We start from the raw sequence: 230686 nt of genomic DNA, 5'->3' as shown, positions 1-230686 counted from the left end.
TTTTCTGTGTCATACGCCTGCATTAATACGCAGCCTTCATTTGACCAATGCTTTTGCAGCGTCAAAATCATGTCTTGAATATTCAATGATCGCACCTCCATCTTTTCTACACCAGCCGCTTTGTATGGCGGGTGGGTCTAGAACCCCGCAAAAGAACACAAAAACTCCCGTCTCTATGCTCGCAAGGCTCCTTGCAAACATAGGGACGAGAGTTTTTCCCGCGGTTCCACCCTATTTGCTGGTATCGTAGCAACCAGCCGCTTTGTTTTACGTTGCTCAAGAATGCCTTTCGTTACGCCTCCATCCTTAGCTCACACCGCCCTAAGGTCGCTTTTATGGATTCTGCGCAAGTACTTCTTTCTGTCAATGCAACATATTTTATCTTAGATGATCTTACAAAAAGTCATGGAAGATGTCAACTTTTGTTTTCCCCGCCCATGAGCTTTTTCATGGATTCCATCTGATTCATGAATTTTTTTGATTTCAAATAAAGGCCTGAATACTCTTCATAGTAGTGATCGAGCACTTGACGAATTTCTTGTTTCGTCTGCGGTTTCACATCAACCTGACCGAGCCTTGATAAATCAAAATAATGAAATAAACGGAGCAGCCTTGCAGCTGCTGGAGATAAGGGCATTTTATACGGATCTTTAGAAAAGCAATTTTGGCAAATAAAGCCGTTGTCTCTAATCGAGAAATGAAACTGCCCTTCTTTTTGACCACAGTGGACACATTGATCCAGTTCGGGCTTCATTCCCATCACTGATAACATTTTGACCTCTACGATAAATAAGATAACATCAGCATCTGTGCCTTCATTCAGATGACGCAAAGATTGAAGCAGGAGCTCAAACAAATAAGGGTTTGGCTTTTTTTCTTCTGTGCCTTTATCGAGTAACTCTGTCATATATGCGGCATATGCGGTCAAAAATAAATCTTCCCGAATGGTTCGCATACTTTCAATCATTTCGCCTTGCTGGAGCGTTCCAAGTCCTGTTGATGATTGGATCAGGAAGGTTCCGTATAAAAACGGCTGGCTTATGGCTGACAGGCGGCTGTTTGATTTTTTTGCGCCTCTTGCCATCACACCAATTTTCCCATGTTCTCTAGTGAGCAGCGTGACAATTTTGTTTGTTTCGCCATAATCTGTTGTTCTAAGGACGATTCCTTCACTTTTAATGAGCATTTGTCTACACTCCGAGCATTGGAGGGGGTCAAGAATTATAAGATTGGAAAATCAAATCGTGCTATCTCTTCTTCAAGTACATCGGGTCTTTCCAGGTTCTCCTTTTCTAACTCTTTGAAAAGCAGATACGTGTCAACGCTTCCTGTTTGTGAAAATACGTTCCATGTAAAATTCAACATAAAAACCCCACCTTTCTTTATTAGAAGCAGCAACGCTACATCCAACATATTAATTATATCTTGACCAGGCTACCTCCATTTCATGATAAACAATTTTTACTAATCGAACCGCACCATTGTCAGATTTTATGACAACAGCAGCAATTTTTTAATATTCGTCGTCTCTAAATCCGAAGTCACGAAGGTGAGTGGATTTATTACGCCAGTCCTTCTGAACCTTTACCCAAAGCTCCAGATACACTTTTGAACCGAGAAGTGCTTCAATATCTCTGCGCGCTTTTTGTCCCACTTCTTTTAATAAGCTGCCTCGTTTCCCAATAACAATCCCTTTTTGTGAATCACGTTCTACGACAATGGTCGCCGCCACATGGATCTTGCCATTTTCATCTGGCTTAATGGATTCGATCGCCACTGCAATGCTGTGCGGGATCTCTTCTCTTGTTAAATGCAGCACTTTTTCACGAATTAATTCAGAAATAATAAACCGCTCTGGATGATCTGTTACTTGATCTGCTGGATAAAATTGCGGGCCCTCAGGAAGATAACCTTCAACCTGCTGAAGAAGCGTGTCAATGTTGTTTCCTTCAAGAGCTGAAATTGGCACAATTTCCTTAAATGGATAACGTGTGCGGTATTCATCAATTAAAAGGAACAGCTCATCTGGGTGAATTTGGTCGATTTTATTGACGACTAGGAATACCGGTGTAGATGTTTGCTTGAGTCGTTCAATGATGAATTCATCACCCTTGCCATAGCCTTCCTTTGCATTGATCATAAACAAGATCAGGTCGACTTCCTTCAGTGTATTTGTAGCTACTTTCATCATAAAATCACCAAGCTTATGCTTAGGTTTATGAATCCCTGGTGTATCGATAAAGATCGTTTGTGACGTGTTTGTTGTTAAGACACCTTGCACTTTGTTTCGTGTCGTTTGGGGCTTATCACTCATGATGGCGATCTTTTGTCCAATCACACGATTAAGAAAGGTTGATTTTCCTACATTTGGTCTTCCAATAATGGATACAAATCCTGATTTGAAGCTTTCGTTAGTCATTTAAATCCTCCGGTGAAAATGCGCCTGGCAATAGTTCGTTTACTGTTGTTTCGTATATTTGTCCTTTTAAGTTCGTTAGAATCACTGGCATGTCAGGTGCACATAGCTCTGAAATAACCTGTCTGCATGCGCCGCACGGCGAAACAGGCCGGTCTGTATCAGCCACTACCGCTAGCATTTGAAACGATGTGATGCCTTCTGAATAGGCTTTAAAAAGTGCTGTTCTTTCCGCACAATTACACATACCATATGCTGCATTTTCAATGTTGCAGCCGCCATACACTTTTCCATCGTTCGACAACAATGCTGCACCGACTTTGAATTTTGAATAGGGTACATATGCAAAATCTCTTGCTTTAACTGCTTCTGAAATCAACTCTTGTTTGTTCATTCCTAGTTCCCACTTTCAGAAGAAATGGACCCACTGTCACATTTATATTTTACATAATTCACGTGACATTTTCACGCCCATTTCTAAAAATGTTAATAAATAGTAATATTGTTCTATTGCATGATCTTCGGTAAGAAGATCATCAACCCAATCATAACCGAAATCGCGGCGTAAACGCAAACAGCGCCTGCTGCGGCGTCTTTCGCTTTCTCAGCAAGCGGGTGCCTCTCTTCTGTCATAAGGTCCACTGTATGTTCAATGGCTGTATTGACAAGTTCAAGCGCAAACATCCCCCCGCATAAAAGCAAAACGATCATCCATTCGAATGGTTCAATGTGAAACCAAAAGCCGCAGATCACCACGATGATGGCTGCGACTGTGTGAAATCGAAAATTCCGTTCATTCAAGAAAGTTCGCCATATTCCTCTAAATGCATAATAAAAGCTCCGAAAAAAACGGGCAAGCGGCCTTCTTTTCTTACGAAGATCTTGAAAGGCCATAATCATCCAAGATCTTTGTCTGTTTGGCGAACATTTCTTTTTCATCTTCCTCTGTCATATGATCAAACCCGAGCAAATGCAGGAACCCATGAATGGTGAGAAATCCAAGCTCTCTCATAAAGGAATGTCCATATTCCTCTGCCTGCTCTTTCGTACGGTCCACACTAATGATGATGTCACCGAGTACAGGCGGAATATCATCAGCACCAATGATTTCAATTTCCCCTTCTCCTTCTTCTTCGAGTGCAAAGGAGATCACATCCGTTGGTGCATCTTTTCCGCGGTATTCTTTATTAATTTGATGAATCTCTTCATTCGAAACGATCGTCACTGATACCTCCGCTTGATCTTTGACCTCAAGGGCATCAGCAGCGAACTGAAGAAGCTTTTCCACTTCTTCAAGCTGCTCTTTTGATACTTGTCCTGTTTCATCTATTAAATCGATTAACAATGTCATTTACTTCACCTTCTGCTTCGGGGCATCTGGATATTCAATCCGAGAATGGAAAATCCCCTTTAATGTTGTACAAATCGTTTGACTAATAATATTTAACTCTTTAAATGTCAGATCACATTCGCTAAATTGCCCATCCTGCATTTTATCGGAAATAATGCCTTTGACGAGCTTTTCGATCCGCTCTGGATTTGGATTATGCATCGATCGTACCGCCGCTTCCACGCTGTCCGCTACAGAAATAATTGCCGCTTCTTTTGATTGCGGTTTTGGCCCAGGATAACGGAATTCTTCTTCTGTCACCTGATCATCACGCTCTTTTGCCTTATAGTAAAAGAACTTTAAAAGCGACTTCCCGTGATGCTGTTCGGCAATATCGACAAGCTCTTCAGGAAACTTCTTTTCTCTCAGCATATCAGCTCCATCTGTCGTATGGGCAATAATGATATTTTTACTTAGCTGAGGAGAAAGCTTGTCGTGCGGATTATCAATATTCATTTGGTTTTCGATAAAGTATTGCGGTCTTTTCGTTTTCCCAATGTCGTGATAATAAGCGCCGACCCTTGCTAAAAGACCGTTTGCTCCGACTGCTTCACATGCAGCATCCGCTAAATTTGCCACCATGACACTATGATGATATGTACCTGGTGTCTCTGTTAAAATCTTTTTAAGCAGCGGATGATTTGGGTTTGATAGTTCAATCAGCTTCATTGTTGAAAGAATGCCGAACATGCTCTCAAACACAGGCATTAGCCCAATGACCAAAATAGATGATGCAAACCCTGACACAATCGCCATCATAAGGTTCACACCGATTTCAAGCCCTGATGGTGAGGAGTTTTGAATCAGCGTAATGGATAGAACCATAAGGACATTCACCAAAGCGACCGAAAGCCCTGCCTGCAATATTTTTGAACGTGCATTATGCTTTCTCAAAAATAAAATGCCCGCCATCCCGCTCACAAGGTAATAAGCGCAGATCACATAGTTAAAGACGCCGGTTACTCCTTGATTAAACATCATACTGCCGCAAAGAGCAAATACAAGGCCAGAGAAGATCGCTAGCCGCTCATTGATAAGGAGCTTGATCAGCATCGTGCCAAGCGCCACTGGCACCACATAACCTATCGTCGTATACTTCGTTTCCTGGAAGAGACTGAATACTTCCATAATAACTAAAATAATGGTGAAAATGAGCGAGTAAAGAAGCAACGACTTATTCTTATGAACAAGCGATTTTTTCCTCGATTCAAGTGAATGAATAATCGCTGCTAAGAATAAACCAATCAAGATCATAAGACCGCTTACAGGTTTAATCAAATTGGAGCTATTTAAGAGCCCTGTCAGTTCTAATTTACGATACACTTCTCGGTCGATAAGTTCTCCTTCTTCGACTAAGATTTGCCCTTGCTTAATTTGAACCGGCTGAATATTATCAGCGGCTTCTTGCCTTTTCTTCTCTGTCGCCACTGGATCAAATACATAGTTTGGAATGATCGCAAATTCACCGATTTCTTTCGCCGCATTTAAGTATTTGGATGGAATTGAGTTATTTTCAAGCTCTGTTTTCACTTGTTTTTTCTCATCTTGTAATTTCGCTGCTGTGATTTCTTTACTCATCAGTGAATTCACCACTGTGATGATGGAATCCTTAGTAAAAGAGAGATTTTCGTCACTTGCCTGAAGCAGTGCTTTGATGGATTGGTCTGAAACAGCCTCCTGCATATCTGATGTGAGTTTTTCTTTGACACGCTTGACCATTTCTTTATCTGATGGTGGATTTTCTTTTTCATCAGCTGCTTTCTTCTCTTCTTTAATGGCTTCGAAAAGGGAGGAGATGAGGTCAACACGATTGTCAGAATACGCTTTTTTGAGTGTATATTGATCCTCTACTTGATCTGTTGCTTCTTGCTTCTTTTCTTCTGTCGCTTCTTGATCATCGACGGTTGATGGAGAATAGATGGTCTGTTCGCTCACTGAAAATAAATCTAAGTCGAGCGATTCAGGCTTTACATGGAAGAAGAGCACCACGAATAGAATGGCTGCTAAACCAGCGTATAGCAAAACATTTAAATAACGTGAGCGCTCCATTTTCTGAGGTTCTTTTTTAGACAGCAGTCTTTTGCGCTTACTGTCTTTCTGATTCTTTCTCAAGGAAAGTACCTCCTTTTTTACTTTAAACCACGATCGAAACAAAATGACCCGATGAAGACGATCGGGTCACTAAGGTCATTTTTGCTTTTCGTATGCTCCGATGATCTTTGCCACAAGCGGGTGTCTGACCACATCTGTCTGGTCTAGCTCAATAAATGAGATGCCCTTGATCTCTGCAAGCATGTCCTTTGCAGCTGCAAGGCCAGACTGCATGCCCTTCGGCAGGTCAATCTGTGTAATATCTCCTGTAATGACCATTTTAGAGCCAAACCCAAGTCTCGTCAAAAACATTTTCATTTGGGCAGGCGTTGTATTCTGCGCTTCATCTAAAATAACAAATGCATCATCGAGTGTCCGTCCTCTCATATAGGCAAGAGGCGCTATTTCAATCACACCGCGCTCGATTAAACGTTCCGTATGATCACTGCCAAGCACATCATGCAAGGCATCATATAGTGGTCTTAAATAAGGATCTACTTTTTCCTTTAGATCACCTGGTAAAAAGCCAAGACTTTCTCCTGCTTCAACAGCTGGTCTTGTCAGGATAATCCGTTTCACATGTCCATTTTTCAGTGCATGAACGGCGTTGACGACGGCCAAATACGTCTTTCCTGTACCAGCTGGTCCAATTCCAAAGACCAGGTCATCTTTTTTCATCGCCGCAGCATATTCCCGCTGGCCAATGGTTTTTACCCTGATTGACTTTCCTTTAGCATTTTTCGTAATTTCATCTTCATACATATTTTCAAAATAATTGAGCTTGTCTTTTTGCGCCATTTTGATGGCATATACGACATCCCGTTCAGAAATCTCAATTCCTTTTCGGATGAGATGTAAGAGAGATGTCATCAGACGGCTCGCTGTTTCTCTTGATGCTTCCTGACCAGAAACATACACCTTTTCTCCGCGCGTAATAATGGAGACATTCAGCTCGTTTTCCATCAGTTTCAGATAAGCATCTTGATTTCCAAATAAAGCAATGGCTTCGTTTGGGCTATCTAATTTTTGTTGAATTTCAAGTAAATGTTCTGTCATTCTCTAGTCTCCCTGAACAATAGGTGTTGGTTGAACAATATCTTCTATTACTTGGTAAAGGATGATTAACTTAACTTTACCATTCCCTGTTGTCTCGTGCAAAACTTTTTCACTTTTCACCTCTCCTGTTTGACCTAGCTTCTCTTCTAATTCTTTTTTACCCATTTTAATCCCTGCTTGAACCGCTTCTTTATTTGTGTATGTCCGGTTTATTTTTTCGGTTTCGCGTGTCGTTTCTTTTTTATAGGAAAATGGGAGCTGGAAGTTTAAGAAATGGAGTGGGTGAACTTCAGTTTCTGTTTTTGGCTGCTTAAAATCATCCTTTTTAAAGGAAAAGCCCCAAAATGGCATTGAACCTCCAAATGCGGAGAGCTTGTGCTTTGTCTTCATTTTACCCGTAAAGACATCAAAAGATGTTCGAAGAGGGACAGAAACTTCAGAACGATACCACGTTTCACCATAAATTTTCGCTTTAGCACCAACCGTTTTTTGCTGGTCTTCGCTGCCGATGAGGCCAGAGACAAGCATTTGTCCTTTCTTCACATGTTCATCAACTGCGGCAAGCGGCTCCCCTTTTTCCACATACATTCTCGTGATGACCGCCTTCTTCTTGGCGACAATATGCTGAGGACTCGTATATTTCTCTTTTTCCGGCTCATTTTTTTCCACAACTTTCATTTGAAATGTTGTACCGTTTAGTTCAACGCCGACCCATGTAATGCTTTGAATATTGGCGGTCAGTGATTTTTGAATTTTTTCAGGTGTTCCCATTAGAAACTGGAAACGGCCTTTTTGCACACCAATCTCGTCTAAATGCTTTCTCATCTGATGTTCAGTTTCTGGATTGGCTCCTTTAATATCAATTTTCCACACCATGTTTGAAAGTGCCAATATTGTCACTAGAAAAAACACAATCCCAAGGGTAAACCCAATATTCTTCCTTGACCATAGGAGAAGGAACGGAAATCCTTTCTTTTGATGAAATGAACATGTTACCTCATGATGTCTTTGTACTTTTCTGAAGGCATGTACATCTGATAAGCGAATAAATAAGCGCACGCTGTCTTGACGGCGGCTCACTTGAAACATTGTGATCCCCTGTCTCGTGCACTCATTGATGAGCCGCTCAATGCCGTTTCCCTTGATTTCCACTTCCACTCTGCCAATAAAATAGGCGAACCATTTATTCTTCACACTTCTCCCCTCCGTCAGTTAAGAATCAATATAACGGACCTCATCGATTTTCCCTTCTAATAAGATCTCTTCTGGCAAAATCGTTTTAATCACAAAATCTTTCCCTGAAATAATGCATTGTCCTTGTTTGAGCATCAGCCTTACCTCTTGATCACTGAAAAGCAAAAGCCCTTTATGATTCTCTATGTAAATGTGGAGTCTGCCAACCATCGTAATACGGGGAAGATCCATCATGACGTCTGGAGGGATTTCAAGTGTTCTTGTCAGCCATGCTTTAAGTCGATTTTTTCTTTTTCCCATTCAATTAGAACCCCTTCCCGCCCCATGTGTATGAGATCAAACTGAAAGATGGTGAGACTGATGAGAAAGCCTCTATATCATCCTATTCCTCAGCGGTTCAGATCATGCTAATGAATCCCGCAAAACAGCCGTTTCAGCATTTTTACTGCGAGAAATCTCCATCAGGTCAAACAAAAAAAGCCCCTTTATATAAAGGGACTTTCTCGTTTATCTGTTATATGGCCGTTTCATCGTTCTGTGCGGCTTTTTCGCGCGCGGCTCTCCAAATACTTCTCCAAGGATCATCCCCTGAACAATTGTATCTTGATTGAGCTTCTCAATGATCTTTGGCTTCACTTCGGCAGAAGCAGCCTTTGGCCTTGTCAGTTCTCTTTCAAGCGATTGGAATTCTCTATTCAGCTCGCTTTTTCTTTCTTCCATTTCGGCAAGTGTAGCAGTATAGCGGTCCTGTAAGGATTGAGATGTTTTTTTCTTCATCCCGCCATGATCATGTACATCGCCGAAATCGTCCATCTGATCCGTCACGACTGGATCTGGACTTGTTTGTTTTGTTTGCTTTTGGGGCATCTGCTTACGCTGAGGAGCTGGCTTGTTTTGCTGATTCTTTTGTTCGTTCTCCTCTTGTTTGCCGATTTTCCCAAAGACAGCAGAGATGATACCGATGATAATCGCAATTAGTAACGGATTTTCAAATAGAATGTCCATTGGGCTCCCTCCTTAAAGCGTGAGAGGATGCTTATTTGTTTTCATTATCAGATGGACCTTTTGTCATTTTACCAAATGAATCTCTCATGTCCGTATCAGCATCGATATTCTTAATATTCATGTAGTCCATGACTCCAATATTACCTTCACGTAATGCTTCAGCCATTGCAAGTGGTACTTCAGCCTCTGCTTCTACAACTTTCGCGCGCATTTCTTCAACTCTTGCACGCATTTCTTGCTCCTGGGCAACAGCCATTGCGCGGCGTTCTTCCGCTTTTGCCTGTGCAATGTTTTTGTCTGCTTCTGCTTGGTCTGTTTGCAGAATCGCCCCGATGTTCTTACCGATATCAACATCTGCGATATCAATCGAGAGGATTTCAAACGCAGTACCTGAATCTAATCCTTTACCAAGAACTGTTTGTGAAATCATATCAGGGTTCTCAAGAACCTTTTTATGATTATCTGATGAACCGATTGTAGAGACAATCCCTTCACCTACACGAGCAATAATCGTTTCTTCCCCTGCACCACCAACAAGTCGGTCGATGTTTGCACGAACTGTAATACGTGCTTTTGCTTTCACTTCAATCCCGTCCATCGCCACACCAGAGATAAATGGTGTTTCAATGACTTTAGGGTTTACACTCATTTGAACTGCTTCAAGTACGTCACGGCCTGCTAGGTCGATCGCTGCACAGCGTGCAAAGTTCAATTCGATATTCGCGCGTTGAGCTGCGATTAATGCGTTCACAACTCGGTCCACGTTACCACCTGCAAGATAGTGGCTCTCTAACTGGTTAATCGTCGCATCAAGACCTGCTTTATGTGCTTTAATAAGCGGGTTGACCACTCGGTTTGGAATAACGCGGCGAAGTCTCATTCCTACAAGTGTAAAAATGCTTACCTTTACGCCAGCCGCTAGGGCAGAAATCCACAGCATCACCGGTACAAAGGTGAAGAAGATCGATAGAACGATCAGACCTGCTGCGATAATCACAAATAATAGTAAAGTAGATGGATCCATTTTATTCCTCCTATAAAATCAGTTATCTATACTTTCCTCACGACAATGCGTGAGCCTTCCGCTTTCACAATTTTTACTTGTTCATCCTTATCGATGAATGCACCTTCTGACACAACATCAATGCGCTCATCTCCAAATACTATTGTACCTGACGGACGAAGTGCGGTTGCTGTCACCGCGATTTGCCCAACAAGATCTTCTCTTGTTTCATTTGAGACATAACCGCTTTCCTTATTGGTTGAATCGGTTAAAATGAACTTTTTGAAAAATTTCATACGTTTCCCCAACACCTTTGTCAATAAAATAACTGCTACGATTGAAACAGCAGTGGCAATCAAGATGGAAATCGCCATTTCTGTAAAGCTTCCAGCTGCTAAAAACAAGCTGACAACCACACAGATCAGTCCAATGACACCTACGATTCCCCCCGGCAAAAACAATTCCAGAATCATGAGCAATATCCCTGCTATAAACAGGAACAACGTCTCATATCCTGCAAAACCAGCCACGAGATGACCATAAAAGAATAAAAGAAGCGCTGTCACTCCCATGGTGCCTGGAATCCCAAAGCCAGGAGAATAGAGCTCAACAATTAACCCTAAGCTTGCGATGGATAAAAGGATTGGAATGACGATTGGGTGCGTGAGAAAGCGCGCAACCTTTTCAGCAAAGCTCACTTCATCGTATTGAACAGAAGCATCGGCTAAATTCAGCTTTTGAAGCAAGTCATCCATATTTTTCACTTCCCCTTCTGCATAACCGAATTGAAGCGCACGGTCTGTGTTGAAGGTGAGCAATTCTCCTTTTGGTGCACCAGCTTCTTTTGCGTCTATATCTACATCTGCCATTGCAAGTGCATACTTTGGATCACGCCCCTGCTTTTCGGCAGCATCACTCATTTCAGCAAGCCATAGCGATTCAGATTTTTGATCGGCAGCATTGCCTTCTCCATCAATGATCGCCGCAGCCCCCATCTTTCCATTTGGGGTCATATAGATTTGATCGGCATTTAGTGCAAGGAATGCCCCAGCTGAAAGCGCTCTATGATTCACAAACGCTGTCACAGGGATATCAGACGCACGAATGGCATCTGCGATCTCTAGCGCAGCATCGACTGCACCACCTGGTGTATTGATGTCTAGAATGATATGTTTTGCTCGTTCGGACTTTGCCTGCTCAAATGATCGTTCAATAAATTGAGAAAGTCCTTTTTCTACTGTATCTTCAATTGGGATAACATGAACTTTCTGATCTACTGATTTCGCGGTCAATTGAACCCCTAATAATAAGCATATTATAAAACAACTGAAGAGAGCAATAGAAATTTTTATTTTTTTCATCTATTTGGTGATCCCTCCTCTCTATCTTCCAATTTACTGTTCCTTTACATACGTTACAAATGTATCATAGGTTTCATTTTTATATGACAGAATGATGAAGGTATAAAAAAAGTACCCTTCTAACAATAGAAGGATACTTTTTTATTGAGACAGCTGTTCGCTGACAAGTCTGTTAATGACAGCTCCATCAGCTTTACCTTTTACTTTTGGCATAATAGCGCTCATGACTTTACCCATATCAGTCTTCGATGAAGCACCTGTTTCAGCAATCGTTTCTTTCACGATCGTTTGCAGTTCTTCTTCAGAAAGCTGTTCAGGTAAATAAACGTCTAAGATGTCAATCTCTTTTTGAACTTTATCTACTAAATCTAAGCGATTAGCTTTCGAAAATTCATGGAGGGAGTCTTTACGTTGCTTAATCTCGCGGGAAAGGACGGTTAGTTCCTCATCGCCGGTCAAACTGTCTTTCTTAAGCTTAATTGCTTCATTTTGGAGCGAAGCCTTAACCATCCGAATGACAACAAGCTTGTCTTTCTCACGGTTTTTCATAAAAAGCTTCATATCAGAATTTAATTGCTCAAGAAGACTCATAAAATCCACCCTCTTTAGAATTTACGTTTTCTAGCAGCTTCAGACTTTTTCTTGCGCTTTACGCTAGGCTTTTCATAAAATTCACGCTTTCTTGCTTCTTGCAATGTTCCAGTTTTGGATACACTGCGTTTAAAGCGACGAAGAGCATCTTCAAGCGATTCGTTTTTTCTAACGACCGTTTTTGACATTCTCTTTCCCTCCCTCCGAATACACCAATCGACTGCATTAAAAAAAGATATACATGTAAAACATGTACCTAGACATTATAATATAAGCCTAGTGTGAGGTCAACTAAGTGATTTGGAAATATATTTTCGTCATGAGCAGGTAGACAAGTCCATATATTCATTGGTAAGAGGAGGACTTTTCTATGATGGCGATCATTTATTTTTGTGCACTTATTTTCATTTTTTTATGGTCAATGGGTTTGCTGAGAAAAGGATTAATGGCGCTTGCGTCGTCTCGTATTGAGAAATCACTTCTTCTCTTTACAGATCATCCGGTAAAAGCATTCTTAGTCAGCATCGTATTTACAGGGATTCTTCAAAGCAGTTCAGCGTTTATGGTCATCGTGATTGGCTTTGTCAGTACAGGTATTCTCTCTTTTAAAAAATCCATTCCAATGATTCTTGGTACCAATATTGGCTCTACGTTTACAACAGAATTTATCGCCATTAAAATGGATGTTTTCATGTGGGTTTTAATCCTAGCTGGTCTGATATGCATGATGTTAGGCAAAAAATCTTTTAGGCATGCAGGGAAAAGTATATTTGGACTCGGGATGATCTTTTTTTGTATTCAAGGCTTTTCTAAAATTGCAGGTATGATGACAAGTCAGCCTGAGACATTGCGCTTTCTCGAAATGATGCAGCATTCTGACTGGACGGCGCTGCTTTCTGGTACTATTTTCACAGCGATTGTTCATTCAAGCTCCGTCTGTATCGGCATTTTAATGGGGTTTATGAATGAAGGAACGGTTGGGCTTCAGGAAGGCATCAGCTTTGTGTTAGGGTCCAATATTGGGACATGTATTACAGCCGTAATGGCTGCCATATCTGGCGGCTATGCAGCACGTCAAACGGCTTATGCACACGTTTTGTTTAATGTGCTCGGAGTGCTTTTATGTCTCCCATTTCTCGCCATGATGACAGAATTCGTCGCCCTTCTTGCAAACGCTCCCGCACAGCAAATTGCGCACTTCAGCCTGCTGTTTAATGTGGCAAGCTCTTTGCTTTTCTTCCCGTTCATCCGTCCATTTCATACATTGATTTTATGCCTTTTACCGAATCAATCAAAATAAAACACCGGCTTGCCCTTTTGGCACCGGTGTTTGATTGATTATGAGGTCATTCTCACTTTGTCTGTTTGTACTTCATCGCTTATACGAACGAATTGTCCTTCGTTATAAGGATAACCCGCTTTCGTAATTTTCACTTTGACCAAACGGCCGATCATGTCCTCTGTTCCTTCAAAAACAACCTTCATATAGTTATCTGTATAGCCCACATAAAGATTGTGCTTTCCTTCTTGTTCTTTGAAGGATTCTTCCGGAATAATCTCTAGGACATCTCCTTCATAAGCTGATGCGTATTCTTTCGCAAGCTGGTCAGAAAGAGCGATCAAGCGGTGGACACGTTCGTTTTTCACATTTTCATCCACTTGATCTTCCATTCTTGCAGCTGGCGTACCTGTACGTTTGCTGTAAGGGAATACGTGCAGTTCAGAAAATTGATGGTCTTTGACAAAGTTGTATGTTTCCAAAAACTCTTCTTCTGTTTCTCCAGGGAATCCTACAATCACATCAGAGGTGACAGCAAGACCTGGCAATGCTTTTTTCAGCTTTGTTAAACGCTCTGCAAAGAATTCCATCGTATATTTACGGCGCATTCTTTTCAGCACTGTATTAGAGCCAGATTGAAGCGGGATGTGAAGGTGTCTGACAATCTTATCTGACTGATCAAGCACTTCTATCACTTCATCTGTAATTTGACTTGCTTCGATAGATGAAATACGAATTCGTTTTAAGCCGTTGACACGTTCATCTAATTCTTTCAGAAGCTTTGCAAAGTTATAATCCTTTAAGTCTTCTCCGTATCCACCTGTGTGAATACCTGTTAATACAATTTCTTTATAGCCGGCATCCACAAGCTGCTGCGCTTGGTTGATGACCTCTTCTGGATCACGAGAACGAAGAAGTCCGCGAGCCCAAGGAATAATGCAGAATGTACAGAAATTGTTACAGCCTTCTTGGATTTTTAATGACGCACGTGTTCTGTCTGTAAAAGCAGGAACATCGAGTTCTTCAAACACACGTGCTTTCATAATATTGCCAACCCCATTAATCGGCTGTCTTTCTCTGCGATATTCTTCAATGTAACCGAGTAATTTATGTCTGTCTTGTGTTCCCACGACAATATCAACACCAGGAATCGCCATGATTTCTGCTGGAGATGTTTGCGCATAACAGCCTGTTACACAAATGACACCATCCGGGTTATGACGAATGGCTCTTCTAATGACTTGGCGGCTTTTTTTATCGCCAGTATTCGTGACCGTACATGTATTAATGACATATACGTCTGCTTTTGATTCGTACTCTTTTCTTTCATAGCCTGCTTCTTTAAACAGCTGCCAGATCGCTTCTGTTTCATAGTGATTGACCTTACAGCCAAGTGTATGGAACGCTACTGTTCCCATCATGATTCACCTCTTAATAACTCTGTTTGATAAGATATAGCAGAAAGCGCGTAAAGAGGAGCTGTTTCTGTTCTTAAAATGCGTGGTCCAAGCCCGCAAATGACTGCACCATGCGTTTCAAGCGCTTCAATCTCCTTTTCTGCTAAACCGCCTTCAGGGCCAAAAACCACTAGCAAGGTTTGTCCGCCTTTCATCTGTTGGAGCACAGTTTGAAAGCGGCTTTGCTCTCCTTCTTTCGATGATTCTTCGTATGCAACGACACATTTATCGAATTCACCAGCTAATTGAGTCAGCTCTTTAAATGTTGATACTGGATCAACACGAGGAATGATATTCCGGTAGGACTGTTCAGCTGCTTCTTTCGCGATTTTCTCCCAGCGCTCTCGTTTTTTATGTGACTTCTTTTGGTCAATTTTTGTAATAGAACGAGCCGCTTGAAACGGGATAAATGCGCTTGCGCCAAGCTCTGTGCCTTTTTGGATAATCAGCTCAAGCTTATCTCCCTTTGGGAGACCGCTCGCAATTGTTACTCTTACCGGAAGCTCTCTGTCCTGATTTGTCCAGCCTTCAACGTGACAAATGACTTCTCCCTTTGTTATTGTATCAATTTTACTGAGCGCTTCAAAGCCGTCTGTCGTTAAGCAAAGGATTTCCTGCCCTGCTTTCATGCGCATGACGTTGGAAAGGTGATGTACATCTTCACCATTGATGACGATAGATCCCTTTGCGATCACTTCTTCTTTCGTGAGGTCGATAAAATATCGTTGCATACGTGTCCTGACACCTACTCGCTTTATTTTTTCGCTATAATGCTGACCCAATCTTCCATTGACAGCACTTCAACAATGTCAAAACCTGCTTCTTCTAATGCTGTTTTGACTTGTAATTTCTTTTGTCCAATGATGCCTGATGTAATGAAATAGCCATCTTTCTTCAATAAGTCATAGGCTTGATCTGTAAAGCGCAAAATCACTTCTGCGAGAATGTTGGCGACGATCACATCACGTTCACCTGAAATCCCATCAAGTAAGTTGTTTTGCTTGACCGTCACTTGTTCGCTTACACCATTTAGCTCGATGTTTTGCTTTGCACTTTCAACCGCAACGGTGTCGAGATCAAAGGCTTGAATGTCCTTTGCACCAACCATCGCTGCTGCCACACTTAAAATCCCAGAGCCTGTTCCAACATCAATCACCGTATCGTTTTCCTTCACATAGCGCTCAAGCGCCTGAATACAAAGAACGGTTGTTGGATGTGTCCCTGTTCCAAATGCCATTCCTGGGTCCATTTCAATAATCAGTTCATCAGAATGAACCGGAGTATATTCTTCCCATGTTGGAACGATGGTGAATTTTTCAGAGATTTTCACAGGATGATAGTATTTTTTCCATGCGGTGGCCCATTCTTCTTCATTTACTTCACAAATGGACAGCGTATTTCGTCCAAGGTCAATATCGTATAGAAGAAGATTGTTGATGGCTTCTTTGATCTCATCTACCGTTTCCATTAAAAAGCTGTTCATTGGAAGATAGGCTTTGACGATGACCCCTTCTTCAGGATAGTCATTCGGATCGAGCTGGTAGATCTCACCGTATACATTTTCACGTTCCTTGACTAAATCAAGCGGGTCCTCAATCACGACACCACTCGCACCTGCTTCATGCAAAATATTGGTGATTGGTTCCACCGCTTCATTTGTTGTATGGACGCTAATTTCTGACCACTTCAATACTACCAACTCCTTATCCGTCTTACTCGCCTTTAAATGCGCGTTTCACCTTATCGAAGAAGCTCATTTCTTGTTCGTCCGGTTTATTTCCGCTCACTTCAGCAAATTTTCTAATGATATCTTTTTGATTGTCCGTTAAATTTGTTGGTGTGACGACTCGTACAACGATATGCTGATCGCCTTGGCCATAGCCGCGTACATTTTTCACACCTTTTCCTTTGAGTCTAAACTTCGTGCCAGTTTGCGTGCCAGCAGGAACTTTTAATTTCACTTTACCGTGTAATGTCGGCACTTCAATTTCGTCACCTAATGCAGCCTGTGCAAAGGTTAACGGCATTTCGCAGTAAATGTCATCCCCGTCACGCTCGAAGAATTCATGCGAACGCACATGGAACACAACAAATAGATCGCCTGGAGGTCCTCCATTTACACCTGGTTCCCCTTGACCAGACACTCTGAGCTGCTGACCATCGTCAACACCAGCTGGGATCGTCACATTGATTTTCTTACGCTTACGCACTTTACCAGAGCCGCCGCATGTAGAACATTTGTGATCGATTTGTTTTCCTGTTCCGCTACAGTAGTTACATACTCTGCGGTTGACCACTTTACCAAACGGAGTTGACTGCTCAACATTTAATTGACCAGAGCCGCCGCAATGTGAACAAGTCTTCGCATCTGTTCCAGGCTTTGCCCCTGATCCATGACACGTTTCACATGATTCCTCGCGAGGAATTTCAATCGTTGCTTCTTTCCCAAATGCTGCTTCTTCAAATGAAAGCGTCATTGTATATTGCAAGTCTGCTCCTTGACGCGGTGCATTTGGATCTCTTCTTCTGGCTCCACCGCCAAAAATACTAGAGAAGATGTCATCAAAGCCGCCGAAGCCGCCAAAGTCTCCTCCGCCAAAACCGCCGCCGCCAAAGCCTTGGTTTGGATCGGTATGACCGAACTGATCATACTGCGAACGTTTTTGATCGTCAGAAAGGGTTTCATAGGCTTCTTTTACTTCTTTGAATTTCTCATCTGAGCCAGCTTCTTTATTAATATCAGGGTGATACTTTTTTGAAAGCTTGCGGTATGCCTTTTTGATCTCGTCTTTTGAGGCGCTCTTACTCACGCCAAGCACTTCATAGTAATCACGCTTACTCATCTCTTCACACTCCCGATTTTCTCACATAAGTACGATTGTATCATTTTGATTTGACCTTTTTCAATTGCTTTCATCGTTGGAAAGAAAAAAAGTCAAAGCCAAGAGATCCTGACTTTGACTTTCTGACGAGTACGTTTCAGCAGTCTTTTTCAAAAGTAAAGGTGATTATTTTTTCTCTTGATCGTCGTTTACTTCTTCGTATTCTGCATCCACTACATTGTCATCTGCTTTTTGAGCACCTTCAGCGCCTTCTTGCTGAGCTTGTGCTTGTTTTGCAGCTTCTTCATAAAGCTTTGTCGTTAGTTCTTGAACGATTGTTTGCAGCTCATCTTTTTTCGCTTTGATGTCTTCAAACTCGCCTTTTTCGATCGCAGCTTTTAGTGCATCTTTCGCGTCGTTTGCTTTTTTCACTTGCTCTTCATCGATTTTTCCTTCTAGATCTTTTAATGTTTTTTCTGTTGTAAACACTAATTGATCTGCTTCATTGCGCACTTCGATTTCTTCTTTTTTCTTCGCATCTGCTTCAGCATTTTCTTCTGCTTCTTTGACCATTTTTTCGATCTCATCATCAGAAAGACCTGAAGAAGATTTGATGGTGATGTTTTGCTCTTTGCCTGTACCCATATCTTTCGCACGTACGTTGACAATACCGTTTTTATCGATATCAAAAGATACTTCGATTTGTGGTACGCCGCGTGGTGCTGGCGGAATGTCAGTCAATTGGAAACGACCTAATGTTTTGTTGTCTGCTGCCATTGGGCGCTCACCTTGCAGAACATGGATGTCTACCGCTGTTTGGTTGTCAGCAGCCGTTGAGAATACTTGAGATTTACTTGTTGGAATTGTTGTATTACGTTCAATCAGCTTTGTGAATACGCCGCCCATTGTTTCGATTCCTAAAGAAAGTGGTGTTACGTCAAGTAAAACAACGTCTTTGACATCTCCTGTGATGACTCCACCTTGAATCGCCGCACCAAGAGCAACCACTTCATCAGGGTTTACACCTTTATGAGGCTCTTTGCCTGTTTCTTTTTTGATTGCTTCTTGTACTGCAGGAATACGAGTTGATCCACCAACAAGGATGACTTTATCAATCTCGCTAGCAGATAAACCAGCATCTTTCAATGATTGACGTACAGGTGTCATTGTACGCTCTACAAGATCTGCAGAAAGCTCTTCGAATTTAGCACGTGTTAGCGTTAATTCAAGGTGAAGAGGACCTGCATCTCCAGCTGTGATAAACGGCAGTGAGATTTGTGTAGAAGATACACCAGATAGATCTTTTTTCGCTTTTTCAGCAGCATCTTTTAAACGCTGAAGCGCCATTTTATCTTTTGAAAGGTCAATGCCATTTTCTTTTTTGAATTCAGCTACTAAGTGATCAATGATCACTTGGTCAAAATCGTCTCCACCTAGACGGTTGTCCCCAGCAGTTGAGCGTACTTCAAAGACGCCGTCTCCAAGCTCAAGGACTGATACGTCAAATGTACCACCACCAAGGTCGTATACAAGGATCGTTTGATCTTCATCTGTTTTATCTAAACCATAAGCAAGCGCAGCTGCTGTTGGTTCGTTGATGATACGTTCTACTTCAAGACCAGCAATTTTACCAGCATCTTTTGTAGCTTGACGTTCTGCATCGTTGAAGTAAGCAGGAACTGTGATAACAGCTTTTGTTACTTCTTCGCCAAGGTAGCCTTCAGCGTAAGATTTAAGGTGTTGAAGAATGATTGCAGAGATTTCCTGCGGTGTATAGTTCTTGCCTTCAACTTCTACTTTATAATCTGTACCCATATGTCTTTTAACAGACATGATTGTGTTCGGGTTTGTAATTGATTGGCGTTTCGCTACTTCACCAACTTGGCGCTCTCCATTTTTAAAAGCGACAACAGATGGTGTTGTACGTGCTCCTTCAGCGTTTGCAATGACTTTTGGCTCTCCGCCTTCAAGTACTGCAACACATGAGTTTGTTGTTCCTAAGTCAATCCCAATGATTTTACTCATAATCGATGACCTCCCATTATGTAGTTATTGATTTACTTTTACCATTGATGGACGAATAACTCGGTCTTTGAGTTTATAGCCCTTTTGCAATTCTTCTACTACGATATTTGAATCGAAGTTTTCATCTTCAACTTGCATGACGGCTTGATGAAGGTTTGGATCGAACTCTTTGCCGACAGCTTCAATTGGTTCAACGCCTTCATTTTTCAACGCTTCTACCAGCTGGCGGTAAACCATTTGCATTCCTTCTAACAAACTTTTCGCCTGCTCATTGTCTGGATCAATTCCAAGCGCTCTTTCAAAGTTGTCAAGAGCTGGGAGAAGATCGCTAACAACATGTTGAGAACGATATTTTTGCACGGTCTCCACTTCAGTTCGAGCACGGCGTTTATAATTTTCAAAATCTGCTTGAACACGCAGAATCTTGTTTTCTTTTTCATCTAGAAGCTGCTGCAATTCATCGATTTTCTCTTGGAAGGCAGACTGTTCATCATGCTTTGCTTCCTCAGTATCTGCTTGAACTGCTTCTTCTTGTGCTTCAACCTCTGCTTCTTGCTCAGGTGTCTGTTTTTCTTCTGACATTGTGTTCACCTCCCTCAAAAGATTCAAGAATACGAAGGGGCAGTGCCCCTATCTTTTTATCACCCTACTCATCATACAAATTGGAAAGTGCGTTTGACAAGTCTTTTGATACATGATGCAAAAGACTAACGACTCGCCCGTAATCCATGCGGGTTGGTCCGATGACGGCAATGGAGCCGAGTGATTTTTGATCAATCGAATAAGTCGCTGTGATCAAACTACAGTTCTCCATTGCTTCCAAATTGTTTTCTGAACCGATTTTAATGGTGATACCTTGCTGATTTGGATGAAACAGCTGCATGACATCATTCTTTTGCTCAATCAGCATCATGAGTGAGCGAATGCGGTCGATGTCATGAAATTCAGGCTGATTCAACATATTAATCTTCCCGCCAAAGAAAAGTTTTGATTCATTTTGTGTCGATGTAAATGTGTTGCCAAGCGCATCTAAAATGTGATCATAATCTTTTAAATGTGTGCGCAGAAGCATGACTACTTCTTTATACATCCTGTCCTTCAACTGGTCCATTGGAACGCCAGCTAAGCGGCTATTCAAAATATTCATCAGCTTCTCAATATCGGAGACATCGAGATGCTCAGAGAAGGTAATGGTTTTGTTTTCAACATGTCCGCTGTCTGTAATCATGATTGCTACGGCTTTATTTGGCTGAACGGGGACAAGCTGAATTTGCTTTAATCGATTTTCACTCAGCTTTGGACCAAGCACGATCGATGTATAGTTTGTGAGATCTGATAAAATTTCCGCCGATTTTTGAACTGTTTTTTCCAGCTCAAAAATTTTCTCCTGAAAAGCCGACTGGATAAGCACAAGATCTTTAGACGACAGTTTTCGCGGAGAGAGCAAATGATCTACATAATAACGATATCCTTTTTCTGAAGGAATTCTTCCTGATGAAGAATGGGTCTTTTCGATAAAACCAAGTTCCTCCAAATCAGCCATTTCGTTTCTAATCGTCGCAGAGCTGAATGTGATGTCCTCTTTTTTAGAAAGAGTCCTTGATCCAACTGGCTGCGCCGAACGAATAAAGTCATTAATGATGACTTGCAGAATCAAAAGCTGACGATTTGTTAACATCATCATCACCCCTGTTAGCACTCTCTTTCAACGAGTGCTAATTGTATAAACAAAATTACCAAACTCAAATTAAAATGTCAATTATAACTCACCGAGAAACGCTTGAAATACTTCATTTCCTAACAATTTCCCTTTTCTTGTTAAACGAATTCCAATGTCATCTTTTACAATGAGACCTTTTTCTTCTAATTCTTCAAGAACTGAGGGAAAAAGAGCTTCTGGTGAAGCACCATATTTGGCTTGGAAGTCGGCACTTTTCACCCCTTCGATTTTTCGAAGGCCTAGAAACATTTCCTCTTCTATCTGCTCTGCTTTTGTGACTTGATGAGTTTCTTTATACGGGAACCCAGTTTGCTCAATCAGTTCCAAGTAATGCTTCACTGGTCCTGCGTTCACATTTCGGATGCCATCTACATACCCGTGTGCCCCTGCACCGAAACCGAAGTAGTCTTCATTGCTCCAATAGGTCAGGTTATGCTGGCTTTCAAAGCCCGGTTTGGCGTAATTGCTGATTTCGTATTGATGTAATCCATGGCGCTCCATTTCATCCATCACAAGTTCATACATTTCAGCCTCACGTTCTTGCGGCGGTAAATGCAGTTTTCCTTTTTGCATTAAGTTGTAAAACACCGTTTTCGGTTCCACAATCAGTGAGTAGACAGAATAATGCTCTGCTCCTAATGAGAAAGCTGTCTCAAGTGAATTCATGACATGATGCTTTTCTTGATGCGGCAAGCCAAACATAAGATCTAGGCTAATATTGTCAAATCCAACCGCTCTAGCTCTCTCAAAGGACGTAAGAACATCTTTCTTTTGATGAACTCGTCCGATTTTTTTGAGTAAATCATCTTCAAAGGTTTGGACGCCAAAGCTTAGCCGATTGACACCGGCTTCTTTTAACACATGTAGCTTCTCGAGTGATAATTCATCTGGGTTTGCTTCCACTGCAAATTCAACCAGGTTTTTTGACGGTTTTAACACACGGTGGATGCTGGTCATGAGCTGGTCTAGCTGGCTGACGGTCAATGATGTCGGAGTCCCCCCGCCAATAAAGATCGTCTTTAGTTCTTGCTCACCCTTTTGCTCGATCGTGTGCTGCATCTCTTTTTCAAGAGCCGCTAAGTATTCATCGACTGGCTGCGTTTTAATGAAAAATTTATTGAAATCACAATAGTGGCAAATGTGCTCACAAAATGGAATGTGAATGTATGCTGCTTTCATTTGATGACACCTTCTTTACAGGTAAAGAGCCGCAGTTTATCGCTGCGGCACCTTTGTTTGTTTTCGACTATAAACGCCAAGGCTGACATTGTAAAGCAGGTTGCCTTGAGGAGGATGTTATTTTTTCGGTGTGCTGTCGTCCATCTTCAGCACAGCCATAAATGCTTCTTGCGGGACTTCAACAGAGCCCACTTGTTTCATGCGCTTTTTCCCTTCTTTTTGCTTCTCAAGAAGCTTTCTTTTCCGGGAAATGTCTCCACCATAACATTTAGCAAGTACGTTTTTACGCATCGCTTTAATGGTAGAACGAGCCACAATTTTTTGTCCAATCGCCGCTTGAACTGGTACTTCAAAATGCTGGCGTGGAATGAGTTCTTTCAGCTTTTCTACGATGATCTTGCCTCGTTCATAGGCGTAATCGCGGTGAACAATAAAGGAAAGGGCATCGATTTTTTCACCATTCAGCATGATGTCCATTTTCACTAGAGTAGATGGGCGATAGCCAATCAGCTCATAGTCAAAGGACGCATAGCCTTTTGTGTTGGACTTGAGCATATCAAAGAATTCATACACGATCTCCGCCAAAGGAATTTCGTACACAATGCTCACTCGGTTTGCATCAAGGTATTGCATATCAATGAAATGTCCGCGCTTTCCTTGGCAAAGCTCCATGACAGAGCCTACATAGTCATTCGGCACCATCATTGTTGCTTTCACGTATGGTTCTTCAATTTTCTCAATCTTTTGCGGATCAGGCAGATTTGACGGGTTATCGACGATGATTTTTTCTCCGTCTGTCATATACACATCGTAAATAACACTTGGTGCTGTCGTAATGAGATCGATTTTAAATTCACGCTCAATCCGTTCTTGGATGATTTCCATATGAAGCATTCCAAGAAAGCCGCAGCGGAAACCGAAGCCAAGTGCTTGGGACGTCTCTGCCTCATATTGAAGTGAAGAATCATTTAATTCAAGCTTTTCTAGTGCTTCACGTAAATCGTTATATTTCGCTGTATCAATCGGATAAAGACCGCAGTAAACCATTGGGTTCAGCTTTCTGTATCCTGGCAGCGCTTCTTTCGCTGGGTTCACCGCACTTGTGATCGTATCCCCCACACGTGTATCGCCGACATTTTTAATTGCTGCTGTTAAGTAGCCAACATCTCCAACAGTGAGTTCATCTGTCGGCATGGCTTTTGGTGTGAATACGCCGACTTCAAGTACTTCAAATTCTTTGCCCGTCGCCATCATTTTGATTTTCTGACCTGGTTTGACCGTTCCTTCCACAATTCGTATGTACGCAATAACGCCGCGATACGCATCGTAGAGAGAATCAAATATAAGAGCTTGAAGCGGTGCTTCTGGGTCTCCAGCAGGTGCTGGCACCTTTTCGACGATTTGTTCTAAAATATCTTCGATCCCAATACCAGCCTTAGCAGAGGTGAGAACAGCTTCAGATGCATCCAACCCGATGACATCTTCAATTTCTCCTCTTACACGCTCAGGCTCTGCACTTGGCAGATCAATTTTATTGATAATCGGAAGAATTTCTAAGTTGTTATCAAGAGCTAAATAAACATTCGCAAGTGTCTGTGCTTCAATTCCTTGTGCTGCATCTACTACGAGAATCGCACCTTCACAGGCAGCAAGGCTTCGAGATACCTCATAGGTGAAGTCGACATGCCCTGGTGTATCAATCAGGTGCATAATATATTCTTCTCCATCCTTCGCCTTATATTTCAGCTGGACAGAGTTTAATTTAATCGTTATGCCGCGTTCACGCTCTAAGTCCATGGAATCAAGTAATTGTTCTTTCATTTCTCGCTGCGTAATCGCCGCTGTTTTTTCTAAAATACGGTCGGCCAATGTGGATTTCCCGTGGTCAATATGGGCGATAATGGAGAAATTTCGAATTCTTGATTGCCGTTCTAATCGTTTTTCTTTATCTGTCACAATCTATCACTCCTACTATAAAACGCGGGTTGCGCTAGGTTAGATTATATCAATAGGGCTGTAAAGATTCAATCGAAATCAAGAAAAGCCGCTCATCAATTAGCGGCTTTAGTCATATGGTGTTGATTTGTTTATTTCCCATTTACCCAATCATAAAGAGAACGAGCTGCATGTGTCATGCCATCAGACAACACCTTTCCTGCTTTGGAGAAGGCATTAAAGCTCTCTATTTCCTCAAGCTGCTTTTGTTTTTCGGCAAGATCCTTTTCTGTAACAGCCGTTCCTAAGATAGAGGCTTCTCGTTCTTCTTCGTCGTTCATTTGGATGGAGAAAGCGCCTTTTAATTGCGGGTCATGGTAACCCTTCATTTGCAGCATGCCATTATTTGCCTGCTGCATTCCTAAAAAGACGCCAAATAGCAAGACCAGTCCTAAAATAATGGTTTTTCCCATAAATGATCCCATGCACCGTCACCACCTTAAGAGCGTTTTTTCTCATCCTTTGCTTTGCCGTTTACTTTTTCCGCATCCCAGAAAATGTCGCTGAAGACATCAGCTGCTGCATTGGATGTATTTTTCAATTCTTCCATATTATTATCCACTCCGCCAAATTCTAAAAGAAGGGCTTTGTCGGATAAATCTTGATTATAAATTCCATTATCACCAATTTCGCCTTTGGCAAACACACCGACACTGAGGCCTTTATATTTTTTCTCCATCAAATGGTGGAACTCCGTCGCAAGCTTGAGGTTTTTCTCATAGCTTTGATTCTTCTTTCCCACAACAAACGCAATTCTCGCATATTTTTTCCCTTTGATCTCGGCAGTAGTGTCTTTCTTTCTTCTTGAGTCACGGTGGATATCGATTAAATATTCGAGATCATCATTTTTCGCTAAGGCTTCTTTTACGACCAGTCTTGATTCATTATAAGACTGGGGATACTTTAGTCCTTTTTGCAGAAGCCGTTTTTCAACTTCTGTTTTGTCGACCGTATTCCCGATTCCTTGCTGATCAAGCGCCTTTCCGAACATGTCACCGACAAGGGTGACATTCACTTTTGAGTGCCGTGCATTGTTTGGATTCGTTTCTCCTTTTAAAAATGGTAAATATGATTCCGTATTATGTGTATGGTAAATGTACACAGCTTTTCGTTTTCCTGTCGACCGGTCCGGCTCTTTCGCAGGCTTTTTCGGCACATCTTTGTCGAGCTTGTCCAGCTCTGCTAAATTTGCTTCTTTTTCATCTTGAATGACTTCACTTGGCGGCGGCGATTCCATTGGCATGTTGGTATAGTCTGTTCCTTCACCTGCTAAGATGATTTTTGTATCAAAATGTTCAAAGCCTGGAAGTTCTCTACCTAGAAAACTACGCGGGTCTTCTAAATTGATACTGGTCGCAAGCTTGAGTGACAGTCCAGAGAAATGAAACCCTTTTTGATCTTTCGGGACGGCTGAGGCGAAATATTGGTTTTCCATGCCCATTAATGTGGCGAAAAACGCCCCGGAAAGCTCATCTGCTACACCATATAGCGAGGCTTGTGGCCTCAGCTCAGGTTTTAAAGATGTCAACGCCCCTGACATCACAAACACTACAACAAGCGAGGCTATAAATAAGAAAATGCTTTTGACTACTTTTGTTCCATTAATCGCAACGACCAACTGTCGAGGACGGCGGGGTCTTTTTTTCATGATTTACTCCCTCCAGCACGCTTTCTAGTAATTACACTATGAGCGAGCTAGAGAAAGTAGAACCGATTAATGATTATAAGAACCCATGTTATCTTGAGAGATTTTTTGATGAAGCGCTGTGTTTAATCCATTGGCGAGCACGTTTGCCATATCATCAATGAATGTATCCACTTCCTTAGGCGTGACCATGAGATTTTGCCCTAGCGGCGCAAGCACTTCATGGATCAGCTGCCGTTTCTCTTCTTCTGGAAGAGTTCCTACGATACCTAGAAATGATTGACGCGTTTCTTCATCTGGTAAGTCTTCTTCGTTTAGTACTTTTTTCTTCCCAAACGTCAAACCAGCCGGCACAAGAGAGCGGGACGGCCTGTCATCTTTCAGTTCTCTACCAAAATGCTTTAAGACATAATCAATTGTGTCACTTGCAATGGTGACTGCATCTACCACTGTCGGAACGCCAATCGCAATCACTGGAATTCCCAACGTTTCTTTGCTTAATTCTTTTCGCTTATTCCCTACACCTGAACCGGGATGGATACCTGTATCAGAGATTTGAATCGTCGTATTCACCCGTTCCACTGCACGAGCAGCAAGGGCATCGATTGCAATGACAAAATCGGGTTTGGACCTCTCGATCACGCCTTGTATAATGTCGCTTGTTTCAATACCAGTCAGTCCCATCACTCCCGGTGATAAAGAGGACACTGGGCGGTAGCCTTCCTGTACATTTTCCGGCTGTAATTCAAAAAGATGCCGGGTCACAAGCAGACTTTCAACCGTGAGCGGACCTAGCGCATCTGGCGTGACATTCCAGTTTCCTAGTCCTACTACAAGACAGCTCGCATCAGTCTGAATGCCTCGATCTTTTAAAAACTGAGCAAAATGATGGGCAAAGACTTCGACAACTTTTTCCTGCATCTCAGAATCTTTCTCCCGAATGCCCTGCGCCTCAAGTGTCAAGTATGTTCCTGCCTTTTTGCTGGTCAGCGCCTCCCCTTCTTTCGTAATCTCCACCGTGCGTATACGGATGCCATGCTCCTCTTTTTCCTTTTCGACAATCCCTTGAATTCCATCCTTTTTGACGACATTCGGATCGTTCTCTTGTTCTAGTATCTCTTTTGTTTCAACAGCCAAGTCTGTCCGAATTTGATAAGCACTTAAATCAAGTTTCTGTTTCTCCATAAAAAGACTCCTTCCACCAAGTAATTAACAGTAGTCTTTCCATCTCTTGAAAGAAACATTCGAGCGCTTCATCAATGAAAAATACTTTACATTTATATTGCATTCTAAAGGTGTGTTTGATAGAATACAACTTGTTCTATTGTGAAGATTTAACCTTAAGACAATTGTGTTTAGGTTGTATCTTAGGAGGTGAAACACATGCCAAATATTAAATCAGCGATCAAACGTACAAAAACGAATAACGAACGCCGTGCACACAACGTGACAATCAAGTCTGCGATGCGTACTGCGATTAAACAAGTTGAAGTTTCTGTAGCTAACAACGATGCTGAGCAAGCAAAAGCTGCTCTTTCTTCTGCTGCAAAACGCATTGACAAAGCCGTTAAAACTGGTCTTGTACACAAAAACGCAGCTGCGCGTTACAAGTCAAGACTTGCTAAACAAGTAAACGGACTTTCTGCATAATGCTTGCAACGCCTCAGTAATGAGGCAACTGTTTAACTGTACGTCCGTCCTGACCGGCTCAGCCATTAGGACAGACTGACAATTATACATCTAAACAAAAACGACCCTCTTTTTAGAAGGTCGTTTTTTTATGTTCAAGCGCCTAATAGGCGAAGCAGAAACAATTCTAGCAATAGCTGCTTGTCCTTTTTACCGGTTTTCATTTCATAATCGATCGTTGATAGCTCTTTGACAATTTGCTTCAGCTCTTCTTCTGAAAACAGCCTTGCCTGATCCATAGCAAGTTTCACGCGGAATGGGTGGACTTTTAGATTTGAAGCAATTTGTTTTTGCCCATATCCTTGCTGAGCGAAATACTTCGTCTGTAAAATCAAACGAAATTGAGTGGATATAAGTGCTAATATTTTAATGGGTTCCTCATTTTGTTTCAGCAAATCATAAAACATCTGCATGGCCTGAGAGCGGCGTCTGTTGACAATTTGGTTAATTAATTCGAAAATATTCTGCTCTAAGCTCCTTGCAACGAGCTGATTGACATCCGCTAATTCAATTTCTTCTCGCTCTCCAATATATGTACTCAGCTTCCTGACCTCTTGAAACAATGAGGATAGGCTTCCGCCGCACAGCATCACAAGCTGCTCAGCCGCTTCAGATGTCATCGCCTTTCCTTCTGTTTTCACCAGCGTAATGGTGAAATCCGTTGTTTCTTTTGGGTTTAACTCTTTTGCCTCAACCATAGCCGCTTTCTTTTTTAGCAATTTGGTGATTTTCTTCCGTTCATCCAGCTTTTCATATGGTGCCAATAAGACGAGAATGGTATAAGGCGCCGGCTTTTCTAAATAAGCTTCTAACAGAGAAAGCTCATGCTCAATCTTCTCTTTTTTCTTTTCCGCTGTAAGAAAATAAGGGTTCTTGATCACAACGAGACGTCTTTCTCCCATGAACGGAAAGGTTTCTGCATCTGTCACAGCCTGTTCAAGCGGCACCTCTTCCATATCAAAGACGGAGAAATTAAAATCCTTTGTCTCTTCGTCTACTACAGCTTGTCTTAATTTAGCTGCTGTTTCTTGCAGTAAATACGTTTCTTTTCCATATAAGCAATAAACGGGATGGATATCCCCTCTTTTTAAATTGTTCCAAACCTCAAAGACCATAAATTGAATCCCTCTCTTTCACTTCCTCCTCTATCCTAAAGTGTGCGAAGACATTAGTAAAGAGGAAGCTGAAAGTACCGCCTCCTCATTTATAGTAAACGTCTGGTGCAAGCTCCCGGGTCAGCTTGCTTCAGACGATATTCATAAAATGATCATGAAAATGGAAAACGGTTACTTTACCTTCTAGCAATTCCAAATGAGTTCAAGTATACTAAAATTAGCCAGGAGGGATGAAAATGAATGAATTTGAAAAAAATGTTCAAAGCAAGCGGAATGATGTGACCGACTCAGCCGTTGGTTTTATCGTCACATTCGGATTTTTCGCCTCAATGTTTATTTTGGCAACCATTATACACCTCGTTGGATCTTAACTTCATGATTGCTACATGACTGCCGTTTTGGCAGTTTTTTTATTGTTTTTGTAAGATATCATATGGAGGATGCGTGTAAAACGTTCCTTCCTTCTCAAGAAATCCATAGGTCACACTTCCGTCTTGATCTGTGCGGTACACCTTCGTTTGATGATCCTTTAGTTTTTTCAAGACTTCCTGATGAGGATGCTGATAACGATTGCGTTCACCAGCCGAAATGAGTGCGTGCGACGGCTCCAGATGCCGAAGCCACTCATCACTTGTTGACCCTTTGCTCCCATGATGCCCAACCTTTAAGACATCTGCTTGCAGGTGAGGATAGGCTTCTATAATATCTCGTTCCCCTTCATGTTCAAGATCTCCAGTGAACAGAAACCGTTTCCCGCCAAGATTAAAAGTAAGAACAAGTGAATCATTGTTCTTACTTGTCACCCGGTGTTGCGAAGGGTGAAGAACCTCAAATATGTGCTCTCCAACTTGGAGCTGATCTCCTCTTTCTAATTCATCAATCATAATCCCTTTTTCAGCTGCTTCTTTTAGCAGCTTTGCATCTTCTGGACTTCGGGCAAAACCTTTTGGTATGGCTAGCCGCTTTACTTTATTTCGTTTGATTAAACGAACTGCTTCTCCCATGTGGTCTTGATCTGCATGCGTGAGAATCAGCACATCAAGTTTTGCTATACCTTTAGAATGCAAAAACGGGATTAGTGTTTGTTCACCGATCGTAGACACTTTACGTCTTTTTTTCCATGGTTCATCATCAAAAGAAAGTCTGCCACCTGTGTCCACAAGTAGATGTCCCTTTCGGTAAGGGAGCTGAATAAACAAACTATCCCCTTGTCCGACATCCAGCATCGTGACCTCCCCTTTTTGGAGAAAATTCGGGGTGAAATAGTGTGCACTCAAGACACCGATGAGTAATATAATCGGCACGGCATAGGATTTCACGGACATTTTGCACTCCATCACAAACAGCAAAAAAACAATGGCGCTCACTTCAAGCAGAATATGCCACCAAGTCGATTTCATAAAAATCAGGTTGACCCCATCAAAAACTGCCATATGTGCTGACAACTGATGACTTAGCTGGATGACCGAATCAAGCAACTGGAACAACACTTGTCCAAGCGGAAGATAAATGATAGACAAAAGAAAAAAGAGTAAGGATAGAGGCAGGACAACTGTTGTATAAAAAGGGACAAATATCATATTCAATGGGATGCTCAGCAAAGAAAATTGCTGAAAATGATATAAAAGAACAGGAAGCGAGGCAAGCTGTGCAACAAATGAGACAAGGAACAACTGCATCACGGCGCTTTTCGCTTGCGATAAGATTCTGGTCGATAACAAAATAAAAAACGTAACCACGAATGAAAGCTGAAATCCGATCTCGAATAGATATAGAGGATGAATCGCTAATAAGAATAAAAACGTTGCGCTTAATACGACAGCAGAAGGCTGTTTCATTTCTTTTGGCAGGCTTGTCATCACTAAATAGATTCCTGCCATAAGGCAAGCTCTTAAAACTGATGGTGCAGCACCTGTCAAACAAGCATAAACAGGAAGAAAGCATAATAGAAGAAGACGCGCTGTCTCTCTTGTCACACCGGCACGAAGCAGACACCAAAATAAACAGGCAAGAAGCGTTTGCACATGCAGTCCTGAGATCGCTAACAGATGAATAATACCGAGCATTTGATAGTCTCTTAGCGTGTCAGGATCAATCAAATCACGGTCTCCAAAAATAAGAGCCTGTACAATACCTACAGAGTTTTTCGGCACATGATCTTCTAAGAATTTTAAGCCCTTTTGCCTCATCTTTTGAAGATAATAGGAAGGACGATCATTTGTTGTACAGCCTTTGATTGACTGCGGTAAGAAAATAGCGCGAATGCCTTTTGATTGTAGAAATTGATCGTATTGAAACCCGTTAGGAATGGTTGCTTGTTTAGGCGGTCGAACATCACCTGTCATATGACAGCTCATACCTGGCTCTACGTCTTTTAACGTCTCTTTTTCACGCTCTGTTTGAATGGTATAGAAAGCGGCTAGCCGGTCATCTTCTGTTGACACAGTTGCCGAAAAACGATTGCCATCTATTTTCGGAATCGTTTCAATCACAACAGAGCCGGAAAAGAATTTTTCTTGAACAGGTTGATCCGTTTCAAAAAACTCATGAACCATAAAAATAAGAGTATAGACGGCTCCACATAGGCTGATCATGAGAAAGAGTTTGGGGATTTTTTTCAGTAGGCTGAGAAGGAAGATGATGAGAAGAAAGAGAAGGAAGTACAAATGAAGATGATATGCAGCCAGAGCAATTCCAACAGCTGCTGAAATTGCCCCAAACGGCAAATAATTAAACATAGGAAGTAAATAATTGATTCGCCTTCTCATGCATATTGCGAATTTCTGATTCACTAAGTCCTGATTCACTTAGTTTGCCAATTAGATCTGCAACAAAGGCTAATTTTTCTTGATTTTTTAAGTCGATGATCATTTCATCGAGTTCAACTTGTTCCGTTTGAACACCTGCCTGCTCAAATAAATCAATGGCATATGGGTGATTTTTATAATCCTTTGCATAGTAAACGGTTCGAATACCTGCTTGAATAATGGCTTTACAGCACTGCAAACAAGGAAAATGTGTGACATATATTTCAGCATCGGCTGTTGGTGCACCAAATTTGGCACATTGTAAAATAGCGTTCATTTCCGCATGGATGGTGCGAACGCAGTGATGATCAATGACATAGCATCCCACATCTGCACAATGGACATCACCAGCAATTGAGCCATTATATCCCCCTGCAATGATACGCTTGTCTCTGACGATGGTCGCCCCAACAGCTAACCGCTCACAGGTGCTTCGCAGAGCAAGCAAATGGCTTTGCGCCATAAAATATTGATTCCATGAAATTCTTTCCACGAGCTGATCCCTCCAGAATGATGGTTGGTATTAAGTGTACATGCCTTCCTTCTATACCGTCAATTCTACTTAACGGTCAATTCATTTTTCAGCCGTTCAATGGTCTTCTCCCCAAAACCTGAAATGTTCCGCAAATCTTCAATTTGTTGAAATTCTCCGTGCTCCTCTCTGTACGTAATGATGGCTTCTGCTTTAGCTGGCCCTATTCCATTAATGGTTTGCAATTCCGCTGCATCAGCCTGATTCACATTGACACCTTGACTCTTTTCATTACCCGATGGAGCGTCTGCACCTGCTGTTTGTGCCTCTCTCTCTGCTTCTCCCTGCTTCCGGACATAAATCATCATACTGTCTTCTAATTTTGCTGCTTGATTAATTTCAATCGTGTCTGCTTTACTAGTAAAACCTCCTGCTCTTCGAATGGCTTCTTCTACCCGTGCATCAGATTGAAACGTATAAACACCTGGCTTTTTTACAGCCCCTTTGACCTCCACAAAAATGGAGGATGATTCATTATCGGTCTTTTCTTGTTTGTTTTCTAATGTGACTTGTTTGTCTTGATCGCCCTTCAATACACTTGGCTCTCTAGTGCTCCCCTTATTTCCTGCCAAAAGGAAGAAAGTGATGATGATCGCGCCCATGAGCCCAGCTCCGATATAAAGACTGTATTTTTTCAATGGAATGAGTCGCTTCACGTGCTCACGCTTCTTTCAATCATATTTTTCTATTGCTCAACATACTGTTTAGAAGATAACAGATCCTATGCGCCTAAGGAGGGAGAACGTTTGAATATCGGGATAATCGGTACAGGAAACATGGGTACCATACTTACTGAGGCATTTATTGAATCAAAGGCAGTCAATCCCTCATCCATCACCATTACAAACCGGACCATAGAAAAAGCGTTCAATATAAAAAAGAACCACCCAGAGCTTGAAGTAACAAAACAGCTTACAGGAGCTGTCATGGATAAAGATTTCATCTTTGTTTGTGTCAAGCCGCTTGATATTTATCCTCTTTTAAAAGAGCTGAGCCCTCTTTTAAAAGAGCACCAAACCATTGTCATCATTACAAGTCCGGTTCATCCTGAACAGCTTCAGGATATCGTTCCTTGTCAAACAGCCAGGCTGATTCCAAGCATTACGAACCGCGCTTTATCAGGTGCGTCACTTTTAACATTTGGATCGTCATGTAATGTCGCGACGAAAACAGCGTTAAGACAATTAGCTTCCTGCATTTCAACACCTATTGAAATTCATCATTCGATTACAAGAGCGGCGTCAGATATCGTCAGCTGCGGTCCTGCCTTTATCAGCTTCCTCGTTCAGAAAATGATTGAAGCAGCCGTTGAAGAAACAGATATTTCTAAAGAAGAAGCCACCACCTTATCAGAAGATATGCTTGTAGGGCTTGGCCGTTTGATTGAAAAAAGAGTCTATACCCTTCCGACACTACAAGACAAAGTGTGTGTAAAAGGCGGCGTTACGGGTGAAGGGATTAAAGCACTTGAAGCAGGTGTTCAAGATATGTTCCACCGCCTTTTTCAAAACACTCATGAAAAATTCGATGAAGATCTTGAAGCGGTTGCGCATCAATATCCGCCAAGTGTGTTTACTGATGATCGCAGAAATTAATCAACTCTGCAACAAGCGAAAAAAGGGTTTTAAAAAACCATCGTTCCATTAAACGATGGTTTTTGGCTTCTTAGCTGAAATGAAATATCTTTCGGCGAATTCCCCAGGCGCTTCATTTGTAAAATCAGCGGTCACTTCTATTTGTTCAAAGCCAGCGGACTCAAGGAACGCCGCATAGGTCTCAAATGGAAATGTACGCTGTTCATGTGTCTCATCATAACGCTGATACACGTCTCCGTCCTTTACAAAAAAGCTTAAATCGTGAATGACCGAATACATGTCATCCCCTTTATCACTCTGCCAAATATAGCTGATCTCTTCATCTTGATCGGCATAAGTCGAACCTGGGAATACCTCTTCCATTTTATAAGGAGTATGAACATCAAAGAGTAAAACCCCATCTGCCTCTAAAAGCTGAAACATGTTTTTAAAGGTTTTTTTGACGTCATTTTCGTTTTTTAAGTAATTCAAGGAATCACAGCATATAACCGCCGCTTGAAAGACTTGCTCAAAACCCGTCAGCTCTCTCATATCTTGATGTAAAAATTGAATGGACTGCTTTTTCGCCTGTGCTTTTTGCTGCGCGAAAACCAGCATTTCTTCACTGAGGTCAATTCCTGTGACTGCGTGACCCTTTTCAGCTAACCGAAGAGAAATCTCTCCAGTTCCACAGCCAACATCAATAATGGCAGCATTCGGTTTGATATTCTGCTGGATCCACTGAACCCATTCATCATAAGGTGCATGTGTCATGAGCTCGTCATACACACCTGCAAACCCTTGATAAATCATGAGTTAATGCCAAGTGAAAGCGTTTCTCTCGGCGCATCTCCCCATAGCTTCTCTAGGTTGTAGTATCCTCTTTCTTCTTTGTGGAACACATGAGCAATGACATCACCAAGATCAATCAATACCCATCTTGCTTCATCAAAGCCCTCCATCTTCTTCACTTCGATTCCGCTTTCCTCTGCAAGATGTTTTACTTCTCTTGCAATGGCCTGCACTTGTTTATCAGAGTTCCCGTGACAAATGAGAAAATAATCGGCAACAAGTGAGATTCCTTGCATATTAAGGGCAATAATATCCTCAGCCCGTTTATCATCGCATGCTCCTGCCGCGACGTTTAAAATTGATGATGAATCCATCCAAATTCCTCCTTAATTGTTCTTATGCACAAGTGAGTTGTAAGTCGCAAGCGTATCTGGATAGACTGGCTGGTTCTTTTTCAATAAAAAGCTGATCGTGTTTTTTAGTGACTGAATCAGTGCGCTATCTAAATCTTGCTCTGCTAACTCTCTTACTTCTTCAACACCAGGGAAATGACGTCCTGGTTCGATATAATCAGCGACATAAATGACCTTTTCAAGTAATGTCATGTTTGGTCTGCCTGATGTATGAAATTCAATGGCCGTTAAAATATCTTGGTCGTTAATAGCTGCTTCCTTTTTAACCAAATAGGCACCAACCGGGGCATGCCAAAGCTCGGGCGAATATTCCAGCAATAGAGGGTTCATCTGTTCCTGCTGGATAATCCCCTTCATTTCATCCTTTGGTCTAAATTTCGCATAATCATGAAAAATAGCGGCGATCTCTGCTTTTTTCACATCTGCACCGAACCGTTCCGCTAAAGAAATAGCTGTCTCCATAACCCCGAGTGTATGTGTATATCTATGCTCTGTTAACTGCTCTTTGACACAGCTTAATGCTTCTTCACGATTCATATAAGTGATGCTCCTTTATATAACGCTCAACAGCTTTCGGTATCAAATAATCGACAGGTTTTTCCTGCATGATTCGCTGCCTAATCAATGTCGATGATACATCAAAAGCTGGAACATCTGCAAATAAAAGAGGATATGTCGTATTTCGGGTATAACCCGGTCTTTTCATCCCAATAAAAGTAATCATCTGAAGCAAATCATCTATCCGATGCCATTTTGGCAAATACTCGACCATGTCCGCTCCAATCATAAAAAAGAACTCATCTTCAGGATGATGCTTCTTTAAAAGCTCCACCGTATCTACTGTATAAGATGGACCCTCTCGCTCCATTTCAATGAGCTCCAATCGAAAATGTGGATTTGACTGGATCGCCGCATCCACCATTTTCACCCGGTGACGACTATCTGCTCGCTTCCGGTCTGTTTTATGAGGAGGCTTGTGATTTGGGATAAACCAAATTTCATCAAGCCCTACTTGAAAACGCACTTCATTTGCCATCAGCAAATGCCCATTATGAGGAGGATCAAACGTACCGCCGAACAACCCTATTTTTTTCATATCACATCCACCTTTACGGCAGCTTAATTTGTTTATTTTCCTTCGATTCTTTATAAAGGACAATCACATTTCCGATCGTTTGAACAAGTTCAGCTTTTGCACCTTTGACAAGTGCTTTCGCAACTTCCGTTTTGTCCTCGTCGCAGTTTTGTAATATGCTGACCTTTAACAGTTCTCTTACTTCAAGCGCCTCGGAAATTTGCTTGATCATATTGTCATTTACCCCACCTTTTCCTACTTGAAAAATAGGTGATAAATGATGTGCTTTTGCACGTAAAAAACGTTTTTGTTTCCCTTTTAACATGGTGTTCCTCCTAATTTCTGTATCACAATTGACTTCATTTTTCTTGCGTCAGGCGCGATGCCTGTCCACAGTTCAAAGGCTCTAGCTGCTTGTCCAACAAACATGCCGACACCATCTACTGTTTTCAAACCTAACCCGGCTGCTTCTCTGAGCAGTTTTGTTTCTATTGGATTATACACAATATCACAAACAACCGCTGTTTTTTTTGTGTTTGCTAAAGAAATCGGGGTTTCTTCAACATTCGGGTGCATACCAATTGAGGTTGTATGGATGATGACATCATATTCCCCAAGCTGCTCTTCCGCCGTCTTTAATGTAATGGCACTAGAAGTGAAGTTCCCATTTGCACTTTCAATTAAAGCCTCCGCTTTTTCAATGGTACGATTGGTGATATCAAAGCTTTTCGGTGCATAGTCAGCGATTGTCGTATAAATCGCATTTGCCGCTCCGCCAGCACCAATCATTAGAAATGACAGCTCTGATAAAGGCTGATCCAAGGCTTCAAGCAATGAATGAAGAAAGCCCTCCCCATCTGTGTTGTACCCGACGAGTTGACCTCCTTCGAGCCGCACCGTATTGACTGCACGCAGGCGTTCAGCTGTCACATCAATTTTGTCCAGGTACTGCATGATGTCTACCTTGTGCGGAACAGTGACGTTAAAGCCGCTGATTCCTAAGGCTTTCATACCGCTAATGGCATCTTTCAGGTCATCATTTTCTACTTGAAAGCCATGATAATGTCCATCAATTCCAGCATCCTTTAATGCTGCATTATGAATATCCGGAGACATTGAATGGCCAACAGGGTTACCGATTACTCCGTATAAAGGTTTCAAGGTCTCTCCCCCCTCTGAACATTTAAATTAACGAACGTCTCATAAACACATGCACGCCTTTTGGCGCATAGACTTTAATTTGCTTACCTGCATCATTTGCCGTGATCCACCCTAAGCCTGAGAAGACGATATCCATTTTCGGCTGATCAATGGTAAAGGTATGTGGAACGAGTGGAGGAAAATCTTCCATCCCCTCTTTTGATGGAGGTGATAGTAATTCCCCTGCATGCTTTTCATATAAATCATCTGCGTTCTCTAACTTTGTTCTGTGTATGTTCAGCTCATTTGGCATATAGCAGACAAATGACGTTCTGCCGCCTTTTACATAATCAAATCGAGCAAGCCCGCCAAAATAAAGCGTTTGGGCTTCATTTAATTGGAACGTTCTCGGTTTCAATTCTTTTTTCGGCGTTAAGATCTTCAAGTCATTTTTGCTGACATAGTGCGCCATTTGATGACGGTTGATAATGCCCGGCGTATCAAATAGAGCAGATCCGTCATCAAGCGGGATCTCAATGGCATCAAGTGTTGTACCTGGATATTGGGATGTGGTGATCACGTTCTCTTCACCAGATACTTCTTTGATGATTCGATTGATAAATGTGGATTTCCCAACATTCGTACAGCCGACGACATAGACATTTCTTCCTTCGCGGTAATGATCGATCGCTTCCATCACCTCAGGTACGCCCTGACCTCTGCTTGCACTGATTAAGAAAACATCGATCGGGTTCAATCCGTTTTCTTTCGCTTCCCTTTTCATCCAATGAATTAAACGATCTTTTTTCACGGATTTCGGTAAAATATCTACTTTGTTGCCGACGAGTAAAATCGGGTTACCACCGACAATACGACTCAGCCCATTAATCCAGCTTCCGTTAAAGTCAAAAATATCAACGACCTTGACAATCAGAGAATCTGTCTCTCCGATACTGTGCAATATATTTAAAAAGTCGTCTTCTGTTAAAGAAACATCTTGTATTTCATTGTAGTTCTTTAACCTAAAACAGCGCTGACAGATCACATCTTCTTTCAATAGAGATGCTGCCGGCGCATATCCTAATTGATCTTTATCTTCCGTCTGAATGGCTACACCGCAGCCAATACAAACAACCTTTTCCATTATTACTCTTCCTCCCACTGAATGTGGCCCTTACGCTTTAAGGCTCCTAAAATTCTGCGTTCAATCTGCCTGTTAAACTTAGTGATAAATCCGTCTGAGGCAGCAACAGGGACGACCAAAATCGTATGGAAGCCGTGACGATTCCCGCCTAGAACATCGGTCATGAGCTGATCCCCAATGACCACCACATCTTCTTTTTTCAATTGCATATCAGCGACGGCCTTATTAAAAGCTCTTCCCATCGGCTTTTTCGCTTTATAAATAAACGGAATATGAACTGGTTCAGAAAAAAGCTTGACCCTTTTTTCATTATTGTTCGATACAATCGTCACTTGTATCCCGTGATCCTTCATTTCTTGAAACCATTCAATTAAGCGGGGCGTCGCACTTGGACGATCCCATTCTACTAGTGTGTTATCTAAATCGGTAATAATTCCTTTTACATTTCGTTCTTTTAGTTTTTGCGGTGAAATGTGGAAAATGCTTTTCACAAATTCATCCGGTAAGAAATACTTCTTTAGCACAATTTGCACCCTTTCTTCCATTGGTTTTTCAGCGATAGTGTCGAATCAAATCACAATTTGTCTGTCTATCGAATACAATGAAAAAGTTTTCGACATATGACGAGGACCTTCAACAGTTGTGGATAATTTTACACACATTATCCACCTATATTTCATCACGCTTTCATTCAATTATAAACACTCTACCCACAAGTTATCCACTTCACCATGTGGATAACAGAACGATTGTTCTTGTTTCCCATTCATGGTAGATTAAAGGTACTTCAGAGACATTCGATCAACCTATGATGATATGTCTTTTCCTCAAGTTTTATGCCAACTTTTTCAGGGGAGGTGTTTTTCCCATCATATGGGTTTCTAGTATGAAAAAGCTGTCAGATGATTTACTTATAGAATCGTATTATAAAGCAAATGAAATGAACTTAAATCGCGACTTCATTGAATTAATTGAGACAGAAATGAAAAGACGTTCGCTCGGGCATATGCTCTCTGTTTCCTCTTAATTCCATATTACAGGAACCATGCCTCCCGAGCATTCTCTTTTTTAAACTCAGGTGACTGATATTATATCACTTGCGCTATAGGCTTACTACTATTTTCCGTAAAAAACACCCCTTCTCAAGTAAAGAAGAGGTGTCTTATTTGCAAGGCTGTTCATTCCAAAACCATAACCCTCCACCTACGACCAAAATAACCACAAGGAATACAACAAGAAAAGCGTAACCGATTCCTGCTCCTTGAGCTGGATAAGGCGAACACGCAGGGTAAGGATAAGGGCATCCCCACATATCAGTTACCTCCTTCTAGGAAGATATACTGTTAGACTATGCTAAATGGATGGTCTTGTTTAGGCAGATGGCCATCATTTAAAAATGTTTGATGATATCACGCTCTTTGATTTCGTTATAAATGATTCTTGCCCCTTTTGGCGTCATATGATTGCCAGAAGGGTCGATCAAACCTGATTGAATCAACGCATTGTCACTATCTTCACCAGCTTCTCGGATGAACGCTTTCCAGTTGTCGACAAGCGGTACTTGCTGATCCTTGGCTATTTCTCTCGTGATGTCATTATAGGAATTTTGCCAAGCTCTTGCCCCGCCTCTCTCAGCAAAATAAGATGACTTATACCTAGAGTAATAATACAAGCCCTTTTTTCCGCCTTCTACAACAGGTACACAAGTCATGAGAATCGGGGTAATGCCTGCTTTTCTACTTTCAGAAATGAAGTAGGATACATTTTCTTTAAATCTTTTTTTCGTCACTCGGGGATGTTTCCCGTCTAAAATCGCCGCATCATTCGTACCGAACATGATAAGGACGTAAGTTGGTTTCTGCTTTAAAATATCCTGCTCAAAGCGAAGCTTCGCATCTTCAGTCGTCTGCCCGCCAATCCCTGCGTTCTTCACTTGAATTTGACCGCGCTCGACGTTTTTCATGAGATTCACCCATTTTTCAGATGTTGGATAATCTCGGAAGTCCCAGTTTGATCCCTTTGTATTGCTGTCGCCAAATGCAATGACACTTTCTTGTTCTGGCTTTGAGCACCCAGCAGCGACACAAAGCAGGATGAAAAGGACAACATATTTCTTCACAACATTCACCTCCAAAAGCCCTCTTCATATAGTAAACGACAAGACTTTTGGTTTCAATGAATGACTGTTTTTGACGAATACTTCCTATTGCAGTTGAACAGGTACATACGCTTTGTCATGATGCAGCAGTTCGCTCACTTTGACAAATTCATATCCTCGATCCTTTAATTCAGGTATCACTTGTTTCAGTGCTTCGACCGTCTGCTTCCGGTTTCCCCCGCCATCATGCAAAAGAATGATATCGCCGCCTTGAATATGATCAATAATACGGCTCGCAATTTTATGTGCGCCTGGTCTTGACCAGTCCTTCGGATCTTGCGTAAAGGACCACATGACCACATCATATCCTTGCTTTGACAAAATGCGGAAAGATTTCATCGTCAAGCGGCCGCCAGGAGGACGAAATAATAAGGGCCCACCAGGCTGGAGTGAAGCGATATGAGCCGCTGATTCTTTTAGCTCCTGCTTGATCTCCTTTGATGATAACAGGTCAAAATACGTATGATTCATCGTGTGGTTGCCAAGCTCATTTCCTTCGTCCACAATCCGTTCTGCGATCTTTGGATATGCGTGAACCCGGCTTCCTACGACAAAAAAGCTGGCATTTACTTGATGCTGCTTCAGCACATCCAATATTTGATTCGTGTAAACTGGATGAGGTCCATCATCAAAGGTGATCGCAATCTTTTTCCGTTCCGCTCTCATGTCCCAGAAGGCACGTCCCGTTTTTTCGAGATCGACTCGTTTTAATGTATGTGCCTCTACTTCATTAGGAACAAAAGCACATAGCAGCAATATACACATCAAGACATGCAACCCTCTCATTTGACCGCCTCCACAGAACATTCTTACAGATTAAATTGCCCGCTTTTTGATGAATCATTCAGCATTCATGGTCACGATCCGCATATCTGACTTCTTTTTTCACATAAAAAAAGCCGGCCCATCAGGCCCGCTTTTTGTTTCACGTTTGGTTTCTCTCTTCAACTGTCGAACGTTGCTTAGAATTCATACAGACACTCTCCTTCTTGGATTTGATTTTGAGCCCATAATAATTTCTGATAATACTGGTTGGACTTCTGGTATTGTTGAGAGGCTTCTAAGGCTGTCGCAATTTCTAGTGAGATATCCTCTATATAAGAGTATAGGCTAAGTTTTTCCAAATAATCAATGGTTTTTTGCAGTTGTTCTTCATTTATTCCTTGAACATATAAAGCATCCAGATACTCAAACATATGACAGAACAGCTGGTCTTCATGCTTCTTTGCAGCTAATTTTCCATCTTCTAATATGCGGCGTGCTGCTACTTGTTCATTTTGTCTAAAAAGCAGTTTTGCGAGCGTATAGAGTGTATGTGGAAGCGTGGGAAGCTTCTCTTTACAGGCAATATCAGCCGATTCCGTTAAATAGCGTTCTGCTTCCTCAAGGTAGCCCAGCTCCCCGTAACATTTTCCTAAATTATAAAGCGCTGAACTGTATATCCGCGGGTGATCGATTTGTGATGCGAGCTGTTTTGCCTTTTTTAAATGAGGCAGTGCCCGATCTTTTCGTTTTAAATCTTGGTAGTTTCCTGAGATCACAAACAGGCACTGAATGATGCGAATAGTATAGGCATCATGCTGATCGTATATTTCTAGCGCCTTTAAAATATGATGCATCGAGACATGCGTTTGCTTCATAATATAGTAGGCTTCTGCTACTTTAAAATGAAACTCAGCCTGCTCAATATCATCAAATACCATAGACAGCTGTTTTTCTGCCACTCGGTAATATTTGACGGCTTCTAAATATTCTTTTTGACTAAACTCATGCATGCCACGAAAAAATGCATGGTAATAATGCAGCATATCAGATAACTCATGATTGGAGTTTTCGATTTTATCGACAAGATTAGATACTGAGAAAGGTTGATATTTTGAAGGGTGTATATAGTCAAGCATGATCTGGTGCCGAAAACACATGAGCTGATAATAAATCAGTAAATGCTGGTCCTCTTCCATCCGTTCAATTTCTGCTTCTACTTCTGCTTTCAGGATTTCCGCATCTGGAACACTGAACTGCCGTATCATTCGATACCATTCATTAATTTTCATACCTACATGTGAAGATAGAACCTTCCCCATGTTCCGAAAAAACCCCTTCCTTTTCGGTCTAATATTACATATTTTAGCACGCTTCTTGACCGCCAAGCACCGCAAAGAAACCGCAAACATATGAGAAGGGCAGCAAAAACAGACGAACAGAAGCCCGTTTTTTTCGAAAAAGATGATTTTTTCATCGTACAGACACAGACAATCCCCCCTTCACATACATTTGAGGATATAGGCAGTGGCCTAAACATGGTGGAGGTGAAAATCGTGGCAGGAGTATTTACAGCGATGGGATTGATGGTCAAAGAATTGGTGTTCTTAGTGTCCTATGTCAAAAACAATGCCTTTCCACAGCCCCTTTCGGGAGATGATGAAAAAAAATACTTAGCCCTTATGGCACAGGGCGATGAACACGCAAGAAATATGCTGATTGAACATAACCTTCGGCTCGTCGCCCATATTGTCAAGAAATTTGAAAATACCGGGGAAGACGCTGAAGACCTCATCTCCATCGGGACGATCGGACTCATTAAAGCCATCGAAAGCTATTCCTCTGGAAAAGGAACAAAGCTGGCAACGTATGCGGCGCGGTGTATTGAAAATGAAATTCTGATGCATTTACGCGCGCTAAAAAAGACAAAAAAAGACGTCTCCTTACATGACCCCATTGGTCAGGATAAAGAAGGCAATGAAATTTCTTTAATTGATGTCTTAAAATCCGAAAATGAAGATGTGATTGATACGATTCAGCTCAACATGGAGCTTGAAAAAGTAAAGGAGTATATCGACATTCTCGACGGCCGGGAAAAAGAAGTGATCGTCGGCCGGTTCGGCCTTGATTTAAAGAAAGAAAAAACGCAGCGGGAAATAGCAAAGGAGCTCGGGATATCGCGGAGCTATGTGTCTCGTATTGAGAAGCGGGCGCTGATGAAGATGTTTCATGAGTTTTACCGGGCGGAGAAGGAGAAGCGGAAGCGGGAGAAGGGGAAGTGAAAACAAACTTTTCCCAACTCCTATTAAAAAAACAGACCTTGTTGGGTCTGTTTTTATTTGAACATCACAATATAGCCCACATACACAAAAGAAAACTATGTCATGTTTTATCCCCATTTATCTCACTATGCTGTTTTCTTTTAAGTAACGCTCAAAAAGCTTATGACCTTCACCCTCAATTTGGTCATCTTCAATCAGATATTCTCCAATCAATAGCCCTAGATCATTCCACTTCTCATATTCCTTCAAAAGTGTTACTCCATAACTTTTTTGATCAAAAAACAAGAGCCATCTTCCTGTTTCTAAACTCTTAAAAAACACGCCTTCATAATCTAAGCCATGTTCATAATACCCTACATGTAAATGCATAGTTTCATCTAAGCTATGTAATTTTTCTTCTGTACTCACTTTCATCTGGCACCCCTAGCTTTCCATATCCTCCTGAAAATCAATATCTCTCAACTCGACCCATTCAACAAAATCAGGAAACGTTTTTGTCGTCAAAAAATGATGAACGATTTGATATGCTTGATCCCGATTGATGTAGCTACACGACGGCACATACAATGGGGATCCTGCGACCAAATGTTCGATGGTTTCAATTTTTTCTCCCTTTTTAAAAGGAACCAAAAAATTCGGATACCTCATGATCAAGAAACCATACGGTTCCGTATAAAAGAAAACTAGACTTTCACTTTCCCAATCTCCCTCAATCTCAATGGAAGATTCCCCATTTCCTTGTTTCCAATACTCTTCATCTTCTTGAAAGAAGATTCTTTTCAAGAATTCTTCTTCTGGATTTTCTACTGGAGCTCCTGTGGGGCCGTAGTATAAAAACATCCATATCTCTCCTTCATACCTATATCAACTTGTTATCCAACTGTTCTATTTCCTTCAAATTGATAAAAAGCTTGTGATTCTTCGTTTAATTTTAGCCAGTTATATAGCTTGGGGTTTAGCTTTTGAACGATTTGCTTACTGACCCATTTTACTTCTTCGATATCATGATCCGGATCGAGAATACTCATTTGTCCTCCGGTGATTTCGGCAAAGAAGGTGATCATCAGCGCATGATGCTTTTTGTCTTGAAAGTATGCTTCTCGAACCGAATGAAGTTCATTTACTTTGCAAACATACCCTGTCTCTTCTTTCACCTCGCGGATCACGGCTTGATGCAGGTGTTCGCCTTTTTCTACAGCACCACCAGGAAGTCCCCAATATCCCTTTACATTTTTGACCATTAACATATTTTCTTCCTCATCATAAATAATAGCTGATACTACGTCTACTCGTTTCAAATGAATCCCCCTCAATCATTCTCTGTTCACATCAATTGTCGAATAAATAGCACGAACTGTTCATTTCAATACATTCATTATACGGTATCCTTGATACAAGGTAATGGTTAAGGAAGCAAAACAGCATTCGTGAGCAGATTGGAGGCCACAGCATGTGGATCATCATCATTTTACTTATTGTCCTCATTGGGTTTACTGGGAATATCGTTTCCTTATTAAGACAAATGAAAAAGTCAAACGAGAAAATCATACAACTGTTAGAACATCAAAAACCGAAAAAATAAAAACTTCTCTCATTTAGAGGGAAGTTTTTTAGAGAAAGCAATTAGAGAATTCTTACCGTTTCTCATGAAGCAACATATATCTGATTTTACGAATATAATGCAGAGCAATATGAATGAGACATAAAATGAGCCCGATCATCGCAATAATATAGATGGGCAGCATCAAACCAGGTACATAATTGACGATAAAACCCAAACAAAACGCTGTCAGCATATATAGGCTGATCAACCTCATCAATACCATCCGAAGCCCTCCCTTTCCACACTCATTTTAACATCATTTCCCTTTATTTTCATAAATGGCTTTAAAAAAAGATGCGAATCCACTAAGATTCGCATGATCATTACGTATTCAATTCACCTTTCTTCGCCCGCAATTCCTTCCACTGCTCAAGCTCTGAAACTGTTAATAATTGATATCCTTGTTTGGTTAATTCCTTGATAATCGTGACAGCTGCATTTGCCGAGGTGTCATAGATGTCGTGCATTAAGACGGTTTCTCCGCTAGACGCATGTGTGAGAATGTAGTTAGCAACGTACTGGCTGTTGCGATATTTCCAGTCTTCAGGATCTACGTCCCAAAGCGTGACTTTCATATTGACAGCCGCGTTGATTTGCCCGTTTGTTCCTCCATATGGCGGTCTAAAGTGAGTCGGTGTAAAACCGCTCGCTTTTTCAATGATTTGCTGGGTCTCTTCTACCTGTTTGACGGCTTGTTTTAATGGCAGTCTTGTGAGTAAAGGATGGCTATAGGAATGATTTCCGATTTCATTCCCACCCTTTCTGATTTTATTTAGCATATCGGGATAATATTGAACCCTGCTGCCTAATACAAAAAATGTCGCATGTCCTTTGTTTTCTTTTAAGGCATTTAAAATCTTTGAGGTCGTTGATGGATTTGGTCCATCATCGAACGTAAGGGCAATGGCTTTTTGATTTGGATTAAACGCTGACTGTTTTGGCAGTTTTACGATTTTTCTTTTTGGAATCGGTTCTTTTTTCTCATTTTTGTTCTTTTCTTTATTAATATATTCAGGCTTTAACATTCCTTTAAGCAGGGTTTTTTTAATCGCCAGCACTTGAGGGCCTTGTTCGCTTGGTGCGATTTGCCCTGCTGGAAAGTAGAATTCAATAAAACGATCCTTGATGGCAAAATACTGATAATGCTCTGCCGCAGGAGACGTTCCTTGCTTGAGTAAATGCTCATTTTCAGCAAGAGAACGATCTTTCTTTAACTCCTCAAATGTCATTTGAGACAGTTTTTGCAGATCTTCTTTCTTTGATAAAAATAAATCATCTATTGATAAAAAATGCTGTTTCTTGAAATCAAAATTGAATATCTTCGTTTGATGTGCGCCTTTTACTCCGCCTTTCAATTCATATGTATTGAATTTAATCGCAGCAGTTTGCTTGGCATAATGAATAATCTCGTAATCTATATTTAATTCGTATCGATTCTCTTCATCGACATCGCTCGCTTCGCTAAATGATGTTTTGAATTTGTCTAGCGCTGTTTCTGCATATCTTTTCATCTCTTGATCTAGCTTTTCTTGATGAAAGACCGGATAGTTGACAGCATATCTCATGTATCTCCCGTCATTCACGAGGGTGACTATCTCCACTTCTTTATAGCTCGCATCTGGTTCTACCTTCTTCTTCTCCGTCCCACTTGCCTGCTGATTATGATAAAATGCAGCAATTCCGATGATGATTGCAAGTCCGCATAGGACGAGACTGATTTTCCATTTCATTGACACAATAATTCCCCTCTCGTGATGGCGTCATGCCTTGATGACGTGTGTTTGTAGGATAGACTTTGTGCGAACCCAATTTAGTTTTCAAAAAACAAACTTGTCACACTTTAGACACATTTTAAAAGAGGAATAGAAAAAGGGCTTGATTTCTCAGCCCTATCATTATTTTTGCATATATAGTTGAAATAATCTCGTTTCTTCATCAATCGAACTCGCTCGATCAAAAGCCGCTCTGACCGTCTTTGTATTGTTCAAGCGCTCATAAAGCATAGTCAATACAAAGATAAATGCCGCATCTCCATCAATGTAATCATCCGGCGCTATATAGGACAGGGCACCTGCTTCTAAGAAGGCATCTGCTAATTTTTTCTCACCTAGTGTGCAGCCTGTAGAAATGACGTGAATCCCCTTTAATGAAGCATACTGCTTGATTTCATCCGCTCCAAAAGCAGCGCCTCTAGGCTCCTCATCTTCGTATACATCTTCCCCTAATTCAGGCATGATCAATGCTCCTTCTTCACCGTGAAACGATAAAAGAAGGTAATCTATTTCTCTTCTATTTCTACCAGATAACACATGAATCAGGTCATTCGGTCTTCCAATCCAATGCATATCGACGTTCGCGCCGAAGTTTTCAAGTGCTGCACGCAGTGCAAAAGATTCCAGTTCACTATTAGGTCCTGCTGCTAATGTGATGCACATGGCTTGTTGATCCACTTCTATCTCCTCCAGACTATGATAAAAATAAAACCATTTTTTCCTCATCTGCATATGTATGATCTGGCCATTTTAGTGCTTTTTCTTCAAGCGCGTATGACTCAAATCCAATAGAGCGATACAGGCGTTTAGCTGAGTGATTGGTCGTCACGACTGATAAATACATTTGCTCGATGTCGTGTCGTTCTCCGGCGAATGAAAGAACTTCTGTCATCAAGGTCTTGCTTACTCCTTTTCCGCGGGCACCCGCTGTAACATACATCGCTGCCACATTCGCTCGGTGCTTTAATTTCTGTAAGTTTTCTTGGATGAGCGTGACCATGCCCACAAGCTTCCCTTGATCAAAGGCGCCAAAGGTCCACATCAATTGTACCGAAGCAAAACGAGCTGCGTATTTTTCTATTGTACCGATTTGCTCTTCTTCATAACTCATCGCAAAGCCCTCTGGATGTCATCGTAGTGCTTCTAGTCTCAACGCGGCATATTCTTCAGCATCATCTGGAATTAACAATCGAATATTTAGAACATCGCCCCCAACAGAATGATTCATACTTCCAATTTTATCTTGAAAGGAGATTTTGATCAAAATGTTTCTTCTGAAAATAAAAAGGCATCCCATAAAAGGATGCCCCCTTCATTACCACTTACAGCGTTTCACTGGACGGCAGCAAGGGTTTTTGATATCACTGCCGCAATCGTATTCTTTCACGATATACTCGTTATGAGTCGACTCAGTGACAGGATAGTAGTTTTCAATTCTTTTGATATTTTTATTGACGTTTGTGATATGCGTTGGATGAATTTTTCTGATGGTTTGTTCATTCGTTCTTGTGTTGACAATTTGACGTGTGGGGAAAACAACCGTTTCATCTTCTCCATGGTTTCCTCTGCGAGGTCCAAAGAAAAAATCATCTAATCGATTCCGGCTCATCTCAACACCCCTTCAATTTGTCTTTCACTTACACTCTATCGTATGTAAGAGACGTCATTTGTGATTAGATGCTTGTCTATTTTTTAAAAAATCCACTATTCATCTCGTTTTCTCTTTCTTTACAAAAGGTCATTTTTAACATATTATACAAATGATATCTTGCGCAGAAAGGACATCTATGAAAACAAAACATAAACTCTTTTTATTCATGACATTTATTGTCATCATCATTGCTCTTCCAATGCTATCACCTATGATCTTCACAAATTCAACCGAAAAAGGCGCTATCCGGAAATCAATTTACCAAAAAGGATACCCTTACCAAAGCTATTTTGCTATTTTGAAAAAAACGAAGTATAAAGATCCTGAGTATGGCCAGCTTTATGATGTTTACTGGCAGGCTTGGAAAAGTGAAACAGGGATGACACCTTCTGTCTGCTATTCGAAAAAGGTCGAGAAAAATGAATATAAGGTTAGCTGCGGTACCGCCCCATAACCTTCCCACTCATCATCAAACACGAGGTGAACGATATGATCAATACGACACAACCAATCGAACGAAACAAGCTGGACATTGCACTTGAACTGACTCAATTGCATTTGAATCGATATGAAACGAATCATCCTGATCAGCTGAGTGAGGTTTATGCAAAATATTATGCGCTTCTTGAAGTGCTGGATTTATCTTCTTATGATCAATTGATTGATTTATTGCCAGATGAGCTAAAACAGACGCTTGAGTAAAAAACCCTCTATCCACACGGGATAGAGGGTTTTCTTTATACTCGTGCTGCCATATCGGTTTCGATTTGCTCTAAGCTTCTTCCTTTTGTTTCAACTAGTACAAAGCGGGTGAACAATAGTCCGATTAAGCAGATGACACCAAATGAGGAGAAAATGACCCCAAAGCTGAATTTATCTGCCAGGATAGGGAACACGAGTCCGACGGCTAACGATCCCGTCCAGTTAAAGGCAGATGAAATACCTGCGCCGATACCTCTGACAGAAAGCGGGAAGATTTCGCCGATGATGATCCACGTGATCGGTGCCCATGAGAAGGCGTAGCACAAGATAAAGCAGCAAAGTGAAATCAATGTCACCCAGTTTAAAATCCCTTCACTCACACCAAGTGCACCTAATGCGGCTGGTGCAAAGAAAGAAAGGGCCATGCCCGTTCCCCCTACGGTGAGAATCGTTCGGCGGTCGAACCGGTCGACAAATTGTAAAAAGATCACGGTGGTGACGACAAAAATGACACCGACAATGACTGTAAAACCTGCGGCAACCTGAGGTGCAAGGCCTACATTCCGAGCAATACTCGTTGCATAATACACAATGGAGTTCGCCCCTTGTATTTGCTGAAGGGTCGCCATCCCAACCCCTATGAAAAGAGCCATTCTAAATTTCTTTTGGAACAATTCACGAATACCAGAGCGTTCTTCTTTTGCGACTTCTAAAATTTCCTGCATCTCTGCTTCGATTTCTTCACGAGAAGAGCGTAGTGATCCTAATACCTCTCGTGCCTTATGAGGCATTCCGTGCTTAATTAAATATCTCGGAGATTCAGGAAGTTTCAGCATCCCAATATAAAGTACGATGGCAAATAAAGCGGCACTACCGAGCATCCAGCGCCAGCTGTCTGGAACAGGTTCAAACACAAATGCAACAATATAGCTCAGCAATAGTCCGCTCACGATCATGAGCTGATTGAGCCCAGACAATTTCCCGCGAATTTTAGCAGGAGCAATTTCAGACATGTATGCCGGCACCAAAGATGAGGCAGTTCCTACGGCTGTTCCTAAAAAGATACGTGCAATGGTTAATGAAATCTCTTCTGGTGCGATAGCTGATCCGATCGCTCCGACAAAAAAGATAACGGATGAGACCAAAATAAGCTTTCTACGGCCAAATTTATCCCCTAACAGACCGCTTAAAATGGAGCCGATAATCGCCCCGCCCATTAATGAAGAGACGACAATTCCAAGCCATAATGGGCTGAGCTGAAATTCTTGCTGAATATGTCCTTCTGCCCCTGCAATAATACCAATATCATATCCGAATAAGATGCCTGCAAAGGATCCGAAAAAGAAAATAAATTTGCTTGACACTTTTTTCTCCAAGTGGATGACCCCCTCACTTAATTAACCGCTTTCATTTCATCCCGTGCTTCTACTGCACTCAGTAGAAGACCTTTCACCCTTCTATAAAACCACATATTCTGCATTGACAAGTTTTGCAAAATGAACAATTTGATCAACCGTTAAATTGAGAGATACGACTGTATGATGACCCCCACCTTGCTTAATCCATGCTTTGACGCCGTCCTGAAAATTCGGCTTGATTTTCCAGAGCACACGTGCAACCGGTAAATGAGGTGCTGCTTCCTCCGGCTCAAAGGCTTCGACTTCTTGTATGAGCCATTTGAAATGAGTTCCAAAGTCAGCAATAGAAACGACAACACCTTCCCCTGCTTTTCCATCAAACACAAGGCGAGCTGGATCTTCCCTGTTTCCGATTCCAAGCGGAGATACGACAATGACAGGTTTCGTATGGGCGAGCGCTGGATCTACTTCTAACATATGAGATTGCAGCACTGCTTCCTGTCCAGAGGTCATTTCATACGTGTAGTCCTCCATAAAACCAGTGGATTGATGATGACTCATCACTTTTAATAACCGGTCCAGCGCAGCAGTTTTCCAATCGCCTTCCCCGGCAAAGCCATATCCTTTTGCCATTAGCCGCTGTACCGCAAGTCCTGGCAGCTGCTTCATTCCATGTAAATCTTCAAAGTTTGTCGTAAAGGCATTGTACCCGCCTTCATCTAAAAAGCGTTTGATAGCGATTTCATAGCGCGCTTGCACCTTAACACTTTTTTCCCAATCTTCAACTGAATACGTTCCATAATCCACATCATATTGCGTTAAATACTCTGCAAATAATGCATCTACCTCTGCTTCTTCTACTGCACTCACATATTCGACGAGATCGCCTATGCCAAAGTAATCAACGGTCCACCCTAGTTGAATCTGGGCTTCGATTTTATCACCTTCTGTTACAGCCACGTGGCGCATGTTGTCACCAAACCTAGCCACTTTGATCTGAAAGCTTTCATGATAGGCAGCTGCCACGTCCATCCAATCAGCGATTTGCTGCTGCACATCCGGCTTAGACCAATGACCGGCAACAATTTGGTTTTGTTTATTTAAACGTGCATTGATATAGCCATATTCTCTGTCTCCATGGGCAGATTGATGAAGATTCATATAGTCCATATCGATCGTGTCCCACGGAATCTTTTCATAATACTGTGTGACAAGATGCAAAAGAGGCTTCTGCAAAAGATTGGTCCCGCGTATCCACATTTTTGCCGGTGAAAATGTATGCATCCACGTCATCACGCCGACAACTTCATCACGATAATTGACCTCTTTCATCAGCTTTGTGATTTGATCCGCGCTGACAGCTAGCTCCTGCAAGATCACTGGATAAGGAAGTAAACCGCTCTCATTTAAGGCATCCGTCATTTTTTGTGCATCTGCTTTTACTTTCTGCAGTGCTTCATCTCCGTATAAATGCTGTGATCCGACAATAAACCAGCATTCTTTATGTTGACTTGTTAACATAGATATCCCTCTTTTCTTTATCTTGAAGGTTTTTGTCCGTAATACGCATGTTCGCCGTGTTTTCTTAAGTAATGTTTATCTAAAATTCGCTGCGGAAGAGGTTCTGCGTATTCATTTAATTGCTTTGCGAACAAATTCATTTTGGCAACTTCATCTAAAATCACACTGTTTGTGACCGCACTTTTTGCATCTTTCCCCCACGTAAATGGACCGTGACCTTGAAGCAATACACCCGGCACCGCCATCACATCTAGGTTTCTTTTCTCAAACGTTTCGATGATCAGCCGGCCCGTTTCTACCTCATAACCACGATTCACTTCATCTTCTGTCAGAAATCGAGCACACGGAACAGCGCCGTAAAATGTATCGGCATGTGTTGTGCCCATTGCATGTAAATCGAGACCTGCCTGCGCCCAAACGGTTGCCCACATGGAATGGCTATGTGAAATACCGCCAATTTCCTCAAAGTGTTTGTAAAGGACAGCATGTGTTGCTGTATCTGATGAAGGGCTGTATTCCCCTTCCACTACTTCACCGTCAAAGTCGACCACAACCATGTCTTTAGCTGATAATTGGTCATACGCTATACCGCTAGGCTTAATAACGAATAGACCGCTGTCACGATCACACGCACTGACATTGCCCCATGTGAATTTCACAAGTCCATATTTCGGTAAATCTAAATTGGCTTCGTATACTTCTTCTTTTAAGCGTTCTAGCATACGGTTGTCACTCCTTTCTTTGGCATCAGATGTGATACTGCCGCCTCTTCAATCGGAAGGCCGTCTTGATAGCGCTTTAAAAATTCGCCAAAGCCTTTGACATCAAGCGGATCGGGTTCTATCAGTTCTTCTGATGTATGGGCAAACACTTGATGCGTGAGAAATTCAGCCAATGTTTGCTTTTGATGATGGACCATATAGGAAGCGAGGACAGCCATTCCAAACGCACCGCCTTCTCCCGCAGTGGAAACGACTGATACAGGTGTATCAAGCGCTGCCGCCACCATTTTTTGACCAACGAGCGGTGTTTTAAATAACCCTCCATGTGCTAATAAACGATCAATCACAACATGTTCTTGTTCTTTTAAGCGATCCATCCCTATTTTCATTGCGCCAAAAGCAGAAAAAAGATGGGTACGCATGAAGTTAGCCAGATTAAAGCGGCTTTCAGCTGATCTGACAAAAAGAGGTCTTCCTTCTGGCAGTCTTGTAATATTTTCACCAGAATAATAGCCATAGCTTAAGAGTCCGCCGCCATCTCGATCTGCTTCTAACGCCTGCTGTAACAAGGCTTCGTATACCTTTCCTGACGACACTTGCACGCCTAGTGCGTCAAATGCCTCTCTGAAGATATTCATCCAAGCATTTAAGTCACTTGTACAGTTGTTCGCATGAACCATTGCGACTGGCAGTCCGTCCGGCGTTGTGACCATATCCACTTCTGGATACACACCCTTTAGCTCCTGCTCTAGCACAATCATGGCAAAAACAGATGTCCCAACTGAAATGTTCCCTGTCCGTTTTTCTACACTGTTTGTTGCCACCATGCCCGTTCCGGCGTCACCTTCCGGGGGGCAAAATGGAATGCCGGGCCGCAAATGTTTGCCTTGATCTAAAATGGCTGCTCCTGCTGCCGTTAACACGCCAGCCTCCTCGCCGGCTAAATAAACACGCGGCAGAAGGTGACGGAGCTTCCACGGATAGCCTTTTTCTGCGATCAAGTCTTCAAATTGATGGAGCATTTCTTCATTGTAATCTTTCGTTTGTTCATCAATTGGGAACATGCCTGACGCATCCCCAATGCCAATGGCCTGCTTTCCTGTTAACAGCCAGTGAATGTATCCTGATAGGGTGGTCATATATTCTAAACGGGAAAGATGTTTTTCCTCTTCTAATATGGCTTGATACAAATGGGCAATGCTCCATCTTTCTGGAATATGAAATTGGAAGACATCCGTCAGTTTTTGACTCGCCTCAATGGTTGTTGCATTCCGCCATGTGCGAAACGGAACGAGGACCTCTCCTGTATGATCACATGCCACATAGCCATGCATCATAGCTGATACCCCAATTGAGCCAATGGTTTGAATGGTCACGCCATACCTTTGCTCGACTTGCTCTTTCATCTCTCGGTACGCTACTTGAAGACCTGTAATGATATCAATTAAGTTGTACGTCCAAATTCCTTCCTGGAGAGAACTTTCCCACTCAAATGCACCTTGGGCAATTGGCTGAAACGCTTCATCTATTAAAATGGCTTTAATTCGTGTTGAACCAAATTCAATCCCTAAAGATGTCCGTCCTTCTTTTAAGGCTTTGGTCGTCTCTTCATGATTCATTCTGCGTTCACCTCCATGATTGATAGCGGTTTCAATTTTCGTTTTCTAGATTCATTGATTCTCTGTGCACATTCACAATATAATATTTGTACGTACATATGTCAATAATAAATATAGTTGTACATACACAATATGACAAAAACCTGCACTTTTCTAAAGCTGGTACGACAGAAAGGGGAAGCGCCTGTTTTTGATTCGACAACCATGTTAAAATATGTCCATACAATTTCTTCTCAATCCGAGTAGATGATCAACTGAGAAAGAAGTGAAACGATGAAAAAGAAGTACCAGATCATTATCGATGATATAAAAAGCAAAATACTCACAGGGGATTACCGGATCGGGGAACGTATTCCAACTGAATCAAGCCTGCAGGAGATGTATCAAGTGAGCAGGCATACGGTTCGAAAGGCCATCTTAGAATTGTCGAGTGAAGGGTTTTTGCGAAGTGAAAAGGGTTCAGGCACATTTGTGACCAATCAATATCAAACAAAGCCTGCTGGACATACGCATATGAGAACGATTGGGGTTATCACGACATACATATCCGATTACATTTTCCCTTCCATCATTCGAGGCATTGAAAGCCGATTAAACGAAGAGAACTATTCTTTGTTACTGGCGAGTACGAATAATGATGTAGAACAGGAGAAAAAAGCGCTTGAAATGATGCTGTCCTTTGGTGTGGACGGACTCATTGTCGAGCCGACGAAAAGCAATTTATACAACCCGAACATCTCGTACTACCTATCTTTTAAAGAACAGGATGTACCGCTCATTATGATCAATGCCTATTATGAGCAGTTAGAGGTTCCTTTTCTCTGTTTGGATGATGTGAAGTCCAGCTATTTAGCCACAAAAGAGCTGATCACCTCGGGACATCAGCAAATCGGCCTGATCTCAAAAACAGATGATTTACAGGGAAAGTACCGAATGAAGGGCTATATTCAAGCGCTCGGTGAAGCCAAGCTTAATTTCCTGCCTGAGCACGTACTCTTTTTCGATACAGAATCGAAGCAGCATTTGGGGGATGATATTAAAACTTTCTTATTAAAGCATCAGCATGAGCTGACTGCCCTTGTTTGCTATAACGATGAGGTTGGATTAGAAGTTGCCAATGTATGCAGTGACATCGGTCTGTCCATTCCAGAGGACCTTTCCATTATTGGACAGGATAATTCATATATTGCCCAGAAAAATGCCCATGTGAAGCTGACAACACTGACGCACCCTCAGGAGCAAATGGGCCGGGATGCAGCAGACTGGATGATTAAAAAAGTGCAAGGGAAAAAGAATCTCCCTCATCAAACCTTTTACGAGCCTGAATTGGTTCCAGGTGAAACGATCAAACAAATGAATGCAAGAAAAAAATGAGCCCTTTTTGGAGGAGGCTCATTTTTTATATGGTTAGATCTCTTCTTTAGGGGCAGGCACTGCGCATACGCCATCTGCACATGCTGCTTCAAATGAATTGGCAGCCGCTTTATCAGCTTGAGCTGCTTCTTCTGTCCAAGCCGTTTCAAGTGCACGCAGGAACGTATCAGCTGGCTGTGCACCTGCCACTGAATATTTGCCATTGATCAAGAAAAACGGAACAGCATTGATACCAAGCTGTCTCGCTTCTTGTTCGTCTTTTCGGACATGATCAGCAAACTCTTCGCCGCCTAAAATTTGCTGTACTTCCTGCAAATCAAGACCTGCTTTTTCTGCAATATCTAAAAGGGTTTGACGATCACCAACATGCTTTCCATCTGTGAAATAAGCTTGAAACAGCTCTCCCATGACGAAATCGCCTTTTCCCATTTGACCAGCATATTGCGCCAGCTGGTGGGCATCAAAGGTGTTTGTCAACACGAGTGGATCAAATTGAAAATCGATTCCTTTCTCTTTGCCGGCCTGCTTCACCTGCTCATTCATCGCCATGGCCTGGCTGCGGCTCATCCCATATTTCTTGACGAGCATATCATGGACATCATAATCGACCTGAGCAGGTGCATGTGGATCAAGCTCAAAGCTCTTAAACTCGATTTCTACCTGTTCCTTTTGAGGGAATTGTTCAAGCGCTGTTTCTAGTTGTTTTTTTCCTATATAACAAAAAGGACAGGCGATATCTGACCAGATTTGTACTTTCATCTTCATCTTCCTTCCGTGTTTACGCTTTTTCTTTAACGATGTAACAATTATAGTTACAACAAATCGGTTATGTCAAGATTCTGATCTTGATTGAAATGAAAAAGCCTCTCCTTTTAAGAAAGGAAAGGCTTTGAAAATGACTATTCTAAATTGGCATGGTGACCGTACATTTTATGAGTGTCGAGTTCTTTTATTTCCATTAAACGTAAAATGACCGCATCGTATGTCAGAAGTAGCGCTTGCTCAAATAGCGAGCCCATTGGCTGAATGGTATGATGGCTTCCTTCCTGTTGATCCTTTGGTGCACCTGACAGTAAGATGACTTTATCCGATAGATCAGCTAGAGGTGACTCAGCAGAAAGCGTGAAAGCTGCCACTTTTCCGCCAATTGCTTTCGCCTTTTTTGCAAGGACAAGCAAAGTCTCTGTTCGGCCAGATCCGCTCCCCACAATCAAGAGATCTTCTTCTGTAAAGGAAGGTGTATTGGTTTCACCGATCACATAGACCTTGACGCCAATATGCGAGAGTCTCATGGCAAATGATTTTCCCATCAAACCAGACCTACCAGCCCCTGCCACAAAGACCTTTCTTGCAGCTAAAATGCTTGAGACAAGTCGCTCCGTTTGTTCGTCTTGAATAGCGGGCGAGTGCTCAGAAAGCTCATTCAAAATGGCTTTCACATAGTCACTGGTCTTCATGATTGTGCGATCAGCTGCTTCATTTGTGCGGCCACTTCTGCTTTATTATCCTGGCTTGCGATACCGCCACCGACAATGATCAAATCAGGGTTTAATTTCACGACTTCAGGTAACGTATCAAGCTTAATTCCGCCTGCAATGGCTGTTTTCGCTTGTTTGACGACTTGTTTAATGGTCATCAGGTCAGCAAATGAGTTTTGTCCAACCGCTTGCAGGTCATAGCCTGTGTGCACACAAATATAATCGACTCCTAGCTCATCCAGCTCTTTTGCCCGGCCAGCGATATCTTTGATACCAATCATATCAACTAAAATCTGTTTCCCTCTTGCTTTCGCTTCTTTCACCGCTCCTTGAATGGACATATCTTCTGCCGCTGCAAGAATGGTCACGATATCTGCTCCAGCTTCGGATGCCTGCTGCACTTCATAGCCGGCCGCATCCATAATTTTCAGATCAGCGAGTACACGTAAGTTTGGAAATGCCTGTTTGACTTCTTTGACGGCACGCAAGCCTTCGTTGATCACAACAGGTGTTCCAATTTCGACTACATCAATAGATCCTTCTACTTCTTTGATCAGCTCAATCGCTTCTGGTATATTCACTAAATCTAATGCTAATTGTAATTTCATGAATGTTCACTCCCGTTTTTTCATCTCATCTTCAAGAGCTCTGTGAATAGGGCTTCTTGCACGATGAAATGAGTATAACAACAGGATGGGAGCAATCCAAGTACGCACTTTTTTTTTACATACTATACTTTTTCGCATATGGTTACAAAAAAGACACTGTCTTTCGACCAGTATCTTTTGCATGTATTACTATTTATCATCCTTTAAAAAATTGCTGTCGAGATACTGTCTTCCCCAATCATACATCGACTCTAAAATCGGCATTAAGCTTTCTCCTAGTTCTGTCAGGGAATACTCAACCTTTGGCGGAACGACAGGATAAACCTCCCGATGCACAATGTGATCTTCCTCTAATTCTCTTAGCTGATTGACAAGCATTCTTTGCGTAATCCCAGGCATTAACGACTTTAGCTCACCAAATCGTTTTGTCCCTTCTCTGCCCAGGTGCCATAAAATCAGCATTTTCCACTTACCGCCGATAATATTTAGCGTCAGCTCTTTTTCGCAATTGAACACTTTATTTTCCATACGTGATGACAACAACATACACTCCTTTGGTACAAACCATTTACGTTTTATCATATACTGCGGCAAAATGGATTGTCGAGCATACAGTCTTTGTTATTGATTTTGTTTGTTCACAAATGTCATAACAGACTCTGTCATTTTTTGCGCTTCTTTTGGCGCCCTGTCTGATCCAAACCATTTATTTAAATCACTGTGGCTCAGCGAATGGACCCGAAACACAAACTTAGAACCTTTATCATGGTTCAGTTTTTCTGCAAATCGATACACCTCAGGATTTTCCCACCCCGTGACCAAATAAACAGGCGGTACATTCGCTTGATTCATATAAGTGACAGGTGATGCCTTTGTCCAGTTCTTCTCCTGTTTACCAAATACTTTTTTATACGATGGAATGGCTTGGATAAATTGATTGATGTTTAACGGCCCATCTAAAATCACGATAGAATTGATCGTTTTTGGCGACAGCCCCACACGTTTTAAGTAAGTCGAATCTGTGGCCACCAGTGCCGTTAAATGACCGCCCGCTGAGTGACCCATGACATTGATTTTTGATGAATCAATTAGATACTCATCTGCATGATCCTTGACCCATTTAATGGCGTTTGCCGTATCATCTGCCATCTGCTCATAGTTGGCATCAGGGTGAAGCCTGTAATTCATTGAAACAAACACATATCCTTGACCGGTAAAATAATCAGCCTTTGAAGCGACTCTATTCTTATCGCCGCCTGTCCAGCCGCCGCCATGGAGATAGATCATGACTGGATGCTTCTTCTTTTTGCCTTCATCTTTTCCCTTTGGCATATACATATCGAGTGTTTGCTGTTTGTTTTGTGTGTCTGCATAATGGATGTTCGTCGTCGGCTTAGGCTGGTTTAAACGGAACACAAAGAATGCGCATACCAATAAGCCAGCGATGACTGCCGCAAATAAAAGCCATTTCATCATTCGATTCAATGTCATTGCACCTTTCTGTGTTGGGATGGAGAAGCTTGATTCGCACATATGTAAAGAGACTAGCCCGATTCATTTGATACGACTTGTATGACTTGTACCGTTTGACAATAAAAAGAAAAATACTGTTCTTCAAAGTCTTCGACAAAGTAATTCAAATTTTCCCAGCCTCTATCCAAAAACTGAATGTCCAATAAAATATGGTCATCGTTTGTTAACTCCAAATTTTTGATTTGAACAGAAGCGACATTGGTGAATTTCAGATGAATGTCTGCTTGTAGATTCGGGGATACATATGGGATGTGCATTACAATACAGTTGATCAAGTCGTAATGTTCATTATACTCTTTAAAGTAGTGAAATTCATTGATTTGCTTTAGATGGTTGATATTGAAATCAGGGATTTGTTTCTGGATTTTTTTATCTAAAAACCATGTCATCGTTTGTCCTCTAAAAGGTTATTGTATAAGTGCAATCATTCGTTTTCTTGTTTCTTCATGGTATTGAACATAGGAATGCAATAAAGGATACGATTCAAGGATCTGTTGATACGATTTGATTTGGGGATATTGCTCTTCAAATGACTGACGTAGCACGTTTAACTGTTTTTTCGGTATTCGTTTATGATCGATCACATAACTTAAGCTGCCTGCAACAAGTGAAAAAAACATATAAAAATCACCTGAACATATACCAGTTTCTTCCTCAAAAGAGACGATTTCATCTGGATAAGCTGAATCTAATAAGTATTGATAACGTTGTTTTAAATCATCGAATAAATCTTGTTTATCACGGCTGATTTTCATGGACCTTTCCCCAATCTCTCATTGTTTTAAATTCTTATTTAGACGCTAATGAGATCTTCCTATACACTGCAGATAAATTCTTGTGAATCGAAACATACGTTTTTCGATTCTATTGCGAGTAACATCCCATTGATGTTAAATAGAAAATTTGCATTTGCTTCAAATTCTTCAAGTAGTTCATTGTTCAAGTTCCCTGTATCATAAAGATGAAAGACAGATTTAAAATTTTCTATTTTACCCCTTCTGTTATTAATTCTTCAAATCTAGAATTACCTTACCACATTTATAAATCGTATTTCATGATGAGTGACATTTTGTAATTTTGATTATTTTATTTTCAATTATTCTCTTGAATTACTTTTTACTTATATTTGTAGAATAATTTTTAATTCTTGGACTTCTTTTGTATTACCTCTATAACAATACACTTACTTTAACTTTCGTAAAAGTTTATAAGGTTTCATAAAACTATATACCCTTTTGGCATATCTTCTCATGTTTAAAATTTGGGCAACAAATAAATAACAAAAAATGCGCCTTATAGTGAATAACATACTAAAAGGCACATTTCTACTAAAGCTATTTATATTTTCTTATCCATTCTTCCAAATCCTCTTCTGTGTGGAAATAGGAATTGGGAGCATCTTTCAAATCAATTCCACTTAGAAGAATCAGCATATCCCAAACTTTTTCATCATCGACTTCAGGATCATCTGCACTAACATAAATCTCAGCCCAATCAGAAACTTCTTCTCTAGTCATAGTCCCATTTAAGACTTTTTGTATTTTATTTATACAGTCTATCATTTCTGGTTCGACCATAAATTACCACTTCCCTATATACTGACCTTTACTGTTAAAGCGGTAATGCACTTTAACTTTACCATTTTGTGGTCTTACTTGTCTTACTTTACCACGATGATCAATAGTTTCATGCCATGTTCTCTTTTTTCCTGTTTTATAATTCCATTCTCTTACTACTCTTCTGCCCGCCATTTCCCCTTTTTTCTTAGCCGGTGTTACGTGGCCATAGTAACGGTAACGTCCCCCAGATAAATGCCTAACTTTTGCCTTGCCATATTTTTGTGATTGCTTATAATGTTCTTTTAATTTGCTATGCCTAGCAGCATTGTGGGCAATATTTGAAGATCGTTTAGCACGCTTTACTACTTTTAACACCTTGAATACCTTCCCAGGTCCAAAATTCGATGCTGCTGCTAAAGCTGCGCCTTTCCAGCCCTTGCCCGATTTATAAGCTTTGTATCCATCATATACTGCAAATCCTGCATTGACAACAAACCATACCCAATGGCCGTCTGGGTCTACATTCATGACTGGGTTGTTGTTTCCATAGGTATATCCGTTTTGATCTAGTGAATCTCCATCGCTTCCTGGATCTGGGTCAAGTGATAGGAATACGCCGTTTCTTGGTTCATAGTAGCGTGCGATTAAATAGTACAGTCCTGTTTCTTCGTCGAAGCGGTAACCAGCATAGCGATATGGGTTGCCTTTTACTTCTTCATCTTCTTTTACCTTTGTTGGAACGCCCCATGTATCGTATTCGTACTCAGCAACGATTTTTCCTGCACTATTTGTGATGGCCATGACATCACCGTGTGCATTGTAGTGATAGAAATATTTGTTTCCATTTTGCGTGAATGCAAGGAGTTGTCCACTGTCACCGTATGTGTATGCTTTTGTGACTTCGTTGTCTCCATCTGTTTCGTATAAAACATTCAGGCTGTCGCCGTCATAAAAGTAATTGGTGACTTTTCCATTCACTGTTTTTTGAATTCTGTATCCACGCTCATCATATTTGTAAGTGACAAATGGCTTGTCTTCGCCTTTTTTCGTGATGGCCGTTATGTTATCTTCTGCATCCCATTCATAAAGGAATTGTCCGTCAGACGTTCGGTTGCCATTTTTGTCATAAGTTAAAGTCTCATCATTTACCTTTGTCAGTTGGTTCATGATGTTGAATGATGCGTTGATTGTTTTTTTAGTGCCATTTTTTTCAGTCGTAACTGTTTTTCTGTTTCCAAACCCATCATATGTGTACTCAATGACCGTGCCATCTGGATGACTTTCTTTGATCAATTGATCTAATTTTCCATATTCATAACGAATCTTCCCGTTGCTTCCTTGATCAACCGTTATTCTGTTTCCATTTTGACCATATTCGTAAGCTTCGTTTAAGATCGTCGTGCCTTGGCTTGTTCCAATGTGCAAATCATTGATTAAGTTGCGCTCATCATAAGCAAAGCTAGCACCACTGCCGTTACCTGTAATAAAGGACTGAACATTTCCATTTTCATCATAATCAAACGAATACGTAGAACTCGAATCCTTCATCTGCGTCATTTGATCAAGCTTATTGTAACTAAATTGGTTCTTCCCTTTTTGATTTCCGTGTGTCCACTCAAAGGATTTCAGTTTATCTGAATCGGCTGGATACGTCCAAGTTTGGCTGCTGCCACGCTCTGTTAACTTTGTGATGCGATTTTGTTGGTCAAACGTGCGATTTTTGGTTGTGTTTTGTTCTTTGTTGACAACCGTTGTTTCGTTTCCGTTTTTATCATAGCTAAAGTGATATTTTTCTGTTCCATTATACGACTTTGATTTCACTCGGTCTGTTCCATCATACGTGAGAGACACTTCATGTCCATTAGCAGAAATGGTTTTGATTAAGTTGCTATTCGCATCATATTCACTTTTTAACACATTTCCTAAAGGATCAATGGTTTTCGTCAATTTGCCCATCAGGTCGTATTCAAATTGATACGTCTGATCTGACTCTGCACGAATCGTTTTCGACTGTTCATTGCCCTCTTTATCATACGTTCTCACAATGGATGTCCCGTTAGATAAAGTGATTTTCTTCAGCTGATCAGCCTGGTCATATTCGAATGTTGTTTTTTCGCCTTTCGCATCTGTTTCAGAAAGCTTTTTGCCCGTTTCGTCGTAGGCAGATTGAGATGAGTAACCAAGTTCATCCTCTTCTTTAACAGCATAGTTCCCTTTCTCATCGTAAGTGGTTTTCGTTAACAGACTACCTTCTACTAGACGGATATCATCAAACCAAGCCGTTCCAGTCGCGCTTTTTTGGAAAACAATCTGAACGTCGACTTTTTTCAAAGGTTTTGTTTTTGGTATGACAACCGCCGCTCGGTTCCACTCTTGTGTACCGGTTGGGAATTTCGCATTAAACGTTCCTGTTGTGCCATCTGTATATGTAACGGACGCTTGAAGTGAGTAATCATTCTCAATTGAGGCTTTGACATTTTCAGCCTTAGACATCCCAGTCAATGTGACATACACAGATTGATCATTCACACTTTGTTCAATCGGTACAGATTGTTTATAGATGGCATTTGCTTGAGTTGTAGAGGTTCTTGTCATTTTTAACGAAACGTCATCGTTAAAGCCTTCTTCATTATCTAATGAACCACCTGTTCCGCTCCAGCTTGTTGTTTTATCCGTAAAGGAATTATTTTTGACTGGATTATAACTTGATGAAACTTCTCCTTTTTCTAGCTGAATCTCATCGAACCAGGCTTTTCCTTTTCCAGCCTTATCTCGATGATCCACTTCCATATAGATTACAGCTTTGCCTGCATGAGATGGCGTCGTAAACGTGACTTGGCGTTTTGTCCAATCGTTTTTGCCTGATAATGTGCTGTAGCCGTTGCTGATCCATTGAATTCGTTTGTTATTTGTATCTCTTAAATCGATGTTAAAAAATGCTCTTGCTTTCGTTAGCTCTGTCTTTATTTTTCCACTAAGTGTATACGTCGTATTTGGCTCTAGTATTACTTCTTGAGTAGCAGAAGAATAGCCAAGTTCTGTTCCTTCAGTTGTCGATTGTGAACTGATCTCTAATACTCGGCCGCCAGATAAAGCACCACTTTTCCCAGCTGTTTGTGCTAGTTTCCCGTCATCCTTAGATGAGGTAAGCTTCCAGCCAGTTAGCGTATCTTCAAAACTGCTATTTTTTAATATACTCGCACCTGAAGCAAGTTCTTTACTCGTTTGTACCAAATTCCCGTAAGAATCATAAATACTTGCTGAAGACATATTTCCACTTTGATCTGTCTCAGATACAGCATCTAATCCATCATAGGCGATATCTGTGATATCTCCTTCTGTATCTTTCACTTTAGTGACATCATTGTTTTTGTTATACTCGTAGGTTTCTGTGCCATAAGCATCTTTCGCCTGAATGACGTTGCCATTTTTGTCATACGAATAGCTTTCTGTAGCTTTTCCTTTTTCTACATCATTTGGGTCAGTTTCTTCTACGATTTGGTTGCCTTCATATTTCGTTTTAGTGGTAATTTTAAGCCCTTCCGCATCATCTACAACTTGAATTGGATTGGCTGCTTCGTTATACGTATACTGTATTTTCCGACCGTTTGGCTGCGTCAGCATGAGTGTCTTTTTAGATAAATCATATGCGTACTCAAAGGTTTCTTTTTTTGCATTGATTGCCTTGACTAAACGATGATTTTCATATTGGTATTCTGTAAAAACAGGCTGATCTTCTGTGCTGTTTTGAGAGAATTGTTTAATCAGTTTGCCATCTTTGTCGTATTCATACGAGATGCTCGTTCCATCTGAATCAATGATTTTCATTAGGAAGCCTGCATCATACTCATATGAAAGCTTTTTTCCTTTTGGTCCTTGAACCGAGATGATATGACCACCTTCATCATATTCCATTGTTATTTTTCGGCCAGATGCATCTTCTATTGATGTGAGCTGATTGTTTTCGTTATATTTGTATGTCGTTGTATTTTTATGTCCATCTACAACCTTGGTGATTTTCCCACCATTTTTACTAAAGTGTGCAAAGGTTTGATCCTTCGTTTTTAACATGTATTCATCTTTTGATTCCGTTAATTCAAGGAAAATACCTGTTGGTGGTTGATACGTACCATCTGTTTTTTTTGTAAAAACATGAGTTGTGGCATCTTCATCAAGATAGATGGCACCTTCTTTTGTTGGCGTGATACTCGTTTCTACATCTGCGTACCACCCTTGACCAAACAGGTGGTCAGCTGCATCTAAACTATTGTATGTGCGACCAATTCCAAGTCCCGGTCCTCTTCCATCAATCGACATTTCTTCTTCACTGACAATCACATTACCAGTCGCACCATTTAGCTGGCCGTCTGGTATATCAATAATCGACCAGTAATCCTCTGTTCCAAGGAATTCAGCCCCTTCATGGAATGTCGGGTTAAAGGCTGGTGTCGGAATGGTTTCTCCATTTGCATCGTAGGCGGAAAGAGTAAAGGAGTAGTTCTTGCGTCCTTTATAATTTCCATTCGCATTTTCATATACTGGTGATGGGTCTAGCGCTAATTCTCCGCCCTTTCCATCTGTATGAAGCACATATTTCCCACTTTTAACTTCAGTAGGAGTCGGCCAAATGTTCTTGTTTTGTGTAGTCCAATGATCGACATCACCAACATCAAATGTTTGATATGCCTTACCATTATAGATGTTAATTTTATACCCTTTTGCATTTTTCACTTTGTCCCAATGTAAATTGATATAACCTGTTTTGCTCTCTTTTGTATTGGTATAAGCATATCCAGATAAAGCTTTCGGTCTAGATAAATCAGGTAAAGTTGGTCCAGCTGGCGGTGAAGCAATGGCTTCTCCATCTTTATTATAGGCAATCACTCTGAAGGAATAATGTTTTTGAGCCCCATCTCCTCCAGCATTTTTGTAAGTCGCACCAGGATGAATTGGAAGCTCAGCACCTTTTCCATCTTGGAGGTGCAATGCATATTTACCTGCTTTAATCTCAGCAGCTGTCGGCCATACTTTTTTCCCTTTTGTTGACCATGATGTTTGATTCCCAAGATCCAATGTCTCATAGCTTTTCCCATTAAACATTTGTATTTTATAACCGGTCGCACCGGATACTGAATTCCAAGAAAGATCAAAGTAACCTGTTGCGTTATTATTATTGAATCCTTTTGTACTAGGTGCTTTCGCTCTAGCCACATTCGGCACGACAGGTTTTACTTTTGCGGACATTGCGCCTTCACCTTGGTCAAAAATCGCACTTACAGCTACCCAATAATTTTTACTTGCCGCATAATTGCCGCCTGAGTTTTTGTAAACCGGGGAAGGATCAACTGCTAATTCAGTCCCGCCTTTTCCATCTAAATGGAGTTTGTATTTTTTTGCTGCAATCTCGCTTGCTGTCGGCCATATATTCTTTCCTTTTGTACTCCATGATGCCACATTTCCAACTGAAATGGCTTCATACTCTTTTCCGTTGTACAGCCATACTTTGTAGCCTTTTGCGCCAGACACCTTTTTCCAACTTAAATTGAAGTAGCCTGTCCCATTTCCATTACTAAAACCTTTTACAGTTGGTGCATTTGCCTGCGGAATGGTATACGTTACTTCAATGACTGGTTTATTGGTAGAGTTTGTTGATGAGATTATTTTTTTCCAATGGTCTTGCCCATTTCCATTTGCATGTAATTTAAATCCATAGTTAGCTGTTCCGCTATTCCAAGCTTTGATGGTCGATGTCACATCATAGCTCGCCCATTGTCCTTTATATACATTGGCTTTGCCGATATTTTTGGAGCTTGGTTTATTATTCCATGTTAGTTTTGTATGATCATAGTTGGCATTCACTGTATCCAGCCAAAGACCAGTAGCCTTCGTCCCGTAATATGAATGAGCAACATACGTTTTGAGCGTCGCTTTCGTTACATTCATATTTTGAATCGGCTTGAATGAATTAAACTTCATAAACGCATAGTTTGTACCAGTTGTTTTATCATAATAACCTGTTTTCAGTACATAACTTTTAAGTTTAGCATCCCATTTTTGCGTAGAGGATGAATAATTTGTTGTTGGGTATTTACTCATGATAAATGTGTCTGCTGACACAGATAAAGAAGTCGAAGGATCGATAGACACAGGATAAACTCGTTCAGGATCTTTTAGCCATTTTTCATCTGCTGTCACACGAAGTAAATAGCCATCATCTTCTTTTTCTAATTTAAAGCTCACATCTTCTGAGCGAGCCACTTCACCTGACTTTTCATCTAAATTAGAATCAGTCATAAACGGTTTTGGGACTTGAAAAATGGTCCGTTTCTTCTGATCATAAAATGTGATAGAACCGTCTTCCTCGATTTCCCCAGTTAGATCAGTCTTTATTTTAAATGTAAATGAATTGTAGCCATCATATCGATTGAGTACAATATCTTCTTTGATATTTTCATTAAAGGTAAATGAACGTAAATCTATATTTGGAAATACCTCTTCATATGTAAGCTCGTTGGTGTTCTCTTTAAATTGTGCAGATGAATCTTTGGAATCGATTTCTGATTTATTTTTCCCTGAAGCTTTTAAAATTGAAAATTCAATTTGATGCTTCTTGTGTTCAAATGTGGCATATAGCCCTTGTTTCATTTGCTTTTGAAAAGTTGATTCTAATCTTGCATTTTCTGTTTCTATTTCTTTTTTCGAGCTCGTCTTTAATTCAGGAGAGATATCCTCCCACTCAGCATCTGGGGTCTCTTTTATATGAATTGGATCAGGATATACCTCTTGTGTAAATACACCCTCTCCTTCATAAAAAAGCTTGCTGTTTTCTGTTCTTTCTGAAAGAATTTCTCCGTCTTTTCCAATTTCATCTTCGTCAATACCTGCCATTTCTAGGGCTTTTGAATTATCTAATTCTTCTAAGCTGTTATGACTTGGTTTTGTATTTTCGTCATGTTCTTCTGCAAAAATATCAGAAGGAAACATTGATAAAAGCATCACAAACGATAGTAGTGCTGCAATATTCTTTTTCCAATTTACTTTTCTTTTTAGATTCATATTAATCTCCTTATCATATATTTGTAACATTTGTAACATTACGCCATATATAATAATACATTTGAAATGATACTTCAATATATTTCAATAAATATATCATTCTTTCAAACTAAACCATATATCATCAACTTATCAATAAATCCCCTTTTTCACATAAAAAAAGCACCCTAAACGGATGCTTCAATCAAATGATATTTTTTCAAAATGCGATAGGTGATTTCTTTTGCTTCTATTCCGGTGCCTTCGATATTTGTGGCAAAGATGTAGGTTTTGTTTTCATGTTTGATGAAGCCTACGTACCAGCCGATACCTGATCCCGAGCCTGTTTTTCCGTATAGGGTGGCGTGTTTCTCTTCTTCTTGTACCATCATTCGTTTAACTGTTCTCATGTTCTTTAGGTCAAATGGAAGAGTCTCTTCATATAGCTGTTTGAGGAAACGAACTTGTTCGATAGGAGAAATTCGCAGGGTACTACTTAACCAAAATTGATCGATTCCGCCAGATATGTCTTTGTTCCCATAATGAATGGCTTTCACCCAATGATTCATACGTTCTTCTCCAATGTCACGTGCCATGGCTTGATAGTACCAGACGACTGAATCTCTCATGCCAGATCCTAATGTATGATCCCTATTCCAGCTGTCAATCTCTCTTTTTACGCCATCCCAATATTTGATGTCGTATTCATCTCTCACTGCGCCCGTTTGGAGTCCGATTAAGGCATTTGCTACCTTAAATGTCGATTGAGGTGCAAAGCGCTCTTTCGCTCTTTTTTTGTTATACACCCAAGGGGACTTTTCTTCTACTTCTTGAATCACAAACGTGCCTTCCCGATTTTTAAAGAATTCATCTACTGACCACGCTGGTGATCTTGCTACAGTTGATGAAGGCTGGCTGATACAAAGTGCCATCAGCATGATGCTAGAAAACAGCCATTTTATATACTTTTTCTTCAAGACAACCGCTCCTTTTCCCATGATTGCCATGATTGTAGCATGTTTAAGCGATGGGATATAAGGTACGCTTGTCCTCTTTTCTTTCAAATAAAAAAAAGCCGATTTATCCGGCTTTTTACTGTATATTAGCTCTCTTTTTTCTCTTGAATGGCCTGTTTCGCCATTTTTGATATCGTCATATCGTCCATTGGCGGGTTATGGAGCCCGGCACGAATATCTCGATAGTAGCGCTGCAGTGGACAGTCTAGGCTTAAGCTTTTCGCACCCACTAAACGCATAGCTTTATCGACAACTTGCAAACTATGATTAACGACGGTATGCTTCACAGCACCAAATTCATTGATTAACAGCTCTCTTTTCTCTGGCTTTTCATACAAAGTGGTCGTTGAGTAGATGACGTGGCGTGCTTGCTTTAATAGTAAGTCGATTTCGCCAATCAGTGTTTGGACATTTGGCAGATCACTAATCGTTCCGCTGATGCTGTTCGGTGAGTGGGTGATGGCATACTGAACAGCATAGTCTCTTGCCGCTTGCGCAATCCCTAAATAGCAGGAAGGAATATGTGCAATCCAAGGATTTAGCGTAACACCCCGCGGCCCTTTTTGCACCTCCACAAGCATGTCATCTGAAACCTTCACCTGATCTAAGATTAAATCATGACTTTCAGTTCCTCTCATGCCCACAACATTCCACGTTTCTTCTATTGAAACACCTTCTGTCTCACGGTGAATTAAGAAGAAGCCCATGGCCTCTTTTTCCTCGATCCATACGCCGACTAAAAAGTATGTAAGTGCCGGTGACATCGTTGTGAAAATTTTACGTCCATTGATGATCCACTCATTACCTGATCTAGTGGCTGTTGTCCCAGGCTTCCCGCCTCTTGTTGGACTGCCTGTCTGCGCCTCGCTCACGGCACGGTTGACAAGGGCGCCCTTCTTCACTTCTTCCGCAAAGAATTGCAGCTGCTGCTCATTCCATTGTTTCTTTTCGTAAATTTCGCCTACAACCCCTTGGTGCCAGCCGATTGATAAAGCGGTCGCTCCGTCCATACTGCCGAGCGTCTCTTGAAACAGAACCATATCTTTCACAGATTGACTTCCGCCTCCGTATTCAGCAGGAAGAGACAACGTTGTATAGCCCATCTCTACTAATGATTCAATATTTTTTTCAGGAAAATAAGCGCCTTCATCATGTTCTTTTGCCGTTTGTTCGATCGTTTCACGAAGAGATTCTAGTTGATTGAGCCATGTTTTTTGAAAATCGGTATCGACAAATAATGCTTTAGACAAAACGTATCCAACTCCTCTATATCTCACAATCTATCATATCTGATTTTTCCAATCGGAATAAATAAAACACACTTTACTTATAGGATTTAATGTGTTAAATTTTATCAATATTAAGTACATATGTCAAAGGAACGTGATGCTTTTATGATTTCAGCTACTAATCTACATAAATCTTATGGGCAGACCCATGTGTTAAAAGGCATTGATTTCACCGTACAAGAAGGTGAAGTGGTCGCCATTATTGGACCGAGCGGGTCAGGAAAAACAACACTTCTTCGCAGCTTAAACAGCCTCGATATTCCAGACAAAGGTGAACTGACGGTTGGTGAAGCCACGATTCAATTTGAACGATATCATAAAAAAGATCTGCTAAAACTCAGGCAGCAATCCTCCATGGTGTTTCAGCATTATCACTTGTTTCAGAATAAACGAGCACTTGAAAATATTACAGAAGGATTGATCGTGTCTCAAAACATGTCTAAAAAAGAAGCTGAAAAGGTAGGGGAGCAATTTTTAACGCGGATTGGACTGCTACATAAAAAGGATGCATTTCCGAGTGAATTGTCCGGCGGTCAGCAGCAGCGAATTGGCATAGCCCGCGCTCTTGCGATGAACCCTTCATTGCTTTTGTTTGATGAACCTACGTCGGCACTGGACCCAGAGATGGTAGGAGAAATTCTAGAAATGATCAAAGATATTGCAAGTCAAGGCATGACGATGGTCATTGTGACGCATGAAATTTCTTTTGCAAAGGACGTGGCGGATACGGTGATCTTTATGGCAGATGGCGAAATCGTTGAAAAAGGCTCACCAGAAGACGTCCTATTGAAGCCACAGCATGAACGAACGAAACAATTTTTATCAAGAATTCATCGCGGCATGTGGCAAGAATCGGAGAAAGACAAATGAAACAAAAGACAGCATTCATGATGTCCGGTGTCCTTCTGCTTTTTCTTTCTCTGATGGGCTGCAGCAGTGTGAAAACCACGACAGATGATGGTAGAAAAATTGTAAAAGTCGCACTAAGTGCAGAGGTCAATCCACCCTTTTTAGCAACAAATGACCGAAACGAACCAATTGGCTATAACATTGATTATTTAAATGAAGTGGAAAAAAGACTTCCTCACGTACATTTTGATTACATTTTTGGCGAGGAAGAATCGAATTTAATTGGTGTAGGCGCAGGGAAGTTTGAAATGGCGGCTAATTGGTTTTTTAGTAATCCTGAACGTGAAAAGCGTTTCCTTTACCCTAAGGTTCCGTATGGTTATTCGATGACAGGTTTAATTGTGAATGAATCAGACAAAGAGATTCGATCGCTTGATGATATGACATCTAAAAAGCTGGCTCCTGTCAGCCCTAGCGGAGGCTTGCGTTCGATATTAAATCAATATAATCAAGAGCATGATCCGGATATTCCGCTGACGACTATTGAGAGCCCTTCAAATGAGCTTAACTTAAAGCGCGTTGAAAGTGGACGGTCAGATGCAGCATTTATGAACATTTCAACCTTTGATACCATTCAAAAGCATTTAAACCTAAAGGTCAAAGTTGGCGGCATTGTGTCAAAGGAGCCTATCTATCTTGTCTTACAGCCAAGCGAGAAGAAGCTTGCAAAAGATTTGGACCGGATCACACAAGAGATGATTGATGATGGAACACTGCCTAAGCTGGCGAAAAAGTGGTTTGGGATTGATTTCTTTCAAGATATTGATGACATCTCAGAGCAAGGCGATCAAAATGAAGGAAGGAATGAAGCGTCATGACGTTTACAGCTGGAGATTGGCTGCGCATTTTTTTACAGGTGCTTGAACGCCTGCCAATCACTTTTCTCATTATTATCGTGTCATTGTTTTTTGCCATCATCATCGGCTTGCTATTTGCATGTATTCGTATCAAGCAAATCCCAGTACTGAAGCAATTGGCTGTTATTTATTTATCTTTTACACGGAGTACACCTTTAATTGTTCAGCTTTTCTTGATTTATTTTGGACTGCCTCAGCTTTTGCTTGTGGCAGGGATTCAAATCAATCATTGGGATCGTGTGCTATTTGTGATGATGACGTTTTCTTTACATACGGGCGCTTATTTATCTGAAGTTTTTCGCAGTGCGTATTCATCTGTCGGGAAGGATCAGCTGGAGGCCGCCTACATTGTTGGGATGACAGATACACAAGCGTTGATTAGGATCATTATCCCGCAGGCCTTCCTCATTGCACTGCCGAACCTCGGAAATTACACCATTGATCTCGTCAAAGACACGGCAATTGCCTTTACAATCGGACTCATTGATATCATGGGGCAGGTGAAGATCATTTTAGGAAATAACTACGGAATCGGTCTGTTTGAGGTGTATGTGATCATTGCGATTGTGTATTGGCTTATTTGCATGAGTATTGAACTGATCACCATGCTGCTTGAAAGGAAATTTGTAAAAGGCCGCACCAGCCTGTCACGTTAAGGAGGCGATTTGATGCAAACCATTGATATTCCATTTGCGATTGACCAAGTACCTCTTATTCTAAAAGGCGTTCCTTTTACTTTATTGATTGCACTCGTTTCCATGGCTGTAAGCCTGATGATTGGATCTGTTTTTGCTTTCATTCGTCTCTTCCGCATTCCTGTACTCAGGCAGCTTGTGACGCTCTATGTCTCCTTTTTTAGAGGAACGCCTCTTATTGTTCAGTTGTTCGCTTTCTTTTATGGACTTCCTTTTGTTCTAACCAAAGTGAGCGGTACATTCGGGCTGACCTTTCATCCAGATATGGTCTCCCCATTAGCTGTTGCCCTTATTACATTCAGCCTCCATTCAGCCGCCCATTTAACAGAGGTCGTTCGGAGTGCACTTCTTGCGGTAGACAAAGGACAGCTTGAAGCGGCAAAAATTGTGGGGATGACGACACGCCAAGCGATGATGCGCATTATTTTGCCGCAGGCATTTGTGGTAGCCCTGCCGAACTTAGGCAATCAGCTCATTCAGCTATTAAAAGCCACCTCTCTTTCGTTTACGATTGGAGTACTTGAGATCATGGGGATTTCCCGAATCATTGCGAACGACGGCTATCAGTTTTTAGAAACGTATCTCGTCTCTGCTTTGATCTATTGGCTGCTGAGCATTTTCTTTGAACTCGCTTTTGCCTTGTTAGAGAAACGAGTCAGCGTGTACGGAAGATCTCTTGGACGATAAAAAAGTCGATCAGGCACGAGAACCTGATCGACTTTTTTTGATCCATTTATTCACCTTTTTTTAAGTGTGTTAAAGGAAATTGTCCTGCTCTTTCCATTGATTGATCGCTATGAATAGAAAAGAGAATGGCTTTTGCCATTCCCCTTCGTTGTCTTACTATTCAGCACTAACTAAAATTTTCACTTGATCTTTTTCATTGATTAATGCATTGAAGCCATCCTCGATTACATCGTCAAGCTTGATTTTTTTCGTAACGAGTGTATCAGCAGAGAAATAGCCTTTTCTCATTAAGTTTAATACAGATGGGAATACGTCTCTATAGCCGATGATCCCTTTAACTGTACGTTCTTTAATGACGATGTCATTTGGCATAATTTCTGCGCCTTTTTCCCAAATGCTTACAATGACTGTTTCACCTGAAATTCTAGTTGATTGGATTGCTTGCTTCAATACAACAGGTACACCTGTCACTTCAAAAGAAACATCGACGCCACCGTTTGTACGGCGTGCAATTTCTTGAACAACATCTTCATATTGAGAAGGATCAACAATGATCGCTCCAAGCTCTTTCGCTTTTTCTTGGCGTTCTTTAGATAATTCTACTGCGTAAATATCAGTAGCACCAGCTGCTTTTAATGCTTCAATAACAAGCAAGCCAATTGGTCCGCAACCAAACACAGCCGCTGTATCGCCAGCTTGTACTTTACTAGAACGAACGGCATATAAAGCAACTGCTGAAGGCTCTACAAGTGCCCCTTGCTCATATGAAATTTCGTCTGGTAATAAATGAAGTAATTCTTCATCGACAGATACATATTCAGAGAATCCACCGCCGCCTCCGGCAAGTCCTAAAAAGCCCATGTTTTCATCTAAGTTGTAAGCACCTTGATGTCCGTGAGTTGCAAAAATAGGCTCAACAACCACTCGGTCGCCTACTTTGTAATTGCTGACGTCTTCTCCTACTTCAACAACCTCACCAGAAAATTCATGCCCCAGTGTAATAGGTGCTTTTTCTTTTGTCAGTGGATGAGGTTCATTCACTGGAATGAAGATAGGTCCTCCTAGATATTCATGTAAATCACTACCACAAATGCCGCACCATTTCACTTTAAGTTTCACTTTTCCTGGAGCAACTTTTGGTTCATCAATTTCCTCTAGTCGAATGTCCTTTTGATCGTGCCAGCGTAGTGCTTTCATGTGTAAGACTCCTTTTCTCATCAATTTAATTAACTTACTTAAATAATTATAACATAATTTTTTTAATTTTCTAAGTAGGATGCACTATCTTTTTGCCAGTCAATGGACGAAAGATGACAAAACATAGCAATAAACAGACAAGAAGCATACATAGACTCCCGGTGACAACGGAGGTTCGGATTGATAAAACATGTGCAAGCCCACCAGAGACACCTGTCAGCATGATCGTCAGAATGGCTTCAACTAAAGCATAAAAACTGGCTACCCTCCCCATCACCTCTATCGGAATATTCGTTTGATAGAAAGTCATAAAACCTGTGTTCGCAAATGCTAAAAAGAATGCTAATATAAAAAATCCAACAGCGGCTATAAACAATGTGCTGGAAAAAGCATAAATGAGATAGCCACATGCCACAAACAAACTGCCAATCCCAAGCATGATCGAAACAGGCAGCCTTTCCACAATCACCGAATTGAGACCTGCGCCTGCGATAATGCCTGCCCCAGCTATACTCACAAGAAGACCATATTGTGTATCAGTTAGCAGAAGCACTTCTTTTGCAAAGGCTGTTTCAAGAGAGTCTATGGCAGTAGGAAGTACCGTGATAGCGGCACTAAATAATAAATACACCGCCATAATTTGGCGTGATGTCAAACTAAATCGAAGAACAAGCCTCGCATCCTCTTTTAACATTGAAAGGGTAAAACCCTTTTGGCCAGCATTTTGTTTGAGCAAATTCGGTAAACACATTGTTAATAGAGCAGATACCAACAAGCAGATCGCATTTATATAAATTGAAAAAACAGGTGTACCGACTAAAAAAAGCAGACCTGCTGCAGCGGGGCCAAGTAAAAACCCAGCCGATTGTAATAATGAGCGAATGGCATTAAACCGTTTTCGGTTATTCGCCGGGATCAATCCTGTCATATAGACCATCGACGCTGGATGAAACATCGCTTGTGCCATTTGAATGAGAAACACCATCACATACAGGATGAGCAGATGTCCTGAAAATAACGCAAAGGGTATGCATGCGATCAGGATAGCTCGGCTGATATCTAAGCTGATCATCACTTTCCGCTGATTCAGCCTGTCAATCAAACTGCCAGACCAGCTGTTTGTCAAAAGAGCCGCAGCCGGTCTCAGCATATAGACGGCTGTTACAGCCAGCACAGAGCCCGTTTCTTGAAAAATGAGCAGATGGAGAGCAATCATATAAATCCATTCTCCTATGTTCGCAATTCCGATGGCTCCAAGCAGCAAACTCATATCCCGCCAATGTTTTTTCATCACTTTTCCTCCTATTTTTCATAAAAAAATCCCGCCCCCAAGACATTTCTGTCTTGAGGACGGGATTTACTCCGCGTTGCCACCTCAGTTTATTCATCTGTTGCCAGATGAACCTTAGCAGGTCATCATGAACCCATCTCTGTAACGGGAGAATATCGCTGCACCATCATCTGAAGGAATCCGGTGCAGAGCTAAGAGGCTTGGTTCCATCATGCTGCCCGGCTCCTTCTCAGCTTCACGGAGTTCTCTGTGCGGGACAGCTCATGATGTACTCTTCTCTATTTGCGCTATGTCTTTATTTCATCACGATCTTCACCTGAATTGTTACATATTGTACTGCGCCTTGATCAAAGCGTCAATGTTTTTTCAAGTTAATCAGCATAGATCATCTTTCTGGTCATGCCGCCATCAACGACTAAATCTGTGCCGGTCACAAATTGATTCTCCTCATCGGTTAAATAAAAGCAGGCCTTCACAATATCCTTTGGCGTGCCGACTCGATTGGAAAGATGCTGCTGGTGATCGATCTCTCGAAGATTCTCCTCATCCTTCGTTTCAATCCATCCAGGTGAAATGCTATTCACCGTGATATGATCCGAACTAAAAGAAGCCGCTAAGGCATGAGTCAGCGCAGATATTCCGCCTTTTGATGCGGCATATGCTTCTGTATGAGGCTCTGACATGGTCGCGCGGGTGGATGAAATGTTCACAATAGAACCGCCTTTTGGATTCTCTTTTATATAACGTGCTGCTTCTCTTGCACATAAAAAAGTCCCCCTTAGGTTCGTCTGTAACACACGATCCCACTCATCAAGCGTTAATTCATAAGGCGATACTGTGTACATGACACCAGCATTATTAATGAGAATATCAATCGTTTTACAGCGCTCCGCCGCAAACGACATGAACTGCTGAATCTCCTTTTCTTGCCTCACATCCGTTTTCTTAAAATAAGCTTCTAATGATTCTTTTTTTAGCTTTTCCTCCAAGCGATTACCCTTTTCTTCATCTATATCCGCAAGCACCACTCGTGCTCCTTCTTTTGCATAGCCCCAGGCGATCATTTCACCAATTCCATTGGCTGCGCCTGTGATGATAACGGTTTTATTGTGAAATTTCATTGTTTATCCAACCCTTTCTCCATCAGATGTTGTCGTCTATCATACCACTCATATATAGACGATACCTAGCCACATGAAACATAAAAGAACACCCTCCAAGTGATCGTGTCATGAAGAGGGTGTTTCTTTGGAATTCATTGATTCTATTTTTCTATATGGTGATTTTAAAAAGCAGCCTTTAAAATATCTAAGTAGTCGGCTTTCGTAACAGTACGAACATTGCTTGATGTAGAGCCGTTTTGTTCTGCTAATTCAGCCATTTTTTCAAAATCCTCTTCTTTTACATAAGATAAATCTTTTAGTGCTGGAATACCTAATTTTTTTGTGAATGTATACATGCCATCAATTAATTTTTGAATCGCCACATCATCTGAATCCGTTTTATCTGCAAAGCTCATTATTTTGGCAAGCTCTGCGTGTAATACCTTATTTTCGACTGCATTGAATTGCATAACATAAGGCAAAAATACCGCGTTTGCGATACCATGAGGTGTATCATAAAGACTACCAAGTGCTTCTGCTAAGCAATGAACGGCTGCGACATCGGCTGAACCGAAGCATAAGCCGGCTAGTAAGCTCCCTTCCTGCATTTTATATCTCGCTTCTAGATCAGATCCATTTTCATATGCCTTGGGTAAGTATTTCACAATTGTCTCCATTGCACTTGCACCCATTGCTTTCGAAATAGGATTTGTTACTTTACATGAATAGCCCTCAATAGCATGTACCAATGCATCCACGCCTGTTGCGGCTGTTATGCCTTTTGGCACCGTCAATGTAAGGGCAGGATCTAAAATCGCAATGGTTGGCCGAAGCAAGCCATGCTTTAATGTGATTTTTTTATGTGAAGCAGCTAACGTAATGACAGATGAACGGGTCACCTCAGAACCAGTACCAGCCGTTGTTGGGATACAAATTAATGGAGATAGATTAGCATACGCCTTCTTCCCTGATATATAATCTTCAGGAATGCCGCCATTTGGACCTAATAAAGCAATCGCTTTCGCCGTATCCATTGGACTTCCGCCACCAATCGCAATGACCGCTGATGCTTGTTCTTTTCTAAAGAGCTCTGCACCAGCTAGACATTCACTATCTCTAGGATTTGGAGATACTTGATCAAATACAACGACAGAATAACCAGCTTCCTGCAAATACGCTTCAATAGGCTGAACGAGCCCTGCGCTCTTCACACCAGAGTCCGTCACCAGCATAACTGTGGCACCCGGCAATACAATATCTTCTACTATAGATCCGATTTCTTTTGATTGACCAGTCCCCATCATCATTTTTGTTTGGCAATGATATTTAAAATTCATCATGATTTTTCTACTCCTTCATTTGTGTTTATGGAGTTAGCAGTTTGTTTTTCTGCTCCCCACCATTCTATTTCTTTTAAACCTGGTATGCTAGATGCATAAAAGACAGGATCTTTGCCTAACAATCTTTGTTGAATGTAATCATCCAAAGCGGCAAAAGCGAACTTGCCTAGAATTGCAATCGCAATCAAGTTGACAATTGCCATAATGGCCATCGACAAGTCGGCCAACGTCCAAACGATTTGTATGTTGGCCACAGCCCCAAACATGATCATCATTAATACCATAATTCGATACATCAATAGCGCTGTTACACTTTTATGGATAAAACCGATATTGGCTTCACCATAATAGTAGCCACCTACAATAGAACTAAAAGCAAAAGTAAATATAGCAAATGCTAAGAAAATACTAGCCCAAGATCCAAAATGCTGTGCCATTGCTGCTTGTGTAATTTCGATACCAGATAATTCACCAGCTGTTTCTACTGTCGATAGCATAATAATAAAGGCAGTACAGCTACAAACAACTAATGTATCAAAAAATACACCTAATAATTGAACAAACCCTTGTTTTACTGGATGCGAAACATTAGCGGCAGCAGCGGCATTTGGAGCACTTCCCATTCCTGCTTCATTGGAAAAGAGCCCACGTTTTACACCGTTCATTATCGCAGCACCAATCCCGCCCCCAACGATTTGCTCTAACCCAAACGCACTTTTCATAATACTTGTTAATGCCGCGGGTACAGCACCGATATTTGTGACAATCACATAAAGTGCTAAAATGATATAAAATGCCGACATAATTGGCACAATGATTTGTGTAAAATTAGCGATTCGCTTGACACCACCAAAAATGATGCAAGCAGTAAAAATTGTGACAAATAGCCCCATGGCAATTGGGCTGATCCCAAATGAATATTGAAAGGCATTTGTAATTGTATTCGTTTGTACAGCGTTAAAAATTAAGCCGAAACTAAGAATAACAGAAAAGGCAAAAACCCTGCTTGGCCACTTCATTCCGAATTGCTTTTGAATATAGTAGCCTGGTCCCCCTTTAAATCCATCATTTGTTCTAATTTTATAAATTTGAGCTAGTGTACTTTCAACAAACGCAGAAGCCCCCCCTAAAACGGCCGCAAACCACATCCAAAAAATAGCTCCTGGACCGCCCACTGTGATGGCAATGGCTACGCCTGCCATATTTCCAGTACCAATTCTTGTAGCAGCTCCAATAAAAAAAGCTTGCATAGAGGAAATTTCATGACTTCCCTTTTTGGTTTTGGGCGCTTTTTCAAAAATAGAACGGAAAATCTCTTTTAGTAAGACAATTTGCATAAATTTCATTCTCACTGTAAAGTAAATTCCTATGCCGATTAACATGACTACTAAAATATATGTCCATAAAAAATCATTCACTGAATTGACAATCACTTCAAACAAAGCCATCTCCCCTTTTCAAATCTGAATATTTGAAATAATACAACTTGCAAGCGCTTACTTTTATGATAGTAAAAATGTTATGATCAATCTATAGAGGTTTTCTGATGATATCAATCGGCTCGTCCGATTTAGGGAGGCTTGAAGTTGGAGATCAAACAACTGATGATGTTCCAAACAGCATCAAAAGTATTAAACTTTACAAAAACTGCACAAATGCTTGGTTATGCTCAATCTAGCATCACAGCAAATATTGTTGCATTGGAAGAAGAGCTAGGAACCCCTCTATTTGAAAGGCTTGGAAAAAGGGTGATCTTAACAGAAGCTGGCAAACAATTTCAACATTATACGGATAAAATTTTAGGCTTAACAGGGGAAGCATTAGAGGCTGTTGGCGGAATGAATGAGCCAAGCGGCATTTTGAGAATATGTGCATCTGAAACACAATGCACCTACCGGCTTCCTCATATTTTAACGGACTTTCAAACAAAGTATCCAAAAGTCGAACTGATCTTCCGCCCAGGAATAGCGGAAAAGGATGTTCTAAATCTATTATTAGAAGGACAAATTGATGTCGCTTTATTATCCATGAATCCTGTAATATCCTCACATTTACTTGTAAAAGAATTAAAAGATGAACCGATGGCCATTGTATGCTGTCCAACAAATCCTTTGAGCAAAAAACAACAAGTATATCCAATTGATTTGAACGAGCAAAGATTGTTGTTAACTGAAGACTGTGATTATCGCTACGCCTTTGAACATTCATTAACACAGGCGGGAGCAAAACCGCGAAGTAAACTAGAATTAGCAGATGTAGAAGCCATAAAAAAATGTGTAATGGCAGGCTTAGGAATCGCTGTACTTCCCGAAATTTCTGTGAAAAGAGAAATAGCGGAAGGCAATATCATTAAAATCAACTGGATGGAACCCTGTTTCACAACGAAAATCCAACTATTTTGGCATAAAAACAAATGGATGTCCCCTGCTTTAAAGGCATTTGTGGATTTAACAGAGGATTATATACTCAATGCACGGCTAGCAGAAAGGAAGCTCCCTGTTGAATGAAGTGTGACTAGTTATATCGTAATCAATATTTCACAACGTATTCTATAACACCTATTAAAAGAAATTTGATAAATGTAAGGAATGTGTTAGGCATTTTCACGATTTCTTTCACCACACCATTTTGATGAGATTACATGTATACAAAAACCCCCTATAGCAAGCGAGCTATTGGGGGTTTTTGTATACGGAAGAATGAAACGAAGAAGATAAAGTGATTAATATGACCTGATACTTTTCAACCCAATGATCATAAATACAATCGTAAAAGCAACTAAAACCGTCGTGTCTAGTAATAAGATTGAATGATTGACGGTGCCGCTCATGATTTCACCGAAACCAGACATCATCCATGTTTGTGGAATGGCCATTGAGATCTTCTTCATGATGTCTGGAACAATATCCAAAGGCCAATAAACACCACCTAACATGCATGTTCCTACGATGATAATTGCACTAAAGATTTCAGTTTGTTTCTTTGTATGAGATAAAGTGGCAATCATAAAACCTAAACTCACTACAAGTCCAATAACGAATGACCCAAACAAGAAAATGAGAATGAGATTGCCTAAGTACATGTTGAAGAACACAGATAAGACGGTCAATAAAACGCCTAATTGTAGCCAACCAAGAAGGAAATAAGCAATGAAATATCCCAGTAACACGTATACTTTATGGATAGGACTCGAAAGCAATCTTTGCCATGTATAATCTTTATATTCCAAATGAATAGACGACACCGAGCTTGAGATCGCAAACATCATAAACATGATCGTAAAACCAAGTGGTATTAAATTTGGGTGCTGACTTGCTTGACTATTTAGATTGTCTTCATCCAATGAAATGGTGCCAGATTCGTTTAATTCTTTCAGTGCATTGATAAGAGAAACGCTATTCTGCTCTTTCACACCTTGATTGATCTGATAAATGATGGCCGCCGTCTCTTTTAAATAGGGAGCTAAGACCGCATATTCCTCTGTTTTCTTATAAACCGTCACATCAAAAATTTCTTTATTTTCTTTTAAATGGGATTTTAATTGATTCGTGACTGTAATAGACGCAACTGCCTTTTCATCGGATAATAATTCTTTTGCTTCACTTTTAGTCGCCTTTACCCAAAGAAATTTGGTGTTCTTTTCGAGAATCTGAAAAATTTCTTGATTCAGATTATCTTGACTGGGCTCTTGAATAAAAGCAACTGTAGGTTTCTTAGTATCAGATGCCGTACTTCCAAAAATAAAACTAAATACGATTGGCATAACAAATAAAAAAATGAGGGTCAATGGAGACTTTAATGTTTCTTTTAGCTTTAAAGCAATAATGGCTGATATTTTATGCATAGTGATGCTTCCTTTCAAAAGACATTCTTAATAAAGCAATGATGAAGAAAGCAAGTCCCATCCCACAGCTAAGTAATAATCCACTTTGAATTTCACTAAAATCAGCACCTGCCATACTTTTCAAAAACATTTGAAGTGCAAGAGAATTAGGTAAAAAATAGCTGATATCAATCACCCATTGTGGGAATAAGTATAAGGGCACCATACTCCCACCTAAAGCAGCTAACACTTGAGTTCCTAAAATCCCCACACTGTTAAACGTTTTTTCTCTATTGATAAAAGAACCAATCAGCACTCCGAAACCTGCAGCATTTAATATAAAACTACATCCGATCATAACAACAGTAAAAGGCTCTCCCCAGTTCACCTTAAAGACAAAGCTAGTAAATAAAATAATGACCGCAAGTTGAATCATACTCATCAAAACAATACCCAATAACTTCCCAACGATGTAACTAGTATTGCTTAATTTTGATACAACTAACCTTTTATAAACCTCTTCCTCTTTTTCCTCTATCATACTTCCAACTAAGAAAACAACAGTCATTAATAAAAAGAGAACACCCATCCCGCCCGAGTAGTATTGGAAAGAAGTGATCGGCTGGTTGTTCATATGAATATCCCTTTCGTTCACCAGTTCCTTCTTTAGTTGATGAGAAACGATTTCCACTTTTTCACCTTGATTTAACGGCATCAGAATACGATTCATATGATAATTTTGAAAGAATTGTAGAACCACATTTTCTAAGACTATTTCTTGTAAGGCTGAATTTGGTCCTTTCAAAATATTCAATTGCACATGTTCATGATTAAATAGGCTTTTTTCAAAATTTGGCTTGATGATGATGCCCACTTTGATTTCTCTATTATTTAAATCTTTCTCTAGCTGATCTTTGGAGATGACCCTTACATCAATGATGTCACTGAGCTCATTCTTAGACAATGTCGATAGAAACATTTTACTTGTAGCGGACTTATCTTGATCTGTAACTCCTACACGAAATGAATTGATGCTGACTTCACTTTCTTGCTTCATATTCTCTCCAAATGCTGCACCTAAAATAGCAATCAATATAATAGGCATAAAAAAAAGTGTAAAAAAGCTTTTCTTATCTCTAAAAAACAATAATAGATCTTTTAGTACAACCCAGATGCTCATGTGTTCACCTCTAAACAGTCTAATCCCTCAAATTTTTACTAGTTAAATACAAAAAGACATTTTCTAAATTTGGTTCTACGATTTCTGCTGAAATAATTTGAATATTTAATGCGGTCACACCTTGAATGAGATGACTTAATAATTGCTGAGGATGTTGATCAAATATTTTCATTTGATTTCCTTGAACGTCGATTTCCTTTAAAGGGTCGACTTCATGTATGAATTGACGCACTCGATCTATATCATTTTGTCCATGTTCACATTTTATGGTCAAAACAATTTCTCTTTGATTTCCGACAAACTCACTTAATTCATGCTGATCCCCTAAAGCGATGATAGACCCATGATCCATAATGGCCATTCTTTCACATAAAAATTCAACTTCTTCCATGTAATGACTAGTATATATAATGGTCATTCCTTCTCCATTTAATGTCTTAACTGTTTCTAATATATGACTTCTAGATTGGGGATCTATGCCTACAGTAGGCTCATCCATGATTAATAGTTTTGGTTGATGTAATATCGCGCAACCGATATTTACTCTTCTTTTCATTCCTCCAGAGAATACTTTCACTTGATCATTTGCTCTATCTTTAAGACCAATTAGCTCAAGTGTTTCTTGTACTCTGCTTTTCAACTCTTTTCCTTTGAGTCCATACATTCTCCCCCAAAACATTAAATTTTCTTTTGCTGTCAAATGTAAATATAAAGCGATCTCTTGCGGAACAATTCCTATCATTTGCTGCGCCTTTTTTGTTTCTTTTTTTACATCTATACCTTCAATCGTTATGGTACCGCTTGTGGCATGAATCAGCCCTGTCAAGATGCCAATCAATGTGGATTTCCCCGCACCATTCGGACCTAATAGTCCAAAAGATTCTCCTTTTTTTAAGTGAAAGGTTATCCCTTTTAATACCTGTTTATCTTCATAATATTTCTTGATGTTGTGTACGTTTAGCAATCAATACCTCTCCCTAGTCATTTAATATCAATTAAATTATCTGGTATGAACTTCAACTGTAGAATAATTTTTCCAATTCATATATTTTAACATGAGATGTATTGCAGGAGAATAGTACAGGTCATTTTAAAATAGAACATAAAAAAACTCACAGGATATAATCTCCCGTAAGTTTTTTCGATTATTCTCATTGATTCATTATTTAGAAATCATCCCATGCGGGTCAATGACAAATTTCTTCGCTACACCGGAATCAAAGTCGCTGTATCCTTGAGGGGCTTGATCAAGGTTAATGACGGTTGCATTCACCGCTTTGGCGATTTGTGCTCTTCCGCTTAAAATGGATTTCATTAGACTGCGGTGATATTGCATGACAGGGGTTTGGCCTGTCACAAAGGTATGGGCTTTTGCCCAGCCGAGTCCAATTCGCACTTTCAGTGATCCAACTTTTGCATCAGCATCCACTGCACCTGGGTCTTCTGTGACGTAAAGCCCTGGGATTCCGAGTTTACCGCCAACTTTGGTAATATCCATAATTGTATTTAAAACGGTTGCAGGTGCTTCTCCTTGATCTCCATGACCTGAAGCCTCAAAGCCGACACAATCGACGGCACAGTCTACTTCTGGCTCTCCTAAGATATTGGTGATTTGTTCGCCGATTCGATCATGTTTTCTTAAATTGATCGTCTCACAGCCAAAGCTTCTGGCCTGCTCCAGCCTTTGTTCATTCAAATCACCGACAATGACCGTAGAAGCGCCAAGGAGCTGAGCGGAATGTGCTGCGGCAAGACCTACTGGCCCTGCACCGGCAATATATACGGTCGAACCAGGCTTTACTCCAGCTGTATAAGCACCGTGAAAACCTGTCGGGAAAATATCGGAAAGCATCGTTAGATCAAGTATTTTTTCCATCGCTTGATCTTTGTCTGGAAATTTCAGCAGCTGGAAATCTGCATATGGCACCATGACGTACTCGGATTGGCCGCCAACCCATCCGCCCATATCGACATATCCATAGGCAGAGCCTGGACGGTCCGGGTTTACATTTAAGCACACATGGGTTTTTTGTTCCTTACACATGACGCATCGTCCACAAGCAATATTAAAGGGAACGGACACAAGGTCTCCTTTTTGAATAAACTCCACATCTCGTCCAACCTCAACGACTTCACCTGTAATTTCATGACCAAGGACTAGTCCTGCAGGCGCAGTGGTACGACCTCTCACCATGTGCTGGTCACTTCCGCAAATATTCGTCGTCACTACTTTTAAAATGACGCCATGCTCACATTTGCGCCCCACATTGGCTTTCGGTACACCCGGGCCATCTCTTAAAATCAAATCAGGGTATCCAATATCCTCAACTGCTACATTTCCTGCTCCTTTATAAACGACACCTTTGTTTCCCGACATATTTTCATTCCTCCCTTTTTGTTTAAAAATGAAGTCTCTACAATTTTCTCTACTTCTGAAGCAATTCCCTGCTCCAAATGGCACAATTGATAAAAAAAAGCGAAAAATGTCTATCACGGAGAGAAAAATGTATCTTCCAGTCAAATAAAAAAGAAAATATTGAAAAAAAAGCTAAACTTTTGAAGAACGGTGTCGATATAATAAATAAGCCAGACAGGTATCCTTAATCGACAAACAAATTCCTTATATATACTATCATTCCTTACACACCTGGCTGGCGCCTACATCATATACAAAAGTCTCTTCTGATGAAGAGACTTTTTTTAATTCGCTCAAACATGATTCAATGACACGCAAAGAAGCTCCTCTCACGAAGAGCCTCTTTTAGAATGCTTGTTCATTACCTGGGAAATATTTTCATCATTTTAACGCTTTGATACAGATGTATGTATCATAGTGATAAACCGAAACTTCTCTAAAGTGATACGCTGAAAATAGGCGGCTGATCTCTTGTTCACTATACGATGAAAAAGAATGTGACTGCTTTTGTTCCTTCATCAGTTCCTGCTGTTGGAATGATAAGAATACTTCTCCATCCACTTGAAGAACGCGGTACACTTCCTTCATGACTTGCTCAATATCCTTCAAGTAATAAATGGTCTGCACCGTAAATAATTTATTGAATGATCTGTCTTCAAAAGGTAAATGCTCGGCTTTACCAAGAGTCACAACGGCTTTATCCTGTTCCACAAGCTTCTTATGTTTTCTTTTTGCATATTTGATCATATGACGAGAGGCATCCACTCCATATACTTTACCGCGATCAAGTTTCTCTGCTACCTTCGATAATGTCATGCCTCTTCCAGTACCGATTTCTAAAATCCGGTCATTTTCTTGTATATTTAAGAGTTGAATCGTCCATTCATTGATATTATGATGATTTTTTTCCATATAGCGGGCAACCCATTTTGAGAACAAGCCTTTTGGTTCCCTCATTTGTTTTCCAATCCAGCTTTGAATCAATGTTAACACCTGCTTTGCACCAGTAAATAAAACTATTTACGAATTTTCTTACTTTTCATATCGGCTCACACCTAACAAAGTTTAAGACCTAGTCCTAATCATTTGTTATTGATTAGACGGCATCTTTTCAGAAAATGTTTCGCAGAACTTCAAAAAATTTAATCCGAATAGGCGTTTTCATTAATTGTGCTCAGATTGATTTCGTTTTCTGCATGAGCTGCATATTTTATGAATGTATCTTGATTAGATAAAGGTGGTGCTAGATTATGGGCTTTGGTGGAGGTTATGCTGGAGGCTGCGGTGGTTACGGTGGCGGCTTTGCAGGCGGATTCGCATTGCTTGTTGTACTGTTCATTTTGTTGATCATCATCGGTGCAAGCTGGATTTGCTAATGTAAAAGGAGCAGGAAACGATAACGTTTCCTGCTCCTTTTCTTTAATACCAATAAGCTCGGTACTGATACATATATTGTCTGAGCATTTCCTCTTGCTCTCTTTGCATTCGGTACGGATTGCCGTATCCATGCTTTAAGGAATGCGGAATGGATGCATATCCGTGCCCCACTGACGGAAACCTCATATATGGTGACATCGACATTCGTTGATCACCTCACAATCTCCTTTTACGGATATCATATGTGCAGATGATCAATGTGGAGCGTGTCTAAACCTGGTCCTTCTCCATAGTATAACAATCAAGTATTGCAAGCATCATAAACATGTCAATCTCCTCCTTTTCGCATTTTTCTTTTCGTATTTTAGTTCATGTACTTTAGTTGTTTCTGCTTCATTTCTTCATAAAATGTTTCGACTTGTTGTTCATAAAGAACTGTTTCAATGTCTTTGTATTTTCGTCGGATCGTCAATGTGATAAAAAATAAATGGATTGTCATATACGCTCACCTCCCTTCAGTTCGCAGCACGCGAAATAGCCCGCAGATCTTCTTTGTCAGTTGACCTGTGGGCACACAAAAATGCAGATCAAAAGACAGTGTCTTCCAACCTGCAATGGATGATACGTAAAATCCTCGTTTACTTAAACAGTTTTGAAGCGTGCACCGTATAAGGTAAAGGAAGGACACGAGCTCTTCCACAGGCTGATGACATGATGAAATTGTTGGTTGAATTGTTCACAAGTAGATACGAATAACATATTCTTCAGCCTCCTTTACGTTTTTAATTACTTTGTTAGTATATCCAGCAAGCACCATTTTGTAAACCTGTTTTTAGTAAAATAGATGATTTTTGTGTGTTTGACTAAATTTCTACATTTATTCTTGTCCGATTGTCCAATACAATCAAAAAAGCCCCCTCACGTATATGAGGAGACTTTTCGAATTAATCTTCATCTAGTTCTTGCAGTTTCTTTTGAAAAAAGATCGCGCGTCTCACACAAAGAAAAGCTGCTAATAAGAAAATACAATCAATTCCCATCATCAGCATTTTTGGAGATGCTTCGATGTGTTGGTTTGGTATGATCGTACCAATATATAAAAAGGTGCTGACAGCAAGCAAAATAAAAGCGTACTGCTTGTAATCTGTCACTAAACCACTCCACTTTTTCTTCACTTGAATCACCTTCCTGTTTAACATGTCTATTGATAGCTTAACATAGTAAAAGAAAGGTAGTGGCATGTAAATCTATCCATTCACTAGTGCGTTTAGCCCCTGCTTCATATCATTCAGTAAATCATCCACATCTTCAATCCCGACGGATATACGAATTAACCCATCAGTGATGCCAAGCTCCTCGCGGCGGTCTCTTGGAATGGACGCATGAGTCATTCGAGCAGGAACAGAGATTAAGCTTTCAACCGCTCCAAGGCTTTCTGCGATCGTAAACAGCTTAAGCTGACTTAAAAACACATCGACATGTTCTTCTTTTCCAATGTCAAAAGAGATCATGCCGCCGTAGCCTGATGCTTGCGTTTTTGCAAGTTCATGTCCAGGGTGAGCATCAAGACCTGGGTAATAAACACGTGTGACTGCTGGATGTTGTTCTAAAAACTCAGCGATTTTCTGTGCATTTTGCTGATGTGCTTCCATTCTTAGTCCAAGCGTTTTGATTCCTCTCATGAGAAGCCATGAATCCTGCGGTCCAAGAATTCCACCAGTAGAATTTTGAACAAAATGCAGTTCTTCCCCAAGCTCTTCCGTCGCTGTTACAACTAGCCCGCCTACGACATCACTGTGGCCGCCTAAATATTTAGTGGCACTATGCAGGACAATGTCCGCCCCATATTCAATCGGCCTTTGGAAATAAGGTGTGAAAAATGTATTATCAACAATCATTAAGATGTTGGCTTCTTTTGTCAATTGGCCGATCGCTTTGAGATCAGTCATTTTCAGTAAAGGATTGGTTGGTGATTCAATGTAAACCGCTTTTGTTTCAGGTAAAATCGCCTTTTTCACTGCTTCAGGATCACTTGTGTCAACAAAGGTCGCTTGAATGCCAATACGGTTGAGTACCTTTGTGATGACGCGGTACGTTCCGCCGTATACGTCATCTGTCAGGACAATATGATCTCCGCTGTTAAACAGCATCATCACTGCCGTAATGGCAGCCATTCCTGAACCAAATGCGTAGCCGTTTGCTCCTCCTTCAAGGTCACGAATGACGGTTTCTAGTGCCGTTCTTGTTGGATTCGCAGTTCTTGAATATTCATATCCTGTATGTTCGCCTGCTTTCGGCTGCTTATATGTGCTCACTTGATATATCGGCACAGACACAGCGCCCGTTTTTTCATCACCAGTTGTTCCGCTGTGTATCATCATTGTTTTTCGTTTCATTTTATTTTCCTCCCTCATAAATTCCTTTACTTAAATACCGTTCACTGCTGTCAGGAAAAATGGTGACGATGACTGTCCCAGGTGCTGCCTTCTTCGCTTCTTCTAAAGCGGCAAATAACGCTGCACCCGAAGAACTCCCGATGAGAACGCCTTCTTTTTCAGCAGCTACTTTCACCATTTGGAAAGCATCATCATCACTGACGGTATATATCTCATCGAATAAAGCAGATTCCATATAATCTGGGATAAATTCAAGGCCGATTCCTTCCGTTCTATGCGGACCCGGATCTCCTCCATTTAAAATCGATCCTTCAGGTTCGACAACAACTGTTTTTAACGCAGGATGCTGCTCTTTTAAATAGGCAGCACACCCTTGAAAAGTCCCGCCAGATCCCGCTCCTGCCACGAATACATCGATATTTCCTTGCAAATCGGACCATAATTCTGGGCCAAGTGTTTTATAGTAAGTCAATGGATTTACTTGGTTTTTAAATTGTAAAACGCAATAGGCATTGTCAAGGCTTGCCTCTAGTTCAAGGGCTCGATCAATCGCACCCTGCATGCCCTCTTTTCTTGGTGTATGAATAATCTCTGCACCGAGCGCTTTCATGAGCTGTTGTTTTTCTTGACTAAAATGTTCTGGTACGCAAAAAATGGTCCGCAATTGATGCTTTCTTGCACTGAGGGCAAGCCCAATTCCTGTGTTTCCAGCAGTTGCTTCAATGATGGTTCCACCAGGGCGCAATTTGCCAGATGCTAATGCTTCTCTTATGAGCATATCACCTAAACGATCTTTAATACTTCCACCCGGATTCATCATCTCAAGCTTTGCATATACCTCTACACCTTCCGGGATGCCGATTCCTGACAGTTTTAAAAGCGGTGTGCGGCCAATTAATTCTGTAATATCCTTTATGACAGCCATATGATTCCCTTCCTTTGTATGGAAAAGAAGGGGGAATCCCCTTCTTTTATTGAGTTTGCTTTATCATACGCAAGACAAGGTCGGTTGAGTGAATCGCTGCTTGTTCAAGAAATTGATCAAATGAGACATTGGATTCTTTCCCTGCAATATCAGATAGCGCTCGAACGACAACAAATGGCGTTCCAAAGAGCTGGCAAACTTGTGCAACGGCTGCGGCTTCCATTTCCACCGCATATAGCTCTGGAAACTTCTCTCTCACAAACGCTACACGATCCGGATCATTCATAAATGAATCTCCGGTTGCAATCGTTCCTTTTGCCACTTGGATATGATCGATCTCTAAAGCCGATTCCTCTGCCAGCTTCACAAGCTTTTCGTCTGCAACAAAAGCAGCTGGCAATCCTGGTACTTGTCCGTATTCGTAATTAAAGATCGTGACATCCACATCATGATGTCTAACATCAGTAGAGATGACAATATCCCCTACATTTAATGTGTGATGGAAACCGCCAGCTGATCCTGTATTGATCACATAATCCGGCTGAAAGCGGTCAAGCAGAAGTGTTGTGCTGACCGCTGCATTCACTTTTCCAATCCCTGATTTTAATAAAATCACTTCTTTATCTTCATAAACACCTGTTGTGAATTCACACCCAGCGATGTTTTCTTGTGTAGCATTCTTTAGTTGATCTCTTAATATCGTCACTTCTTCTTCCATTGCACCTATGACTGCGATTTTCAAATCAAAAACATCCTTTCATTCCCTTTTCTTCGCTTCTACGATCCAAACAAAATCATTCATTTGATGAAAGGACGTACTAAAACCTTCTTCTTCAAAGATTTGCTTTAGCACATCGATGGATGGATAATATTCTGTTTCTAAATCTTCAGCAAGCTGATCGAATCCTGCCGCTTTCGCTTTGTCAATTTCAGCTTGATGTGCTGCTTGATTTTGAAACATTGTATCAGCAAAGACTATTTTACCATCTGAGTGAAGGATGTTGCTATAGGTGTGAATGGCTTGTTTTTTTTCTTCGTCCGTTAAATGGTGGAAAGCATATGAACTGACGATTGTATCCGGCTCAAATGGCAGCGCTGGAAATGATAAAAAATCCCCATCATGAATCACATCGGGTATTCCCTTTTGAAGAGCCGCTTTCTTCATGGCGTCTGATGGTTCAACGCCAAATACGTTCTTATCAGCTGCGAGCAGTGCCGCTGTTAAATTCCCCGTGCCGCTTCCAAACTCAAGAACATCTTGACCTGCACGCAGAACAATTTCTTTTAAAATAACCGGATACCGGCGAAACACTTCTTCATACTGCTCATCATGACCACTTACCGTGTCGTCATAAGAGTCAGCCCAATGATCAAATAAAGAAAGAAACTCACGTCCCATTTTCTTTCCCTCCACTTTATCTATTTATTCCTATGCGTATAGTATGTTTTAATCCGTCGAACAGTTCCTATCCTACCACATCTTCAGTTTCTTTCCTACTAAAAAATACTGGGAGGGGTAGAAAAATATTTGCTCTTTTAGAGGAGAGAGATTAAGATGAATGAAGAGTATGGAGAGGTGAATCAAATGGATTTCCAGTTGGATTTTCTAAAGGATAAAATTGAATTCTTTGAAGCATCGTCTTTAAAAGAACTTGAACAAAAGATCCAAAAACAAATTGAACATAATCAGGCAATCTTGCTGACCGTTCATTCTGTCAGTCATCAAACGACTGTGATCGATGACCGAATTTTGTATACAGCGGTTGTTCATTTTAAGGCGAATATCTAAAAAAAGATAGCATGGCTGCTATCTTTTTTTCATGTTTATTTTAATTTTTCAACCTTTACAGGTTTCCAGCCTTTTTCATCTACCCATGTGATTTCCACGCGGTAGCGTTCGCCTGTTGATTTGTCACGGATGGTTCCCTTTGCATCTTGAGGGCCTCCGTTATTTCCTAACCAAAGAACTGTCATTTGATCTTCTGAAATTCCCGTTGCATAGGACATGGCTTTCATCATTTCTTTCCAGTCTTTTGAGTTAGAATCATAGGTTGCTGTATGTGAACCGGATTGCTCTGTTCCTACAGGCTCCCAGTCATCGCTTTCGTATGTTTTGTCTACGTCACTCGTTTTGCCGCCATCTGTTTCTTTGGCGTCTTTTAACGCATCTTTATTAGGCTCTTTTTCATCATCTGACTTCTTCGCATCGTCGTCTTGATCAGATGAGTCATCTTTTTTTGCATCTGAATCATCGGATGTGTCTTTCTTTTGATCTTTCACATCTTCATCTGATTTTTGTTTATTTTCACTTGTTGCTGGCGCTGTTTTAGATGGTTCTTTCGCTACATCTGTGTCTTTCGGTTTATTAAAAATTAATAAACTCGTTGCGACCACCAAAATAAGCACCACAACGATACCAATTAATATGTTAAGCACCATATTGGCCTTTCTGCGCTTATCACGATGTTCAAATCGAGAATTTCTACTCAAAATCTCTGCACTCCTTTGCCTCTGTTCCCTAAGTCGTTACTATTTTAACATGACATGAAGGGATGTTCTATGTCTGTTTCTTTTCAATTTCGTTGACCTTTTTTACAATATCATAAAACGCATCATTTGTCTTAGCCCGCCCACTTGTCTCATCAAGGTGAACAACGACAAGAGCATATTTTGGTTTTTCCACCGGAAAGTATCCAGCAAACCACTTATGATAAAGCGGATTCCCCTTTTTATCTTTACTGCCAGTTTGGGCAGTGCCTGATTTCCCCGCCACATCAAATGGAAGGTCTCGAAACCTTCTTCCTGTTCCTTTGTCAGACGTCACCACCTGCCTTAAGTACTTTTGCAGTTTTTGTGCTGTATAGCGGTCAATACTGCCCCCTTCTGGTCGTTTGTTTTGAAAGGTTAGCATCGTTGTTCCGTTTTGATACAGCACTTTTTCAGCGATTTTCACTTCTTTTCGTTCTCCGCCTCTTGCAATCGACGCCATCATATTGGCCATTTGCAAAGGAGTCGTTTTGACATTTTTTTGCCCTATTGCGGTTTGGGCAATAGCCTTTTTAACATGCTTGTCTCTTTTATCCCCCCACACATTGCCGGTTTCTTCACGATCAAACTGTTTGAAATGCTGCTTATGATAGACATCCCCTTCCCAGCCAGCTCGATCAATGAGTCCAAGCTTTGCAGCCGTCTTTTCAATGATTTGATCATCTGTTTGGATCAGCTTGTCAGCAAGTGTTGCAAAGGTATAATTACAGCTCTGCGAAAAACTCTCAGACAGATTCAGGACTTCCTGCGTTCCTTCTGGCTCTCCATATAAATTCTTTCGACAGTCATACATCGTTTGTGGCTGGTCGAGGTTTTTTTCGATTGCTGCGGCAAGTACAGCGGTTTTAAAGACAGAGCCTGGTGCCATGGCAGTCAGCATGTAATTTCTTGCTTCATGCCGGTTTTTGCTTGTGACGTTTGGCATACTTGCCATCGCCAGCACACTGCTGCTTTCAATGTCGAGCAGAACGGCTCCGCCTTTTTCGACGCCCTGGTCTTTCAGTACCTTCTCCATTTCAGCTTGCATGTTTTCATCAATTGTTGTTTGAACTTGAAGAGGATAAAATGAATGAGCCTCTGCTGTATATTTGACGTCCATCCCAAACAAAGGGTTTCCCCTTCCGTCCACATGATATAACAATTTTGTGTCTTGCTCGGGTAATAAAAATTCGTCAAAGGTACTTTCCAGCCCAAAAGTGCCGATTTCTGTACGGATGGAAAGCTCTTTTTTGTCAGGATAACGCTTTCTGAGCAATTCTGGATTCTCGCTCGTGAAGCCTAATGTGTGGAGGGCAAGTCTTTTTTTGTCCTTCTCTTTCATATATACGCCGTACACACCTGAATATTTCATATCATTGATGTCTTTCAGCTTTTTTTTCGTGATGTCATCTTTGAGAATCAGAGGTTTTTTGGTTTCTGTCAGCTGTTTTTTGAGTTCATCTTCTTCCATCTCAAGAATAGAGGCGGTTTGTTTTAAATGAGGAAGATCATATTGCAGAAAAGGAAATAAGATCACCGCAGGCTGTTCTTTTGTGAGAAGCGCCTCGCCGTTTCGATCTAAAAATTCACCGCGGCCATCTGAAATGACCACTTCTTCTGTACGCTGTTTGACACTTTCTTGTATTAAATTGATATCAAGCTTTGAAAAAGATTCTGTGAAAAACAGTTGAATTTCTGCCAGTCTGATGAGAAGACCAAGCAGCAGTATAAATATAATAGCACCTGTCCATTGAATTCTACGTTTTTTGCGCATAAAAACACCTCGTCCCTATTGTGGACGAGGTGTTTATCGTATAAACGTGATTATGAAATTTTTACAATTTGGACGAACATTTCTCCGCCAGGTGTTTGAACGGTTACTTTGTCGTCTACTTGTTTGCCTAATAGGCTTTTTGCAATTGGTGAATCGTTTGAAATCTTTCCTTCGAACGGATCAGCTTCTGCACTTCCGACGATTGTGTAAGACTCTTCTTCTCCGTCTGGTAATTCAACGAAAGTGACTGTTTTACCAAGTGAGACAATATTTGAGTTTCCTTCATCTTCGATAATTTTGGCATTGCGAATCATATTATCAAGCGTAGTGATACGCCCTTCTACAAACGCTTGCTCTTCTTTAGCAGAATCATATTCCGAGTTTTCAGAGAGGTCTCCAAAGCTTCTAGCGATTTTAATACGCTCTACAACCTCTTTACGTTTAACCGTTTTCAAATGTTCAAGCTCTTCTTCTAATTTACGTTTTCCTTCTTCTGTCATTGGAAATACTTTCTCTTGTGCCATGAATCATTCACTCCTTCTATTAATCCTCATCATACATACTTTCTGCACGTGAGTGACGACTGAAATATACAAGAATGAGGACTTCTTCATGCCCTCATTCCTTCTGTCCCATATTTGTAAAAGTCCATCTTACATGGCGTCCCTTTTAGATGCAACTATTATGCCTTTTCTCAGATAGGACCACCCGCAGCGGTCAAAAGATGATCTATCTTATCGCACAAACTGTGGAAAGGCACAGGAAGCTCCTGTACCTCGTTCGCCATTTCGATCATATGTAGAAGAATAGCTTATCCATTCTCCATCTTCCCAATACATAATATGGTCAGTGTACGATATGTCTATGCTATATTATTACATAATTGCTTTTTGATCAAGAATTGTTTGAAAATTTGTGATGATTTGTTTGTCGTTTTTTTAATATACTTTTACAAAATCGAAACCACTTCAATATTCAGCTTGAAAACGACATTTTTCTACATCTATTTCACATCATTGTTTTCCTATCATATCAAATCCTTCATTCAAAGTGTTACTTCTTAAAATATTTAAGCAGCTTCTACTTTTAGAAACAAGTGAAATATGGTATTTATTCTCTTTATTATGATGCTGAAAAGACCTTTACAATGTAAAGGTCTTTTTCTCCTCCACCATTTACTCTGCTCGGTTTTGAAGAATCGTTTGAATTTTTGTCACCATTAAGTCAATCGCCACATGGTTTTGGCCGCCTTCTGGGATGATGATGTCAGCGTATCGCTTTGTCGGTTCAATGAATTGATTATGCATGGGTCTGACAACAGATACATACTGTTCAATCACAGAATCGATTGAACGGCCTCTTTCTTTCGTATCGCGTAAAATGCGGCGAATGATGCGAAGATCTGCATCTGTATCGACATACAGTTTAATATCCATTAAGTCTCTTAGACGTTCGTCTTCTAGTGCAAAGATGCCTTCAACAATGATAACATCCTTTGGTTCAACATGGACAGTCTCTTCTGAACGTGTGTTGAGCTTGAAATCATATATTGGTTTTTCAATGGATTCGTACTTTAAGAGCTGTTCCAAATGCTCAAACATCAGGTCATTGTCGAATGCGAGCGGATGATCATAGTTCGTAAGCAGACGCTCTTCAAATGGCATATGACTTTGATTTTTGTAATATAAATCTTGCTGAAGCATGAGGATGGAATGTCCTTTAAATTTTTCATAGATTGAATTGGTGACGCTCGTTTTACCTGAACCCGAGCCGCCAGCAATCCCAATGACAACTGGTTTACTCCTCATGTGCCTGTTATTTCCCCTTTCTCATCATGTTGCTTGGGTATACTTTTTGATCTAGCTTGAATTTGACGATTTGTAGCGGATGACGAGCGGCATCTAGTTCATTTCCTTTTTCATCCCAAATCGTCTCAATTTTGCATGTGAAATTCTCAATTTCTGGTCCGAAAAATTCGACTTCGTCACCAGCTTTAAAGAAGTTACGCTGCTGCAATGTGACGATTTGTTCTTTTTCATCATAATGAAGAACGAGACCTGCGAAATCAAAAGTCGTTTTCTTTCCATGAATGCCAAACATTTGCTCATCCGTTCCTGGTACACCTTCAAAAAAGGCTGGTGCTGTGTCACGGTTTGCACATTTATCTAATTCATCTAACCATTCCTGCTCAATGACAAAATTGTCCGGGTCCGCACAATAGGCGTCGATGACTTTGCGATACACACTCACGACAGTTGCCACATAATGAATTGATTTCATTCGCCCTTCGATTTTCAAGCTGTCAATTCCCATTTCGATCATTTGAGGAATGGATTCGACAAGCTTTAAGTCTTTTGGACTCATCGCAAATGATGCGTCTTCCTCTCCAAATAATGGCGCTTCCTCAGAACCTTCTAGTTTATAAAGATCATAATCCCAGCGGCAGGACTGGCAGCAGCCCCCGCGGTTAGAATCTCTTGCCGTCATATGGTTACTGAGCACGCAGCGGCCAGAGTAAGCAATACACATCGCACCGTGAATGAACGTTTCAATTTCAATATCGACCTTTTCTTTCATTTCTCTAATTTCCAGCGCACTTGTCTCGCGAGCTAGCACCACACGCTCAAGCCCTTCTTCTTTCCAAAACTGAACAGCTTTCCAGTTCGAAAGAGATTGCTGTGTGCTTAAATGGACTTCAAGCTTCGGTGCGACACGTTTACACGTTTCAATGATCAGCGGGTCAGCCACAATAATGCCCGCTACTCCAGCGCCTTCAATCCCTTGAAGGTATTCCTCCAGCCCGTCCATGTTTTCGTTGTGGGCAAAGATATTCGTTGTCACATAGATTCGTGCACCGTATTTTTTTGCAAATGCAACACCTTCAGCCATTTCCTCAATTGAAAAGTTATCGGCATTTGAACGAAGTCCAAATTCTTTTCCGCCTATAAAGACAGCGTCTGCTCCGTAATGTACAGCAATTTTCAGCTTTTCCAAGTTTCCTGCTGGTGCAAGCAGTTCTGGTTTTTTTGTAATGACACGTTTCCCGTCAATCATTTCAGAAATACCATCTTTCAATAGTGCCATTTCCTCTGCCTCCTCTTATATTAATAAACCGTTTCTTTAAAGAAGAACCCTGTATCAATTGAACGATTCACTGGCTGAATCTCTTCAATCCGCTTCACCCAGTCCTCTTTCTGATCTTCATACGCGTCTTTGTCAGTCGCTAATAAATCAATTGCTTTTCTATATAGAGACGTCACCTCTGTCATATAAGAAAGTGACTTTAAAATTCCGTCAATTTTAACTGAGTCAATGCCTGCATCAACAAATTCCTCTAATTCATCAATCATACACACATCATTTGGACTCATAATATGAGTGCCGTTTGCATCCTCGAAAATAGGGTATTTGTTTTGACGCTCTTGATCATGAAGGAATAGTCCTTCCTCCATATTTCTGCCTTCGACGTCCATTTGTTTGCCCTGATATTCAAAGTAGTTGCCAATGAGCGTACGTTTTGATTGGAACATACATGTCATGCCATGGACTTGAATTTCGATTTCCACCTCGGCATTTTCTTTGATGTCGATGACACTGTCCATATTCAGTTCTTTGGCAAGAACAGCACGCGTTGCACCTTTTCTGCCCCAGTAGTTACAAGTGTAGTAGTTTGTCCCAGTCGTTTCTGTACTCCAGTGGAGATTCAGGCTTACCCCTGCTTCTTTGGCGGCCATGATCACAGCTGGGTCTCCAAAGACGACGCCGTCTACGTTTAATGCGTCGAGAAAGGTTAAGTAATCTCCAAGCAGCTGCACACGATCATTATGAAAAATCGCATTCATCGCCACATACACTTTTTTGTGATGCGCATGTGCAAGCTCAACTGTCTGTTTCACATCTTCTCTTGAAAACTCGCCTGCAAGACGAATACCGTATGTTTGTTCGCCTATTAAGAATGCATCAGCTCCCGCCTCGATTAATGGCAGTACATCTGACACCTTGCTTGGCGTCACAAGCAATTCTGGTTTTTTCATGATTGGTCACCTCTTTTTGTACTAATGGCGATCCCGTCTCCCACTGGAATAATGCACGTTTGGAAATCGGGGTTTGACATAAGCCATTGATTGTATCGATCAATTTTTCCAATTAATTGTTTTTTTCTTTTATCTTCTATTTCTTCTTCATAGTTCGTTGCCACTAAGCCTTTAAATAATACGTTGTCTGTAATAATCATTCCGTCATGAGCAAGCATCGGTTCAAACAGCTCAAAAAAACGTTTGTACTGCCCTTTTGCGGCATCAATAAAGATCACATCATAGGGCGCCATCGTTTGGACTGTTTTAGCCGATTCCATGGCATCACCAAAGAACACGTGTATTCTTTCTTTTAACTTTAATTCCTCAATGTTCCGTGTCGCTTCTTCATAGCGTTTCGCATTTCGCTCAATCGTAAAAATTTCAGCAGCTGGTAAAGCTGTCGCCATTCGAATGGCGGAGTAGCCTATCGCTGTCCCAACCTCAAGAATTTTCTTCGGCTTTTTCATCGACAGCAGCTGCAGTAAAAGTTCAATGCTCACCTTTTCCATAATTGGCACATGATGCTCTTTTGCATATGCCTCTAATTGAGCGATTGCATCAGGACTTGGGTGAATTAAATGTTCAATATAATCATTCATTTGATCATCTTCGATAGTCATTATTTGTCTAGCTCCTTCATGACCTGAAAAAGAAGAGTCCTGCCTGTTGCAGCTCTCTTTCTCGTCAATCTTTCGTTCATCTAAGTAAAACAACCCGATATATTTTACCACAAAGAAGTGGTAATTGCGAACCTATAAAATGGATATTCCAACGAAAAAAACTGCAGGCAATCTTGTATTGTCTACAGTCTTTTTCGATTCACATGTACATTAATTGCTGCCTGTGATGTATTTGGCTTTCGCTTTGTTGTGCTCATTTAACGTTTTTGTAAAGACGACTTCTCCATTTTTCTTCGCAAGGAAGTACACATAATCTGTTTTATCTGGATGCAGTGCGGCTTTCCATGAAGATTCGCCAGCATTTGCAATAGGTCCAGGCGGCAGTCCCTTGTTGTTATACGTATTATAAGGCGATTTCACCTTAAGGTCTTTGTAATAAACACGGGATTTATGCTCACCTAGTGCATAGAGAACGGTTGGATCGGTTTGAAGCGGCATGTCCTTTTTCAACCGGTTATAAAAAACACTGGAGATTTTTGCACGATCCGTCTTTTCCGTTGCTTCCATTTCAATCAGTGATGCCATCGTTAACACATCATGTATGGACATGTTTCTCTTTTTCATGTCTTTTTCATACGTTTTCACGTATTGATCTGTTTGTTTAATCATTGTTTCAATGATCGTTTCGAGTGATTCATCCTCACGATAAAATGGATACGTCGCAGGGAATAAATAACCTTCTAAGGGATGTTTCACCTGTTTGCCATTTACCTGTGAAGTCACCGTTTTCGGATATTTTTTCATTAACGTTTGAATAAACGCTGGATCATCTAGCTTCGCTTCCACTTCCTTCGCTGAAAAATTCGTCTGGTTTGCAATAACTGCCGCAATATCAGACAGCTGTTTTCCTTCTGGAATCACAAGCTGAAAGGCGTAGTCTGTCCCTCCAGATGTCAGCTTTTGAATCAGCGTGTCTGCGTCCATCGTTTGTTTCAAATGAAAGTATCCTGCTTTAAAGCCGGACGCATTTTTGTATTTTGCATAATAAGTAAAAATCGTGTCATTCGAAATGAGCCCATTTTCTTTTAAAATGCCCGCAATCTCACGGACTGATGTCCCATTAGGAATATGAATATTAATCGTTTGTTTGCTTTTTTGATCGACCGGTCCAAGTGCTGATTTAACATATAAAAAGCCTGATAATGCTGCAATGATGATGACAGCAAGGACAGATAACAGGACGATCCCCATTTTCCTTTTGAAAAATGGTCGTTTCTTTTGTTCTGAAAACATGCATGGCCCTCCTCACATCTAGCTTTTATAGTACATGATTCGACGGAGTTCGGCAATTACTTGCTCATGCATGTCATGACAGAACTTGACATAATACGGCTAAACCAACGCCGCCACCGCTCCCAATAGCAGCCATGACATAGCTTCCATTCTGTAAGGTGCGCGCTTCATAAAATAGTCTCACCATCATCGCAGCGCCCGATGCGCTATATGGATGCCCAAGACAAAGTGCACCGCCTCTTTTATTGATTCGGTCATAAGGAATATCCAGCGTACGAGCAATCAGCGCTATTTTCAGAGCAAAAGCTTCATTGATTTCAAACAGTGCGACATCCTCTGTCTTGATTTTCTCTTGATCTAGAAGTTTCTTCATCGCATCAATCGGCGCAGCAGCTGGAAAATCGGGATGCATCGCCGCCACAGCACTTCCGGCATATCGCAGCATTGGCTGAAATCCATTCGCCTCCGCTAGCGCTCTTTCCATCACAACGACCGCTGCTGCACCATCTGCTTCTTTGCAGCTATTGGCGGCAGTCACAGATCCTTTTCCCGGTGAAAATATAGGCTTTGCCCGCTGGATCAGTTTCGCCATCGGTCTTATTTTCGCGGCCGCTTCATCTATGCTCAGTCCGTCAATCGAAACGATTTCTTCAGAATATGTACCACGTTTGATTGCGTCTATACTTCTTTCCCAGCTTAAAAGTGCATAGTCATCTTGTTCTTTTCTTGTGACGGAAAATCTAGAAGCCGTTAGCTCTGCTGCTTCTCCCATAGACGGATCTCCTATCCACTCCGGAGAAAAGCGTGCTCTTTCTTTCATTGGTGATCTGGATATGCTCTCAGTCCCGCCAGCGATATACATTGAGCCTTCCCCTGATCGAACCATGACGCAAGCTGTTCGGATTGCTTCTAGACCAGAGGCACACTGCCTATCAACCGTCATACCGGGCACTCCTAAAGAAAGCCCTGCTTCTAATGAGGACAGACGGGCCATATTTCCGCCGCCTCCTACAACATTTCCTAATATGATGTCGTCCGGTGTCATCCCTTTAGACAAATACTGAATAAGAGGCGCAGCTAATTGCTCTGGACGATAATCCTTCAGCATCCCGTTTTTATCACCGAAGGGTGTCCGTTTTGCTTGTACGATTACTGCTTGCATGACAATTGTTCCTCCGCCCACTTTTTCATGCTGGCACGTGCTATTTTTCCGCCGGATGTTTCAATTATTTGATCAATGACAAGCCATTTTTTAGGCACCTTGTAGGCCGCAAGTTTTTCTTTGACAGCTTGCCGAACCGTCTTTGTGTGCTGTCCTTGTTCAATAATGGCAACAGGAATTTCACCCCAATATGGGTCAGGAACGCCAACTACAACCGATCGCTTCACCTCTGGCTGTTCATTTAGCACACGCTCAATTTCCTCTGGAAAAATATTCAGCCCTCCATAGACGATCATGCCATTTTCACGGCCGCTCATATACAAATAGCCGTCTTCATCCAGCCAGCCCATATCATAAACGGTTATCCACTCTTCCGGCGGTTTCACCTCATGTAAGTAGCCTGCAAAAGACATCGGGCTCTTCACATAAATTCTTCCTGTCTCATTTGGCTGGCAGACAGTTTGATCAGCTCGCCTCACTTCAATTTGAATGGGAGAGAAAGGCCGTCCGACAGAAGAAGGCTTTTGTAGAAAGTCATTTGAAGATAAGTAGGAAACAAAGCTTAGCTCTGATGTGCCGTAAAAATCAAAAAATGTCACATGCGGATAGTTGGTCACGAGTTGTTTCTTTGAAGGAATGCCCCAATCTGCTCCAGATGATATGACAAGAAGCGAATTGTCTCTCGCAAAAGCGTCTATTTCCAGCAACGATTCTGTCATTGTCGGGACAGTATACATCACAGTAATGTCTCCTGTCTGTAAGGTTTTTTTCGCTTTCACTGGCGTAAATTTTTCTAAAAGCGTCACTGTGCCGCCAAAGTATAATGTACTGATGGCACCATATAAAAAGTGAGAGGATAAGAGTGTACCTGCTATCAGAACATGATCTTGATGAGTGATTCCAAATGTACCGGCTGTCGTTCGAAAGCTTTCGATCCATGACTGCTGACGCCTGATAAAGGCCTTAGGCGAACCCGTTGATCCTGACGTAAATCCCATATAAAAGATAGGGTCGATCTCGCTGTCGCATTTGTTAAATGGACCTTGTGTGATGAGGCTCATTTTTTCCTTCCATTCAGATAAAGAAAGAACCTGCATGTCTTCGCTGTACTTTTCAAATCTATTTAAATATCGATCCTCGATAATGACGAGAGCTGCCTCACTTAACAAAAGCTTTTCTACACATTCTTCATGGCTCCATCTCGGATCAAGCGGGATAGCTGTCCACCCTGCATAAGCAGCGCCAGCAAATATTTGGAGAAAAGAAGCACCATTTGATAATAAAAAAGCGACTCTTTTTTGCTCATGAGCCGTTTGTTGTAACCATTGCGCTGATAGCCGGACACGCTCATACCAATCTTGATAAGTGATCCTTTCTTGTCCATCAATCATGGCGATATGATCTGGGTTCATTTCTGCATGTGATGCATAGCATTCCGTTATTCTATTCAAACTGCACGCCTCCCTTTACGCACATCCCTTTTTCGATATGACATGGCCGAAATGATTTTCACCGTGAGAACGGCACATATGCCCGCTTTGATGAAATCACCTGGAATATAAATCAGACTAAGAAGAGCTGCCTGAGTGACCTTGATATCCATCATCATCGCTTGAAAAGGAATGCCGCATACATACAAAATTCCGATACTGCATACCGCATAGATCATAAAAAGACGCAGAGCGGTCACTTTTTTTAGTCGGTTGATCCACAAACTAATCATGAGGGCAGCTACTGGATAGGCAAGTAAAAATCCACCGCTTGGACCAAAAAAGACCCCTATTCCGCCTCTCCCACCTGACAAAAGAGGTGCGCCTGCTGCCACAACCAAAAGAAACAGAAGTAAACTGATCAGTGCATGTTTTGGCTTTAACAGACCCCCAGCAAGCAAAAGACCTGCCGTTTGCAATGTGATGGGTACAGGTGTAAACGTAAGTAAAATCGGCGGGATCAATCCTAACATCCCGATAACCGCAGTCATTAGCGCCATTTGCATCATGTCTTGGATTTTCAATATTCATACCCCTCACTCAATTCATTGTTAAAAATAGAGTAAAAGGTACGACTTATTATGTCAACAAAAAATAAAATAAAGTTAACATATTGATCGTAAAAAAAGACCTGTGAAGAAAGATCACTAAGATCCGTTCACAGGCCTTTTATTCGTTCTATTCTTCGTCTTCTTCTTGATCTAAGAACGTATTTAACGTTTCTTCAATCATGTCCCACTCTTCATCCGTTTCAATAGGCTCTAGCTCGCCATCTTCACCGTTTTCGTTCGGCGTGAAGCTTGATGCATGAATTTCAATTTCTTCATTGTCTTGCTCAGAAATTGGGTAGTAAAGAACATATGATTTGTTAAAATGGTCGCTTTCAAAAGTAAATAGTACTTCGCAAAGCTGTTCATTTCCATTATCATCAACGATTGTAATTTGCTTTTCTCCGTGTTCCATTTGATTCACCTCATTTTAATTTAAGCTGTCTAAGTACCCTTGCAGGATCATAACAGCCGCCATTTTATCAATGACTTTTTTACGCTTTTGTCTGCTCACATCTGCAGAGATGAGCATTTTTTCCGCTGCCATTGTCGACAGGCGCTCGTCCCAAAGCACAACAGGAACATTGTACGTGTTTTCTAACACTTTCGCAAATGATTGGCTGGCTTCGCCTCTAGGACCGACCGTACCGTTCATATTTTTTGGAAAACCAAGTACAATTTTATCCGTTCCATATTGCGAGACGATTTCGGACAGGCGGCTGAGACCGAAGTCTCCGCCTGCTTCATCAATTTTAATTGTTTCAATCCCTTGCGCTGTCCAGCCCATTTCATCACTGATCGCAACACCAAGGGTTTTCGTGCCTAAATCTAAGCCTAAAATTCTCATGTTTTACGCCTCTTTATGTGTCTCTAAGTACGATTTAACCAATTCCTCAATTAATTCGTCTCGTTCTAGTTTACGAATTAGGTTGCGAGCATCCTGATGTCTTGGAATATAAGCAGGGTCGCCTGACAGCAAGTATCCGACAATTTGATTGATCGGGTTGTATCCTTTTTCTTGGAGTGCGTCATGTACTTTAATGAGCACTTCATTCACATTGGTTTCAGCTGAATCATCAGAGAAGTTAAACTTCATTGTCTTATCAAATGAACTCACTGCTTCTTGCACCTCTCTTCCAACATTCTACTAGCAAGCTTTTTTCTAACCGCTCATCTAATACCATTATTCTACACTACATCGCCTGATTATAAAACGGATTTGACAGATTCTTCGACAATTGCCAGTGCTTCTTCTAGCTTTTCCGGTTGTTTTCCGCCTGCTTGTGCCATGTCTGGGCGTCCGCCTCCGCCTCCGCCGCAGATTTCAGCTGCCTGTTTCACAAGTTTCCCTGCATGCAGACCTTTTTCGATGACGTCTTTTGTCACTCCTGCTGAAATGTTTACTTTTCCGTTTTGAACGGCTCCGAGCACAATGACAGCTGATCCTAATTTGGCTTTTAAGTCATCAACCATTGTTCTTAAATGGTTCATGTCTTTCGCGTTTACTTTTTCAGTTAACACTTTTACTCCGCCGATTTCTGTCACTTTCTCTAAAATAGAGCCTGCTTCAGCCTGGCTTAATTTTGCAAGAAGAGATTCGTTTTCTCTTTGAACCTCTTTTAAATCTGCCTGCAATGAAGCGATACGTTTTGGTACATCCTTCGTATTTGACTTCAGCTCACTCGCTGCCTGCTCTAAAATCGTCAGCTGGTCATTTAATTCTTCGTATGCTCCTTTACCAGTCACCGCCTCAATCCGGCGTGTTCCAGCACCAATACCCGATTCAGATGCAATTTTAAACAACCCGATTTCCGCAGTATTTTGCACATGACAGCCGCCGCATAGCTCGATGCTGTAATCGCCTACTTGGACAACTCGGACAATATCACCATACTTCTCGCCAAAGAGCGCCATTGCACCCATTTCTTTTGCATCAGCAATCGGCTTCAGGTCAATAGCAACAGAGATGCCTTCCCAGATCTTTTCGTTCACGATTTTTTCAATCTGTGACAATTCTTCTTTTGTGACTTGTCCAAAGTGAGAGAAGTCAAAGCGAAGTCTATTTTCATTCACCAATGATCCTGCCTGGTTCACGTGGCTGCCCAAAACGTCTTTTAGCGCCTGATGCAAAAGATGTGTCGCTGTATGGTTTTTCACAATGCCTTTTCGAAGAGCTGATTCCACTTCCGCAGTGACTTCAAGTCCTTTTTTGGCTGTACCGCTTACGACTACTCCTTCATGAACATGCTGACCATTTGGCGCCTTTTTCACATCTTTGATGTCAATGTTCACTTCAGCGCTTTTCAATGTCCCTTTATCAGCCACTTGTCCGCCGCTTTCCGCATAGAAAGGTGTTTCATCTAACAAAATTTGTACTATATCGCCTTCATGTGCTTCTGTAACAATTTCACCATTTTGAAGCAATTCGACGATACGGGCATCTGCCGTTAGATTTTCGTAGCCAACAAATGTGCTTTCTACTTTAATATCTCCTAAAGCGCCACCTTGAACCTGCATACTGCCGACATCTTGTCTCGCATTTCTTGCACGTTCACGCTGCTTCTCCATCTCAGCCTGGAAGCCTTCTCGATCCACTGTCATGTTCTCATCTTCTGCGTATTCTTCTGTGAGCTCGACAGGGAATCCATACGTGTCATACAGCTTAAATACATCTTCACCTGAAATCTGTGTGCTGCCTTTGTCTCTTTCTTTTTTGATGACTTCTGACAAAATAGCTAAGCCTTCGTTCAGTGTTTCATGGAAGCGTTCTTCTTCATTCTTGATGACTTTCGCAATAAATTCTTCTTTCGCTTGTACATCTGGGTAGAAATCCTTCATGATTTCCGCCACAACTGGAACTAGGTCAAACATAAACGGGCGATGGATGTGAATGGTTTTTGCATAACGCACGGCACGGCGAAGCAAACGTCTTAACACATACCCGCGGCCTTCATTGGAAGGAAGCGCTCCATCACTTACTGCAAAGGCAACCGTCCGGATGTGGTCCGCAATGACTTTGAATGCTGTATCCTTTTCCTTTGTCTCGCCATAGCTTTCTCCAGAAATGGTCTCAACTGCACGAATAATTGGCATGAATAGGTCTGTATCGAAGTTCGTAGGCACGTTTTGAATGACAGATACCATTCGTTCAAGACCCATCCCTGTATCAATGTTTTTCTTCGGCAGCGGCGTGTATGACCCATCTGGATTATGGTTAAATTCAGAGAACACTAGGTTCCACACTTCTAGATAACGCTCATTTTCTCCACCAGGATATAATTCTGGATCGTTCATGTCGTCACCGTACGATTCACCACGGTCATAGAAAATTTCTGTATTCGGTCCACTTGGGCCCTCGCCAATATCCCAGAAGTTGCCTTCAAGGCGAATAATACGTTCTTCAGGTACACCGATTTTATCTCTCCATAGAACATACGCTTCTTCGTCCTCTGGATGGACAGTGACAGATAACAAATTCGGGTCAAAACCAATCCACTCGTCACTTGTGAGGAATTCCCACGCCCATTCGATCGCTTCTTCTTTAAAATAATCACCAATAGAGAAGTTGCCGAGCATTTCAAAGAACGTATGATGGCGTGCCGTTTTTCCTACGTTTTCAATATCATTTGTACGAATCGATTTTTGCGCGTTGCAAATACGCGGATTTTCAGGTACGACGCGGCCATCAAAGTATTTCTTTAATGTTGCCACGCCGCTGTTGATCCACAAAAGTGTCGGATCATCATGCGGTACGAGTGATGCACTCGGTTCTACAGCATGTCCTTTTTCTTTAAAAAAGTCTAAAAACATTTGGCGTACTTGAGCTGAAGTTAAAATTTTCATTCAAAAAATCCTCCCTTATCATTCATCAATCTCCACACAAACGAAAAAACATCCCGCCCTATGCAAGCACAAAACGACTTACACAGGGACGAGATGCTCTCGCGGTACCACCCTGATTATAGACCTATTCCGTCTATCACCTTCACATCCGATAACGCCGGAAGAGAGCGGCAGTGTTTATCTGCACTCGGGACTAGCTTCCGTTAAAGGTCTGATAAGGCTTTTCTCAGCAAAATAAAGCCTCTCTCTGCAACAGCTTTTTAACGTACTCGGGTCCTTCATTGAATTCAATATGTAGTATGAATCGAAATTATTATAGACAACTCGGCTTCTCTTGTCAATGAACGCTTCGTCTCATGAGGATATATTGCACAATGATCACTCTGATGATAGCGGCAGTTGGTACGGCTAAAATCATGCCTATTAAACCAAATAACTCTCCTCCTGCTAGCAAGACAAGCATAATGACGACAGGATGCATATGAAGACTTCTTCCTACGATGATCGGGCTGAGGACGTTGCTTTCTAAAAATTGCAGCACCGCTACTGTAATCAGCACAATCATAACCGATTTAACCGAGATGGTAAACGCAATAAAGACAGCGGGAACCGCACCGATAATCGGTCCAAAATACGGAATGACATTCGTTGCGCCAATCAGCATACCTAGGACAAGCGGATACGGGATATGAAACAGCCAAAGCACAATGGCTGCTGCACCTCCAATTAATGAACAGACAAGCAGCTGCCCTCTAATATAATTACCAAGCGATTCATCAACTGCCTTCACAAACGCATGTCCCCTCTTCCGAAATGATGGCGGCGTCAAATACCATGCAGCCCGCTTCATCGTATTCATGTCCTTCACCATATAAAAAACAAGAAAAGGAATGAGCGCTGCAACTAATGCGTAATCAAGTAATACTTTACAGCTAAGAATCATTCGCTCCGCGCCGTTAGCTGCATATGTCTCCGATTGAACAATTAAGCGATCCAAGCGGTCGTGAAGTCCGTCGGGCCAATGGTTTGTATGATGATGAATATGTGATAAAGCGCCATTATACGTTTCCGCAAGTACAGGAATTTGTTCTGACAGCTCATTTAACTGCTTGATCATGACAGGCGCTCCTTTATAAACCGCAAGCCCAATCCCGCCAAAAAACAGTACATAAATCAATAAGAGACTAACAGTCCTTGGCAAGCCCCCCGCGTGCAATTTTTCCACTATCGGATAAAGCAGATAAGAAATAAAAATGGCAATGAGCAGCGGAATTAGAACCGCCTTTAACAACAAAAAAATAGGCATCCATAACTCGTCGAGCTGCAGTAAAATGAGCAAGGATGCAAGGACAAGCAGGACCCCTGCGGCATATATCAGAAATTGGATCGGACGTTTCTTCACCTTTTTCACCTCTTTTCTTATTGTTTATCCATCTTCTGTAATTATCCATGTAAATAAAATTTGTCCTAACTTTGTTAAAAATGAATACACATGAAACATACAGCTCCATCCAAAGTCACTAAAATGTCTACACTGAATATTCCATCATGTACAAGAGGAGGTTCTTCATGATCACATTCGAAGAAGTCAACAAGCATTATGGCCAGTTCCATGTACTGAAAGACATTAACCTACATATTCAAAAAGGTGAGGTTGTCGTGATCATCGGTCCTTCAGGATCAGGTAAAAGCACGATGCTCAGATGCATCAATCGTCTTGAAAGCATTGATGAGGGAAAGGTACTCGTCAACGAAGTGCCTGTTCAGCATCCGAAGACCAACATCAATCTTGTCAGGCAAAATATTGGGATGGTGTTTCAGCATTTTCACCTCTACCCGCATAAGACGGTGCTTGAAAACATTATGCTTGCCCCAATGAAGGTGAAAAAGGTGAGCAAGGAAGAAGCGAGGGAAACAGCCGAATTTTATTTACATAAAGTCGGCATTCCTGATAAAGCGGACGCCTACCCTTCAAGACTCTCAGGCGGACAGCAGCAGCGTGTTGCGATTGCAAGAGGGCTTGCGATGAAGCCAGAGGTCATGCTGTTCGACGAACCGACATCGGCTCTTGACCCAGAGATGATCGGAGAGGTACTAGATGTGATGAAGCAGCTCGCCCGAGAAGGAATGACCATGGTTGTCGTCACACATGAGATGGGATTTGCCCGAGAGGTCGCCGACCGTATTGTCTTTATTGATGAAGGCAGAGTTCTTGAAGAGTCAACACCGGCTGCATTTTATGAGAAACCGCGTGAGAAACGCGCTCAGCTCTTTTTAAGCCGTATTTTAAATCACTAGGGGGAATGATTTGATGAAAAAAATGAAACGCTTTGGCCTACTACTCTTTATGACTTGCTGTATTGCTGCATTGGCTGCTTGCGGATCTGCTGAAAAAGGCTCGACTGATGCAAAAAAAGGAAGCTCTTTAGAAGCCATTCAAAAAGACAAAAAAATCATATTCGGGGTCAAGAATGATACACGTCTCTTCGGTCTAAAAAATCCTAGCAGCGGAGATATCGAAGGGTTTGATATCGATATTGCAAAAGCCATCGCAAAGGAAATGCTCGGCGATGAAGGAAAAGCAGAATTCAAAGAAGTGACATCAAAAACGAGAATTCCTCTACTGCAAAAAGGAGATATTCATGCGATCGTCGCAACTATGACGATTACCGAAGAGCGTAAAAAAGAAGTCAATTTCTCAGATGTTTACTTTGAAGCAGGACAATCATTGCTTGTGAAAAAAGGAAGCGACATTCAATCGATTGATGATCTTAAAAAAGGGACGAAAGTGCTTGCAGTGAAAGGATCTACTTCTTCTCAAAATATCCGCGAAAAAGCACCTGAAGCGTCTGTATTAGAATTTGAGAACTATCAGGAGGCTTTTACAGCTTTAAAATCAAACCAAGGGCAAGTGCTGACAACTGATAATGCGATCTTATTTGGTATGGCAGATGAGGATTCAAATTACGAAGTCGTCGGCGGCACCTTTACAGATGAGCCTTATGGTATTGCTGTGAAAAAAGGTGATCAGAAATTAACAGCTGCGATCAATAAAGCCCTAAAAACCTTAAAAGACAATGGAGAGTATGACAAGATTCATCAAAAATGGATCAAAGAATAACCGTTTGACGTGTGAAGAATGATCTCTCAGGGTGAGCTTCTCATTGGCTCACCTGTTGATCAGGAAGGAAGTGAACTGATTGCTACGGTTTTCCATTCTTATTGAAAATTTTCATCTTTATGTAGAAGGCTTTAAATATACCATTGGTGCAAGTGTCATTGCTTTGATTGGAAGCTTTTTGATCGGTACACTCATTGCCATTATGAGAATTGCGCCACTCAGGCCGCTCAACTGGTTAGGAACGGCTTACGTGGAGTTTGTTCGGAATATTCCGTTATTATTGATTACATTTGTCTTCTTCTTTGGATTACCCGTGCTAGGCATTGTAGCAGATGGCTTCACCGCTGGCACAATTGCCCTTGCCATTTATACCTCTGCCTTTATTGCTGAAGCCATTCGCGCAGGGATACAAGCTGTACCGCTTGGACAAATGGAAGCAGCCCGTGCTTCAGGTCTATCCTATGGCGGGACGATGCGGTATATCATTTTGCCGCAGGCGATTAAAATCGTCATTCCCCCTCTTGGGAATCAATTTATTAATCTTGTCAAAAACTCCTCTATTTTAGGTGTCATTGCAGGGTTTGATCTCATGTATCAAGGAGACCTCATCGCTTCTAGAACATTTGTGACATTTGATGTCTACATCTTTGTTGCCATGTTCTATCTACTATTAACGATTCCGCTCAGTTTAGGCGTTGGTTATTTAGAAAAAAGATTAGCAAGAAGCCACTAGAAAGGAGGAAACATCATGGATTTTCTAGGTGCCTACCAGCCTGATCATCTCGCCTTTTTACTTGAAGGATTTGCTGTCACCTTAAAAGTGGCTTTTATCTCCATCATTTTGAGCTTTCTCATTGGATTAGTCATTGGCACATTGCGGTTCGCTCAGATTCCGGTTTTATCAAAGATACTTGCAGTCGTCGTCGAAACCATTCGAAACCTGCCGCTCTTATTGATCATCTTTTTCACATATTTTGCACTGCCCGAAATCGGCATTAAGCTGAGCATTACAGCCTCGGCTATTGCAGCTTTAACCGTATTTGAATCAGCGATGCTGTCAGAAATTATTCGAAGCGGTTTAAAATCAATTGATAAGGGGCAGATCGAAGCAGCTAGGTCTTCTGGTTTAACCTATATCCAAACGTTAAAAATGATTATTATGCCGCAGGCTTTACGCCGTATGGTACCGCCAATTGTTAGTCAGTTCATCTCTCTTTTAAAAGATACGTCACTAGCTGTTGTCATTGCCCTTCCAGAGCTATTGCATCACGCTCAAATATTAAACGGTCAGAGCCAATCTTACTTACTGCCCATTTTCCTATTAGCAGCGATGATGTATTTTGTCGTCAATTTCAGCTTATCATTACTCGCGCGCCGATTAGAATATAGGCAGGCATAAAAAAGGACATCCGCTTTTGGCTTTTGGCGGATGTCTTTTTGCTTACATCATTCTCATAACGCGTTTTCTTAGCTTTTTCATATCCCGCTTTGATGGCATATCATATCGGCTTGCAAAGTGATATGCGAGTGCACCTGCACCAAGCGTTAATAGTGAAGAAGTCATTTTGCCCATTCGAAATTCCCCCTTAACACTTATAGTTGAATTGAACGTTCATCATCACTAAACAGATCATCTAAGCTGCTTAGTGTTCCGTCTTCTTCCACTTGGTGTGTAGATATTTTGCCTTTTGACAGCGTCAATTCAATAAAACAGCCCCAGCAATAATATTGATTGACCCCAATTTTTCCGATGTCTTTACATTTGCAATTTGGGCAAATGAGCATAATCAGCACCTCTTTACGTTCGGTTTAGAACAAGTGCTTCCTTTTGAACGTTGATCAAGGTTCCGGCAGCCTGAAGCTGTTTTCGAATCCCTGAAAGCTCTGTAAAGAAGCCGTCCGAGAGTTCATATGCTACGATTGTGCCCGAATTTGTGCAAAAGTATACATCTTCCAAAATGCCTAAATTTTCACCATCAGGCGACTGTATCATTTTCTTTTTCAATTTCGAAAATAAGAAGGATGGGGCGGAGGAATCCATGCCTATTCCCTCCAGGCAGCTCACATATAAGCCTTTGTCTGTCAGCTGATCCCCAGCCGAGAATGGAACGAGTGCACAGTCTTTCTTTTTCCCATCTAACACATATCCTCCGCAGCTGCCTCCGGCTAATAAGCAAATATCTTTTATCGAACCAAGTGAATGAGACGTTTCACCTGTATAGATTGACATTCCTTCAAGCTCTCGACATGTTCTCAAAATGTGCTCAACCACCTTTTGCGGAACAGTCTTATCGTGTGCGTTTACTGCAAGACTCATACGAAGAAATGGCTTCCATGAACGAAATATGAGGATTTCTTTTCATGCTAAAAAAGGCTCCCATCTGGAAGCCTTTTATTCATACATAAAATCAAATGGAGTGATTCCCTCCATACCGATATTTGCATCATGCACGCTAAACGGCAGTTCTTTTTGAAGTGCTGCAAGCTCCGCATCCATAACCTCTTCGGTTTGCACGAGCCGCATCGTTAAGGACGTTTGTCTGAGCGAATCCTCATTGTTTTTCACGCCCCACTCCAGTGCTGATTCCTCGCCGCACAGAATTAAAAACTTTTTACTTCGTGTAATGGCTGTGTACAGCAGATTTCGCCGAAGCATTCTATAGTAGCTTCTCACGACTGGAAGCACAACGATGGGGAATTCACTGCCTTGTGATTTGTGGATGGAGCAGCAATAGGCATGTGTAAATTGATGAAAATCCTTTTTTGTAAAGGTAATTTCATTCCCATCAAAGGAGATCACAGCCATGTCTTCTTTTTCCGTGTTTTCTTTCGCATAAAAAATCGAGACAATTTCGCCAATATCACCGTTAAAAATATTGTTCTCCGGCTGATTCACAAGCTGAAGCACTTTATCACCGGTCCGGTACACCACATCACCAAACGGGATTTCTCTGCCTTTTGGTTTTTTAGGATTTAAAATGTGCTGCAGCATTTTATTGAGCTCATTAATGCCTGCTTTTCCTCTATACATGGGCGCAAGCACTTGAATGTCTTTAGCTGAATAGCCTTTTTGAGCAGCATTGCTGACGACTTTCTCAATCACTTCTTTCATTTGATCAATTGAGCATTTTATGAAAGATCGATCCTTTGAACGTGCGGTAATATCCTTTGGCAGGACGCCATTTTTCATATCATGTGCAAGCTCAACAATGCTGGAGCCGTCTGCCTGACGGTAAATATCTTTCAGGGTAACAGCTGGCACAGCTTGTGATGCAAGCAAGTCTCTTAACACTTGGCCTGGTCCGACAGACGGAAGCTGATGTTCATCCCCCACCATGATCACTTGGATATGATCAGGAATGGCCTTAAACAAGTGATTCGCAAGCCAAATATCTAGCATGCTTGATTCATCAATAATGACAAGCTTTCCTTCAATCGGCTGTTCTTCATCATGCGAGAATCCCTCTGACCCATTCCAACCAAGCAGCCGGTGAATCGTCACAGCTGGAAGCCCTGTTGATTCTGTCATTCGTTTAGCTGCTCGTCCAGTTGGCGCCGCAAGCACAAATGGAAAGGATTCATCTTTTTTGTAATCACTCGGATCAAGAGATACACCGTGAAGATCGCTGTAAAGCTCAACAATCCCTTTAATGACTGTTGTCTTCCCAGTCCCAGGTCCGCCTGTTAAAAGCAGCATTGGGGACATGAGCGCCTTTTGAATCGCTTCTTTTTGTGTCGGTGCATACTGGACGCCCAGCCGTTCCTCTAGCTCACCAAGGGCTAGAAGGAATTCTGATTCAGGGAATTGGTCTGCATATTCCGTTTGGGAGACGATTTTTTGTATACGTTTGGCGACACTTTGCTCGGCATAAAATAAGGACGGATGATAGCAGCGCTCATCTTCAATGATCATCTCTTTCCCTTCGCCAAGTGCAATGATCTGATTGGCGACGTCCATTTCCGTCACTTTGTACTCATTGCCTGTCTGATTGAGCAGTTTTCGGGTTTCGACGATCAAATCCTTTGTTTGTATGTACGTATGACCGTCCTGAAGGCTGGCTGTCTCCACTGTATAAAGCAAGGCTGCACGGATTCGCTCTGGGTCATTTCCTGAGATACCGGTTCTAGCGCCAAGCTCATCCGCCTTAATAAATCCGATTCCTTCGACATCCTTGACGAGCTGATAAGGGTTTTCTTCAATCTTCTGCAGCGTCTCACTCTCGTACACTTGATATATCTTCATGCTGAGCTGTGGACCAAAGCCATATTGATTCAGGCTGATCATAATTTGTTCCAATCCTTGATGCTCCTGGAGCGCTGCGGCCAGCTTATCTGCCTTCTTTTTTGATAAGCGCGGAACGTCATACAAAACAGCTGGGTCACGCATAATTTTATGAAGCGTCTGACTGCCAAGCTGCCCCACAATTTCTTCCGCCGTCTTTTTCCCTATCCCTTCGAATAAATCACTTGAGAGATAATGAATGATTCCTTGCTTTGTTGTCGGTACTTCCTTTTGAAAATGAGTCGCCTGAAACTGTTCACCAAATTTCGGGTGACTTGTGACTTTGCCATAGAAGGTGTAAGTTTCTTCCTCATGAAGTGCTGGGAAGTAGCCTGTGACAGATGCTGTTTTTTCCTCTAAGTTTTCCGATGTTTCAATGACTTTCACCTTTAACACCGAGTATAAATTACTTTCATTATGGAAAATAACGGCTTGAACTGTCCCCTTTAAAAATGGTTCGTCCTCAAGCTTCATTTGATCTGGATGTTCCTGCACAGGTCTTCCCTCCTTCCGTCTATTCTGCCTCTTGAATTAGCTTTTGCGCATGTAGTGCCAGCATATGGTCAGGCTGCACGTCAATCGCTTTTCCTAGCATCTCAAGTGCTTCGTCTTTTTTCTCTAAGTATGCATACGCAACCCCTAAATTATAAAAGGCATCTGCATGCTGCGGATCACGCGCGATCACCTCGGTAAAGGTCGTCACCGCTTCTTCCAGCAATTGTTCATTGGCTAAGCACATGCCAAATTGGAACCTTGCTTCATTATCATCTTCATTCAGTTCGATGGCACGCTGAAGATAAGGCATCGCAAGCTTCGGCTGCTCTAATTTGATGAGCGTTTGCCCCAGCATATAAAATAAATCACTATTTTCCATCCCAGCTTGAAGTGCTTGTTCAAAATAGTCTTTTGCTTTCATAAAGTCTTCTTTTAATGTGTAGACATTTCCTGCCCCGTAATAGGCTGCAGCTGCGGCGTGATCAAGCTCTATTGCTTTTTGAAAGAAGTTTAACGCACGTTCAAATTCATTGATGCTTGAAAGCAAGTTCGCAAAGTTAATATATGGAACCGGGTCTTTCGGGCTTTCTTCAATGGCTTTCGTAAAAGCTTCTGCTGCTTTTTCGATGTTCCCTTGATTTAAGGCTTCTATGCCGATTTCGTTATGATTCATTCGCTCTCTCATCCTTTCATTAAAAAACCTCAACAGCGACGTTGAGGTTTTGAAAACATGTTACACATACGACAGCTTTTGGCCGTCCTTAAAGACATCGTCAATTGTTCCGCCGCCGAGACATTCGTCGCCCTCATAAAAGACAACCGCTTGTCCTGGTGTGACAGCACGAACAGGTTCATCAAAGATGACCATCGCTTCTTGCTCACCTGTCATTTTCACCTTCACATGGTGATCTTCTTGACGGTATCTGAATTTAGCTGTGCAGATTAATTCACCGTTTTCACCGACAATATGAGGACGAGTCCAGCTAATATTGACGGCTGAAATGCTTTCAGAATATAAAAGTGGATTGTGGAAACCTTGTTCGACAAACAGAATATTTTGTTCCAAGTCTTTTCCAACGACAAACCAAGGATCACCGCTGCCGCCAATGCCAAGACCTTGGCGCTGACCGATCGTGTAATACATCAATCCATCATGCTCCCCTTTGACTTCTCCGTCCATCGTCTGCATCACGCCAGGCTGTGCAGGCAAATATTGACTAAGGAACGTTTTAAAGTTTCTTTCTCCAATAAAGCAAATACCCGTTGAATCTTTTTTCGTTGCTGTTGCGAGCTCTGCTTCTTTTGCCAATTCACGAACCCTTTTTTTCTCTAGATCACCGATTGGGAACATGACTTTATCAAGCTGTTCCTGAGTCAGCTGATTTAAGAAATACGTTTGGTCTTTGTTGGCATCAAGACCTCTTAGCATTTTGACTTCATCGCCAGTTCTGTCGACGCGCGCATAGTGACCTGTTGCTAAATAATCCGCACCGAGTGACAATGCGTGCTCAAGGAACGCTTTGAACTTAATTTCTTTGTTGCACATGACATCTGGGTTTGGCGTTCTGCCCGCTTTATATTCATCAAGGAAATATTGAAACACTTTGTCCCAATATTGCTTCTCGAAATTCACTGCATAATAAGGGATTCCAATTTGGTTGCATACGCGGATGACATCCTCATAGTCCTCCGTTGCTGTACATACACCATTTTCATCTGTGTCATCCCAGTTTTTCATAAATATGCCGATTACATCATAGCCTTGCTCCTTTAACATAAGAGCAGCAACTGATGAATCGACTCCTCCGGACATACCGACCACAACTCTTGTGTCTTCTGGTCTTTTTGTCATCTTCATCAACTCCATTTTCAATGAAACAGCATGTGCGTTTCGTTCTTCAGGTGCCTGGCTGTTTCATTTTTCACACACGAACAAAAGAGGAACGTTTATTTGGCTAAGCGTTTGACAACAGCTACTATCTTGCGCGCCGCCTGCTTCACATGATCCTCTTCATTCCCAAGACCGAAGCTTATTCTGACTGAGGACGTCAGCTTGTCTGCTTCTTCGCCATACATGGCGCTTAACACGTGTGAAGGAAGGACGGATCCAGCCGTACATGCAGACCCACTTGAAACAGCAATTCCTTCCATATCTAAATTCACAAGTAACGATTCGATAGAAACGCCTGGGAAATGAACATTTAAAATGTGCGGCAATGTCTCTTCCGGGTGCCCATTGATAGAGAAATCGAGTGATTCCTCTTCGAATACTTGTAGCATGATTTCTTTGAGCTTACCATAATGCATGGCTTTTTCTCTTCTATTTTGCTTCGTTAATTGAACAGCTTCTGCAAGTCCGACGATCCCTGCCACATTTTCAGTGCCAGCACGGCGTTTTCTTTCTTGTTCTCCTCCGAAAATTTGCGGAGAAAGTTTCACGCCTTCGTTTACATATAAAAAGCCCGTTCCCATTGGACCATTTAGCTTATGGCCAGAAGCAGATAAGAGATCAATATGAAGGTCTGCTACATCGATTGGCATTGTTCCAAACGCCTGCACGGCGTCTGTATGAAAATGAGCAGTGTGATTGTGTAAAAGCTCACCAATGTCTTTGATTGGCTGAATCACACCTGTTTCATTATTGCCGTACATGATGGTCACAAGAATCGTATCACCTCTTAGTGCTTGTTTTAGTTGTTCAAGATGAATCAATCCAGTTTCATCCACATCTAAATATGTCACGTCAAATCCTAGCTTCTCTAGGCGTTCACATGTGTGCAGCACCGCATGATGCTCTGTTTTTGCTGTGATGATATGTTTTCCTTCATGCTGTCTTGCCATTGCCACACCTGTAATCGCCAGGTTGTCCGCCTCTGTTCCTCCACTTGTTAGGATGATCTCCTGTGGTTTACAGTGTAATTCTCCTGCAATCACTTCTCTTGCTTCATCGAGCCACTTTCTTGCCTCGCGCCCATATGAATGAATGCTAGAGGGATTGCCAAATATCTCTGTAAAGTAAGGCATCATCTTGTCCACAATACGCTGATCCATCGGCGTTGTGGCTGCATGATCTAAATAGATACGTTCCATTCCCGGTACACCTCTGATCTAAATATAGAACATATACGCCTCTTGATCCTCGTCATCTTTATAGCTTGCCAAGTCTTCAAGAGTTGTATTGTCCAGTACGTCTTTTACTGCATCACGAATCCGAATCCAAAGTGCACGCTTTGCTGGTTCTTCGTTTTCAATGACTTCGACAGGACTAATCGGTCCTTCTAATACACGAATAATATCACCGGCTGTGATCTCGTTTGGTTCATGTGCAAGAACATAGCCGCCATATGCACCGCGAATACTTTTCACCAGACGGGCATTCCGAAGTGGTGATACAAGCTGCTCTAAATAATGCTCAGACAAATTATTGTTTTGAGCGATTGATTTTAATGATGTAGGGCCTTCGCCATGTTTTTTGGCTAATTCGATCATGATCGTCAGACCATATCTGCCTTTAGTAGAAATTTTCAAGTTAAACACCTCTGCGTTTTCTATTTCTATGTCATCAATTATTTTTCTGATTTCATATACGCTTATATAGACCAAAAGCAATTATATCATACTTTTAGCCAACTTTCATTTGCCGGTTCTGAGCGCTTTAGGAGGACGCATCCCTTTTCTATTTGAAGAAATTTCGGTACTCTATACAAACAAGACATTGCTTTAGGAGAGATAATCATGAAACCTTTAGCGTACCGGATGCGCCCAAGTCATATTGAAGACATCATTGGGCAGGAGCATCTCGTTGGAGAAGGTCAAATTATTAGACGAATGGTCGAGGCAAAACATTTATCCTCGATGATTTTATACGGACCGCCGGGCATCGGAAAAACATCGATTGCGACGGCGATCGCTGGCAGTACAAGCATTGCGTTTCGGACGTTGAATGCGGTCATTCATAACAAAAAGGATATGGAAGCTGTCGCTGCTGAAGCGAAAATGAGCGGCCAGGTCATCCTCATTTTAGATGAGGTTCACAGGCTTGATAAAGGAAAGCAGGATTTTCTTCTTCCTTATTTAGAAAATGGCATGATCATTTTAATTGGCGCAACGACAGCTAACCCCTATCATGCGATCAACCCTGCCATCCGAAGCCGGGCACAAATATTTGAGCTAAAACCGCTTGAAACAGAGCAAATCAAGGCTGCATTAACAAGAGCGTTACAGGATGAACATCGCGGACTTGGCGGTTATGAGGTGACAGTGGACGATGAAGCGATGAATCATTTTGCCAATGGATGCGGCGGGGACGTACGCTCTGCTTTAAATGCGTTAGAACTAGCTGTTTTATCGACAAAAGCAGATGATGCTGGGCATATTATGATCACTCTTGCCGCAGCAGAAGAATGTTTACAAAAAAAGAGCTTCTCACATGATAAGAATGGTGATGCTCATTATGATGTCCTCTCGGCTTTTCAAAAATCCATTAGAGGCTCTGACGCAGATGCGGCGCTGCATTACCTTGCCAGACTGATTGAAGCAGGGGACCTCGAAAGCATTTCAAGGAGATTACTCGTGATCGCTTACGAAGATATTGGCTTAGCTAGTCCGCAGGCAGGCCCTCGTGTGTTAAGCGCTGTTCAAACAGCAGAAAGAATCGGCTTCCCGGAAGCACGAATTCCGCTGGCTAACGCAGTCATTGAACTGTGTCTTTCTCCTAAATCCAACTCAGCATATAAGGCGATCGATGCGGCACTTGGTGACATTCGTTCAGGGAAAATTGGTGAAATCCCTGTTCATTTAAAGGATGCTCACTACAAAGGAGCCACAGCACTTGGCAGAGGCGTCGATTACTTATACCCACACGATTATGAAAACGGCTGGGTGAAGCAGCAATACTTACCTGATCCGCTGAAAAACAAGCAATACTATGAACCAAAGCAAACAGGTAAATTTGAAGGCGCACTAAAACAGGTATATGAGAATTTAAAACGCCAAAAATAAAAAAAGCCCCCTGCCTAATAGCAGGTGGGCTGTTTATTTATCCTTCACACGTGTAATTGGAATATCTTTCAAAAGCTGCATAATGACATGACCACCCATGATCAGTCCTGCAACAGACGGGACGAAGGCATTGGATGATGGCGGCATTTGTGCCTTGCGAATCTTCGCTTCATCATTTCCAACTTCTTTTCTGACATCTTCGCGGATGACAATCGGACTTTCATCAGAGAAAATGACTTCAATTCCTTTACGAATCCCTTCTTTGCGTAGACGCGTTCTCACGACTTTTGCAATTGGGTCGGTATGTGTTTTTGAAATGTCATCAATTTTGAAGCGGGTCGGATCTGTTTTGTTTGCAGCTCCCATACTCGAAATGATGTTCACATTGCGTTTCAGACACTCTTTCATTAAATGAATTTTATAGTGAATCGTATCTGACGCATCGATGACATAATCAAGTGGATATTCAAAAAATTGTTCATATGTTTCCTCTGTATAAAACATCTTGAGTGCAACAACTTCACATTCTGGATTAATATCAGCGATTCTCGCCTGCATTAAGTCAACCTTTGGCTGACCAACTGTTGAAAGCAATGCTGGCAGCTGACGATTTACATTTGTAATATCAATATCATCTTTATCAACAAGAACAATACGGCCAACGCCTGAACGAGCGAGTGCCTCAACTGCAAATGAACCAACGCCGCCCACACCAAGCACTGCAACTGTACTGTTTTTTAATATATCTAAGCCTTCCTTGCCAATGGCAAGCTCATTTCTTGAAAACTGATGTAACAAGTGCCTCACTCCACCTTTATTTAAAATGAATCGAAAGAATCATATCATATTCAACCTTCTTCGTCATCCTTCTGAAAAAGAAAAAAACACAAAAAAGTCCCGACAACGCCGCCAGCTTTTCCTTCGTTTTGAACCCCGCACCATGCAGGTGGGTGCTTTCTTCCTGACTTTATAAGTCCTCTAAAGAGGCATTTATGCAGAAAGGAAAGGCAAGCTCCCGTATAAAAAAATGTTCGGTCAAAACTAGGTAACCACCGTACGTATCAGGACTTTATTTATTGATTGATGAAAGCATATCATAGGCATGCCGCTTTTTCAAGCGTTTACATGCCTATATCCATGCGTCTATTTTACTGTTTTACTTTTGTTTTAATCGCTAAACTTAGCTCATCCAGCTGCGCTTCGCTCACATGACCTGGAGCATCTGTTAGCACGCAGCTCGCACTTGCCGTTTTCGGGAATGCAATCGTGTCTCTTAGGTTAGAGCGGCCGGCAAGCAGCATCACTAAGCGGTCAAGACCAAGCGCAATTCCGCCGTGCGGAGGAACACCGTGCTCAAAAGCATCTAGAAGGAAGCCGAATTGTTCATAAGCCTCTTCTTTTGAAAACCCAAGTAAGCTAAACATTTTTTCTTGAATGTCCTTTTCGAAAATACGAATCGAACCTCCGCCAAGCTCATAGCCATTCAGGACAAGATCGTATGCCTGTGCCTTCATGTCCTCTGGGCTTGTCTCAATTAATTCAAGATCGTCGCGTACTGGCATTGTGAAAGGATGATGGGCAGCATAGAAGCGTCCTTCTTCTTCATCTTTTTCAAGCAGCGGCCAATCAACGACCCATAAGAAGTTGAATACAGACTCATCGATGAGTTCAAGCTCTTTGCCGAGTTTTAAGCGAAGGGCACCAAGTGCGTCATGGACAACAGACGTCTTATCTGCAACAAAGAGTAAAAGGTCGCCTTCTTCGACTTGAAGCTGCTCCTTTAATTCTGCTTGCTTTGCTTCGTCAAAGAATTTAGCAATCGGCCCTTTTAATTCTGTGCCTTCTGCTTTAAGCCAAGCTAGACCTTTTGCACCGTAGTTCGCAGCAAATGCACCAAGGGCATCAATGTCTTTTCTTGAGTAATTCGCTGCAGCCCCTTTGACATTGATGGCTTTCACAGCTCCACCATTTTTTACAGCTCCGCTAAAGACTTTGAAATCAGAGTCTTTTACCGTGTCTGAAATGTTGACAAGCTTCATCTCAAAACGTGTATCTGGTTTATCAGAACCATAAGAATTCATCGCTTCATCATAAGTCATACGAGGTAATGGCAATGTCAGCTCTACGCCTTTGACATCTTTCATCACCTTTGCCATCATCTCTTCAGCAAGCGTCATAATGTCCTCTTGACTCATAAAGGACATTTCGATATCGACTTGTGTGAATTCCGGCTGACGGTCAGCACGCAAGTCTTCATCCCTAAAGCAGCGGGCAATTTGATAGTAACGATCCATTCCTGAGACCATCAGCAATTGTTTAAATAATTGCGGGGACTGAGGCAAGGCATAGAACTCTCCTTCGTGTACACGGCTTGGAACAAGATAGTCACGTGCACCCTCTGGCGTACTTTTTGTTAAAATCGGTGTTTCAATATCTAGAAAGCCGTTGTCATCTAAGAAATGGCGGAATGCTCTTGTGACCTCGTGTCGCATTTTCATCGTTTCAAACATAGCAGGACGGCGAAGGTCTAAGTAACGGTATTTAAGGCGCACATCTTCTGATACCTCGTCCGCTTGATCTGAAATCACAAAAGGAGGGGTCTTCGCTTCATTTAACACGCTGACCGTTTCGACTTGTATTTCAATTTTCCCTGTTTTTAGATTTGGATTAATTGTTGCTTCTTCTCTTGCGACAACCGTTCCTTTAATATCAAGGACATATTCATTACGAATCGATTCTGCTGTCTCAAGTGCCTCTTTTGAAAGGTCTGGATTGAAGACAGCTTGTACAATTCCTGTACGGTCACGCAGATCAATAAAGATTAATCCGCCAAGGTCACGTCTTTTTTGAACCCATCCTTTTAATACAACGGTTTGACCGATTTGGTCTTCTGTTACTTCTCCACAATAAAAAGTTCTACCAAACACAAACATTCCACTCCTTCTTTACGCCTTCTTGTGGGCCTTCATCATTTGAATCAGCTCATCAAGCTTCACTTCAATTTGTTCACCCGTTGTCGTATCTTTTACATTCACAATGTGCTGCGCCAGCTCATCTTCACCAAGGACAGCAATAAACTTGGCTTTTAATCGATCAGCCGCTTTAAATTGTCCTTTTAATTTCTTCCCTGTATAGTCCATTTCACTTGAAATGCCTTCTTTTCTTAGACGATTTAATAATGAAACAGCGTAATCTTTCGCATCATCACCGAGTGCAGCAATGTATAGATCAATGCCATCTTGCAATGGAAGATCAATCCCTTCAGCATCGATTGCTGATAAGAAACGCTCAATACTCATAGCAAAACCGATTCCTGGTGATTCAGGACCGCCAATTCCTTCAACAAGTCCATCATATCGGCCTCCGCCGGCTAATGTGGTAATCGCACCAAAGCCTTCAGCATTACTCATGATCTCAAATGCCGTGTGATTGTAGTAATCAAGGCCGCGCACTAAGTTCGGATCGACGACATATTCAACGCCTATATCTGTTAAGTATTGTTTGACCTTTTCAAAATAAGTCCGTGATTCATCATTTAAGTAATCTTGAATGGATGGAGCCGTTGCCATCAATTCGTGGTCACGATCCTTTTTGCAATCAAGAATTCGCAGCGGATTTTGATGTAAACGGGTTTGACAGTCATGACAGAATTCATCGATTCTTGGCTCAAAGTGCTCGACAAGTGCCTTGCGGTAGTCTGCACGGCTCTCTTTGTCACCAAGGCTGTTAATGACGAGCTTTAAGTTTGAAAGACCTGCTTTCTCATAAACACTCATCGCAAGGGAAATAACTTCTGCATCGATGGCTGGGTCCTTTGAACCGATCGCTTCAATCCCAAACTGATAAAATTGACGATATCTTCCCGTTTGCGGACGTTCATAGCGGAACATTGGTCCGATGTAATACAGCTTTGTTGGCTGCGCCGGCTGTGCAAATAATTTATTTTCAACATAAGAACGTACGGTTGATGCCGTTCCCTCTGGACGAAGGGTGATGCTGCGTCCCTTTTTATCTTCAAATGTATACATCTCTTTTTGAACGATATCGGTTGATTCGCCTACTCCCCGTGCAAACAGCTCTGTATGCTCAAAAATCGGTGTGCGGATTTCTTTGTATTGAAAGGCCGCACATGTATCTCTTGCAATTTGTTCAACATACTGCCAGCGTTCTGACTCTCCAGGTAAAATATCCTGTGTGCCTCTTGGAATATTAAAACTCATTTTTCGTCCTCCTACGACCATCATTCATTTTTTTATGTGGACATATAAAAAACCCCCGCCTCTACTATGTGTATAGTAGGGACGAGAGTTATACCCGTGGTGCCACCCTAGTTGGAACATGATCTAGCCATGTTCCCGCTCAAATCCTTAACGCAGATTCACGTTCTCCGCCTATTGACTCATTTTTAGAGCGTTCAGCAGGAAACCTACAGAGTGTTCTTTCGTGATAAATGCCATGCGGATTCGCTTTCAGCCTAAGGCGATTCCTCTCTGCTCACGCAATTTACCCTACTATTCTCTATCATCAGTTCCACATTTTAAATTTTCAAGTGTGTTGATTTATATTATAATAAGGTCGGTGCTGCCACTCTGTCAACCCTTGCCGTGCCTCTTTTTCTTTTCCAGCTCTTCTTTTGACGTACATCCGTATTCAGATGCGGTTTCTTCAAGGAAGCCTGGTTGATCCATTTCGTCGTGCTGCCAGCGATCGATATCACGATGTCCATTATATTGCACTCGTCCTAATTTTCTGCTTAATCTCATGTTTGTACATCCTTTTATCACGTTTTTATTTAGTATAAACAGATTGATTCATTTTTATTAGGGAAACTGCAAGGAATTAGTCCATTACATAACGAATTTATGTTCATCGGTTTTACAAGGGAGGGGAAAACACCGTTTTGAATCTAAAAAAACACAATCAAATGATGATGCTTCTTACCTGTTTTGTTCTTATCGCAAGTACTTTGCCTATGGCACATGCTACAGCACAAACAGATCAAGCTGTGGTCGCTACAGATGAAATCAATGTGAGAACGGGTCCTGGTTTAAGCTATGGAATCGCAGCTGTTGTGAAGCGCGGAGAAAGCTATCCCATTCTCACGAAACAAGGAGAATGGGTGCAGATCGGGCTATCGAACGGTCAAAAAGGCTGGGTCGTCTCATGGCTGATTACAACATCATCTGGCAGCCAAAAGTCTGCTAAGCCGAAGACACAAAATCAAAGCTCAGCAGAGAGCAGTTCCATTACATCGACAGCCTCTGATCTTCGCATACGGACGGGCCCAGGGACTTCCTATCAAGTCGTCGGAACTTTCCCGCAAGGCGCTTCGGCTAAAAAGCTGCAGACAAGCGGCGAATGGACAAAAATTTCGTATAAACAAGCAGTAGGCTGGGTTCACTCTGATTATGTGTCAGGCGGCCAAAAAGCTTCTCAATCAAGCGCTGGCGAGTCCTCTCGCTCTAAACAGACAGGCACAGTTGGCGTATCGAGCTTGAATGTAAGGCAATCGGCGGCACCAAATGCACAAGTCGTCGCTTCACTTGCCCGCAACACACAGATCACCATTTTGCGCGAGCAGAACGGCTGGTATGAAATTGAGGCAAAAGGCGTGAAAGGCTGGGCAGCAAGCTATTACATCGTCACAAGCAATGGAGCGAGTTCGGAGGGTGAAAAGAACTCATCTTCATCGGCTTCCCAAAAGAAAGCGTACATTGTTTACGATGGCACCAACATTCGAAAAAGTGCTTCTACCTCTGCTCAGATTGCAGAAAGAGCCACAAAAGGTTCTGCCTATCAAATTGTTCGCACGCAAGGTGACTGGTACGAGGTGACATTATCAAACGGCGGAACTGGTTATGTGGCAAGCTGGGTCGTTCAAACGAATAAAAATAGCAGCGAGGCACCAAGACCACAGCAGGATTCATCGTCAGGAACTGGTTCTTTAAAAGGAAAAACGATTGTTCTTGATCCAGGTCATGGCGGAAAAGACAGCGGTACGATTGGCGCAGATGGTGCGTTTGAGAAGAACATTACCATCAAAACCGCTAATTTACTGGCAGGCAAATTAAGGGCTTCTGGAGCAAATGTTTATTTAACTAGAAGTGAAGATACTTTTATCAGCCTTCAATCGAGGGTCGCGACATCTCATTACAGAAATGCAGATGCATTTATTAGTCTTCATTATGATAGTTTTATGGACCCAAGTGTCAGAGGAAGTACGGCGTATTATTATCAAGCAGCAAAAGACCAGCAATTAGCGACAAATGTTCATACAGAAGTTGCTAAACGCTCTCAAATCCCTGATAAGGGTGTCAAATTCGGAGATTATTTTGTGTTAAGAGAAAACAAACGTCCTTCTCTTTTATATGAACTCGGCTATTTAAGCAATCCTCAGGAGGAAGCCATCATTTATAGCGCCTCTTACCAAGAACGAGTCACAGAAGGAATGACAGAAGGATTAAAACAATATTTCCGCTAGAAAAAAGAGGCCACTGCGCCTCTTTTTTGTTTGGTCGCAAAAGAAAAAGACTCTAAACAAACTCCTGCATGAGTTTATCTACAGTCTAAAGTGAATCTATTCTTTGCTATCCATCCAGATGGTGACAGGTCCTGAATTGGTCAATGACACATCCATCATCGCGCCAAAACGGCCAGTTTCTACATGAATGCCTTTTTCTCTAAGGGCTTTATTGAAACATTCGTAAAGGGCGTTCGCCGCATCTGGCTTGGCTGCTTTCATAAAATTTGGCCTTCTGCCCTTTCTCGTATCACCATAAAGGGTAAACTGAGACACAGACAGCACGCTTCCTTTTACATCCAATAACGAATGATTCATTTTCCCGTTTTCATCCTCAAAAATACGTAAATGTGCAAGCTTATCAGCTAAATAATGCACATCTTCTTCTGTATCTTCGTGTGTGACACCAACGAGTACCATATATCCTTCATTGATGGCTCCTGTGATCTCTTCTTCTACCTTCACAGATGCACTTGTCACACGCTGCACAACAAGCCTCATAGACGATATACTTCCTTTCTAATTCATGAATCGGCGAACAGAGTAAATGTCTTTGATTTGTTTAATGCGTTCTACCACTTTGTGTAAATGGTTAATATTTTGAATAAAGATCGCCATATGGATCGTCGCCACTTTGTTACGATCAGACTTACCAGAAACCGACGAGATGTTCGTTTTGGTTTCGTTGACTGCTTGAAGCACCTCATTGAGTAATCCGCGTCTGTCATATCCTAATATTTCAATTTCCACATTGTATTCTTTACGGTTTCGAGCAGGCTGTTCATGCTCCCACTCAACCGGGATTAACCGTTCCTGCGCTTCTCCTGTCTTCACGTTCGGACAGTCATCACGGTGAACAGATACGCCTCGGCCTTTCGTAATAAAACCAACAATGCTATCACCTGGAACAGGATTACAGCACTTAGATAAGCGGACAAGCAGGTTATCTATCCCTTTGACTCTTACACCTGCTTCTCGTTTCTTCCCGTGATACGTCTTTGGCTCTACAGTCACTTCTTGAACTGTTTTTTCTTGTTCTTCTTGATCTCTTTGTTTTCTTTCTTTTTCAGTTAAACGATTGGCGACTTGGAGTGCAGTAATTCCGTTATAACCAACCGCTGCATACATGTCCTCTTCGTTTGAGAAATTAAATTTGTCAGCCACTTTTTGCAGGTTTTCAGCTGTCAGGATGTCTTTGACATCAAACTCAAGGTTTTTGATTTCTTTCTCCACGAGTTCTCGGCCTTTTTCGACATTTTCTTCACGGCGCTGTTTTTTGAAAAACTGTCTGATCTTGTGCTTGGCTTGGGAGGTTTGGGCAAGTTTGACCCAATCCTGACTTGGTCCATAGCTGTGCTTTGATGTCAGAATTTCAATAATGTCACCTGTTTTCAATTTATGATCGAGCGTGACCATCTTTCCGTTGACCTTCGCACCGATCGTTTTGTTCCCAATTTCCGAGTGAATCCGGTAAGAGAAGTCAATCGGCACGGAACCCGATGGCAGTTCAATGACGTCTCCTTTTGGAGTAAAGACAAACACCATATCAGAGAAGAGATCGATCTTTAATGATTCCATAAATTCTTCTGCATCTGTCGATTCATTTTGGAATTCAAGGATTTCTCTAAACCAAGAGAGCTTCTTCTGGAAGACAGCTTCCTCCGTTGATTCTGCTGACTCTTTTCCTTCTTTGTATGCCCAGTGCGCAGCAATTCCGTACTCTGCAATTTCATGCATTTCCACTGTTCGGATTTGAACTTCAAGCGGGTCACCTTTTGGCCCAATCACTGTTGTATGAAGCGATTGGTACATGTTCGGCTTTGGCATTGCAATATAATCCTTAAACCTGCCTGGCATCGGCTTCCAGCATGTATGGATAATCCCGAGCACGGCATAGCAGTCTTTAATGCTGTCAACCAAAATACGAACGGCCAGCAGATCATAAATTTCATTAAACTGCTTATTTTGCAGGACCATTTTGCGATAAATACTATAAATATGCTTTGGTCTTCCGGAAAATTCAGCCTTGATGTTTACCTCTGACACCCGATCTTTTACTTCATTGACAACCTCGTCCAAGTATTCCTCACGTTCCGCTCGTTTGCGCTTCATGAGGTTCACGATCCGGTAATATTGCTGCGGATTTAAGTAACGGAGCGCTGTATCTTCAAGCTCCCACTTAATCTTTGAAATCCCTAATCTGTGCGCAAGCGGTGCAAAGATTTCAAGGGTTTCATTTGAAATTCTACGCTGCTTTTCCTGAGGAAGGTGTTTGAGCGTTCTCATATTGTGCAGACGGTCTGCCAGTTTAATCAAGATGACGCGTATATCCTGCGCCATTGCCACAAACATTTTTCGATGGTTTTCGGCCTGCTGTTCTTCTTGTGATTTATATTTAATCTTCCCGAGCTTTGTTACACCATCAACAAGCATCGCAACTTCTTCGTTAAAATGCTCTTTTAAATCCTGTAATGTCACATCTGTATCCTCGACAACATCGTGCAGGAAACCTCCTGCAATGGTCGATGGGTCCATTTCAAGGTCAACAAGAATCCCCGCCACTTGAATTGGATGGATAATATAAGGCTCACCAGACTTCCGGTATTGCTCCTTATGTGCATTTTCAGCATATTCATATGCTCGCTCTATAAATTGAATATGTTCAGCGGACAGGTATTCTCTTGCCTTGTCAATGACCTGCTGCGCCGTTAAAACTTGTTCGTTCGCCATGGAATCACCTTTTTAAATGAAAACTGTATTGTAGTTTATTATCAAGAAAAATTCGATAGATGTAAAGAGAAGAAGTCCGCTAAAAGATTTTTGATAGGAAAAAAGCACCCTTCTTACCGAGTGCTTTTTTCGTAAAACTCCATTAGTATTGCATTAACGTCAAGATGTCGTAACCGTCAAGCTTCTTTCTGCCGTCCAGATACGTCAGCTCAATCAAGAATGCAATTCCTGCCACAACGCCGCCCAATTCCTCTACAAGCTTGATGGACGCTTCAATTGTTCCACCAGTCGCAAGTAAGTCATCTGTAATCAATACACGTTGACCAGGACGAATCGCATCTTTATGAATCGTTAATACATCTTTCCCATATTCTAAGCCGTATTCGACTTTAACGACTTCACGAGGAAGCTTTCCTTCTTTACGAACCGGTGCAAAACCTACACCAAGTGCGTAAGCTACAGGGCAGCCAATAATGAATCCACGCGCTTCAGGTCCAACAATGAGATCAATGTCTCTTTCCTTCGCGTATTCAACAATTTGATCCGTTGCATAACGGTACACTTCGCCTTTATCCATTAACGTTGTAATATCTTTAAATTGTACACCTTCCTTTGGGTAGTCAGGTACAACTGTCACATATTGTTTTAAATCCATCTTTTCCTTTTCCTCCTCGTACGTCAAAGCACAGGTGAGACTTCGCTCATCATGCTATTCAGCCATTCCTTCAGCTCTTTGGCTGAGGAATATGTTAGTGTTTGATCGAGTTCCATCAATCGTTGTTTTGCTGTATAGGATGCTGATGCCGTTAAATCTTTTTTAGGGGCATCACGTACTATTGACAGCACACCACTCTCTATTTTAACAAAACCGAGTTCAAAAAACACCTTTGTCATAAAAATCATTGTATCTTTTGTCCAGCCTCTATGTTTCGCAAGCTCCATTCCTTGCTCCTTAAGAGGGAAACTTCCTCGCTTTAACAAGAATCCATAAAACCATTTGAATTGATCGCGGCTAGGGAAAGAGGACATGAAATGATCTTCTTTTCTTTGGAAAACCGTATAAACTCTAGCTGGCTTTTGGTTTTCTAACAGCTGCCTTAGTAAGTGTTCATCTGCTGGAACATCTGCAAAGACAACATACTTGCCTTCTACATCGAATGTTGAAACATTTTCTGCATGGACATGATGAATCGGGATTTTGACTTCCTGTTTTGTTTCTTCGTCAAAACAGACCACCACATATTTTTCTGGGTCAAGCGTGGAGATTGTCTTTTCCCAATCCTTTTTGCCGCGCAAATCAAACAGCTGCCACTCATCTACTCGGGCATCTTTTAGCATGAGCTGTGGTTTCTTCCGGTTATTCCATTCATTGATGGACATTTCACCAATGACGGAAATGCGGCTACCTGTGACAACTTCTTCTTTTAATTGACCTTGATGAAAACCGACACAGTCAAGCAGCTTCTCTTCGTCTTTCAGAGACATTTTAATATGATTCTGATTTGCTCCAATTGTTCGGATTTCTTCAAGTCTCACATCTTCAATCATGATGAACGGCTTTGGATTCTGCATGCCAAATGGTGACAGCATCCCCACTTCTTCAATTGCTTCAACCGTCAACTCGTCTACCTTGCATACAGCATCAACCCGCTGAATCGGAATAAAGTCTTCTTCTGTCAACGTTTCATTCGCATATTGATTTAATCTTTCCCTTAGTAAAGGAACATCATCCGCTCGAAGTGTCATACCCGCAGCCATCGGGTGCCCGCCAAAATGCGGCAGAATGTCACGGCATTTGCTTAAATGGAAAAATAGATCGAAGCCAGGAATACTCCGCGCTGATCCTTTTGCCATTTGCGTCTCTTCATCTATTCCAAGCACAATCGCAGGACGAGAAAATTTATCCGTCAATTTAGAGGCAACAATTCCGACAACACCCGGATTCCAGCCAGCTTTCGCTACAACGATTGCAGACTGGTCATCACCTGTCTCTTCCACCATTTGAATGGCTTCTTCTGTGATCGTACTCACAATTTTTTGACGTTCTTTATTCAGTTCTTGTACAAAACGAGCGAGTTCTTCTGCTTCATCCTTATCCTCTGTCATGAGAAGATGAACAGCTGGATCGGCCTGTTCAATTCGTCCTACAGCATTCAGCCTTGGCGCAATTTGAAAGCCGACCGTTTCCTCATTTGCATCTTCAAGAGTAGCACCTGCTTCTTTCAATAACGCCTTCAGCCCCGGTCTATTCGACTGCCTAAGCTGCATAAGCCCTTTTTTAGCGAGCCATCTATTCTCATCATGAAGCGGCACAAGATCCGCTATTGTCCCAATTGCCGCAAGATCTAACAGCTGAGTTGGCAGCTTTCCAAGAAGTGCATGCGCCACTTTAAATGCTACGCCTACACCGGCAAGTTCTTTAAAGGGATACTCACAGCCTGGCTGCTTAGGATGAACAATCGCAAGTGCCTCAGGCAGTTCCTCACTTGGTTCATGGTGATCTGTAATGATCAGGTCTAACCCTATTTCTTTTGCAATACGTGCTTCATTTACAGCTGCAATGCCTGTATCGACGGTGATGACAAGCGATGCGCCTTGCTCTTTGATATATCGGAAAGCCTGTTCATTAGGCCCATAGCCTTCTTTAAATCGATCTGGAATATAAAAGTCTACTTTCGCAGACAACTCTTTTAATGTATGTAAAAGCACAGACGTACTTGTCACACCATCCGCATCATAGTCTCCGAAGATCACAATCGATTCCTGCTCTTCGATCGCTTTGTTGATGCGCTCTACTGCCTCTTTCATTCCTTTTAATAGAAATGGATCATGAAATTCGGCTTTTTGATCAAATAAAAAAGACCTCGCTTCTTCTACTTCTTCAAGTCCTCTTTTTACAAGAAGCGATGCAGTCAGCGCTGAAATATTCAGATTTTCAGAGAGTGATTTCACTTTTTCTTCGCTTGGATGTTCATATTCCCAGCGCATTTTGGATAATAACATAAATTCACCCCTCAACCACACTATTATACTAGAGTGGCCTGAGGGGTTTCAATTTTTATTTTATGAAATTGTGCTGGAAGATTATTTTTCCTTCCGGTTAAATGATGCTGGCTGTTCTTTTAAAGGCGTCTCATTCGGTTTCTTTTGAACGTCTTTGTCGATCTTTTTATTCGAAACAGCAGGTGCAGGTGCGGCTGCACGCTCAGCTTTTAATGCCTTTAGTTCACGTTTTAGTTTCATAATTTGGAAAATCCCTGCAAAAGCCACAATGAGTCCGCCCATGAGCACAGAACCAATAATGACAAGGATCAGCGGCCATTCAGCCGATCCAAATAAGTAGTCAACTTGCACCGGCCGCACATTGATTACGGCAAATACTGAGACAATTAATACGAAAATAAATGCGAGTATGATGGTCCATTGTTGTTTGTTCATCTACATATCCCCCAAGCTTTTTCTTTTATTCTTCCCTTTTCATAGTCCTTTTTAAACACAGAAAGAAAAGCGCGGAAGAAAATCTATCAGTATAGGCATGATACTTCTACAGTTTCAAGCGCTTTCGGCTTATATACCATGCCGCCTAAGATTGCTGCAATTTGTCTTGCTTCTTCATCGTTTAGCAAGATACCAGAAATAGATTCTTCATGATCGTCCTCTTGAAAATGATACATTTCTCTCCTGCCGTCATCGTGTGTAATGATGGCAAGCTTCTCATTATTTCTTGTGATCATTTCGGCTTTGTGACCGATACCTGGCAGTTCAGTTTCCCGAACCTTCATAACAGCCCCTCCAAAGCCAAATGCCTCAAACGGACACTTGCTTTCTATACTTGTCTAAACGTATGTCATTATAGCAAAAGACCATTTCAAGATCAATGATACCCGGAATGTTTTTTCGAATCGTCTTATTTTCGGAAAAACTAAAGAAAAAAGACTGCCATTCAGGCAGTCTCACTCAATTAAATATCTTGCTCAGTATCAATCTTCGCCGGTTTTTTCATCTCACGGCCTTTCCACATGAGCCAAATTTGCGCTGCGATATATAGAGATGAGTACACCCCTGTTAACAGACCGACAAGTAAGGCGATGGAGAAGTTTGTAATTGATGCTGATCCAAAGATAAGCAGTGCGATCACAACAACAAGTACGGTTAATACCGTGTTGACAGATCGCGTAAAGGTTTGCTGTAAACTTAAGTTCACAATGTACGATAGATCTTCAATGGTTTTTGGTTTGCGCTTCTTCATTTGTTCACGAACCCTGTCAAAGGTGACGATCGTGTCGTTGATCGAATATCCGATGACTGTGAGGATCGCCGCAATGAAGGTGACATCCACCTCTAAACGCGTAATACTAAAGAAGGCCACGATAAAGAACGCGTCATACAGCAGTGAAATAATCGCTGCAATGGCCATTTTATATTCAAATCGAACGGATACATATAAAATGATCCCGATTGAAGCAATGATGACAGCATATAATGCATTTCGGGCAAGTTCTTTCCCAACAGTCGGAGACACTGTACTTACGTTCGGCTCCGTTCCGTATTTATCTTTGAAGTAATCTTTCACTTCAGCAATCTTTTCTTTGTTCGGCACACCGACAAATCTCGCTGCTGCCTGATTTTCTTTTTGACCCGATAACACGACACTGTCTGTCTCAAGGTCCAGCTTTTTAAAGTCTTGCTCGACTTGTTCAGTTGACAGCTTGTGATCACTTTGGATATCAATTCTAGTTCCACTTGTAAAGTCAATTCCCGCATTCAGCTTGAAGATGGAAAGAACGATGATTCCCGCAATGGTGATAGTAGCTGAGAAAATCATAAATCCTTTACGTTTGCTGACGAAATCCCACTTATCAAACGGTGTTTTTGGCTCGGTGGTTTCTGTTGTTTCATGAATGTTCATAATGTCTTTTTGACGAACACCAAACCAGCCTTTTCTCCGGTCAAGATAGCGGCTTTCAACAAGAAGACCAAGAAGGAATCTTGATAGGAAGACAGCTGTGATAAAGCTAGTTAAAATCGATAGGATGAGCATCGTTGCAAATCCTTTTACCGAGCTTGTCCCGAAGAAGAACAGCACGCCGCCGGCAATAATACTTGTTAAGTTTGCATCAAAGATGGTTGCAAACGATCGGCGGTTCCCTGATCTGAAAGCAGAACGGACTGATTTGCCGAGCTTGAGCTCTTCTTTGATCCGCTCATAAGTAATAATGTTGGCATCAACAGCCATCCCTACCCCTAGAATCAATGCCGCAATTCCAGGCAGCGTCATGACTGCACCCATCCAATCAAACACTTGAAGCGTAATGTAAATATAAGCTGAAAGTGTGATGACAGCGATAAGACCAGGTAATCGGTAATAAAGCAGCATGAATAAGAAGATAAATGCGATTCCTACAATTCCTGCGAACACTGTTTCGTCCAGTGCTTGTTCACCAAACTGTGCACTCACAGATGTTGAATATTTTTCTGTTAATTTCACTGGCAATGCCCCGGCATTTAAAATACTTGCAAGGTCCTTTGCCTCTTGGACAGTAAATTTCCCTTCAATTTGCACGTCACTGCTGTTAATTTCTTGATTCACATTCGGCGCAGAGACATACTTATGGTTTGATTTTGAGACTTCTTTTTTGAAGGAATCTCCTTTGTGGTAATCAAGCCAAATGACAAGCTGGTTATTCGGCGCCATCGCCGCTACTTTTCTTGTGACGTCACCAAATTTTTTCGCATCCTTTAGTTTAACCGTCACAATTGGCTCATTCGTTTGACTGAATGTTTGTTTTGCACTGTTTTCGACCAGGTCAGCCCCGTTAAGGAGTTCTTTATCATTCGTATCTCTGAAGGATAGCTGTGCTTCAGTGGAAAGAATCTCCCTAGCTCTGTTTTGATCTTTTACTCCCGCAAGCTGCACACGGATACGATTGTTGCCTTCAATCGAGATGTTCGGCTCACTTACACCTAGCACATTGGCTCTTCGGTTTAAAGCCTCCACTGTACTGACGAGGACACTATTTGTGATTTTATCCTCTTTTTTCACTGGATGTACATCATACAGGACCTCAAATCCACCCTGTAAATCCAGCCCTAGCGTCATATCTTTCGCAACAGGCTTTGTTAGTAAGCCTACGCCAGTTCCGATTAACAGAACCACTAAGAAAAACGCAAGAATGCGCCCTTTTTTCATTATGTATTTCCTCCTTAAACACCTGAATCCATTAAGATGGCTTATTTCAACAGTTCATCTAGCATATTCTTGCCATCTTCACTGTCCAAAAAAGCAGACGTTTTAAACGACTGAACGGTTGCATAGTTCATAAATTCGCCAATTTTCACAGATAAAATATCTGCAACCATTTCATGAATCGGATACTCTTGTTTTTTCTTCCACTTCTTATTCTCTAAGTATGACCATAATTCCTCTAAATCTACATCTTTATAGCCCAAAACGATGAATTCTTCAAGCTTACTGAACAGAAAAGGCTTTAAATGGTCTTTGTAAATTGCAGCCGGATGTTGTGTCAATGGGACGCTCCCCCTTTTCAGTTTTTATCGAGAGACTTGTCATGCTTGGACGATATACACGCATATCTTATTGTATATGATTCTATGTCGTTTGAGAAGGCAGGTGATCTTTGATTTGACGAAGCAAACGTTTTTAAAGGGCACGATTATTTTAATTTTAGCAGGTTTTATCACGAGAATATTGGGTTTTGTCAATCGAATTGTCATTGCAAGGTTCATTGGCGAAGAAGGAGTCGGGCTTTATATGATGGCTGCTCCTACCTTTTTTCTCGCTGTGACGCTAACACAATTCGGACTGCCTGTCGCTATCAGCAAGCTTGTCGCAGAAGCAGAAGCCCGGGGTGACAAACAGAAAACAAAACGAATTCTTGTCATGTCTCTTGCGATAACAGGGACTCTCAGCCTGATATTCACGCCGCTCTTTTTATGGTTTGCACCCATCATGGCAGAAAATATGCTGACAGATCCTAGAACGGTCTATCCACTGCTTGCCATTACGCCCGTTGTCCCAGTCATCGCCATTTCCAGTGTGCTAAGAGGATATTTTCAAGGCAGACAGCAAATGAGCCCGCTTGCCATATCTCAAGTACTGGAACAGGTTGCAAGAATTTCTCTAGTGGCAGTATGTACAACGGCTTTCCTTCCTTATGGGATTGAATATGCGGCAGCAGGTGCGATGATTTCATCTGTTATTGGAGAGATGATTTCACTTGCTTATTTACTGATTGCCTTTCGTTATAAAAAGACCATTCGTATTCGAAAACGATTTTTTAAGGCGATTCATGACGGTAAGGACACGTTTAAGCAGCTGATGAGTATTGCCCTGCCAACAACAGGCAGCCGTTTTATCGGGAATATTTCGTGGTTTTTAGAGCCGATAGTTGTCGCGCAAAGTCTTGCCATTGCTGGATATGCGGCCGTCGAGGCGACAAGACAATACGGGGAATTGACTGGTCTTGCGCTGACCCTTTTGACACTGCCTAGCTTTATTACGTATTCTCTCTCCACTGCACTGGTCCCAGCAATCAGTGAAGGAATGGAGCAGAACAAACGCAAAACGGTCGAATACCGGCTGAAGCAGGCGATGCGTCTTTGTCTACTCAGCGGAGGTATTTCCTGTATTATTCTTTTCGTTTACGCAGAAGATTTAACGCTCTTTATGTATGGTTCATCGCATGCGGCTATTTATGTAAAATTCATGGCACCATTTTTTCTTCTATATTATTTTCAAGGGCCGCTTCAAGCCGTCTTGCAAGCACTCAATTTAGCTGGTGCGGCGATGACGAATAGTCTGATAGGTGCTGTTGTGAAAACAGGAATGATTTTTGTCCTTGCTTCACAGCCGGGCTTTGGCATTATGGGGGCAGCACTTGCAATATTAATCGGCATCGTCCTTGTCACGCTGCTTCATGCGGCAACTGTCGGTAAAGTACTGCCTATTCATTTACCAATGAAGGAATATGGGATATGCGTTCTTGTGATCATCGGCACTGGGGCCGTGAGCCTTTGGCTGAAATCTCAAGTAAACGGGCTCTTTTCTGCCCCGATTGAGCTTGTGATGCTGATCTTTGTTACGTGCGTAATGTATGTCATTCTATTAATCTGTCTAGGGCTAGTGAAGCGTGAAGAGCTTCGCCGTATCCCGTTTATAGGGAAACTGCTTTAGCTCATTTCTTCTTGATCACTTCATCTTTCAAATCAATATAAAATGTCTTTTGATTAAAGCTGCAGTAGGAAATCTGATCAATTTCATGATAGCCCCTTTTGGCAAGCTCATCTTTCAGCCACTGTTCATTTTGATTAATTTGCTTCAAATGATCGTGCTGTACAACGCCATCTGCAATAAGTGGCAGCTCAAGCGCTCCGTGTGTGTGCTTGTTTTCTTTTTCGACAACCGCAAGCTTTCCGGATGGCTCTAAAATGGCGTAAGACACATCCTGAATGCTATCGATGTTGTTTTCTCTTAATTGAATGAGCAGGTCATCAAAATTGTATCGCTGTTTTCTCATCGCACCCTCGTCAATTTTCCCATTAATGATGAGCAGGACCGGTTTGCCGTCAAGAAAGCGCCGGACACCTTGGAATTTCAATGAGAGATAGGCAAGTGTGATTTGAATGAAGGTTAACAGCAGGATCGGCCATACCGTATGTAACATGTGATCCTCGACTTCTTCTATAGCGAGAACCGCAATTTCTGCGATCATCATAAAAATGACAAGATCTAAAATACTCAATTCGCCAATTTCTCTCTTTCCCATTAACCGAAAAATAAACCAAATAAGAAAATATAAAATGATTGTTCTCATGGAGATAATCAAGATGTCCTGCATGTGATGTAAACCCTCCTTCTCCACCATAGCTTGTGTCAAAACCCTTTATTTATGTAGAAAAGAAAGCCTCTGTTTTTATCGTGAGAAACATGTCTATTTTTTCTTCTATGTGAATACATTTTAGTAAAAGACAAGCTTCGATCAATTGGAGAGGAGACGAATCACATGCAGGAAACGAAACAAATCGGAAAAGGGATTTTATCCGGCTTAATGGCCATTTTTATCGTCATGATTGTCACAAGCTTACTTGTATCGCTCATGCTTACCTTCACAAGTATGCAGGAATCATCGTTTAAATGGATGATTATGATTTTGTCCTTTGTGGCACTTTTATTAGGGGGGATCATTTCTGGAGGAAAGGCAAAGGAGCGCGGCTGGTTCATTGGTGCGATTACTTCGCTGATCTTTTCCCTCACTGTATTTTTGTTTCAATATTTAGGGTTTGGAGAAACCTTTTCACCAGAGCAGTTCATCTATCATGGGGCATTTCTAGGGATTTGTATGCTCGGCGGAATGATTGGCGTCAATCTTCGAGGCAAATAAAAAAAGAGCGGATCTATATCGCTCTTTTTTTTATGGCTATGTATCGGAGGATTAGCCTTTGTCAGCTAATTCTCTAATAGCACGACGATCGAAAGTTAAACGGTTGTTTTCGCTTGTTTTGATGACCACTTTTGATTCATCAATGTAGTCGATTTCACCGTGTAAACCACCGATTGTGACGATTTTATCGCCTTTTGATAAAGATTGCTGCATCTGACGCACAGCTTTTTGTTGCTTTTGCTGTGGACGGATTAATAAGAAGTAAAGCACAGCAAACATGACAACAATCATAATGATTGAACCCATACCACCATCCATTCTATTTCACCCCTTTCTAAAGCATTGTAAAGCCTTTTCGTTTATGCGTTAAAAGTTTTTCGCATTCGGTTCGTTAAAGCCGTAACGCTCAAAAAACTCTTCTTTAAAATCACCTAAACGATCCTCACGGATAGCTTCTCTCACTTGCTCCATTAATTTTAACAGAAAATGAAGATTATGATAAGTTGTTAATCGAATTCCGAACGTTTCATTTGTTTTGATCAAATGTCTAATATAAGCGCGTGTGTAGTTTTTACATGTGTAGCAGTCACAATTTTCATCGATTGGTCTGAAATCACGCTCATATTTTGCATTTTTCACAACTAGACGTCCTTCGCTTGTCATCAACGTACCGTTTCTAGCAATTCGTGTTGGCAGCACGCAGTCAAACATATCTACACCGCGAATGGCGCCGTCAATTAAGGAATCTGGTGAGCCGACACCCATTAAGTACCTTGGCTTGTCTGCTGGTAACAATGGCGTTGTGAACTCGAGTACACGGTTCATCACATCTTTTGGTTCCCCAACAGATAAGCCTCCGATGGCGTAGCCTGGGAAATCAAGTGACACGAGATCTTTTGCACTTTGTTTACGAAGCTCTTCGTATTCTCCGCCTTGGATGATTCCAAACAGCCCTTGATCCTCTGGACGCTGATGTGCTTCTAGACAGCGTTCTGCCCATCTGCTTGTCCGCTCTACAGAACGTTTCATGTAATCGTATTCTGCTGGATATGGCGGGCATTCATCAAATGCCATCATAATATCAGAGCCAAGCGCATTTTGAATGTCCATGGCCTTCTCAGGAGAAAGGAACAGCTTATCTCCATTTAAGTGATTACGGAAGTGGACGCCTTCTTCTTCAATTTTTCTAAATTCACTCAAAGAGAAGACTTGGAATCCGCCTGAGTCGGTCAAAATCGCTCGATCCCAGTTCATAAATTTATGCAGGCCGCCTGCTTCTTTCACAATGTCATGACCCGGACGGAGCCATAGGTGGTACGTATTGCTTAAGATGATCCCTGCTTCCATTGCCTTTAGTTCTTCAGGCGCCATCGTTTTGACTGTAGCCAGTGTACCTACCGGCATAAATACAGGTGTGTCAAAGGAGCCGTGCGGTGTATGAACGCGCCCTAGTCGTGCACCTGTTTGTTTGCATGATTTAATGAACTCATAACGTATCGGTAAATGCGACAAAATGAGCCCTCCTGTCTTTGTTGTATGATGTTATTGAATCAGCATGGCATCGCCAAAGCTGAAGAAACGGTATTCCTCTTTTACAGCCTCATTGTACGCTTTTAGGACATGCTCTCGTCCAGCTAATGCGCTGACAAGCATAATTAACGAGGATTTTGGCAAATGGAAATTCGTGATCATGCCATCAATTGCCTTGAATGTGTAGCCGGGGTAAATAAAGATTGACGTCCAGCCGCTTGACGCTTTGAATTCACCGTCATGCGCACTTGCAATGGTTTCTAGCGTTCTCGTTGACGTTGTCCCCACTGAAATAATCCGCCCGCCTTCTTTGCGAACGCGATTAAGCTCTGCCGCTGTTTCTTCATTCATTTCGTAAAATTCCGCGTGCATTTCGTGTTCTTCAATACGATCTGCACTGACCGGACGAAAAGTACCAAGCCCCACGTGCAGTGTAATGAATGCGATGTGCACACCCTTTGCTTTCAGCGCATCCAGCAGCTCGTTTGTAAAGTGAAGACCAGCAGTCGGAGCAGCAGCGGAGCCGACCTCTTTCGAATACACCGTTTGATAGCGTTCACGATCGTCAAGCTGCTCTTTAATATAAGGAGGCAGCGGCATTTCACCAAGGGATTCAAGTACTTCATAAAAAATGCCGGTATACTGAAACTCAACTTTTCTTCCGCCATGTTCTAATTCTTCTGTACATACCGCTTGAAGCCTTCCATCACCAAATGTGATCACTGTTCCTTTTTTCACCCGTTTGGCTGGTTTTACAAGTGTCTCCCATTTGTCGCCTTCCTCTTGTTTTAAGAGAAGAAGTTCAACTTTTGCACCTGTATCCTCTTTCATTCCAAACAACCGTGCCGGGAGAACGCGCGTATTATTTAAAACGAGACAATCACCCGTTTGAAAATAATCGGTAATTTGTGAGAATGTATCGTGTTTGATTGCACCCGTTTGTTTATTTAAGACCATCAGTCTTGATGCGTCTCGTTTTTCAAGCGGTACTTGTGCAATCAATCTTTCTGGTAAATCAAAATCAAATAGTTCTAGCTTCATTTCCTTCACCTATTCTGTAGTTAACTAGTTAACGTTATTTCATCCGTCCAAAGATATTCAGTAATATGGTTAGCACGATGCTAATGACAATGCATGTGATCACAGGAAAAAAGAATGTCACATTTCCTTTTTTCACAAAAATATCACCTGGAAGCTTACCAACCAATTGAAAACCTAATCCTGCGGCAAAAAGGACACCACCTAAAATCATCAATATTTTAGGGAATTCAGTCACGAATCGGAACCTCCATTTGAAAATGTTCATACGCTTCTCTTGTGACGACCCGTCCTCTTGGTGTTCTTTGCAGGAAACCAATTTGCAGTAAATACGGTTCGTACACATCTTCAATCGTATGTGATTCTTCTCCAATTGTCGCTGAGATCGTATCAAGCCCAACAGGCCCGCCTCTAAATTTTTCAATCATACTTAAAAGCAGCTTATGGTCGATATGATCAAGACCAAGCTTGTCGACTTGAAGGCGCTCAAGGGCATCTTCCGCAATGTCCTCGGTAATCGCGTGATTCCCAAGCACCTGCGCAAAATCTCTTACTCTTCTGAGCAGACGATTGGCAACCCTCGGCGTACCGCGGGAACGTCTTGCGATCTCTTCGGCTGAGCGAAGATCGATCCCAATCTCGAACAGCTCTGCTGTTCTTGAAACAATGTGAGCCAAATCTCCTTGCTCATAGTATTCCAATCTTGCATGTACCCCAAACCTGTCACGAAGCGGCGCTGTTAAAAGCCCGACGCGGGTCGTAGCACCTACAAGTGTAAATGGCGGTAAATCAAGCCGTACAGAGCGCGCTGTATCTCCTTTACCAATGACGATATCTAAACAAAAATCCTCCATTGCTGGATAAAGCACTTCCTCAATTGAGCGCTGCAAGCGATGAATTTCATCTATAAACAACACATCACCTGGCTCAAGAGAAGTCAAGATCGCCGCCAAATCGCCAGGACGTTCAATCGCTGGTCCAGATGTTGTCCGCAGCTGAACATTCATTTCATTGGCAATAATCGAGGCGAGCGTTGTTTTCCCGAGTCCGGGCGGTCCGTATAAAAGGACATGATCGAGTGTTTCCTGCCTCATCCGGGCAGCTTCAATAAACACGCTGAGGTTATCCTTTACTTTTTGCTGACCGATATATTGGCTAAGTGTCTGAGGCCGCAGACTTTGCTCAATGGCTGATTCATGGTTGTCTGCTTCAGTTGAGACGAGCCGTTCATCCATGAGACATCACCCTATTTCAACATTTTTTGTAAAGCTTTTTTCACATATTGATCGGTTGTGAGATTCTTTTCTTCTTTTAATAATGGAAGAACCTTTTTAATTTCGCGATCACCGTATCCGAGAACATTTAAGGCTTCAAGCGCTTCGTCTAATGCCGTTTGCTGCGTTTCGACCTGAATATGGTCCTCGTGATTAAATAGATTGCCAATCATTTCAGGCACAACATCAGCTAGCTTTCCTTTTAGGTCGAGAATGATTTGGCGAGCTGTCTTTTTGCCAACACCAGGGAATTTAATCAGGAACGCTTCATCTTCACGTTCTATCGCTGAAATGACCGCGCCTGGATCACCGGAAGCAAGAATCGCTAGAGCCCCCTTCGGCCCAATCCCTGTGACATTTAACAGTTTTGTGAACAGCGCTTTTTCTTCTCGTGTTTGAAATCCATATAACGAAAAAGCGTCTTCCTTTATGTAATGATACGTATAAATCGTTTCTTGTTTATTGATTTGATAGATAAACGGGTTTGGGCTATAGACTTGATATCCCACTCCGCCGTTTTCTATGACAACATATTGCGGGCACACATAATCAATGGTCCCTTTTACAAACTCTATCACCGTTTTCACCTCTTTGACTGTTCTTCATTGTAACATAAATCGAGAAGAAAACCGCAATAAAAGTTAACATACGTTCGCTCAATGCATTTTTACGATGACACTACGAAAAACAGCTTGCGGCCTTCACACCAGCAAGCTGTTATACGCTTTAAAACGATATTTCATTTCGGTAAGGCTTCATGACTTCAAGCACATGCTCAAATTCATCCTTTGTTCGAAAAGGAATGCCTTGCTCAAGCTGCTCCTCCACATGACTTTCTAAACGGGACGTATCAATTTGAAAAAAGAGATGAATGGGCTCCGCCCAGCCGTCAGGCCTTCCATGAAACGTAGAAATCACACCGTCCTCTGATAATCCGATATATCCATTTGCTTTACTTAATGGAGAGATATCATCAATTTGCTTTCTAAAAAGCGCAAAATCCTCTTTCTGCTCTACTAGCGTCCAGCCTTTATACTGCGACCAGAATGTGTCTTTGTCTTCTAATGATGCCCGGTGTCTTTCAATACTCACATCTCCGTCTAGATAAACTTTTTCAAGCTGTACGGTGATCGAGTTTGACTGCTTTTGCAAGTGTTCTTTTCCTTCCATATCCGTAGCGAAAAAAAGCACACTTGTCATGATAAGTCCTGTAACGAAACATTTCATCTTCACTTTCACTATTTACACCTCTTTAAAACATGAGATCGATGCATGACATATGTAGTTTGACCCATTTTTCTAAACATTAACCAAATCGATGACATGAATATATGGGAAGAGTCTTTCGTTGTATCCTTCATTCGTAAATGGTATGTTTTATACAATCCATTGCTTTATCGAATGCTCGGTTTTTTCATCATTCGTTTTTCAGCCGCATAAACTGAAACCAAAGAAGGTGAAGTCAATGTCAGAAGTCAAAAGATTAGCCGAATCGATTCAGTATCATGAGGATAAACGTCTTCATAAGCTTGCCTTTAAACCGGCAGAGCTTGAGCTGTGCGGCAAAGGAAGAAGTGCCTATGTCTTTTCATACAAAAAAAACGGCAAGAAAATGGCGTTAAAAGTCTTTTTCCCTTCTTATCAGCATATTGCCCGCAAAGAAGCCGCCATTTATGAAAAACTTTCTGGTTCGTCTTACTACCCTGAGATTTATGAATCTGGGGATCAATATATTTTAATGGAATATATTAAAGGACATACATTCTATGAATGCCTCACAAAGGGGATTCCTATTAAAAAACAAATGATTGAACAAGTCGATGATGCGCTAGAAGAAGCACGCGAGAAAGGATTGAATCCTTCTGATATCCATCTGAGGAATCTGATCTTAACAAAGGAAGGACAGGTCAGGGTCATCGACGTTGCCCGTTTCACACAAACAAAAGCATGCCACCAATGGGATGACTTAAAAGCCGCTTACGCTTATTATCAAAAACCTTTTTTCCCGAAAAAAGCACCGCGTCTATGGCTTGAAGTGATTGCTTATTTATATAAAAAGAACTGGCTGTCCCGCGGCCAGCTTAATAATCGGAATGATTTCTCTGCATAATGAAAGCCGCTCTCACTGAGCGGCTTTTCTGTGTCAATCTGTTTCAACATGGATGCTATTCACATTTAATAAGTTAATGATTTCATTATTCAGCTTAAACCAATGATTGGCTTCTTCAATTTTCTTATACACATCATAGGTAGCTGGACGTTTTAGCTCGAAATCAAGCACTTCCCCATTGTTCATATGAAATGTTACCTTAAATACTTTCATCATAAGATCACCTTCCACTCTCTCTTGTTAGCTGGCCAAATAGATCGGCTCTTTTCATTCATTCTCTACTCAACTCGTTTCCCCTCCTTCTTTCCTTTCAAACACAAGAAGTTTAAATTTTGTTTAAATTCAAACAATATCTCTATCCCTCTTCTTTGCAAAGAAGTATAGTATTTTAAAAAGGAGGTTTTCTTTATGAAACGGAAAAAGAAACGAACATCTCCTGAAAGACAAACAGTCGTGTTTCATTTAACAGATGCCCTCATTCCGAGTCTGGACATGATAGGGGTTGCATTAAAGGCATTTTTCCACCTCTTAAGAAAAGCCTTATCCGCGATCTGATAAAACCCCGCACAACATGCGTGCGAGGTTCTTTTTTAGGATGAATATATTTGACTTCCTTGGCTGATAAACTCCTTCGCCTTCTTCTCCATCTCTTTTTTTACTTCTTCTGATTGATTGCGAATATCATGGGAAATTTTCATACTGCAAAACTTCGGTCCGCACATTGAGCAAAAATGGGCAGTCTTAGCGCCTTCGGCAGGCAATGTTTCATCATGGAACGCCATCGCTCTTTCTGGGTCAAGTGACAGGTTGAATTGGTCCCGCCATCTAAATTCAAACCTTGCTTTCGATAAAGCATCATCGCGCTTTTGAGCAGCAGGATGTCCTTTTGCTAGATCAGCAGCATGTGCAGCAATTTTATAGGCGATCACACCTTCTCTTACATCTTCTTTGTTCGGCAGCCCTAAATGCTCTTTTGGCGTCACATAGCATAGCATCGCTGTTCCATACCAGCCGATCATAGCTGCGCCGATGGCAGATGTAATATGATCATATCCCGGAGCAATATCTGTTGTAAGAGGTCCTAATGTATAAAATGGTGCCTCTTTGCAAATCTCCATTTGTTTGTCTACATTCTCTTTGATTTTATCCATTGGAACATGCCCAGGTCCTTCAATCATCACCTGAACATCATGTTTCCAAGCGATCTCTGTCAATTCACCTAACGTTTCCAGCTCTGCAAACTGCGCTTCATCATTGGCATCAGCTATTGATCCTGGTCTAAGCCCATCTCCAAGTGAAAAGGCAATATCATACGTTTTCATAATCTCACAAATATCTTCGAAGTGGGTATAAAGGAAATTCTCTTGATGATGAGCAAGACACCATCTTGCCATAATGGCACCGCCTCTTGAAACAATACCGGTTACCCGATCGACTGTCAGCGGAATATACCTTAATCGCACGCCCGCATGAATCGTGAAGTAGTCTACTCCTTGCTCTGCTTGTTCAATTAACGTGTCTCTGTACACGTCCCACGTCAAATCTTCTGCCACGCCATTCACCTTTTCAAGCGCCTGATAAATGGGAACGGTGCCTACTGGGACTGGGCAATTGCGTATGATCCATTCTCTCGTTGTATGAATGTCCTTTCCTGTAGACAGATCCATCATAGTGTCTGCACCCCATCTGATTGCCCAAGTCATTTTTTCAACTTCTTCATCAATGGATGATGTCACAGCTGAATTGCCAATGTTCGCATTGATTTTGACATGAAAATGCCTTCCGATAATCATCGGTTCACTTTCAGGATGGTTAATATTTGCTGGAATGACGGCTCTTCCGCTGGCTACTTCCTCTCTCACGAACTCAGGACTTAGCCCTTCTCTTAACGCGATGAACTCCATTTCAGGCGTCACAATACCTTTTTTTGCATAATGCATTTGCGTCACACAGGCACCTTGTTTTGCGCGAAGCGGCTCATGATGAAAATCAGTAAGAACATGCTGATGTGACGATTTCTCTTTGGAGCGATATCCGTTATCTTCAGGTTTTACATGACGTCCTTCATAGCTTTCTGTATCCCCTCTTTCTTCGATCCATGCCGCTCTCAGACGATGAAGCCCCTTTGTAACATCGATATGGGCACGCTCATCGGTGTAAGGTCCACTCGTATCGTACACACGAATCGGTTCATTTTGAATGTTTCCTGCCTGCGTCACCGTTTGTGAGAGGGCAATCTCTCTTTTTGGCACTAAAATGTCAGGTCTTGACCCTTTCTCATACACCTTTCGGCTGCCATCAAAGCTTGATAATAACGATTGAGTTGTTAGGGTATTTTTCTTTTCTTTCATTTGCTGTTCTCTCCTTCTCTTCTTGTCACCGGACAGGATGGAATCAGCACCAGCAAAAAAACCAGGCTCTATGAACAGAACCTGGTTTCGTCGTTAGAAATAAACATGAATCTCATTTATAAGACACATGTATCATCTTCAACTTCCCCACGCTGGTACGAGCCAGATCAGGTCCAAAGGGTTAAGAAGCATACACTTCTCTCTCAGCCCAGCCGCGGGCACCCCTAGTCACATTTATTCATTTCCACAACAGTGTAGCATAGAGATGCCATGAAAAAAAGGAGTTTTAGGAAAATAGTTCCTTTTCACTACAAAAGAGATAAAGCCAGCTTGATATACACCTTTATATACATCATCCTCCTCAAACATTTAGATAAAATCTGAAATAATCATTGATCCTTTTCTCCTATTATGTATAATTAATCTAAACGGAGAATTTTTATACATATTTTTTTAAAGGAAGTTCTAGTCGATTGCAAACATTTCTCACATTTATCGTCATAGGATTCTCAATTGCTCTACCAGTTGGAGCGATCACGGTTGAAATGACAAAACAAGGATTAAAAAACGGCTTCTTTCATGGTTTAACTGTAGGAGCAGGCGGCATGACCATCGATCTCTTACTAATCTTGGCTTTGTATGCTGGATTTGCTCAGTTTTTATCACTGCCATTTGTCCAAATCCCGCTCTGGCTGATCGGAGCTATCTTCTTAATGATGCTCGCATACGATTCCATTAAACATGCGGATCAAGACATCCATTTAGCTGGCGAAAAAGTCAATAAATCTTTCGCAAAAACGTACAGAAACGGCTTGCTTGTCGCGGTGTCTCCTGGAAACCTTGTGTTCTGGGTTTCTGTATTCGGAGCTGTACTGGCAGATGCATATACAAAAACAGATTCATCTGAATTTATGCTGGCATCAGGCGGTATTTTGGCAGGGATTCTCCTTCATGACATCAGTCTTCTCACCCTTGTATCCTTAACAAGAAAAGTGATGAATCGAACGATGATCAAATGGACATCCATTATTGCTGGTATTTTATTACTTGGATTTGGCTGTTATTTCTTTTACGAATTCTATATAGGCATTAAGGTTTATTTTTAAGAAAAGGCTAAAGTTCTTGAGGAACTTTAGCCTTTTTTACTTATCGAGTCATGCCTGTTTGACCTGTTTCAAATTGTGTTCTTCTCATATCTCTAAAGCGTGTGAAAGCTCCCTCGTCTTTAATGACTTGGACAGCTCTTCCATCCGCATAACGAGTCGCTGCTTCTTCCACTTGTGATACGCCCTCTGACGTCAGACGTCCATCTGATTTAATGGCAATATACACATTTTCATCTGTTACCATCACCTGTGAGTCTGCAACGTGGTTCATTTTATTGACGCGATTGGCAATTTTTCTTGAACGCTGCACGTTCTCTTGTTTATCGTAGCCAGAGAACGACATTTGGTTATGATAGTTCATATCTCCATGACTGTAGCGTCCATCACCACCTGCGAGAGGCGTTCGATCATCTGCTTGAGGGCGGGTGCGATAATCAACATTCGTTGTATTCCCACCGTTCATTCCCTCCATGAGTTCAGAAACTGGCCCTTGATGATCTTGGTTATTGTCATCCGCACGGTTATTCGAATGATATCCGACTGGCTGACCTGATTGATTATGACGTGTATCTACACCTGCATTGTCATTTGTACCACATGCCGTTAACCCAATAGGAAGAAGCACTAATGCGATCGTTTTTTGCCATTTTTGTCTCAAACGAAAAACCCCCTGTACAAATTCAATCTCATGAGCGCGAAACAGGCTCTGTTTTAGCATGTACAGTTTGGGGAAAAATCAAGCTGTCAGTTATAAACAAAAAAAGGAACGATTGAGATCGTTCCCTCCAGTTTGCTAAAATGATCTTTATTTTAGCCCTTTTTCTTCTTTTCAGCGTGATAGAAAACCTTTGAAGTCTAGGAAGGACGAGCATCGGAGCGGAGCGAATTTGACATTCGTGAGCACCGGAGCGCAGCCCTGACAAAGAATGCGAGGGTTTGTCTACACGCTGAAAGGAACGATTGAGATCGCTCCTTCTGTTATTACTCTTCTTCGTCTTCCTCTGGTCTTGCAAAAACAGATTGACCTGGATATGGCTGCATATAAGGCTGAGCTGGATAAGCCCCCATTTGGCCATAAGGTACAGGATTCGGGTAATGTCCTGGCCATGGCTGATGCTGCTTCATGCCATCATCACATCCGCAGTCTTCCTTGCCATAAGCTTCATTTGAAACATTTGGATAAAAGCCTTGATTCACGTTCGTATTGACATTGGCGTTGGCATTGGCATTTGGATGCATATGGTGGTGCCAGTGATGCCCATCGTTTGCATGATGTTCATAATGTTCTCCGTAATAAGCTGGCGCTTGATACGCAGGATAATACGGCTGCGCTGGGTATGGATATGGCATCATGTGATGGTGATAATATGGCTGGACAGGATAGCAAAGACCTGACCCTGGTAAAATTGGCGATGCTGGCACCATTTGCTGCGGATATGGATACATTGCCGGCATGTAATGACCATGACCATAATAAGGATCATATGCGTCATGATGCTGGTGATGGTGATGATGTTCCTTATTCTCAGCCATTCCCCCTACCGCTGCGCCTCCTACATTAGGCATTTGCGGGAAATTAGGAAGGTTTGGGTAATTGCTGTGCTCCATATCTTTTCCCTCCTCCTTTTGATGCGGAATATGAATAAACGGATCATACCCCTTTGCCACTTCATCTTTTAAATGACCTTTATTTTCATGATGGAAATGGTCCTTGTTGTCTTTATGCTCCTTATTCTCATGATGAAAATGGTCCTTGTTGTCTTTATGCTCCTTATTCTCATAATGAACATGATCTTTATGATCCTTTTTGTCATGAACATGATCTTTCTTTTCATGAACGTGATCTTTTTTCTCATGATGTTCTTTTTTGGGAGGAGGCGTGAATGGCTGGTAGAGATTGGTCTGATAATAATTCACATCGACTTGTGGAAAAGCTGGCTGCTCGATCTTTGGCACTGGCGGTACATAAGGTACAGGTTCGTTTGGCTTTTCTTTCGGCTTCGTATCTTGCACTTGCACGACATCTTTTGGCTTTTCTTTCACATACGGATGTTCTTTCGGCTTTGGCATTTCTTTTGCTTTGTGATGATCTGTTTTTACAGGAACACCACTAGATGGAATCTTGATCTTCATACCCGGCATGATCAAATCTGGGTTACTGAGCTGTGAATTTAGTTTTTTCAATTCTTGAAAGTCGACTCCGTATTTCTTTGAAATTTTCCAAAGGGAGTCTCCTTTTTGCACAATATGAATTTTCAACGTTTTCCCCTCCTATGCAAAACGTGAACGTAACGGTTATGTCAGAAGTACAATATGTTTCACCATAAATTTATGCCTATTTACAAGCCGATATGATAAAAACTTGTTTTCTGATAGGAGGGGCTGATTCATTATTTAATGGCGAGCATTTTATTCAGTGCAAGTAAAGCGTCTTTTGTCGTGTCTTCATTGACTTGAATCAAACCGACCGGATCACCTTTCTCTATGCTTTCTAGTGACCATAACAAATGAGGGAGATCGATCCGATTCATCGTCAAACATGGACACATATCCGGATTGAGGGATTCGATTTGTTTATCTGGATGCTGATCTATGATCCGCTTGACCAAATTCATCTCTGTTCCAATCGCCCACTTGCTTCCTGCTGCTGCTTCCTTGATCGTATCAATAATAAATTTCGTTGAACCGGCAAGATCAGAAGCCGTGACGACTTCATGCGTGCACTCTGGATGGACAAGAATTTGAATGTCACGGTCTCTTTTTCTCGTTTCTTCAATATTCCGCACCGTAAATTTCTCATGGACAGAGCAATGGCCTTTCCATAAAATCATCTTGATGCGGGAAAGCGGCTGATCGGTGATGAGCCTTTCTTCTATTTGATCCCAGACAGCCATTTCTTCAAGTGAAATGCCTAAATCAAAGGCCGTATTACGCCCTAAATGCTGATCAGGGAGAAACAGAATGCGCTCTTTTTGTGTGAGCGCCCACTCCAGCACTTTTTTAGCGTTTGATGATGTCACAGTGGCCCCGCCATGCTTTCCGACAAATGCTTTAATATCAGCTGTTGAGTTGACATACGTAAGGGGAAGAATTGTCTCCCCAAACAGATTAGTGAGCTGCTCCCATGCTCTATCCGTTTGTTTCATGTTCGCCATATCTGCCATTGAACAGCCTGCTCTCATATCTGGCAATAGAACCTTTTGATTCTTGTTTGACAGCATGTCTGCCGTTTCAGCCATGAAGTGAACACCGCAGAACACAATGTACTCCGCTTCCTTGTTGTCCGCGGCTATTTGTGCGAGCTGCAATGAATCTCCTGTTACATCTGCAAATTGGATGACTTCATCCTTTTGATAATGATGCCCCGGTATAAAAAGCTTTGATCCAAAGGCTCGTTTAATGTCTAACACACGCTGCTTCATCTCATCAACAGAGCGGTGTTTATAGTCTTCTGGCATCATGGCTGTATGTTGATTCGCAAGTACATCAAGCAGTGACATGAGTTGTTCCCCCTTTATGACTGAATTCCATATTCATACTAAAATCAAATGCTGGGGCAGAATGTGTCAGAAAACCAAGTGAAATAAGATCGACACCTGTCCCTCTGTAACTTGGCAATGTCTCTAGCGTGATACCTCCTGAAGCCTCTGTCAAAATTGTCTCAGGCGTCATTTGTTTAAAACGTTTTACCTCGTCCGGAGAGCAGTTGTCAAACATGATGACATCGGCCTTTGCATCAATGGCTTCCTTTAGCTGCGTTTCTGATTCAATTTCCACTTCAATTTTCACCATATGACCGGCATATGCTCTTGCTTTCTCTACTGCTTCATGAATAGAGCCGCATGCAGCGATATGATTATCTTTAATCATTACCCCATCTGATAAGCCGAAGCGATGATTCTTTCCCCCACCTGTCTTCACAGCGTATTTCTCTAACATACGCAAGCCGGGCGTCGTTTTTCTCGTATCACAAATCGTAATCGACGGGTCCGCTAATCGCTGCACTGCTTCATGTGTTAAAGTGGCGATACCTGTCATGCGCTGCAAGACGTTCAAAATGACCCGTTCTCCTTTTAATAAGTCGCTGACTGGTCCCTTTATTTTCGCCAGCACTGCCCCTGAATGAATCCAATCACCTTCTTCAAAGAACAACTCAGTCTGAATCTGTTCATTCAGCAGGCGGTACCCTATGTCAATGACTTGAGAACCTGCCAATACACCCGATTGTTTTGCGATGATATAGGCTGTTCCTTTCTTTTCTCCAAAAATGCCATCAGCTGATACATCTCCAAAACCAATATCTTCTGTGAAAAAATGAGTCAGCATTTGTTTTAACTGTAAACGTTCCATTTGGCACCGATCCTTTCATTTTTCATCATGTGAATGTGGCCTTTTTCATGGACAATTTGCATGCCCCGCCATAATGCATCATTCCGATTTGGATAATCCAATCGATAATGACCGCCTCTACTTTCTGTACGAAGTAATGCAGACTTCACAAGACAAATCGCTAATGTCCATTGATTGCTTAATTCGATCTGTTCACTTGTGATATCCTTCACATTCATTTGCTGATAAGGGACTTGCTGTAATGTTTGCAGTAAGGTCTTTAGCCCTTTTTCGTCTCTTACAATTGCGGCATATGTCGTCATCCATTGTCTCAACTGATTCTCTGAAATCTCTGGCACGGACCATATTTCTTGAATTGAGAAAGAGGGGATTGTTTTTTTCTGTTTAGGTATTTGTTCAATTCTCCGTGCCGCTTTGTTTCCTAAAACGAGACCTTCCAAGAGAGAATTACTCGCCAATCGGTTCGCTCCGTGTAAGCCTGTACAGGCCGCTTCTCCGATAGCAAAAAGAGATGGAACCGTCGTTTCTCCATATTCATTCACGCAGATTCCGCCCATTAAAAAATGCATACCAGGGGAAACTGGGAGCCTGCCGCTTGCCATATCGACACCTGCACGCTCACACATTGCAGCAATGGCTGGAAAACGAACTGAGAAATGTGGAATTTCACTGATATTGAGATACAGATCATGACCTAATTGCTGCTCATGAAAAATAACTCTAGCGACAATATCTCTAGGCGCTAAATCAGCTTGTGGGTGAATACCTTTCATGATCCTCCTACCTGTTTCATCTTCTAAGTAGGCTCCCTCTCCTCGGACTGCCTCTGAAACGAGACCGACTGCTTTTCCAGCGATCGTCAAGAGGGTGGGATGGAATTGAACAAATTCGAGATCAGCTAATTGTGCTCCGGCTCGATAAGCCATCATCAGTCCGTCTCCTGTTACAGAAGGGTCATTTGTGTTTGTTTCATATAGGGAGCCGCAGCCGCCCGTGGATAAAACAACGGCATCTGCGGTCATGGTATGTACGCGATCTTTCTCATCTTTCCAGACCACTCCTATGCAGGTTCCTTCGTGAACGAGCAGATCAACGACATGGGAATTTTCATATAAATGAATATGTGAGCCAAGCTGATTTTTTAAATACTGCACGAGGGTTTTGCCTGTTTGGTCTCCTCCTGCATGCAAAATGCGATGAGTCGTATGCGCCCCCTCTTTACCTAATTGCGGCACGCCCGTCTCCGTTTGATCAAATGGACAGCCTTCTTCTACGAGCTGCTCCACCATATGCTTTCCAAGACGTACGATCTCTTGTACCGCCCTTTCATCATTGTGATCACAGCCGGCAGCTAATGTGTCTTGTACATGCTGATGAACAGAATCCTGTGCTGAAAAGGCAGCAGCGATTCCTCCTTGTGCAAGCATGGAATTACTAGAGGAAAATTGTTTTTTTGTCATCATGATGACTTCGCAGCTTTCTGAAATGGTTTTTGCAAAGGAAAGCGCTGCAATGCCTGATCCCACCACAATGATTTTTTTGATTGATGACACCATCGCCCCTCCTGTCATTTACACCTGTCTTGACACATATCATTACACAACACTACAATAAATACAAGAAAAAATTTTCTCATAGGAGATGGATGGATTGGTTTATTTAGATTACGCAGCTTCTACACCTGTTTCGGAGGAGGCACTGCATGTTTTTCATCAGCTAAGTAAAGATTGCTACGGGAATGCAAGCAGTCTACATGATGCAGGCGGAAGAGCAAATGACATACTGACTTACAGCAGACAATCAATCGCTGCCATTCTTGAGGGCGAACCAGAGGGCATCTACTTTACAAGCGGCGGAACGGAATCCAATCTTCTTGCGATTCAATCGATGGCAAATGGTCTGCCAGCAGACAGGCAGCATGTCATCACAACTTCTGTAGAGCATCCTTCTGTTCATCATGCGTTTAAGAGCTTAGAGCGTCTTGGCGCGAAGGTTACGATCATTGAACCGAATCAAGATGGGCTCATCACTCAGGACATTCTCAAAGATGCATTATTGCCTGAAACAGGATTAGTATCTATCCAGCATGCTAATTCAGAAACAGGGATTATCCAGCCGCTCGCTGAATTAGCACCCACTTTAAAAGAAAGGCACATTCTTTTTCATACAGATGCCGTGCAAACATTCGGAAAGGTTCGTGTGTCCATCAAGGAGCTTGGGGTTGATGCCGTATCCATCTCTAGCCATAAAGTGTATGCACCTAAGGGCGCTGGTGCTGTCTATATGGGCGCTCACGTTCCTTGGAAGCCTTTATATTCAGGTGCAGTTCAGGAAAATGGCTTCCGCCCTGGAACAGTGAACGTTCCATGCATCGGTGCTTTTGCTGCTGCGAGCGAACAATTGATACTTAAGCAAGATGAGCAAAAACGGCAAAATGAGCAGCTTCGTGATTATTTTCTTCAGCAGCTGAAAATGAGACAGCTTCCTGTTCGTACACTTCAGAACAATGGCAATCGCCTTATGCTGCCTCATATTATTGGTTGTTTTTTTGAAGGGTTTGAAGGACAATATGTAATGTTAGCATGTAACCGGCATGGGATTTGTATATCGACTGGAAGCGCATGTGCTTCTGGTTATCATCATCCTTCCCCGGCTGTGAAGGCATTGCACGTATCAGACCGTGATGCTCTTCAATTCATTCGACTATCATTTGGATCGAAGTCGTCAAAAGAGGACATCGATCAGCTTTTGCATACATTTGAACAATTGCAAAAGGAGAAGAAAGGAGCATAAGACGTGGAGCAAGAGAGGAAACTCATTGGCGAAGAGAGAAGAAACGCCATTTTAGAGTGGCTGAAAGAAACAGATTCACCGCTCACCGGGAGCTTTTTGGCTAAAAAGGCGGCTGTCTCTCGACAAGTCATTGTACAAGATATCTCACTATTGAAAGCAAAAAACGAACCCATTATTGCCACAAGTCAAGGCTATGTGTATATGGCATCTCAGCATGCGCCAGAAAGAGAAATTGAACAAATCATCGCCTGCAAGCATGATCCTGTTCGTACAGAAGAGGAACTGACCTTAATTGTAGACTTTGGGGTGACGGTAAAAGATGTGATTATAGAACACCCTGTTTACGGTGAACTAACGGCCTCGATTCGCGTCAGCACTCGCAAGCAAGTAGCTGATTTCGTTCATCATATTTCTAACACGGGCGCCTCCTACTTGTCAGAACTAACAGACGGTGTGCATTTACATACACTCACTTCTTACAGTCAAAAGCAGCTTGACCAAGCCATCCAAGCGCTCGATGATGCTGGCTTTTTAATTAAAGACTAAAAAAATAGTGTCCTATAAGGGACACTATTTTTCATTCGTTAGTTCATATGTTTGGTAGCTGCCGAGCAATTTGACTTCACAGCCAATTGCTTCTAATTCCTGAATCGCACCAGGGACAAGGACATCATCCATTTCTTTTTCTATATCTATAATAAATAAATAGTGTCCAAGACCAGTTTTTGTTGGACGAGATTCAATTTTTGACAAGTTGAGATTTCGCCAAGAAAAGGCAGATAACACGCGGTGCAATGCACCTGATTGGTCATCCTTTGGCAGACTGACGACAATGGTCGTTTTTGGCTTCGATGAGAACCCTGCATTCATTGGGAACGATGCTTTAGGATCTTTATGTAAAATAACAAAGCGTGTATGATTGTGCGGATAATCATGAATGTCTTTTTTTGCAATTGTTAAACCATACGTTTGTGCGGCAATTTCATTCGCAATGGCCCCAGCAGCCTCATCCGGATGCTCACTGATATATTTCGCTGCATAACCTGTTGATTCAACTGGACGATGCGGAATATCTGGGTACTGCTTTTTCAGAAATTGATGACACTGGGCAATCGCGTGCGGATGTGATTGGATCACATCTAATGTCTCCCAGCTTTCCGCTCTTGATGGGTGGACAAGCAAATGCTGCCGAATCGGTGCTGTCATTTCACCAACAATGGACAGCGCTTCTTCATGAATTAAATAATCAATCGTTAAGTTTACAGATCCTTCGAGTGCATTTTCAAGTGGAACGACCGCCAAATCGACTTCGCCTTTTGACACAGCATCCATACATTGCGGAATCGTTGCATAGGCACGCTGCATTGCATCTGCTGGAAAGCAAGAGCATACGGCCAAATGAGTAAATGTTGCCTCTGGTCCAAAATAACCTACAGTTAATTGCTTCATCTGCTATGATCTCTCCTTTTACGCCCCAGAACCTAGAATTTCAACTTTTTCGACAAATTCAAGTTTTCTTAATTGATTCATGACTGTATTGATATCATCTGCCATACCAGCCGTACTAATGGATAGCGTGACATTCGCTCTTCCTTGCAGCGGAATCGTTTGGTGAATGGATAACACATTACAGCCAGAGTCAGCCACAATTTGAAGCAGTCTTGACAAAGCCCCAGACCGATCCTCAAGGTGGAAAAACAATGTGATGATCTGCTCTTTCACCATCGTATAAAATGGAAAAACAGCATCTCTGTATTTATAAAAAGCACTGCGGCTTAAATCCGCTTGTTGAACAGCATCGGCAACTGAATCCGCTTTTTTGCGATCGAGAAGCTTTTTGACTTCAAGCGTTTTTCGCATCGCATCTGGAAGGACATCCTCTCTTACTAAATAGAACGTTTCTTCTTTCACCTGTTTTCTCCCCTTTTAAAAACGGGAGAGCCCATGGACTGGACCCTCCTTTTGATCAATCAATAAATTCAAATTCAAATTCAAGCAGACGAATGATGTCGCCGTCTTGTGCACCACGCTCACGCAAGGCATCATCGACACCCATTCCGCGCAATTGTCTAGAGAATCGTTTCACGGACTCATCTCTTGAGAAATCTGTCATCTTAAACAGTCGCTCAAGTGCTTTACCCGTTATGACAAATGTACCGTCAGGATCTCTTGTGATCTCAAATGGTGCATCTCCCTCATCAAACCTGTACATTACGCGGTTATCAGACAGTTCCTCTTCATTATAAAGCGGGAATTCCGGTGTTGTTTCAAGCTGATTGGCGATTTCAAATAAAAGCTCACGAAGCCCTTCTCTTGTGATCGCACTAATTGGGAACACTTTATAGTCATCCGTTAATTTTTCTTTAAATGCCGCTAGATTGTCAGCTGCATCTGGCATGTCCATTTTGTTCGCTACAATGATTTGTGGACGCTCAGTCAATCTCATATTGTATTGCTCAAGCTCTTCATTAATCGTCACATAATCTTCGTACGGGTCACGTCCTTCAAGTGCTGACATATCAATGACATGGACAATGACACGTGTCCGCTCAATGTGGCGTAAAAATTGATGACCTAAGCCAACACCTTCGTGCGCGCCTTCGATCAGTCCTGGCAGATCCGCCATGACGAAGCTTCGGTTATCATCTGTTTCGACAACTCCTAGGTTCGGCACAAGCGTTGTGAAATGATAATCTGCAATTTTCGGTTTCGCAGAAGAGACAATTGAAAGCAGTGTCGACTTCCCGACACTTGGGAAACCAACAAGTCCAACATCTGCAAGTACTTTTAATTCTAAGATGACGTCACGTTCTTTACCTGGCTCGCCATTTTCAGAAAGCTGTGGTGCAGGGTTTGCCGGTGTTGCGAAACGTGAATTTCCACGTCCGCCTCGTCCGCCTTTTGCAATGACTGCCCGCTGTCCATGCTCTGTTAAGTCTGCGAGTACCTGTTCCGTCTCTGCATCCGTCACAACCGTACCGGGCGGAACTTTGACAACCATTTCTTCCGCATTTCGGCCGTGCTGGTTTTTACTCATTCCGTGCTCGCCGCGATCCGCCTTAAAATGGCGCTTATAACGAAAGTCCATCAATGTTCTGAGTCCTTCGTCTACTTCAAATACAACATCTGCACCATTTCCACCATCGCCGCCAGCCGGTCCGCCTTTTGGCACATATTTTTCACGACGAAACGCCACCATACCGTTTCCGCCGTCACCGCCTTTAACATACACTTTAACCTGATCTACAAACATAACTTCCTCCGTTTCTCTGCATCACATATCTCATTCTTGCCTCAAACAAAGCTCAATCATGGACTCATGACTTGTCACATGAAATTGAACTACACTCATACATGGATAGTTTGCGTCATGAAACGCATTTAACGCATCCAAACTTGTTAATTTTCCTTTGAAATCAAAATATAAGATCACATCATTCTCTTCATGATCTGTTTGGAACGTGACCGTTAAATGATTTTCAGTTTTCTGGCAAACTGATTGATCGAATATCGAAAACAACTCCTGTGATACCGTTAGCAGCTGCGATTCATATGCTGATAAGTCTCGGGTTTCACCAAGCACTTCGTATTCTAAGGTGATAAAATGCGACTCCCAATTAAATGTTAGAAAGTAATAGGCCAATTGGGGAATTTTTAAATTTGAGAGTTTGGATTCATGCTGTGCTTCAATGACCATTTCTTCTATAATTTCAAACACACGGTCATATTTTTCTAATGTCAAGTTGCCCTTGATCAGCTGCAATTTATTCATCCAGTCATGTCTTGAACGACTGAGCAGATAGATCAATTCATTTGTTAATGCAACGTGAGTTAATTTTTCGTTTTGTTTACTTGATATCTCTTCCATTATCGCACTCCCAATCGTTTGGTCTCTCTTTTAGGAGTCTTATCATCAATATGTCTCCCTGAATTATAACAGAGAAGACAGCATAGAAAAACACTAGTTATGTGAGGAAAGGTTGTTTTTTCTGATCTATAGGAGAAAATGAGGCAAAGTCAGCAAACGTTCTTTGATATTGATGGAGTGCATCTCTTTTTCATCTTCGATACTACTTGTAAAAAGTGAAAAAAACTCCAGTCAATGACCGGAGTTTTTAGCAATTATTGTGCCGCAGGATATACGCTCACTTTTTTACGGTCACGACCGAAACGTTCGAATTTAACTGTTCCGTCGATTTTAGCGAAAAGAGTGTCGTCGCCTCCGCGTCCAACGTTTTCACCTGGATAGATTTTCGTTCCACGTTGACGATAAAGGATAGAACCACCAGTTACGAATTGACCATCAGCACGTTTAGCGCCTAAACGTTTAGACTCAGAGTCACGTCCGTTCTTTGTAGAACCTACCCCTTTTTTAGATGCGAAAAATTGAAGATCTAATCTAAGCATGAAGTTCACCTCCTATTTTTTTGTAGATATTCTCACATAATCGTGATAATCTCGTTCGATTGTTTCTAAGGAAACGACCATGCCTTCTAAAAGCAGCTGGGCTTTTTCAAAGGATACTGGATCTGTATCAGCCGGCAATTCAAAAGAGAAATAGCCGCCTTCCTCGCCAATATCAAGCAGCGGGTCCAATCCTGTCAGTGCAATAATTGAATTGACTGAACCGAAAACAACAGCAGATACTCCTGCACAAACGAGATCCTGACCTTTTTCAGCAAACTCGGCATGTCCAGTCATCTGAAAAGACGTAATGCTTTCATCTGCTGCCGACCGAGTAATGGTTGCTTTGATCATATCACTCACACGCCTTAAGCGTTGATTTTTTCGATAACAACTTTAGTGTAAGGTTGACGATGACCTTGTTTCTTGTGGTTGTTTTTCTTCGGTTTGTACTTGAACACAGTAATTTTCTTACCGCGACCTTGTTTTTCAACTTTAGCCGTTACTGTTGCTCCAGCAACTGAAGGGTTACCCACTTTGACAGTGTCTCCGCCGACAAACAATACGTTTTCAAAAGTTACTGTTTCACCTGCTTCAGCAGCTAGTTTTTCAACATAAACAGTTTGACCTTCTTCAACTTTTACTTGTTTACCACCAGTTTCGATAATTGCGTACATCTCTGCACCTCCTAATAAACTCAGACTCGCCGAATACAGGGGGCCTTAGGCTCTTTACACCTGCTTCGCGCGGTTGTAGCACGGGTGCTACATATCCATAACATTAAAAAATATATCAAATTAGACGCAGAATGTCAATGTATTTTCATCACTAGTACGGCAAAAGAAGCTCTTCCATTGAGGAGGTGGTTCTTCGATCTGAAAAATACGCATGAAGCAGTTCATTTTCGTCAAGCTGGCTCATTTTCACGCCATCTCTTTCAATAATAATCGGATGCTTACAGCCTCTTTGGAATCGCGCCATGACTTCATATACTTTTTCCTCAGCGCTCGCTCTCAGCGGAATCAGCTTTTCTACCTTTTGCTCTTTTTTACCGTAATAACGTTCTAGTAAAAAACGAACCCTGACATAATGCCGCTGCCGGTACTCCATCACGAGTGAATAGGCTAAAAAAGTGAGCAGCACCCAGCCGTTGAATTGAAGCGGCGCAAACAAAAGTAATCCGCCTGTCAACAGACTAAAAAAGACAAGGGAGCCTTTTATGGCAAGGGCATGTGCACGTTGGAAAGGGTAATATGCTGATAAGAGCAAAAAGAATAATTTCCCGCCATCTAGCGGCCAAATCGGCAAAAGATTCACAAGGAAAATCGCCATATTATAAAAAGTGAACATCGTAAAAATGTCGTGTGAAATAAAAGAAGCTTCCATGAAAAACCATGCCATAAGCTGGAGCGGTACATGCTGGAGCGGCCCGTATAAAATGACCGCCAGCTCTTCCTTTAGCGGGCGGTTCCCATGCTCTTCTACTTCTACCGCTCCGCCAAACGGGAGTAGAAAAATCCGCCGAATGCGCCAATGATAATAGCAAGCAGCCGCTGCATGTCCAAGCTCATGGACAAAGACGATAATGAGCAGACAAAGCAGCGGCTTGATTTGACCAGAGAGGATCGCAAACGCCATCACAATCCACAGCAGCGGATGAATGTGAATTTTCGTCAGCATGACCAGCCATCTATTCAAAGGTCATCACCTGAATAGGATCGATAAACTGTTCATTTTGCTTAATGGCAAAGTAATACGTGCCCTTTCCTTGATCATCCAGTGAGATCTGGCCAATTTTCTCACCCTTATCGACAAAATCGTATAAGGCCACATTGGCTTCCTTTAATTGACCGTACCAGCTATAGCTGTTATCCGCATGCTGCACGACCACTGTCAGCCCTGTGTCACTTTTCTTTTTCACTTCTACTACATAGCCTTCCTTCATACTGTCAATCGCTTCAGCCGATGTTTCGATTTTGACTCCTGCTCCATTTTGCGTAAAGGATTCCTGTACTTTTCCAGAAGCAGGTACGGCCAGTTCTTGGTTCGCTTGTACATCTTTTTGGTCTTCCTTTTTGTCTGTTAAAAAGGCAAGGGGGTTTCCAACTGTTTTCTCAAACCAGCGATTGGCAGCAGCAAATTGAAAATCTTGCTCAAAGGTCTGCGTAATGATCGGCTTCAGCTGCTGAAACGGCCCTGCCTGACCTTTAAATGAAATGGCTACAATCAACACAAGAGACGCAGATAATAAACATTTCAGCACAAAGGCATTGGGGTTAAATAGCGGATGCTGATATTTCTTCGGCTGATGAGACGACAATTCAAAGGAAGACGACCCTGAATGCTTTTCTTCCTCTGTCAGCATGACCCATGGAGGGATATCCTTTTTTTTCTTAAAAGTCGTCTTCTTAGATGGAGCAGCTGACTGCTTCGTTTTGCGGCGCTGCGCGATTTTCTTTCGGTACTCGTCCACTCTTTTCATGAGATCACCCTTTACATACAAACAGTTTGTACATTTTATGTGGCGACCTCATCTGATATGCAACAAAAAGACCGATTCTGATCGAATCGGTCTCATCTTACATGAATGCTTATTAAGCTCTTACACCAAAAAATGCTTTCAGCTTAGCAAACATTCCTTTGTTTTCATCTTCAAATGATTGAAGTGGAACAGATTCGCCTAGTACGCGGCGGGCGATATTACGATACGCAATCGAGACTTTATTTTTAGCATCCATGACAATCGGTTCACCATTGTTTGAAGCCTTAATCACGTCATCATCATCAGCGACAATGCCAAGAAGATCAATCGATAAGTGATGGACAACTTCATCCACATCCATTGAATCGCCACTTTTCGCCATGTGTGTACGAATACGGTTGACAATCAAACGAGGTGGTTCGATATCTTCTTGTTCTAACAAGCCGATGATACGGTCGGCATCTCTTACAGCTGAGATCTCAGGCGTCGTCACGACAATTGCCTTATCTGCACCAGATACAGCATTTTTAAAGCCTTGCTCAATTCCAGCAGGGCAATCAATGACGACATAATCAAAGTCTTGTTTCAATGATTGAATTAATTCTTTGATCTGCTCTGGTTCTACAGCCGTTTTATCGCTTGTTTGAGCAGCGGGTAAAAGATACAAAAGATCCTCGAAACGCTTATCTTTTACAAGCGCTTGGTGAATTTTACATCTTCCTTCTACTACATCGACTAGATCATAAATAATGCGGTTCTCAAGCCCCATCACGACATCTAAATTCCGAAGGCCAATATCGGTATCAACTAGACACACCTTTTTCCCTTGAATTGCTAGTGCTGTGCCTAAGTTTGCAGATGTTGTTGTTTTGCCAACGCCGCCTTTTCCTGAGGTAATCACAATAGCCTCGCCCAATTTCACATTCCTCCCTCAAGCCTTGTCAGATTAGGTCTTATATGAGCCAATTGCTGCAGGCGTTCAATGATCATGTTGCCATCTATATCTAAATAAGCACATTCCATTTCATTTCCATCTTCTTTTTGATCTGGTGCACGGTTAAACACTTGTGCGATACGAAGCTGTGTTGGAATCATACGAGATGCCGCAATGACAGCTTGTTTATTCCCATTACATCCAGCATGTGCCACGCCTTTTAAAGCACCGAGCACAAAAATATTTCCCCCTGCACGAATCGTTCCGCCAGGATTGACATCTCCTATTAATAAAAGATCTCCTTCGACATACAGCACCTGTCCAGAGCGCACAATTTTGGCTACAGAGGTAATGTCAGCCTCTGCTTTTAATCGTCTCGCCTCTTCAGTTGACATGACGTCACTTTCAATAGAGTGAATGACGAGATGTTCATTTTCAGAGACTGCTTCAGTCAAACGCATTTCCTGATCCTCTGTTAAATACCGAAAACCAAGCTTAATATGCACATTAACCTTATGACCTTCTCTTCCATCTGTATATTGCTCAAGTGAAAGAACCTCTCGCAAGCCAGAAAGAAGGTCATCAAACGAACAGTCATCATTTAACTGTAATGTTAATCCGTTTTTTGTACCTTTTATTGTCACATATTGCTGTTTTTGAGTTTTCAAGATGCTCACCTCAACAACATACTCATTTCGCCGTATTTGGACAAACTCCTGCTTTTATTCGTCGATCAGTCCTTGTTTCATGTTGATGAAAAAGAGCCTAAGCGGCACAACAAGTATGAGAGACGCAGCAGTATTTAAAAGAATCGTTGGAATAAAGCGTTCGATGACATACGTATTAAACGGCATAATCCCTGGTTGAATTGTCGCTTGAACGCCGTACACATAAAACTCCATCACGGAAACAGCAATAATCGACAGAAAGACGACCACTAACATATTCGTTTGCAAAACTTTAAAGGCTTTCGCTAGCAAATAGCAGAGCGCTCCAAAGCCAAACATATGAACACCAAGTATGCCTGTATACGAAATATCATATAAAAGTCCAAAGATAAAACCGAAAATCACACCATATTTTTGATTCACAAACGCCGTCATAAATACAAGTGCGAGTAAGATGAAATGAGGAGCTAAAATTTGATTGTCTGAAACAAATGGGAGCTTCACTAGATCGACAAAAATACTGTCAAATACGAAGATAAACAACATGACGAAAGCAAGAAGGACACGTCTCACGAGCCTTCCTCCTTCGTCAATTCAGATGCATCTGCCGTACTTGAGCTGCGATTCACCACAATCACACGGTCTAAATTGTTAAGTTCAGCCGCTGGTTCTACATAAATGATTTTTGTCAGGCCGTAATGATCTGGCTCGATTTCACTCACCTTACCAATCGTCAAGCCTTGAGGGAATACGCCCCCTGCTCCAGATGTTTCAACAAGATCTCCTTTTTTGACATCTCCATCTGCATCAGATTTCAGAATATTCATTGTCAGCATTTTTTTCTTACTGTCATAGCCGTTAATAATTCCGTTGAGTTCTTCTTTGCCCTTTTTCGCAAAAATTTTCGTTGAAATTCTATTATTTTGGTCAGTAGAGCTTAGCAACCTTACAGTCGAAGTAAAATTGTTGAGCTTATCACTTTCAATTTTCCCAATTAACGCACCACTCTCATTTGTGACCGCCATATCTTTGTCAACGCCTTGTTTTTTCCCTTTATCAATCATGATAAAGCTATCCCAAAGGGACGGGTTTCTCGCGATAACCGTTGATAGAATTGGCGTATAATCACGAATAGAGTTCACATAACCGAGCTGCTTGCGTAGCTTTTTGTTTTCATCTTCTAGTTCTTGTAGTTTCGCCTCATATTGGGTTTGTCCATCAAGTTTTTTTCGAAGACGTTCGTTTTCATCGTATGTGTTCTTTAAATCTTGTACATTCCCATAAATACCGGCAATAAATTGTGATGGTTTATGAAAGACACCTTGAAAAAAGCCTGTCGTATCCCCCACTAATTTTTCCGGCCATGAAGCACCTCTGCCGCTTTTCACTGAAAAACCAATCATGGCCACCAGTACGATGACACAGACAAGGAGCAACATTAATCTTTTATTCATAAAAAACTGCGGCATGTCTTACACCTCTTTATTTACGCCCGATTATCGATTATCTTTTGATTTTCCTTTGAACAAATGAATATGCTCTAGTGCTTTTCCTGTTCCGATCGCCACACAGTCAAGCGGATCTTCAGCAATAATAACTGGCATCTTCGTTTCATCACTAATGACTTTGTCAAGATTACGAAGCAATGCACCGCCGCCAGTTAAGACGATTCCACGGTCCATAATATCTGCTGCCAGCTCAGGCGGAGTTTTTTCAAGTGTCATTTTCACCGCATCAACAATTGTTTCCACTGTATCACGAAGCGCTTTTGCAATCTCATCTGCTGTAATCGAGATTGTTTTTGGCAGACCAGTTAAAAGGTCACGGCCCCGAATATCCATTTCATCATGCACATCAGGCTGCGCAGAACCAATTTCCATTTTAATAGCTTCTGACGTACGATCACCGATCATCAGGTTATACGTTTTACGGATGTAGCTGCTGATCGCATCATCCATTTCATCTCCTGCCACGCGGATTGATTGTGATGTCACAATACCGCCAAGAGAAATAATGGCTACCTCTGTTGTACCGCCGCCAATGTCAACAACCATACTTCCTGTTGGCTCCCATACAGGCAGGTTAGCACCGATCGCCGCAGCAAATGGCTCTTCAATCGGGTATGCGTCACGTGCACCAGCTTGTCTTGTTGCATCAATAACTGCACGCTCTTCTACAGCTGTAATACCAGATGGTACACATACCATCACGTAAGGTTTACGAGCAAAAAGCCCTTTGCCTTTTAATGCTTGATTAATGTAATATTTCATCATTGTTGCTGTCGTCTCGTAATCTGCAATGACTCCGTCTTTCATTGGGCGAAGTGCCACAATATTACCAGGTGTACGGCCAATCATGTTTCTCGCGTCATTTCCAACCGCCACTATAGACTTCGTATCAGTTTCCAAAGCTACGACCGAAGGTTCTCTTACAACAATGCCTTTTCCTTTAATAAAAACAAGCGTGTTCGCTGTTCCAAGATCTATTCCAAGGTCTTTTGTACCAATTCCAAACATATGTATGTATCTTCCTTTCTTAAACCAAAATTCCCTTTAGGGAAAAACTCATAAACTCTATTATATCGTAAAACATTGAAAAAAAAAGTGTTACAAATACCCTTTTTCCTTCAAACTCACAAATTTTTGATCACCTATGACCAGATGATCAAGCAGCTGTATTCCAATCAGCTTTCCACATTCAAAAAGTCGCTGTGTAACTTCAATATCTTCCCTGCTGGGCGTCGGATCTCCAGATGGATGGTTGTGCACACATATAAATGAAGCGGCCGATCGTTTAAAGGCTTCTTTGAAAATTTCACGCGGGTGAACGATCGATGAATTCAGGCTTCCAATAAACACGGTATGTTTATGAAGAACTTGATTTTTTGTATTGAGATAAAGACAAACGAAATTTTCCTGTGTCAAAAATCTCATATCTTCCATCACAAAGTTCGCTCCGTCTTCTGGTGTGCGGATCACATAGCGGTTATCCGTCGTTTGATGGTGTAATCTAGTGCCGAGTTCTAAAGCAGCTAAAAGAGAAATCGCCTTCGCCTTTCCAACTCCTCTAATCTTCGACATTTCTTCAATTGAGGCTTCTTTTACAGAGCGAAGACCGCCAAATGTTTGCAGAAGTCTTGCGGAAATTTGGAGAACTGATTCTTTTTTCGTGCCTGTTCTTAGAAGGATCGCAACAAGTTCATGATTTGACAAACTGCTGGGCCCGTATTTGATAAATCGTTCTCTCGGTTTTTCATCATGAGGGAGATGCTTTAGCAGCATAGGGAAATCGTTCAGGATGACCACTCCTTTTAGAATTCCTTCCTGTCTTCAAAAAGGGGTGATTCCAAAGGTTTCAAGCACTCTGACTGTTTTCGCAATAGGTAGACCGACAACGGAAAAATAATCACCATCTATTTTTTGAACAAACAGTGCGCCTTTCCCTTGAATGCCATAGCTTCCCGCTTTATCAAGGGGTTCGCCCGTATCGATATAGCGGTCTATTTCATTTTGAGTCAGCGTCCAAAATGTCACTTCTGTCTGTTCATAAAATGTTTCTTTTCTATTCTCTGACTGAACCGTGACACCCGTCAAGACTTGATGTGTCTTTCCTGATAATAATTGAAGCATAAAAGCCGCTTCTTTCTTATCTTTTGGTTTCCCAAGACATTTGCCGTCAATTGCAACAATTGTATCTGCACCAATGACCACAGCTTTGGGATTTAATCTTTGAATATCATTTGCTTTTTGTTCTGCCAACCATTGGACGTTCTCAGCAGGGGAAAGGTTTCGATTTATTTCTTCTTTTAAATGACTTGCTTGAATGTCATAAGAAAACCCTGCTAGATCAAGCAATTCTTTTCTTCTAGGTGATTGCGATGCGAGAATCAATTGGTTCATGTTTGTTCATCCTTTCAGGGTTTAGCCTAAGAAGTAAGATACCCATTCATCCTAGCAAATGTACATCTTACCGACAATTTACGAAAATTCATTTTTCATGTACCTTCATCATTATGTTGGATGCAAAAGAAAAAAACTAGTCATTTTTTGACTAGTTTCGTTTCTTAAAAAATGATTTTACGTATTTAATTGATCAAGCAATGCCTGCTGAGATTTCCATCCATTTTCAGCAGTTGGGTCATTTAAGAGCTGCACAGCTTTTAGCAAACTGCTTTTAGCCGGTGCATCCTCTGTTTTGGCACTTTCAAGCTCAGAAATTAGCTGCGTGACTTCCTTTTGATCCACTTCATCGCCTGCAATCACTTTGGATGATAATACAGATGCCTTTTCTATTAAACTAGTCAGCTCATCCGGCACTTGAAATGAGAGCTCCTTTCCTCCCCACGCCTCAAAGTGCTGATCAATCAATTTCTTCCCTACAGCGCTTGTCATCCCCTGCTCTGTCGCAAGCCCGGCAATGACATAATATCCATCATCCATGGAAACCTTTTTCCCAGCATATCCTGCATCTTTTAAACTGCCAACTAAGTCATCTGCTCCTTTTTCAGAAGAGAATTTCCCAGCCTGTACAACAAAGGTTGATAAACTGCCAGAGGCACTTTTTTCATCTTTGTTCTCTTTTGATTCATCTGTAGTACCTGCATTCGGCGCATCCCCGCCAGCTTTCATCGATGATTGATTTCCAGAACCAGATGCCGAGACACTGATATCTCCACCTGAAGGATTTGATGTACCATCTTGACTTAAACTAAGCGCAAACACCCCAAGGCCTGTCCCAAGAACGACCGCAAACACAATCGTTGTCATCACTCTCTTGAAGGGACCGCGATTTTTACCGAACTTCTGATCAAAGGAGCTTTTTTTCTTTTGATAAGGTGTGACGACTTTTGGATCAGAATGATAAATATGATCAGCAGCATCATCCCACTGGAAATCCTCTTCTTTCGGTTTAGACGAATCTTCCTGAGAAGCCGCTGTCTCCTGTTCCGAATGTCTCTTTTCCTCCCAATTCGAAAACGTCACTTGATCCTCTTGCTGTTTTGGCGGCTGATGATCATCTTCATGCACCATTTCTTCCTTGCCATTAATATTGACCTTTAGCCCTTGTTTTTTTGCCTGCCTCTTTTTCACTGTCATTCCCCGCTTTCTGACATGTTTGTAAGAAAGACCTTTTCTGTCCAATGAATCAGCGCGAATTTAACCCGTCCTTCTTTCTGTTTCACACTTTACCATAGCAGTAAAAAAAAAGAACAAGACTTTTGTCGGCAGGGCAAAAAAGTGTTCGCCAATTTTTTCACCCCTTCGACTAACCAAATTGAAACAAGACAGGAGCACCACAGAGATACAGCAAAAAAGAAATAGCGATCGAAGGAACAAAAGGGAATGGCTCGTTTACTCGAAAGGAAAAGACCTTTGCATAAACCATTCCAGCGATACATGAGAGAAAAAGCATGAGAAGGAACGGCTTGAAGCCAAAGCAAAACGCAAGCACACTGAACAGCTTCATATCAGCTCCGCCCAGACTATTCGGCTTAAAATAATCTAAACTAGAAAACAAAAGAATGCAAAAAATCAGAGAAGCCGCCCCTTCCCACCAGATAAGAAGCGGTTCCAGCGTGCGGTATATGACGAAAAGAGGGAAAAAGAAGAGAAACAGCTCGTTCGGCACCCTCATATAGAGAAGATCACTCACGACAGCAATCACGAATAAACTACAAAGAATCACAAGGAAAAGACTTTCAAACGAAACACCAGCGATCCTATAAATGAACAAAAAAAGACCGCCTGACAGCATTTCAATCGTTGGATAGAGCCAAGATAGCCGAATGCCGCAATGTTTACAAGACCCCTTCCATACAGCATAAGAAACGAGCGGGATCATCTCATGCAGGGATAGCGGCTGTTTACAGGCTGTGCAGTGAGATCGAGGAAGAAGAATAGACCGCTTAAGTGGCAGCCTTTCACCAACTAGATGAAAGAACGACCCCATGGTGATGCCTGCAAGAAACACAAAAATGCCAATCATATATCGCGGCTCCTTCCGGAAATAGAATATCCCGGATTGTACCATAGCGATTCACCTTGAACACCTAATGAAAATGTGATTTCCCCTCTCATTTACATTTCAAAAGAAAAAAAGACGCACATTACATACAACCAATTGCGTCTTTTGATTACCTTAAAATACGATTTCGGATATCTGAGAAAAAAGTGTTACAAATACCCTCCCCTTTTTCCTTCAAACTCACAAATTTTTGATCAAATATTACAAGTTAATAAAGCAAATATCCTAACAAGAAAGAGCACAAGATAGAAGTTTATCACTCCTTTATAAAATTCCCCTATAAATACACGTGTAGACAAACTCTCGCATTCGTTGTCTGTCCTGCGCGCTGATGCTCACGAATGTTCAATGCGCTCCGCAAAAGTAGATTTTCTTCCTAGACTTCAATGGTTTTCTATCACACTGAAAAGAAGACAAAAAATAAAGATCATTTTAGCCTTTGTCAACAATCTGAATGTTGAATAAGCAATTATTTTACGTCCGTTTTTTAAAGAAGAGTGTTAAAAATAACACAACATATTATCTCAATTACATAATATTTAAATAGAGGAAATAACAAGCCCCTACTATAAGTATTGAATATGGACTTATGTTCTAGTTAAAAAGAAATAAAATTCGTTTGAAGAGATGTTTATTTAAATATAAGGGGATGAATATGTCCCTGATAGACGTTATATAATTGGCTTTTTTATACAGGTGGATATAATTAATTATTTAATAGTGACTAGAACCTTTTTTCTTTATTTCTATCCTTATCATTACCTTGATTGTCTTCATTTTCGTCTTCATTTTGCTCTTCATGAAATTCAATACTGGTGTTTCCAGTAATATTGTCAAAGGGAGTATAGTGAACACCTATGCTTTTACCTAAAATAATTCGTTTAAAAAGGATTATAACTATTAAAACAACTACTAATAACATAAAAGAAAGAAGTACTCCACTGATAATAAACATGCTATCCTTCCTTTCAGATGAACCTTGCAGGAAAGCCTTTTAAAAATTAAATTATGTGATACATTTTTTATTTATTGTACCATATAATTACATTAAACCCAAAATAAACTATTATGTTTAAAGGCTTCTTTAAACATTTTGCGTGGGTGGACAATCGATGAAGAACTTGATTTTTTGTATTGAGATAAAGACAAACAAAGTTCTCATGTGTAAGAAATCTCACCTCTTCCATCACAACACAATTACGCCTCGCCCTCTTGTATACGAATGACATATTGACCGCCAAATAATTGCAGAAGTCTTGCGAATAATTGAAGAACAAATTTTTTGTGCAATTTCTTAAAAGGATCGCGACAAGTTCATGGTTTGACAAACTACTTGGACCATATTTGAAAAATCGTTCTCGAGGCTTTTCATTATGAAGAAAATGCTTGAGCAACATGGATAAACGGCCCATGCCGCTCACTCCATTTAGAATTCCTTCCCGTCATCAGCGAATTACCTTGAGTGCCTAGTAAACTCAATCTTTTACATTTCAAAAGAAAAAAGACGCACATTGCCTAAAAGCAATTGCGTCTTTTGACTACCTTAAAATACGATTTCGTATATCTGAAATAAAATAAAGAGAGCCTGTCACAAGGATCACCGCTGAAGGATCATCACTTTTTTTCTGAATGAACTCAAGCACTGTTCGAGGGTCATCGTCATACGATTTTGCCTCTAACTGACTGCATGCATAAAGCTTTTCCGCTGATTCAGCTCTTGGAAAATCAAATGAAACAAAATGGATAGAGGAACTAATGGCTTCAAGTTTTTGAATCATTTGCTTGTACGGCTTATCTTTTAAAGCACTAAAACAGACATGCACTTGTTTACTAGAAAAATGAGCTTGTACCGTTTCAATTAAACGGTCGATCCCTTCTTCATTATGAGCGCCGTCTAAATAAACTGGTGGATGGTCTTTGACTTTTTCAAATCTTCCAGCCCAAACTGCATGCCGAATACCTTCATATACCTGCTCTTCTGTCACGCTAATATAGCCTTCTTGCTCCAGCCATTCAATGAGTAGAACAGCAAGGGAAGCATTTTGCTGTTGATGCGTTCCGATTAACCCTGTTTCAAGCTGCGGATACTGCCTTTTTGATGTGCTTAACGTAAATCGTTCTCCTGTTTCTGTTGGCTGCTGATGACTGAAGGTACAAGTATCCTGTAATGAAATGCATTCCACCTTCTTTTCTTTTGCGATATTTTGAATGACCGCAAGTGCTTCCGGTTGATGAACTGCGGTGATCATCGGAATACCCTCTTTGATAATGCCCGCTTTTTCAGATGCAATTTGTTCAAGTGTATCACCTAGAATCGCCATATGATCATGACCAATCGATGTAATCGCTGTTAAGATAGGTACGGCAACATTTGTTGAATCAAGTCTTCCGCCAAGCCCTGTCTCTAATAGGACAAAGTCTACTTGCTGCACATCTGCAAAATAAGCAAATGCACATGCGGTAATGATTTCAAACTCTGTTGCTGCGCCAAGCTCTGTTTGATCTAACTCATCAACAAAAGGCTTGATTTTATTCACCAAACTCAGCCATTCTTCATCCTGTATAGGTGCTCCGTTCACGCTGATTCGTTCATTGAACGTTAAAATAAACGGGGAGGTGAAGGTGCCAACTGAATAGCCTGCTGCCTGTAAAACGGAACGAGTAAACGCAATCGTTGAACCTTTTCCATTTGTACCTGCAACATGTACCGCTTTTATGCGTTGTTCCGGATGGCTTAGTTTGTTCATCAGCCACTTCATTCTTTCAAGACCCGGTTTTACACCAAAGGCCAGTCTACTGTGAATCCACTCAATGGCTTCATGATAGGTTGTAAACAATGTCATCTCTCATTTCATCCGAAATTTTCAAAAAAGACGACTCCATTTTGTTAGGAGCCGTCTTTTCAACCTTATGCTTTCAGCTCTTCAATACGCTTTTGAACAGCTTCGCGTTTTGCGACATAGTCACGTTCTTTCGCACGCTCTTCTTCTACGACACTTTCAGGCGCTTTTTTCATAAAGCCTTCGTTGCCAAGCTTTTTCTGGACGCGCTCTACTTCTTTTGTCAACTTATCAAGCTCTTTTTGCAGACGAGCGATTTCCTCATCTAAGTTGATTAAGCCTTCAAGCGGCAGAATGAGCTCTGCTCCAGAAATAACAGCCGTCATCGCTTTATCACTAGCTGGGACATCTGTGCCAATTTCAAGTACACTTGGGTTCGTAAAACGCTCGATATATGAACGATTTTTCTCTAAACGTTCCTGCACATCAGATGTAGAAGCTTTAATGTAAAGCTCCACCTGTTTGCTCATTGGCGTATTCACTTCACTGCGGATGTTACGAACAGAACGGATGAGTTCCACAAGCAGCTTCATATCAGCAGACGCTTGTTCGTTTGAAAGCTCCGGCTTCACCTCAGGCCAAGCCGCTACAGTAATCGATTCACCTTCGTGCGGAAGATGCTGCCAGATTTCTTCTGTTAAGAATGGCATGAACGGATGAAGAAGTCTCATCGTCTGATCTAATACGTACGCAAGGATCGAACGAGTCGTTTTCTTCGCTGCTTCATCTTCTCCATAAAGCGGAAGCTTCGCCATCTCAATATACCAATCACAGAAATCATCCCAAATGAAGTTGTATAAATGTCTGCCCACTTCACCAAATTCATACTTGTCAGCTAGCTGTGTGACACTTTCAATCGTTTCATTTAAGCGGGTTAAAATCCATTGGTCAGCAACTGATTTTTCTCCTGTTAAATCAAGCTCATCATACGTTAAGCCATCCATGTTCATTAAAGCAAAACGTGATGCGTTCCAAATTTTGTTCGCAAAGTTCCAAGTGGATTCAACCTTTTCAAAGCTAAAGCGAAGATCCTGACCTGGTGAGCTTCCAGTTGCTAAGAAATATCTTAATGAATCTGCACCGTACTTGTCGATGACCTCCATTGGATCAATTCCGTTACCTAGCGACTTACTCATTTTACGTCCTTGCTCGTCACGGATCAGCCCATGAATCAGAACGTCTTTAAACGGTTTTTCTCCTGTGAATTCAAGACCTTGGAAGATCATGCGAGAGACCCAGAAGAAAATGATGTCATAGCCTGTAACAAGCAGGTTTGTTGGATAGTAGCGCTTGAAGTCTTCACTATCTGCATCCGGCCAGCCCATTGTCGAGAAAGGCCAAAGCGCTGAACTAAACCATGTATCAAGCACATCGTTATCCTGTTCCCAGTTTTCTATATCTTCTGGTGCTTCCAGTCCAACATATACTTCTTTCGTTTCTTTATGATACCAAGCTGGAATGCGGTGTCCCCACCATAGCTGACGAGAAATACACCAGTCACGGATATTTTCCATCCAGTGTAAATACGTCTTTTCAAAGCGGTCTGGAACAAATTGAACTTGGTCGTCCCCATTTTGAAGGTTAATGGCTTCGTCTGCCAGCGGCTGCATTTTTACAAACCATTGAGTAGATAAATAAGGTTCAACGACAGCTCCGCTTCGCTCACTATGACCAACTGAATGCATATGGTCCTCAATTTTGAACAAAATACCCTCTTCTTGCAAGTCTTTTACAAGCTGTTTACGGCATTCAAAGCGGTCCATTCCTTTGTATTGCAGTGCATTTGCATTCATTGTGCCATCTTCATTCATGACAAGGATACGCTCTAGGTCATGGCGGTTTCCAAGCTCAAAGTCATTCGGGTCATGAGCAGGTGTAATTTTCACAGCTCCTGAACCAAACTCCATATCGACATAATCATCAGCAACGATTGGAATCTCGCGTCCTGTAATTGGCAAGACCACTGTTTTTCCAATCAAATGCTGATAACGTTCGTCATCAGGATGCACGGCAACGGCCGTATCTCCGAGCATTGTTTCAGGTCTTGTCGTCGCAATTTCAATTGAACCCGTGCCATCTGAAAGTGGGTATCTTAAGTGATAAAACGCGCCTTGAACATCTTTATAAATGACTTCAATATCAGAAAGTGCCGTTTTCGTCGCTGGATCCCAGTTAATGATGTACTCTCCGCGATAGATCAGCCCTTTTTCATACAATTGAACAAACACTTGGCGTACCGCTTTATTCAGACCTTCATCTAATGTAAAACGTTCACGTGAGTAATCAAGACCAAGTCCCATTTTCGCCCACTGACTGCGAATAAAGTCCGCATATTCTTCTTTCCATTTCCACGTTTCTTCCACAAATTTCTCCCGGCCAAGGTCATAACGGCTTACGCCTTCTTCGCGAAGCTTTGCCTCAACCTTTGCTTGGGTCGCAATACCGGCATGATCCATTCCTGGAAGCCATAGAACGTCATAGCCCTGCATCCGTTTCATACGTGTCACGATGTCTTGAAGTGTAGAATCCCACGCATGCCCAAGGTGCAGTTTTCCTGTCACGTTTGGTGGAGGAATGACGACTGTATATGGATCTTTCGTTTTGTCATTTTGTGCTTCAAAGAATTTTCCTTCAAGCCAGTACGTATAGCGGTCTTTTTCAATCGCATTTGGGTCGTACTTTGTTGGCATTTCTTGATTATTTGTTTCCATTTATGTAACCTCCACATTTTTTCGGCTGATGAAACATAAAAAAGCCTTTTCATCCTTATAAAAGGACGAAAAAGCTTTTTCGCGGTACCACCTTTTTTCATGGAACACATAGACGTGTCCCATACACTCTAAAGGATAACGGGGTTCTCCCGAATTTCTCTACTTGTTCATTCAAGAAATTAAGCTCACAGGCGACCTTCCAAACAAGTGCATCCTAGGAAACCTTTCAGCTCATGGTCTCCCTCTCTTTAGGGTCTTGCTTGTACTCTTCCTGATCCACGCTTACGATATATCACGTTCATCAGCACATACTCATCTTTTATTTATATTACTAAATGCCTTTTGTTTTCGTCAATCATCTTTTCCGCTTTTCTTCTTCTTTATACAAATTGGGCAAGCACCCTTTTCCTCTTTGCCCATATGATAATAACAAAATGAAGAAGGAGGGCGTTTGCTTTGAAAAAGATCAATCCTTACACACTTCCCCCCTGGCTGAGACAAATTCGGGCAGTGGCCTCCCAAGTCGTTCTCCCGATTGCGATATTTCAAGGGTTTCGTACGATCATTTTCCCCACAACATTTGACGTCCTCATCCTAGGTATTCTCATTTTTCTCGCCTGCGCCTTTCACCTTGATTGGTTTTAAACACTCGCGCTTATGTACACGCAAAATAACCTCGTCATTCCGCTGATGACGAGGCACTTTGTTCTTCTTCAAGCCGTCTAGCCTGCTCAATCTCGTGAATCTTCATGACGGTCGGCTCTGAATTTTTCATCTGCCAATACGCTCTTAACAGCTGTTGACAGCTTTCCATCTCATCCTGCCCACCTGCTTCATAGGTTTTAACTGTATCAAACAGACCTTGCGGATAAGCAAGGTAACTAAGAAACAAATGAAGCTCTTCCTCGCGAAGAGGATTTCCTTTTTGGTACGTATAAAACAAGGAAGTGCATTCAGGACAAGACGTGGGATAGGTTTTGAATGTCCGATAGTAAAAGGTCAGAAGGTCATAAATGGGGGCGGCTTTTTTAGACCGCTCAAAATTGGTGAAATGTCCTGTACCCACATCATTATACAAAAAGTGATGAATCGACAGCTGCCCATGATTTAACACAACACGTGTTGTTTCTTTATCTTTCATTTCTTCATGCCAGTCTTCTAGTCGTTCGAGGGCAAATTCGCTGGCAGACATCGCCTCTGAAAAATACATCGCAGCAGCCAGTTCAAATGGCGACATATACCAAGTTTGCTCTGCCCGCTCTATGAATCGTTCATACATGTCTTTCTCTGTTTCCCATTTGGTCTTGATTTGTTTGTAGTGCGCTTCGATCTCTTGCTCTGTGATATCCATCATCACTTCAGTCCGCTTATGAAGTCTTGCAATCTCTTGAAATAAATATTCATGTTTATCGTCCTGCTCTTCTCTCTTTTCATTCGTCAGCCAAGGCATGAGATAGTATGCGTACTGGCTTTCACGATGACTTGAGAAAAAAGAACCGCTCTTCGTCCGATAAATCGGCACAAAAGAGCGATAGCCCTTTGATTCTAGTTCAAGCATTTGCTCTGTAAACTGCATATGCCTGTTGGCTTTTACTCGCTTTAAGGCAAATACGCCCTGCTTTGTATATACTTTGACGACAGCAGGACTGACAGGTTCAACGTATTCCGCCTCAAGCCCGTATTCGTATAGGACAGATTGGATCTCATCCACGTTCACTCACCACATTTTCTCGATCGGTCATCTCTTGTTAGGCATTGCTTTTTTGATATTCAGGAATATAAAGAATCTGCCCTTCTTCAAGCTCCGCATCCACCGATAATGAGTTTGTGCGAAGAAGCTGCTGCACATTCAACTGATATCGCTCACAAATACGATCGACCGTATCTTCTTGCTGAACTATACATATTTTCATGCGAGAAAAATCTTCCTCCTCCTGCTTAGCAAACAGCTTTGTTAAATAAAGAGAGTTTTCACTGCCAGACGTTTCTCTCACATCTTCTTCAAACTCCTCTTCTTCTTGAGCTGACTCATATACTTTTGGCGCTTCTCGTTCATATAACCGTCCGAGCTGGTACGTGTCATCCTGCGCCTCTTGCTCCTCTTCCACGTGATAAGCCGGTGATTCAAATACTGGATACGGCTGAACCGTTTCTTCCAGCTCTTCAGCTGCTTCGGGATCTTTTCTCACTTCCACCTCAAAGAATGTATCCTCCTGTTTCTCTTCTTCTAAGAGCTTAGGTGGTTCAAAAAATGGTGGTTCTTGCACCTGAGCTTCTGGTAAGGAGCGATAACCAAGCGTCACTTCTTCTTGGCTCTCCGTTTCCTCCCGTTCTTCCAGTTCTTCGGTTTCTTCTTCCCTACTCACCAGCTCTATCTCAATTTCTTCTTCCTGCTTTTCTTCTTCGGCGCGCGTGTCATGCTGTAATACAGCCTGATCCTCATCAATCTCACGTTCATAGTCTTGTAGCTCTTCTTGCTCTTCATCTTCTGGCTGCAGCTGATAATCGTAGGTCACGTCGCCATATTCTTCTTCAGAACGATGAACAAATTCATACGGCTCCTCTACAGGCGCTTGAGGCATTTCCTCGTCTAATAGACCCTCAATCGCCAGATCAGCTTGAATGGTGAGCAAACGATTTTCTGTCAGCTGGTAATCAAACGCATCAATAAACACAAACACATCATTTAAATGACTGATTTTGTTTTTAGGAATCGTGATATCGACTGGGAATTGATGCAGAAGCTCCGCCGTCCCGTCTTCTCTGACCTTCACCTCATCAGCTTCTCTGTATGATGCATAGGAACTCAATTCACCCAATAGCTCCTCTTGATTTATGTTGTATTCTCCTGTTAGCTCGAGTGAACCTCTAATCGAAACATAATCATTCACTTCTTGAACGAGAATGTCAGGATCGAGAGAAATAGACAGCAGCTCACTGACTTCCTGTCCGCTTTTGAAATAGATGGATTCTTCTACTGAAAACTGTAATCGATTGTTTTGAGACAAGTCGGTGTCCTCCTTTCATCTAATCCTTCAAAATAAAATTAGATGTCAATACAGATGTATGAGAGAGGCAGTGAAAATATGATTGGTTTTCAGCAACACAAAAAAGCCGATATGTTTCCATATCGGCTTTCGTTTATCGACGTAGTTTTTGAAATACTTTTTCCACTGTCTCAATCGTATATTCGATGTCTTCATCTGTGTGAGCTGTTGACAGGAATAGTCCTTCGAATTGAGATGGGGGAAGGAAGATGCCGTGGTCGGCCATTTCCTTGTAAAATTCAGCAAATAAAGCGAGATCAGCTGTTTTGGCTTTGTCATAATTGACCACTTCTTCATTTGTAAAGAAGAATCCAATCATCGAACCCGCACGGTTAAACGTTAATGGAATTCCATGTGCTTTCGCCGCATTTGAAATGCCTTCTTCCAGCCGGTCTCCTTTTCGTCTAAACTCTTCATAAGAGTCAGGTGTCAGCTGTTTTAAGGTTTCTAAGCCTGCTGTCATCGCAAGTGGGTTACCAGATAACGTTCCTGCTTGATAAATTGGACCGCTTGGCGCAATTTGTCTCATAATATCCGCTCTTCCGCCATAAGCGCCGACCGGAAGACCGCCTCCGATCACTTTACCAAGACACGTCAGATCAGGTGTGATGCCAAAGTAGCCTTGCGCGCAATGATAATCCACACGGAAGCCGGTCATGACCTCATCAAAAATGAGTAAAGCTCCGTATTGCTCTGTAATGTCTCTCAGCCCTTGTAAGAAACCGTCTTGCGGAGGGACAACCCCCATATTTCCTGCAACCGGCTCGACAATGACACCTGCAATATCGTCTCCAAATTCCTGAAAGGCAACTTGAATGCTTTCTAAATCATTGTAGGGCACTGTAATCGTGTTGCTTGCAGTTCCTTCAGGTACCCCTGGGCTATCTGGAAGCCCTAGCGTTGCGACACCTGAACCTGCTTTAATGAGCAAAGAATCACCGTGGCCATGATAGCAGCCTTCAAATTTCACAATTTTATTTCTGCCTGTAAAGCCTCGAGCCAGACGAAGTGCACTCATGGTTGCCTCTGTACCAGAGCTGACCATACGAATGACTTCGATAGAAGGAACCCGCTCTGATACAAGCTTAGCTAGTTCATTTTCAACTAATGTCGAAGCACCAAAGCTTGTCCCCTTTTCTGCCACTCGCTGAATGCTTTCAACCACACGGTCATTCGTATGCCCTAAAATAAGTGGTCCCCATGATAAGACATAATCGATGTATTCATTTCCATCAATATCATAGATTTTGGCGCCTTTGCCTCGTTCCATAAAAATCGGGTCTGTGTTCACTGATTTAAATGCACGTACAGGGCTGTTGACACCACCAGGCATTAAATGCTGCGCTTCTTCAAATGCTTGCTTTGATTTTTCATAGCTACGTCCCATTTCAACATCCTCCTGTCTATCCGTTCTTTATTCTGAGAGCCATTTTGCTGCATCTTTTGCATGATACGTAATGATGAGTTCTGCTCCTGCACGTTTCATGCTTGTCAGCATTTCAAGAACAAGCTCTTTTTCAGAAATCCACCCATTTTGAGCAGCGGCTTTGACCATTGCATATTCTCCGCTCACATTGTAAGCAACAATAGGGAGTGTAAATTCATTTTTCACATCACGCATAATGTCTAAATAAGAAAGAGATGGTTTCACAATGAGGAAGTCAGCTCCCTCTTCTACGTCAGATTGCGCTTCTCTTAGTGCCTCTAAACGGTTTGCAGGGTCCATTTGGTATGTTTTACGATCTCCAAACTGCGGTGTGCTATGCGCCGCGTCACGAAACGGACCGTAAAACGCACTTGCATATTTCACAGCATATGACATGACAGGTACATGAATAAAGCTAGCTTCATCAAGCGCCTCACGAATGGCAATAACAAATCCATCCATCATATTAGAAGGAGCAATGATATCTGCACCTGCGCGCGCTTGGCTAACAGCAGTTTTCGCTAATAGCTGAAGAGATTCATCATTTAAAATTTCTCCATCTTCAACGATTCCGCAGTGTCCGTGATCTGTATATTGGCATAAGCAAGTGTCTGCAATGACCACAAGCTCTGGGAAATGCTTTTTGATCTCAAGCGTTGCTCTTTGAACAATGCCATGATCGTGATACGCTTCACTGCCCACATGGTCTTTATGATCTGGAACACCAAATACAATAATTGATTTGATGCCTAGGTCGACAAGCTCTTGGACTTCTTCTTTTACAAGGTCCACTGAAATGTGATAAACACCCGGCATTGAAGGGACTTCTTTTCGGACATTTTCTCCCTCTACAAAAAAGATCGGATAAATGAAATCAGATGGTCTTAAAAAGGTTTCTCTGACTAATTCTCTCATTCCTGCACTTGTCCGCAGTCTGCGGTGTCTGTTAAATTTCATCATTGGTTCAACTTCCTTTCAGATAAACGGCACATCAATTCAAGCATTCCGTCTATCGTATAAGTATCTGGGGTTTCAGAAGAAATCCCGTATTGAAGCAGCGCCTCTTTTGTCAGAGGACCGATCGTCACAAAACAGGTGTCAGAAGCAGCTAGCTTCGCTGCATCTGCCTCCATGGCATGCATAAATGAATGGACAGTGGATGAGCTCGTAAATGTAATAAAATCAAATGATTGCTTCGTCATTGCCGTTTTGAGAGCGGCAATTCCTTCCTCATCCTTGACCGTTTCATATAAAATCCATTCCTTTACTTCTATGCCAAGTGGAACAAGCGTTTTCTTCACGACATCTCGAGACAGGTGTCCTTTTGCTACAAACACACGCTCTCCCGGACGCACATGGTCAAGCAGCGCATCTGCGAGCTCTTCCGCTATGAATCGTTCTGGTACGACATCCACCTTCAAGCCGTGCTGCTCAAGATAGGCAGAGGTTTTCTCACCTACCGCAGCCACTTTCAAATGGGATAAACTCTTATGTAAATGATGGTCTTCTATGTAGCTCAGAAAAAAAGACGCGCCATTTACACTCGTGAAAACAAGCCATTGGCTATTTTCTAAGTCCTTTAAAAAGGCCTGCGCTTTTTCATTTGTGAGCGTAGGCTCAAACCGAATAAGAGAGGTTAAAACAGCATGGCCGTTCAGCTCTTCAATCTTCTGCTGAAACACACCCGCTTGACGTTCATTTCGAGTGACAAGCACCGTCTGTCCGTGAAGCGATTGGCCTATGGTCATTGGGAGGACAGATCCTTTTTCACCTTGTCGATTAAATCCTTTGCTCCCTTATCAGCCATCTGCTTCGCACATGCTGTTCCAATTGCCTCAGGGTCAGAGCCTGATACAGTTTCTCGAATAATCGTGTGTCCGTCAGCAGATGCCACAAGACCCGTCAGTTCAATTTCATCGCGCTCATTTATCGTTGCATAGCCAGCGATCGGTACCTGACAGCTGCCATCCATTTGTTTGAGGAAGGCTCGTTCAGCGAGAACCGTTTTCTTTGTGTATGCATTCGTAAATTGAGCGAGGAGCTGCAATAGCTCTTCATCATCTCCACGGCACTCAATTGACAAAGCGCCTTGGCCAACTGCGGGCAGGCAAGTCTCAGGAGATAAAAATTCAGACACGACCTCTTTGCTCCAGCCCATTCTGGACAGACCGGCAGCCGCTAGAATAATGGCATCATATTCTTCATTTTTCAGCTTTTCCAATCGTGTATCAATGTTTCCTCGAATCCATTTAATGTTCAGATCTGGTCTTTCCTGAAGAAGCTGGGCACTGCGCCGTAAGCTGCTCGTTCCCACAATAGCACCCTTCGGCAGCTCGTGAAGACGCAGATGATCCTTCGATATAAGAGCGTCCCTTACATCTTCACGCTCAGGAATACAGCCAATGACTAATCCTTCAGGAAGAGCAGCCGGCATATCCTTCATACTGTGAACGGCCATATCGATGTCGTGATTTAGCATCGCCTGTTCAATTTCTTTGACAAACAGTCCTTTTCCGCCAACCTTTGATAAGGTCACATCTAAAATTTGATCACCCTTTGTCACAATCTCTTTTATTTCAAAAGAATAAGAAGGGTTTAGTTCAGACAGCTTTTGAATGACCCATTTTGTTTGTGTAATTGCAAGCTTACTTCTTCTAGAACCTACTTTAATTGTACGCAATTCGTCTTCCTCCCGACAATGCCCTTAAGACTCATCATTATTTATTGAAACCAATGAAAGGTTGATAAGCTACCAAGCAGAAAATAATTGATCATCAGCACAAGGAATGAACCGACATTCCACAGTGCCACGACTTTGCCCTGCATATTTCTCACCAATCTGATATATAAGTAAACACCATATAAAAACAGCATAATAAACGAACCAAGCACCTTTGTATCTGTCCAGTACAACGTATCATACGAAATATATGCCCAAATGATGCCAAGAATCAAACTAAGTAAGAGCATCGGCACGCCAATAATGTTTAATACGTATGCCATATGATCAAGCTTCGATAAATCTTCAATTCTTAGAAGCCATTTTCCCCATTTTTTCTTTTTCAGCAAACGATATTGAAAGAGATAGAGAAGAGAGAAAGCAAATGAAAGTGAAAAGGCACCGTATGATAAAATCGCCATCGTAATATGGATCACTAGCAATTCACTCGTCAGCTTCCCCGTTAGTTCTGCTGAGTGGAGATCCGATGGTGTAAAGGTGTGAATCGCCATCAAGGAAAAACCGATGACATTTGTAAAAAAGACGATAAATTCAACACGCAGTACTTTTGTGAGAACAAGTGAAAGTGTCACAAGCACCCACGTATAAAAATATAACCCCTCTGCTACATTCAACACAGGGAATCGGTCTGTTTCCATCATAATATAGAACATGTAGACTGTTTGCAGCAGCCAGACAATAGAAAGCAACCAGAAAGCCATTTTTCCAGCCTTCCGGTTGTGTTGAAGAAAATCTATGAAATAGAACAAGACACTTAGTGCATAGATCAAGGTCGTCGCTTCGCCTAGTCTCGCTACAATGGATTCCATCATCGCTTAATCACTCACTGGCAACTGTAGCAAGGCCTTGTGCCATATTTGGTTTAAACAGCTGAAATGACCCTTGCTCCACCTGCATCGGCTCCGCCCTTTGCTCTTCATCTTCAACCTGTAAATCAAAGATTTCTTTGAAGAGTAAAAGTTTTTCCTCTGCATTCGGCTCCGCGGCAATTTCTTTTGCCTTTAAGATAGGATCTTTCAGCATTTGATTGATAATGCTTTTCGTATGTTTATTTAATAGCTTCATTTCACGGTGTGTGAGATTCGGAAGCTTTCGCTCAATACTCTGCATCGTATCCGCTTGAATCGTCAGCGCCTTTTCTCTAAGTGCAGAAATGACAGGAACCACACCAAGCGTATTCAGCCATTGCTTAAATTCCACAATTTCTGCTTCAATGAGGAGCTCAACCTGCTCAGCCACTGCACGGCGTTCTTTTAAGTTAGCTGCCACGATGCCCTCAAGATCATCAATGTCATACAAAAAAGCACCTTCTACTTCAGAAATGGCTGGATCTAAATCACGAGGGACAGCAATATCCACCATAAATAGAGGTCTGCCCTTCCGCTTTTTATTCGCACTTTCGACCATTTCTTTTGTAATGACAAATTGTTTCGCACCAGTGGAGCTAATTAAAATGTCTGCTTCGGATAATGTTTTTTCCAATTGGTTTAAGCTTTTAGGCTCTCCTGAAAAACGGCCCGCCAATTCTTTTGCTTTCTCATACGTTCGATTGATAACCGTTACTTGACCAATCCCTTGACCTTGAAGGTTTAGAGCCGCTAGTTCGCCCATTTTACCCGCACCAAGAATCAGGACATGTTTATCAGAAAGACGTCCAAAGATTTTTTTCGCAAGCTCGACAGCTGCATAGCTGACAGACACGGCATTAGACGCAATGTCTGTTTCCGCATGAGAGCGTTTTGCAACGGTGACCGCCTGTTTGAATAAATAATTGAAAACGGTACCAATGGTCTTCTCCTCTTGAGCTACTTTAAAGCTAGAGCGCACTTGACCAAGTATTTGTGTTTCGCCAATCACCATGGAATCAAGTCCACAGGCCACACGGAATAAATGCTCGACCGCTCCATCATTTTCATAGAACTTCAAATACGGCGAGACATCTTCCTTTTCTAAACCGAACCAATCAGCTAAAAATCTTTTTATATAAAACCGTCCAGTATGAAGCTGATCTACCACTGCGTAGATCTCTGTTCGATTACATGTTGAGATGACGATATTCTCTAGAATGCTTTTTTCTTCTTTAAGCTTGGACATCGCTGTTCCGAGCTCGCTCGGTTCAAAGCTCAGCTGTTCCCGTATCTCAACAGGGGCTGTTTTATAATCTAAACCCACAACAAGAATATGCATAACTTCAGCTTGCACCCCCAACGCCCTGTCTAATTTATAATAATTACAATATAGAATTTATTATTTATAGTGATTATAACATATATTCATTTTTAACTGGATGAAAATTGTGAACAGATTTCAAAAATGTTGTGATATAGTAGAAAAATGTTCGACACTCATTATGCCATATCATCACTTCAAGCAATTTACCAGATTTGGCGCGTGCGGACAAATGATCTGCTTAAAAGAAGGTGACATCTTTGAAGAAGAAATCCATTTTGCTACCGCTCACTTTGCTGGCTGTAGCGCTATATGCCATTCTCTCAGGAGGTCAATTTGACATTTGGAAGGATCAAGAGAAATGGTATACACTCGTACTGCTTTTTGGCCTTGCTTTCTTATATCAAGGAAAGAAGGAGCAAGAAAGCGCTCATGTGTTTATCGGTATGCTGATGACGGGCCTTTCGCTACACTTTATTCTTCAGCCAAAATTGGACTACTGGCCAGACACATTTACGATGATCGTATTCATCGTTGGACTTGCTCTTTTTGTGAAATCATCTCAGAAAAAAGAATATCGTATTGAAAGTGTTGTTCTCATTGCACTCGGTCTGTTCCTTTATTTCTTTCAGCAAATTACAAAGCAGCTAAGTTCCCTTTCGATCCCTACTTCCGGTTTTGAATTGTACTGGCCTTATGTACTGATTGCTGTCAGTCTCCTCTTATTATTTTTAAAAAGGAAATAACTTATACAATAAAAAGGCATCTGCTCATGACAGATGCCTTTTTTTAGTTATTAATCTTCGCAAGGATGGCATTCCATGCTTCGTCTTTTCCCTTTTTTGTTTCAGAAGAGAATAGGACTAGTTCATCTGATGGGGCAATGTCGAGTGTCTGTTTAACAACTTTCGCATGTTTTTCCCATTTGCCTTTTGGAATTTTGTCCGCCTTTGTTGCAATGACGATCACAGGAACGCCGTAATATTTCAGGAATTCATACATGTTCACATCATCTACTGATGGCTTATGACGCAGGTCCACAATTTGGACAACTGCTTTTAATTCTTCACGCATTGTAATATACGTTTCGATCATTCTACCCCAGGCTTCACGCTCTGTCTTTGATACTTTAGCAAAGCCGTAACCTGGAACGTCCACAAAATGGAGCATATCATTAATAATGTAGAAATTAAGCGTTTGAGTCTTACCTGGTTTAGAAGACGTACGTGCTAAATTTTTACGATTAATCAATGAGTTGATGAACGAGGACTTCCCAACATTTGATCGTCCAGCAAGAGCGATTTCAGGCAGTCCCCCGCTTGGGTACTGCTCTGGTTTTACCGCACTAATGACGATATCTGATTTTGTTACTTTCATCTTCCCTCTCCTACCAACGCTTTCTCAAGCACCTCATCTAAATGCGAGACCGGAATAAAGGTTAGTCCTTCTCTCACACTTTCAGGAATATCATCAATATCCTTCTCATTGTCCTTTGGAAGAATAATGGTTTTCAGTCCTGCACGATGTGCGCCTAATGCTTTTTCTTTTAGTCCGCCAATTGGAAGCACTCTTCCTCTTAACGTGATCTCTCCTGTCATACCAACCTCTTTTGACACAGGTCGTCCTGTGAGGGCTGATACAAGAGCCGTCGCAATGGTGATACCAGCTGATGGCCCGTCCTTTGGAACCGCACCCTCTGGAACATGGATATGAATATCATGCTTTTCATTAAAATTAGGATCAATGTTCAGTTCATCTGCTTTCGAACGAATATAACTGAATGCCGCCTGTGCAGATTCTCTCATGACATCACCAAGCTTACCTGTTAACAACAGCTTGCCTTTACCCGGAGAAAGTGATACCTCAATCGACAAGGTGTCTCCGCCAACAGTGGTATACGCAAGTCCTGTGACAACCCCCACTTGGTCTGTCGTTTCAGCCTGACCATAACGGTAAAGTCTTTTTCCGAGAAATTCAGATAAGTTCTTTTCCGTCACTGTGATGCGTTTGCGGTCTTCAGCCACAATCGCTCTTGCTGCTTTACGGCATATCGCCGCAAGCTGACGCTCTAATCCACGAACACCCGCTTCTCTTGTGTAATAGCGAATCGTATCATAAATCGCTGCTTCACGGAGCTGCAAGTTCCCTTTCTTTAATCCGTGCTCCTTTAGCTGCTTCGGCAGAAGGTGATCTTTCACAATTTCTGCTTTTTCAACCTCTGTATACCCTGCAATCGTGATAATCTCCATTCTATCACGAAGTGGACCTGGAATGGTTGCTAAATTGTTGGCAGTGGCAATAAATAGCACCTGAGACAAATCAAATGTTTCTTCAATATAGTGATCGCTGAAGTTATGATTTTGCTCTGGATCTAAGACTTCGAGCATCGCAGAAGATGGATCGCCTCTAAAATCAGAGGACATTTTATCAATTTCATCTAAAAGGAAGACCGGATTCATCGTTCCTGCCTTGCTCATTCCGCGAATGATACGGCCTGGCATCGCACCTACATACGTTCTTCTATGTCCACGAATCTCAGACTCATCACGCACACCGCCAAGGGAGATACGGATAAACTTTCGGTCAAGTGATTTTGCAATCGATTTTGCAAGTGACGTTTTCCCTACGCCAGGAGGTCCTGCTAAGCAAAGAATCGGCCCTTTTAACGAATTGGTCAGCTTCTGGACAGCAAGATATTCAAGCACCCGTTCTTTGACCTTTTCCAGCCCGTGATGCTCATCATCTAAAATTTCACTTGCAAGCTTTAAATCGAGACGATCTTCTGTATAGATGCCCCACGGGAGGCCGATCAGCCAATCAATATAATTTCGAATCACAGAGCTCTCAGCAGAGCTTGAAGGAATTTTTTCATAACGATTCAATTCTTTTAGCGCCGTTTCACGAACAGAATCCGGCATGCTCGACTCTTCGATTTTAGACATTAAAGAACTGACTTCGCCCGTTTTCCCTTCTTTGTCTCCAAGCTCCTTTTGAATGGCTTTCATTTGTTCACGTAAATAATATTCTTTTTGCGTTCGTTCCATTGAACGTTTCACGCGCTGCCCGATTTTCTTTTCAATCTCGAGTACTTCTTTTTCATTGTGAATTAAGCTGATGACCCGGTTCAGCCGTTTTTTGACATCTACTGTTTCCAGTACTTCTTGTTTGTCCTTTAATTTAAGCGGCAGGTGAGAAGCAACGATATCTGCCATTCTCCCCGGTTCTTCAATGTCCGTCACTGTTGCATATGTTTCAGCTGAGATTTTTTTTGAAATTTTTATGTATTGATCAAAGTGATCTAACAATGTACGCATGAGGGCTTCTGCTTCTGCGTCCTTTAATTCTTCTTCTGTCAATTCTTTAATGTCGACGGACGTATAGTCCTCCAGCTCGACATATGATTCGATCTGCGCTCGATTTAGGCCTTCAACGAGTACACGAATCGTTCCATTTGGCAGCTTCAGCATTTGTTTAATTTTTGTGTAGGTGCCGACTTTGAAAATTTCCTCTTCACCTGGTTCATCTATTGAAATTTCCCGCTGTGTAGCTAGAAAAATCATATGATCGTTCATCATCGCCTGTTCTAATGCTTGAACAGACTTTTCGCGTCCAACGTCCAAATGCAAGACCATTGTTGGATAAACAAGCAAACCTCGCAATGGAAGGAGCGGAACATTCTTTTTGATTTCATCTGCCATGTTGATTGACACCTCCGTCACTAGTATGAATCATTATAATATACCTGTTTCAGTCTTGTACAATGTAAAAGACTTGAGAAATGTTGATCTTACCGTAGTATACCCTTTCTTTTTATCTTGAAAAAGAAAAAAAGATCTATTTCACTAAAAAATCCCCATATGTGATGGGGATTAAACAGATTTTCTTTTCATTTCTTCTTCTAGTCCATCTTTCTTCTCGTCTGGCGGGTTAACCAAACACTGATCCAGCACTTCTTGGAAGTGCTTCACAGGCACAATGGTGACCCCTTCAATCTCTTTTAAGATCGACTGCTGGTTGTCATAAGGAATAATGACGGTTGTGGCACCAGCCTGCTTCGCTGCCTTTATCTTCGGTATCACACCACCGATCGGCTTCACCTGACCTTGCAATCCGATTTCACCCGTCATGGCTGTCAGATGATCAATCGGGATTTGATGTATGGCTGAGAAGATTGCGGTCGCCATGGCAATCCCAGCAGACGGCCCATCAATAGGGGCACCGCCTGGAAAATTAATATGGATGTCATATTCATTTGTCCGAATGCCTAAATTTCGAAGTACCGTTAATACATTTTCAACTGACCCTTTGGCCATACTTTTTCGTCTAATGGATTTCGATTGATTGCCAATGCTTTCTTCTTCTGCAATCCCTGTAATGTTGATACTACCTTTTTCAAGCGCCTTACAGATGTTCACTTCAATCTCAAGCAGGGCACCGCTGTTTGGTCCATAAACAGCCAATCCATTGACTACCCCCACTTTTGGCTTTTCCGGTACTTTTTGTTCATATCTTGGTGTCAGCTGGCTCGAATGAATAACCCATTCTACATCTTCGATCGTGATGTCTTTTCGATTTTCCGTGACCGCCATGCCAGCGGCAATCTGCACCATGTTGACGGCTTCACGTCCATTTTTCACATAGGAGGTTAACAGGTTCAGCCCTTCATCACTTAATTCCTTTTGAATTTTTTGGACAGCCTTGGCAGCGACGATTTTCAGTTCATGCTGGTCAAGGTCTTTAAAGAAGATTTCGAGACATCTTGACCGGATCGCTGGTGGAATTTCGTCAGGTGTTCTTGTCGTGGCACCTATCAATCGAAAATCGGCCGGAAGTCCATTTTGGAAAATATCATGAATGTGATTCGGGATTTGGGTATTTTCTTCACTGTAGTAGGCACTGTCTAAAAAGACTTTCCGATCTTCCAGCACTTTGAGCATTTTGTTCATTTGGATCGGATGCAGCTCACCAATTTCATCGATAAACAGAACCCCGCCATGAGCATGTGTGACGGCTCCTTGTTTTGGCTGCGGAATGCCTGCCTGTCCCATTGCTCCAGCCCCTTGGTAAATTGGGTCATGCACGGAACCAATAAGCGGATCTGCAATGCCTCGTTCATCGAATCTCGCGGTTGTGGCATCGAGCTCTACAAAGACCGCATCTTTTTTAAAAGGAGAATCAGCGTGACGCTTCGCTTCTTCCATCACAAGACGGGCAGCGGCTGTTTTACCGACTCCCGGTGGTCCGTAGACGATGACATGCTGTGGGTTCGGCCCGCATAGTGCCGCTTTTAGTGCACGAATGCCGTCTTCCTGCCCTACAATATCCTGAAACCCCTTTGGCCGGACTCTCTCTGATAAAGGTTCACTCAGCTTGATTGACCGCATCTTTCTGAGTGCCTCCATTTCTTTCTTTGACTCTTTGTCTATCGTCACCTTTTGTGTGCGCTGATTTCGCAGTAAGTTCCAAAAGTACAGCCCGATGACGATACCAAAGAACAGTTGTATGAATAAAACGATTCCTGTCCAGCTCAATCGGTGCTCCCTCCTTCATCTATCGTATGTATTGGTTTCTGTCTGCTAGTATTTCCTAGAGCTGGACGGAATAAACACAACTTCCACGATAAATAAAAAACTCCTGAATCAAAAGGATTCAGGAGTGAGACTACTCTTATGCAGATGTTTTCGTATCTTTATTAACGACTGTGCCGTCCTTTAACACAAGACGCGGCGACACGCCATCAGCAACTGTTGCACCAGTGATGACACATTTTTCAATATCATCACGTGATGGAAGGTCAAACATCACATCAAGCATGATGCCTTCAATGATTGAACGTAGACCACGAGCTCCTGTTTTACGCTCAATTGCTTTTTTCGCAATTTCGCTAAGAGCATCTTCTTCAAATTCTAGCTCTACATCATCAAGCTCAAGCATTTTTGTATACTGCTTAACGAGTGCATTTTTAGGCTTCGTCAAGATCTCTACAAGTGCTTTTTCATCTAACGGCTCTAGGCTTGCAATAACCGGCAAGCGGCCGATGAATTCTGGGATTAAACCGAAGCGAAGCAAGTCTTCTGGGAGTACTTTTGATAAAAGAACTTCTTTTTCAAGATCTTCGATTTTATTTTCCGCACCGAATCCAATGACTTTTTGACCTAAGCGGCGTTTGATGATTTGCTCAATGCCGTCAAAGGCTCCACCACAAATAAAGAGGATATTTGTTGTATCGATTTGAATGAATTCTTGATGAGGATGCTTACGTCCACCTTGAGGCGGTACACTAGCGACAGTTCCTTCAAGAATTTTCAATAGTGCTTGCTGAACACCTTCCCCAGATACATCACGAGTGATAGAAGGGTTTTCTGATTTTCTTGCTACTTTATCGATTTCATCGATGTAGATAATACCTTTTTCTGCTTTTTCTACATCATAATCGGCTGCTTGGATCAGCTTTAGTAAAATATTCTCTACGTCTTCACCAACATAACCTGCTTCAGTTAAAGATGTTGCATCTGCAATCGCAAATGGCACATTTAAAATACGAGCAAGCGTTTGAGCAAGTAATGTTTTACCGCTTCCTGTTGGCCCAATCATAGAGATATTACTTTTCGAAAGCTCAACATCATCAATCTTGCTGTTGGAATTGATCCGTTTGTAGTGATTATAAACCGCTACAGCTAAGGATTTCTTCGCATTTTCTTGGCCGATGACATATTCATCAAGAATCTCCCGAATTTCATGAGGCTTCGGAACATCCTTGAATTCAACTTCTTCCTCAGTGCCGAGCTCTTCTTCAACTATTTCCGTGCAAAGCTCGATACATTCATCACATATATATACGCCAGGTCCTGCGACCAGTTTACGCACTTGATCTTGCGTTTTTCCGCAAAACGAGCATTTTAATTGACCTTTTTCCTCGTTGAATTTAAACATTCTTTCACCCCTTATTCTTCTTCACTTGCCTGTAGCTAACAGTCAGCTACCTTTCTGGGTCCAGTATGTATGCATTTTACCATACTTTCCTAAAAGACGGTAATGATGTGTTTCTAACACTGCACATCGAGATATGTATAACAGAAAGATGCGACTTACACTATCGTTTCCAAAAGAAGCGATGATAAGTCAAAAATTGTACAAAACAAGGCACGAGTCACTCGCGCCCTGTTTTATTATTATGCACCATATTAACGGTTTTCTACAAGAAAATCAATTGCTTTACGAACTTTTAGATCTTCTTTCATTGCGTCAGTAGATCCGATCGCTTGTTTAATATTTTCAATTGGCATGTTGTATGCTTCAGCCATTTTTGAAAGCTCTTCTTCTACTTCTTCATCAGACACTTGTACGTTTTCTGCAGCAGCAATTGCTTCAAGTGTTAGGTTAGATTTTACGCGTTTAGCAGCATCTTCTTTCATTTGCTCTTTCAGCGCATTTTCATCTTGTCCTGAGAATTGGAAGTAAAGCTCAAGGTTCATTCCTTGCATTTGAAGGCGTTGTTCGAATTCTTTCATCATACGGTCTAGCTCTGTGTCAACCATCGCTTGTGGGATGTCAACTTCCGCATTTTCAGAAGCTTTCTCAACTAGCTCTTCACGAAGTTTACCTTCTGCTTCGTTTTCTTTCGCTTCTTCAAGACGTTTCTTTGTTTTTTCAGTTAGTTCAGCAAGAGTTTCTACTTCTTCATCAACATCTTTCGCGAACTCATCGTCAAGTGCTGGAAGTTCTTTTGCTTTGATTTCGTGAATTTTCACTTTGAATACAGCTGGTTTACCTGCAAGGTCTTCAGCATGGTATTCTTCTGGGAAAGTGACTTCTACGTCTTTTTCAGCTCCAGTTTCAAGACCAACTAACTGCTCTTCAAAACCAGGGATGAATGAATTAGAACCTACTTCAAGAGAGTAGTTCTCAGCTTTTCCGCCTTCGAATGCTTCTCCATCAACGAATCCTTCGAAATCAAGAACAACTGTATCGCCGTTTTCGATTGCGCCTTCTTCTTTGATAACAAGCTCAGCTTGACGGTTTTGCATGCCTTTTAACTCTTCTTGTACATCTTCATCAGTGACAGTAGCGTCGTCTTTTTCTACGTTAAGACCTTTGTAGTCACCAAGTTTCACTTCAGGCTTCACTGTTACTTTTGCAGTGAAGATTAAGCTTTCGCCTTTTTCGATTTTCTCAACATCGATTTCAGGGCGGTCAACTGGCTCGATACCAGCTTCGTCGATTGCTTTTGGATACTCAACTGGAAGAAGAATATCTAATGCATCTTGATAAAGAGATTCTACACCAAAACGCTGTTCGAAAAGACCACGTGGTACTTTCCCTTTACGGAATCCAGGGATCGATACTTGCTTAACAACTTTCTTAAACGCATCATCAAGTGCTTTGTTAAATGTTTCAGCATCAACTTCTACCGTTAAGATGCCTTCGTTACCTTCTTGTTTTTCCCATTTTACTGACATGTGTGTTTCCCTCCAAAAATCTATTCAGATTGTGCGTTGTTACATTCTAAAGCATCATAAAGACTTCGTCCAATTAAAAACCACGCACGCCGCTAAAGAAGCGGTATTATGTATACAACATTTGACTTGATTATACATATCGTCTTTCAACCATTGGAATCGACAACTGCACGATATATGCACAAATACAACCATTATATTATAACATAACAAGTCCGTCTTTCAACTAAATCGACAAATTACAAATAAGAAATTTCTTCAATATCTTTCAGCATTGTGCAAGCTTCTCTCAGCTCTCGTTCATCAAATTCATACAATAGATGCAATTCTTCGAGGTCAATCTCGATCCCATGCATTTCATAGCCGACTTTATGAAGTGCTGCTGCCCAAAGATTCGGATCTGTGTATTTAGGAAGAAATGGATATAGTACAAATAAGTGCCGGCGCCATAACTCTTCCACGCCTTGGTAAAGGGTTGGGTTCTCATTGCCGAGTGTGTCATCGAGCTTTCGAAGGACTTGCTGAAGCAGCGGCATTTGCTCTGGTTTAACAGCCTCAGAAGGAACAAGCGTTAAAGAATCACCGAACTTCGTCACATGAACCGGCTTTGCCACATCATGATCTGACAGAAGCTGCAGAATCAATGATTTGACCAAAGGGTTTCCATCAGGCTTTTGTAGGATCGTATTTAATAGACCCATGTGCGGCGTGATGTTTCGGTCTTTCAGCGAATGGATGAACTGCACCTGCTCCTCTGGACGCTCGAGCAGATCATCTATATTGATTTCACTGCCGTCATCTTCATCTTCATCTAAAATCTGTTCAGGCGATTCGATCATTTTTCTACTAAATTCGAGCAGCTTGTAAAAATGCTCCGCGCTTTCTGCTGGAAGGTGGTTTTCCTCAAGTACTGCTTCAATTGTCTGCTTCACTTCTTCATATTCTTTCAGCTGAATTAAGATTGTCATATACACTTGAAGCACGGTGAAGTAATGACCATATCCTTCATGCAGCATCTTTTCACACACACGCTTTGCATCCTGCAGCTCGCCCAGCTCCAGAAAACAAATCGCCATACCGAGATGAATATCGGATTCTTCATCGTCATCATAAGATTTTGCTTCTGAAAACAAGTGAAGTGCCTCTTGATACTGTTTATCTTTTAATGCTGCCATTCCTTTTTCAATCAGTCTTTCTTTCAGACCAGGAAACAAAATGACATTATCTTTCTTCTTGTCATGTTTCATGCTTACGTTCCTTTCGGGCGCATATTTTTTATCAGTTTACCAACGAAGGTTAGTAAACACAAGTAACGAGAGGTTTTCATGCAAAAAAGAAGCCGTCACACCTCGGGCGGACGGCTTCTTGTTGTTTACGCACGCAGCCAGCTGCTGCGCTTATCTTCAAATGCTTGAATGTCATCTTCTAGTAGTAAAGTTAATGAGATTTCATCATAGCCATTCAGGAGCATTTCTCTCCAGTGAGGATCCACATCAAAAGGAGTGATATTCCCTTCGTGATCTTCTATTTGCTGTTTTTCAAGATCAACCGTCATCTCATACCCTTTGTTCTCATATGACGCAGCGAATGTTTTCCACACATCATAATCAAGACGAATCGGAAGCATCCCATTTTTAAAGCAGTTTTGGTGAAAAATATCTGCGAATGATGGTGCGATGACAATTTTGAAACCATAATCATCAAGTGCCCAAGGAGCATGTTCCCTTGATGATCCGCAGCCAAAGTTTTCTCCTGCGATCAAAATGGATGAACCTTCATAAATCGGCTGATTCAGTTCGAAATCAGGATTTGGGCTGCCATCGGCTAAATACCGCCAGTCGAAAAAGGCAAACCGGCCATATCCTGTTCGTTCAATTCTTTTCAAAAATTGCTTCGGAATAATTTGATCTGTATCTACGTTGATACGGTTAAGCACAGCGGCTTTTCCTTTGTGTGTGACTAAAGGCTCCATCTATGACAACTCCTTACACGACTGTTTTCTCTTGATTAAACTTCCTGACATCGACAAACCGGCCATGTATTGCAGCCATTGCGGCCATTGCCGGGCTGACAAGATGCGTTCTCGCACCTTTTCCTTGACGACCCTCAAAGTTACGGTTTGATGTGGATGCGCAGCGTTCTCCTTCTGGTACCACATCGTTATTCATGCTGAGACACATACTGCAGCCAGATTCTCTCCATTCAAATCCTGCTTCAAGGAAGATTTCATGAAGACCTTCTTCTTCTGCCTGCAATTTGACGCTTTGAGAGCCAGGCACGACAATCGCTCTGACATGATCAGCTACCTTTTGTCCTTCTATCATAGAAGCTGCTTGGCGTAAATCAGTCATTCTTGAGTTCGTACATGAGCCAATAAACACATGCTCAATCGTAATATCTTCAATACGCTGATGCGGATGAACCCCCATGTATTCGTACGCACGAATCGCTTCTTTTTGGTCATCCTCTTGCGCAAAATCTTCAGGTCCTGGGATGGATGCATCTACAGGCAGTACCATTCCTGGGTTAATTCCCCATGTGACCATTGGTGAAATCTCATTCCCATCTAAAACAATCGTTTTATCATAGGTTGCACCCGGGTCTGTTTTAAGTTCTTCCCATTCTTTAATCGCTGCTTCGAAGTCTTCTCCCTGCGGTGCATATTTGCGGCCGCGGCAATATTCAAAGGTGACTTCATCAGGTGCAATCAACCCTGCTCTTGCGCCTGCTTCAATCGACATATTACAAACGGTCATACGTTCATCCATCGTCATGTTTCTGAATACTTCCCCAGTGTATTCAATGACATAACCTGATCCGAACTTCACGCCATGCGCACCAATGACTGCTAAAATGACATCTTTGGCCGTTACCCCTTTTTGCAGCTTTCCGTCTACTCTAATTTCTAATGTTTTGGGACGCTGCTGCCAAAGTGTTTGTGTGGATAGTACATGTTCAACCTCACTTGTACCGATGCCAAAAGCAAGTGCGCCAAATGCGCCATGAGTGGATGTATGACTATCTCCGCAAACGATTGTTTTTCCCGGAAGTGTCAAACCAAGCTCTGGTCCAACGACATGGACGATTCCTTGGTCTACACTGTGAAGGTCAGCTAGACGGACACCAAATTCAGCACAGTTGCGCTCTAGAGCACTCACTTGTTTTTTAGCAACCTCATCTTTGATCACAAATCGATTCACAGTCGGGATGTTGTGATCCATCGTCGCAAACGTGTTTTGAGGTCTTCTCACCTTGCGCCCTTTTTGTCTTAATCCTTCAAACGCTTGAGGCGATGTCACTTCATGCACCAAGTGCAGATCAATATATAAAAGGTCTGGTTTCCCCTCGCCGCTTTTGACAACGTGCTGATCCCATATTTTTTCGATGATTGTTCGAGGCATAACCCTTTTCCTCCCTCTACCTAATTCCACAAGATTCTATTTATACAATTGTTTTCGCGCGCTGCTTGAGTGCGTCTACAACTGCATGAGTGATGTCTTCAGTTGTTTGATACGTTCCCTCTTTTGCAGATAAATCCTTTGTTCTTTTGCCAGAGGCAAGAACAGCCTCCACAGCTTCTTCTATGGCAGCCGCTTCATCTTCTAATGCAAAGGATGTTCTAAGCAAGCTTGCTGCCGACAAAATAGTTGCCAGAGGGTTTGCGACGTTTTGCCCCGCAATATCGGGTGCTGATCCATGAATTGGCTCATATAAATGAAGGCCGGTGCTTGATAGACTGGCAGATGGCAGCATACCGAGTGATCCAGTAATCATTGAAGCCTCGTCACTTAAGATGTCACCAAACATATTCTCTGTCACAATGACATCAAATTGTGCAGGCTTATAAATCAGCTGCATGGCGGCATTATCAACGAGCATGTGCTCGAATTCAACGTCTGGATATTGAGAAGCCACTTCTTCTACCGCATCCCGCCATAGTTTACTAGAAGCCAGAACATTCGCTTTATCCACAGACGTTACTTTTTTCCGTCTCGTTAACGCCATGTCGAATGCTTCTTTTAGTACACGGACAATCTCTTCCTTTGTATAAAGAAGCGTATCAACCGCAGCTTCTTTTCCTTCTTCATCTGTATAGCGCTCGCTTGGTTCACCAAAATAGAGACCACCTGTTAATTCACGAACGATGACAAAATCGACTCCGTTAATGTGATCCTGTTTTAACGGTGACGCCTCGCTTAAGCTATCGAACACTTTGACAGGACGAATATTAGCAAATAAGTCCAATTGTTTGCGGATGGCGAGCAAGCCTTTTTCCGGACGAAGCTCTGGTGGGTTTTGATCCCATTTTGGTCCGCCGACTGCTCCTAATAAAATCGCATCCGCACTCTTGCAGACATCAACCGTTTCTTTTGGGAGCGGATTGTTTTTTTCATCTATTGCGATACCGCCAATGAGCGCCGTTTCGAATTCGAATTCGTGCCTAAATTGAGCCGCTGTCTCTTTGAGGACAGCGACCGCTGATGTCACAACTTCCGGTCCGATTCCATCGCCGGGCAAAAGTGCAATTTTCTTTTTCATGAGGACCTACCTCCTTTCCTATGAGATCGCGTGATGTTTCTCAATTTCAATGAGATTTGATTTAAAGATTAAATGCCTGTTTACTGCATTGACGTAGGCTTTCGCCGATGCTTCCAGCACATCTTGCGCTACACCGCGTCCAGCTGTTTCTTTTCCTTCTATTGAAACATTGACATATACTTCCGCTAGTGCATCTCTGCCTTTTCCATTTGATTGAATACGGTAGTCTAGCAAATGAATTCTTTCCTCCATACAGCGCTCCAGTGTGTTGTACACAGCTTCTACACTGCCTGCGCCTGTAGCTGCTTCTTGAATAACTTCCTGCGTTTCTTGATTTTTCAGAGAGACCGTTGCTGTCGGCATCTGCTCTGTTCCATAATGCACTTGAAGACTTTCAAATTCGTAGCCAATTTTTCGGTCTGCTACTTTTTCTTCCAATATAATAGAAATCAAATCATCATCTGTGATTTCTTTTTTCTTCTCCGTCAAATTCTTGAAGGTTTCGAAGAACTTATTGATTTCTTCTTCTGTTAGTTTAAAGCCTAGCGTTTTCATGCGGTCTTTAAACGCATGTCTTCCGGAGTGTTTCCCAAGGACAAGTACATCTGTTGTCACACCGACAAGCTCTGGAGATATGATTTCATAGGTTGTTTTTTCTTTGAGGAAACCATCTTGGTGAATACCTGATTCATGTGCAAAAGCGTTGTTACCAACGACAGCTTTATTGCGCGGTACAATCATTCCTGAGTATTTGCTCACTACATCACTTGTACGCTTAATTTCATTCAATTGAATCGTTGATTCGACCTGGTAGAAGTCTTTTCGAATATGAAGAGCGACTGCAATTTCTTCTAAAGCGGCATTTCCTGCACGTTCTCCAATTCCGTTAACAGCCGTTTCAATTTGATTTGCTCCATTTTCAATGGCTGCAAGTGAGTTTGCTACAGCCATCCCTAAATCATCATGACAGTGAGCAGACAAGTTGACGCGGTCGATATTTGGAACATGTTCCTTCATATATTTAAAGATATTGCCATACTCTTTTGGCGCTAAGTATCCAACTGTATCTGGCAAGTTAATGACACTCGCTCCAGCGTCAATGACCTTCTCTACAATTTCTGCTAAGAAAGCAAGATCTGTACGACATGCATCTTCTGCTGACCACTGGACAACTGGAAAACGTTCCTTCGCGTATTTCACCATGGAGACAGCCTGTTCTACGACCTCTTCACGTGTTTTCTTTAGTTTATGCTCCAAGTGAATATCAGAAGTAGCGATAAAGATATGAATTCTTGGTTCCACTCCATCTTTTAACGCTTCCCATGCAGCATCAATGTCACCTTTTACACATCTCGCAAGACCAGCAACTGAACAATTTTTGATCGTTCTAGCAATTTCTTGTACGCCTAAGAAATCCCCTCGGGATGAAGCGGGAAAACCCGCTTCAATGATATTAACCCCAAGGCGCTCAAGCTGCTTTGCAATGATTAGCTTTTCTTGTGCATTTAAGTTCACTCCTGGTGATTGCTCTCCATCTCGAAGTGTTGTGTCAAAAAAATTAATTTTCCGCACCGACGCTCACCGCTTCCTTTTTCTTTCCTTGTTTGACGAAAGGCATCATTTCACGAAGCTTTCTTCCAACGATTTCAATTTGGTGCTCATTTTCATTAGCATTGATCGCATTGAAACGTGGACGATTCACTTGGTTTTCAACAATCCATTCTTTTGCAAATGTTCCGTTTTGGATATCAGTCAAGACAGCTTTCATCGATTCTTTTACGTTTGCATCCACAACGCGTGGTCCTGATACGAAGTCACCCCATTGTGCTGTATCAGAGATTGAATATCTCATGCCTTCTAATCCTTCTTCGTACATAAGGTCAACGATCAGTTTCAGTTCATGTAGACACTCGAAGTATGCAAGCTCTGGCTGATAACCAGCTTCTGTTAATGTTTCAAATCCTGCTTTTACTAGTGAAGTAAGACCCCCGCAAAGGACTGCTTGCTCACCGAATAGATCCGTTTCCGTTTCTTCTTTAAATGTTGTTTCAAGAACGCCCGCTCTTGCTCCACCAATTGCTTTTGCATAAGCAAGTGCTTTATCTTTCGCTTGACCAGATACATCTTGATAGATGGCAAATAGTGCAGGTACACCAGCGCCTTGCTCATATGTTCTTCTCACAAGATGTCCTGGACCTTTTGGAGCCACAAGATACACATCTACGTCACTTGGAGGAACGATTTGATGGAAATGAACGTTGAATCCGTGTGCGAATACAAGTGAGTTGCCTGCTTCTAATTGATCTTTGATTTCTTCGTCATATACTTTCTTTTGCTGCTCATCTGGAAGTAGTACCATGACGATGTCTGCTTGTGCTGCCGCTTCTTTTACTGTGAATACTTGATGGCCGTCTTCTTGTGCTTTTGTATAAGATCCGCCTTTTCTCACGCCGACGATGACATCTACGCCGCTTTCTTTTAAGTTCAATGCATGTGCATGACCTTGTGATCCATATCCAATGATGGCAACCTTTTGACCATTTAATACGTTTTCTTGAATATCACCGTTATAATATACTTTTACCATTTGACTCTCTCCTTTTGTTTAGACAATTGAAATTGTTTTATTTTGTTGCGGCTTTTGCTGATTATCTCTCGCAAAGGCCGTGGTGCCAGTTCTGGCGACTTCTTTAATGCCGTATGGCTTAAGTAATTCAATGAGTGCTTCAATTTTTGAAGACTCACCTGTCACCTGAATGACGACACTCTCTCTGCTCACATCTACAATAGAAGCTCTAAATGGTTCAATGACCCCTGTGATCTCCATTCTAGATGCTGGTGCAGAAACGACTTTTATCAAAGCCAGCTCTCGCTGGACGATTGATTGGTTTGTAATGTCTGTTACTTTGAGAACATCAATTTGTTTGTTCAGCTGTTTTGTTAGCTGTTCGATGTCTTTCTCTTGGTCTACATGGACGACGAACGTGATGCGTGATACATCTTGAATCTCAGAATGGCCGACCGTAATGCTTTCAATGTTGTAATGTCGTTTAGTAAAAAGGCCAGTGATTCGGTTCAGTACGCCTGATCGATTTAATACAGTCAACACAATAATTCTTTTCAAGGTTTCACCCCCACCATCTCATGAAGTCCTTTCCCCGGTGCTACCATCGGGAATACTTTTTCATCTCTCGCTACATTGACATCGATGAAAACAGGCTCTCTAGAGGTTAGCGCTTCTTCAAGCTTTTCTTTCGCCTCTTCGTCTGTTGAGATTCTGATTCCTTTAATGCCATAAGCTTCAGATAATTTAACGAAGTCTGGCTGCTCTGAAAATTTAGAATATGAGTAGCGTTCTTCGTAGAAAATTTCTTGCCATTGTCTTACCATTCCAAGGCTGTGATTATTTAGAACAATCACTTTCACTGGAAGGTTCAGCTCACGGATAACGGCAAGTTCTTGCAAGGTCATTTGGAAACCTCCGTCTCCTAAAATCGCCACAACCGTTGCCTCTTGATCAGCCAGCTGAGCGCCGATGGCTGCCGGTAAACCGAAGCCCATTGTACCAAGGCCACCAGATGTGACCCACTTATCAGCATTTTCAAACGGGTAGAACTGCGCTGCCCACATTTGATGCTGTCCGACATCAGTTGCCACAATGGCTTCACCTTTTGTGAATTGATGAATGTATTCAATCAGCTTTTGAGGCTTAAAGCCCTCTGCTTCGTTTTCAACGTACCAGAGCGGATATTCTGCCTTCCACTGATCTAGTTGGTTTTTCCATTCGTCTGACTCTCCTTGCTTCCCGTCTTGCTTGATCAGCTCTTCAAGGACTAGCTTACTGTCTCCAACAACCGGGATATGGGTATGAATGTTCTTACCAATTTCCGCCGGGTCGATATCAATGTGTGCTACCTTCGCATGTTTCGCAAAGTGATTGAGGTTGCCAGTTACCCTGTCATCAAATCTTGCACCGATTGAAATGAGCAGATCACATTGGTGAAGGGCCATATTCGCCGCATATGTGCCATGCATACCAGCCATCCCTAGAAATAGAGGATGCTTTGCTGGGAATCCGCCAAGTCCAAGCAGTGTATGAGCGACTGGGATTTGCTGCTGCTCTACATACTGCCTTAATTCTTCAGATGCTTTGCCATGAAGAACGCCAGCTCCTGCTAGAATGACTGGTTTCTTCGCTCTACTTACAGCTTCTACTAATTTGCGAATTTGCAAATAGTTCGGCTCTACTTTTGGCTGATAACCAGGTAAATCTATTGGCTGATCATATTCAAACGTTCCTTCAATGCCTGCCACATCTTTTGGAATATCAATCAAGACTGGACCAGGTCTGCCTGTTGTTGCGATGTGGAACGCCTCTTTAATGACACCCGGTAATTCCTCTGGATTTCTCACCTGGTAGCTGTGCTTTGTGATTGGCATTGTGATGCCGAGCACATCTGCTTCCTGGAAAGCATCCGATCCAATAACTGAGGTTGCCACCTGTCCTGTGAAGACAACAAGAGGAAGTGAATCAATCATTGCATCTGCAATTCCTGTGACAAGGTTTGTAGCTCCAGGTCCTGATGTCGCAATGACAACACCCGGTTTGCCAGATACTCTTGCGTATCCTTCTGCTGCGTGAATCGCTCCCTGCTCATGCCTTGGCAGGACATGAAATAAACCAGAATCATAAATTTTATCGTAGATCGGTAAAACCGCTCCGCCTGGATATCCGAAAATGACTTCTACTTTTTCTCTTTTGAGTGCTTCAATTAGCATGAGTGCACCGTTCATCGTTTGTGGTGCTTTAGATGTTTCCGTCTCCACTTGTACATTTGTCCCCATTTGATTTCCTCCTCTTTGTCTTGCTTCAGTCAAGTCTTTTCACCCTTTTCTATTCAAGATCGAGATTTTAGACCATATAAAAAAGCCTTCTCACCCCACAATGACACTACTTTTCACTAGGTCAAAGGGGCGAAAAAGCTTTGTTTTTCGCGGTACCACCCTTGTTCACGGCAACATCTGCTGCCGTCTCATGGACATCTTTCATCCATTTTGGTAACGAGTGAGCAATGTCACTCGGTCTGCCCTACTATCATTTCAAGCAGACACTCAGAGGTGAGTTCACTTTAGAAAGTAACACCGGTTTCCAGCTACCACCGGCTCTCTGTAGATACTGACTCTAAAACTACTAGTCCTCTTCAACGTTTATCGATATCTATTTAGCTTGCGTGAATGTTTTCATCTGTAAAAACGACTTTTTCTCCTTCTTTAACGACTCGCTTGCGGAATTGTTCAAGAAGTTTGTTTGTGTGAACCCCAGGTTTCCCTTCACCGATTGTACGGCCGTCAACCTTTACAACGGCAATCACTTCGGCTGCGGTTCCAGTTAGAAAAACTTCTTCTGCTGTATACACATCGTGCCTTGTGAATGGTTCTTCTTTCACTTCATAGCCTAAGTCTTCTGCAATCTCCATGATGGCATTTCTTGTGATGCCTTCAAGAGCGCCGATATAACCTGGCGGTGTATAGAGCTTACCTTTTTTATAAATAAACACATTGTCTGCAGAACCTTCTGCCACGTACCCTTGATCGTTCAGCATCAGTGCTTCACTCACACCGGCCATATGGGCTTCGATTCGGACAAGGATGTTATTCAAATAATTTAATGATTTCACTTTTGGACTCAGTACATCTGGACGATTTCGCCTCGTCGGTACCGTCACAATATCAATACCTGTTTCATAAAGGTGCTTTGGAAAGATGGCCAGCGGCTCTACAATGATCACTGTGTTGGCTCTCCCGCAGTTGTTTGGATCTAAACCAAGATCACCAGCTCCTCTTGAGACAACAAGACGGATATAGGCATCCTTCAGTCCGTTCCTTTCAACTGTATGAATCATTTTTTCCGTGAGTTCCTCAAGTGAATATGGAATGTTCAGCATAATCGATCTGGCGGAATCATACAGGCGGTCTAAATGTTCCTTCATTCGAAAGATATTTCCGTTATACACGCGTATCCCTTCGAACACACCGTCACCGTATAAGAAGCCATGATCATAAACTGAAATTTTCGCATCCTCTTTTTTCACGAGTTCATCGTTTAAAAAGATCCACTGTTCCTTTTGGTCTTCCATTTTCAGTGAGCACCCTCTCTTTCAAACAAAAAGTAGTTGAATTTTCAGACACTTTATATTAAAGCGCCTCACGCTTGCTCTGCGTGTTTGTTTAGCTTTTGTTGAACCCATCTTACGCCGCTTTCCATACAGTGTCAACAGCATTTTTAAAATTATTAGACAATTTAGACTAATCAAAATTAAATGTATACGCTTACACCTTTGCTAGACAAGGAATGAAAAAAACTTAAAATTTTTTGTATTTTTTCTTCAATTGATTTACTTTACCTGAACGCTTTTCATTTGAGAAAACGTTTGTCATATTTTTTCACATTATTTTTAATGAAGATTGGTAGATTCCAGCGCTTTTGATTTTCTTTCGGTATGCCTTTCTAAAGCGTTTTCCTATGAATTTATGATAGAATGAGAGCATCTTATAGAAGGAGGGCAATACATGGCTAACATCAGAGGTTATATCGGAACGTATACAAAGGGAGACAGTAAAGGCATTTATACTTTTACATTAAATACGGACAAGCAGCAGATCGAACAAGTAGAAGTGGCTGCTGAACTTGAAAATCCTACATATTTAACCGTCTCAGATTCTCAAAAATTTGTGTATGCTGTTGTGAAAGAAGGATCACAGGGCGGCGTGGCTGCTTATCAAATCGATGCTGAAACCGGCACACTTCGTTTCATCAACCAAGAACTTGCCGAAGGCGCTTCTCCTTGTCACGTCAGCGTGGACAGTCAAACAAAAACAGCTTTTACAGCAAACTATCATAAAGGAACAGCAGAGATGTATGAAATCGATGCTGAAAATGGCTCAGTGATTCGCACGCTGTCACAGGCGCAGCATGAAGGAACTGGCCCTAACGAAGATCGTCAGGAAAAACCGCACACTCACTTTATGGGTCTGACACCAGATGAACAATTTGCAGTGTCTGTTGACCTTGGGACAGATGGCATTTATACGTATAAGAAAGAAAACGGCAAACTTGAGCTTGCTCATACATTTGAAACAAAACCAGGCACCGGGCCTCGCCATATTACATTCCATCCAACGAAACCTGTGGCATATGTGATGACAGAGCTAAGTTCAGAGGTGATTGTGCTTCATTACTTTGAAGATGGTCATTTCGAAGAGATTCAAACGATCGCAACCATTCCAAGCGACTTTACAGAGAACAATCAAGGCAGTGCCATTCACGTCTCTTCAGACGGCCAATTTGTTTATGCAGGAAATCGCGGACATGACAGCATTGCGATTTTTAAAGCAGACGCTGACGGCCAATTAAGTCTTGTCGAGATTGCTTCTTCTGAAGGAAACTGGCCTAGAGACTTTGTGCTTGATCCAACTGAAGAATTCCTCGTCGGTTCAAACCAAGAGTCTAGCAACCTAGTGTTATACAAACGCGACAAAGAAACAGGACGACTCACTGTCTTACAATCAGACATCTCAGTCCCTCATCCAGTTTGCGTGAAATTTTTAGGATAATGAAAAAAAGCCTCCAACTGTGGAGGCTTCATATTGTTGACAAAGGGCTAAAATGATCTTGATTTTAGCCCTTTGTCTTCTTTTCAGCGTGTAGACGGCATCCCGCCATCTTCAAGCTTTTGATCAATCAGAGACGTATCGGTTTTTTCACCGAACCATTTTGACAGCCTGTCCTGCGCTTTTCCTTTCACATCATCATCAATGTAGACCGCTACTTGAATCAGAGCAAATGTGATCGCTCCTAAATCATCTGTATAGCCTACACCAATCAATGTATCGGGAATGAGGTCAATTGGAAGGATAAAGTATCCGAGTGCCCCAATAATAAGGGTTTTTGCTTTGACAGGTACTTCAGGTTTTTGCAATGTATAGTAAAGTAATAGCACAGCATAGACAAGAGAGACACCAGCTTTTTGTGCCGTCTTTTTTAACTTTTCCCAAAAGGCATGATCATTAAAATGCTTCTTTGAACGCTTCAATAGTTCTTTTTTCTCAGAACGATTCATCATATCGCCTCCATTTACAGCATAGACCTTTTCCCTTCGTTATACAAGATATTCGCCAATTCGACAAACAAAAAGCAGCAGAAAGCTGCTGCATTCTACTGCTCTTTGTAAAACTTTTCGATTGCCTTATCGATGTACACCCATCCTTTATAAGACACATGAATCGTATCTTTAAAGAAATAAGGATCGTACTCATGCTTAGTCAAATCTGCGACTTCATACCCGTTATCGCGTATTTGACGATTGATTTTCTCATAATACTCTGTACGTCCCTCTTTCGGAAAACCGGTATAATCATACCATTTTCCGTTAACAGGAATCGTCACAAACAAAGGCTTTGCCCCTGCCTGTTTTAAAATATCCAGCATGATTTGAAAATCTTTGTATTCTGGTGATTCCGCATAAGAATGACCTTCACGGGAATCTTTCATCTTTTTCATGATCGGTTTCAGCTTGCGGTCAAACAGTTTTTGATTAATATAAAACGGGTTGTTCCCTGCTCTTTTCGCACCAAAAACGCTCGCTTCTTTTTCAAGCTCAGTCCATGTTTTTCCTTTGACTGAATGAGACGGTTGAAGCTTACGTTCATGTCCCGATCCAATTGTATAGTACATGTCTTTCTTTTGAAGCATGCCATAATACATTTTTGCAATAGGAGAAATCGCGCCATAAGCGAATTTGTTCCCAGAAAGCTCTGCTTTAAAAAGCTCTGTGATGACCATGTCGTTCTTCACTGCTTTAAACTTCATGATTCTCTTGATCAGTTCTTTTTTCACAGCTGGATCAATTTCTTTATTATAAGCGAGATTCAGTGCTTGAAGCGCTGAATAGTTCGGTGCAAAGTGATTTTCGTCAGATCCCCATTTCACAAACCACTGCGGGGACACGATAAACACAAGCTTCTTCCCTTTTAATTCATCCATATGCGCTGCAAAGTTCATCGCATGAATTAATGATTGCGATCCACCTTTTCCAATAAGATAAGGTGTAAACCCTTGAGGATTCTCATGAAAGAAATTTGAAGGGTGATATGGATCAAAACGTGATAGTTCAGAAGATCCATAGATCGGCAAATAAGTTGGATCTTTTAGCATTTCGTCTTGTAAATAAAGCCCTTGAAACATCCCCGGATCTAATTCTGTGGCTGACTTTTGTAATTTGTCTTTTGGGATCAGATGTGAGAGCCATGCATTTGGTACAAGAAGAACACCAATGAATAGAACAGCCGCTAAAATAAGCGGCCCAAAAAAACGCTTTTTCATTACTTCATCTCTGCCAGCTGCTCAGCAATGTGATTCGGTGTATCCCACACATCACGATCAAACTCTGTAATCGGAACAGTAATTCCAAGTTGACTTTCGATTGCCATAAGCAGCTCTACTGTACCAAATGAATCTAGAAGACCTTCGTCAAAAATTGCAATCTCTGGATTTTCTTTCACAACGTCATCCTGACAAACCTCTGCAATAATACCGTATACTTGATTTTTAAATTCCATAATTTTCTACTCCCTTAATCATTAATGATGAAATGGTTTTCCTGAAAAAATATAAAATCCGAAACAAATCACATGGAATGTAATAATGATCGACACAACCATTGTGACCTTATTATCCGGCCACCACTTGTGTTTTTTATTCCATTTCTCGAATAAATTGTAACCGGACATCACAACTGCGTGATATAGTCCGTAAATAATATATTGAAGTGCTAGACCATGCCAAGCACCCATCAATAGAAAGAGGACAAAGTACCCAATATTTGATACAGCCATACGGTTCTTGATCCACTTCTTTTTTGTCATAAAGAACACAAATCTCATAAACACGTAGTCTCTGAACCAGAAGGACAGGGACATGTGCCAGCGATTCCAGAAGTCTTTAATGTTCCGGCTGATAAACGGTTTGTTAAAGTTTTCTGGTGATTTAATGCCCATCATATAACTCACACCAACAGCAAATGCTGTATAACCAGCAAAGTCAAAGAACAAATACATACTGTACGCATACATATATGTTAACTGTTGAACAAAGTGACTGCTGCTAATGTGATGAATATTCATGAGAATATACGTGTGAATCAGATAACCAATAATGAACTTGTATAAGAAGCCGATAAAAATTTTATGAATACCGGCGTATAGAAGATCACTGTACGCTTCCTTTTCAGGGGGCGTATCCATATCCTTTTCAAACCGGCGGTAACGATCAATCGGACCTGATGAAATCGTCGGGAAAAAGACAATGAAATAGACCAAACGATGAATCGGCATTTTCTTCTTAATCAAGCCGTCTCTTGTCTCGATAATTAACTGAACACCTTTAAATGTTAAGTACGAGATCCCTAAAAAGCTCAGCCAGTTCATTGGCGGCGGTTGATGCGGCTGATGAGTTAAAAAGAACGGTAAAACCTTTGATAGCACTAGCGGCAAAATCGATGCCACCACTGCCATATAGAAAACAGACGCTTGATTCGCTTTCAACCGGTACGAAAGGTACAGGCGGATGATCAAGACTTGCCACACTGTAAACAAGAAAAGCAGCAGCGCGCCATGTGCATCCTTAGAGAAAATAAGGGCGAGTGCCACAACCGTTGCAAACATGTTGTAGCCCTGCATTCTTTTGCCGCGAAGACCAAGAATGATCGTCGGCAAAAGAAGAACACCAATTAGAATGAAGAAAAAGAATGAACTAAACGGAATCATAGAAGAACCTCTTTCGCGATTCTTTTACGGTCAACCTTCCCGTTTGGCGTCATGTATAGCTGCTCAAGATAGACAAACTTTCTTGGAATCATGTACGCTGGCAGTGAATCCGCCATTTCTTTCTTAATCGCACTTGTCAGCTGATATTCTTTTTCAAATGAATGCGCTGCTGGGACAATGGCTGCAATCAAATACTCCACATGACCGTTTGGCTGGAACGGCACAATCACACAAGCATTGACATACGTTGTCTCGCTCACATGATATTCAATTTCTTCAAGCTCCATCCGGTATCCATGCAGCTTAATTTGATAGTCCAGACGACCGTGGCACGTAATCAAACCATCCTGCGTCACACCTGCGTCACCTGTACGGTAAGCAGGGCGTCCTTCGTATTCAAAGAACACTTTACCCGTTAAGGCTTGTTCACCTAAGTAGCCTCTCGTGACGCTTGGCCCCACGATGACAATTTCCCCTTTTTCACCATCAGGAAGTGCATTGCCTTCTTCATCTAAAATAACGATATCTGTATCCGGTTTGGCATAGCCGACTGGTAAAGAATCGTGCTGATCAAGAATGGCCTGCGTGACTTCAATCGATGTGATCGCAACAGTTGCTTCAGTCGGACCATACGTATTAAAGACCTGCGCTTTTGGAAAACGCTCAAGGAGTGCACTTGCTACAGATACAGGAAGTGCCTCTCCGCAGAACAAGAAAACTGTCAACTCTGGTAAAAGCTCCCCTGTAAAGGAAGGGTCCATTAAGCACATTTGCACAAAGGAAGGTGTTGATGTCCACACTTCAACGTCAGATTGACCAAGTGCTGCAAACATATCCTTCGGCTTATTCACTAGATCTTTTACTAAACAGTAAAGCGTGCCGCCTGATTGAAGCGCTGGATATAAATCCATCACAGATAAGTCAAAAGAAAATGGTGCTTGATTTAAGAACGTGCGTCCCCCACCAATTGGGAAGTCACGGCACATCCACTCTGTAAAGCTTTCTAAATTATTGGCTGTTACCTGAACGCCTTTCGGTTTTCCGGTACTGCCAGACGTATAAATGATGTAAAAAACATCATCCTGTTGAACCCACTGCGAGGATGGCGGTGCTTCTTTTTCAAGAGCTAAAAGAGATGCCGCACTCTTCACTTCAATGTGTTCTTCTACATCTAGTACATTCTGCTCATTTGCACAAATCAACAGACTGGCTTTTGAGCTTTCAATAATTGAGACGATACGCTCGGCAGGGATTGAGATGTCGACCGGAATGTATGGTCTACCTGATTTCACACTGCCTAAGAAAGAAATGAGCATCTCTGGCTCCATATGACCGTATACAATGACAGGTGCACTATCTGTAGCGACTGCATCGATCGCACCAGCCATTTGGTCTGATAGATGCCAAAGCTCATCATATGTGATCGAAGCATGTTGAGAAACAAATGCTGGCTGTGTTGGTTTCGTTTGTTGGTATTCTTGAATCGTGTGTAATAGTTTCATAGTTTAATCTCCAATTAAAAATCGTTGTAAATGAATGATCCCGTATTAGCTGTGTGGAATCCGTAAATAAAGAACAATAATAGCAAAATAAGTAAGTAAAAGCTCGTATATCCTATCCATTTTACAGACTTATTTTCTGATAGCTTTTTGAATAGCATATTGATAACCTCTTTTCTTTTGACACTTATAGAGACGCATGAATCATTAAAAGAGTTTCATATCAAAACATAAAAATTTTAAGAAATCATGAAAAAAGATGTCGAACCTTGGAACGTCTCTTTTGGCAAAGCTGTCTTATTGTAACAAAGATTTAATACATTTGAAATAAAATCCGAGCTTAAATTTGCCTTAAAATTGGTGAAAGCTGTCGAATAAACACAAAAGCCACCTAGTTTACCTAGATGGCTTTGATTTTAATTACTTCTTATATTTATTGACTTCGAACATGAGAATATTTTTGAACACCACATAATCCTTTTTACTTTCAAAGGGACCTTTATTGTTGTCATGCTCGTCAATCTCATAAAACCCTGGTCCTTCTCCGGCATCACGCTTTTTGTACCAGGATAGGAAAGCATTGACTTCTTTCATGGAGAGGTCATACTCTTTTTGCAATCCATTGACCATAGTGATGATGAGGAGAGCATCTCCGTCTTCATCTGTTGCATCGTCTTTTGGTGGTGTGGTTGGTTCTGGGTCTTTGTCACCCGGGGTTTCTGTATTGTTTGGAAATTCTAGGTCTTTTAAAGATAAAGAGATAAAAGATTTGTAGTTTTTGTCTGCAGTCTCTGTATAATTCAAATTATAATCTCGACCACCTAAAAGGTATAACATGTCTCCAATAACTACTGATGAAGCTCCTATACGCATATTATGGTAAGGCACATCTATTCTAACTAATTCTTCTTGATCTGTATCATATGTAATTAAACTTCTTGTTGAACTACCGGGAAATATCATGTTATTTTTATAAGTTACACCATTCAAATAACCACTGACAAACCCTTTTTTCTTTGCAGTCCAAACTTCTTTTTTAGCGTCAAATTCAAAAACTTCACGTTTATCGTTTTTGCCAAAGATATAAAACTTCTCATCTAATACTAGACCGATTGCTCCTTCTATTTTAACATTTAGAGGAGCTTCTTCTTTCCATGTTTGACTGGTTAGATCATAACTAAAAAATTCTTTACCGCCTAGTACATAAATTTTATTTCTAATAACACCCGCTTGAACGTTATAAGAGCCTTTTGATTTGCTAACAAAGGGAATATCAGGTAGCGTTTCCCATTCATCTTTTTTTGTATCATACACTTCGAACTTATTATAAGTAAAACCCGTATGTTTTCCAGCAAGGACATAAATTTTTGAACCTACTACTACTGATGCTGCTCCCCCTCTTCCAGTTGGTATATTATTCTTTTTAGTCCATTTATTTATAGATGGATCATATTCTAACGTTTCTTTGTCCGCATTAAACCCACCAATTACATAAATTTTCCCATCTACAGCATTAGCTACAGCTCCCACTCTTGCTGTTGGCAAATCAGCTAATTGATTCCATTCATCCTTAGCAGCATTTGCAACTTGAAATACCTGTGTGAATGAAAGAATTACTAGTAACATCATGACGATCCATTTTTTCAAAAATAACACTCCCTTTTCATTATCTTACTTCTTCATTATCGGAGTGTTTTTTAATTTGTATAGAATAATTCATCTTTTTAAAGAGAAATTAATAGAAAAAACATCGAAAAAGTAACTTACTAAAGAGTCGCTTAAAATAATAGGTTCAATCAAAAACTGCCTGAGTCTATAATCAAAGAACACAATAAAAAACCCATGATTTCATGAGTTTCTTCTCAGTCCATTATTAAAAAATCCGTCACAAGGCAAGCAGGCTCTCCGTTTTGATCTAGCCCCCAAAAGCTTGGATACATCCCGTCGCCGAAGCCTGTTGTAAACATGGCAATGTCCACTTTGTCATGAAAACGGGCGACGAGCCAGTCCCATGTGTGCTTGTAGTTTTGCTCAAGCGCTTCTGCAAATTCTTCATAAAGATAGAAATCATTGTCCTCTTTATACCGTTTATCCTCATAAGCTTGTAAATATCGTGCTGCTTCCGCATCCATGAAACAACCCATTCCCGTATTTACACCGTAGCCGAAGAACTCGTCTTCTTTCAATTGATTGAGTTCTTGCCCTGCTCTTGTGGCAAGCTCCCATTCTGTTGCTTGCTCGTTTGTGAACTTGATCATTGCATAGGCAACGCGTTCGTCACCGCTTTGCAACCGCTTAACTATAAGTAGAATAGGATATTTTCCTAGAGCAACCTTCCTCGTAAACGATTGGTCCCCTTCTGAAACAAAAGGATCGCAGGCAACGATATGACCGCTCGTGATCTCGGTATAGCCTAACTGTTTGGCGAATAATTGATCACCTTCTGAGCTGCTTGATTTCTCTCCATTTTCATATAGTAGGTTTGTTGGATTGATGTTGTACAAGTGACCATTCCTTTCAATGTTTTTCTAGGGCGTTTGGGATTATGTGCTTTTTCCCCATTTAATCCGTCAATAAAAAATCTGTAACGAGACAAGTTTCATCTCCATTCTCGTCCATCCCCCAAAAGCTTGGGTATACGCCATCACCAAAACGAGTAGAAAAGATCGCTAAATCAACTTCTCCTGAAAGCGCGTGGCTAACCAGCTTCTTGTATCCTCATAACTTTTCTCCAAACAGTTCTATCAAAGGGTTCTCCTTCTACTATACACTTTAATTTTTTTAGTTGGAAAATGAATATTCTCTCTTTTGAACATTTATCCCTTTGCGATGTCTTTTTCATTAGTTAAAAATAAATGGAAGGTTCATTAAAAAACGCCCTTCCAATGGAGGGGCTGTGTTATTAACTATTTTATTTTGAATATCTCTTAATAAATGTTTCGCTAATCCTGCTTACGATATAGATCGTAACCGCTAAAATCAGCATCAACGGAAACATACTTAAACGATCATCTGCAGCATAAACAATGATCCCCACAATGATAGCCACTACGATTGCCGTTAAAAAATGCTTCACCGCCATCTCACCCCTTTGTATACATCATATACATTTTATTACACAAAAGGTTCTATTGAAATAATTTCCACAAAATCAGATATACGCAAGTCTAGATTGATTTCGACCACAAGCAGAAGTGGGTTTCCTTTGTTTCGCTCTATAAGAGGGTTGCTTCCCTCCCTTATATTGTTGATATAATCTCTATATGCTAAAATTAACTAAAATATCTAGATAATGGATCAACCAGGAGGTCATTCAGTGACACAGCAAAGTAAACCATCCAAAATGTTATTAATTACTTTACCCGGCGCTATTATTGCCCTTGTGATGATCTTAGGGAAAATTGATACACCTGTAACAAATGTTTTATTTTATATTGTGGCTTTTAGTGTTATCGGTTTAGTGGTTTCGAGCTTAGTAAAAGACTACAGAAAAAAGAAAAGTTAAACTCTTCGTCTAGGAAGCTGTCGTTTATGCAGCTCCCTTTCTTTATGTGAACCCTCTCAAATTTCTACATTAAAGCAAAAACAACTGGAATTAAAAAGAGGGAAGTAAATGAGTAGAGAAATTAAAGGAGAATGGAATGAAAACCCTTGACGTCTTTGAGTTGAAGAATGGAATTGACCAAACGCTGAACAAGTTGAAGCAGCAATTACAGAATGTTAAGTCCCTAGAAAAACAAATCAATCAAATCATCTCCTTGGATGGCGCATTAAAGGGAGAAGCTGGACAATCGATAAAAGCTTTTTATTTGGAGTGTCACATTCCCTTTTTGCAATTCTTTCAGATCATCATTGAAGAATACAGTGGTGCGCTAAAAAAGACAAAACAGGCACTTCATGCTTTTGAATCAAACCCGAATGGTTTTATCTCTCAATCATTCATTGAACACGAGCTTGACCAAGGGTTAAAAAAAGCCGAACGGGCCATTTCTGATATCGTATCAGATGTGAATCAAGCCATTGGCAGAGTAAACCATATTGTGCATTTGCCTCATGTAAACGAATCTACTTTCCAACAAAGCTATCAAAAAGCATGGCTTGAGACGTCCAAAACCATTGGACTACTTCATGCTTTTGACAGAGAACAAACAAGTGCACTAAATGAAACAAAAAGTTCCCTTCACACAATGAAGCAATACATAGACACTTTAAGCACGATGTTCACTGGCCCGAAAATTGAGATGACCAGTTATCAAAAGGGCTCTATTTTCAAAGATGGAAAAGAAGAAAAAATCAAGAGCACCATCAACGGATTGAATGAAAAAATAGACAACCCTAAAGAAAACCCAATGATGATCATGCTCAAGAAGCTGAATGAAAAAGAGCGATCGAATGTGGATACGGTTGTGAAGAAGAAACCATCTAATAAAATCAATCAAAACGCCGTGATCGTAAATAGAAAAGTATATAATACAAATGAAAAGATTGACTTCGCAAATGCCAAAACAGTTGAAGTTATTCGAGATGGAATGCTATATCGGTTACGAATATCGGATCAAAACAAAGTGAATATTGAAAGCATCACAAAGATTTCTGATGTGAAAACGGGAGAACAAACCTCAAACATCTTAAATACGGCGGTTGAATTTACAGGAATAAATGATGCAATTCGAGTCATCACAGGGAGAGATCCTGTAACAGGTGATAAAGTCGCTGACATGGACCGTCTAGTATCAAGCTTGTACATGATACCAGGAGCTAAAATCGCTAAAGTTGGAAAATACGTATTTAAAATAATGAAAGGAGAGAAAGTAGCCAAGAAGATTGTTAAAACACCTTCCTTCGGCAAACACTCCGTACCAAAAGGTCCGTATCGTGAAGTAAATGGTTTCCCTGTAAAAGTAAAACCAGGGGCTCAAGAAAAACATATTCCTGATGCACCTAACTATAAACAGGAGATAGCTAATGGAAAGAAAAAAAGCATCTTTTACGGGGACAATAAAAAAGCTCAAGAATTGCTTGATAAATATGCTGGTAAAGGAGAAATGATGGTAAATGGAAGGGAAGTTGCCAATTTCGGTCAAAAAATAGGACAGACCTATGACTTAAAAACCGGGAAATATATAGAGACTACAAGAGGTACTATCCATTATTCAAAAAACGGTGCTCATATAGTCCCTTCAAAACCATTAGAATGAATGAAAAGGATGATTAACTATGGAATATAACTCTTTAATAAAAACATTAGATGAAAATGGAGGGAAAGAACTTATATTAGTTTGGAAAAATGGATTAAAGATCGTTGGTAAACCAGACACACTCTATGAATCAGATAATGGTTTAGAGGACGATGATGTAAATTATACAGAATACTATGCTGTTGCTTTTAGGGTAATAGAAGTTTTGACCCAGCCTACTCATAATGAAAGCAGTATATATGATTGGATTAGTACAGGAAAAAGCTCATTAGTAGAAATATCTCTTTATAAAGATACACCAAATGCAGTATATTTAGCAGACGGTCAAAAATTATGGGAATTGGACAGTGATAATTAACAAAGGAAGGCCCCTCCAAATTGGAAGGGCTTTTCGTTTGTTTTTGCTTTACCTCAATATATTAAGTAGCAACCCTACATATAAGCCCATTTTCAATTTATACATTTTTGATTTTGATCCATTTACGTTCATAGTCATTGAAGAAGCTAATCAGAAATCAGCCACCCATCTTGATAGCTTCTTTGATACAAAAATAGGGAACGGAAATACTTAAAAACAAATTCGCCCCCAACCCGCTCCCAAAACCCTAATTTGAAGCAATAATCGATCTTATGTTCCAAGAAATAAAAAAGCCTGAAATCCTTTCATATCAAGGGTTTCAAGCTTTTACATTAGTACGTCCCAGGAGAGATTCGAACTCCCGACCGACGCCTTAGAAGGGCGTTGCTCTATCCAGCTGAGCTACTGGGACATGTTGTTATGTAGTGTTTTTTTGGTGAGTACCTCACCGACAAGATTTATTATATTACTATTGTTCTTTAAAGTCAACGGTTTTTCGAAAGTTTTTTCATAAGGGGCAAATGCTGCACCCTTATGAAATACCTTCCAATGTGACAGTGTTTTCGAGGTCTTGTATGGCTTGACCTTCGTCTGTGAAAAACTGTACGTTCGCTTCGCTTCCATCTAGTGTCAGTATAGCGTAGCTGCGCTCTTTACGCACTCTTGGCAGGTGCACGCTGCCTGGGTTAATGAGCAGTTTTCCTCTTAGCAGCTCACTGCCTGGGATGTGCGAGTGGCCAAAGCAGATGATGTCTGCGCCTAGCTCTTCTGCACGGTAGTAGACTTGAAGCAAGGATTGTTTGATGCCATGCAGATGTCCGTGAGTGAGAAATAGTTTTCGGCCTCCATCAAGTGAAAGCAGGAGCTCTTCTTCAAAATCGCCCATAAAGTCACAATTTCCTTTGACGACCTTGTATCCTTCGAGAGCTGGGTGGTTCGTTTCGAGTTCTGAATCTCCGCAGTGAATCATCATGTCGACTTCAGCCGCATGCCGTTTGGCAATGGTTTGAAGTTCGTCTGTGAGTCCATGACTGTCACTAATGATGAGTATCTTCATGGCTTCATTCCCCCTTATTCATTTGCGTCTAGCAGTGATGAAAGCTTTTGAAGCGCGACCGCTCGATGGCTAATCTTGTTTTTCTCCTCTGGTGATAACTCGGCCATCGTCTGATCTTTGTCTTTGACGATGAAAATTGGGTCGTATCCGAAGCCGTTTTCGCCGATTGGTTCCTCTGCGATGAAGCCTTCTACTGATCCTTCTACCGTCTTTGTTTCTTTACCCGGTATGCTGACAGCAAGGGCACATCTGAATCTAGCTGTACGGTCTTCTTTTTCAATGCCTTGAAGCTCGCTCAGCACTTTTTCTACATTCTCAGCATCGTTTTTATGTTCACCAGCGTATCTCGCTGAATATACGCCAGGTTTTCCGCCAAGATAGTCAATCGACAAACCGGAATCGTCTGCAATGACCATTTCACCTGCTTTGGCTTGAATCGCCTCGGCTTTGATAATGGCATTTTCTTCGAAGGTTTGTCCTGTTTCTTCAATCTCTTCAGTAAAGCCGATGTCTGCTAGTGTTTTGACCGTGAATCCTTTTGGCTCAAGAATGGCTTTGAATTCTTTCGCTTTACCCGCATTGTGCGTTGCAATGATGGCTGTTTTCATCCTGATCAAACCCTCTTCTCTTTATTCGATGACTTCTCCTGTCACTGCTTTTTGCTTTTCGATTAATTCTTTGATGCCCTTTTCGGCTAAATCAAGTAGTCCGTTTAGCTGTTCTCTTGAGAATGTCGCTTCTTCGCCTGTGCCTTGAAGTTCAACAAAGCGTCCAGCGCCTGTCATGATGACATTCATATCTACTTCAGCTGAAGAATCTTCTTCATAATTTAAATCTAACAGAAGACCTTGCTGAGAATCAATTCCGACGGATATCGCCGCTAAATAATCAGTGATCGGGTTTTGTTTGATGACACCTTCTGCTCGAAGCTTTTGAATCGCAAGCGTCATGGCGACAAAAGCACCGGTAATAGATGCTGTGCGTGTGCCCCCGTCTGCTTGAATGACATCACAGTCAATCCAAATCGTGCGTTCGCCAAGCTTTTCTAAATCAACGACTGCACGGAGTGCTCGTCCAATTAATCGCTGAATTTCCATTGTACGTCCTGTCACTTTTCCTTTAGATGATTCTCTAATGGTTCTTTGAGCGGTTGCTCTTGGAAGCATGCTATATTCTGCTGTAATCCAGCCTTTTCCTTGTCCTCTTAAAAAAGGAGGTACGCGGTCTTCGATGGATGCGTTACAAATCACCTTCGTATTGCCCGCTGAGATTAAGACAGAGCCTTCTGGATGCGTAATGTAGCCTGCCTCTATTTCAATTTTTCTTAATTCGTCATAGTGTCTTTCATCTAATCTCATGATTTACCTCCGTTACAATATACATTCCGCGCGGATGCCAGCGGGGTTCTCCTACTAACTTTGACAACCTCGGCTCGTTCTAATCGCTTGGAATAAAAAAGAGGCAGCGAATATGCATGCCTCTTTTTCTCCATTATATCAATGTGTGCCGTTAAAAACTACCTGTATTCACTTGTTCTGGTCTTGAAACCGGCTTTGTCAGCTCTGCTCCTTTTTCGTTCACAAGCTCAGCCTTGCCGTTTACCTTAACGGATACGCTTTTGACGTCCGGCAGCTCTGTTAATGTGAGCACGATGCTATCAAGAACTTTTTGTGAAATCACCTTTTTCTTTTCATCTGCGCTGCCGAAAATGGATTCGTTGAAATCAAGTGTCACATGTCCGTCTTTTACTTTCGGGATATCATTCAGCTTTACATCTTGATCAAAGTCTGTGAGCAAATGGCTTTTTTTGCTTGGTCCAGAGACGAGCTCATCAATGGCTGCTGTAATTTGATCATCCTCATCTTTTGGCGTCCTTTTGGTCACAGGAACATAGTACGTCTGTTCATCAGATTCAGCTAAGTAATAAACTGTCACTGGCTTTGTCGATGTCATATCAGCGGCAGCCTCGTGCTGAATATTAATACCGTCTTCTCTGCTTAAATCATCTGAAATCGGTGTGCCGTTCACAGGCATTTCTTTTAGTTCATGACCATTCATTTTCAATTTGACTTTGGCGACAGAATCAAACTGCGTTAACGTCCAAGTGACCGATTGCAGGATGCGCTGTTCGTCTTCTTTTTTATAGTTTTTGAATTCATTTGAAAAATCTACTACGGCCGTTCCGTCTTTAATGTCGACAGATACACTCGTGTCGGCCGGTAAAACAGCCCGGAATCCATTTGGCATGAGGTTAGAAATCGGTCCTCCGTCCACGAGGTATTCTAAGGTTTGTTTGGCACTCCCCTCATTTTTCGGCAGTGGAATGGATTGAGAAACGACATACCCGTTTTTATCAATTAAATATAATTCTCTCATGACTGTATCTGCCTTCTTCTCTTCTTTTCCTTCTTTCGCTGTTTGTTTCTCTTCTTTATTTTCTTTCACATATGTGACGTTTTGTGGCGGGTCAATCTCTGTTTTCGCTTGGTCTGTTTGAAACAATCCGCATCCTGACAAAAGCATGGCTGACGCGATACACGTCACAGCTGCTGTAGATCCTTTTTTCAGCATACTTCACCCTCCTCTAGTAGTTTGTACTACTATGTATACGAGCTCCTCCTGCGGATTAGACCCTTTTCATAAAAAAATAACCCACTTCAAATAGAAGGGGGTTATTGCTGATAGACGTGTTCGAGTGATACGGTTTCGACCTTCCCTGGCAGGTAGCCAAACCAGTCACGAGCGATGTTTTCAAAATTTTGCTGCTGCCCTGTTGTATAAAATGTATGAACAGGCGCTTCTTTAGAGGTATTTAACAGTCCTTTATAGGAAAGAATCGTACTTGCTTCTCTCGCTGTCTCGTCCCCTGATGAAATGATGCTCACATCACTGCCCATAAAGCGCTGAATCGACTCTTTTAAAATTGGATAGTGTGTACAGCCAAGAATGAGTGTATCAATTCCTGTTTCTTTCATCGGTTCAAGGGAATCTTTCACCACTTCATCTGCTGTCTGATCTAAAAACGTCCCGCTTTCCACAAAGGGAACAAGCAACGGACATGCCAGACTTTGAACCGCTAGTCCTGCTTTTAGGGATAGCAAAGCTTCTTTGTATGCCTCGCTTTTGATCGTATTGGCTGTACCAATGACACCAATTTGCTGATTGTTTGTCACCTTGATGGCTGTGCGGGCGCCGGGCTGAATCACGCCAATGACCGGAATATCAAGCGTTGCTTTGATTTCATCTAGTGCGATCGCCGTCGCTGTGTTGCATGCGATGACGAGCATTTTAATATGATGATGTCTTAATAAGTAGTGTGCCATTTCCCAAGTATATTGAAGAACCTCTTCTTCTTTCCGAGGGCCATACGGGCACCGTTTTGTATCGCCTACGTAAATGATTTTTTCTTTTGGCAGTTGTCTCATGATTTCCTTTGCAACGGTTAAACCGCCGACGCCGGAATCAATGACGCCGATTGGTTGATCCAACAAAATCGCCTCATTTTCTTTTCATTTGCTGCTGTAGTTTCGTTAAGGATTGGTTGAAAACGATGGCTTCTTCTTCTGAGAAAGCCCCTAGAAGTTCACTGACGTATTCTTGGCGTTTAACAATCACTTCTTGAATGATCCGCTCGCCTTCAGGCAATAAATGAATGCGAACCACGCGGCGGTCAGAAGGATCTTTTACTCGTTCGACAAGTTCACTTTTTTCCATTCGATCAATTAAGTCGGTGGTTGTACTGCAAGCCAAATACATCTTTTGTGATAGCTCACCTATTGTCATATCTCCGAATTCATAAAGCCACTGAAGCCCTACAAATTGAGGAGGTGTAATCGTATATTGGTTCAGGATTTCTCTGCCTTTTTGCTTAATAATTGCAGCAATATGGCGCAATGATTTTTCAATCTCTGCTACATGGTCGAACTCATTCGTTTCCATTTCATTGATACCTCACTATAGCATCTCACTTTGATTAAAACGTACATTCCTATTTTCCTCGTTTTTCAGAGAAAATGCAAGAAGAGACTCATGGAAACCATATAGAAATAACCGGTTCCTCCCTAGAGTGGAAGGAAAACCGGCTGACTTTAGAGCTCTAGCTCACCCATACGCAGAAGCTCGACTACGGCCTGTGAACGACCTTTGACTCCTAGCTTTTGCATGGCATTCGAAATATGATTTCGAACAGTCTTTTCGCTAATAAAAAGCTCGCTTGCAATTTCTTTTGTTGTTTTATCTTGGACGAGCAATTCGAATACTTCTCTTTCTCTTTTGGTTAATAGCGGCTTGGATTGAAACTCTTTCTCCTTCAAGTATTGTAACCCTCCTTGCTAAGGTGAGAGCTCTAGTCTCTATAGAATGGGATTCTGTATAGTCGAGATATCATATGCCGGCTGCCCGAGGTAGGTGACGTTAAAATCGAGAATTCCTGCATATGAGCGTCCATTTTGTACGGTTTTATCCGCACAAAAAAGGACGAGTTTCCTACCCGAGACGTCGTCCTTTTCATACACGTATTTAAAAGATAGAAATGGCTCCTGTTAACAAAGCAATAAGCGTTGTAAAAAGGGCAGTTAACACGGTCCACAGCAATGCGTATTTTTGCAAATCGCCAATATCTTTGTTCAGCATACTGACAAGAAGTAGCGTTGAAGCCACAAGAGGGCTCAGCAGATGAACAGGCTGTCCTATAATAGAGGCGCGTGCAATTTCCACTGGATCAATTCCGTAAGCTGCGCCGGCTTCTGCCAAGATTGGCAGCACCCCGAAATAATAAGCATCATTTGAAAGAACAAATGTAAATGGCATACTCGTTAAAGCCACAATGAGCGGAAAAAATGAACTGTAAGAATCCGGAATTAAGTAAATCACCAAGTTGGCAATCGACTCCACCATTTTTGTCCCCGAAAAGATTCCTGTGAAAATTCCTGCTGCAAACACAAGGGTAATGACCGTTAAGGCATTTCCCGCATGCGATAAGATTCTCTCGCGCTGATCTTCAACCTTTGGATAGTTGATCATGAGAGCGATGACAAATCCAATTAAGAAGAGAACTGGAATCGGTACGATATCTAAAACAAGTGTCGCCATCACCGCAATCGTCAAGAAGAAGTTCACCCAAATGAGATTCGGTCTCTTTATATCTTCTAAGCCATCTTCGATTGACGCTGCCAGTTCAGGGGAGATCGAGACCTCTTCTTTGTACTGAATTTCTGCAACCCCAATTCGCTTCCGCTCTTTTTTCCCAAGCACATAAGCAGTAAAAAGGATGAATAGACCGCCAGCTACCATCGTTGGAATTAATGGAATAAAAAATTCAGCTGCATCCAAGCCAAGCGCCGCAATTGCACGAGTAGCTGGACCACCCCACGGGGTCATACCGCTCATAATACCTAATGATAATAATGAAATCGTTCCTAAAATCAACGGGTTCATCCCAATTCTTAAGAAAAGCGGCAGCAAAGCGGATACGGTAATCATGTAAGTTGTCGTCCCATCACCATCTAATGCAACAAGCATAGACAAAATCGCTACCCCAAACGCAATTTTGACAGGATCCCCTTTCACAATACGTAAAATGAGTTTAATCAGTGGATCAAACAGCCCAGCATCCAGCATGACACCGAAGAATAAAATGGCAAATAACAATAAAGCAGCAGATGGCGCAACCGTTTTGAGTCCATCGAGCATCATATCCCCTAACCCACTGTAAAACCCACCAATCAATGCAAAGATGATCGGTACTACGGTTAACGCCACCACCGGATGCATACGTTTTGTCATAATAAGAAATGTAAAAGTCACGACCATTAAAAGCCCTAAAATAGCTAGCACTATATATCCCTCCATCCTCTTCTTTACACGATCAGCAAGCGCCCCTTTGCACTTGTGATCTGAATGTTAGCGCTTTCTATTTCAAGGATATAATAGCTTTTTTCATAATGAAAATATTGATTTTTTCGTATCTTCTATAAATTCTTTTTATAATCAGCCCTGCTGGCTTCTTAAAAATTCGATGAATGCTTTCACAACAGATAAATGAAGGGAGTCAGGCTGGTACATAAGCCATGTATCTCTTAAAACAGGCTGTCCATCTTTATACGAAAGACCTTTTACAAATAGCTCATCACTTGGCCTGAGGCAAATTTCCGGGACAATGGCATAGCCTAAACCGTGCTTGACCATCTCTTTTGATGTATCCTGGCGATCTGTCTCCATCGTCACAAGCGGAGGCATGGCAAACGTTTCCTGCCACCATCTGTTAATCAATCGTTTTAATGAACTATCTGTATGATAGTCAATGAGCGGCAGCTTCGGAAGGTCCTTTAGCTGAATTTCTGATTTTGAAATGATACAAAGCCGCTCTTTATCAAGCAAAAACCGCTCTCCATTCCAGTCGTAATCCCCTCTTAAAATCCCTAAATGAACACTTGATGTGCCTAATAAATCCATGACTTTCGTACTCCAGCCTGTATTCACCATGAATTGAACATGTGGATACTGCTTAGAAAATTCTCTTAAAATTTCTGGGAGCTTATACTGAGCAAAGTTACTTGAGACACCTAACCGGATTGTCCCTTTGACCTTTTTTTGCATGTTGAGCATACCATCTTTTGTTTGCTGAAGCTGTTTAAGCATGTCATTTGCGTATGCAGCCAAGTACTCGCCTTCTGACGTAAATTCAATCCCTCGTTTTCTTTTAAAGAAAAGCTTCATATCAAACTCCTCTTCAAGCTGCTTCAACCGATAGCTTAAGGCAGGCTGAGAGACAAATAATTTCTCCGCCGCTTTTGTGATGTTCTTTTCTTCATAGAGCACCTTTAGAAACCGCCAGTCTTTCTCATCCATGGTGTGCCCTCCTTTTTCACTAGTTATAAAAAAATTTTATTGATTCATCTTAAAATAATGTATTTAACTTATTTCTTATTATACTTTACCATTTTGATTAGATAAACAGTTCATTAAAAAATTGAGGGTGAGAGCAATGAGAAAAGTTCCAATCACAATGATGCGAGGCGGTACAAGTAAAGGGGTATTCATTCAAGCAAACAATTCACCATTTGAACACGATGAGCTCGAGGCATTTCTTTTAGACATTATGGGCAGTCCTGACCGGCTGCAGGTCGATGGAATCGGCGGCGGTAATTCTTTAACAAGCAAAGTGGCCATTATCGATAAAGCCACACGTCCAGATGTGGATGTGAACTATACGTTTGCACAAGTCAGCATCAATGAGAGATATGTCGACTTTAAAGGAAACTGCGGGAATATCTCATCAGCGGTTGGACCATACGCCATCATTAAAGGACTTGTTCAAGCGGTTGAGCCCATTACGACTGTACGTATCCTCAATACCAACACAAATAAAGTCATCGTAGCAGAGGTTGAGGTTGAAAACGGTGAAGTGAAATTTGAGGGAGATGTAGAAATTCCAGGTGTAAAAGGGACAGGATCTCCCATCTATCTATCCTTTGAAAAACCTGAAGGCGCTGTGACTGGTAAAACCTTTCCGACAGGGAACCGCATGGATACGATTCAGACAAAATTCGGAGAGATTCCGATCTCGATCGTTGACATCGCAAATCCCATTGCCTTTGTCCGTGCGAAGGATCTTCATTTAAAAGGAACCGAATTGCCTGAGGAGTTTACAGACGCATTACTGAATGATTTAGAAGAGATTCGTTCCATCGCTGCTGAAATGTGTCACTTTGCGCCAAAAGACATGGCGACATTACAATCACCAGCTGTTCCGAAGCTTGCGATCATTAGCGAGCCTGCTGATTATGTGGATACAAACAGAGTGATGAGACGAGCAGCCGATATGGATATCGTCGTACGCATGTTATCGATGCAAAGACCACACCAAGCGCTTGCCATTACCGGTTCTGTCTGCGTGTCAGCCAGCTGTTTTATGGAACAAACACTTCCTGCACAGCTTTATGATGGACAGCATGATACGCTTCGAATTGGTCACCCTGCCGGAATTATGCAAACAGACATTGACGTGTCCCAAAATAGAGTCAAAGTCATTCGAACTGCAAGAGAAATTCTAGACGGGGTTGTCTTTACGAAACAAGATTATATTGTGCAGCCTCATATTAAAAGAGAAGCCTAAAGCAGACGAGAACATCGTCTGCTTTTTTTAATGCTGAAGCGGGGCATCAATATCTCCGGCAGAATGAGCTTTGATCTGTCCTTTATCATCTTTTAGCTTAAGATGACCAAAGCGGTTAACGCCGCAGCAAATGCCTTCTTCCCATGTTTGTTTTTCACGATCTAACGAAATGCGAAGCGGCTTGTTTAGACGATATAACCGTTTATTATAAAGGGCAGTGAGTGCTTCAAACCCTTCATTCTGCCAGCGTGTATGGTATTTTTTAAAAGCCGCTGCCAGGTCTTTCACTAGCTGATCGGCTTTCACCTCTGTCAGCTCTGATAAGCAAATGGTTTTGTACGGGACATGCTCCGGCTTCGTCTCTACATTGATGCCAACACCGATATAAATGGCGCTGCGATCTGCTTCAATTAATGTGCCGGATACCTTTGCTTCATTAATGAGGATATCATTCGGCCATTTGATCGCCAGCTGATCGTCCGCTCTTATGAGTGGTTTCAGCACATCATAGATTGCTAGCGCTGTTAGCGGGGCGATCGTTGACTGGGTGGAGAGTTCTTCTGGCGGCATGACTGTCATGGTCACTGCCACATTCCCTAAAGGTGTTTCCCACGGCCTGCCGAGTCTGCCTCTTCCTTCTGTCTGCTGGCGTGCATAGACAGCAAATGAGGGCTTTTCTCCTTGCTGCATGAGCCTTTTCGCTTCATTATTTGTACTATCAATGGTGTCATATTGAAAAATCTTCATATGTTCTCCTCTTGTTTCTTCTTGATATGGTGCTTTTATTATAACAAAATGAAGCGTGCACGTTGATGAGCCAGCATGCTACTCATTTCGCTGCGCCCTAAATGTCTCTTTTTCTTCTTCAGTAAATGGGACAGATGTGCCTGTATCTTTACTAATTTGCACCATGGTGACTGAGCCTGTAAAGCATGGCTCCTGCTGTTCATTTTCTCCTAAATAATGAAGAATGAGTGAGCTTGAGCCGACCTTCTCAGGCTTAACATACACTCGAAGCCTCTCTCCAATCTCTACCTGCTTGATGTAATCACATTGCAGGTTAGCGACGACTGTCATGGTTTCTCGCACACGTTTCATCCGTTTATCAACAATTCCTGTTTTTTGAAAAAAGGCAATGCGCGCCTCTTCAAAATACACAAAAGGGGTAACATTGTTCATGTGGCCAAACATATCCGTTTCTGAAAACCGAACGGTCGTTTCGACATAAAATCGAAAGGATGCCCTCCACTCTTCAAACGGTGCTTCAATATATGACGGCAATCTCACTTGATCATCTCCTTATTTGGAAACAAAACGCCTCTCCCGTATTGGAAGAGGCGTTTGTTTCAATATTGCATCCAGCCTCTTAAACACTCATCATGATTGGCAAAGAGGACTGAATGTGATGTTATTCTGCGTGATCGCTTCCGAAGAAGTTACGGAATGCTTGTAAAGTTGTATCTCGGTTAAGTGCAGCAATTGACGTTGTCAGCGGGATTCCTTTCGGACAAGACTGCACACAGTTTTGGGAGTTCCCGCAGTTCGCAAGACCACCGTCCCCCATAATTTCTTCTAGACGGTCAGACTTATTCATCGCACCTGTCGGATGTGCGTTAAATAAACGAACTTGCGAAAGCGGTGCAGGTCCCATAAAGGAAGATTTATCATTCACGTTTGGACAAGCTTCAAGGCAGACACCACATGTCATACATTTCGAAAGCTCATAAGCCCATTGACGTTTTTTCTCAGGCATTCTTGGTCCAGGACCAAGGTCATACGTGCCATCGATCGGTACCCATGCTTTCACCTTTTTCAAGGAATTGAACATCCGGCTTCTATCAACCTGCAAATCTCTCACAACCGGGAATGTCTTCATCGGCTGAAGACGAATCGGCTGGTCTAATTGATCAATAAGAGCTGTACATGATTGGCGCGGCTTTCCATTAATGACCATAGAACAAGCTCCGCACACCTCTTCAAGACAGTTCATATCCCAGTTGATCGCCGTTGTTTTTTTCCCTTGTTTATTGACCGGGTTCCGTCTAATTTCCATGAGTGCGGAAATGACGTTCATATTTGGGCGGTAAGGGATTTCGAATTCTTCATCATAAGGCTTTCCATCTGCTGTATCTTGACGTGTGATTATGAATTGAATCGTGTTTTTTTCACTCATCTTATTTCTCCACCTTTTTCTTCGAGTAATCTCGTTTACGAGGTGCAATTAACGATACATCGACGTCCTCATAGTGGAATGCAGGCTTTTGATTTTTTCCTTTGAACGTAGCCATCGTTGTTTTTAGGAACTCTTCATCGTTTCTCTCTGGGAAGTCCGGTTTGTAGTGTGCGCCTCGGCTCTCATTCCGGTTGTAAGCCCCGATCGTAATGACTCTTGCCAGCTGAAGCATGTTGTCAAGCTGACGTGTGAAGGCAGCGCCTTGGTTGCTCCATGAAGCTGTATCGTTGATGTTGATCTGCTTGTAGCGCTCCATTAGTTCTTCGATTTTCTGATCTGTTTTTAAGAGTTTGTCATTGTAACGAACAACTGTGACGTTATCCGTCATCCATTCTCCAAGCTCTTTATGAAGCACGTACGCATTTTCTGTTCCGTCCATGCCAAGGATGTTGTCCCATTTCTCCTGCTCTTTCTTCACGGCGCTGTCAAATGTTGCAGAAGATAGGTCTTCCGCAGACTTTTCAAGACCGCTAATGTACTTCACAGCATTTGGTCCAGCGACCATTCCGCCGTAAATGGCTGAAAGCAGTGAGTTTGCACCAAGTCTGTTTCCGCCGTGCATAGAGTAATCACATTCTCCGGCAGCAAATAGGCCTTTGATATTCGTCATTTGATCATAATCAACCCATAATCCGCCCATTGAGTAATGAACAGCAGGGAAAATTTTCATTGGAAGCTTACGCGGGTCATCACCCATGAATTTTTCATAGATTTCAATGATGCCGCCAAGTTTAATATCAAGTTCTTTTGGATCTTTATGAGAAAGATCGAGATATACCATGTTCTCTCCGTTGATGCCAAGCTTTTGCTCGACACATACGTCAAAGATCTCACGTGTTGCAATATCACGCGGTACAAGGTTTCCGTATGCTGGATATTTTTCTTCTAGGAAGTACCAAGGCTTCCCGTCTTTATATGTCCAAACACGTCCGCCTTCACCACGAGCCGATTCACTCATGAGACGAAGCTTGTCATCTCCAGGGATCGCTGTTGGGTGAATTTGAATGAATTCTCCATTTGCGTAATGAGCCCCTTGCTGATAGACGATAGATGCAGCAGATCCAGTGTTAATCATGGAGTTCGTTGATTTTCCGAACACGATTCCAGGACCGCCTGTTGCCATGATCACTGCATCTGAACGGAAGGATTCAATTTCCATTGTTGTTAAGTTCTGCGCGACAATGCCTCGGCATACTTCCTCGTCATCTAACACAGCGCCAAGGAATTCCCAGCCTTCATATTTCGTGACAAGTCCTGCTACTTCATAGCGGCGAACCTGCTCATCAAGTGCATATAATAGCTGCTGGCCTGTTGTAGCTCCAGCAAATGCTGTACGGTGGTGCTGTGTTCCCCCGAAGCGGCGGAAGTCCAATAATCCCTCTGGTGTTCTGTTAAACATCACACCCATCCGATCAAGTAAATGGATAATGGACGGCGCTGCTTCACACATTGCCTTAACTGGCGGCTGGTTGGCTAAGAAGTCTCCGCCATACACCGTGTCGTCAAAATGCTCATAAGGTGAATCCCCTTCACCTTTTGTATTCACCGCTCCGTTGATTCCGCCCTGTGCACATACAGAATGCGAACGTTTTACAGGTACGATTGAAAATAGTTTAACAGCTGTTCCCGCTTCTGCTGCTTTAATAGTTGCCATGAGACCAGCTAAGCCGCCTCCGACAACGATGATGCTAGAATTACTCATTGTAGCCCCTCTCCCTCTTCTACTAATCTATTTCCTCTTAAACAAAAGCGAAAATTGCTCTTAGCCCTACATATGAAAGCGCTATAAATATACCTAATGTCACATATGTGGAGATTCTTTGTGAGCGTGGTGAAACAGTAATTCCCCAGCTGACAGCAAATGACCACAAGCCATTAGCAAAGTGGAAAATAGTAGATAAAACGCCGACAATATAGAAGCCTAGCATAAATGGAGAGCTTAAAATATTCGCCATCATGTCATAGTTCACTTCAGCTCCAAGCTGAGCTTGAATTCGTGTTTCCCATACATGCCAAGTCACAAAAATCAATGTGATGATACCTGAAATCCTTTGCAGTCTGAACAACCAGTTTCTTAAGTAACTGAAGCGAGACGTATTGTTTTGTGCCGTAAAGGCTATGTACACCCCATAAACAGCATGATAGATCAGTGGTAAGAAAATCACGAACAGCTCAAGTGCATATCTGAATGGAAGCTGTTCCATAAAGTGTGCAGCTTTGTTAAACGCCTCTGGTCCATTCGTCGCAAAGTGGTTAATCACTAAGTGCTGAATTAAAAATAGACCGACCGGAATGACGCCAAGCAAAGAATGCAATCTCCGATAAAAAAATTCTTTGTTCCCCGACATTACTTTACCCCCTAGTAAAAAGTGCAATTGCTGAAAATTGTCTTACCCCCGCTTCTTTCAATTGTAAGCACTTTATTCAAATTTATTGACAATTTCATTTTACTCCTATGTCAAAAAAGCGTCAAGAAACCGCGTACATAAATTAAAATTTTCCGAAATTTAAAAGTTTTAAATCAAAATTCGTTTTACTACAATAAGAATTTCTTAGACTTCAGGGAAAACTCTGTCATCATATGCTCACATAAGCTATAATAAATTGTTGAAAGAGGGGAGCCGTACAATGAATAAATTCGAATCTAACTTAGAACAGCTAAAAGAAATTGAAATCAATGGATTTGCCTACGAGCTGATACGCGAAGTTCTGCTGCCTGATATTTTGGGTCAGGATCATTCATCTATGATGTATTTTGCGGGTAAGCTGCTTGCTC

242 protein-coding genes, 1 tRNA gene, 1 other RNA gene, 1 pseudogene, 1 riboswitch and 6 other annotated features (2 of these 252 only partly in view) are annotated in these 230686 nt (G+C 41.7%); of the genes and pseudogenes, 38 read left to right on the top strand and 207 right to left on the bottom strand.

Annotation, left to right across the window (positions count from 1 at the left end):
- The 16 genes from glyQ to rpsU all read right to left on the bottom strand — a co-directional run.
- Positions 1-86: the 5' end (the start) of a glycine--tRNA ligase subunit alpha gene (glyQ, locus tag QRN39_RS08580; RefSeq protein WP_003217487.1), read on the bottom strand. The gene continues 802 nt to the left of window position 1, outside the view; the window shows 86 of its 888 coding nt (coding positions 1-86); the start codon lies at positions 84-86; the stop codon falls past the left edge of the window.
- Positions 87-198: 112 nt separating this feature from the next.
- Positions 199-376: a binding site (T-box leader), on the bottom strand.
- Positions 377-415: 39 nt separating this feature from the next.
- Complete coding sequence (gene recO, locus QRN39_RS08575; protein WP_251190305.1) at positions 416-1186, bottom strand: DNA repair protein RecO; 771 nt, start codon at positions 1184-1186, stop codon at positions 416-418.
- Between the two features lie 35 nt (positions 1187-1221).
- A complete protein-coding gene (locus QRN39_RS08570) occupies positions 1222-1365 on the bottom strand; it encodes a YqzL family protein (RefSeq protein ID WP_003217288.1) in 144 nt (47 codons plus the stop codon).
- 148 nt (positions 1366-1513) lie between these two features.
- Positions 1514-2419 carry a GTPase Era gene (gene era, locus QRN39_RS08565; RefSeq protein ID WP_003217394.1) on the bottom strand — a complete coding sequence of 302 codons (906 nt, stop codon included), beginning with the start codon at positions 2417-2419 and terminating at the stop codon, positions 1514-1516.
- Complete coding sequence (locus tag QRN39_RS08560; protein ID WP_003217296.1) at positions 2412-2810, bottom strand: cytidine deaminase; 399 nt, start codon at positions 2808-2810, stop codon at positions 2412-2414. The genes era and QRN39_RS08560 overlap by 8 nt, the downstream gene beginning before the upstream one ends.
- Before the next feature lie 113 nt (positions 2811-2923).
- Positions 2924-3310 (bottom strand): diacylglycerol kinase family protein, encoded by a 387-nt coding sequence (locus tag QRN39_RS08555; protein WP_003217363.1) that lies wholly within the window; start codon positions 3308-3310, stop codon positions 2924-2926.
- Positions 3288-3767: an rRNA maturation RNase YbeY gene (ybeY, locus tag QRN39_RS08550; protein ID WP_012010615.1), complete on the bottom strand. Its 480-nt coding sequence runs from the start codon at positions 3765-3767 to the stop codon at positions 3288-3290. The genes QRN39_RS08555 and ybeY overlap by 23 nt, the downstream gene beginning before the upstream one ends.
- Entirely contained in the window at positions 3768-5879 is a 2112-nt protein-coding gene (locus tag QRN39_RS08545) for an HD family phosphohydrolase (protein ID WP_371475133.1), read from the bottom strand.
- A gap of 114 nt (positions 5880-5993) precedes the next feature.
- Positions 5994-6953: a PhoH family protein gene (locus QRN39_RS08540; RefSeq protein WP_003217430.1), complete on the bottom strand. Its 960-nt coding sequence runs from the start codon at positions 6951-6953 to the stop codon at positions 5994-5996.
- A 3-nt stretch (positions 6954-6956) separates the two neighbouring features.
- The gene (yqfD, locus tag QRN39_RS08535; protein WP_050943743.1) at positions 6957-8147 is read right to left on the bottom strand and encodes a sporulation protein YqfD; all 1191 of its coding nucleotides are present in this window, start codon (positions 8145-8147) and stop codon (positions 6957-6959) included.
- Positions 8148-8165: 18 nt separating this feature from the next.
- The gene (gene yqfC / locus QRN39_RS08530; RefSeq protein ID WP_012010618.1) at positions 8166-8447 is read right to left on the bottom strand and encodes a sporulation protein YqfC; all 282 of its coding nucleotides are present in this window, start codon (positions 8445-8447) and stop codon (positions 8166-8168) included.
- A 207-nt stretch (positions 8448-8654) separates the two neighbouring features.
- Positions 8655-9152, bottom strand: a complete 498-nt coding sequence (locus QRN39_RS08525; protein ID WP_003217339.1) for a hypothetical protein — start codon at positions 9150-9152, stop codon at positions 8655-8657.
- A 31-nt stretch (positions 9153-9183) separates the two neighbouring features.
- Complete coding sequence (floA, locus tag QRN39_RS08520; RefSeq protein WP_003217317.1) at positions 9184-10176, bottom strand: flotillin-like protein FloA; 993 nt, start codon at positions 10174-10176, stop codon at positions 9184-9186.
- Between the two features lie 26 nt (positions 10177-10202).
- A complete protein-coding gene (locus tag QRN39_RS08515; protein ID WP_284906864.1) occupies positions 10203-11516 on the bottom strand; it encodes an NfeD family protein in 1314 nt (437 codons plus the stop codon).
- A gap of 141 nt (positions 11517-11657) precedes the next feature.
- Positions 11658-12107, bottom strand: coding sequence for a GatB/YqeY domain-containing protein (locus QRN39_RS08510; RefSeq protein WP_003217508.1), 450 nt, complete (start codon positions 12105-12107; stop codon positions 11658-11660).
- Between the two features lie 14 nt (positions 12108-12121).
- A complete protein-coding gene (gene rpsU / locus QRN39_RS08505; RefSeq protein WP_003152957.1) occupies positions 12122-12295 on the bottom strand; it encodes a 30S ribosomal protein S21 in 174 nt (57 codons plus the stop codon).
- Positions 12296-12477: 182 nt separating this feature from the next.
- Between rpsU and QRN39_RS08500 the strand changes: the two genes are divergently transcribed.
- A complete protein-coding gene (locus tag QRN39_RS08500; protein WP_003217427.1) occupies positions 12478-13407 on the top strand; it encodes a Na/Pi symporter in 930 nt (309 codons plus the stop codon).
- A gap of 38 nt (positions 13408-13445) precedes the next feature.
- On the opposite strand, the gene mtaB is transcribed toward QRN39_RS08500, so the two are convergent.
- The 12 genes from mtaB to gpr all read right to left on the bottom strand — a co-directional run bounded on the left by mtaB (position 13446) and on the right by gpr (position 27414).
- Positions 13446-14804: a tRNA (N(6)-L-threonylcarbamoyladenosine(37)-C(2))-methylthiotransferase MtaB gene (gene mtaB / locus QRN39_RS08495; protein WP_050943741.1), complete on the bottom strand. Its 1359-nt coding sequence runs from the start codon at positions 14802-14804 to the stop codon at positions 13446-13448.
- A complete protein-coding gene (locus QRN39_RS08490) occupies positions 14804-15574 on the bottom strand; it encodes a 16S rRNA (uracil(1498)-N(3))-methyltransferase (protein ID WP_284906848.1) in 771 nt (256 codons plus the stop codon). The genes mtaB and QRN39_RS08490 overlap by 1 nt, the downstream gene beginning before the upstream one ends.
- Before the next feature lie 23 nt (positions 15575-15597).
- Positions 15598-16533 carry a 50S ribosomal protein L11 methyltransferase gene (prmA, locus tag QRN39_RS08485; RefSeq protein ID WP_003217481.1) on the bottom strand — a complete coding sequence of 312 codons (936 nt, stop codon included), beginning with the start codon at positions 16531-16533 and terminating at the stop codon, positions 15598-15600.
- Positions 16534-16555: 22 nt separating this feature from the next.
- Positions 16556-17686: a molecular chaperone DnaJ gene (gene dnaJ / locus QRN39_RS08480; RefSeq protein WP_284906847.1), complete on the bottom strand. Its 1131-nt coding sequence runs from the start codon at positions 17684-17686 to the stop codon at positions 16556-16558.
- 165 nt (positions 17687-17851) lie between these two features.
- Positions 17852-19690, bottom strand: coding sequence for a molecular chaperone DnaK (dnaK, locus tag QRN39_RS08475; protein WP_050943738.1), 1839 nt, complete (start codon positions 19688-19690; stop codon positions 17852-17854).
- A 24-nt stretch (positions 19691-19714) separates the two neighbouring features.
- Positions 19715-20272 (bottom strand): nucleotide exchange factor GrpE, encoded by a 558-nt coding sequence (gene grpE, locus QRN39_RS08470; RefSeq protein WP_003217485.1) that lies wholly within the window; start codon positions 20270-20272, stop codon positions 19715-19717.
- Positions 20273-20336: 64 nt separating this feature from the next.
- A complete protein-coding gene (gene hrcA, locus QRN39_RS08465) occupies positions 20337-21368 on the bottom strand; it encodes a heat-inducible transcriptional repressor HrcA (protein ID WP_050943737.1) in 1032 nt (343 codons plus the stop codon).
- 81 nt (positions 21369-21449) lie between these two features.
- On the bottom strand, positions 21450-22589 hold the full coding sequence (gene hemW / locus QRN39_RS08460; RefSeq protein WP_003217319.1) for a radical SAM family heme chaperone HemW: 1140 nt from the start codon (positions 22587-22589) through the stop codon (positions 21450-21452).
- Positions 22590-22706: 117 nt separating this feature from the next.
- Positions 22707-24545: a translation elongation factor 4 gene (lepA, locus tag QRN39_RS08455; protein WP_050943735.1), complete on the bottom strand. Its 1839-nt coding sequence runs from the start codon at positions 24543-24545 to the stop codon at positions 22707-22709.
- 131 nt (positions 24546-24676) lie between these two features.
- Positions 24677-25009, bottom strand: coding sequence for a YqxA family protein (locus QRN39_RS08450; RefSeq protein ID WP_050943734.1), 333 nt, complete (start codon positions 25007-25009; stop codon positions 24677-24679).
- A 14-nt stretch (positions 25010-25023) separates the two neighbouring features.
- Positions 25024-26232 carry a stage II sporulation protein P gene (locus QRN39_RS08445; protein ID WP_284906846.1) on the bottom strand — a complete coding sequence of 403 codons (1209 nt, stop codon included), beginning with the start codon at positions 26230-26232 and terminating at the stop codon, positions 25024-25026.
- 66 nt (positions 26233-26298) lie between these two features.
- A complete protein-coding gene (gene gpr / locus QRN39_RS08440; protein ID WP_003217353.1) occupies positions 26299-27414 on the bottom strand; it encodes a GPR endopeptidase in 1116 nt (371 codons plus the stop codon).
- 198 nt (positions 27415-27612) lie between these two features.
- Here gpr and rpsT point away from each other — a divergent pair, with 198 nt between their 5' ends.
- Positions 27613-27879, top strand: coding sequence for a 30S ribosomal protein S20 (gene rpsT / locus QRN39_RS08435; protein WP_003217506.1), 267 nt, complete (start codon positions 27613-27615; stop codon positions 27877-27879).
- Positions 27880-28013: 134 nt separating this feature from the next.
- Here rpsT and holA read toward each other — a convergent pair whose 3' ends face one another.
- On the bottom strand, positions 28014-29033 hold the full coding sequence (gene holA / locus QRN39_RS08430) for a DNA polymerase III subunit delta (RefSeq protein ID WP_050943732.1): 1020 nt from the start codon (positions 29031-29033) through the stop codon (positions 28014-28016).
- Positions 29034-29269: 236 nt separating this feature from the next.
- Between holA and QRN39_RS08425 the strand changes: the two genes are divergently transcribed.
- Entirely contained in the window at positions 29270-29404 is a 135-nt protein-coding gene (locus QRN39_RS08425; protein WP_012010638.1) for a YqzM family protein, read from the top strand.
- 39 nt (positions 29405-29443) lie between these two features.
- On the opposite strand, the gene QRN39_RS08420 is transcribed toward QRN39_RS08425, so the two are convergent.
- The 3 genes from QRN39_RS08420 to QRN39_RS08410 form a co-directional block, all read right to left on the bottom strand.
- On the bottom strand, positions 29444-31771 hold the full coding sequence (locus tag QRN39_RS08420) for a DNA internalization-related competence protein ComEC/Rec2 (protein WP_335363888.1): 2328 nt from the start codon (positions 31769-31771) through the stop codon (positions 29444-29446).
- Positions 31764-32333, bottom strand: a complete 570-nt coding sequence (locus QRN39_RS08415; protein WP_003217422.1) for a ComE operon protein 2 — start codon at positions 32331-32333, stop codon at positions 31764-31766. The genes QRN39_RS08420 and QRN39_RS08415 overlap by 8 nt, the downstream gene beginning before the upstream one ends.
- Before the next feature lie 65 nt (positions 32334-32398).
- The gene (locus tag QRN39_RS08410) at positions 32399-33028 is read right to left on the bottom strand and encodes a helix-hairpin-helix domain-containing protein (protein ID WP_284906844.1); all 630 of its coding nucleotides are present in this window, start codon (positions 33026-33028) and stop codon (positions 32399-32401) included.
- A 90-nt stretch (positions 33029-33118) separates the two neighbouring features.
- Here QRN39_RS08410 and comER point away from each other — a divergent pair, with 90 nt between their 5' ends.
- Entirely contained in the window at positions 33119-33967 is an 849-nt protein-coding gene (comER, locus tag QRN39_RS08405) for a late competence protein ComER (RefSeq protein ID WP_003217379.1), read from the top strand.
- A 48-nt stretch (positions 33968-34015) separates the two neighbouring features.
- On the opposite strand, the gene QRN39_RS08400 is transcribed toward comER, so the two are convergent.
- The 8 genes from QRN39_RS08400 to QRN39_RS08365 are packed head-to-tail and all read right to left on the bottom strand — an operon-like array spanning position 34016 to position 39034.
- Positions 34016-34759, bottom strand: coding sequence for a class I SAM-dependent DNA methyltransferase (locus tag QRN39_RS08400; protein WP_106032744.1), 744 nt, complete (start codon positions 34757-34759; stop codon positions 34016-34018).
- Positions 34756-35112 (bottom strand): ribosome silencing factor, encoded by a 357-nt coding sequence (rsfS, locus tag QRN39_RS08395; RefSeq protein WP_003217467.1) that lies wholly within the window; start codon positions 35110-35112, stop codon positions 34756-34758. Before rsfS ends, QRN39_RS08400 begins: the two co-directional genes overlap by 4 nt.
- A 12-nt stretch (positions 35113-35124) precedes the next feature.
- Positions 35125-35688, bottom strand: coding sequence for a bis(5'-nucleosyl)-tetraphosphatase (symmetrical) YqeK (gene yqeK / locus QRN39_RS08390; protein ID WP_003217386.1), 564 nt, complete (start codon positions 35686-35688; stop codon positions 35125-35127).
- A complete protein-coding gene (locus QRN39_RS08385) occupies positions 35678-36247 on the bottom strand; it encodes a nicotinate-nucleotide adenylyltransferase (protein ID WP_003217492.1) in 570 nt (189 codons plus the stop codon). Before QRN39_RS08385 ends, yqeK begins: the two co-directional genes overlap by 11 nt.
- 13 nt (positions 36248-36260) lie before the next feature.
- Positions 36261-36551 (bottom strand): ribosome assembly RNA-binding protein YhbY, encoded by a 291-nt coding sequence (gene yhbY, locus QRN39_RS08380; RefSeq protein WP_003217501.1) that lies wholly within the window; start codon positions 36549-36551, stop codon positions 36261-36263.
- Positions 36545-37387, bottom strand: coding sequence for a shikimate dehydrogenase (gene aroE / locus QRN39_RS08375; protein WP_284906843.1), 843 nt, complete (start codon positions 37385-37387; stop codon positions 36545-36547). The genes yhbY and aroE overlap by 7 nt, the downstream gene beginning before the upstream one ends.
- Positions 37388-37409: 22 nt before the next feature.
- Complete coding sequence (gene yqeH, locus QRN39_RS08370) at positions 37410-38510, bottom strand: ribosome biogenesis GTPase YqeH (RefSeq protein WP_044139444.1); 1101 nt, start codon at positions 38508-38510, stop codon at positions 37410-37412.
- Between the two features lie 2 nt (positions 38511-38512).
- Positions 38513-39034, bottom strand: a complete 522-nt coding sequence (locus QRN39_RS08365; RefSeq protein WP_034620856.1) for a YqeG family HAD IIIA-type phosphatase — start codon at positions 39032-39034, stop codon at positions 38513-38515.
- A 362-nt stretch (positions 39035-39396) separates the two neighbouring features.
- Between QRN39_RS08365 and QRN39_RS08360 the strand changes: the two genes are divergently transcribed.
- Positions 39397-39537, top strand: a complete 141-nt coding sequence (locus tag QRN39_RS08360; RefSeq protein ID WP_003217327.1) for a sporulation histidine kinase inhibitor Sda — start codon at positions 39397-39399, stop codon at positions 39535-39537.
- A gap of 135 nt (positions 39538-39672) precedes the next feature.
- Here QRN39_RS08360 and QRN39_RS08355 read toward each other — a convergent pair whose 3' ends face one another.
- The 4 genes from QRN39_RS08355 to QRN39_RS08340 form a co-directional block, all read right to left on the bottom strand.
- A complete protein-coding gene (locus QRN39_RS08355; protein WP_003217499.1) occupies positions 39673-39822 on the bottom strand; it encodes a hypothetical protein in 150 nt (49 codons plus the stop codon).
- A 78-nt stretch (positions 39823-39900) separates the two neighbouring features.
- The gene (locus QRN39_RS08350) at positions 39901-40629 is read right to left on the bottom strand and encodes an SGNH/GDSL hydrolase family protein (protein WP_284906842.1); all 729 of its coding nucleotides are present in this window, start codon (positions 40627-40629) and stop codon (positions 39901-39903) included.
- Positions 40630-40713: 84 nt separating this feature from the next.
- A complete protein-coding gene (locus tag QRN39_RS08345) occupies positions 40714-41454 on the bottom strand; it encodes a polysaccharide deacetylase family protein (RefSeq protein ID WP_050943726.1) in 741 nt (246 codons plus the stop codon).
- Positions 41455-41630: 176 nt separating this feature from the next.
- Positions 41631-42752, bottom strand: coding sequence for a Rap family tetratricopeptide repeat protein (locus QRN39_RS08340; RefSeq protein WP_050943725.1), 1122 nt, complete (start codon positions 42750-42752; stop codon positions 41631-41633).
- Positions 42753-42983: 231 nt separating this feature from the next.
- Between QRN39_RS08340 and sigK the strand changes: the two genes are divergently transcribed.
- Complete coding sequence (gene sigK / locus QRN39_RS08335; RefSeq protein WP_034738387.1) at positions 42984-43712, top strand: RNA polymerase sporulation sigma factor SigK; 729 nt, start codon at positions 42984-42986, stop codon at positions 43710-43712.
- A 117-nt stretch (positions 43713-43829) separates the two neighbouring features.
- On the opposite strand, the gene QRN39_RS08330 is transcribed toward sigK, so the two are convergent.
- Genes QRN39_RS08330 through QRN39_RS08320 form a run of 3 tightly spaced genes read right to left on the bottom strand, consistent with a single transcriptional unit; the run spans position 43830 to position 45010 of the window.
- Positions 43830-44126 (bottom strand): DUF3986 family protein, encoded by a 297-nt coding sequence (locus QRN39_RS08330; RefSeq protein ID WP_284906841.1) that lies wholly within the window; start codon positions 44124-44126, stop codon positions 43830-43832.
- A gap of 9 nt (positions 44127-44135) precedes the next feature.
- The gene (locus tag QRN39_RS08325) at positions 44136-44552 is read right to left on the bottom strand and encodes a hypothetical protein (RefSeq protein ID WP_284906840.1); all 417 of its coding nucleotides are present in this window, start codon (positions 44550-44552) and stop codon (positions 44136-44138) included.
- Between the two features lie 32 nt (positions 44553-44584).
- Positions 44585-45010, bottom strand: a complete 426-nt coding sequence (locus tag QRN39_RS08320; RefSeq protein WP_212046776.1) for an NUDIX hydrolase — start codon at positions 45008-45010, stop codon at positions 44585-44587.
- 152 nt (positions 45011-45162) lie between these two features.
- On the opposite strand from QRN39_RS08320, the gene QRN39_RS08315 reads away from it, so the two are divergent.
- The gene (locus tag QRN39_RS08315) at positions 45163-45294 is read left to right on the top strand and encodes a hypothetical protein (protein ID WP_267875469.1); all 132 of its coding nucleotides are present in this window, start codon (positions 45163-45165) and stop codon (positions 45292-45294) included.
- 52 nt (positions 45295-45346) lie between these two features.
- On the opposite strand, the gene QRN39_RS08310 is transcribed toward QRN39_RS08315, so the two are convergent.
- From QRN39_RS08310 to QRN39_RS08285, 6 genes are all read right to left on the bottom strand, one after another.
- A complete protein-coding gene (locus tag QRN39_RS08310; RefSeq protein ID WP_284906837.1) occupies positions 45347-45538 on the bottom strand; it encodes a hypothetical protein in 192 nt (63 codons plus the stop codon).
- Between the two features lie 100 nt (positions 45539-45638).
- The gene (locus QRN39_RS08305) at positions 45639-47051 is read right to left on the bottom strand and encodes a polysaccharide deacetylase family protein (protein WP_284906836.1); all 1413 of its coding nucleotides are present in this window, start codon (positions 47049-47051) and stop codon (positions 45639-45641) included.
- Positions 47052-47210: 159 nt separating this feature from the next.
- The gene (locus tag QRN39_RS08300; protein ID WP_284907256.1) at positions 47211-47750 is read right to left on the bottom strand and encodes a delta-aminolevulinic acid dehydratase; all 540 of its coding nucleotides are present in this window, start codon (positions 47748-47750) and stop codon (positions 47211-47213) included.
- Positions 47751-47781: 31 nt separating this feature from the next.
- A complete protein-coding gene (locus QRN39_RS08295) occupies positions 47782-48198 on the bottom strand; it encodes a GNAT family N-acetyltransferase (RefSeq protein ID WP_284906835.1) in 417 nt (138 codons plus the stop codon).
- Positions 48199-48216: 18 nt separating this feature from the next.
- The gene (locus QRN39_RS08290) at positions 48217-48384 is read right to left on the bottom strand and encodes a hypothetical protein (protein WP_284906834.1); all 168 of its coding nucleotides are present in this window, start codon (positions 48382-48384) and stop codon (positions 48217-48219) included.
- Between the two features lie 18 nt (positions 48385-48402).
- Complete coding sequence (locus tag QRN39_RS08285) at positions 48403-48696, bottom strand: CotD family spore coat protein (protein WP_003216648.1); 294 nt, start codon at positions 48694-48696, stop codon at positions 48403-48405.
- 178 nt (positions 48697-48874) lie between these two features.
- Between QRN39_RS08285 and QRN39_RS08280 the strand changes: the two genes are divergently transcribed.
- Complete coding sequence (locus QRN39_RS08280; protein ID WP_253622410.1) at positions 48875-49192, top strand: hypothetical protein; 318 nt, start codon at positions 48875-48877, stop codon at positions 49190-49192.
- Between the two features lie 35 nt (positions 49193-49227).
- Positions 49228-49440 (top strand): hypothetical protein, encoded by a 213-nt coding sequence (locus QRN39_RS08275; RefSeq protein ID WP_003216677.1) that lies wholly within the window; start codon positions 49228-49230, stop codon positions 49438-49440.
- Positions 49441-49475: 35 nt separating this feature from the next.
- Here QRN39_RS08275 and QRN39_RS08270 read toward each other — a convergent pair whose 3' ends face one another.
- The 4 genes from QRN39_RS08270 to QRN39_RS08255 form a co-directional block, all read right to left on the bottom strand.
- Positions 49476-50816 carry a sugar porter family MFS transporter gene (locus tag QRN39_RS08270; protein ID WP_050943716.1) on the bottom strand — a complete coding sequence of 447 codons (1341 nt, stop codon included), beginning with the start codon at positions 50814-50816 and terminating at the stop codon, positions 49476-49478.
- 81 nt (positions 50817-50897) lie between these two features.
- Positions 50898-52319, bottom strand: coding sequence for an L-arabinose isomerase (araA, locus tag QRN39_RS08265; RefSeq protein ID WP_106029117.1), 1422 nt, complete (start codon positions 52317-52319; stop codon positions 50898-50900).
- Positions 52320-52336: 17 nt separating this feature from the next.
- On the bottom strand, positions 52337-53041 hold the full coding sequence (locus tag QRN39_RS08260; RefSeq protein WP_268459480.1) for an L-ribulose-5-phosphate 4-epimerase: 705 nt from the start codon (positions 53039-53041) through the stop codon (positions 52337-52339).
- A complete protein-coding gene (locus QRN39_RS08255; protein ID WP_106029115.1) occupies positions 53035-54660 on the bottom strand; it encodes a xylulokinase in 1626 nt (541 codons plus the stop codon). The genes QRN39_RS08260 and QRN39_RS08255 overlap by 7 nt, the downstream gene beginning before the upstream one ends.
- Before the next feature lie 273 nt (positions 54661-54933).
- Between QRN39_RS08255 and QRN39_RS08250 the strand changes: the two genes are divergently transcribed.
- Positions 54934-56034 (top strand): GntR family transcriptional regulator, encoded by a 1101-nt coding sequence (locus QRN39_RS08250; protein ID WP_003216759.1) that lies wholly within the window; start codon positions 54934-54936, stop codon positions 56032-56034.
- A gap of 33 nt (positions 56035-56067) precedes the next feature.
- Here the strand turns inward: QRN39_RS08250 and QRN39_RS08245 are convergent, their stop codons facing one another.
- The 12 genes from QRN39_RS08245 to QRN39_RS08195 form a co-directional block, all read right to left on the bottom strand.
- A complete protein-coding gene (locus tag QRN39_RS08245) occupies positions 56068-56793 on the bottom strand; it encodes a DsbA family oxidoreductase (RefSeq protein ID WP_284906833.1) in 726 nt (241 codons plus the stop codon).
- Between the two features lie 140 nt (positions 56794-56933).
- Complete coding sequence (hxlB, locus tag QRN39_RS08240) at positions 56934-57491, bottom strand: 6-phospho-3-hexuloisomerase (RefSeq protein WP_212046142.1); 558 nt, start codon at positions 57489-57491, stop codon at positions 56934-56936.
- Entirely contained in the window at positions 57488-58120 is a 633-nt protein-coding gene (hxlA, locus tag QRN39_RS08235) for a 3-hexulose-6-phosphate synthase (protein ID WP_003216301.1), read from the bottom strand. The genes hxlB and hxlA overlap by 4 nt, the downstream gene beginning before the upstream one ends.
- Positions 58121-58309: 189 nt before the next feature.
- Positions 58310-58666 (bottom strand): transcriptional activator HxlR, encoded by a 357-nt coding sequence (hxlR, locus tag QRN39_RS08230; protein WP_034620552.1) that lies wholly within the window; start codon positions 58664-58666, stop codon positions 58310-58312.
- 75 nt (positions 58667-58741) lie between these two features.
- Positions 58742-59611: an alpha/beta hydrolase gene (locus QRN39_RS08225; RefSeq protein WP_284906832.1), complete on the bottom strand. Its 870-nt coding sequence runs from the start codon at positions 59609-59611 to the stop codon at positions 58742-58744.
- A gap of 53 nt (positions 59612-59664) precedes the next feature.
- On the bottom strand, positions 59665-60042 hold the full coding sequence (locus QRN39_RS08220; protein ID WP_050943709.1) for a hypothetical protein: 378 nt from the start codon (positions 60040-60042) through the stop codon (positions 59665-59667).
- Between the two features lie 18 nt (positions 60043-60060).
- Positions 60061-60408, bottom strand: a complete 348-nt coding sequence (locus QRN39_RS08215) for a YxiJ family protein (protein WP_050943708.1) — start codon at positions 60406-60408, stop codon at positions 60061-60063.
- 59 nt (positions 60409-60467) lie between these two features.
- Positions 60468-60596, bottom strand: a complete 129-nt coding sequence (locus tag QRN39_RS18470; RefSeq protein WP_423220680.1) for a YxiG family protein — start codon at positions 60594-60596, stop codon at positions 60468-60470.
- Between the two features lie 391 nt (positions 60597-60987).
- Positions 60988-61230 carry a DNA-binding protein gene (locus tag QRN39_RS08210; protein WP_050943707.1) on the bottom strand — a complete coding sequence of 81 codons (243 nt, stop codon included), beginning with the start codon at positions 61228-61230 and terminating at the stop codon, positions 60988-60990.
- 3 nt (positions 61231-61233) lie between these two features.
- Positions 61234-68268, bottom strand: coding sequence for a DNRLRE domain-containing protein (locus tag QRN39_RS08205; protein WP_284906831.1), 7035 nt, complete (start codon positions 68266-68268; stop codon positions 61234-61236).
- 167 nt (positions 68269-68435) lie between these two features.
- Entirely contained in the window at positions 68436-69224 is a 789-nt protein-coding gene (gene blaBPU / locus QRN39_RS08200) for a BPU family class D beta-lactamase (RefSeq protein ID WP_050943705.1), read from the bottom strand.
- Positions 69225-69349: 125 nt separating this feature from the next.
- Positions 69350-70513: an acyl-CoA dehydrogenase family protein gene (locus QRN39_RS08195; protein WP_050943704.1), complete on the bottom strand. Its 1164-nt coding sequence runs from the start codon at positions 70511-70513 to the stop codon at positions 69350-69352.
- Between the two features lie 144 nt (positions 70514-70657).
- Between QRN39_RS08195 and QRN39_RS08190 the strand changes: the two genes are divergently transcribed.
- Genes QRN39_RS08190 through QRN39_RS08175 form a run of 4 tightly spaced genes read left to right on the top strand, consistent with a single transcriptional unit; the run spans position 70658 to position 73700 of the window.
- Positions 70658-71422, top strand: coding sequence for an amino acid ABC transporter ATP-binding protein (locus tag QRN39_RS08190; protein ID WP_050943968.1), 765 nt, complete (start codon positions 70658-70660; stop codon positions 71420-71422).
- Positions 71419-72279, top strand: a complete 861-nt coding sequence (locus QRN39_RS08185) for an amino acid ABC transporter substrate-binding protein (RefSeq protein ID WP_050943703.1) — start codon at positions 71419-71421, stop codon at positions 72277-72279. The genes QRN39_RS08190 and QRN39_RS08185 overlap by 4 nt, the downstream gene beginning before the upstream one ends.
- Positions 72276-72974: an amino acid ABC transporter permease gene (locus tag QRN39_RS08180; RefSeq protein ID WP_050943702.1), complete on the top strand. Its 699-nt coding sequence runs from the start codon at positions 72276-72278 to the stop codon at positions 72972-72974. Before QRN39_RS08185 ends, QRN39_RS08180 begins: the two co-directional genes overlap by 4 nt.
- Before the next feature lie 12 nt (positions 72975-72986).
- Positions 72987-73700, top strand: coding sequence for an amino acid ABC transporter permease (locus QRN39_RS08175; RefSeq protein WP_284906830.1), 714 nt, complete (start codon positions 72987-72989; stop codon positions 73698-73700).
- Positions 73701-73856: 156 nt separating this feature from the next.
- On the opposite strand, the gene QRN39_RS08170 is transcribed toward QRN39_RS08175, so the two are convergent.
- The 5 genes from QRN39_RS08170 to QRN39_RS08150 all read right to left on the bottom strand — a co-directional run bounded on the left by QRN39_RS08170 (position 73857) and on the right by QRN39_RS08150 (position 80079).
- Positions 73857-74897 carry a 2,3-butanediol dehydrogenase gene (locus tag QRN39_RS08170; protein ID WP_050943700.1) on the bottom strand — a complete coding sequence of 347 codons (1041 nt, stop codon included), beginning with the start codon at positions 74895-74897 and terminating at the stop codon, positions 73857-73859.
- 70 nt (positions 74898-74967) lie between these two features.
- Positions 74968-76188, bottom strand: a complete 1221-nt coding sequence (locus tag QRN39_RS08165; RefSeq protein ID WP_284906829.1) for an MFS transporter — start codon at positions 76186-76188, stop codon at positions 74968-74970.
- 371 nt (positions 76189-76559) lie between these two features.
- Positions 76560-77309, bottom strand: a complete 750-nt coding sequence (locus tag QRN39_RS08160) for an SDR family oxidoreductase (protein ID WP_284906828.1) — start codon at positions 77307-77309, stop codon at positions 76560-76562.
- A 164-nt stretch (positions 77310-77473) separates the two neighbouring features.
- Complete coding sequence (locus QRN39_RS08155) at positions 77474-78631, bottom strand: iron-containing alcohol dehydrogenase (RefSeq protein ID WP_217012240.1); 1158 nt, start codon at positions 78629-78631, stop codon at positions 77474-77476.
- Positions 78628-80079 (bottom strand): alanine/glycine:cation symporter family protein, encoded by a 1452-nt coding sequence (locus QRN39_RS08150; RefSeq protein WP_050943696.1) that lies wholly within the window; start codon positions 80077-80079, stop codon positions 78628-78630. The genes QRN39_RS08155 and QRN39_RS08150 overlap by 4 nt, the downstream gene beginning before the upstream one ends.
- Before the next feature lie 138 nt (positions 80080-80217).
- Between QRN39_RS08150 and QRN39_RS08145 the strand changes: the two genes are divergently transcribed.
- The gene (locus QRN39_RS08145) at positions 80218-81138 is read left to right on the top strand and encodes a LysR family transcriptional regulator (protein WP_284906827.1); all 921 of its coding nucleotides are present in this window, start codon (positions 80218-80220) and stop codon (positions 81136-81138) included.
- Between the two features lie 215 nt (positions 81139-81353).
- Here the strand turns inward: QRN39_RS08145 and QRN39_RS08140 are convergent, their stop codons facing one another.
- The 5 genes from QRN39_RS08140 to QRN39_RS08120 all read right to left on the bottom strand — a co-directional run bounded on the left by QRN39_RS08140 (position 81354) and on the right by QRN39_RS08120 (position 87034).
- The gene (locus tag QRN39_RS08140) at positions 81354-82475 is read right to left on the bottom strand and encodes an ABC transporter permease (protein ID WP_284906826.1); all 1122 of its coding nucleotides are present in this window, start codon (positions 82473-82475) and stop codon (positions 81354-81356) included.
- Positions 82468-83634: an ABC transporter permease gene (locus QRN39_RS08135; protein WP_284906825.1), complete on the bottom strand. Its 1167-nt coding sequence runs from the start codon at positions 83632-83634 to the stop codon at positions 82468-82470. Before QRN39_RS08135 ends, QRN39_RS08140 begins: the two co-directional genes overlap by 8 nt.
- A gap of 19 nt (positions 83635-83653) precedes the next feature.
- Positions 83654-84598, bottom strand: coding sequence for an ABC transporter ATP-binding protein (locus tag QRN39_RS08130; protein WP_284906824.1), 945 nt, complete (start codon positions 84596-84598; stop codon positions 83654-83656).
- A 198-nt stretch (positions 84599-84796) separates the two neighbouring features.
- Complete coding sequence (fdhA, locus tag QRN39_RS08125; RefSeq protein ID WP_050943691.1) at positions 84797-86011, bottom strand: formaldehyde dehydrogenase, glutathione-independent; 1215 nt, start codon at positions 86009-86011, stop codon at positions 84797-84799.
- A gap of 420 nt (positions 86012-86431) precedes the next feature.
- Entirely contained in the window at positions 86432-87034 is a 603-nt protein-coding gene (locus QRN39_RS08120; RefSeq protein WP_335365449.1) for a class I SAM-dependent methyltransferase, read from the bottom strand.
- 266 nt (positions 87035-87300) lie between these two features.
- On the opposite strand from QRN39_RS08120, the gene QRN39_RS18465 reads away from it, so the two are divergent.
- Positions 87301-87426, top strand: a complete 126-nt coding sequence (locus QRN39_RS18465) for a YjcZ family sporulation protein (RefSeq protein ID WP_003216180.1) — start codon at positions 87301-87303, stop codon at positions 87424-87426.
- Positions 87427-87469: 43 nt separating this feature from the next.
- Here the strand turns inward: QRN39_RS18465 and QRN39_RS08110 are convergent, their stop codons facing one another.
- The 7 genes from QRN39_RS08110 to QRN39_RS08080 form a co-directional block, all read right to left on the bottom strand.
- Complete coding sequence (locus tag QRN39_RS08110; RefSeq protein ID WP_159037603.1) at positions 87470-87631, bottom strand: hypothetical protein; 162 nt, start codon at positions 87629-87631, stop codon at positions 87470-87472.
- A 160-nt stretch (positions 87632-87791) separates the two neighbouring features.
- A complete protein-coding gene (locus QRN39_RS08105; RefSeq protein WP_012010698.1) occupies positions 87792-87926 on the bottom strand; it encodes a YrzI family small protein in 135 nt (44 codons plus the stop codon).
- Between the two features lie 445 nt (positions 87927-88371).
- Positions 88372-88602 (bottom strand): YrhC family protein, encoded by a 231-nt coding sequence (locus QRN39_RS08100; RefSeq protein ID WP_284906822.1) that lies wholly within the window; start codon positions 88600-88602, stop codon positions 88372-88374.
- 72 nt (positions 88603-88674) lie between these two features.
- The gene (locus QRN39_RS08095) at positions 88675-89823 is read right to left on the bottom strand and encodes a bifunctional cystathionine gamma-lyase/homocysteine desulfhydrase (protein WP_284906821.1); all 1149 of its coding nucleotides are present in this window, start codon (positions 89821-89823) and stop codon (positions 88675-88677) included.
- Position 89824: 1 nt separating this feature from the next.
- A complete protein-coding gene (locus QRN39_RS08090; RefSeq protein ID WP_137054929.1) occupies positions 89825-90748 on the bottom strand; it encodes a PLP-dependent cysteine synthase family protein in 924 nt (307 codons plus the stop codon).
- 46 nt (positions 90749-90794) lie between these two features.
- Positions 90795-91490 carry a 5'-methylthioadenosine/S-adenosylhomocysteine nucleosidase gene (gene mtnN / locus QRN39_RS08085; RefSeq protein WP_050943689.1) on the bottom strand — a complete coding sequence of 232 codons (696 nt, stop codon included), beginning with the start codon at positions 91488-91490 and terminating at the stop codon, positions 90795-90797.
- A 15-nt stretch (positions 91491-91505) separates the two neighbouring features.
- Positions 91506-92147 (bottom strand): class I SAM-dependent DNA methyltransferase, encoded by a 642-nt coding sequence (locus QRN39_RS08080; RefSeq protein WP_050943688.1) that lies wholly within the window; start codon positions 92145-92147, stop codon positions 91506-91508.
- Positions 92148-92333: 186 nt separating this feature from the next.
- Between QRN39_RS08080 and QRN39_RS08075 the strand changes: the two genes are divergently transcribed.
- On the top strand, positions 92334-92537 hold the full coding sequence (locus QRN39_RS08075) for a YrzA family protein (protein WP_034620637.1): 204 nt from the start codon (positions 92334-92336) through the stop codon (positions 92535-92537).
- Between the two features lie 35 nt (positions 92538-92572).
- On the opposite strand, the gene QRN39_RS08070 is transcribed toward QRN39_RS08075, so the two are convergent.
- The 16 genes from QRN39_RS08070 to QRN39_RS07995 form a co-directional block, all read right to left on the bottom strand.
- Entirely contained in the window at positions 92573-93238 is a 666-nt protein-coding gene (locus QRN39_RS08070; RefSeq protein WP_050943687.1) for a YrrS family protein, read from the bottom strand.
- A 67-nt stretch (positions 93239-93305) separates the two neighbouring features.
- Positions 93306-95048 (bottom strand): peptidoglycan D,D-transpeptidase FtsI family protein, encoded by a 1743-nt coding sequence (locus tag QRN39_RS08065; protein ID WP_226803763.1) that lies wholly within the window; start codon positions 95046-95048, stop codon positions 93306-93308.
- A gap of 50 nt (positions 95049-95098) precedes the next feature.
- A complete protein-coding gene (gene greA, locus QRN39_RS08060) occupies positions 95099-95572 on the bottom strand; it encodes a transcription elongation factor GreA (RefSeq protein ID WP_003216248.1) in 474 nt (157 codons plus the stop codon).
- 651 nt (positions 95573-96223) lie between these two features.
- Positions 96224-96856: a uridine kinase gene (gene udk / locus QRN39_RS08055; RefSeq protein ID WP_050943685.1), complete on the bottom strand. Its 633-nt coding sequence runs from the start codon at positions 96854-96856 to the stop codon at positions 96224-96226.
- A 7-nt stretch (positions 96857-96863) separates the two neighbouring features.
- Positions 96864-98132 (bottom strand): peptidase U32 family protein, encoded by a 1269-nt coding sequence (locus QRN39_RS08050; protein ID WP_106035309.1) that lies wholly within the window; start codon positions 98130-98132, stop codon positions 96864-96866.
- A gap of 20 nt (positions 98133-98152) precedes the next feature.
- Positions 98153-99082 (bottom strand): peptidase U32 family protein, encoded by a 930-nt coding sequence (locus QRN39_RS08045; RefSeq protein ID WP_284906820.1) that lies wholly within the window; start codon positions 99080-99082, stop codon positions 98153-98155.
- Positions 99079-99744, bottom strand: a complete 666-nt coding sequence (locus QRN39_RS08040; protein WP_003216230.1) for an O-methyltransferase — start codon at positions 99742-99744, stop codon at positions 99079-99081. The genes QRN39_RS08045 and QRN39_RS08040 overlap by 4 nt, the downstream gene beginning before the upstream one ends.
- A 210-nt stretch (positions 99745-99954) precedes the next feature.
- Positions 99955-101037: an endolytic transglycosylase MltG gene (gene mltG, locus QRN39_RS08035; protein WP_003216614.1), complete on the bottom strand. Its 1083-nt coding sequence runs from the start codon at positions 101035-101037 to the stop codon at positions 99955-99957.
- Positions 101038-101110: 73 nt separating this feature from the next.
- On the bottom strand, positions 101111-102199 hold the full coding sequence (locus QRN39_RS08030) for an acetyl-CoA C-acyltransferase (protein WP_284906819.1): 1089 nt from the start codon (positions 102197-102199) through the stop codon (positions 101111-101113).
- Positions 102187-103650 carry an acyl-CoA synthetase gene (locus QRN39_RS08025; RefSeq protein WP_284906818.1) on the bottom strand — a complete coding sequence of 488 codons (1464 nt, stop codon included), beginning with the start codon at positions 103648-103650 and terminating at the stop codon, positions 102187-102189. The genes QRN39_RS08030 and QRN39_RS08025 overlap by 13 nt, the downstream gene beginning before the upstream one ends.
- Positions 103647-104213, bottom strand: coding sequence for a biotin transporter BioY (locus tag QRN39_RS08020; RefSeq protein WP_284906817.1), 567 nt, complete (start codon positions 104211-104213; stop codon positions 103647-103649). Before QRN39_RS08020 ends, QRN39_RS08025 begins: the two co-directional genes overlap by 4 nt.
- Before the next feature lie 154 nt (positions 104214-104367).
- Positions 104368-104652: a DUF1292 domain-containing protein gene (locus QRN39_RS08015; protein ID WP_003216483.1), complete on the bottom strand. Its 285-nt coding sequence runs from the start codon at positions 104650-104652 to the stop codon at positions 104368-104370.
- Between the two features lie 15 nt (positions 104653-104667).
- Positions 104668-105084 carry a Holliday junction resolvase RuvX gene (ruvX, locus tag QRN39_RS08010; RefSeq protein ID WP_003216519.1) on the bottom strand — a complete coding sequence of 139 codons (417 nt, stop codon included), beginning with the start codon at positions 105082-105084 and terminating at the stop codon, positions 104668-104670.
- 3 nt (positions 105085-105087) lie between these two features.
- A complete protein-coding gene (locus tag QRN39_RS08005) occupies positions 105088-105354 on the bottom strand; it encodes an IreB family regulatory phosphoprotein (RefSeq protein ID WP_034620648.1) in 267 nt (88 codons plus the stop codon).
- Between the two features lie 89 nt (positions 105355-105443).
- Positions 105444-108080 carry an alanine--tRNA ligase gene (alaS, locus tag QRN39_RS08000; protein WP_284906815.1) on the bottom strand — a complete coding sequence of 879 codons (2637 nt, stop codon included), beginning with the start codon at positions 108078-108080 and terminating at the stop codon, positions 105444-105446.
- 81 nt (positions 108081-108161) lie between these two features.
- Positions 108162-108371 (bottom strand) — a binding site (T-box leader).
- A gap of 46 nt (positions 108372-108417) precedes the next feature.
- Positions 108418-109482, bottom strand: coding sequence for an AI-2E family transporter (locus QRN39_RS07995; RefSeq protein ID WP_106032665.1), 1065 nt, complete (start codon positions 109480-109482; stop codon positions 108418-108420).
- 167 nt (positions 109483-109649) lie between these two features.
- Here QRN39_RS07995 and QRN39_RS07990 point away from each other — a divergent pair, with 167 nt between their 5' ends.
- The 4 genes from QRN39_RS07990 (at position 109650) to QRN39_RS07975 (ending at position 112600) form a co-directional block, all read left to right on the top strand.
- Positions 109650-110378: an amino acid ABC transporter ATP-binding protein gene (locus QRN39_RS07990; RefSeq protein WP_050943677.1), complete on the top strand. Its 729-nt coding sequence runs from the start codon at positions 109650-109652 to the stop codon at positions 110376-110378.
- A 13-nt stretch (positions 110379-110391) separates the two neighbouring features.
- Complete coding sequence (locus QRN39_RS07985) at positions 110392-111201, top strand: transporter substrate-binding domain-containing protein (protein ID WP_284906814.1); 810 nt, start codon at positions 110392-110394, stop codon at positions 111199-111201.
- A 79-nt stretch (positions 111202-111280) separates the two neighbouring features.
- Entirely contained in the window at positions 111281-111934 is a 654-nt protein-coding gene (locus QRN39_RS07980; RefSeq protein WP_003216507.1) for an amino acid ABC transporter permease, read from the top strand.
- Positions 111935-111949: 15 nt separating this feature from the next.
- Positions 111950-112600, top strand: coding sequence for an amino acid ABC transporter permease (locus QRN39_RS07975; protein ID WP_003216394.1), 651 nt, complete (start codon positions 111950-111952; stop codon positions 112598-112600).
- 42 nt (positions 112601-112642) lie between these two features.
- On the opposite strand, the gene QRN39_RS07970 is transcribed toward QRN39_RS07975, so the two are convergent.
- The 8 genes from QRN39_RS07970 to cymR all read right to left on the bottom strand — a co-directional run bounded on the left by QRN39_RS07970 (position 112643) and on the right by cymR (position 119506).
- Positions 112643-112774: a YrzQ family protein gene (locus QRN39_RS07970; protein WP_003216198.1), complete on the bottom strand. Its 132-nt coding sequence runs from the start codon at positions 112772-112774 to the stop codon at positions 112643-112645.
- Positions 112775-112794: 20 nt separating this feature from the next.
- The gene (locus QRN39_RS07965; RefSeq protein ID WP_003216308.1) at positions 112795-112986 is read right to left on the bottom strand and encodes a hypothetical protein; all 192 of its coding nucleotides are present in this window, start codon (positions 112984-112986) and stop codon (positions 112795-112797) included.
- A gap of 13 nt (positions 112987-112999) precedes the next feature.
- Entirely contained in the window at positions 113000-113518 is a 519-nt protein-coding gene (locus QRN39_RS07960) for a PRC-barrel domain-containing protein (RefSeq protein WP_284906813.1), read from the bottom strand.
- A 75-nt stretch (positions 113519-113593) separates the two neighbouring features.
- Positions 113594-115978 carry an SF1B family DNA helicase RecD2 gene (recD2, locus tag QRN39_RS07955; RefSeq protein WP_284906812.1) on the bottom strand — a complete coding sequence of 795 codons (2385 nt, stop codon included), beginning with the start codon at positions 115976-115978 and terminating at the stop codon, positions 113594-113596.
- 19 nt (positions 115979-115997) lie between these two features.
- On the bottom strand, positions 115998-116651 hold the full coding sequence (locus tag QRN39_RS07950) for a tetratricopeptide repeat protein (protein WP_003216571.1): 654 nt from the start codon (positions 116649-116651) through the stop codon (positions 115998-116000).
- Between the two features lie 60 nt (positions 116652-116711).
- On the bottom strand, positions 116712-117830 hold the full coding sequence (mnmA, locus tag QRN39_RS07945) for a tRNA 2-thiouridine(34) synthase MnmA (RefSeq protein ID WP_284906811.1): 1119 nt from the start codon (positions 117828-117830) through the stop codon (positions 116712-116714).
- Between the two features lie 95 nt (positions 117831-117925).
- Positions 117926-119068, bottom strand: coding sequence for a cysteine desulfurase family protein (locus QRN39_RS07940; protein ID WP_106029090.1), 1143 nt, complete (start codon positions 119066-119068; stop codon positions 117926-117928).
- Between the two features lie 18 nt (positions 119069-119086).
- The gene (gene cymR / locus QRN39_RS07935; RefSeq protein ID WP_034620651.1) at positions 119087-119506 is read right to left on the bottom strand and encodes a cysteine metabolism transcriptional regulator CymR; all 420 of its coding nucleotides are present in this window, start codon (positions 119504-119506) and stop codon (positions 119087-119089) included.
- 207 nt (positions 119507-119713) lie between these two features.
- Between cymR and QRN39_RS07930 the strand changes: the two genes are divergently transcribed.
- The gene (locus QRN39_RS07930) at positions 119714-120979 is read left to right on the top strand and encodes a replication-associated recombination protein A (RefSeq protein WP_284906810.1); all 1266 of its coding nucleotides are present in this window, start codon (positions 119714-119716) and stop codon (positions 120977-120979) included.
- Positions 120980-121012: 33 nt separating this feature from the next.
- On the opposite strand, the gene QRN39_RS07925 is transcribed toward QRN39_RS07930, so the two are convergent.
- From QRN39_RS07925 to QRN39_RS07905, 5 genes are all read right to left on the bottom strand, one after another.
- On the bottom strand, positions 121013-121777 hold the full coding sequence (locus tag QRN39_RS07925) for a tRNA threonylcarbamoyladenosine dehydratase (protein ID WP_044140034.1): 765 nt from the start codon (positions 121775-121777) through the stop codon (positions 121013-121015).
- 92 nt (positions 121778-121869) lie between these two features.
- Positions 121870-122050: non-coding RNA, 6S RNA (ssrS, locus tag QRN39_RS07920), on the bottom strand.
- Between the two features lie 77 nt (positions 122051-122127).
- Positions 122128-123906 carry an aspartate--tRNA ligase gene (gene aspS, locus QRN39_RS07915; RefSeq protein ID WP_095117949.1) on the bottom strand — a complete coding sequence of 593 codons (1779 nt, stop codon included), beginning with the start codon at positions 123904-123906 and terminating at the stop codon, positions 122128-122130.
- An 18-nt stretch (positions 123907-123924) separates the two neighbouring features.
- The gene (gene hisS / locus QRN39_RS07910; RefSeq protein ID WP_003216423.1) at positions 123925-125199 is read right to left on the bottom strand and encodes a histidine--tRNA ligase; all 1275 of its coding nucleotides are present in this window, start codon (positions 125197-125199) and stop codon (positions 123925-123927) included.
- A gap of 74 nt (positions 125200-125273) precedes the next feature.
- Positions 125274-125513, bottom strand: a binding site (T-box leader).
- Between the two features lie 58 nt (positions 125514-125571).
- Positions 125572-125742, bottom strand: coding sequence for a YrzK family protein (locus QRN39_RS07905; RefSeq protein ID WP_003216250.1), 171 nt, complete (start codon positions 125740-125742; stop codon positions 125572-125574).
- A 137-nt stretch (positions 125743-125879) separates the two neighbouring features.
- On the opposite strand from QRN39_RS07905, the gene QRN39_RS07900 reads away from it, so the two are divergent.
- Positions 125880-127460, top strand: coding sequence for an N-acetylmuramoyl-L-alanine amidase family protein (locus QRN39_RS07900; RefSeq protein WP_284906808.1), 1581 nt, complete (start codon positions 125880-125882; stop codon positions 127458-127460).
- Positions 127461-127556: 96 nt separating this feature from the next.
- On the opposite strand, the gene dtd is transcribed toward QRN39_RS07900, so the two are convergent.
- From dtd to QRN39_RS07860, 8 genes and pseudogenes are all read right to left on the bottom strand, one after another.
- Positions 127557-128000, bottom strand: a complete 444-nt coding sequence (gene dtd / locus QRN39_RS07895) for a D-aminoacyl-tRNA deacylase (protein WP_003216527.1) — start codon at positions 127998-128000, stop codon at positions 127557-127559.
- A gap of 18 nt (positions 128001-128018) precedes the next feature.
- Positions 128019-130229, bottom strand: coding sequence for a RelA/SpoT family protein (locus tag QRN39_RS07890; protein ID WP_012010732.1), 2211 nt, complete (start codon positions 130227-130229; stop codon positions 128019-128021).
- A gap of 142 nt (positions 130230-130371) precedes the next feature.
- Positions 130372-130884 (bottom strand): adenine phosphoribosyltransferase, encoded by a 513-nt coding sequence (locus tag QRN39_RS07885; RefSeq protein WP_003216770.1) that lies wholly within the window; start codon positions 130882-130884, stop codon positions 130372-130374.
- Between the two features lie 23 nt (positions 130885-130907).
- Complete coding sequence (recJ, locus tag QRN39_RS07880; protein WP_284906807.1) at positions 130908-133232, bottom strand: single-stranded-DNA-specific exonuclease RecJ; 2325 nt, start codon at positions 133230-133232, stop codon at positions 130908-130910.
- Positions 133233-133313: 81 nt separating this feature from the next.
- Positions 133314-133667, bottom strand: coding sequence for a LapA family protein (locus tag QRN39_RS07875; RefSeq protein WP_251190258.1), 354 nt, complete (start codon positions 133665-133667; stop codon positions 133314-133316).
- Between the two features lie 98 nt (positions 133668-133765).
- Positions 133766-134011 (bottom strand): annotated as a pseudogene (locus tag QRN39_RS07870) (cation:proton antiporter regulatory subunit); the annotation flags it as partial.
- A 179-nt stretch (positions 134012-134190) separates the two neighbouring features.
- Positions 134191-136419, bottom strand: coding sequence for a protein translocase subunit SecDF (secDF, locus tag QRN39_RS07865; RefSeq protein WP_003216337.1), 2229 nt, complete (start codon positions 136417-136419; stop codon positions 134191-134193).
- 41 nt (positions 136420-136460) lie between these two features.
- Positions 136461-136757 (bottom strand): post-transcriptional regulator, encoded by a 297-nt coding sequence (locus QRN39_RS07860; RefSeq protein ID WP_003216788.1) that lies wholly within the window; start codon positions 136755-136757, stop codon positions 136461-136463.
- 115 nt (positions 136758-136872) lie between these two features.
- On the opposite strand from QRN39_RS07860, the gene spoVB reads away from it, so the two are divergent.
- Positions 136873-138423: a stage V sporulation protein B gene (spoVB, locus tag QRN39_RS07855; protein ID WP_137054910.1), complete on the top strand. Its 1551-nt coding sequence runs from the start codon at positions 136873-136875 to the stop codon at positions 138421-138423.
- Between the two features lies 1 nt (position 138424).
- Here spoVB and QRN39_RS07850 read toward each other — a convergent pair whose 3' ends face one another.
- On the bottom strand, positions 138425-139087 hold the full coding sequence (locus QRN39_RS07850) for a DUF421 domain-containing protein (protein WP_003216185.1): 663 nt from the start codon (positions 139085-139087) through the stop codon (positions 138425-138427).
- Positions 139088-139252: 165 nt separating this feature from the next.
- On the opposite strand from QRN39_RS07850, the gene QRN39_RS07845 reads away from it, so the two are divergent.
- Positions 139253-139630, top strand: coding sequence for a TIGR04086 family membrane protein (locus QRN39_RS07845; protein WP_003216839.1), 378 nt, complete (start codon positions 139253-139255; stop codon positions 139628-139630).
- A 51-nt stretch (positions 139631-139681) separates the two neighbouring features.
- On the opposite strand, the gene yajC is transcribed toward QRN39_RS07845, so the two are convergent.
- The 7 genes from yajC to QRN39_RS07810 form a co-directional block, all read right to left on the bottom strand.
- Positions 139682-139948 carry a preprotein translocase subunit YajC gene (gene yajC / locus QRN39_RS07840; RefSeq protein ID WP_003216659.1) on the bottom strand — a complete coding sequence of 89 codons (267 nt, stop codon included), beginning with the start codon at positions 139946-139948 and terminating at the stop codon, positions 139682-139684.
- 48 nt (positions 139949-139996) lie between these two features.
- Positions 139997-141142: a tRNA guanosine(34) transglycosylase Tgt gene (tgt, locus tag QRN39_RS07835; RefSeq protein WP_284906806.1), complete on the bottom strand. Its 1146-nt coding sequence runs from the start codon at positions 141140-141142 to the stop codon at positions 139997-139999.
- Positions 141143-141172: 30 nt separating this feature from the next.
- The gene (queA, locus tag QRN39_RS07830; protein ID WP_212046170.1) at positions 141173-142201 is read right to left on the bottom strand and encodes a tRNA preQ1(34) S-adenosylmethionine ribosyltransferase-isomerase QueA; all 1029 of its coding nucleotides are present in this window, start codon (positions 142199-142201) and stop codon (positions 141173-141175) included.
- A gap of 34 nt (positions 142202-142235) precedes the next feature.
- Complete coding sequence (locus tag QRN39_RS07825; RefSeq protein ID WP_003216361.1) at positions 142236-142436, bottom strand: DUF2905 domain-containing protein; 201 nt, start codon at positions 142434-142436, stop codon at positions 142236-142238.
- Entirely contained in the window at positions 142429-143433 is a 1005-nt protein-coding gene (gene ruvB / locus QRN39_RS07820) for a Holliday junction branch migration DNA helicase RuvB (RefSeq protein ID WP_284906805.1), read from the bottom strand. The genes QRN39_RS07825 and ruvB overlap by 8 nt, the downstream gene beginning before the upstream one ends.
- A gap of 11 nt (positions 143434-143444) precedes the next feature.
- On the bottom strand, positions 143445-144050 hold the full coding sequence (gene ruvA, locus QRN39_RS07815; RefSeq protein ID WP_117731146.1) for a Holliday junction branch migration protein RuvA: 606 nt from the start codon (positions 144048-144050) through the stop codon (positions 143445-143447).
- A 148-nt stretch (positions 144051-144198) separates the two neighbouring features.
- Entirely contained in the window at positions 144199-144699 is a 501-nt protein-coding gene (locus QRN39_RS07810) for an intercompartmental signaling factor BofC (protein WP_170966011.1), read from the bottom strand.
- A 238-nt stretch (positions 144700-144937) separates the two neighbouring features.
- On the opposite strand from QRN39_RS07810, the gene QRN39_RS07805 reads away from it, so the two are divergent.
- Complete coding sequence (locus QRN39_RS07805) at positions 144938-145582, top strand: protein kinase family protein (protein ID WP_137054909.1); 645 nt, start codon at positions 144938-144940, stop codon at positions 145580-145582.
- A gap of 33 nt (positions 145583-145615) precedes the next feature.
- Here QRN39_RS07805 and QRN39_RS07800 read toward each other — a convergent pair whose 3' ends face one another.
- Positions 145616-145798 carry a hypothetical protein gene (locus QRN39_RS07800; RefSeq protein WP_003216799.1) on the bottom strand — a complete coding sequence of 61 codons (183 nt, stop codon included), beginning with the start codon at positions 145796-145798 and terminating at the stop codon, positions 145616-145618.
- A 192-nt stretch (positions 145799-145990) separates the two neighbouring features.
- On the opposite strand from QRN39_RS07800, the gene QRN39_RS07795 reads away from it, so the two are divergent.
- Positions 145991-146137 carry a hypothetical protein gene (locus tag QRN39_RS07795; RefSeq protein ID WP_003216600.1) on the top strand — a complete coding sequence of 49 codons (147 nt, stop codon included), beginning with the start codon at positions 145991-145993 and terminating at the stop codon, positions 146135-146137.
- A gap of 35 nt (positions 146138-146172) precedes the next feature.
- Here QRN39_RS07795 and thiC read toward each other — a convergent pair whose 3' ends face one another.
- A complete protein-coding gene (gene thiC, locus QRN39_RS07790; RefSeq protein ID WP_050943661.1) occupies positions 146173-147933 on the bottom strand; it encodes a phosphomethylpyrimidine synthase ThiC in 1761 nt (586 codons plus the stop codon).
- A gap of 127 nt (positions 147934-148060) precedes the next feature.
- A riboswitch (TPP riboswitch) is annotated at positions 148061-148169 on the bottom strand.
- Between the two features lie 237 nt (positions 148170-148406).
- On the opposite strand from thiC, the gene QRN39_RS07785 reads away from it, so the two are divergent.
- Positions 148407-149039, top strand: a complete 633-nt coding sequence (locus QRN39_RS07785; RefSeq protein WP_226803775.1) for a LysE family transporter — start codon at positions 148407-148409, stop codon at positions 149037-149039.
- 40 nt (positions 149040-149079) lie between these two features.
- On the opposite strand, the gene QRN39_RS07780 is transcribed toward QRN39_RS07785, so the two are convergent.
- The 5 genes from QRN39_RS07780 to nadB all read right to left on the bottom strand — a co-directional run bounded on the left by QRN39_RS07780 (position 149080) and on the right by nadB (position 154945).
- Entirely contained in the window at positions 149080-149697 is a 618-nt protein-coding gene (locus QRN39_RS07780; RefSeq protein WP_003216228.1) for a YhcN/YlaJ family sporulation lipoprotein, read from the bottom strand.
- Between the two features lie 323 nt (positions 149698-150020).
- Positions 150021-151298, bottom strand: a complete 1278-nt coding sequence (gene safA / locus QRN39_RS07775) for a SafA/ExsA family spore coat assembly protein (protein ID WP_284906804.1) — start codon at positions 151296-151298, stop codon at positions 150021-150023.
- Between the two features lie 131 nt (positions 151299-151429).
- Complete coding sequence (nadA, locus tag QRN39_RS07770; protein WP_284906803.1) at positions 151430-152539, bottom strand: quinolinate synthase NadA; 1110 nt, start codon at positions 152537-152539, stop codon at positions 151430-151432.
- Entirely contained in the window at positions 152526-153389 is an 864-nt protein-coding gene (gene nadC / locus QRN39_RS07765) for a carboxylating nicotinate-nucleotide diphosphorylase (protein ID WP_284906802.1), read from the bottom strand. Before nadC ends, nadA begins: the two co-directional genes overlap by 14 nt.
- Positions 153371-154945, bottom strand: a complete 1575-nt coding sequence (gene nadB, locus QRN39_RS07760; RefSeq protein ID WP_284906801.1) for an L-aspartate oxidase — start codon at positions 154943-154945, stop codon at positions 153371-153373. The genes nadC and nadB overlap by 19 nt, the downstream gene beginning before the upstream one ends.
- Before the next feature lie 94 nt (positions 154946-155039).
- On the opposite strand from nadB, the gene QRN39_RS07755 reads away from it, so the two are divergent.
- Together QRN39_RS07755 and QRN39_RS07750 are read left to right on the top strand one after the other, a co-directional pair.
- On the top strand, positions 155040-156182 hold the full coding sequence (locus tag QRN39_RS07755; RefSeq protein WP_417894897.1) for an IscS subfamily cysteine desulfurase: 1143 nt from the start codon (positions 155040-155042) through the stop codon (positions 156180-156182).
- Positions 156183-156185: 3 nt separating this feature from the next.
- Positions 156186-156728 carry a transcription repressor NadR gene (locus QRN39_RS07750; protein ID WP_003216377.1) on the top strand — a complete coding sequence of 181 codons (543 nt, stop codon included), beginning with the start codon at positions 156186-156188 and terminating at the stop codon, positions 156726-156728.
- 24 nt (positions 156729-156752) lie between these two features.
- On the opposite strand, the gene pheA is transcribed toward QRN39_RS07750, so the two are convergent.
- The 22 genes from pheA to QRN39_RS07645 form a co-directional block, all read right to left on the bottom strand.
- Positions 156753-157631 (bottom strand): prephenate dehydratase, encoded by an 879-nt coding sequence (gene pheA, locus QRN39_RS07745; protein ID WP_003216746.1) that lies wholly within the window; start codon positions 157629-157631, stop codon positions 156753-156755.
- 18 nt (positions 157632-157649) lie between these two features.
- On the bottom strand, positions 157650-158093 hold the full coding sequence (locus tag QRN39_RS07740) for an ACT domain-containing protein (protein WP_003216269.1): 444 nt from the start codon (positions 158091-158093) through the stop codon (positions 157650-157652).
- 55 nt (positions 158094-158148) lie between these two features.
- Positions 158149-159435, bottom strand: coding sequence for a GTPase ObgE (gene obgE / locus QRN39_RS07735; protein ID WP_003216191.1), 1287 nt, complete (start codon positions 159433-159435; stop codon positions 158149-158151).
- A 30-nt stretch (positions 159436-159465) separates the two neighbouring features.
- Complete coding sequence (locus QRN39_RS07730; RefSeq protein WP_003216825.1) at positions 159466-160050, bottom strand: sporulation initiation phosphotransferase B; 585 nt, start codon at positions 160048-160050, stop codon at positions 159466-159468.
- Positions 160051-160304: 254 nt separating this feature from the next.
- On the bottom strand, positions 160305-160589 hold the full coding sequence (gene rpmA / locus QRN39_RS07725; protein ID WP_003216586.1) for a 50S ribosomal protein L27: 285 nt from the start codon (positions 160587-160589) through the stop codon (positions 160305-160307).
- A 12-nt stretch (positions 160590-160601) separates the two neighbouring features.
- Positions 160602-160940: a ribosomal-processing cysteine protease Prp gene (locus QRN39_RS07720; protein WP_003216478.1), complete on the bottom strand. Its 339-nt coding sequence runs from the start codon at positions 160938-160940 to the stop codon at positions 160602-160604.
- Between the two features lie 14 nt (positions 160941-160954).
- Positions 160955-161263, bottom strand: a complete 309-nt coding sequence (gene rplU / locus QRN39_RS07715; protein ID WP_003216781.1) for a 50S ribosomal protein L21 — start codon at positions 161261-161263, stop codon at positions 160955-160957.
- A gap of 12 nt (positions 161264-161275) precedes the next feature.
- Positions 161276-161348 (bottom strand) — a sequence feature (ribosomal protein L21 leader region).
- 66 nt (positions 161349-161414) lie between these two features.
- Positions 161415-162284, bottom strand: a complete 870-nt coding sequence (locus QRN39_RS07710) for a M50 family metallopeptidase (RefSeq protein WP_284906799.1) — start codon at positions 162282-162284, stop codon at positions 161415-161417.
- A complete protein-coding gene (locus QRN39_RS07705; protein ID WP_284906798.1) occupies positions 162277-163068 on the bottom strand; it encodes a M23 family metallopeptidase in 792 nt (263 codons plus the stop codon). The genes QRN39_RS07710 and QRN39_RS07705 overlap by 8 nt, the downstream gene beginning before the upstream one ends.
- Positions 163069-163180: 112 nt before the next feature.
- Positions 163181-163984 (bottom strand): septum site-determining protein MinD, encoded by an 804-nt coding sequence (gene minD, locus QRN39_RS07700; protein WP_003216504.1) that lies wholly within the window; start codon positions 163982-163984, stop codon positions 163181-163183.
- A gap of 2 nt (positions 163985-163986) precedes the next feature.
- The gene (minC, locus tag QRN39_RS07695) at positions 163987-164670 is read right to left on the bottom strand and encodes a septum site-determining protein MinC (protein ID WP_284906797.1); all 684 of its coding nucleotides are present in this window, start codon (positions 164668-164670) and stop codon (positions 163987-163989) included.
- A gap of 54 nt (positions 164671-164724) precedes the next feature.
- The gene (mreD, locus tag QRN39_RS07690) at positions 164725-165243 is read right to left on the bottom strand and encodes a rod shape-determining protein MreD (protein ID WP_034661648.1); all 519 of its coding nucleotides are present in this window, start codon (positions 165241-165243) and stop codon (positions 164725-164727) included.
- Positions 165240-166139, bottom strand: a complete 900-nt coding sequence (gene mreC / locus QRN39_RS07685; RefSeq protein ID WP_050943652.1) for a rod shape-determining protein MreC — start codon at positions 166137-166139, stop codon at positions 165240-165242. Before mreC ends, mreD begins: the two co-directional genes overlap by 4 nt.
- Before the next feature lie 27 nt (positions 166140-166166).
- Positions 166167-167186 (bottom strand): rod shape-determining protein, encoded by a 1020-nt coding sequence (locus QRN39_RS07680; protein ID WP_003216532.1) that lies wholly within the window; start codon positions 167184-167186, stop codon positions 166167-166169.
- 90 nt (positions 167187-167276) lie between these two features.
- The gene (radC, locus tag QRN39_RS07675; protein ID WP_034620589.1) at positions 167277-167951 is read right to left on the bottom strand and encodes a RadC family protein; all 675 of its coding nucleotides are present in this window, start codon (positions 167949-167951) and stop codon (positions 167277-167279) included.
- 48 nt (positions 167952-167999) lie between these two features.
- Positions 168000-168569 carry a Maf family protein gene (locus QRN39_RS07670; protein WP_003216355.1) on the bottom strand — a complete coding sequence of 190 codons (570 nt, stop codon included), beginning with the start codon at positions 168567-168569 and terminating at the stop codon, positions 168000-168002.
- Between the two features lie 177 nt (positions 168570-168746).
- Positions 168747-169766 carry an SPOR domain-containing protein gene (locus QRN39_RS07665; protein ID WP_003216728.1) on the bottom strand — a complete coding sequence of 340 codons (1020 nt, stop codon included), beginning with the start codon at positions 169764-169766 and terminating at the stop codon, positions 168747-168749.
- Positions 169767-169935: 169 nt separating this feature from the next.
- A complete protein-coding gene (locus tag QRN39_RS07660; RefSeq protein ID WP_284906795.1) occupies positions 169936-170655 on the bottom strand; it encodes a prepilin peptidase in 720 nt (239 codons plus the stop codon).
- 763 nt (positions 170656-171418) lie between these two features.
- Positions 171419-171649, bottom strand: coding sequence for a DUF3951 domain-containing protein (locus QRN39_RS07655; protein WP_212046182.1), 231 nt, complete (start codon positions 171647-171649; stop codon positions 171419-171421).
- A 67-nt stretch (positions 171650-171716) separates the two neighbouring features.
- Complete coding sequence (locus QRN39_RS18430) at positions 171717-172091, bottom strand: UPF0758 domain-containing protein (RefSeq protein WP_350225040.1); 375 nt, start codon at positions 172089-172091, stop codon at positions 171717-171719.
- A gap of 141 nt (positions 172092-172232) precedes the next feature.
- Positions 172233-173537, bottom strand: coding sequence for a bifunctional folylpolyglutamate synthase/dihydrofolate synthase (locus QRN39_RS07650; RefSeq protein ID WP_284906794.1), 1305 nt, complete (start codon positions 173535-173537; stop codon positions 172233-172235).
- 65 nt (positions 173538-173602) lie between these two features.
- A complete protein-coding gene (locus tag QRN39_RS07645; RefSeq protein ID WP_212046184.1) occupies positions 173603-176245 on the bottom strand; it encodes a valine--tRNA ligase in 2643 nt (880 codons plus the stop codon).
- A gap of 58 nt (positions 176246-176303) precedes the next feature.
- Positions 176304-176533: a binding site (T-box leader), on the bottom strand.
- A 168-nt stretch (positions 176534-176701) separates the two neighbouring features.
- On the opposite strand from QRN39_RS07645, the gene QRN39_RS07640 reads away from it, so the two are divergent.
- The gene (locus tag QRN39_RS07640; RefSeq protein WP_003216497.1) at positions 176702-176890 is read left to right on the top strand and encodes a hypothetical protein; all 189 of its coding nucleotides are present in this window, start codon (positions 176702-176704) and stop codon (positions 176888-176890) included.
- A gap of 34 nt (positions 176891-176924) precedes the next feature.
- On the opposite strand, the gene ysxE is transcribed toward QRN39_RS07640, so the two are convergent.
- The 8 genes from ysxE to hemA form a co-directional block, all read right to left on the bottom strand.
- Positions 176925-177956 (bottom strand): spore coat protein YsxE, encoded by a 1032-nt coding sequence (gene ysxE, locus QRN39_RS07635; RefSeq protein ID WP_284906793.1) that lies wholly within the window; start codon positions 177954-177956, stop codon positions 176925-176927.
- 37 nt (positions 177957-177993) lie between these two features.
- The gene (locus tag QRN39_RS07630) at positions 177994-179253 is read right to left on the bottom strand and encodes a LysM peptidoglycan-binding domain-containing protein (RefSeq protein ID WP_284906792.1); all 1260 of its coding nucleotides are present in this window, start codon (positions 179251-179253) and stop codon (positions 177994-177996) included.
- Positions 179254-179386: 133 nt separating this feature from the next.
- Entirely contained in the window at positions 179387-180679 is a 1293-nt protein-coding gene (gene hemL, locus QRN39_RS07625) for a glutamate-1-semialdehyde 2,1-aminomutase (RefSeq protein ID WP_284906791.1), read from the bottom strand.
- 27 nt (positions 180680-180706) lie between these two features.
- On the bottom strand, positions 180707-181678 hold the full coding sequence (hemB, locus tag QRN39_RS07620; RefSeq protein ID WP_284906790.1) for a porphobilinogen synthase: 972 nt from the start codon (positions 181676-181678) through the stop codon (positions 180707-180709).
- Positions 181675-182466, bottom strand: a complete 792-nt coding sequence (locus QRN39_RS07615; RefSeq protein ID WP_003216187.1) for a uroporphyrinogen-III synthase — start codon at positions 182464-182466, stop codon at positions 181675-181677. Before QRN39_RS07615 ends, hemB begins: the two co-directional genes overlap by 4 nt.
- A complete protein-coding gene (gene hemC / locus QRN39_RS07610) occupies positions 182463-183398 on the bottom strand; it encodes a hydroxymethylbilane synthase (RefSeq protein ID WP_251190245.1) in 936 nt (311 codons plus the stop codon). Before hemC ends, QRN39_RS07615 begins: the two co-directional genes overlap by 4 nt.
- Before the next feature lie 41 nt (positions 183399-183439).
- On the bottom strand, positions 183440-184270 hold the full coding sequence (locus QRN39_RS07605; protein WP_050943641.1) for a cytochrome c biogenesis protein: 831 nt from the start codon (positions 184268-184270) through the stop codon (positions 183440-183442).
- Positions 184271-184277: 7 nt separating this feature from the next.
- On the bottom strand, positions 184278-185645 hold the full coding sequence (gene hemA, locus QRN39_RS07600; RefSeq protein WP_284907255.1) for a glutamyl-tRNA reductase: 1368 nt from the start codon (positions 185643-185645) through the stop codon (positions 184278-184280).
- Positions 185646-185887: 242 nt separating this feature from the next.
- Between hemA and QRN39_RS07595 the strand changes: the two genes are divergently transcribed.
- Complete coding sequence (locus tag QRN39_RS07595; RefSeq protein WP_044139987.1) at positions 185888-186373, top strand: hypothetical protein; 486 nt, start codon at positions 185888-185890, stop codon at positions 186371-186373.
- Between the two features lie 43 nt (positions 186374-186416).
- Here QRN39_RS07595 and yihA read toward each other — a convergent pair whose 3' ends face one another.
- From yihA to ilvE, 14 genes are all read right to left on the bottom strand, one after another.
- Complete coding sequence (yihA, locus tag QRN39_RS07590) at positions 186417-187004, bottom strand: ribosome biogenesis GTP-binding protein YihA/YsxC (RefSeq protein WP_003216344.1); 588 nt, start codon at positions 187002-187004, stop codon at positions 186417-186419.
- Positions 187001-189325, bottom strand: coding sequence for an endopeptidase La (lon, locus tag QRN39_RS07585; RefSeq protein WP_003216539.1), 2325 nt, complete (start codon positions 189323-189325; stop codon positions 187001-187003). Before lon ends, yihA begins: the two co-directional genes overlap by 4 nt.
- Positions 189326-189496: 171 nt before the next feature.
- Positions 189497-191158: an ATP-dependent protease LonB gene (gene lonB, locus QRN39_RS07580; RefSeq protein WP_003216675.1), complete on the bottom strand. Its 1662-nt coding sequence runs from the start codon at positions 191156-191158 to the stop codon at positions 189497-189499.
- A gap of 136 nt (positions 191159-191294) precedes the next feature.
- Entirely contained in the window at positions 191295-192560 is a 1266-nt protein-coding gene (clpX, locus tag QRN39_RS07575) for an ATP-dependent protease ATP-binding subunit ClpX (protein ID WP_003216176.1), read from the bottom strand.
- A gap of 251 nt (positions 192561-192811) precedes the next feature.
- Positions 192812-194086 carry a trigger factor gene (tig, locus tag QRN39_RS07570; RefSeq protein WP_284906789.1) on the bottom strand — a complete coding sequence of 425 codons (1275 nt, stop codon included), beginning with the start codon at positions 194084-194086 and terminating at the stop codon, positions 192812-192814.
- Between the two features lie 239 nt (positions 194087-194325).
- Complete coding sequence (gene ddcA, locus QRN39_RS07565; RefSeq protein WP_137054895.1) at positions 194326-195333, bottom strand: DNA damage checkpoint antagonist DdcA; 1008 nt, start codon at positions 195331-195333, stop codon at positions 194326-194328.
- 125 nt (positions 195334-195458) lie between these two features.
- On the bottom strand, positions 195459-196058 hold the full coding sequence (gene leuD, locus QRN39_RS07560) for a 3-isopropylmalate dehydratase small subunit (protein ID WP_003216415.1): 600 nt from the start codon (positions 196056-196058) through the stop codon (positions 195459-195461).
- 13 nt (positions 196059-196071) lie between these two features.
- Positions 196072-197487, bottom strand: coding sequence for a 3-isopropylmalate dehydratase large subunit (gene leuC, locus QRN39_RS07555; RefSeq protein WP_050943637.1), 1416 nt, complete (start codon positions 197485-197487; stop codon positions 196072-196074).
- A gap of 40 nt (positions 197488-197527) precedes the next feature.
- Positions 197528-198625 (bottom strand): 3-isopropylmalate dehydrogenase, encoded by a 1098-nt coding sequence (gene leuB / locus QRN39_RS07550; protein WP_003216515.1) that lies wholly within the window; start codon positions 198623-198625, stop codon positions 197528-197530.
- Between the two features lie 18 nt (positions 198626-198643).
- Positions 198644-200197: a 2-isopropylmalate synthase gene (locus tag QRN39_RS07545; RefSeq protein ID WP_050943635.1), complete on the bottom strand. Its 1554-nt coding sequence runs from the start codon at positions 200195-200197 to the stop codon at positions 198644-198646.
- Entirely contained in the window at positions 200184-201212 is a 1029-nt protein-coding gene (gene ilvC, locus QRN39_RS07540) for a ketol-acid reductoisomerase (protein ID WP_003216490.1), read from the bottom strand. The genes QRN39_RS07545 and ilvC overlap by 14 nt, the downstream gene beginning before the upstream one ends.
- A gap of 18 nt (positions 201213-201230) precedes the next feature.
- Positions 201231-201749: an acetolactate synthase small subunit gene (gene ilvN, locus QRN39_RS07535; protein ID WP_003216637.1), complete on the bottom strand. Its 519-nt coding sequence runs from the start codon at positions 201747-201749 to the stop codon at positions 201231-201233.
- Complete coding sequence (gene ilvB / locus QRN39_RS07530; RefSeq protein WP_284906787.1) at positions 201746-203470, bottom strand: acetolactate synthase large subunit; 1725 nt, start codon at positions 203468-203470, stop codon at positions 201746-201748. Before ilvB ends, ilvN begins: the two co-directional genes overlap by 4 nt.
- A 122-nt stretch (positions 203471-203592) precedes the next feature.
- Positions 203593-203839: a binding site (T-box leader), on the bottom strand.
- Positions 203840-203847: 8 nt separating this feature from the next.
- A complete protein-coding gene (gene ilvE, locus QRN39_RS07525) occupies positions 203848-204762 on the bottom strand; it encodes a branched-chain-amino-acid transaminase (RefSeq protein WP_284906786.1) in 915 nt (304 codons plus the stop codon).
- Between the two features lie 433 nt (positions 204763-205195).
- Here ilvE and QRN39_RS07520 point away from each other — a divergent pair, with 433 nt between their 5' ends.
- Entirely contained in the window at positions 205196-206239 is a 1044-nt protein-coding gene (locus QRN39_RS07520) for a lactonase family protein (RefSeq protein ID WP_284906785.1), read from the top strand.
- Between the two features lie 83 nt (positions 206240-206322).
- Here the strand turns inward: QRN39_RS07520 and QRN39_RS07515 are convergent, their stop codons facing one another.
- The 10 genes from QRN39_RS07515 to QRN39_RS07475 form a co-directional block, all read right to left on the bottom strand.
- Complete coding sequence (locus tag QRN39_RS07515; RefSeq protein ID WP_034620597.1) at positions 206323-206745, bottom strand: YkvA family protein; 423 nt, start codon at positions 206743-206745, stop codon at positions 206323-206325.
- Positions 206746-206840: 95 nt separating this feature from the next.
- Positions 206841-208007, bottom strand: a complete 1167-nt coding sequence (gene dltD / locus QRN39_RS07510) for a D-alanyl-lipoteichoic acid biosynthesis protein DltD (protein WP_251190242.1) — start codon at positions 208005-208007, stop codon at positions 206841-206843.
- Positions 208007-208243 (bottom strand): D-alanine--poly(phosphoribitol) ligase subunit 2, encoded by a 237-nt coding sequence (dltC, locus tag QRN39_RS07505; protein ID WP_003216498.1) that lies wholly within the window; start codon positions 208241-208243, stop codon positions 208007-208009. Before dltC ends, dltD begins: the two co-directional genes overlap by 1 nt.
- 21 nt (positions 208244-208264) lie before the next feature.
- Entirely contained in the window at positions 208265-209449 is a 1185-nt protein-coding gene (gene dltB, locus QRN39_RS07500) for a D-alanyl-lipoteichoic acid biosynthesis protein DltB (protein ID WP_050943632.1), read from the bottom strand.
- Positions 209446-210951, bottom strand: a complete 1506-nt coding sequence (gene dltA, locus QRN39_RS07495; RefSeq protein WP_284906784.1) for a D-alanine--poly(phosphoribitol) ligase subunit DltA — start codon at positions 210949-210951, stop codon at positions 209446-209448. Before dltA ends, dltB begins: the two co-directional genes overlap by 4 nt.
- A 14-nt stretch (positions 210952-210965) precedes the next feature.
- Positions 210966-211115: a teichoic acid D-Ala incorporation-associated protein DltX gene (locus QRN39_RS07490; RefSeq protein WP_024427820.1), complete on the bottom strand. Its 150-nt coding sequence runs from the start codon at positions 211113-211115 to the stop codon at positions 210966-210968.
- A 253-nt stretch (positions 211116-211368) separates the two neighbouring features.
- Positions 211369-212595 (bottom strand): Kelch repeat-containing protein, encoded by a 1227-nt coding sequence (locus QRN39_RS07485; RefSeq protein WP_284906783.1) that lies wholly within the window; start codon positions 212593-212595, stop codon positions 211369-211371.
- Between the two features lie 215 nt (positions 212596-212810).
- On the bottom strand, positions 212811-213452 hold the full coding sequence (locus tag QRN39_RS07480) for a DUF4241 domain-containing protein (RefSeq protein WP_284906782.1): 642 nt from the start codon (positions 213450-213452) through the stop codon (positions 212811-212813).
- Between the two features lie 58 nt (positions 213453-213510).
- The gene (locus QRN39_RS18425; protein ID WP_350225039.1) at positions 213511-213654 is read right to left on the bottom strand and encodes a DUF4241 domain-containing protein; all 144 of its coding nucleotides are present in this window, start codon (positions 213652-213654) and stop codon (positions 213511-213513) included.
- 205 nt (positions 213655-213859) lie between these two features.
- Positions 213860-214024 carry a hypothetical protein gene (locus tag QRN39_RS07475; protein WP_212046223.1) on the bottom strand — a complete coding sequence of 55 codons (165 nt, stop codon included), beginning with the start codon at positions 214022-214024 and terminating at the stop codon, positions 213860-213862.
- 240 nt (positions 214025-214264) lie between these two features.
- Here QRN39_RS07475 and QRN39_RS07470 point away from each other — a divergent pair, with 240 nt between their 5' ends.
- From QRN39_RS07470 to QRN39_RS07460, 3 genes are all read left to right on the top strand, one after another.
- Positions 214265-214453, top strand: a complete 189-nt coding sequence (locus QRN39_RS07470) for a hypothetical protein (RefSeq protein WP_284906781.1) — start codon at positions 214265-214267, stop codon at positions 214451-214453.
- A 136-nt stretch (positions 214454-214589) separates the two neighbouring features.
- The gene (locus QRN39_RS07465) at positions 214590-216146 is read left to right on the top strand and encodes a T7SS effector LXG polymorphic toxin (RefSeq protein ID WP_284906780.1); all 1557 of its coding nucleotides are present in this window, start codon (positions 214590-214592) and stop codon (positions 216144-216146) included.
- Positions 216147-216165: 19 nt separating this feature from the next.
- Positions 216166-216504 (top strand): hypothetical protein, encoded by a 339-nt coding sequence (locus QRN39_RS07460; protein ID WP_113387203.1) that lies wholly within the window; start codon positions 216166-216168, stop codon positions 216502-216504.
- Positions 216505-216842: 338 nt separating this feature from the next.
- Here the strand turns inward: QRN39_RS07460 and QRN39_RS07455 are convergent.
- The 10 genes from QRN39_RS07455 to QRN39_RS07410 all read right to left on the bottom strand — a co-directional run bounded on the left by QRN39_RS07455 (position 216843) and on the right by QRN39_RS07410 (position 224410).
- Positions 216843-216916: transfer RNA gene (locus tag QRN39_RS07455), tRNA-Arg, on the bottom strand.
- 120 nt (positions 216917-217036) lie between these two features.
- The gene (locus tag QRN39_RS07450; protein WP_284906779.1) at positions 217037-217561 is read right to left on the bottom strand and encodes a YfcE family phosphodiesterase; all 525 of its coding nucleotides are present in this window, start codon (positions 217559-217561) and stop codon (positions 217037-217039) included.
- Positions 217562-217575: 14 nt separating this feature from the next.
- Complete coding sequence (locus QRN39_RS07445) at positions 217576-218178, bottom strand: XTP/dITP diphosphatase (RefSeq protein WP_181185471.1); 603 nt, start codon at positions 218176-218178, stop codon at positions 217576-217578.
- Between the two features lie 12 nt (positions 218179-218190).
- The gene (gene rph / locus QRN39_RS07440; protein ID WP_003216792.1) at positions 218191-218919 is read right to left on the bottom strand and encodes a ribonuclease PH; all 729 of its coding nucleotides are present in this window, start codon (positions 218917-218919) and stop codon (positions 218191-218193) included.
- A 151-nt stretch (positions 218920-219070) separates the two neighbouring features.
- Complete coding sequence (locus QRN39_RS07435) at positions 219071-220132, bottom strand: GerMN domain-containing protein (RefSeq protein WP_137054884.1); 1062 nt, start codon at positions 220130-220132, stop codon at positions 219071-219073.
- A 101-nt stretch (positions 220133-220233) separates the two neighbouring features.
- Complete coding sequence (gene racE / locus QRN39_RS07430; RefSeq protein ID WP_106032636.1) at positions 220234-221052, bottom strand: glutamate racemase; 819 nt, start codon at positions 221050-221052, stop codon at positions 220234-220236.
- A 7-nt stretch (positions 221053-221059) separates the two neighbouring features.
- Entirely contained in the window at positions 221060-221500 is a 441-nt protein-coding gene (locus tag QRN39_RS07425; RefSeq protein ID WP_003216546.1) for a MarR family winged helix-turn-helix transcriptional regulator, read from the bottom strand.
- Between the two features lie 149 nt (positions 221501-221649).
- Complete coding sequence (gene gerE / locus QRN39_RS07420; protein ID WP_003184172.1) at positions 221650-221874, bottom strand: spore germination transcription factor GerE; 225 nt, start codon at positions 221872-221874, stop codon at positions 221650-221652.
- A 205-nt stretch (positions 221875-222079) separates the two neighbouring features.
- On the bottom strand, positions 222080-223396 hold the full coding sequence (locus QRN39_RS07415) for a CitMHS family transporter (RefSeq protein ID WP_284906705.1): 1317 nt from the start codon (positions 223394-223396) through the stop codon (positions 222080-222082).
- 153 nt (positions 223397-223549) lie between these two features.
- Positions 223550-224410 (bottom strand): LysR family transcriptional regulator, encoded by an 861-nt coding sequence (locus QRN39_RS07410; RefSeq protein ID WP_113387208.1) that lies wholly within the window; start codon positions 224408-224410, stop codon positions 223550-223552.
- Between the two features lie 136 nt (positions 224411-224546).
- On the opposite strand from QRN39_RS07410, the gene QRN39_RS07405 reads away from it, so the two are divergent.
- Positions 224547-225677, top strand: a complete 1131-nt coding sequence (locus QRN39_RS07405; protein ID WP_284906702.1) for a 2-methylaconitate cis-trans isomerase PrpF family protein — start codon at positions 224547-224549, stop codon at positions 225675-225677.
- A gap of 27 nt (positions 225678-225704) precedes the next feature.
- Here the strand turns inward: QRN39_RS07405 and QRN39_RS07400 are convergent, their stop codons facing one another.
- From QRN39_RS07400 to QRN39_RS07380, 5 genes are all read right to left on the bottom strand, one after another.
- On the bottom strand, positions 225705-226424 hold the full coding sequence (locus QRN39_RS07400) for a biotin--[acetyl-CoA-carboxylase] ligase (protein ID WP_284906700.1): 720 nt from the start codon (positions 226422-226424) through the stop codon (positions 225705-225707).
- Between the two features lie 78 nt (positions 226425-226502).
- Positions 226503-226964, bottom strand: coding sequence for an acyl-CoA thioesterase (locus QRN39_RS07395; RefSeq protein WP_050943617.1), 462 nt, complete (start codon positions 226962-226964; stop codon positions 226503-226505).
- A 121-nt stretch (positions 226965-227085) separates the two neighbouring features.
- Positions 227086-227850 (bottom strand): succinate dehydrogenase iron-sulfur subunit, encoded by a 765-nt coding sequence (gene sdhB, locus QRN39_RS07390; protein ID WP_050943616.1) that lies wholly within the window; start codon positions 227848-227850, stop codon positions 227086-227088.
- A 1-nt stretch (position 227851) separates the two neighbouring features.
- Complete coding sequence (gene sdhA, locus QRN39_RS07385; protein WP_003216403.1) at positions 227852-229612, bottom strand: succinate dehydrogenase flavoprotein subunit; 1761 nt, start codon at positions 229610-229612, stop codon at positions 227852-227854.
- Between the two features lie 37 nt (positions 229613-229649).
- Positions 229650-230258, bottom strand: coding sequence for a succinate dehydrogenase cytochrome b558 subunit (locus QRN39_RS07380; RefSeq protein ID WP_106032633.1), 609 nt, complete (start codon positions 230256-230258; stop codon positions 229650-229652).
- A gap of 280 nt (positions 230259-230538) precedes the next feature.
- On the opposite strand from QRN39_RS07380, the gene QRN39_RS07375 reads away from it, so the two are divergent.
- Positions 230539-230686, top strand: partial view of a YslB family protein gene (locus QRN39_RS07375; RefSeq protein ID WP_284906696.1) — the 5' end (the start) only. The gene runs 296 nt beyond the window's last position; only the first 148 of its 444 coding nucleotides appear in the window; its start codon is at positions 230539-230541; its stop codon lies beyond the right edge, outside the window.

It is taken from the genome of Bacillus sp. lyk4-R2A-2 (assembly GCF_030209735.1).
Lineage (GTDB): Bacteria > Bacillota > Bacilli > Bacillales > Bacillaceae > Bacillus > Bacillus pumilus.
This window is presented reverse-complemented; position numbering and strand designations above follow the sequence as displayed.

What these genes read in the sequence shown, in the direction of transcription:
- QRN39_RS08105 (WP_012010698.1), bottom strand. Translation starts at nt 87,926, where the DNA reads ATGACAATCCATTTATTTTTTATCACATTGACGATCCGACGAAAATAC.
- QRN39_RS07615 (WP_003216187.1), bottom strand. Translation starts at nt 182,466, where the DNA reads ATGACCATAGGCCAATCGCTTCACGGACAGACGGTGCTTGTCACTCGA.
- recJ (WP_284906807.1), bottom strand. Translation starts at nt 133,232, where the DNA reads ATGTTATTATCCAAAATGCGCTGGGAATATGAACATCCAAGCGAAGAA.
- QRN39_RS08555 (WP_003217363.1), bottom strand. Translation starts at nt 3,310, where the DNA reads ATGGCCTTTCAAGATCTTCGTAAGAAAAGAAGGCCGCTTGCCCGTTTT.
- QRN39_RS08135 (WP_284906825.1), bottom strand. Translation starts at nt 83,634, where the DNA reads ATGAGCATCTGGGTTGTACTAAAAGATCTATTATTGTTTTTTAGAGAT.
- QRN39_RS07670 (WP_003216355.1), bottom strand. Translation starts at nt 168,569, where the DNA reads ATGAACCAATTGATTCTCGCATCGCAATCACCTAGAAGAAAAGAATTG.
- QRN39_RS08050 (WP_106035309.1), bottom strand. Translation starts at nt 98,132, where the DNA reads ATGGCACTATTGAAAGATGGTATTTCTGAAATGATTGACGGGAAACGT.
- dltC (WP_003216498.1), bottom strand. Translation starts at nt 208,243, where the DNA reads ATGGAATTTAAAAATCAAGTATACGGTATTATTGCAGAGGTTTGTCAG.
- QRN39_RS07975 (WP_003216394.1), top strand. Translation starts at nt 111,950, where the DNA reads ATGGATTTTCTAGGTGCCTACCAGCCTGATCATCTCGCCTTTTTACTT.
- QRN39_RS08310 (WP_284906837.1), bottom strand. Translation starts at nt 45,538, where the DNA reads ATGGTATTGATGAGGTTGATCAGCCTATATATGCTGACAGCGTTTTGT.
- hxlB (WP_212046142.1), bottom strand. Translation starts at nt 57,491, where the DNA reads ATGAAGACCAGTGACTATGTGAAAGCCATTTTGAATGAGCTTTCTGAG.
- leuC (WP_050943637.1), bottom strand. Translation starts at nt 197,487, where the DNA reads ATGCCTCGAACAATCATCGAAAAAATATGGGATCAGCACGTTGTCAAA.
- ruvX (WP_003216519.1), bottom strand. Translation starts at nt 105,084, where the DNA reads ATGAGAATTTTAGGCTTAGATTTAGGCACGAAAACCCTTGGTGTTGCG.
- dtd (WP_003216527.1), bottom strand. Translation starts at nt 128,000, where the DNA reads ATGAGGCTTGTTGTGCAGCGTGTGACAAGTGCATCTGTGAAGGTAGAA.
- QRN39_RS08180 (WP_050943702.1), top strand. Translation starts at nt 72,276, where the DNA reads ATGACGTTTACAGCTGGAGATTGGCTGCGCATTTTTTTACAGGTGCTT.
- QRN39_RS08385 (WP_003217492.1), bottom strand. Translation starts at nt 36,247, where the DNA reads ATGAAAAAAATAGGGTTGTTCGGCGGTACGTTTGATCCTCCTCATAAT.
- araA (WP_106029117.1), bottom strand. Translation starts at nt 52,319, where the DNA reads ATGTTAACAAGTCAACATAAAGAATGCTGGTTTATTGTCGGATCACAG.
- QRN39_RS07960 (WP_284906813.1), bottom strand. Translation starts at nt 113,518, where the DNA reads ATGAGTCTTGCAGTAAACGCACACGATAAGACTGTTCCGCAAAAGGTG.
- fdhA (WP_050943691.1), bottom strand. Translation starts at nt 86,011, where the DNA reads ATGTCGGGAAACAAAGGTGTCGTTTATAAAGGAGCAGGAAATGTAGCA.
- mnmA (WP_284906811.1), bottom strand. Translation starts at nt 117,830, where the DNA reads ATGACAAAAAGACCAGAAGACACAAGAGTTGTGGTCGGTATGTCCGGA.
- hemL (WP_284906791.1), bottom strand. Translation starts at nt 180,679, where the DNA reads ATGGGACGTAGCTATGAAAAATCAAAGCAAGCATTTGAAGAAGCGCAG.
- QRN39_RS07465 (WP_284906780.1), top strand. Translation starts at nt 214,590, where the DNA reads ATGAAAACCCTTGACGTCTTTGAGTTGAAGAATGGAATTGACCAAACG.
- QRN39_RS08315 (WP_267875469.1), top strand. Translation starts at nt 45,163, where the DNA reads ATGTGGATCATCATCATTTTACTTATTGTCCTCATTGGGTTTACTGGG.
- dltB (WP_050943632.1), bottom strand. Translation starts at nt 209,449, where the DNA reads ATGATTCCGTTTAGTTCATTCTTTTTCTTCATTCTAATTGGTGTTCTT.
- QRN39_RS07795 (WP_003216600.1), top strand. Translation starts at nt 145,991, where the DNA reads ATGAAACGGAAAAAGAAACGAACATCTCCTGAAAGACAAACAGTCGTG.
- yajC (WP_003216659.1), bottom strand. Translation starts at nt 139,948, where the DNA reads ATGGATGGTGGTATGGGTTCAATCATTATGATTGTTGTCATGTTTGCT.
- QRN39_RS08160 (WP_284906828.1), bottom strand. Translation starts at nt 77,309, where the DNA reads ATGAAATTTCACAATAAAACCGTTATCATCACAGGCGCAGCCAATGGA.
- QRN39_RS07985 (WP_284906814.1), top strand. Translation starts at nt 110,392, where the DNA reads ATGAAAAAAATGAAACGCTTTGGCCTACTACTCTTTATGACTTGCTGT.
- leuB (WP_003216515.1), bottom strand. Translation starts at nt 198,625, where the DNA reads ATGAAAAAGAAAATTGCACTTTTGCCCGGCGATGGAATCGGACCGGAA.
- QRN39_RS07460 (WP_113387203.1), top strand. Translation starts at nt 216,166, where the DNA reads ATGGAATATAACTCTTTAATAAAAACATTAGATGAAAATGGAGGGAAA.
- ilvC (WP_003216490.1), bottom strand. Translation starts at nt 201,212, where the DNA reads ATGGTAAAAGTATATTATAACGGTGATATTCAAGAAAACGTATTAAAT.
- QRN39_RS07885 (WP_003216770.1), bottom strand. Translation starts at nt 130,884, where the DNA reads ATGGATTTAAAACAATATGTGACAGTTGTACCTGACTACCCAAAGGAA.
- hemB (WP_284906790.1), bottom strand. Translation starts at nt 181,678, where the DNA reads ATGATGAAATTTAACAGACACCGCAGACTGCGGACAAGTGCAGGAATG.
- QRN39_RS08015 (WP_003216483.1), bottom strand. Translation starts at nt 104,652, where the DNA reads ATGGAACACGGAGAAAAGCAAATTACAATCGTTGATGATAATGGAAAT.
- QRN39_RS08525 (WP_003217339.1), bottom strand. Translation starts at nt 9,152, where the DNA reads ATGGACATTCTATTTGAAAATCCGTTACTAATTGCGATTATCATCGGT.
- QRN39_RS08280 (WP_253622410.1), top strand. Translation starts at nt 48,875, where the DNA reads ATGAAAACAAAACATAAACTCTTTTTATTCATGACATTTATTGTCATC.
- QRN39_RS07645 (WP_212046184.1), bottom strand. Translation starts at nt 176,245, where the DNA reads ATGGAAACAAATAATCAAGAAATGCCAACAAAGTACGACCCAAATGCG.
- QRN39_RS08030 (WP_284906819.1), bottom strand. Translation starts at nt 102,199, where the DNA reads ATGCAAGCAGTAATCGTACAAGCAAAACGGACACCCTTCGGTGATAAA.
- QRN39_RS07650 (WP_284906794.1), bottom strand. Translation starts at nt 173,537, where the DNA reads ATGACATTGTTTACAACCTATCATGAAGCCATTGAGTGGATTCACAGT.
- QRN39_RS08170 (WP_050943700.1), bottom strand. Translation starts at nt 74,897, where the DNA reads ATGAAAGCACTACGCTGGCACGATCAAAAGGACATTCGACTAGAGGAA.
- QRN39_RS07655 (WP_212046182.1), bottom strand. Translation starts at nt 171,649, where the DNA reads ATGTTTATTATCAGTGGAGTACTTCTTTCTTTTATGTTATTAGTAGTT.
- rpsU (WP_003152957.1), bottom strand. Translation starts at nt 12,295, where the DNA reads ATGTCAAAAACGGTCGTTAGAAAAAACGAATCGCTTGAAGATGCTCTT.
- QRN39_RS07805 (WP_137054909.1), top strand. Translation starts at nt 144,938, where the DNA reads ATGTCAGAAGTCAAAAGATTAGCCGAATCGATTCAGTATCATGAGGAT.
- QRN39_RS08210 (WP_050943707.1), bottom strand. Translation starts at nt 61,230, where the DNA reads ATGGTCGAACCAGAAATGATAGACTGTATAAATAAAATACAAAAAGTC.
- sdhA (WP_003216403.1), bottom strand. Translation starts at nt 229,612, where the DNA reads ATGAGTAATTCTAGCATCATCGTTGTCGGAGGCGGCTTAGCTGGTCTC.
- QRN39_RS08515 (WP_284906864.1), bottom strand. Translation starts at nt 11,516, where the DNA reads ATGAAAAAAATAAAAATTTCTATTGCTCTCTTCAGTTGTTTTATAATA.
- rpmA (WP_003216586.1), bottom strand. Translation starts at nt 160,589, where the DNA reads ATGCTTAGATTAGATCTTCAATTTTTCGCATCTAAAAAAGGGGTAGGT.
- QRN39_RS08225 (WP_284906832.1), bottom strand. Translation starts at nt 59,611, where the DNA reads ATGACATTGAATCGAATGATGAAATGGCTTTTATTTGCGGCAGTCATC.
- rpsT (WP_003217506.1), top strand. Translation starts at nt 27,613, where the DNA reads ATGCCAAATATTAAATCAGCGATCAAACGTACAAAAACGAATAACGAA.
- QRN39_RS08570 (WP_003217288.1), bottom strand. Translation starts at nt 1,365, where the DNA reads ATGTTGAATTTTACATGGAACGTATTTTCACAAACAGGAAGCGTTGAC.
- QRN39_RS08140 (WP_284906826.1), bottom strand. Translation starts at nt 82,475, where the DNA reads ATGCATAAAATATCAGCCATTATTGCTTTAAAGCTAAAAGAAACATTA.
- floA (WP_003217317.1), bottom strand. Translation starts at nt 10,176, where the DNA reads ATGGATCCATCTACTTTACTATTATTTGTGATTATCGCAGCAGGTCTG.
- QRN39_RS08175 (WP_284906830.1), top strand. Translation starts at nt 72,987, where the DNA reads ATGCAAACCATTGATATTCCATTTGCGATTGACCAAGTACCTCTTATT.
- QRN39_RS08260 (WP_268459480.1), bottom strand. Translation starts at nt 53,041, where the DNA reads ATGCTAGAACGCTTAAAAGAAGAAGTATACGAAGCCAATTTAGATTTA.
- rph (WP_003216792.1), bottom strand. Translation starts at nt 218,919, where the DNA reads ATGAGATTAGATGAAAGACACTATGACGAATTAAGAAAAATTGAAATA.
- QRN39_RS07850 (WP_003216185.1), bottom strand. Translation starts at nt 139,087, where the DNA reads ATGCAGGACATCTTGATTATCTCCATGAGAACAATCATTTTATATTTT.
- grpE (WP_003217485.1), bottom strand. Translation starts at nt 20,272, where the DNA reads ATGTCAGAAGAAAAACAGACACCTGAGCAAGAAGCAGAGGTTGAAGCA.
- era (WP_003217394.1), bottom strand. Translation starts at nt 2,419, where the DNA reads ATGACTAACGAAAGCTTCAAATCAGGATTTGTATCCATTATTGGAAGA.
- udk (WP_050943685.1), bottom strand. Translation starts at nt 96,856, where the DNA reads ATGAGGAGTAAACCAGTTGTCATTGGGATTGCTGGCGGCTCGGGTTCA.
- QRN39_RS08185 (WP_050943703.1), top strand. Translation starts at nt 71,419, where the DNA reads ATGAAACAAAAGACAGCATTCATGATGTCCGGTGTCCTTCTGCTTTTT.
- QRN39_RS07800 (WP_003216799.1), bottom strand. Translation starts at nt 145,798, where the DNA reads ATGATGAAAGTATTTAAGGTAACATTTCATATGAACAATGGGGAAGTG.
- yihA (WP_003216344.1), bottom strand. Translation starts at nt 187,004, where the DNA reads ATGAAAGTAACAAAATCAGATATCGTCATTAGTGCGGTAAAACCAGAG.
- QRN39_RS07660 (WP_284906795.1), bottom strand. Translation starts at nt 170,655, where the DNA reads ATGATTGGCATTTTTGTGTTTCTTGCAGGCATCACCATGGGGTCGTTC.
- yqeK (WP_003217386.1), bottom strand. Translation starts at nt 35,688, where the DNA reads ATGAATCGTGAAGAAGCATTAAGCTGTGTCAAAGAGCAGTTAACAGAG.
- QRN39_RS07515 (WP_034620597.1), bottom strand. Translation starts at nt 206,745, where the DNA reads ATGAATCGTTCTGAGAAAAAAGAACTATTGAAGCGTTCAAAGAAGCAT.
- clpX (WP_003216176.1), bottom strand. Translation starts at nt 192,560, where the DNA reads ATGTTTAAATTCAACGAGGAAAAAGGTCAATTAAAATGCTCGTTTTGC.
- mltG (WP_003216614.1), bottom strand. Translation starts at nt 101,037, where the DNA reads ATGTTTTCAGAACAAAAGAAACGACCATTTTTCAAAAGGAAAATGGGG.
- QRN39_RS07810 (WP_170966011.1), bottom strand. Translation starts at nt 144,699, where the DNA reads ATGAAATGTTTCGTTACAGGACTTATCATGACAAGTGTGCTTTTTTTC.
- QRN39_RS18430 (WP_350225040.1), bottom strand. Translation starts at nt 172,091, where the DNA reads ATGTTGCTCAAGCATTTTCTTCATAATGAAAAGCCTCGAGAACGATTT.
- QRN39_RS08245 (WP_284906833.1), bottom strand. Translation starts at nt 56,793, where the DNA reads ATGAAAGTACAAATCTGGTCAGATATCGCCTGTCCTTTTTGTTATATA.
- greA (WP_003216248.1), bottom strand. Translation starts at nt 95,572, where the DNA reads ATGGCACAAGAGAAAGTATTTCCAATGACAGAAGAAGGAAAACGTAAA.
- secDF (WP_003216337.1), bottom strand. Translation starts at nt 136,419, where the DNA reads ATGAAAAAAGGGCGCATTCTTGCGTTTTTCTTAGTGGTTCTGTTAATC.
- QRN39_RS08040 (WP_003216230.1), bottom strand. Translation starts at nt 99,744, where the DNA reads ATGACTATCGAAGATGATCAAATGAATGATTATATTGAACATTTAATT.
- QRN39_RS07410 (WP_113387208.1), bottom strand. Translation starts at nt 224,410, where the DNA reads ATGGATGAGAAAGACTGGCGGTTTCTAAAGGTGCTCTATGAAGAAAAG.
- tig (WP_284906789.1), bottom strand. Translation starts at nt 194,086, where the DNA reads ATGTCAGTAAAATGGGAAAAACAAGAAGGTAACGAAGGCATCTTAACG.
- QRN39_RS08510 (WP_003217508.1), bottom strand. Translation starts at nt 12,107, where the DNA reads ATGAGTCTTCTTGAGCAATTAAATTCTGATATGAAGCTTTTTATGAAA.
- QRN39_RS18465 (WP_003216180.1), top strand. Translation starts at nt 87,301, where the DNA reads ATGGGCTTTGGTGGAGGTTATGCTGGAGGCTGCGGTGGTTACGGTGGC.
- QRN39_RS07950 (WP_003216571.1), bottom strand. Translation starts at nt 116,651, where the DNA reads ATGAATCATAACGAAATCGGCATAGAAGCCTTAAATCAAGGGAACATC.
- QRN39_RS08295 (WP_284906835.1), bottom strand. Translation starts at nt 48,198, where the DNA reads ATGAGTTATGAAGAAGAGCAAATCGGTACAATAGAAAAATACGCAGCT.
- QRN39_RS08425 (WP_012010638.1), top strand. Translation starts at nt 29,270, where the DNA reads ATGAATGAATTTGAAAAAAATGTTCAAAGCAAGCGGAATGATGTGACC.
- yqfC (WP_012010618.1), bottom strand. Translation starts at nt 8,447, where the DNA reads ATGGGAAAAAGAAAAAATCGACTTAAAGCATGGCTGACAAGAACACTT.
- pheA (WP_003216746.1), bottom strand. Translation starts at nt 157,631, where the DNA reads ATGAAGCAATTAACTGTAGGTTATTTTGGACCAGAGGCAACATTTACT.
- QRN39_RS08255 (WP_106029115.1), bottom strand. Translation starts at nt 54,660, where the DNA reads ATGAATCATGAAGAGACGACCAAAGCCTTAAAAGAAGGACGGACATCT.
- QRN39_RS08325 (WP_284906840.1), bottom strand. Translation starts at nt 44,552, where the DNA reads ATGTTTTTATACTACGGCCCCACAGGAGCTCCAGTAGAAAATCCAGAA.
- ilvE (WP_284906786.1), bottom strand. Translation starts at nt 204,762, where the DNA reads ATGGAAGACCAAAAGGAACAGTGGATCTTTTTAAACGATGAACTCGTG.
- dltA (WP_284906784.1), bottom strand. Translation starts at nt 210,951, where the DNA reads ATGAAACTATTACACACGATTCAAGAATACCAACAAACGAAACCAACA.
- yqeH (WP_044139444.1), bottom strand. Translation starts at nt 38,510, where the DNA reads ATGGAAAAGGTTGTTTGTATTGGCTGCGGTGTAGCCATTCAGACGGAA.
- QRN39_RS07425 (WP_003216546.1), bottom strand. Translation starts at nt 221,500, where the DNA reads ATGGAAACGAATGAGTTCGACCATGTAGCAGAGATTGAAAAATCATTG.
- ddcA (WP_137054895.1), bottom strand. Translation starts at nt 195,333, where the DNA reads ATGAAACATGACAAGAAGAAAGATAATGTCATTTTGTTTCCTGGTCTG.
- alaS (WP_284906815.1), bottom strand. Translation starts at nt 108,080, where the DNA reads ATGAAAATTTTAACTTCAGCTCAAGTACGCCAAATGTTTTTAGACTTT.
- QRN39_RS07990 (WP_050943677.1), top strand. Translation starts at nt 109,650, where the DNA reads ATGATCACATTCGAAGAAGTCAACAAGCATTATGGCCAGTTCCATGTA.
- QRN39_RS07665 (WP_003216728.1), bottom strand. Translation starts at nt 169,766, where the DNA reads ATGACAGTGAAAAAGAGGCAGGCAAAAAAACAAGGGCTAAAGGTCAAT.
- QRN39_RS08150 (WP_050943696.1), bottom strand. Translation starts at nt 80,079, where the DNA reads ATGGCTTTGTTTGAAGTGATTGTCAATTCAGTGAATGATTTTTTATGG.
- ruvB (WP_284906805.1), bottom strand. Translation starts at nt 143,433, where the DNA reads ATGGATGAACGGCTCGTCTCAACTGAAGCAGACAACCATGAATCAGCC.
- QRN39_RS08220 (WP_050943709.1), bottom strand. Translation starts at nt 60,042, where the DNA reads ATGACATGGTTTTTAGATAAAAAAATCCAGAAACAAATCCCTGATTTC.
- QRN39_RS07450 (WP_284906779.1), bottom strand. Translation starts at nt 217,561, where the DNA reads ATGAAGATACTCATCATTAGTGACAGTCATGGACTCACAGACGAACTT.
- yhbY (WP_003217501.1), bottom strand. Translation starts at nt 36,551, where the DNA reads ATGTTAAAAGGGAAACAAAAACGTTTTTTACGTGCAAAAGCACATCAT.
- QRN39_RS07890 (WP_012010732.1), bottom strand. Translation starts at nt 130,229, where the DNA reads ATGGCGAACGAACAAGTTTTAACGGCGCAGCAGGTCATTGACAAGGCA.
- ilvB (WP_284906787.1), bottom strand. Translation starts at nt 203,470, where the DNA reads ATGGGGACAAATGTACAAGTGGAGACGGAAACATCTAAAGCACCACAA.
- QRN39_RS08075 (WP_034620637.1), top strand. Translation starts at nt 92,334, where the DNA reads ATGGATTTCCAGTTGGATTTTCTAAAGGATAAAATTGAATTCTTTGAA.
- QRN39_RS07380 (WP_106032633.1), bottom strand. Translation starts at nt 230,258, where the DNA reads ATGTCGGGGAACAAAGAATTTTTTTATCGGAGATTGCATTCTTTGCTT.
- radC (WP_034620589.1), bottom strand. Translation starts at nt 167,951, where the DNA reads ATGCTGCTAAAGCATCTCCCTCATGATGAAAAACCGAGAGAACGATTT.
- hemW (WP_003217319.1), bottom strand. Translation starts at nt 22,589, where the DNA reads ATGAAAGCAGCATACATTCACATTCCATTTTGTGAGCACATTTGCCAC.
- QRN39_RS08300 (WP_284907256.1), bottom strand. Translation starts at nt 47,750, where the DNA reads ATGTGCATCACATTAGCAGCAGGACCTAATAGTGAACTGGAATCTTTT.
- QRN39_RS08155 (WP_217012240.1), bottom strand. Translation starts at nt 78,631, where the DNA reads ATGATGAATTTTAAATATCATTGCCAAACAAAAATGATGATGGGGACT.
- QRN39_RS08065 (WP_226803763.1), bottom strand. Translation starts at nt 95,048, where the DNA reads ATGCGCAAAAAACGTAGAATTCAATGGACAGGTGCTATTATATTTATA.
- hemA (WP_284907255.1), bottom strand. Translation starts at nt 185,645, where the DNA reads ATGCATATTCTTGTTGTGGGTTTAGATTATAAAACAGCCCCTGTTGAG.
- QRN39_RS07520 (WP_284906785.1), top strand. Translation starts at nt 205,196, where the DNA reads ATGGCTAACATCAGAGGTTATATCGGAACGTATACAAAGGGAGACAGT.
- QRN39_RS07705 (WP_284906798.1), bottom strand. Translation starts at nt 163,068, where the DNA reads ATGAAAAGAGTGGACGAGTACCGAAAGAAAATCGCGCAGCGCCGCAAA.
- QRN39_RS08540 (WP_003217430.1), bottom strand. Translation starts at nt 6,953, where the DNA reads ATGACAGAACATTTACTTGAAATTCAACAAAAATTAGATAGCCCAAAC.
- QRN39_RS08205 (WP_284906831.1), bottom strand. Translation starts at nt 68,268, where the DNA reads ATGAATCTAAAAAGAAAAGTAAATTGGAAAAAGAATATTGCAGCACTA.
- QRN39_RS08275 (WP_003216677.1), top strand. Translation starts at nt 49,228, where the DNA reads ATGATCAATACGACACAACCAATCGAACGAAACAAGCTGGACATTGCA.
- QRN39_RS08400 (WP_106032744.1), bottom strand. Translation starts at nt 34,759, where the DNA reads ATGATTTATCAAGGGTTTGCAGGTGTGTATGACGAGCTCATGACACAT.
- QRN39_RS08080 (WP_050943688.1), bottom strand. Translation starts at nt 92,147, where the DNA reads ATGGGACGTGAGTTTCTTTCTTTATTTGATCATTGGGCTGACTCTTAT.
- QRN39_RS07435 (WP_137054884.1), bottom strand. Translation starts at nt 220,132, where the DNA reads ATGCTGAAAAAAGGATCTACAGCAGCTGTGACGTGTATCGCGTCAGCC.
- QRN39_RS07905 (WP_003216250.1), bottom strand. Translation starts at nt 125,742, where the DNA reads ATGAGATTAAGCAGAAAATTAGGACGAGTGCAATATAATGGACATCGT.
- nadB (WP_284906801.1), bottom strand. Translation starts at nt 154,945, where the DNA reads ATGGTGTCATCAATCAAAAAAATCATTGTGGTGGGATCAGGCATTGCA.
- QRN39_RS08345 (WP_050943726.1), bottom strand. Translation starts at nt 41,454, where the DNA reads ATGAGAGGGTTGCATGTCTTGATGTGTATATTGCTGCTATGTGCTTTT.
- QRN39_RS07940 (WP_106029090.1), bottom strand. Translation starts at nt 119,068, where the DNA reads ATGGAACGTATCTATTTAGATCATGCAGCCACAACGCCGATGGATCAG.
- hxlR (WP_034620552.1), bottom strand. Translation starts at nt 58,666, where the DNA reads ATGTTGTTGTCATCACGTATGGAAAATAAAGTGTTCAATTGCGAAAAA.
- QRN39_RS08290 (WP_284906834.1), bottom strand. Translation starts at nt 48,384, where the DNA reads ATGGGATGCCTTTTTATTTTCAGAAGAAACATTTTGATCAAAATCTCC.
- QRN39_RS08045 (WP_284906820.1), bottom strand. Translation starts at nt 99,082, where the DNA reads ATGAAAAAACCAGAATTGCTTGTGACGCCAAGCAAGGTGTCAGATGTA.
- QRN39_RS08250 (WP_003216759.1), top strand. Translation starts at nt 54,934, where the DNA reads ATGAAAAAGAAGTACCAGATCATTATCGATGATATAAAAAGCAAAATA.
- QRN39_RS07845 (WP_003216839.1), top strand. Translation starts at nt 139,253, where the DNA reads ATGCAGGAAACGAAACAAATCGGAAAAGGGATTTTATCCGGCTTAATG.
- dltD (WP_251190242.1), bottom strand. Translation starts at nt 208,007, where the DNA reads ATGAAAAAGCGTTTTTTTGGGCCGCTTATTTTAGCGGCTGTTCTATTC.
- gpr (WP_003217353.1), bottom strand. Translation starts at nt 27,414, where the DNA reads ATGGAGAAACAGAAACTTGATTTAAGTGCTTATCAAATTCGGACAGAC.
- lon (WP_003216539.1), bottom strand. Translation starts at nt 189,325, where the DNA reads ATGGCAGATGAAATCAAAAAGAATGTTCCGCTCCTTCCATTGCGAGGT.
- dnaK (WP_050943738.1), bottom strand. Translation starts at nt 19,690, where the DNA reads ATGAGTAAAATCATTGGGATTGACTTAGGAACAACAAACTCATGTGTT.
- QRN39_RS08445 (WP_284906846.1), bottom strand. Translation starts at nt 26,232, where the DNA reads ATGAAAAAAAGACCCCGCCGTCCTCGACAGTTGGTCGTTGCGATTAAT.
- QRN39_RS08165 (WP_284906829.1), bottom strand. Translation starts at nt 76,188, where the DNA reads ATGAAAAAACATTGGCGGGATATGAGTTTGCTGCTTGGAGCCATCGGA.
- QRN39_RS08420 (WP_335363888.1), bottom strand. Translation starts at nt 31,771, where the DNA reads ATGTTTAATTATTTGCCGTTTGGGGCAATTTCAGCAGCTGTTGGAATT.
- QRN39_RS07405 (WP_284906702.1), top strand. Translation starts at nt 224,547, where the DNA reads ATGAGAAAAGTTCCAATCACAATGATGCGAGGCGGTACAAGTAAAGGG.
- QRN39_RS07720 (WP_003216478.1), bottom strand. Translation starts at nt 160,940, where the DNA reads ATGATCAAAGCAACCATTACTCGGTCGGCAGCAGATGAAAGCATTACG.
- mtaB (WP_050943741.1), bottom strand. Translation starts at nt 14,804, where the DNA reads ATGGGAACAGTAGCGTTCCATACACTTGGCTGTAAGGTCAATCACTAT.
- QRN39_RS08490 (WP_284906848.1), bottom strand. Translation starts at nt 15,574, where the DNA reads ATGCAACGATATTTTATCGACCTCACGAAAGAAGAAGTGATCGCAAAG.
- hrcA (WP_050943737.1), bottom strand. Translation starts at nt 21,368, where the DNA reads ATGTTAACAAATCGTCAGCTTTTGATTCTGCAAGTCATCATTAATGAC.
- rplU (WP_003216781.1), bottom strand. Translation starts at nt 161,263, where the DNA reads ATGTACGCAATTATCGAAACTGGTGGTAAACAAGTAAAAGTTGAAGAA.
- QRN39_RS07970 (WP_003216198.1), bottom strand. Translation starts at nt 112,774, where the DNA reads ATGGGCAAAATGACTTCTTCACTATTAACGCTTGGTGCAGGTGCACTC.
- QRN39_RS08190 (WP_050943968.1), top strand. Translation starts at nt 70,658, where the DNA reads ATGATTTCAGCTACTAATCTACATAAATCTTATGGGCAGACCCATGTG.
- mreC (WP_050943652.1), bottom strand. Translation starts at nt 166,139, where the DNA reads ATGCCGCAGTTTTTTATGAATAAAAGATTAATGTTGCTCCTTGTCTGT.
- QRN39_RS08450 (WP_050943734.1), bottom strand. Translation starts at nt 25,009, where the DNA reads ATGGGATCATTTATGGGAAAAACCATTATTTTAGGACTGGTCTTGCTA.
- QRN39_RS07730 (WP_003216825.1), bottom strand. Translation starts at nt 160,050, where the DNA reads ATGGAAGAGATATCAAGTAAACAAAACGAAAAATTAACTCACGTTGCA.
- QRN39_RS08355 (WP_003217499.1), bottom strand. Translation starts at nt 39,822, where the DNA reads ATGTGGGGATGCCCTTATCCTTACCCTGCGTGTTCGCCTTATCCAGCT.
- queA (WP_212046170.1), bottom strand. Translation starts at nt 142,201, where the DNA reads ATGAAGCTAGAACTATTTGATTTTGATTTACCAGAAAGATTGATTGCA.
- recO (WP_251190305.1), bottom strand. Translation starts at nt 1,186, where the DNA reads ATGCTCATTAAAAGTGAAGGAATCGTCCTTAGAACAACAGATTATGGC.
- QRN39_RS07605 (WP_050943641.1), bottom strand. Translation starts at nt 184,270, where the DNA reads ATGATGGAATCCATTGTAGCGAGACTAGGCGAAGCGACGACCTTGATC.
- leuD (WP_003216415.1), bottom strand. Translation starts at nt 196,058, where the DNA reads ATGGAGCCTTTAGTCACACACAAAGGAAAAGCCGCTGTGCTTAACCGT.
- QRN39_RS08095 (WP_284906821.1), bottom strand. Translation starts at nt 89,823, where the DNA reads ATGAAACGAAAAACAATGATGATACACAGCGGAACAACTGGTGATGAA.
- sdhB (WP_050943616.1), bottom strand. Translation starts at nt 227,850, where the DNA reads ATGAGTGAAAAAAACACGATTCAATTCATAATCACACGTCAAGATACA.
- QRN39_RS07680 (WP_003216532.1), bottom strand. Translation starts at nt 167,186, where the DNA reads ATGTTTGGAATTGGTACAAAAGACCTTGGAATAGATCTTGGAACAGCG.
- QRN39_RS08330 (WP_284906841.1), bottom strand. Translation starts at nt 44,126, where the DNA reads ATGAAAGTGAGTACAGAAGAAAAATTACATAGCTTAGATGAAACTATG.
- QRN39_RS08090 (WP_137054929.1), bottom strand. Translation starts at nt 90,748, where the DNA reads ATGGCTGTCATAAAGGATATTACAGAATTAATTGGCCGCACACCGCTT.
- obgE (WP_003216191.1), bottom strand. Translation starts at nt 159,435, where the DNA reads ATGTTTGTAGATCAGGTTAAAGTGTATGTTAAAGGCGGTGACGGCGGA.
- QRN39_RS08110 (WP_159037603.1), bottom strand. Translation starts at nt 87,631, where the DNA reads ATGTCGATGTCACCATATATGAGGTTTCCGTCAGTGGGGCACGGATAT.
- QRN39_RS07875 (WP_251190258.1), bottom strand. Translation starts at nt 133,667, where the DNA reads ATGAACAAACAACAATGGACCATCATACTCGCATTTATTTTCGTATTA.
- QRN39_RS08560 (WP_003217296.1), bottom strand. Translation starts at nt 2,810, where the DNA reads ATGAACAAACAAGAGTTGATTTCAGAAGCAGTTAAAGCAAGAGATTTT.
- QRN39_RS08215 (WP_050943708.1), bottom strand. Translation starts at nt 60,408, where the DNA reads ATGAAAATCAGCCGTGATAAACAAGATTTATTCGATGATTTAAAACAA.
- nadA (WP_284906803.1), bottom strand. Translation starts at nt 152,539, where the DNA reads ATGTCACTGCTTGATGTACTTGCGAATCAACATACAGCCATGATGCCA.
- QRN39_RS07400 (WP_284906700.1), bottom strand. Translation starts at nt 226,424, where the DNA reads ATGAAGATTTTTCAATATGACACCATTGATAGTACAAATAATGAAGCG.
- QRN39_RS07965 (WP_003216308.1), bottom strand. Translation starts at nt 112,986, where the DNA reads ATGCTCATTTGCCCAAATTGCAAATGTAAAGACATCGGAAAAATTGGG.
- QRN39_RS07930 (WP_284906810.1), top strand. Translation starts at nt 119,714, where the DNA reads ATGAAACCTTTAGCGTACCGGATGCGCCCAAGTCATATTGAAGACATC.
- rsfS (WP_003217467.1), bottom strand. Translation starts at nt 35,112, where the DNA reads ATGGATTCATCATCAATTTTAAACGTCGCGGCAGGAGCATGCGATGAT.
- QRN39_RS08500 (WP_003217427.1), top strand. Translation starts at nt 12,478, where the DNA reads ATGATGGCGATCATTTATTTTTGTGCACTTATTTTCATTTTTTTATGG.
- dnaJ (WP_284906847.1), bottom strand. Translation starts at nt 17,686, where the DNA reads ATGAGTAAGCGTGATTACTATGAAGTGCTTGGCGTGAGTAAGAGCGCC.
- hisS (WP_003216423.1), bottom strand. Translation starts at nt 125,199, where the DNA reads ATGAGTTTTAATATTCCAAGAGGCACACAGGATATTTTACCTGGAGAG.
- nadC (WP_284906802.1), bottom strand. Translation starts at nt 153,389, where the DNA reads ATGGAACGTTTACAGTTAAAACAAATGCTGACTCATTTTTTCACAGAA.
- hxlA (WP_003216301.1), bottom strand. Translation starts at nt 58,120, where the DNA reads ATGAAATTACAATTAGCATTAGATTTAGTGAATATACCAGAAGCGATT.
- thiC (WP_050943661.1), bottom strand. Translation starts at nt 147,933, where the DNA reads ATGAAAGAAAAGAAAAATACCCTAACAACTCAATCGTTATTATCAAGC.
- holA (WP_050943732.1), bottom strand. Translation starts at nt 29,033, where the DNA reads ATGGTCTTTGAGGTTTGGAACAATTTAAAAAGAGGGGATATCCATCCC.
- QRN39_RS08340 (WP_050943725.1), bottom strand. Translation starts at nt 42,752, where the DNA reads ATGGGGAAGGTTCTATCTTCACATGTAGGTATGAAAATTAATGAATGG.
- QRN39_RS08360 (WP_003217327.1), top strand. Translation starts at nt 39,397, where the DNA reads ATGAAAAAGCTGTCAGATGATTTACTTATAGAATCGTATTATAAAGCA.
- ybeY (WP_012010615.1), bottom strand. Translation starts at nt 3,767, where the DNA reads ATGACATTGTTAATCGATTTAATAGATGAAACAGGACAAGTATCAAAA.
- QRN39_RS08285 (WP_003216648.1), bottom strand. Translation starts at nt 48,696, where the DNA reads ATGAGCCGGAATCGATTAGATGATTTTTTCTTTGGACCTCGCAGAGGA.